At 70.9% G+C, this 182010-nt stretch carries 163 protein-coding genes, 1 pseudogene and 1 riboswitch; of the genes and pseudogenes, 87 read left to right on the top strand and 77 right to left on the bottom strand.

The window, feature by feature from the left end; genetic code table 11:
• The first annotated feature begins 157 nt into the window (after positions 1 to 157).
• Both PKF00_RS31420 and PKF00_RS31415 read left to right on the top strand, forming a co-directional pair.
• A complete protein-coding gene (locus PKF00_RS31420; RefSeq protein ID WP_271221309.1) occupies positions 158 to 4732 on the top strand; it encodes an RHS repeat-associated core domain-containing protein in 4575 nt (1524 codons plus the stop codon).
• 332 nt (positions 4733 to 5064) lie between these two features.
• Complete coding sequence (locus tag PKF00_RS31415) at positions 5065 to 6291, top strand: DUF4259 domain-containing protein (RefSeq protein ID WP_271221308.1); 1227 nt, start codon at positions 5065 to 5067, stop codon at positions 6289 to 6291.
• A 274-nt stretch (positions 6292 to 6565) separates the two neighbouring features.
• Here the strand turns inward: PKF00_RS31415 and PKF00_RS31410 are convergent, their stop codons facing one another.
• Together PKF00_RS31410 and PKF00_RS31405 are read right to left on the bottom strand one after the other, a co-directional pair.
• Positions 6566 to 7342, bottom strand: coding sequence for a neutral zinc metallopeptidase (locus PKF00_RS31410; protein ID WP_271221307.1), 777 nt, complete (start codon positions 7340 to 7342; stop codon positions 6566 to 6568).
• 158 nt (positions 7343 to 7500) lie between these two features.
• Positions 7501 to 8355, bottom strand: a complete 855-nt coding sequence (locus PKF00_RS31405) for a neutral zinc metallopeptidase (protein ID WP_271221306.1) — start codon at positions 8353 to 8355, stop codon at positions 7501 to 7503.
• Positions 8356 to 8540: 185 nt separating this feature from the next.
• On the opposite strand from PKF00_RS31405, the gene dxs reads away from it, so the two are divergent.
• Positions 8541 to 10511, top strand: a complete 1971-nt coding sequence (dxs, locus tag PKF00_RS31400; RefSeq protein ID WP_271221305.1) for a 1-deoxy-D-xylulose-5-phosphate synthase — start codon at positions 8541 to 8543, stop codon at positions 10509 to 10511.
• Positions 10512 to 10572: 61 nt separating this feature from the next.
• Here the strand turns inward: dxs and PKF00_RS31395 are convergent, their stop codons facing one another.
• Positions 10573 to 11193 carry a DedA family protein gene (locus tag PKF00_RS31395; RefSeq protein ID WP_271221304.1) on the bottom strand — a complete coding sequence of 207 codons (621 nt, stop codon included), beginning with the start codon at positions 11191 to 11193 and terminating at the stop codon, positions 10573 to 10575.
• A gap of 167 nt (positions 11194 to 11360) precedes the next feature.
• Between PKF00_RS31395 and PKF00_RS31390 the strand changes: the two genes are divergently transcribed.
• Positions 11361 to 12866 (top strand): amino acid permease, encoded by a 1506-nt coding sequence (locus tag PKF00_RS31390; RefSeq protein WP_271221303.1) that lies wholly within the window; start codon positions 11361 to 11363, stop codon positions 12864 to 12866.
• Positions 12867 to 12961: 95 nt separating this feature from the next.
• On the opposite strand, the gene PKF00_RS31385 is transcribed toward PKF00_RS31390, so the two are convergent.
• The 4 genes from PKF00_RS31385 to PKF00_RS31370 form a co-directional block, all read right to left on the bottom strand.
• Positions 12962 to 13396: an SSI family serine proteinase inhibitor gene (locus PKF00_RS31385; RefSeq protein ID WP_271221302.1), complete on the bottom strand. Its 435-nt coding sequence runs from the start codon at positions 13394 to 13396 to the stop codon at positions 12962 to 12964.
• A 177-nt stretch (positions 13397 to 13573) separates the two neighbouring features.
• Entirely contained in the window at positions 13574 to 15658 is a 2085-nt protein-coding gene (locus PKF00_RS31380) for a 3-hydroxyacyl-CoA dehydrogenase NAD-binding domain-containing protein (RefSeq protein ID WP_271221301.1), read from the bottom strand.
• Between the two features lie 44 nt (positions 15659 to 15702).
• Entirely contained in the window at positions 15703 to 16902 is a 1200-nt protein-coding gene (locus PKF00_RS31375; RefSeq protein WP_271221300.1) for a thiolase family protein, read from the bottom strand.
• Positions 16903 to 16992: 90 nt separating this feature from the next.
• A complete protein-coding gene (locus PKF00_RS31370; protein WP_271221299.1) occupies positions 16993 to 17214 on the bottom strand; it encodes an alpha/beta hydrolase in 222 nt (73 codons plus the stop codon).
• Positions 17215 to 17232: 18 nt separating this feature from the next.
• Between PKF00_RS31370 and PKF00_RS31365 the strand changes: the two genes are divergently transcribed.
• From PKF00_RS31365 to PKF00_RS31350, 4 genes are all read left to right on the top strand, one after another.
• Positions 17233 to 17733, top strand: a complete 501-nt coding sequence (locus PKF00_RS31365; protein ID WP_271221298.1) for a TetR/AcrR family transcriptional regulator — start codon at positions 17233 to 17235, stop codon at positions 17731 to 17733.
• 500 nt (positions 17734 to 18233) lie between these two features.
• A complete protein-coding gene (locus PKF00_RS31360; protein WP_271221297.1) occupies positions 18234 to 18866 on the top strand; it encodes a GmrSD restriction endonuclease domain-containing protein in 633 nt (210 codons plus the stop codon).
• An 847-nt stretch (positions 18867 to 19713) separates the two neighbouring features.
• Complete coding sequence (locus tag PKF00_RS44535; RefSeq protein WP_309298453.1) at positions 19714 to 20904, top strand: fasciclin domain-containing protein; 1191 nt, start codon at positions 19714 to 19716, stop codon at positions 20902 to 20904.
• 406 nt (positions 20905 to 21310) lie between these two features.
• Entirely contained in the window at positions 21311 to 22108 is a 798-nt protein-coding gene (locus tag PKF00_RS31350) for an AfsR/SARP family transcriptional regulator (RefSeq protein ID WP_271221295.1), read from the top strand.
• Here the strand turns inward: PKF00_RS31350 and PKF00_RS31345 are convergent.
• From PKF00_RS31345 to PKF00_RS44735, 6 genes and pseudogenes are all read right to left on the bottom strand, one after another.
• Positions 22105 to 24549 (bottom strand): glucosaminidase domain-containing protein, encoded by a 2445-nt coding sequence (locus PKF00_RS31345; RefSeq protein ID WP_271221294.1) that lies wholly within the window; start codon positions 24547 to 24549, stop codon positions 22105 to 22107. The two genes, PKF00_RS31350 and PKF00_RS31345, sit on opposite strands and share 4 nt — an antisense overlap.
• A gap of 12 nt (positions 24550 to 24561) precedes the next feature.
• Positions 24562 to 25899: a hypothetical protein gene (locus tag PKF00_RS31340; RefSeq protein WP_271221293.1), complete on the bottom strand. Its 1338-nt coding sequence runs from the start codon at positions 25897 to 25899 to the stop codon at positions 24562 to 24564.
• 22 nt (positions 25900 to 25921) lie between these two features.
• Positions 25922 to 26386: a hypothetical protein gene (locus PKF00_RS31335; protein WP_271221292.1), complete on the bottom strand. Its 465-nt coding sequence runs from the start codon at positions 26384 to 26386 to the stop codon at positions 25922 to 25924.
• A 21-nt stretch (positions 26387 to 26407) separates the two neighbouring features.
• On the bottom strand, positions 26408 to 27709 hold the full coding sequence (locus tag PKF00_RS31330; RefSeq protein ID WP_271221291.1) for a hypothetical protein: 1302 nt from the start codon (positions 27707 to 27709) through the stop codon (positions 26408 to 26410).
• Positions 27702 to 29960: a hypothetical protein gene (locus tag PKF00_RS31325; protein WP_271221290.1), complete on the bottom strand. Its 2259-nt coding sequence runs from the start codon at positions 29958 to 29960 to the stop codon at positions 27702 to 27704. The genes PKF00_RS31330 and PKF00_RS31325 overlap by 8 nt, the downstream gene beginning before the upstream one ends.
• A 213-nt stretch (positions 29961 to 30173) precedes the next feature.
• Positions 30174 to 30410: pseudogene (locus PKF00_RS44735) on the bottom strand (transposase); the annotation flags it as partial.
• Between the two features lie 533 nt (positions 30411 to 30943).
• On the opposite strand from PKF00_RS44735, the gene PKF00_RS31320 reads away from it, so the two are divergent.
• Positions 30944 to 31294 (top strand): YciI family protein, encoded by a 351-nt coding sequence (locus PKF00_RS31320; protein ID WP_271221314.1) that lies wholly within the window; start codon positions 30944 to 30946, stop codon positions 31292 to 31294.
• A gap of 40 nt (positions 31295 to 31334) precedes the next feature.
• Here the strand turns inward: PKF00_RS31320 and PKF00_RS31315 are convergent, their stop codons facing one another.
• Genes PKF00_RS31315 through PKF00_RS31305 form a run of 3 tightly spaced genes read right to left on the bottom strand, consistent with a single transcriptional unit; the run spans position 31335 to position 33796 of the window.
• A complete protein-coding gene (locus PKF00_RS31315; RefSeq protein WP_271221289.1) occupies positions 31335 to 31784 on the bottom strand; it encodes a PepSY domain-containing protein in 450 nt (149 codons plus the stop codon).
• Between the two features lie 57 nt (positions 31785 to 31841).
• The gene (locus PKF00_RS31310) at positions 31842 to 33116 is read right to left on the bottom strand and encodes a sensor histidine kinase (RefSeq protein WP_271221288.1); all 1275 of its coding nucleotides are present in this window, start codon (positions 33114 to 33116) and stop codon (positions 31842 to 31844) included.
• Positions 33113 to 33796, bottom strand: a complete 684-nt coding sequence (locus tag PKF00_RS31305; RefSeq protein WP_271221287.1) for a response regulator transcription factor — start codon at positions 33794 to 33796, stop codon at positions 33113 to 33115. Before PKF00_RS31305 ends, PKF00_RS31310 begins: the two co-directional genes overlap by 4 nt.
• A gap of 121 nt (positions 33797 to 33917) precedes the next feature.
• Here PKF00_RS31305 and PKF00_RS31300 point away from each other — a divergent pair, with 121 nt between their 5' ends.
• The 4 genes from PKF00_RS31300 to PKF00_RS31285 all read left to right on the top strand — a co-directional run bounded on the left by PKF00_RS31300 (position 33918) and on the right by PKF00_RS31285 (position 36410).
• Positions 33918 to 34373, top strand: coding sequence for a hypothetical protein (locus tag PKF00_RS31300; protein ID WP_271221286.1), 456 nt, complete (start codon positions 33918 to 33920; stop codon positions 34371 to 34373).
• Between the two features lie 426 nt (positions 34374 to 34799).
• The gene (locus PKF00_RS31295; protein WP_271221285.1) at positions 34800 to 35123 is read left to right on the top strand and encodes a hypothetical protein; all 324 of its coding nucleotides are present in this window, start codon (positions 34800 to 34802) and stop codon (positions 35121 to 35123) included.
• 195 nt (positions 35124 to 35318) lie between these two features.
• Complete coding sequence (locus PKF00_RS31290) at positions 35319 to 35873, top strand: winged helix-turn-helix domain-containing protein (RefSeq protein ID WP_271221284.1); 555 nt, start codon at positions 35319 to 35321, stop codon at positions 35871 to 35873.
• A gap of 366 nt (positions 35874 to 36239) precedes the next feature.
• Entirely contained in the window at positions 36240 to 36410 is a 171-nt protein-coding gene (locus PKF00_RS31285; protein WP_271221283.1) for a hypothetical protein, read from the top strand.
• Between the two features lie 52 nt (positions 36411 to 36462).
• On the opposite strand, the gene PKF00_RS31280 is transcribed toward PKF00_RS31285, so the two are convergent.
• Positions 36463 to 37029 carry a GlxA family transcriptional regulator gene (locus PKF00_RS31280; RefSeq protein WP_271221282.1) on the bottom strand — a complete coding sequence of 189 codons (567 nt, stop codon included), beginning with the start codon at positions 37027 to 37029 and terminating at the stop codon, positions 36463 to 36465.
• Here PKF00_RS31280 and PKF00_RS31275 point away from each other — a divergent pair.
• Positions 37016 to 37180 carry a hypothetical protein gene (locus PKF00_RS31275; protein ID WP_271221281.1) on the top strand — a complete coding sequence of 55 codons (165 nt, stop codon included), beginning with the start codon at positions 37016 to 37018 and terminating at the stop codon, positions 37178 to 37180. The genes PKF00_RS31280 and PKF00_RS31275 overlap by 14 nt on opposite strands.
• Before the next feature lie 568 nt (positions 37181 to 37748).
• On the opposite strand, the gene PKF00_RS31270 is transcribed toward PKF00_RS31275, so the two are convergent.
• Both PKF00_RS31270 and PKF00_RS31265 read right to left on the bottom strand, forming a co-directional pair.
• Entirely contained in the window at positions 37749 to 37961 is a 213-nt protein-coding gene (locus tag PKF00_RS31270) for a DUF397 domain-containing protein (RefSeq protein WP_271221280.1), read from the bottom strand.
• Positions 37937 to 38782 (bottom strand): helix-turn-helix domain-containing protein, encoded by an 846-nt coding sequence (locus tag PKF00_RS31265; protein WP_271221279.1) that lies wholly within the window; start codon positions 38780 to 38782, stop codon positions 37937 to 37939. The genes PKF00_RS31270 and PKF00_RS31265 overlap by 25 nt, the downstream gene beginning before the upstream one ends.
• 188 nt (positions 38783 to 38970) lie before the next feature.
• Here PKF00_RS31265 and PKF00_RS31260 point away from each other — a divergent pair, with 188 nt between their 5' ends.
• On the top strand, positions 38971 to 39468 hold the full coding sequence (locus PKF00_RS31260; protein ID WP_271221278.1) for an ATP-binding protein: 498 nt from the start codon (positions 38971 to 38973) through the stop codon (positions 39466 to 39468).
• Between the two features lie 560 nt (positions 39469 to 40028).
• Here PKF00_RS31260 and PKF00_RS31255 read toward each other — a convergent pair.
• The 7 genes from PKF00_RS31255 to PKF00_RS31225 form a co-directional block, all read right to left on the bottom strand.
• On the bottom strand, positions 40029 to 40904 hold the full coding sequence (locus PKF00_RS31255; protein WP_271221277.1) for an ABC transporter ATP-binding protein: 876 nt from the start codon (positions 40902 to 40904) through the stop codon (positions 40029 to 40031).
• A 1-nt stretch (position 40905) separates the two neighbouring features.
• Entirely contained in the window at positions 40906 to 41730 is an 825-nt protein-coding gene (locus PKF00_RS31250) for an ABC transporter permease (RefSeq protein ID WP_271221276.1), read from the bottom strand.
• Positions 41727 to 42428, bottom strand: coding sequence for a hypothetical protein (locus tag PKF00_RS31245; RefSeq protein ID WP_271221275.1), 702 nt, complete (start codon positions 42426 to 42428; stop codon positions 41727 to 41729). Before PKF00_RS31245 ends, PKF00_RS31250 begins: the two co-directional genes overlap by 4 nt.
• Positions 42425 to 43195, bottom strand: a complete 771-nt coding sequence (locus PKF00_RS31240) for a hypothetical protein (RefSeq protein ID WP_271221274.1) — start codon at positions 43193 to 43195, stop codon at positions 42425 to 42427. Before PKF00_RS31240 ends, PKF00_RS31245 begins: the two co-directional genes overlap by 4 nt.
• Positions 43196 to 43221: 26 nt before the next feature.
• On the bottom strand, positions 43222 to 43800 hold the full coding sequence (locus PKF00_RS31235; RefSeq protein ID WP_271221273.1) for an RNA polymerase sigma factor: 579 nt from the start codon (positions 43798 to 43800) through the stop codon (positions 43222 to 43224).
• Positions 43801 to 44154: 354 nt separating this feature from the next.
• Positions 44155 to 45381 carry a ribonuclease D gene (locus PKF00_RS31230; RefSeq protein WP_271221272.1) on the bottom strand — a complete coding sequence of 409 codons (1227 nt, stop codon included), beginning with the start codon at positions 45379 to 45381 and terminating at the stop codon, positions 44155 to 44157.
• Positions 45378 to 45974, bottom strand: a complete 597-nt coding sequence (locus PKF00_RS31225) for a DUF3000 domain-containing protein (RefSeq protein WP_271221271.1) — start codon at positions 45972 to 45974, stop codon at positions 45378 to 45380. Before PKF00_RS31225 ends, PKF00_RS31230 begins: the two co-directional genes overlap by 4 nt.
• Before the next feature lie 684 nt (positions 45975 to 46658).
• Here PKF00_RS31225 and hemE point away from each other — a divergent pair.
• Entirely contained in the window at positions 46659 to 47696 is a 1038-nt protein-coding gene (gene hemE, locus PKF00_RS31220) for a uroporphyrinogen decarboxylase (RefSeq protein ID WP_271221270.1), read from the top strand.
• Positions 47697 to 47791: 95 nt separating this feature from the next.
• Here hemE and PKF00_RS31215 read toward each other — a convergent pair whose 3' ends face one another.
• A complete protein-coding gene (locus PKF00_RS31215) occupies positions 47792 to 48895 on the bottom strand; it encodes a DUF4349 domain-containing protein (RefSeq protein WP_271221269.1) in 1104 nt (367 codons plus the stop codon).
• 160 nt (positions 48896 to 49055) lie between these two features.
• Here PKF00_RS31215 and hemG point away from each other — a divergent pair, with 160 nt between their 5' ends.
• From hemG to PKF00_RS31200, 3 genes are all read left to right on the top strand, one after another.
• A complete protein-coding gene (hemG, locus tag PKF00_RS31210; protein WP_271221268.1) occupies positions 49056 to 50498 on the top strand; it encodes a protoporphyrinogen oxidase in 1443 nt (480 codons plus the stop codon).
• 62 nt (positions 50499 to 50560) lie between these two features.
• Entirely contained in the window at positions 50561 to 51202 is a 642-nt protein-coding gene (gene hemQ / locus PKF00_RS31205; protein WP_271221313.1) for a hydrogen peroxide-dependent heme synthase, read from the top strand.
• A gap of 257 nt (positions 51203 to 51459) precedes the next feature.
• Positions 51460 to 52086, top strand: coding sequence for a beta/alpha barrel domain-containing protein (locus PKF00_RS31200; protein WP_271221267.1), 627 nt, complete (start codon positions 51460 to 51462; stop codon positions 52084 to 52086).
• 437 nt (positions 52087 to 52523) lie between these two features.
• Here PKF00_RS31200 and msrB read toward each other — a convergent pair whose 3' ends face one another.
• The gene (gene msrB / locus PKF00_RS31195; RefSeq protein ID WP_271221266.1) at positions 52524 to 52925 is read right to left on the bottom strand and encodes a peptide-methionine (R)-S-oxide reductase MsrB; all 402 of its coding nucleotides are present in this window, start codon (positions 52923 to 52925) and stop codon (positions 52524 to 52526) included.
• A 481-nt stretch (positions 52926 to 53406) separates the two neighbouring features.
• On the opposite strand from msrB, the gene ligD reads away from it, so the two are divergent.
• Positions 53407 to 54414 (top strand): non-homologous end-joining DNA ligase, encoded by a 1008-nt coding sequence (gene ligD, locus PKF00_RS31190; RefSeq protein ID WP_271221265.1) that lies wholly within the window; start codon positions 53407 to 53409, stop codon positions 54412 to 54414.
• Here the strand turns inward: ligD and PKF00_RS31185 are convergent.
• The 4 genes from PKF00_RS31185 to PKF00_RS31170 form a co-directional block, all read right to left on the bottom strand.
• A complete protein-coding gene (locus tag PKF00_RS31185; protein WP_271221264.1) occupies positions 54378 to 55808 on the bottom strand; it encodes an FAD/NAD(P)-binding protein in 1431 nt (476 codons plus the stop codon). The two genes, ligD and PKF00_RS31185, sit on opposite strands and share 37 nt — an antisense overlap.
• Before the next feature lie 174 nt (positions 55809 to 55982).
• Positions 55983 to 56360, bottom strand: coding sequence for a hypothetical protein (locus PKF00_RS31180; RefSeq protein ID WP_271221263.1), 378 nt, complete (start codon positions 56358 to 56360; stop codon positions 55983 to 55985).
• A 72-nt stretch (positions 56361 to 56432) separates the two neighbouring features.
• A complete protein-coding gene (locus PKF00_RS31175) occupies positions 56433 to 57470 on the bottom strand; it encodes an ATP-dependent DNA ligase (protein ID WP_271221262.1) in 1038 nt (345 codons plus the stop codon).
• Between the two features lie 40 nt (positions 57471 to 57510).
• A complete protein-coding gene (locus tag PKF00_RS31170; RefSeq protein ID WP_271221261.1) occupies positions 57511 to 58233 on the bottom strand; it encodes a pyrimidine reductase family protein in 723 nt (240 codons plus the stop codon).
• A gap of 320 nt (positions 58234 to 58553) precedes the next feature.
• Between PKF00_RS31170 and PKF00_RS31165 the strand changes: the two genes are divergently transcribed.
• The gene (locus PKF00_RS31165; RefSeq protein WP_271221260.1) at positions 58554 to 58958 is read left to right on the top strand and encodes a hypothetical protein; all 405 of its coding nucleotides are present in this window, start codon (positions 58554 to 58556) and stop codon (positions 58956 to 58958) included.
• 2 nt (positions 58959 to 58960) lie between these two features.
• Here PKF00_RS31165 and glgX read toward each other — a convergent pair whose 3' ends face one another.
• Positions 58961 to 61078, bottom strand: coding sequence for a glycogen debranching protein GlgX (gene glgX / locus PKF00_RS31160; protein WP_271221259.1), 2118 nt, complete (start codon positions 61076 to 61078; stop codon positions 58961 to 58963).
• A gap of 615 nt (positions 61079 to 61693) precedes the next feature.
• Entirely contained in the window at positions 61694 to 62122 is a 429-nt protein-coding gene (locus PKF00_RS31155) for an OsmC family peroxiredoxin (protein ID WP_271221258.1), read from the bottom strand.
• A gap of 246 nt (positions 62123 to 62368) precedes the next feature.
• On the opposite strand from PKF00_RS31155, the gene PKF00_RS31150 reads away from it, so the two are divergent.
• Together PKF00_RS31150 and PKF00_RS31145 are read left to right on the top strand one after the other, a co-directional pair.
• Positions 62369 to 62899, top strand: coding sequence for an RNA polymerase sigma factor (locus tag PKF00_RS31150; RefSeq protein ID WP_271221257.1), 531 nt, complete (start codon positions 62369 to 62371; stop codon positions 62897 to 62899).
• Entirely contained in the window at positions 62896 to 64017 is a 1122-nt protein-coding gene (locus PKF00_RS31145) for a hypothetical protein (protein ID WP_271221256.1), read from the top strand. Before PKF00_RS31150 ends, PKF00_RS31145 begins: the two co-directional genes overlap by 4 nt.
• A gap of 204 nt (positions 64018 to 64221) precedes the next feature.
• Here the strand turns inward: PKF00_RS31145 and PKF00_RS31140 are convergent, their stop codons facing one another.
• Entirely contained in the window at positions 64222 to 64812 is a 591-nt protein-coding gene (locus tag PKF00_RS31140; protein ID WP_271221255.1) for a hypothetical protein, read from the bottom strand.
• 215 nt (positions 64813 to 65027) lie between these two features.
• Here PKF00_RS31140 and PKF00_RS31135 point away from each other — a divergent pair, with 215 nt between their 5' ends.
• Complete coding sequence (locus tag PKF00_RS31135) at positions 65028 to 65627, top strand: hypothetical protein (RefSeq protein WP_271221254.1); 600 nt, start codon at positions 65028 to 65030, stop codon at positions 65625 to 65627.
• Here PKF00_RS31135 and PKF00_RS31130 read toward each other — a convergent pair.
• Both PKF00_RS31130 and PKF00_RS31125 read right to left on the bottom strand, forming a co-directional pair.
• Positions 65620 to 67239, bottom strand: coding sequence for an isovaleryl-CoA dehydrogenase (locus PKF00_RS31130; protein ID WP_271221253.1), 1620 nt, complete (start codon positions 67237 to 67239; stop codon positions 65620 to 65622). The genes PKF00_RS31135 and PKF00_RS31130 overlap by 8 nt on opposite strands.
• A gap of 97 nt (positions 67240 to 67336) precedes the next feature.
• A complete protein-coding gene (locus PKF00_RS31125; RefSeq protein ID WP_271221252.1) occupies positions 67337 to 68785 on the bottom strand; it encodes an ankyrin repeat domain-containing protein in 1449 nt (482 codons plus the stop codon).
• Positions 68786 to 68938: 153 nt separating this feature from the next.
• On the opposite strand from PKF00_RS31125, the gene PKF00_RS31120 reads away from it, so the two are divergent.
• From PKF00_RS31120 to PKF00_RS31110, 3 genes are all read left to right on the top strand, one after another.
• The gene (locus PKF00_RS31120; protein ID WP_271221251.1) at positions 68939 to 69643 is read left to right on the top strand and encodes a DUF1707 SHOCT-like domain-containing protein; all 705 of its coding nucleotides are present in this window, start codon (positions 68939 to 68941) and stop codon (positions 69641 to 69643) included.
• Positions 69644 to 69794: 151 nt separating this feature from the next.
• Positions 69795 to 70292: a SigE family RNA polymerase sigma factor gene (locus tag PKF00_RS31115; protein WP_271221250.1), complete on the top strand. Its 498-nt coding sequence runs from the start codon at positions 69795 to 69797 to the stop codon at positions 70290 to 70292.
• 1 nt (position 70293) lies between these two features.
• Positions 70294 to 71046 carry a hypothetical protein gene (locus PKF00_RS31110; protein WP_271221249.1) on the top strand — a complete coding sequence of 251 codons (753 nt, stop codon included), beginning with the start codon at positions 70294 to 70296 and terminating at the stop codon, positions 71044 to 71046.
• Here the strand turns inward: PKF00_RS31110 and PKF00_RS31105 are convergent.
• From PKF00_RS31105 to PKF00_RS31085, 6 genes are all read right to left on the bottom strand, one after another.
• On the bottom strand, positions 71032 to 71793 hold the full coding sequence (locus PKF00_RS31105) for a sirohydrochlorin chelatase (RefSeq protein ID WP_271221248.1): 762 nt from the start codon (positions 71791 to 71793) through the stop codon (positions 71032 to 71034). The two genes, PKF00_RS31110 and PKF00_RS31105, sit on opposite strands and share 15 nt — an antisense overlap.
• Positions 71790 to 72518 carry a phosphoadenylyl-sulfate reductase gene (locus PKF00_RS31100; protein ID WP_271221247.1) on the bottom strand — a complete coding sequence of 243 codons (729 nt, stop codon included), beginning with the start codon at positions 72516 to 72518 and terminating at the stop codon, positions 71790 to 71792. The genes PKF00_RS31105 and PKF00_RS31100 overlap by 4 nt, the downstream gene beginning before the upstream one ends.
• 102 nt (positions 72519 to 72620) lie before the next feature.
• Complete coding sequence (locus PKF00_RS31095) at positions 72621 to 72767, bottom strand: Insertion element protein (protein ID WP_271221246.1); 147 nt, start codon at positions 72765 to 72767, stop codon at positions 72621 to 72623.
• 55 nt (positions 72768 to 72822) lie between these two features.
• Positions 72823 to 74505, bottom strand: coding sequence for a nitrite/sulfite reductase (locus tag PKF00_RS31090; RefSeq protein WP_271221245.1), 1683 nt, complete (start codon positions 74503 to 74505; stop codon positions 72823 to 72825).
• 148 nt (positions 74506 to 74653) lie between these two features.
• Complete coding sequence (locus PKF00_RS44730) at positions 74654 to 74737, bottom strand: putative leader peptide (RefSeq protein WP_369011191.1); 84 nt, start codon at positions 74735 to 74737, stop codon at positions 74654 to 74656.
• A gap of 68 nt (positions 74738 to 74805) precedes the next feature.
• Positions 74806 to 74940: a hypothetical protein gene (locus tag PKF00_RS31085; protein WP_271221244.1), complete on the bottom strand. Its 135-nt coding sequence runs from the start codon at positions 74938 to 74940 to the stop codon at positions 74806 to 74808.
• Between the two features lie 96 nt (positions 74941 to 75036).
• On the opposite strand from PKF00_RS31085, the gene PKF00_RS31080 reads away from it, so the two are divergent.
• The 7 genes from PKF00_RS31080 (at position 75037) to PKF00_RS31050 (ending at position 81241) form a co-directional block, all read left to right on the top strand.
• Complete coding sequence (locus PKF00_RS31080; RefSeq protein ID WP_309298454.1) at positions 75037 to 75861, top strand: TIGR03084 family metal-binding protein; 825 nt, start codon at positions 75037 to 75039, stop codon at positions 75859 to 75861.
• Between the two features lie 12 nt (positions 75862 to 75873).
• A complete protein-coding gene (locus PKF00_RS31075; RefSeq protein WP_271221242.1) occupies positions 75874 to 76272 on the top strand; it encodes a YccF domain-containing protein in 399 nt (132 codons plus the stop codon).
• Positions 76273 to 76350: 78 nt separating this feature from the next.
• Positions 76351 to 77316, top strand: coding sequence for a YihY/virulence factor BrkB family protein (locus PKF00_RS31070; protein WP_271221241.1), 966 nt, complete (start codon positions 76351 to 76353; stop codon positions 77314 to 77316).
• An 18-nt stretch (positions 77317 to 77334) separates the two neighbouring features.
• Positions 77335 to 77417: riboswitch (ZMP/ZTP riboswitch) on the top strand.
• A gap of 33 nt (positions 77418 to 77450) precedes the next feature.
• Complete coding sequence (gene glyA, locus PKF00_RS31065) at positions 77451 to 78707, top strand: serine hydroxymethyltransferase (protein ID WP_271221240.1); 1257 nt, start codon at positions 77451 to 77453, stop codon at positions 78705 to 78707.
• A gap of 460 nt (positions 78708 to 79167) precedes the next feature.
• Positions 79168 to 80286, top strand: a complete 1119-nt coding sequence (gene rsgA, locus PKF00_RS31060) for a ribosome small subunit-dependent GTPase A (RefSeq protein ID WP_271221239.1) — start codon at positions 79168 to 79170, stop codon at positions 80284 to 80286.
• Positions 80287 to 80567: 281 nt separating this feature from the next.
• A complete protein-coding gene (locus PKF00_RS31055; protein ID WP_271221238.1) occupies positions 80568 to 80942 on the top strand; it encodes a hypothetical protein in 375 nt (124 codons plus the stop codon).
• Between the two features lie 53 nt (positions 80943 to 80995).
• Positions 80996 to 81241 carry a hypothetical protein gene (locus tag PKF00_RS31050; RefSeq protein WP_271221237.1) on the top strand — a complete coding sequence of 82 codons (246 nt, stop codon included), beginning with the start codon at positions 80996 to 80998 and terminating at the stop codon, positions 81239 to 81241.
• Between the two features lie 123 nt (positions 81242 to 81364).
• Here the strand turns inward: PKF00_RS31050 and PKF00_RS31045 are convergent, their stop codons facing one another.
• From PKF00_RS31045 to PKF00_RS31030, 4 genes are all read right to left on the bottom strand, one after another.
• On the bottom strand, positions 81365 to 81679 hold the full coding sequence (locus PKF00_RS31045; RefSeq protein ID WP_012893126.1) for a WhiB family transcriptional regulator: 315 nt from the start codon (positions 81677 to 81679) through the stop codon (positions 81365 to 81367).
• A 103-nt stretch (positions 81680 to 81782) separates the two neighbouring features.
• Positions 81783 to 82697 carry a ferredoxin family protein gene (locus tag PKF00_RS31040; protein WP_271221236.1) on the bottom strand — a complete coding sequence of 305 codons (915 nt, stop codon included), beginning with the start codon at positions 82695 to 82697 and terminating at the stop codon, positions 81783 to 81785.
• Positions 82698 to 83121: 424 nt separating this feature from the next.
• Complete coding sequence (locus PKF00_RS31035) at positions 83122 to 84735, bottom strand: glycerol-3-phosphate dehydrogenase/oxidase (RefSeq protein ID WP_271221235.1); 1614 nt, start codon at positions 84733 to 84735, stop codon at positions 83122 to 83124.
• Positions 84732 to 85418, bottom strand: a complete 687-nt coding sequence (locus PKF00_RS31030; protein ID WP_271221234.1) for a TetR/AcrR family transcriptional regulator — start codon at positions 85416 to 85418, stop codon at positions 84732 to 84734. The genes PKF00_RS31035 and PKF00_RS31030 overlap by 4 nt, the downstream gene beginning before the upstream one ends.
• Before the next feature lie 46 nt (positions 85419 to 85464).
• Between PKF00_RS31030 and PKF00_RS31025 the strand changes: the two genes are divergently transcribed.
• The 3 genes from PKF00_RS31025 (at position 85465) to PKF00_RS31015 (ending at position 90337) form a co-directional block, all read left to right on the top strand.
• Positions 85465 to 87042 carry an FAD-binding oxidoreductase gene (locus tag PKF00_RS31025; RefSeq protein WP_271221312.1) on the top strand — a complete coding sequence of 526 codons (1578 nt, stop codon included), beginning with the start codon at positions 85465 to 85467 and terminating at the stop codon, positions 87040 to 87042.
• A 125-nt stretch (positions 87043 to 87167) separates the two neighbouring features.
• Positions 87168 to 88676 carry a metallophosphoesterase family protein gene (locus PKF00_RS31020; protein WP_271221233.1) on the top strand — a complete coding sequence of 503 codons (1509 nt, stop codon included), beginning with the start codon at positions 87168 to 87170 and terminating at the stop codon, positions 88674 to 88676.
• Positions 88677 to 88711: 35 nt separating this feature from the next.
• On the top strand, positions 88712 to 90337 hold the full coding sequence (locus PKF00_RS31015) for a bifunctional 3'-5' exonuclease/DNA polymerase (RefSeq protein WP_271221232.1): 1626 nt from the start codon (positions 88712 to 88714) through the stop codon (positions 90335 to 90337).
• A 102-nt stretch (positions 90338 to 90439) separates the two neighbouring features.
• Here PKF00_RS31015 and PKF00_RS31010 read toward each other — a convergent pair whose 3' ends face one another.
• The 5 genes from PKF00_RS31010 to PKF00_RS30990 form a co-directional block, all read right to left on the bottom strand.
• On the bottom strand, positions 90440 to 91711 hold the full coding sequence (locus tag PKF00_RS31010) for an MFS transporter (protein ID WP_271221231.1): 1272 nt from the start codon (positions 91709 to 91711) through the stop codon (positions 90440 to 90442).
• Between the two features lie 126 nt (positions 91712 to 91837).
• Positions 91838 to 93931: a serine/threonine-protein kinase gene (locus PKF00_RS31005; protein WP_271221230.1), complete on the bottom strand. Its 2094-nt coding sequence runs from the start codon at positions 93929 to 93931 to the stop codon at positions 91838 to 91840.
• Positions 93932 to 94096: 165 nt separating this feature from the next.
• Complete coding sequence (locus PKF00_RS31000) at positions 94097 to 95497, bottom strand: YlbE family protein (protein WP_271221229.1); 1401 nt, start codon at positions 95495 to 95497, stop codon at positions 94097 to 94099.
• Between the two features lie 106 nt (positions 95498 to 95603).
• Complete coding sequence (locus PKF00_RS30995) at positions 95604 to 97160, bottom strand: AllF/FdrA family protein (RefSeq protein WP_271221228.1); 1557 nt, start codon at positions 97158 to 97160, stop codon at positions 95604 to 95606.
• On the bottom strand, positions 97157 to 98059 hold the full coding sequence (locus PKF00_RS30990) for an oxamate carbamoyltransferase subunit AllH family protein (RefSeq protein WP_271221227.1): 903 nt from the start codon (positions 98057 to 98059) through the stop codon (positions 97157 to 97159). The genes PKF00_RS30995 and PKF00_RS30990 overlap by 4 nt, the downstream gene beginning before the upstream one ends.
• A gap of 191 nt (positions 98060 to 98250) precedes the next feature.
• Between PKF00_RS30990 and PKF00_RS30985 the strand changes: the two genes are divergently transcribed.
• A complete protein-coding gene (locus PKF00_RS30985; RefSeq protein ID WP_271221226.1) occupies positions 98251 to 99813 on the top strand; it encodes a PucR family transcriptional regulator in 1563 nt (520 codons plus the stop codon).
• Positions 99814 to 99823: 10 nt separating this feature from the next.
• Positions 99824 to 100045, top strand: coding sequence for an RNA-binding S4 domain-containing protein (locus tag PKF00_RS30980; protein WP_271221225.1), 222 nt, complete (start codon positions 99824 to 99826; stop codon positions 100043 to 100045).
• A gap of 89 nt (positions 100046 to 100134) precedes the next feature.
• Here the strand turns inward: PKF00_RS30980 and PKF00_RS30975 are convergent, their stop codons facing one another.
• The gene (locus tag PKF00_RS30975) at positions 100135 to 102417 is read right to left on the bottom strand and encodes a terpene synthase family protein (protein WP_271221224.1); all 2283 of its coding nucleotides are present in this window, start codon (positions 102415 to 102417) and stop codon (positions 100135 to 100137) included.
• A 413-nt stretch (positions 102418 to 102830) separates the two neighbouring features.
• Here PKF00_RS30975 and PKF00_RS30970 point away from each other — a divergent pair, with 413 nt between their 5' ends.
• From PKF00_RS30970 to cutA, 4 genes are read left to right on the top strand one after another with little or no spacing between them, the layout of a single operon-like run.
• Positions 102831 to 104210, top strand: coding sequence for a uracil-xanthine permease family protein (locus PKF00_RS30970; RefSeq protein WP_271221223.1), 1380 nt, complete (start codon positions 102831 to 102833; stop codon positions 104208 to 104210).
• Positions 104207 to 105076 carry an FAD binding domain-containing protein gene (locus tag PKF00_RS30965; protein ID WP_271221222.1) on the top strand — a complete coding sequence of 290 codons (870 nt, stop codon included), beginning with the start codon at positions 104207 to 104209 and terminating at the stop codon, positions 105074 to 105076. The genes PKF00_RS30970 and PKF00_RS30965 overlap by 4 nt, the downstream gene beginning before the upstream one ends.
• 45 nt (positions 105077 to 105121) lie before the next feature.
• Positions 105122 to 105604, top strand: coding sequence for a (2Fe-2S)-binding protein (locus PKF00_RS30960; RefSeq protein ID WP_271221221.1), 483 nt, complete (start codon positions 105122 to 105124; stop codon positions 105602 to 105604).
• A gap of 16 nt (positions 105605 to 105620) precedes the next feature.
• Positions 105621 to 108008 (top strand): aerobic carbon-monoxide dehydrogenase large subunit, encoded by a 2388-nt coding sequence (gene cutA, locus PKF00_RS30955; protein WP_271221220.1) that lies wholly within the window; start codon positions 105621 to 105623, stop codon positions 108006 to 108008.
• A gap of 54 nt (positions 108009 to 108062) precedes the next feature.
• Here cutA and cydB read toward each other — a convergent pair whose 3' ends face one another.
• From cydB to PKF00_RS30940, 3 genes are all read right to left on the bottom strand, one after another.
• Complete coding sequence (gene cydB / locus PKF00_RS30950) at positions 108063 to 109004, bottom strand: cytochrome d ubiquinol oxidase subunit II (protein WP_271221219.1); 942 nt, start codon at positions 109002 to 109004, stop codon at positions 108063 to 108065.
• Between the two features lie 13 nt (positions 109005 to 109017).
• Entirely contained in the window at positions 109018 to 110475 is a 1458-nt protein-coding gene (locus PKF00_RS30945; protein WP_271221218.1) for a cytochrome ubiquinol oxidase subunit I, read from the bottom strand.
• 453 nt (positions 110476 to 110928) lie between these two features.
• Positions 110929 to 111801 (bottom strand): polysaccharide deacetylase family protein, encoded by an 873-nt coding sequence (locus tag PKF00_RS30940; protein ID WP_271221217.1) that lies wholly within the window; start codon positions 111799 to 111801, stop codon positions 110929 to 110931.
• A 346-nt stretch (positions 111802 to 112147) separates the two neighbouring features.
• Here PKF00_RS30940 and PKF00_RS30935 point away from each other — a divergent pair, with 346 nt between their 5' ends.
• Both PKF00_RS30935 and PKF00_RS30930 read left to right on the top strand, forming a co-directional pair.
• A complete protein-coding gene (locus PKF00_RS30935; RefSeq protein WP_271221311.1) occupies positions 112148 to 113110 on the top strand; it encodes a fatty acid desaturase family protein in 963 nt (320 codons plus the stop codon).
• Positions 113111 to 113186: 76 nt separating this feature from the next.
• Positions 113187 to 113948, top strand: a complete 762-nt coding sequence (locus PKF00_RS30930; protein WP_271221216.1) for an SRPBCC family protein — start codon at positions 113187 to 113189, stop codon at positions 113946 to 113948.
• A gap of 64 nt (positions 113949 to 114012) precedes the next feature.
• On the opposite strand, the gene PKF00_RS30925 is transcribed toward PKF00_RS30930, so the two are convergent.
• Positions 114013 to 116682, bottom strand: coding sequence for a tetratricopeptide repeat protein (locus PKF00_RS30925; protein WP_271221215.1), 2670 nt, complete (start codon positions 116680 to 116682; stop codon positions 114013 to 114015).
• Positions 116683 to 116877: 195 nt separating this feature from the next.
• On the opposite strand from PKF00_RS30925, the gene PKF00_RS30920 reads away from it, so the two are divergent.
• From PKF00_RS30920 to PKF00_RS30885, 8 genes are all read left to right on the top strand, one after another.
• Entirely contained in the window at positions 116878 to 117141 is a 264-nt protein-coding gene (locus tag PKF00_RS30920) for a hypothetical protein (RefSeq protein WP_271221214.1), read from the top strand.
• Between the two features lie 149 nt (positions 117142 to 117290).
• Positions 117291 to 120110, top strand: coding sequence for a Na+/H+ antiporter subunit A (locus PKF00_RS30915; RefSeq protein ID WP_271221213.1), 2820 nt, complete (start codon positions 117291 to 117293; stop codon positions 120108 to 120110).
• Positions 120107 to 120925 (top strand): Na(+)/H(+) antiporter subunit C, encoded by an 819-nt coding sequence (locus PKF00_RS30910; RefSeq protein WP_271221212.1) that lies wholly within the window; start codon positions 120107 to 120109, stop codon positions 120923 to 120925. Before PKF00_RS30915 ends, PKF00_RS30910 begins: the two co-directional genes overlap by 4 nt.
• Complete coding sequence (locus tag PKF00_RS30905) at positions 120925 to 122514, top strand: Na+/H+ antiporter subunit D (RefSeq protein ID WP_271221211.1); 1590 nt, start codon at positions 120925 to 120927, stop codon at positions 122512 to 122514. The genes PKF00_RS30910 and PKF00_RS30905 overlap by 1 nt, the downstream gene beginning before the upstream one ends.
• Complete coding sequence (locus PKF00_RS30900) at positions 122511 to 123044, top strand: Na+/H+ antiporter subunit E (protein ID WP_271221210.1); 534 nt, start codon at positions 122511 to 122513, stop codon at positions 123042 to 123044. Before PKF00_RS30905 ends, PKF00_RS30900 begins: the two co-directional genes overlap by 4 nt.
• Positions 123041 to 123301 (top strand): MrpF/PhaF family protein, encoded by a 261-nt coding sequence (locus PKF00_RS30895; protein WP_271221209.1) that lies wholly within the window; start codon positions 123041 to 123043, stop codon positions 123299 to 123301. Before PKF00_RS30900 ends, PKF00_RS30895 begins: the two co-directional genes overlap by 4 nt.
• Positions 123298 to 123627 carry a monovalent cation/H(+) antiporter subunit G gene (gene mnhG, locus PKF00_RS30890; protein WP_271221208.1) on the top strand — a complete coding sequence of 110 codons (330 nt, stop codon included), beginning with the start codon at positions 123298 to 123300 and terminating at the stop codon, positions 123625 to 123627. Before PKF00_RS30895 ends, mnhG begins: the two co-directional genes overlap by 4 nt.
• Positions 123628 to 123747: 120 nt before the next feature.
• The gene (locus tag PKF00_RS30885; protein ID WP_271221207.1) at positions 123748 to 124428 is read left to right on the top strand and encodes a DsbA family oxidoreductase; all 681 of its coding nucleotides are present in this window, start codon (positions 123748 to 123750) and stop codon (positions 124426 to 124428) included.
• A gap of 131 nt (positions 124429 to 124559) precedes the next feature.
• On the opposite strand, the gene PKF00_RS30880 is transcribed toward PKF00_RS30885, so the two are convergent.
• A complete protein-coding gene (locus PKF00_RS30880; protein ID WP_271221206.1) occupies positions 124560 to 125189 on the bottom strand; it encodes a thymidine kinase in 630 nt (209 codons plus the stop codon).
• 148 nt (positions 125190 to 125337) lie between these two features.
• On the opposite strand from PKF00_RS30880, the gene PKF00_RS30875 reads away from it, so the two are divergent.
• Positions 125338 to 125811, top strand: a complete 474-nt coding sequence (locus tag PKF00_RS30875) for a hypothetical protein (RefSeq protein ID WP_271221205.1) — start codon at positions 125338 to 125340, stop codon at positions 125809 to 125811.
• 103 nt (positions 125812 to 125914) lie between these two features.
• Here PKF00_RS30875 and PKF00_RS30870 read toward each other — a convergent pair whose 3' ends face one another.
• A complete protein-coding gene (locus PKF00_RS30870; protein ID WP_271221204.1) occupies positions 125915 to 126487 on the bottom strand; it encodes an ATP-binding protein in 573 nt (190 codons plus the stop codon).
• Positions 126488 to 126723: 236 nt separating this feature from the next.
• On the opposite strand from PKF00_RS30870, the gene PKF00_RS30865 reads away from it, so the two are divergent.
• The 7 genes from PKF00_RS30865 (at position 126724) to PKF00_RS30835 (ending at position 135659) form a co-directional block, all read left to right on the top strand.
• Positions 126724 to 127557, top strand: a complete 834-nt coding sequence (locus PKF00_RS30865; protein ID WP_271221203.1) for a helix-turn-helix domain-containing protein — start codon at positions 126724 to 126726, stop codon at positions 127555 to 127557.
• A complete protein-coding gene (locus PKF00_RS30860; protein WP_271221202.1) occupies positions 127536 to 127748 on the top strand; it encodes a DUF397 domain-containing protein in 213 nt (70 codons plus the stop codon). Before PKF00_RS30865 ends, PKF00_RS30860 begins: the two co-directional genes overlap by 22 nt.
• 146 nt (positions 127749 to 127894) lie before the next feature.
• Positions 127895 to 128257, top strand: coding sequence for a metalloregulator ArsR/SmtB family transcription factor (locus tag PKF00_RS30855; RefSeq protein ID WP_271221201.1), 363 nt, complete (start codon positions 127895 to 127897; stop codon positions 128255 to 128257).
• The gene (locus PKF00_RS30850; protein ID WP_271221200.1) at positions 128254 to 128790 is read left to right on the top strand and encodes an SRPBCC family protein; all 537 of its coding nucleotides are present in this window, start codon (positions 128254 to 128256) and stop codon (positions 128788 to 128790) included. Before PKF00_RS30855 ends, PKF00_RS30850 begins: the two co-directional genes overlap by 4 nt.
• Positions 128791 to 128897: 107 nt before the next feature.
• Positions 128898 to 131192, top strand: coding sequence for a hydantoinase/oxoprolinase family protein (locus PKF00_RS30845; RefSeq protein ID WP_271221199.1), 2295 nt, complete (start codon positions 128898 to 128900; stop codon positions 131190 to 131192).
• Between the two features lie 30 nt (positions 131193 to 131222).
• Positions 131223 to 133088 carry a hydantoinase B/oxoprolinase family protein gene (locus PKF00_RS30840; protein ID WP_271221198.1) on the top strand — a complete coding sequence of 622 codons (1866 nt, stop codon included), beginning with the start codon at positions 131223 to 131225 and terminating at the stop codon, positions 133086 to 133088.
• A 453-nt stretch (positions 133089 to 133541) separates the two neighbouring features.
• Complete coding sequence (locus tag PKF00_RS30835; protein WP_271221197.1) at positions 133542 to 135659, top strand: hypothetical protein; 2118 nt, start codon at positions 133542 to 133544, stop codon at positions 135657 to 135659.
• Between the two features lie 170 nt (positions 135660 to 135829).
• Here the strand turns inward: PKF00_RS30835 and PKF00_RS30830 are convergent, their stop codons facing one another.
• The gene (locus PKF00_RS30830; RefSeq protein WP_271221196.1) at positions 135830 to 136417 is read right to left on the bottom strand and encodes a uridine kinase family protein; all 588 of its coding nucleotides are present in this window, start codon (positions 136415 to 136417) and stop codon (positions 135830 to 135832) included.
• A 202-nt stretch (positions 136418 to 136619) separates the two neighbouring features.
• On the opposite strand from PKF00_RS30830, the gene PKF00_RS30825 reads away from it, so the two are divergent.
• Together PKF00_RS30825 and PKF00_RS30820 are read left to right on the top strand one after the other, a co-directional pair.
• Positions 136620 to 137777 (top strand): CaiB/BaiF CoA transferase family protein, encoded by a 1158-nt coding sequence (locus PKF00_RS30825; RefSeq protein ID WP_271221195.1) that lies wholly within the window; start codon positions 136620 to 136622, stop codon positions 137775 to 137777.
• A gap of 40 nt (positions 137778 to 137817) precedes the next feature.
• Entirely contained in the window at positions 137818 to 139314 is a 1497-nt protein-coding gene (locus PKF00_RS30820; RefSeq protein ID WP_271221194.1) for a carboxyl transferase domain-containing protein, read from the top strand.
• Positions 139315 to 139402: 88 nt separating this feature from the next.
• On the opposite strand, the gene PKF00_RS30815 is transcribed toward PKF00_RS30820, so the two are convergent.
• From PKF00_RS30815 to PKF00_RS30800, 4 genes are read right to left on the bottom strand one after another with little or no spacing between them, the layout of a single operon-like run.
• On the bottom strand, positions 139403 to 139834 hold the full coding sequence (locus tag PKF00_RS30815) for a hypothetical protein (protein WP_271221193.1): 432 nt from the start codon (positions 139832 to 139834) through the stop codon (positions 139403 to 139405).
• Positions 139831 to 140292, bottom strand: coding sequence for a hypothetical protein (locus PKF00_RS30810; protein ID WP_271221192.1), 462 nt, complete (start codon positions 140290 to 140292; stop codon positions 139831 to 139833). The genes PKF00_RS30815 and PKF00_RS30810 overlap by 4 nt, the downstream gene beginning before the upstream one ends.
• Before the next feature lie 9 nt (positions 140293 to 140301).
• Entirely contained in the window at positions 140302 to 141114 is an 813-nt protein-coding gene (locus tag PKF00_RS30805) for a carbon-nitrogen hydrolase family protein (RefSeq protein ID WP_271221191.1), read from the bottom strand.
• Positions 141111 to 142061 carry a DUF418 domain-containing protein gene (locus tag PKF00_RS30800; protein WP_271221190.1) on the bottom strand — a complete coding sequence of 317 codons (951 nt, stop codon included), beginning with the start codon at positions 142059 to 142061 and terminating at the stop codon, positions 141111 to 141113. Before PKF00_RS30800 ends, PKF00_RS30805 begins: the two co-directional genes overlap by 4 nt.
• 218 nt (positions 142062 to 142279) lie before the next feature.
• On the opposite strand from PKF00_RS30800, the gene PKF00_RS30795 reads away from it, so the two are divergent.
• On the top strand, positions 142280 to 143434 hold the full coding sequence (locus PKF00_RS30795; protein WP_425582194.1) for a pyridoxal phosphate-dependent aminotransferase: 1155 nt from the start codon (positions 142280 to 142282) through the stop codon (positions 143432 to 143434).
• Positions 143435 to 143517: 83 nt separating this feature from the next.
• Here PKF00_RS30795 and PKF00_RS30790 read toward each other — a convergent pair whose 3' ends face one another.
• Entirely contained in the window at positions 143518 to 144462 is a 945-nt protein-coding gene (locus tag PKF00_RS30790) for a LysR substrate-binding domain-containing protein (RefSeq protein ID WP_271221188.1), read from the bottom strand.
• Positions 144463 to 144558: 96 nt separating this feature from the next.
• Between PKF00_RS30790 and PKF00_RS30785 the strand changes: the two genes are divergently transcribed.
• The 4 genes from PKF00_RS30785 (at position 144559) to PKF00_RS30770 (ending at position 148722) form a co-directional block, all read left to right on the top strand.
• Positions 144559 to 145113 (top strand): peroxiredoxin, encoded by a 555-nt coding sequence (locus PKF00_RS30785; protein ID WP_271221187.1) that lies wholly within the window; start codon positions 144559 to 144561, stop codon positions 145111 to 145113.
• Positions 145113 to 145649, top strand: a complete 537-nt coding sequence (ahpD, locus tag PKF00_RS30780; protein WP_271221186.1) for an alkylhydroperoxidase, AhpD family — start codon at positions 145113 to 145115, stop codon at positions 145647 to 145649. The genes PKF00_RS30785 and ahpD overlap by 1 nt, the downstream gene beginning before the upstream one ends.
• A 269-nt stretch (positions 145650 to 145918) precedes the next feature.
• Positions 145919 to 147430 carry a hypothetical protein gene (locus PKF00_RS30775; protein WP_271221185.1) on the top strand — a complete coding sequence of 504 codons (1512 nt, stop codon included), beginning with the start codon at positions 145919 to 145921 and terminating at the stop codon, positions 147428 to 147430.
• Positions 147431 to 147558: 128 nt separating this feature from the next.
• The gene (locus tag PKF00_RS30770) at positions 147559 to 148722 is read left to right on the top strand and encodes a hypothetical protein (protein ID WP_271221184.1); all 1164 of its coding nucleotides are present in this window, start codon (positions 147559 to 147561) and stop codon (positions 148720 to 148722) included.
• 106 nt (positions 148723 to 148828) lie between these two features.
• Here PKF00_RS30770 and PKF00_RS30765 read toward each other — a convergent pair whose 3' ends face one another.
• Entirely contained in the window at positions 148829 to 150415 is a 1587-nt protein-coding gene (locus tag PKF00_RS30765; RefSeq protein WP_271221183.1) for an MDR family MFS transporter, read from the bottom strand.
• A gap of 81 nt (positions 150416 to 150496) precedes the next feature.
• Here PKF00_RS30765 and PKF00_RS30760 point away from each other — a divergent pair, with 81 nt between their 5' ends.
• The gene (locus tag PKF00_RS30760; RefSeq protein ID WP_271221182.1) at positions 150497 to 151057 is read left to right on the top strand and encodes a TetR/AcrR family transcriptional regulator; all 561 of its coding nucleotides are present in this window, start codon (positions 150497 to 150499) and stop codon (positions 151055 to 151057) included.
• On the opposite strand, the gene PKF00_RS30755 is transcribed toward PKF00_RS30760, so the two are convergent.
• Positions 151023 to 152078: a cation diffusion facilitator family transporter gene (locus tag PKF00_RS30755; protein ID WP_271221181.1), complete on the bottom strand. Its 1056-nt coding sequence runs from the start codon at positions 152076 to 152078 to the stop codon at positions 151023 to 151025. The two genes, PKF00_RS30760 and PKF00_RS30755, sit on opposite strands and share 35 nt — an antisense overlap.
• A 446-nt stretch (positions 152079 to 152524) precedes the next feature.
• On the opposite strand from PKF00_RS30755, the gene PKF00_RS30750 reads away from it, so the two are divergent.
• Positions 152525 to 153268: a thioesterase II family protein gene (locus tag PKF00_RS30750; RefSeq protein WP_271221180.1), complete on the top strand. Its 744-nt coding sequence runs from the start codon at positions 152525 to 152527 to the stop codon at positions 153266 to 153268.
• Positions 153269 to 153308: 40 nt separating this feature from the next.
• Here PKF00_RS30750 and PKF00_RS30745 read toward each other — a convergent pair whose 3' ends face one another.
• From PKF00_RS30745 to PKF00_RS30735, 3 genes are all read right to left on the bottom strand, one after another.
• Positions 153309 to 154211, bottom strand: a complete 903-nt coding sequence (locus PKF00_RS30745) for a glycoside hydrolase family 16 protein (protein WP_271221179.1) — start codon at positions 154209 to 154211, stop codon at positions 153309 to 153311.
• Positions 154208 to 156286 (bottom strand): acyltransferase family protein, encoded by a 2079-nt coding sequence (locus tag PKF00_RS30740; RefSeq protein WP_271221178.1) that lies wholly within the window; start codon positions 156284 to 156286, stop codon positions 154208 to 154210. Before PKF00_RS30740 ends, PKF00_RS30745 begins: the two co-directional genes overlap by 4 nt.
• A gap of 145 nt (positions 156287 to 156431) precedes the next feature.
• Entirely contained in the window at positions 156432 to 157811 is a 1380-nt protein-coding gene (locus tag PKF00_RS30735) for a glycosyltransferase family 2 protein (protein ID WP_271221177.1), read from the bottom strand.
• Positions 157812 to 158617: 806 nt separating this feature from the next.
• On the opposite strand from PKF00_RS30735, the gene bar reads away from it, so the two are divergent.
• Positions 158618 to 159709, top strand: a complete 1092-nt coding sequence (bar, locus tag PKF00_RS30730) for a barbiturase (RefSeq protein WP_271221176.1) — start codon at positions 158618 to 158620, stop codon at positions 159707 to 159709.
• Positions 159710 to 159808: 99 nt separating this feature from the next.
• On the opposite strand, the gene PKF00_RS30725 is transcribed toward bar, so the two are convergent.
• Positions 159809 to 160009 carry a hypothetical protein gene (locus PKF00_RS30725; protein ID WP_271221175.1) on the bottom strand — a complete coding sequence of 67 codons (201 nt, stop codon included), beginning with the start codon at positions 160007 to 160009 and terminating at the stop codon, positions 159809 to 159811.
• A 191-nt stretch (positions 160010 to 160200) separates the two neighbouring features.
• Between PKF00_RS30725 and PKF00_RS30720 the strand changes: the two genes are divergently transcribed.
• The 7 genes from PKF00_RS30720 to PKF00_RS30690 all read left to right on the top strand — a co-directional run bounded on the left by PKF00_RS30720 (position 160201) and on the right by PKF00_RS30690 (position 165908).
• The gene (locus PKF00_RS30720) at positions 160201 to 160755 is read left to right on the top strand and encodes an SseB family protein (RefSeq protein ID WP_271221174.1); all 555 of its coding nucleotides are present in this window, start codon (positions 160201 to 160203) and stop codon (positions 160753 to 160755) included.
• 158 nt (positions 160756 to 160913) lie between these two features.
• Positions 160914 to 161714: a prepilin peptidase gene (locus PKF00_RS30715; RefSeq protein ID WP_271221173.1), complete on the top strand. Its 801-nt coding sequence runs from the start codon at positions 160914 to 160916 to the stop codon at positions 161712 to 161714.
• A gap of 70 nt (positions 161715 to 161784) precedes the next feature.
• Entirely contained in the window at positions 161785 to 162963 is a 1179-nt protein-coding gene (aroC, locus tag PKF00_RS30710) for a chorismate synthase (protein WP_271221172.1), read from the top strand.
• Between the two features lie 67 nt (positions 162964 to 163030).
• Positions 163031 to 163534 carry a shikimate kinase gene (locus PKF00_RS30705; protein ID WP_271221171.1) on the top strand — a complete coding sequence of 168 codons (504 nt, stop codon included), beginning with the start codon at positions 163031 to 163033 and terminating at the stop codon, positions 163532 to 163534.
• A complete protein-coding gene (gene aroB, locus PKF00_RS30700) occupies positions 163531 to 164607 on the top strand; it encodes a 3-dehydroquinate synthase (RefSeq protein ID WP_271221170.1) in 1077 nt (358 codons plus the stop codon). The genes PKF00_RS30705 and aroB overlap by 4 nt, the downstream gene beginning before the upstream one ends.
• A gap of 82 nt (positions 164608 to 164689) precedes the next feature.
• Positions 164690 to 165124, top strand: coding sequence for a type II 3-dehydroquinate dehydratase (gene aroQ, locus PKF00_RS30695; protein WP_271221169.1), 435 nt, complete (start codon positions 164690 to 164692; stop codon positions 165122 to 165124).
• Between the two features lie 7 nt (positions 165125 to 165131).
• Complete coding sequence (locus tag PKF00_RS30690; protein ID WP_271221168.1) at positions 165132 to 165908, top strand: SGNH/GDSL hydrolase family protein; 777 nt, start codon at positions 165132 to 165134, stop codon at positions 165906 to 165908.
• Between the two features lie 164 nt (positions 165909 to 166072).
• Here the strand turns inward: PKF00_RS30690 and PKF00_RS30685 are convergent, their stop codons facing one another.
• On the bottom strand, positions 166073 to 168046 hold the full coding sequence (locus tag PKF00_RS30685; protein WP_271221310.1) for an ATP-dependent DNA helicase: 1974 nt from the start codon (positions 168044 to 168046) through the stop codon (positions 166073 to 166075).
• A 334-nt stretch (positions 168047 to 168380) separates the two neighbouring features.
• Between PKF00_RS30685 and PKF00_RS30680 the strand changes: the two genes are divergently transcribed.
• Both PKF00_RS30680 and PKF00_RS30675 read left to right on the top strand, forming a co-directional pair.
• Positions 168381 to 169910 carry a hypothetical protein gene (locus PKF00_RS30680; RefSeq protein WP_271221167.1) on the top strand — a complete coding sequence of 510 codons (1530 nt, stop codon included), beginning with the start codon at positions 168381 to 168383 and terminating at the stop codon, positions 169908 to 169910.
• 75 nt (positions 169911 to 169985) lie between these two features.
• Positions 169986 to 171569 carry a Na+/H+ antiporter gene (locus tag PKF00_RS30675; RefSeq protein WP_271221166.1) on the top strand — a complete coding sequence of 528 codons (1584 nt, stop codon included), beginning with the start codon at positions 169986 to 169988 and terminating at the stop codon, positions 171567 to 171569.
• On the opposite strand, the gene PKF00_RS30670 is transcribed toward PKF00_RS30675, so the two are convergent.
• Positions 171566 to 171823 (bottom strand): ubiquitin carboxyl-terminal hydrolase 14, encoded by a 258-nt coding sequence (locus PKF00_RS30670; protein ID WP_271221165.1) that lies wholly within the window; start codon positions 171821 to 171823, stop codon positions 171566 to 171568. The genes PKF00_RS30675 and PKF00_RS30670 overlap by 4 nt on opposite strands.
• Positions 171824 to 172196: 373 nt before the next feature.
• On the opposite strand from PKF00_RS30670, the gene PKF00_RS30665 reads away from it, so the two are divergent.
• From PKF00_RS30665 to PKF00_RS30650, 4 genes are all read left to right on the top strand, one after another.
• A complete protein-coding gene (locus PKF00_RS30665; protein ID WP_271221164.1) occupies positions 172197 to 172598 on the top strand; it encodes a DUF8711 family protein in 402 nt (133 codons plus the stop codon).
• Between the two features lie 145 nt (positions 172599 to 172743).
• Positions 172744 to 173085, top strand: coding sequence for a YidH family protein (locus PKF00_RS30660; RefSeq protein WP_271221163.1), 342 nt, complete (start codon positions 172744 to 172746; stop codon positions 173083 to 173085).
• Positions 173082 to 173405, top strand: a complete 324-nt coding sequence (locus tag PKF00_RS30655; RefSeq protein WP_271221162.1) for a DUF202 domain-containing protein — start codon at positions 173082 to 173084, stop codon at positions 173403 to 173405. Before PKF00_RS30660 ends, PKF00_RS30655 begins: the two co-directional genes overlap by 4 nt.
• 259 nt (positions 173406 to 173664) lie before the next feature.
• Positions 173665 to 174390, top strand: a complete 726-nt coding sequence (locus PKF00_RS30650) for a hypothetical protein (RefSeq protein ID WP_271221161.1) — start codon at positions 173665 to 173667, stop codon at positions 174388 to 174390.
• A gap of 237 nt (positions 174391 to 174627) precedes the next feature.
• Here PKF00_RS30650 and PKF00_RS30645 read toward each other — a convergent pair whose 3' ends face one another.
• Both PKF00_RS30645 and PKF00_RS45235 read right to left on the bottom strand, forming a co-directional pair.
• Positions 174628 to 175329, bottom strand: coding sequence for an aggregation-promoting factor C-terminal-like domain-containing protein (locus tag PKF00_RS30645; RefSeq protein WP_271221160.1), 702 nt, complete (start codon positions 175327 to 175329; stop codon positions 174628 to 174630).
• Positions 175330 to 175653: 324 nt separating this feature from the next.
• On the bottom strand, positions 175654 to 176070 hold the full coding sequence (locus PKF00_RS45235) for an aggregation-promoting factor C-terminal-like domain-containing protein (RefSeq protein WP_425582193.1): 417 nt from the start codon (positions 176068 to 176070) through the stop codon (positions 175654 to 175656).
• A gap of 222 nt (positions 176071 to 176292) precedes the next feature.
• Between PKF00_RS45235 and PKF00_RS30635 the strand changes: the two genes are divergently transcribed.
• A complete protein-coding gene (locus PKF00_RS30635) occupies positions 176293 to 176778 on the top strand; it encodes a glutathione peroxidase (RefSeq protein WP_271221159.1) in 486 nt (161 codons plus the stop codon).
• On the opposite strand, the gene PKF00_RS30630 is transcribed toward PKF00_RS30635, so the two are convergent.
• Positions 176750 to 177748, bottom strand: a complete 999-nt coding sequence (locus PKF00_RS30630; protein WP_271221158.1) for a LacI family DNA-binding transcriptional regulator — start codon at positions 177746 to 177748, stop codon at positions 176750 to 176752. The two genes, PKF00_RS30635 and PKF00_RS30630, sit on opposite strands and share 29 nt — an antisense overlap.
• A gap of 177 nt (positions 177749 to 177925) precedes the next feature.
• On the opposite strand from PKF00_RS30630, the gene PKF00_RS30625 reads away from it, so the two are divergent.
• Positions 177926 to 179146, top strand: coding sequence for an ABC transporter ATP-binding protein (locus PKF00_RS30625; RefSeq protein WP_271221157.1), 1221 nt, complete (start codon positions 177926 to 177928; stop codon positions 179144 to 179146).
• A gap of 236 nt (positions 179147 to 179382) precedes the next feature.
• Here the strand turns inward: PKF00_RS30625 and PKF00_RS30620 are convergent, their stop codons facing one another.
• The gene (locus tag PKF00_RS30620) at positions 179383 to 180135 is read right to left on the bottom strand and encodes an SDR family NAD(P)-dependent oxidoreductase (RefSeq protein ID WP_271221156.1); all 753 of its coding nucleotides are present in this window, start codon (positions 180133 to 180135) and stop codon (positions 179383 to 179385) included.
• An 87-nt stretch (positions 180136 to 180222) separates the two neighbouring features.
• On the opposite strand from PKF00_RS30620, the gene PKF00_RS30615 reads away from it, so the two are divergent.
• Positions 180223 to 181437, top strand: coding sequence for a PQQ-dependent sugar dehydrogenase (locus tag PKF00_RS30615; RefSeq protein WP_271221155.1), 1215 nt, complete (start codon positions 180223 to 180225; stop codon positions 181435 to 181437).
• The last annotated feature ends 573 nt before the right edge of the window (positions 181438 to 182010 follow it).

Genomic DNA, 182010 nt, shown 5'->3' with positions numbered 1-182010 from the left:
CAAGAACGCCAAGAACGAGGAGACCACCTACCGCTACACCGCGGCCGGGGACCTGGCCGAGCAGACCAGCCCATCCGGCCTGGTCACGGCGTTCACCCATGACGCGCTGGGGCGGGTGGCCTCTCGCAAAGAGGTCTCCCAGGCCCACCCGGACGGGGTGACCACGACGTTCACCTATGACGGTGTCGGCCGGTTGCTCACCCAGACCGGGCCCGGACTGAAGAACGAGGTCACCGCTGTCACCCACACCGCCAGGACGACTTACACCTATGACCCGGACGGCAACCAGCTCACCGAGACCCTGTCCGACCTGACCGGCGGGGACCCGGTGCGCACCGTCACTTACGCCTACGACACGAACGGCCGCCTGGAGACGGTGACCGATCCTGAGGGGGGAGTCACCCGCTCAGCGTGGGACACCATCGGTGCGAAGGTCTCCATGACCGACCCGATGGGGACGGTGACGACGTTCGGCTACACCAAGCGCGGTGAGCCCGCCACCACGACGCTGAAGAACTGGACCGGCAGCCCGGTCAACCCGCAGCCCGCCCAGGACAAGGTACTGGAGTCCTACGCCTACGATCCGGGCGGACGCCTGGCCAGCCAGGTGGACGCGATGGGCCGCAAGACCTCCTACACCTACTTCGCCGACAACCGTCCATCACAGGCCATCGCCGACGACGTCCGCCTGAACGGCTCCACCACTCCCACTGACGTGGTGCTGCAGGAGAACACCTACGATGCCGCCGGCAACCTCACCAAGCAGGTCACGGGCAACGGCAAGACCACCACTGAACACGTCTACGACGTCGCCGGCCGTACGACTTCGACGACGCTCGACCCGGCGGTGCTCAAGCGCAAGACCACCTTCACCTACGACGCGACCGGCAACGTAACCAAAAAGGTTTTCACCGGTGCGAACAGCCCCCGCACTGAGTCCACCGAATATGCCCATAACGCGCAGGGGCAGGTGATCCGGCAGACAGTGGAGAACGGCACCGACGACTTGGTGTCCACCTGGGCCTACGACGATCGAGGGCTGCTGACCGCGGTGACTGACCCGCGGGGTAATGACACCGGTGCCACGGCAGCCGACTACACCACCACGATGCGCTACGACCTGGCCGGAAGACTGGTGGAGTCGACATCACCACAGGTGAAGATCGACAAGAACGGATCCACAACCGACGACAGGCCGACGGTGAAGCAGGGCTACGACACCGCCGGGCAGAAGACCCATGTCGTGGACGGTGAGGGGCGGACAGTCGCTGCGACGTTCGACAAAGCGGGTCGCCCGACCTCCACTACCCTGCCCTCTTATACTCCGCCGGGCGGCAGTGCGGTCACTCCGACAGTCAGCTATGGATACGACGCGGCTGGTCGCAGAACCACAGTCACCGACGAGCGGGGATACACCACCACCACGCAGTACGACGCGCTCGGCAACCCGGTCAAGGTGACCGACCCCGGCCCATCCGGACCGGGAGGTTCCTGGATCGCGGAATACGACCTCTTGGGCGAAGTCCTCGCCACCGTTGATCCGACCGGTACTCGTGCCGAGGTCACCTACGACGATCTCGGCCGCCTGATCACCCAAACCCAGATCGAACGTGAACCGACCACGGCGGCGCTGATCACCACGCTGACATACGATAACGCGAGCAACCTCGTCAAGAGCGTCGCGCCGGGCAACAGAACCACCACCTACACGGTCGACGCGGCCGGAGGGGTCACTGCGGTCACTGACCCGCTCAACCACACTACCGGTGTCGACTACGACATTCTGGGCCGGACGGCGAAGGTCACTGACGCCCTCGGAAACTCCACCGAGACCGACTACGATCTGGCCGGCCGCAAGATCGCCGACCGGGTTCGTGGCAGCGCCGGTGTGACGGTGCGCACTGTCGGATACGGCTACGACGCGGCGGGCAACTCGACCAGCACAACCTCCGGCGAGGGACACGTCACTCGCCGAGAGTTCGACGCGATGAGCCGACTGACCTCGCTGATCGAGCCGGTCTCCGCCAGCAAGTCAATCACCACCACATTCGGCTACGACGCCACGGGCAAACACACCCGCCTCACCGACGGTCGTGGCAACACGACCTGGAGCACCTACAACACCCTCGGGTTGACCGAGTCGGTCATCGAACCTTCCACCACCGCTCATCCGGCCGTCGCCGATCGGACCTGGACAGCCGTCTACGACGCAGCAGGCAACCAGGTGGCTGTCCTTCAACCCGGCGGCGTGCGCGTCGACCGGACCTTCGACCCCCTCAACCGGGTGCTCAATGAGAGCGGCACCGGTGCCTCGGCCACCACTCCTGACCGCAATCTCGCCTACGACCAGGCGGGCCGTACCACCGCGGTCGGGGACTACACCCTCGAGTACAACGACCGTGGCCTGCTGACCAAGGTCTCCAAGGCTGCCAACCAGGTCGCTACCTATGCCTACGACGCGCTCGGCAACCTCACCCAACGTGTCGATCCGACGGGTACGGCGAACTTCACCTGGGACAACGCCAGCCGAATGGCCACGGCCAGCGATCCGGTGACTGGACGTACATGGACATACGGGTACGACGACGCCGACCGGCTGACCAGCCAGACCTCCACCGGCACCGTCAACAGCCAGAGTTACGCCTACGACGCTGTCGACCGCCTCACCTCCCACATCCTGAAGAACAGCTCTGGCGCCGAGCTGGCGAAGATCACTTATGGGTGGGACAAGGACGACAACCTCACTTCCAAAACCACTGTCGGCACCGCCGGGGCCGGCGCGAACACCTACGGCTACGACCGGTCCGGACGGCTGACCTCCTGGACCGCGCCCGGCGGTGCCGTCACTGATTACGAGTGGGACGACGCCGGCAACCGCACCAAGGCCGGGTCCAAGACTTACACCTACGACGAACGCAACCGGCTGACCTCCGGCGATGGGGTCGACTACACCTACACTCCGCGCGGCACCGTGGCGACCGAGGTCAAGAACGGTGCCACCCGCAACCTGGTCTTCGACGCCTTCGACCGGCTGATATCCGATGGAGACGTCACCTACGGCTACGACGCGCTGGGCCGGGTGACCTCGCGTACCAAGGGCAGCGCCCAGCAGCGGTTCGTTTACACCGGTCTGACCAACGACATCGCCGCCGTCACCGACAGCGTCGGGGCCATCCAGGCCAAGTACGGCCGAGACGCCTTCGGAGGCTTGCTCAGTCTGCAAGAGGGCGGAACTGCCGCTTCGGGCGCCATGACCGATCTACACGACGATCTGGTGGCCACTTTCTCCGGCACAGCACTGACCGACTCGGCGGCCTATGATCCGTTCGGTCAGGTCACCCACCGCACCGGCGCCACCCGCACTCTTGGCTACCAGGGTGAGTACACCGACCCGGACACCGGCAAGGTCAACATGCACGCTCGCTGGTACCAGCCCGGCACCGGCGCTTTCACCTCCCGGGATACCGCCACTCTCGACCCAAATCCGTCAGTCCAGGCTAACCGCTACACCTACGCCAACGCGGCCCCGCTCACCAATGTCGACCCCACCGGGCATGCGGCACGGGACACCTGGGGATCAGGCCCCTCCATCAGCGAAGGTGTTCTCGGATACGTCTACCCGTCATCTGGTCTTCCGCAGAGCGGGTCCATCACGATCGTCCCCGGCTACAACCCGGCGCCTACCACTCCCGGTGGGCGGATAAACGTAGAAAACGACGGACTGGGCCGGACCCCTCCGCTTTTCTCAGACGGGGCGGCAAGGGCGGCCGGCGTTATGTCGACCGGTCGGCCCGCGCCGAAAGGCTACTGGGACGCCAGCAGTTATGCCCGAAATGCCTACATGGAGATGTATAGCATCTTCGCCTCCGATAAGCAGCTTGACCGACTGTGGTCTCTTCTGACGAGGAAGGTGGGCGAGAAGGGCAAGGGGGTGGCGTCCGGAGGGGCGGCAGCCACTGCGTCCAGTAAGAAGTCCGGAGCATACGTCGTCTATTGGAACCAATATAAGATTACTTTCCCTTCCCGGAAGGCCGCCGAGTCTTATGTGAAGGACATGGTGGCCAAAGGCAAGGTTTGCGTCAGCGACGCATGCATGGCCACTGGGTGGGTCTGGTCGATGAGCGCCGAGGAGATTCTTCAGGGGAAGATATGCGCAGATCAGCCTGCCTGGTGTGCAAAGGCTGATCTCACGCGGTATGTCCAGGAAAACAGCATACGCTCCAACCTCGGCATGATGGGCTTGGACGGCGTGCTCGCTCTCCTCTACAACGGAGACTACGGCCTAGGGGAGGTGGACGACGTCGGAGGCGTCTATGCGATCGTAGATAAGGATGGCGAAGTGCTGAAGGTGGGGAAGGCTGACTCCTTCAGAAAAAGAGTGGGGAATAAGGATTACGTGAAGCTGGGTGTGAACCAGCCCGGCGGCCCTCGCATGATGATTCTCTTCAGGTCGGACGATACCAGGGTCCAGAAGGGGGGGGAAGACGTCATGTATGACGTCTTCAAAGCTCTGGGAAATGAACTTAAGCTGATGAAGCAGGCTCCAATGAAACACCCTAACGAATATTCGAAGGGCTCTGCTTTGAGAGCCGATCAGGAGCGTATATACAGCACGAACAGGAATGCTGCGATCTCGTTCTTCAATAGGAGCGGGTTTGCCATCACGGCCTCGACTCGCACTTCTTTCTCGATTAGGGTGTTGACCGGCATCAAGACGATCGGCAAGCGCTAGCCGCATCGACGGCGAACACAGAATCTGATCGACGACGAGGGCCTCTGCGCGGTGGAGATTTCAAGTCTTCGCCACACGGAGGCCCTCGCCTTCCGTGACGTCGACTGACTGCCGTGCGGCACATGGGTCGCGAGCGAGTCCGTTTGGCATGTAGGTGAAGTGAGCCTACGGGCCCAGATCATCCGTCACGCGCGTCTATCCTGGCGGTCCGGGCACGAAGGTCTGTTCTCGACGAGCCGCCCTGGTGGCTCCACGAGGCGACACGGCCGATGTTCGGTTTGAGAAGCCTGGAATCCCACATGAGGTGGGACCGAACCAATGGAAAAGTGAGAATGAGCACATGGGGAACAGGGCCGTTTCAAAATGACACGGCACTGGATTTCTTAGGGTATGTCGAGGACCTCGAGCACCCCGGTGAGGTGCTGCGGGAGTTGTTGGGGGCCATCCTCTCGGAGGAGAACGTCCTGCACGACTTCATTCTTGAGATGGGGATCGCCGCCTCGGTGATCATCGCGGTGAAGGTCGAGCCGACGCTGGATCCTGACACAGCCGAAAGGGTGGGCGAATCGCCTTCACTGGAGGCGCTCCCGGTCACGGACGACCTGGTCGAAATGGCGTTGAGAACTCTTTACCGTGCTCTCAGGCCATGGGGAAGGCAGAGCGGCACCAATGGCCTCTACTCGTTGTGGTGCGATGCCGGAGAGGTCGAAGAGCACGTCGACGCGCTGCGTCCGTACATCGGAGCGCTGGAAAGAGGGGTTCACATCGTCGATGACGACGATCCCGGACCTCTGCAATCCGGTGAGAGCGGAGAGCGACGTACCGCTGACGAGTCGGAGACTCCTCTGGTCCAAGCGAGATTGCGTTCTCTGGCGCTTGGAGCTCTGGTGTTCCCGCCCAACGCGCTCAGCGCCGAGGCAGGAGAGCCGGAAGCGGATTCGCACGCTTTCTCCGAGGGCTGTCAAGAACTCGCGTTGGGCTCCGTCGTCTATGCGGCTGCCAAGGTCGTTCAGGAGACTATGGACGACCTGCGGGTACTGGACCGGAGAGACGTTTCCGTCAGGGACGTCGGGTGGGATGCCTTGCGGCTGCTCAAACACCTGCCCTGGAGATTCGCCAGCACCTACGACGTAAGCTTCGCCCGCCGGTTCCTGGTGACCGTGACCGTGATGGCGGACCGCCTGGGCAGGGCGACGCCGTACGTCAATTGCATAGCAGACCAGCTGGCGGCCAGAATGCTCTGCGACGAGGCGGCTGATCTCATCCGTAGGTACTCAGGGCTGGACTTCTCGCAGGCAGTCATCCTGAGCTCTCAGGTCGAGAAGCTATTCGATTTCCGGCGTGACGTTTTCGACTACGGCAACCTTTACGCCTCGACATCCCTCCGTTCCCTGGCCGCTGGATCGATTCGACTGATCCCCGAGTCATGGGGTCCCGACGGTTTCCCAGATCGGCTGCCCGATACGACGGAGTGGTTCACTTCATTCGGCGCTGAACGCCCGGCCCACCCGTATACGGCGGCGAGTGGGGAGTTTCCTGACCCGGAACGGTGGCCGTGAAGATTTTTCGTGCTGTTTTGCAGGGGCCTACGTGTACATCTCGGCTGTCTCTTCGGAGTCCTTCGACATCATCCGCGCCCCATCTGGGACAGCGGAGACAGGTTTGACATGAGGACCGCAGGGCCTCTGACGAGAACTATGGGGCAAGGTTCCACGAAGAGGAAACCACCCGTCGCGCGACTGCGAGGCGGCGGGTGGTCGCTCGGTAGAGGGAGGCATCCCGTTGAGGACGGGAGCTCAGGGGTGGGGGCCGCCAGAAGTACGGAAGCCGGGGTCAGGAGACCTTGGACTTGGGGGCGGTGAAGGTGTTGCAGGCGTCGGGGCTCTCCTGGTCGAAGCCGCGCTTGATCCAGTAGGCGATGTTGACGCGCTTGCCGTGGCTGGCGGTGTCGTAGGCGGCCTGGATCACGTAGGACAGGTCGGACTCCCGGCGGTTCAGGGACCGCCAGACGCTGCCGATGAAGGCGCCGCTCAGGCACTCGGCCTGGAGCTCGATCTTGCGGACCTCGGCGAGGGCGGCCTTCTGGCTCTTGTACCTGCGGTTGAGGGTGCTCATGATGCCGGTGAGCTGCTGCACGTGGTGGCCGTACTCGTGGGCGATCACCTCGAACAGGAACAGCTCGGTCGCCTGGGAGAGGATGCCCGGGTCGAGCAGGAAGGTGATCTTCTTGTTGAGCGGGCAGTAGACCGCCTGGGCGCCCCGGGGGAACTTGCCGCAGCCGGTGGGCACGCCCGCGCGCGAGGTCGTGGCGAACTTGGGCTTGGAGAAGGGGATCTTGGCCTTGGTCAGCTGGTCCTGCCAGCTGACGTTGAGACAGTCGACCACGAACTCCAGATACACCCGGGCGGCGTCGAGGTCGTCCGGCTGGACGGGTTGCTCCTCGCACGTCTTGATCTCGAATTTGCCGCTGTTGTAAATCGGGTTATTCGTCGCAGGGCTCTTGGTCGAGGCCACCGGCCCGTTCTGCTCGAGGACGCCCGCGCCGGCCGTACCGGCGAACAGCAGACTCGCCAGCACGCCGGAAAGTAGAGGAATGACGGAGATACGCATGATCCCGAACCCTAATGGAGGTAAAAGGGCGGGTAAAGCGAAATGCGGCCATGCCCGGCAAGGGCATGGCCGCGTGGTTCGAAAGGTGGCGGGCGGGTCGCGATCGGTCACCGTTCGGCTGTGGGCCGTCCGGGTGTGAGGGGAACCGCCCCCGAGGCTCAGGCGACCGTACGGCTCGGCGCGGTCCAGGTGTTGCACGCCGAGGGGGAGCCGGCGTTGAACCCGCGCTCCATCCAGTAGGCCTGGCTGCTGCCCTTGCCGTGGTCGTTCTTCACCCAGTTCTTGTGACCGTTCGCCGCGACCCACTCGACCATCGAGTCCCACTGCTCCTGCTCGACCGGAAGGTCGGCGGAGATCTGGCGCAGGAAGGCGGAGCCGAGGCAGTCGGCCTGCAGTTCGAGGCGGCGGGAGAAGGCGAGCTTGGTCGTGGACCTGGCGCGCCAGACGCTCTGGCCGTAGTAGGTCATGACGCCCATGAGCTGCTGCACGTGGTGCGCGTACTCGTGGGCCATGAACTGGGCGTGGTTGGGGGCGTAGGGGTTCTTCAGGACGTCACGGAAGACGCCGATGTAGATCATGCGGTTGCTGGAGCAGTAGTAACCGCCCGCGCCGGCGGGCCAGCGGCCGCAGGGGCTGCTGACCTTGGTGGTGACGAAGCGCAGCTTCGGCTGGGCGAAGGGCAGCTTCGCCTTCCTGAACTGGGTCTTCCACGCCAGGTTCAGGCAGCGGTTGACGCGGGTCATGAAGTATCGGTACGAGGCCGCGCTCCCCGCGCGGATCTGCCCCGCCCCACAGCGCATCGTGGGGAGGGTGCCCGTGCGGTACAGCGGGTTGGCCGTCGCGGCCGTGCGGCCGCGCGGAACCTGCAGGGTCGCGGTCGCGGCGCCGGAGGCGACGGTGGGCGACTGGGCGGCGGAGGACTGTGCGGTCGAGGAGGCGTCCGCGGCGTCCGCGGAGGCGGAGGCCTTGGTGGCCGGGAGGGGTGCGTCTGCGTTCGCCGTACCAACGCCCATGACCAGGGAAAACGCCAGGGATGCGATGGTGAGTGACGATAGTTGCCTAAAGGGGAGAGTGCTCATGGTGAGGCAAAGGCTATTGCAAGTGTGGATAAAACGTGCAGAATCGTCGTCCCTGGAGGAGCCGTCCGCCACGCGAACTAGACTCGGGGCTGATGCTGACCGACAGAGGGGATGATTCCGTGAGCGAGCGGACCGGGCGGCCTGGCAGTCTGCTGGATTCGGTCAAGGGACCACGGGACCTCAAAGCGCTGGGAGCCGACGAGCTGCCCCGGCTCGCCGCGGAGATCCGGGATCTGCTGATCAGCTCGACGGCCCGCGGCGGCGGCCACCTGGGTCCCAACCTGGGCGTGGTCGAGCTGACGATCGCTCTGCACCGGGTCTTCGACTCCCCCCGGGACCGCATCCTCTGGGACACCGGTCACCAGGCCTACGTCCACAAGATGCTCACCGGCCGCGCCGGGCGCTTCGACACGCTCCGCCAGGAGGGCGGCCTGTCCGGCTACCCCAGCCAGGCCGAGTCCGAGCACGACGTCATCGAGAACTCCCACGCCTCGACCGCGCTGTCGTACGCCGACGGCCTGGCCAAGGCCTACAAGCTGCGCCGCGAGAGCGACCGCACGGTCGTCGCGGTGATCGGCGACGGAGCGCTCACCGGCGGCATGGCATGGGAGGCGCTCAACAACATCGCGGCGCACAAGGACCTGCCGCTGATCATCGTGGTCAACGACAACGGCCGCTCCTACTCGCCGACCATCGGCGGTCTCGCCTCGCACCTGGCCTCGTTGCGCGCCACCCAGCGTTACGAGGACATGCTGGAGTTCGTCAAGGACAACCTGGCGAAGGTCCCCGTGGTCGGCTCCCCGGTCTACGACGCGCTGCACGGCGTCAAGAAGGGCATCAAGGACGTCCTGGCCCCGCAGGTCATGTTCGAGGACCTCGGCCTGAAGTACATCGGGCTGGTCGACGGCCACGACGAGCAGGCCGTCGAGGCCGCGCTGCGCAAGGCCCGCGACTTCCGCCGCCCGGTCATCGTGCACGTCCTGACCAAGAAGGGCTTCGGCTACTCCTTCGCGGAGAACCACGACGAGGACTGTTTCCACTCGCCCAGCGCCTTCGACCCGCTGACCGGCGAGGAGAAGCCCAAACCGCACGGCTGGACCAACGTCTTCAGCCAGGAGATCGTACGGCTCGGCGCGGAGCGGCGGGACATCGTGGCGATCACCGCCGCCATGCTCGGCCCCGTCGGGCTGATCCCGTTCTCCGAGGCCTACCCCGACCGCCTCTACGACGTCGGCATCGCCGAGCAGCACGCCCTGACCAGCGCCGCTGGCCTGGCCCTCGGAGGGCTCCACCCGGTCGTCGCCCTGTACGCGACCTTCCTCAACCGGGCCTTCGACCAGCTCCTCATGGACGTCGCACTGCACCGCCTGCCGGTCACGGTCGTGCTCGACCGGGCGGGCGTGACCGGTGACGACGGCGCCAGCCACAACGGCATGTGGGACCTGTCGATCCTGCAGATCGTCCCCGGCCTGTCGGTCGCCGTGCCGCGCGACGAGCCGCGCCTGCGCGAGCTGCTGTCGGAGGCCGTCGAGGTCGACGACGGCCCCACCGTGGTGCGCTACCCCAAGGGGCCCGTGGCCGCCGAGATCGAGGCGGTCGGGCGGCTCGGCGGGATGGACGTCCTGCGCGCGGGCGCGAGCCGGGAGGGCGTGGAGGGGCAGGCGGAGGGGCAGGGCGTCGACTCCGACGTGCTGCTGGTCTCCGTGGGGCCGATGGCCGAGCTGTGCGTCGAGGCCGCGACCCTGCTCGACGCCCAGGGGATCTCGGCGACCGTGGTCGACCCGCGCTGGGTCAGGCCGCTGGACGAGGCGCTGGTGACGGCCGCCGCCGCGCACAGGCTGGTCGTCGTGGTCGAGGACAACGGCAGGGTCGGCGGCGTCGGCGACGCGGTCGCGAGGACCCTGCGCGACGCCGACGTGGACGTCCCGGTCCGCACCTACGGCATCCCGCAGCGCTTCCTCGACCACGCCAAGCGGGCGAAGATCCTCAGCGAGATCGGCCTGACCGCGCAGGACGTCGCGCGGGAGATCACCGAGGCGGTCGCCAAGCGCTCTCCCGCGCTGGAGAACAACCACCAGCCGACCCGCTGACCACGGCAGGCCCGGCGGTCCTCGACCGTCGGGCCCTCCTCGCCGCTCCGGCGGGGTCGTCCTACCGGTCCGCCGTCTCCGCCGGGCCGGTGATCTCCGCCGCCTCGACCGCGGCCTCCCGCGAGCGGGTCCGCCGGACGATCACGACGAGACCGGCGACCAGGATGGCGGCGCACGCCGCGATCGGCACCATCAGGTGCTGGTTGTCGCGGACGAACCCGCCCGCCAGAGAGCCCAGCACCAGGTAGGTGGTCACCCAGGCCACGCTGCCCGTCACCGCCCAGCGGATGAAACGGCCGTACGGCATGCCGAGGCTCCCGGCCAGGATCGGGGTCAGCGCGTTGACCACCGGCAGGAAGTAGGCGGCGGCGAGGGCGGGGCCGCCGCTCTCGCTCGTCGCGATCCGCTCGGCCCGTGCCCAGCGACGCTCGCCGATCCACCGCCCCGCCCTGCTGTGGCGGACGCGTGCGCCGTACCGGCGGCCGATCAGCCAGCCGCCGGTGGCGCCGAGGAAGCAGCCGATCACTCCGGCCACCGCCGCCACCGCGATCTCGGCGGGACCCGTCAGCGCCGATCCCGCCACGACTATCGCCGCGTCTCCCGGGACCACGACCCCGATCAGCAGGGAACCGTCCAGCGCCAGCAGCGCCAGCAGCACCGCGCCGACCAGATGTGGGTCCAACTGACCCAGTGTGTCCAAGAGCATGACCCCATGCTTCCGCCAGACGGGCACCGTTACATCCGGACTTTCCCTTAAAGAACCCCGAGTATCACCGTTCAACGACTGATCGGGTTGGGCATGACATGCTCCATAGAAGATAGCGACTATAGACGGTCAAGGAGGACCCCATGGGGGCTCAACGTGCTAAAGGAGCTTTACGCGTCAAATCGGTGGAGCAGTCCATCAGGGACACCGAGGCACCCGAGCATCGGCTGCGCAAGGATCTCTCCGCGATCGACCTGACCGTCTTCGGCATCGGGGTCATCATCGGCACCGGCATCTTCGTGCTCACCGGACGGGTGGCCAGGGACCTGGCCGGACCGGCGGTGGCGCTGTCGTTCGTGGCGGCTGGGATCGTCTGCGCGCTGGCGGCGCTGTGCTACGCGGAGTTCGCCTCGACCGTTCCCGTGGCCGGATCGGCCTACACCTTCTCCTTCGCCACCCTGGGGGAGTTTCCCGCCTGGATCATCGGCTGGGACCTGCTGCTGGAGATGGCCCTGGCGGCCGCGGTCGTCGCGGTCGGCTGGTCGGGATATCTGACGTCGCTGCTGGGCTCTCTCGGGATAACCCTGCCCAGCGCGATAGCCGGGGAGGGATCGGCCTTCAACCTGCCGGCGGCGTTGATCGTGTTGATCCTCACCGCGGTCCTGGTCGCCGGGATCAAGCTGTCCTCCCGGGTCAACCTGACCATCGTCACCATCAAGATCGCGGTGGTGCTCCTGGTCATCTTCGCCGGGTTGTTCTTCATCAACGGGGCGAACTACACGCCGTTCATCCCGCCCGCCAAGCCGACCCCCGCGGTCGAGGGCCTGGCCGCGCCGCTGATCCAGGTGCTGTTCGGGGTCACCCCGGTGGCGTTCGGCCTGTTCGGCGTCTTCGGCGCCGCCGCGATCGTGTTCTTCGCCTACATCGGCTTCGACATCGTCGCGACCGCGGCGGAGGAGACCCGCAACCCGCAGCGCGACCTGCCGATCGGCATCATCGCCTCGCTCGCGATCTGCACGGTCCTGTACGTCGCGGTCTCCCTGGTGGTCGTCGGCATGCAGCCCTACTCGCAGCTCAGCGAGTCCGCCCCGCTGGCCGACGCGTTCAAGGCGGTCGGTCAGACCTGGGCGGCGTCGCTCATCAGCATCGGCGCCATCGCCGGTCTCACCACCGTCGTGATGATCCTCATGCTGGGTCAGTCGCGGGTGCTGTTCGCGATGTCGAGGGACAACCTGCTGCCGCGCGGCCTGGCCAAGGTCCACCCGAGGTTCGGCACGCCGCACCGGATCACGATCATGATGGGTGTCATCGTCGCGGTCCTGGCCGGGCTGGTGCCGCTGTCCACGATCGCCGAGCTGGTCAACATCGGCACGCTCTTCGCGTTCGTGGTCGTCTCGATCGCGGTGGTCATCCTGCGCCGTACCAGGCCTGACCTGCCCCGTTCCTTCCGCACCCCGCTGGTGCCGCTGGTGCCCATCCTGTCGGTGCTGGCCTGCGTCTACCTGATGATCAACCTGCCGGTGGAGACCTGGATCAGGTTCGTGGTGTGGATGATCGTCGGGGTCCTCGTCTACGTCGGGTACGGCTACCGCCACAGCCGCCTCGCGGAGACCTCCCCGGACGGACGGCAGGGCGTCGGACCCGCCTGACCCGCGCCGGAACCCGGGGTCGCCTTCCGCGGAGGCGGTCCCGAGCGCCGCCGGTCCTCCGAGCGCCCCCGGGGCGTCCGGAGGCCCGGCGGCGTTCAGAAGGAGAAGACCGGGCCGGTGAGCGCCGTCATCTCACACCTGTTGTCGTAGGTCCGCTCGAAGCGCACCGGCCTGCCCTCCCAGGTCCCCGAGGCGCTCGCGGTGTGCGGCACGTACTCCTCGTCGCAGATCATGTCGATGTCGTAGGTCATCTTCGACAGGTCGCCCCCGAACCTGCGGAGCATCCCGCAGGCGGTGCCGAAGGAGGGGAGGGCCTCGTCGTCCCGGTCGCAGCGCAGGAAGGTGCTCCTGGCCGGTCCGCCGGAGACCGACAGGCTGAGCGTGAGGGACGTCTCGGAGACGGGGGCGTGGCCGGGCGAGCCGGAGGCGGGGACGCCGGACGGGCTGTCCGAGGCGGGCGACGAGGTCGTGTGCAGCGCGCTGGCGAGGACGAACGTCACGGCGGTGGACACGATCTTGACGGTTCTCATGTCACCGGTTATTCCCCCCGCGGAACAAAGATCCGGACAGGATCACGCCAAAGATCCATCTGCTCTCGCGCATGGCCGGAACGCGCGGCGGCCCGCCTCGCGGGAGGGGACGCCGCCGTCGGGCGCGCGGGGTGGGCGCGCTCGACGGTGAGGAGGGGGCGGGGGTCACACGGGCGGTCACACGGGCAGGGAGGCCGTGCCCGGGGGGAGGAAGCGGGGGTGGGAGATCGCGGCGCGGTCGAGGTAGGGGGTGACGCCGCCCAGGTGGAACGGCCAGCCCGCGCCGAGGATCATGCACAGGTCGATGTCCTGGGCCGCCGCGACCACGCCCTCCTCGAGCATGATGCGGATCTCCTCCGCCAGGGCCCGCAGGGCGCGCAGCCGTACCTCCTCGGCCGTCGAGGGGGAGGTCCCGCCGGAGAAGAAGGCGACCGCTTCGGGGTCCAGCGAGAAGTCAGGGGCGTAGACCCCGGGCTTGCCCGCCGCGACCAGCCTGGCCAGGTTCTCCGACACGCCGTAACGCGAAGGGAAGGCCGCGTGCATCGTCTCCGCGACGTGCAGCGCGACGGCGGGGCCGACGAGCTGCAGCAGCGTGAACGGCGTCATCGGCAGGCCGAGCTCGTCCAGCGCGTGGTCGGCGACCTCGAGCGGGGTGCCTTCGTCGACGGCGCCGATGACCTCGCCCATGAACCGGGTCAGCAGCCGGTTGACCACGAACGCGGGCGCGTCCTTGACCAGCACGGACGACTTCTTCAGCGACCTGCCGACGGCGAAGGCCGTGGCCAGCGTCGCGTCGTCGGTCTCGGCGCCTCGGACGATCTCAAGCAGCGGCATCACGGCGACCGGGTTGAAGAAGTGGAAGCCGACGACCCGCTCCGGGTGCCGCAGCCCCGAGGCCATCTCGGTGACCGGCAGCGAGGAGGTGTTGGTCGCCAGCACGCATTCGGCGGAGACGACCGCCTCGACCTCGGCGAAGACCTTCTGCTTGACCTTCAGGTCCTCGAAGACCGCTTCGATCACGAAGTCGGCGTCGGCGAAGGCGTCCTTGGTCAGCGAGCCGGTCACCAGCGCCTTGAGCCGGTTCGCCTGGTCGGCGGAGACGCGGCCCTTGCCGAGCAGCTTGTCGACCTCGGAGTGGACGTAGCCGACGCCCTTGTCCAGCCTGGCCCGGTCCAGGTCGGTCAGCACGACCGGCACCTCGAGGCGGCGGGCGAACAGCAGCGCCATCTGCGAGGCCATCAGGCCCGCGCCGACGACGCCGACCTTGGTGACCTTGCGGGCCAGCGCCTTGTCCGGTGCTCCGGCGGGCCGCTTTGCCCTGCGCTGGACCAGGTCGAAGGAGTACAGGCCCGCACGCAGCTCGTCGCCCATGAGGAGGTCGGCCAGGGCCTCGTCCTCGGCGGCGAAGCCCTCGTCGCGTGAGGCGGTGCGGGCCAGCTCGACCAGCTCCAGCGCCCGGTAGGGGGCGGGGGAGGCGCCGCGCAGTTTCATGTCGACCAGGAAGCGGGCGTCGGCGACGGCCTTCGACCAGTCCTCGGCGGTGTGGTCGGCACGGGAGACGGTCACCTCGCCGCGCAGCACCCGTGCCGCCCAGCGCAGCGACTCCTCCAGGAAGTCGGCGGGTTCGAACATCGCGTCCGCGACGCCCATCGCGAAGGCGTCCCTGCCCTTGATCATGCGGTTCTGCGAGAGCGGGTTCTCGATGATCAGCTTGATGGCGGCGGCCGGGCCGATCAACCGGGGGAGCAGCTGGGTGCCGCCCCAGCCGGGCACCAGGCCGAGGAAGCACTCGGGCAGCGCGACGGCGGGAACGCCGGAGGAGATGGTCCGGTAGGCGCAGTGCAGGGCGATCTCGAGGCCGCCTCCCATGGCGGCGCCGTTCACGAAGGCGAACGACGGCACGTCCAGCTCGCCGAGGCGGCGGAACACGTCGTGGCCCAGCCTGCCGATCCGCGCCGCCTGATCCCGCTCGGCGACCGTCGCGGCGCCCTTGAGGTCGGCGCCGACCGCGAAGACGAACGGCTTGCCGACGACGCCGACGGCCGCCAGGTCGCCGCGGGCCGCCACCGCGTCGAGCGCCTCGTTCAGGGAGGTGAGGCCCGCCGGGCCGAAGGTCGACGGCTTGGTGTGGTCGAAGCCGTTGTCCAGTGTGATCAGCGCCATGACGCCCGCGCCGTACGGCAGTTCGACGTCGTGGACGATCGCCTTCGTGACGACCTCGTCGGCGAACAGCTCCCTGATGTCCGTCACGTTCCCCGTCACGTTCCCCGTCGTGTTTCCGTTGTCCGCTGCGTTCCGGATGCCTGTCACTTCGCACCTTCCCAGGCGAGGTTCTCCCAGATGACCGTTCCGCCCATGCCCATGCCGACGCACATCGTGGTCACGCCGTACCGGACGTCGGGGTGCTCGCCGAACTCACGGGCCAGCTGGGTCATCAGCCGCACCCCGGAGGAGGCCAGCGGGTGGCCGTAGGCGATCGCGCCGCCATAGGGGTTGACCCTGGCGTCGTCGTCGGCGACGCCGAAGTGCTCAAGGAAGGCCAGCACCTGTACGGCGAAGGCCTCGTTGATCTCGAACAGGCCGATGTCGGAGATCGAGAGGCCGGCCAGGCGCAGCGCCCGTTCGGTCGACGGGATCGGGCCCACGCCCATGACCTCGGGGTCGACTCCGGCGAAGGCGTAGGAGACCAGACGCATCTTGGGAGCCAGGCCGAGCTCCTCCGCGACGTCCGAGGCGGCCATGACGCAGCCGGTCGCGCCGTCGTTGATCCCGGAGGCGTTGCCCGCCGTGACCCGGCCGTGCGGACGGAAAGGCGTCTTCAGCGTGGCGAGCCCGTCGAGGGTGGTGCCGGGACGGGGAGCCTCGTCCGCGGTCGCCAGACCCCAGCCCCTCTCCGCGGAGCGGGTGGCCGTCGGGACCAGGTCGGGCTGGATCTTCCCGTCGGCGTAGGCCTTGGCGGCCTTCTCCTGGGAGGCGACGGCGAAGGCGTCCGCGCGCTCCTTGGTGATCGTCGGGTAGCGGTCGTGCAGGTTCTCCGCGGTCATGCCCATGATCAGGGCGGAGCCGTCCACGAGCTGCTCGGCCAGGAAACGGGGGTTGGGGTCGACGCCCTCGCCCATCGGATGGCGGCCCATGTGCTCGACGCCGCCGGCGATGGCGACGTCGTAGGCCCCGAAGGCGATCCCTCCGGCGACCGAGGTCACCGCGGTCATGGCCCCCGCGCACATCCGGTCGATCGCGTAGCCGGGCACGGACTTGGGGAGCCCGGCGAGGACGGCGGCCGAGCGGCCGATGGTCAGGCCCTGGTCGCCGATCTGCGTGGTGGCCGCGATCGCCACCTCGTCGACGCGCTCGGGCGGCAGGTTCGGATTACGCCGGATCAGCTCGCGGATGACGCGGATCACCAGATCGTCCGCGCGCGTCTCGGCGTACAGGCCCTTGGGCCCCGACTTGCCGAAAGGCGTGCGCACACCGTCGACGAATACGACGTCACGAGACGAAGGCACGGGGTTCGCTCCTCGTTGCTGGGTGGCTTCCCCTCCATGCTACTCGCCGGTAACAATCCTTGTCTCCGTGCCGTTCCGCGGAAGGGTCGGTCAGTTCTCCACTTCGGAGACGGTCGTGTTCCCGGCGAGATCGAGGATGCGCTCGTTGACGAGGTCGGGACACTCCAGTGACACGGCGTGTCCGATGCCCGGCACGATCAAGGTGGGTGCGCGGACGGTGAGGTCTCCATGGGGCGTAGAGATGATCGTGAAACCTGGCGCCGTCAGATAGCCGAGGCGCTGCTGCGGGTCGCGGGCCGTCAGGGCCTGCACGCCGCCACCATGCGTGCGATGGCGGCCAAGGCCGACGTCTCACTGCACCTCGTGCAGCACTATTTCGAGACCAAGGAACAGTTGATGCTGTTCGCGCTGACGCACCTGGCCGAGCGAATGCGGACGCGGGTCGAGGAAAGGCTCGCCGTGCTCGGCGCCGACCCGCGGCCGCGTGAGGTGATCGAGGCCGTTCTGACGCAGGCGCTGCCCACCGACGAGGAAAGCCGGGTCTTTCACCTCGTCTACACCTCCTACGCGATGCTCGCGGTCACCGACGCCGCCCTCCGGCGACAGCCCTTCCTGGCCGCACCCGACGCGATGGAGCGATTCGTCGCCGATCAGGTACGGCTGGCGCGGCAGTCAGGAGACATGTCCGACGGTGCGGATCCCCGCCTGGAGGCCGCCGCGCTGCTCGCGATGTCGGCCGGACTGGGCACCGGCGTGCTCCTGGGGCAACGAAGCCTCGCGGAGGCGCTGACGGTGATACGCCACAGCCTGGACCGGCTCACCAAACCCTGATCCGCCGAGCGGCGCCTCGCGGCCGACAGTGAACGGCCCGCCGTCTCGGTGGATCGCGGGCGCGTCGCAACCCTGGGTGCCTGCCGCCTCGTGATCGGCGGATTCGTCGTGTCGTGCGCCGATCCCGGGGAGGGGGGCGGAGTGTCCGAAACCGCCGGACGGGAGGTGAGAGAGGGCGGAAAAGGCCGATGTCGAGATGGGAATTTTGATTTCCATCAGAGATGACGACTAAGGATATTTCACAGGAAGGGCTGTTTACCAGATTTTCGTGGTCCGTTCGATGTGGGGGCTTTCGGGGGCCGATGACTTTCCCTGTGCGTATGCGCAGGTCGGGGACATTTTCGTGCGCGTTAGCGGCATGATCCGACCAACCAGGCCGGGTCTCGTCGTCAAACCCTGATATTTGCCCTTTTAAAGGGACTTGAGAAGTTCCGTCTGTTCTCGCCTCGCAAAGACCAGACCCTCCGACTGGCCGAGGCGGGCAACAGAAGGGGCCACTCGTGAAACGAGTCGTCACCGCGGTTCTCGCTGCCCTCACCGCGACTATCCTCACCTTCTCCCTGACCACCGGCACGGCGTGGGCGACCCCGCCCAACATCCCCTCCGCCTCCACCGCCGCCGCCAGGCTCGCCACGCTCACCGTCGCGAACGAGTCCAACCAGTCCACCTACGATCGCAGCCTGTTCCCCCACTGGATCACCGTCAGCGGCGCCTGCAACACCCGGGAGACCGTGCTCAAAAGGGACGGCGTCGGCGTGGTCGTCGACTCCGGCTGCGCCGCCGTCTCCGGCAACTGGTACTCCCCTTACGACGGCGCCACCTGGACCGCCGCGAGCGACGTCGACATCGACCACATGGTGCCGCTCGCCGAGGCCTGGCGGTCCGGGGCCCACGCGTGGACCACCGCCCAGCGGCAGACGTACGCCAACGACCTGGGCGGCCCTGAGCTGTGGGCGGTGACCGACAACGTCAACCAGCAGAAGGGCGACCAGGACCCTTCGACCTGGCAGCCGTCCGTGGCCTCCTTCCACTGCACCTACGCCAGGGCCTGGATCCAGGTGAAGTGGTACTACAGCCTGACCCTCCAGAGCTCGGAGAAGACCGCCCTCGAGGGCATGCTCGCCACCTGCTGACAGGCCGGGAGGAAAACGCGGCGACCGGGCCCGGGTGCGGTGCACCGGCACCTGGGCGCGGGAGCGCGAAGGCGCACCAGACGACCTGTCGCCGAGTGCCCAGGCCGGAGCCGTGTTCGGGTCGCGGCGTGCGGTCGATCACTCTGTTAGGGATTCTAAGTCACAGCTGGCCAGATCCAGACAAAAGGTGACACCGCGATCAGAAAACAATGCACAGCCGGTTGGCCGTATGCAAAATTAGCTTCTCGAAACATCACAGGAGGGCGCCAAGGGGTTGCGTCGATCCAGGGTCCGCTTTTCTCATGAAAGTAGGTAGATTGGCGTTCTCTGCGCTGGTCGCCGGAGAAACCGGTTTCACCCCGAAGGAAGAGGAAGGGGAAATTCTCGCTGTAGCGGTGATCCTGTTCGTGGTCCCTGCTCTCCTTGGCGCAATATGTGATGCGCCCGTGCGGCGCGGTCAAGTGAAAACGGAAAGCCTCGCAAGGCTGACAGCTCCCAGGTCGGGAAAAAGGAAGCGAGGTCAGGCGCAAGCCTGCAATGGTCGACCTCAAGCCGCTCTGCAACGCTTGCGACGTCAATGATCGCAAAAGTGGGCAGCTCGCTTGCGCCACGGCGCTTCAGGTCGTGATGGCTGCCGTTCTCGCGGTCGCGGTCGTCCTCGTTCCTGCCGGCACTGAGAGTGCTCCGTGCCACATGGCCAACGGAGGGCCGCGCCAGTTTTGCGGTGCAGATTTGAACGACCACTGTGGGTGGTGTCGACCCTGCGGGTAACAGCCGGGTCGTAGTCCAGGGAATCTGGTGGGGGCCGTTCTCAACAACCTGACCATCTGCTGTTTCAGAGGCAATCATGAAAAACAGAGTCGTGCTCGCATGTGCGCTGACCGCAGTCGCATGTGCCGTATTCCCTGCCATGCAGTCAGCGGAATCCGCTGCAATGCTTACAGGCGCACGAACCGACACACGCCTGGATTTACGACCTTTACCGGCCTCACCGGCCCCCGAGAACACTCCAGTTCCTTCACCGCCTCCTGAAAACACTCCACCACCTCCCGAGAACACTCCGCCATCCGTACCGCCGACGGAAGGGGGAGAACCGAATCCGAGTGAGGGGCCGAGTGAGGGGCCGAGCGAGCCGAGCGAGGGGCCGAGCGAGGGGCCGAGCGAGCCGAGTGAGGGGCCGAGCAAACCCGCATACTGCGATCCGAACTGGAAGGAAGGCGACCCGCCCGAGAATCAGTGCCCGTGCGATCCGAACTGGAAGGAAGGCGACCCGCCCGAGAAAAAGTGCCACTGCGACCCGAACTGGAAGGAAGGGGACCCACCCGAGAATCAGTGCGTGGTGTGCGATCCGAGCTGGAAGGAAGGCGACCCGCCCTGGAAGAAGTGCGTCGTGTGCGATCCGAGCTGGAAGGAAGGCGACCCGTCCTGGAGAAAGTGCCCGTGCGATCCGAAGTGGAAGGAAGGCGACCCGTCCTGGAGAAAGTGCCCAAAGAACGGATCGTCGGACGGGAGGTCAGACGAAACTCAGCCGCGAGGTCCCGCGCCTCAGAATCCTCCACAGGCTGGGCCGTCCAAGCCGTTCGGCCCCGCGTGCTCCGCTCTGTCCAACGGCGGCAGCGGGGACTTCAGCTCCATGGCCAAAGATCCTTTGGTCACCGCCATCTCCAGTAATCCCAACCTGACGAAAATGGTGGCGGCCATTTCGAGGGCCCAGATGACCGACAGGCTGGAGACGGCCAAGGACATCACTCTGTTCGCACCCGTGGACGCCGCGTTCACCAAGCTCTCAGCGGCTGAACAGCAGCAGCTCTTCGCCGATCGGGACAAGCTGGCTCAGGTCGTCTCCTATCACGTCGCGATGGGACGCCATTCTCTGGCCGACCTCTCCGACACCGTGCTGCCCACGCTCCAGGGCGGCAAGCTCACGATCAAGCGCTCGGGTGACATCTACATGGTCAACGAGGCCACGGTGCTGTGCGGGAACATCCAGACCGCCAACGCCACGGTCTACTTCATCGACACCGTCCTGAAACCGTAACGATCACCGATCCGCGAAAGCGACGCTGTCGCCGATTCCGGGCTCGATGTGGTCGAAGGGCTGTATCGCCTTCAGGTCCCGGTTCGTCGGTCCGGATGAGCGCTCGAGGAGACATGCCACGACCTTCCGGTTTGCCCGGAAGGTCGTGGTGCTGTCGGATGTCCGGGTAACTCCTCCGGACAGCGGGTACGGCACCCGCACGAGCCCGATGACTGCATGCGGGTCATCGGGGCGACACACCGGCGCAGAACCTACTGCCGCAGACACCAACCGCTTAACCTGCAGAAACAGGGTCACCCGGCGGCTGATCCATACGCCACCCTGCTGAATGTGACCCATCGATGGTTTTTAAGCGGTCCAGCGCAGACTGTCATTGACACACGCTGCCGGCCTAGGAGGTCGCAGGATGACCCAGGGTTCGCGCTTCCCGGCCCGGGTGCCGCAGTTGTCCTTACTCGGTGGCTTCAGCCTCGTCGTCGACGGCTCGCCGGTGGCCTTGCGGATTCAGGAACAGCGCGTGCTCGTCTACCTCTCGCTCGGTCAGCCGACTCCGCCGACTCATTTTCGGATGAGCCTGGCCGAGCGTCTGTGGGACGGGGCGTGCAGCAAGCAGTCGCGTGCCAATCTGCGCACCGCGCTGTGGCGGCTGCGCCAAGTCGACGCGCGTCTCGTGTGCGTCTCGCGTGAGACCGTGAGGCTGAACGAGGTGGTTGAGGTCGACGTCGGGAGTTGTATCGCCCAGGCGGGGCGATTACTCGCCGACGGCGAGGATTTGCAGCCGCAGGACGCCGACATCAGCATCCTGCGCGGGGACCTGCTGCCTGGCTGGGAGGAGGACTGGCTTCTGCTGGAGCGGGAGAGGATCCGCCAGGTTCGGATCCACGCCTTGGAGGCATTGGCTCGCCGACTGTGCCGGCTTGGCCGTCACCTTGAGGCGATCGAGGCCGCCTTCGCCGCGATAGCTGAGGAACCGTTGCGCGAGTCCGCGCACGCTGCCTTGATCGACGTCTTCCTGGCCGAGGGGAACGTGGCCCAGGCGCGCCGTCAGCTCGAACGGTACGCGGCCCTGTTGTGGTCGGAGATGGCGATCAGGCCTTCGACCGAGCTGATGAACCGAGTTGTCGCCTCTGAGAGGAGCCTGTGCGTCCCTGCGCCTGAGGGCACAGGCGAGATGCGGACCACCGTGTGGAGTGATGACGGCTAGCTGCCTCCTGCTGCGTGTTCGATCATCCGCATCACGCCGGTCAGGGCCGACGCGTAGGACGGCGCTGTGGCGTAGCCGGCTGCGGCGACCGCGCGGGCGAACGCGTACGGGTCGTTCAGGTGAGCGAACGCCGACGCGTACCGTTTGTTGTTCCGCAGGAAGGCTCCGTGCGCGGAGAAGGCCTCGGCCGGTGACTCGTAGGCCCGGAACCAGTCCTTGACGATGTAGTCGTACTTGCCGTCCGGTCGCGGAGTCACCGAGATGACCTCGGGGAAAACCGCGTTGGGGCGTTTGAGGACCTCCTTGGTTCGCAGAAGCTGCCGGGAGGACTCCGGGGCGCTCGCCTTCGCCTTGATGCCGAAGAAGTTGTTACGCGGCGCGTGCTTGCCCCAGCCCGACTCCAGCGCTGCCTGGCCGAGCGTGACCAGCCACGGTACGCCGGTCTCGTCCTGGCTGCGCCGCGCGTGCTGTTGGAAGGCGCGGACGAACGCCACCACGTGCGGGGCTGACGCCTCGCCGGTCGGTTGTTTCGGCGGAGACTGCGCCGATGTGCCGCCTAGCCCCGCCGTACCGCGCCCGGCCCGATAGGCTTCGATTTCGGCCTTCGCCTGCTTGTCCGCGGCGCCCTTGAAGTAGGTCCATACCGCCCAGTGGCCACGCACGTCGATATGGGCGTACCGGTCGCCGACACCAATCCCGATCTTGTCGCCCCAAACGTCGATCGCCACTTTGGCGATCTCCATTCCGGTCATGCCGACGACGCTGATGTCTGCGGCCTGGCCGCTGCAGTGCCTGCTCATCGTTGCCTGCCTGCCGCTGTACACCCTGACGTTCCGCGCCCAGGAGCGATAGCCCGAACTGATCCGCACCGACTTGCCGAGCCGGTCCCGGATGGCCTGAAGGCAGCGCACCAGCTCCACCGAAATCCGGGCCTTGTCAGCCACTTGGCCGCCGCTGCCGGCCAGCTCGCCGACGGTGAAGCGCGCGGACACCTTCCGCCGGCGTACGGCGGGCCCGGTGTCGTAGAGCGGAAGCCCGGTGGCATAGGGATCCCAGTGCTCTTCTTTGTGCCCGGTGGGACCGGTCACGGGCGTGAGCACCAGCCCGGACGGGAACGCTTCGTGCTCGCTCGGCCACAGCTCGCCGCTCGCCTCCCGGTCAAGCCGCCACTCCTCGTTCTCGACTTCACCGGACTCCTCATCCACGAACAGCTCTTCGGGCGCGTAGCTCTCAACGGCCCCGCCGTACCCGGCGTCCCCGTTGTGTCCGGCATACTCGCCGTCCTCGCCGTCCGCGCCGTACAGTTCCTCGAAGGCCAGTTCGTCATGCTCGCTTTCGGGGTCCTCAAAGCGCCACCCTGTCTCGGCGAAGAACTCCTCGTTCTCCTTCCTCGCGGCGGCGCCGGGCGCGCCGGTGTCGGCCAACTGCGCCGCGGCGTCAGTGAGCAGCCGCCAGCCAAAGCGCCGCGGAATGTCATTGTGCGCAACGCGGGTGCGCTCCACCTGGAACGTGGCCAGTCCCGCATCGCGAACCGCGCGGTGCACCTGCTCGCTGTGGGCCGCGGTGCCCTCGCCCGCTCGGTAAATCACCCGCAACGCCCCGGAGTCCTGCGCGATGCGCCGCCGGGCCCAGACGATCAGCGCCTCCGGGCTGGAGTAGAGCGCGTCGAAGGCGAACACCTCGTCCGGGTCGGTGTGTTTCAGGATCGCCATCAGCGCGGCGCCGCCGCCTGAGTGCGCGGTGAGGATGAGCCGCCCCATCGTCACGAGGCTGGAGGTCTCCGCGCCGAATCGCATCAGGGCGTCGTTCACCAGGGCCTGGACGGCGCCCGGCCCGGTCAGCGCGGGGAACGAGTACCCCATGCCGGAGCGGCCGCCGAAGTAGTGGCCACGTGGAAGGACGAACAGGGTGGGCGACGTCCGCCCCTGTGCCGCCGGATTCCCCGGATCTCCGAAATCGAGTCCGCTGGCCGGCTCCTTGTCGCGCACCAGGTTCATCGCCCGCCCGTGACCGGAGTAGCCGTGCAGGTGCACGACGACGTCCACCTGGGACGGGTCATTCATCGCGTTCCACTTCAGCACCAGATCCGGCGGCTTTCCGGCGTGTCCGGCGAGCATCGGATGACGTTCCACCACCAGCCGCCCGGGGCTTACCCGCACCGAGCGCGCAGGCCAGGTCGACTCGATCGACTCGCTGACCGGATGGCGGCCGGCGAACGGGTCCTCCGCTAGTTCGAGCCCGTGGTCGGCCAGCTCGGGCTCCGGACCGTAATCGGCCAGCTCGGGCTCCGGACCGTAGTCCGCCGATGCGTGTTCCTCCTCCCCGGCGAGCTCCTCCGCATGCGTGAACACGTCGTCGCGCAGCGGCCATCTGCCGGTCTGCTCACCGGCCGGGGTCTCGATCCGGGACATGAAGATGTCTGAATCCTCCGAAGTGTCCATATCCGCCTCCGATCACGCCCGCGGTGCGGTGACACTGCCGTTGGTGGAAGGGGTGACGAACGGCTGGGCCGACGCGGACGGCGACACGGCCGCGCTCGGCGCCGGTAGCCGGACGGGCTGGGCCGACTGTGTCGCCGCCGGTGAACGCCTTACGCTGACGGCCAGGTCCTTGATCCGGTCACCGGTCGCCGACTGCCACAGGTCGATGATCCTGGCCATGGTTGCCTGAAGCGGCGGATTCGGCGTGCCGGACAACCGATACAGCAGCTCGGCGTTGCTCGCGGCGCTGAACTGGTCGAGTTCGATGAACCACAGCAGTGGTGACACCAGGTCGGCTAGTTCGAAGAGTTCGCGGGCGTGGCGGGGCGGTGTGATGCCGACACGAGCACCGATCGCGGTTAACCTGTCCGCCGGGTTGCCGCCGGCGAGACCGGCGCCGGCGCTGAGGTCTCGCACCACCGGGGTGTCGAATTCAACCGTCAGGTGAAACCAGCTCAGCATCGTGACGTACGCGAACTCCTCGCGGGCCAGGAGGCCGTTACGGCGGCGCAGCCGCAGCAGCTCGCCGATCGTCTGGCACAGATAACCGACGTAGTTGGCGTCTGTGGGATTGGCGCCGGACGAGTTGCGATCGTTTTCAATGCCTACCCACACCTGGCGTAGCAGTTCTGTCCACAGCTCAATGAAGCGCAGGTTGGCGCCCGGCCCGGTGTCCCGCTTCCAGGGCTGCCCGTCGACCGGGCCGCGCGGCGGGTGCGGCAGGTCGCAGCCGAACATACGCCAGTACGCGTTGCGTCGGTTGACCTGGGCATCCGGCCGGAGCTGGCTGGTAAGCCCTCCGATGTGGAACAGCGGAGGGTCGCGGAAGAACAGTTCCTCGGTCGCCCGTACCCAGACAACGGTGTCCACCGACGGGGTCGGCAGCGTCTCACCGACTACGTACCGGCGCACCACCTCAGACATGATCTCGACGATGCCGGTGCTCTCCACCAGATACGCGTAGAAAAGGTGTTCCCACGGCAACGGGAGCTGGAGGTCGAGGCCGAGCGCCGCAGGTGGAGAGGGCATGAAATCGGGTGGGATCGTCGGAGGGGTGGGCGGAGTCGGCCGTATGCCCGAGCGTAAAGTGTCGTTGCGTAAGCCGTCGGGCAGTCGAAGCCGACCCGTGATCGCAGGATCACCGAGCGCATTGTCGATCCTGAGCGACGTCGGGGAGCCTTGCGGCCAGTTGGCGATGCCGCCCCTGGCCCAGACCTCCTCCAGCCAGCGGCTGAGCTGCACCGGGTGGATCGCGAAGGTGGTGGCCGCATCCGGCGTCGTCGTGCCCTGCAGGTTCGGGTCACTGATCAAATGAGCCAGTGTGCGAAACATCTCATGCCTTTCCGATGCCGTGCTGGACGCGCCGGATCAGACCGAACGCGATCGGATTGCCCTTGACGTCGGTCACCTGCACGGCGACCACGTCTCCGGGGTTGTCCAGCACCGGCGGGCAGCCGACCAGGGAGTCCACATCGGTCTTCTCTTGTGTCCCGTCTCGGTAGAACCGGGTGACGGCGTGTGCGCCTTTCGGCAGGCCGGCGGCGAAGACCAGTCGGTCGTGGTCGTAGCCGGTGTGCAGTTCCACCGGTAGCAACGCGACGTCAGGCTCACCGCGCCGCCCGAAGTTGCCGAGCATGTTGCGCAGCGCTCGGAACCGCAACTCGATCTCACGCTGTCCGGCGTTCATCGCCGGCTGCTGCTGTCCGGAGGCAAGGGCATCGAGCACCGCCACCTGCCGTTCCTCGATCTCAGCGATCTTGTCGAGGATCGTCCACAGTGAACTGTCTTCCCGTGTCATGTGTCGCTTCCCTTCGCGATCTCATGAGGCTGCGGCGCGGTCGCTGCCGATCCGCCGTAGCCAGGACTCCACATCGATGTCGGGTGCGCCTGTCGTGACACCGCAGAGCACCAGCCAACCGAGGATCCGCATCGGTTCGATCCGCTGCAGGTAGTGCGAGGTGTAGAGGGAGGGGCCCGCGCGCCGTGCCAGGCGGGCGAGCTCAGCAGGGGCGACCCGGCGCGGGTCGATCAACGCCGACAGCGGCACCCCGCCGAAGGCGCGCATCGGCGCACGGGTGCACGCGTCCACCAGCGCGGGCAGGCGGGGCAGGGTGGTCGTCACGACGGCGGCGGCTTCGGCCGGAGCTTGGTCGAGGGGGTGCCGTGCCAGCCACCCCGCTTTCAGCCGGTCCCACGGTCCTGGCCCGAACCACGACCGGCACAGCTCGGCGTTGAAGAGCACGCGCAGCCATGCGAACGGATGTGGATCGCCGAACGGCATCCGGAACACCGTCCGGGTAGAGCCGTCCACCACGGTGGCCAGCGACGGTACGGGGGCGTAGCCGAGCAATGCGAAAGCGTACACGTCGGCCGCCACCTCGCCGGCCCAGCTTCGCCAGACGTCGGCGGCGAATGCGGAGCACGGCGCGAGGGCGGCGTGCAGAGCCGCGGCGAGCTCGGTCGTCCAGCCGGTCAGGTGAGCGACCTGGTGGCCGGTCTCGTGGACCAGGGAGGTCGGCCGGAACAGATTGTGGCGCGTGATCTTCACCGCTGCGGCTGGGGAGACGGAGGCGTCCCACAGCCTGGCCCCGGCCTTGAGAATGGACGCGCCCATGCCCTTGTCCAGGTATGTCACTACGGGCGGGACGTCGATGCCAAGCGGCCGCAGCCCGCGCTCCATGCTGTCCACGGCCAGCGCGTCCAGGCCGCGCAGAATCGCGGCCACCCGTGGGTTGGTGCGGGTGTTCACGGCGTCGCCGTAGAAATCGACGACCGTCTCCGCCCGGAGGTAGTCGTGCCGCAGCCGCAGCAGAGCCGTTCGGACCCGGTTGAGATCGGCGGGGCCAACGGCTGCGGCGAGCATGGCGGCCACCCGGTCGGCCTGCGCGGTGACCCGCGCCACGACCGCGCGCAAGCTCGCTCGCAGGCTGAGCCCGAGATACGACTCCAGCGCCGCCCACGCCGCGGGAGCGGCCACGGTGTCGAAGTCGGCCAGCGTCGCGGCGGCTTGCCGCCAGTGCAACAGCTCGACCGTGAGCGCGGCACGTTCGGCCATGGCGTCGTCGGCTGCCGCGCCTACGGCTGCGACCTGGTCGTCGCCGGTCAGGACGCCGTCAGCCACGACCCCGCCCCGGCTGGACGGTGACCGCGGCGGGCGGGAGTTCGCCGGTGACTTTCTCGCGGGAGAGCCCGTCCACCGTGAGCGTGATCGTGACACCGTCCGCAGGATCGCGCACCGCTGCGGCGAGTTGTGCGGCGCTCTTGGTGAGGAATGCGGACAGGCCCGCAGTGAGAGCGGCGACCACCCGATCCGCGGCCGTACGCGCCCGCCACTGATCGACGACGAGCGAACGCTTGAGCATCCGGGCGGCCAGCATCGCAGGCAGGATTCGTCCGTACTGGCCGCGCAGCATGAGCAGGACCGAGGGCAAGTCACGTCGCCCGGCCGGCGCCGATCGTTCCAGCCTGGCCAGGATCTGCTGCGCCTGTCGCTCGGACAGGCGCACCGTGACGCGCAACTGCCCCGCCGCGTCGAGGCGGACCAGAATCCTCCGATAGCGCCGCCAGCGGGCCGTTCCCGGTATGCGCACCCGGAAATAGCGGTCGCCCGGCATCGGACGCGGTCGGACTGTGGCCGCCCTGCCGTACCACGCCCTGCGTCCAAGCGCCGGCTCGCCGAGCAGCAGTCCGGCGATGTCGGCGGTGAGGTATTCATACTCACCGCTGTCCGGTGGGCGGGCACCGCCGGCGACCTCGTCCTGGGTGAAGTGGCCCAGATGGGTGCCGGGCAGCGCCTCGTACAGGTCTATCTCGGCCTGCACCGGCCACCGCTCGACACCGCGGTCAAGCAGGTGGGTCTCCAGCGTGCCGCCGTCCGACCATGGCACACAGCGGGCCAGTTGTCGGCTGACCGGCACCACAAAGGTGCGGGTATAACGCCGAAACCGGAAGCGCGGCCGGGCCACCCTGGGCATCAGCACCCAAACGCCGCCCTCTCCTGCCGTCTCCCGCTCCGGCAGGTCTGGGCGCAGCAACCGATCGGGCAGATAAGCAGCGGCCGCCTCCGCGAACGCCTCCTGCAGCGCAGCGTCGAGCTGCAGCTCGTCTTCGAACACGCCGGCCGGTAGCTCCAGCAGTCGCAGGACCGTGCCTTCGACCGTCGAGGCGAGCGCTTCGCCGGCGAGCGCGCGTTCCTGCTCGGCCGGGACCTCGAGGCCGAGCATGCGCAGCCCGACGTCGACGATCGGCCGCGAGATCGTCCGTGCCGCGTCCGATCCGATGAGGCCCTTTACAAGCCCGGCGATGCGGTCGGCGATGAAGCGGACGATCCTGTCCCGGCCGATCAGTGAGACGCCGAGCTTGATCAGCGGGCGTGCGGCCAGCACGACGGGCAGGAACTGCTCGATCTCGGCTGCCGGCGGGGTGCCGGCGGGCAGGTCGGTGAGCTGCTGTGCCAAGCGCGCGCGGGCGTCGTCGAGTTCGGCGAGTCGATCGGGGCCCTCACCGTCGGTCCCGGCCTCCATCCCGTCCGCCTCGAAGACCTCATCGAGCGTGTCCGGGGCGAGCAGCAGCGCGGCCATCTCCAGATCGAACTGCGCAGACAGGCCGGCGACCGGCTCGGGACCGACCTGCGCTTCGCTCGCCTCGCCCAGGCCCAGCTTCGCGGCCAGCGTCTTGGCGACCGGGCGGACGGTGGGCGGCAACTTGTTCAGCGCCGCCATGAGCACGCGTCGTAGCAGCGGCCTTACCAGGGCTTTGAGCTTGTTCAGCAGAGCTCCAACCGGCAGCATCCGCCCAACGGCGGCGACGCCTTTGCGTGCCATGTCGGCCGCACCCTTGATCAGTTTCTTCGCCTTTCTGACAAGGCCGCCGAGGAATTCGTCGAATCCTTCAGAGCCGAGCAGCGGCGCCTCCCCCGCCGAAGCCAGGAACGTCTCGAGGTCGGAGCCGGTCATCGCGTGAAGGTCGACGGTCGAAAGACTCTCCACGAGCCCGTCGACGGCCTGCTCGGCCGCGGCGGCGAGGGGGGCGAGCCATTCTTCAAGAGCGGCCCGGGAGTCCGTTTCGGACGGTGTGGCCGACCAGGCTCCCTGCTCGCCGAGGTATTGCGCGGCTGCCTCGTCAACGAGGTGTTCGAGCGCGTCGGTGAAGTCCTCGTCCTGCAGTGTGTCGAGCAATTCGGCCGCAGCCTCCTCCGCCCGATCAGGGGACTCACCTGTCAACCCGGTGCCAAAGGGCGACTCGAGCAGGCCGACACCGGCCGGTACGGCCTCGATGTGGCTCACCTCGGGCATGTGCATGCCTGTGAACGGTGAGTAGTGGCCGACCACGTCGGCGCTTTCCCCGGCGTCTCCGCTGAATGGCACGGTCATTCCGCTCCCCTGACTGCCTCGGATGGGGCGAGTCTGGTGGGTACGCGTATACCGTGGCGTCAACGGTGCATATGCGTTGCCGTTTCCCTGGGAGATCGTAGGACGGAGCGGTTCGTACTGGAATTTGGCTATGGCGAAGTTCTCGCTAGTGTCGGCGTTGCCCTGGCCGCCGTCTCCTCGTGTGGAGGGCGTTCTCCCGGATCCTGCCCTGTTCCACTCGTTCAGCCGCCGCCGGCAGGTCTGCCCGAGCCGTACCGAGTTCCTGGGGCGGGCGCTCTCTGCGATACCGGTGTGCAGCACGAGCAGGATGCCTTGCAGGGCCGGGCGGTCATCCAAGCGCTTACGCCTTGGCCAACATGCTCTGCGCTGATGTTCAGGCAGCAGTGGCTCGGTGATCGCCCACAGCTCGTCGCTGACCTCCCACAGCTTCAGCCGCGCCAATCGGCTCACTCCTCCCGCTGTCACTACAGCGAGAGGTCAAAGCGCAATGGAGATCGTTCTTTTGGGCGCTCTGAGTTCTGTCCGACAGCCCTTTTCGCCATTGTGCGCGCCCACCAGCAGTCGGCGCACATCATCAGTGCTGGTCATCGCAACCGATTCCGAGACGGTGGCCGTCTTGGTCGCGTTCGCAGAGTGAAATTTCATTCATGATCATGCTAGAGGCGACGGAGTTGACAGGAAGTGGTCCGGTGGTCTCGGCTGGACCGGACCTCGGCTGTCAGGTCAGGTCATCTTGGAGGCGTACAGCCGGACTATACGGAGGGCGCGGTGCCGTACCGGGACATGATCGTGGACTTCGCCGGGGTGATGACGATCTCCTTGGGGTTTCCGGCCGTCACGGACCCGGGCCGGCTCGCCGTGGCGCGGTTCCTGTCGCCTCGGCCGGATATCGTCTGCTGCTCGGCGGCTTCCGTGAGGGGCGTCCGCCGAGGAAGACGTCCGTGCCGGGCGTCGCGACCGTGAGGAGTGAAGACGTGAAGTACATGCTGCTGATCTACAACAACCCCGGGACCTGGGAGGCCCTGTCGGAGCAGGAGCGTCTGGGGCTGATGGGCGAGGCCGACGCCCTGATGACGGAGCTGACGGCCTCGGGGGAGTGGGTCGGCGGGGAGGCGCTGGAGGGGCGGTCGCTGAGCAGGGCCGTCCGGGTGCGGGAAGGAGTCCCGGTGATCACCGACGGCCCGTTCGTCGAGGCCAAGGAGCACCTGGCGGGCTACTGCGTGATCGACTGCGCGAGCGAGGAACGCGCTCTGGAGATCGCCGCCCGCTGGCCCGACGCCAAGATCTGCGGGATGGAGGTCCGGGGGATCCTGGAACCGGGCGAGACGCCCTGACGGGCGCCGGCCCCGTTCCACGGGCGACGCGAGAGGCGGGTCAGTCGTCGTCCTGCTCCCCGGCCTGGTCCTCGGCGGCCTCGGCCTTCCGCTCCTCGGCCGTCTCGGTCTCCTGCTCGTGCTCCAGGATCGCGCCGGTGGAGGCGTCGATCTCGAAGTCGTGCTCGACGTCGCCCTGGCGGAACTCGACCTCCCAGACGGCGGGCGTCTCGTCGCCGTCGAACTCGGCCTTCGTCAGCTGGGCGCCGGGCGCCTTGTCCTGCGCGATCTTGACGGCCGCGTCCCGTTGGACCTTCGCCTCGGCCTCACCGGGCGCGGGGGTCCGCGGAGCCTGCTCGGCCGGGGCCGTCGTGCTCGTCGGCGCGGGCGTGGCCGTCGTGCCGGAAGACGACGGAGCGGGCGAGGCGCTGACGGCGAAGGCCGCGCCGCCTCCGGCGACGACGGCGAGGAATCCGGCGGTGGCGAGAGTGAGCTTCGTGGTGTTTCGCATGCCTCGAGCTTGCCGCCGGCCACGATAGCGCCGCGCTGTGGGAACGCTAAGGGAGGGTTAAGGCCGCGCTGGCGGGCCGAGGGACACCTCGACGACGGCGCCGCCCCCCGTTGCGGCGCGCACGTTCAGCGAGCCGCCGGACGACTCCGCGGTACGGCGGGCGATGTCCAGGCCCAAGCCGGTCGAGTCGCCGCCGCTGCTGCCCCGCTCGAGCAGTTCGGTCTCGAAGCCGGGCCCCGCGTCGGTCACGACCAGCAGGACGCCGCCCTGGGAGCCGGAGGTGAGCCGCACCCCGAACGGAACGCCCTCGGGGGTGTGCGCGAAGACGTTGCCGAGCAGCGCGTCGACGCACGCCGTCAGCTCGCCAGGGGCCACGGCGACCGGCAGCGGCTCCCCGGGCAGGTCGAGATCCATCAGCCGGTTCTGGTCCTCGGCCAGCACCGACCAGAAACGCACCCGGTCGGTCACCACCGAGGTGGCGTCGCACGACCTCGGCGCGGGCGCGCGCCGCCTGGTCGTGTTGATGATCGAGGTCACGGCCTGCTCCAACTCGTCCGCGCGTGCTCCGATCTGCGCCGCCTCCTCGGGGTCGGCCAGGGCCTCCGCGTTCAGTCGCAGGCCGGTGAGAGGTGTGCGCAGGCGGTGGGAGAGGTCGGCGACCGCCTCGCGTTCGGCGGCCAGCAGCTCGTCGATCCGCCCGGCGAGGTGGTTGAGCGCCGCCGCGACCGACCTGACCTCCGGGGGCCCCTCAGGCGAGGCGCGGGCGGTCAGGTCGCCCGCGGCCAGCCGGTGCGAAACCCCGGCCAGGGCGGTGATCGACGTCGTCACCCGCCTGGCCAGCCGGTCCGCCACCGCGATGCCGAGCGCGGTCAGTGCCAGGCCGAGGACCAGCAGTCCGAGCCACGCCTCCCGCACTCCCCGGTCGAGGTCGGCCTCGCTCACGAACACCCGGACCACCACCGCGCCCAGCGACGGGCTCTGCACCGAGACGAGGACCTCGGTGCCGCCGGGCGCCCGCGCCGTGACGCTGCGCCCCAGCGACGCCAGGCGGACCGCGTCCGACCGGGGAGCGGCCTGGCCGAGGACGTCTCCGTCCGGCAGGAAGACCGTCAGGGGGTAGCCGCCCGACGCCGCGACCTGCTCGACCGTGAGGGCCAGCTCCCCGGGCGGCAGGGCGCTCACGGCCGCCGCGACGGACTCCGCCGTGTCGGTCGCGCGGTCGACGGCCGCGTTCTCCGCGACGGTGCCGATCAGCAGTCCCAGCGGCACCAGAAGCGCGACCAGCACCAGGGAGGTGGTGGCCGTCATCACCAGCGCCAGCCAGCGCCTCATGCGGGATCGACCAGCTTCACCCCGACCCCGCGCACGGTCACCAGGTAGCGGGGTTCCTGCGCGGTCTCGCCGAGCTTTCGCCGCAGCCACGACAGGTGGACGTCCACGGTTTTGTCGGCTCCGCCGTACGCGACCTGCCAGACCTCGCTCAGCAGCTCCCGTTTGGTCACCACCTCTCCCGCGCGGGTCGCGAGGAAGTGCAGCAGGTCGAACTCGCGAGGCGTGAGCTCGAGCGGCGTGCCGTCCAGGGTCGCCTCACGCGTGCGGGGGTCGAGGCGCAGCCCGGCGACCGTGACCGACGTGTCGGGAGAGCGCTCGTCGCCCGCACGACGCAGGACCGCCCGGACACGGGCGTCCAGCTGCACCGCGCTGAACGGCTTGACCACGTAGTCGTCGGCTCCCGCGTCGAGGACGGGAACCATCTCGTCGTCACCGTCGCGGGCGGTCGCGACGATCACCGGGACCTGACTCACCGCCCTGAGCATGCGCAGCAGCTCGACGCCGTCGAGGTCGGGCAGCCCGAGGTCGAGCACCACCAGGTCGGGACGGTCGCGCAGGGCCAGCCGCAGGCCGTCAAGGGCGGTCGGAGAGGACGAGACGGCATGACCGAGCTCCCGCAGGCCCCGCGTGAGGGCGGTGCGGATCGTCACGTCGTCCTCGATGAGCAGGATCTCGGCCATGTGATGACACCGTAGACGGTGAACGGAGGTGCGCGTGCCCCGGCGGCGCTGTCCTACCCTGGCCTTGACGTCGGCCCCGGAGGCGGAGAGATCCGCCTCTGACAGCGGAGAGGGGGAGCGGATGGTGACGAGAGGACGGCTGCTGCTGGCCGTGGCCGGATGGCTGGCCACCGCGTCCGTCGCGACCGTGGCGGGAGTCGCCGTCCTGAGCCTGCTGGGAGGCTCCCTGACCGGCGCCGCAGGTCACGCCCTGACAGCGCAGGAGGTCCGCGCCGAGCTGGCGGCGGCCTCCCCCCGCCCGCCCCTGCCGTCCTCGGCCGCGTCTGCGGGGGCGTCGCCCGACGCTTCGGCCCGCACGAAGGTGATCAGCGTCGGCGGCGGCACCGTGGTCGCGGCCTGCCAGGACGGCCAGGTGCGGCTGCGCTCGTGGAGCCCGGCCCAGGGTCACTCGGTCGACGACGTCGAACCGGGCCCCGGGCCCGAGGCCACGGTGGAGTTCGAGTCGGACGGCTCCGACCTCAAGGTCGAGATCCGGTGCGGGAGCGACGGCCTGCCCGTCCACACCGTGAGCTCGTAGCCCGACGAGCGCTTCTCCGTACGGGGGCCGTCCGGTCGATCAGGCGAGAACCGGGTGGAGAGGTCGCGGCCGAGGTAAAGGATCCGCCTGAAAGGTGAGATGTCGACGGGATTTCCGGCGTCGTATTCCTTTGTCTCCCGGTAACCCGCACAAACAGTAAATTGTGTCTGCCGATTCCCCTGCGGAGGCATTCCTGTCACGAGGTGTCCCGCTGTGGAGTTCGAGGGCGTGGCCAGGGCCGAAGGCGTCGGCTCGCTCCCGTCGAGCGATGATTTCGGCAGGGTAAAGTCGCCGCCCATCTCTGATTCAAGAGCGCGATAACAAGCAAACAAATTCTCCATTTCTGGCGAATCGCTTCATATCCTGGCCTTGTCAACCACGACCTCCGGGGATTTCCGCGGGCAGGTCTGGTCGGAGGAGGTGCTCATGAACCGCAGGCGACATCTGCTGTCGTTCGGCCCCGAACTTCTCGTGATCCTCGCACTCGGAGTGGTGGCGGGCTCCCACTCCACGGCCGTTCCGGTTTCCGGGCGGACGGTGGCGACGGCGAACGTTCCGTGGGGCGAGGCCGGTCAGGCCTCGGGCAAGGAGCCGAAAGAGTACTGGGACGCCTTCCAGAAGGGCTTCGCCGACGCCGGGAAGAACTGCGGGAAGGGCTTCATCTACGACAAGTCCAACGACTGGGACAGGAAGGGCTGGGTGGACGGTCACAACGCCGGTCACGCCCACCTGTGCGGCGGCGCGGGCTGAGCCTTCACCTGGTCCCACGTTCCGCTCGACGTTGTCGCCGCCGCTTCTCGCCGTGCGCCGTGCGGCTCCGGACGCCGTACGGCGTACGGCGTGCGGTGTGGGACCCGGCCGTCGTCACGGCCCGGCGGCGGTGACGGCGCGAATCCGGGACATTCCTGATTGCACGAGAACTGATGCACGACTTATCGTGCACACATGAGCGAGACAGCGGACCTGGCGGCGGTGAAGGTTCTCGCCAATCCGCTGCGGCAGCGGATCATGCGCCAGGTGTCCCTGGACGGCGAGGTCACCTCGACCACGCTGGCCAGGAAACTGGGCGTGACCACCGGAGGCACCAGCTACAACCTGCGGGTCCTCGCCGAGCACGGGTTCGTCGAGGAGGTGCCGGGCCGTGGCGGGGGCCGCGAGCGCTGGTGGCGAAGGGCCGACCGCGACCTGCGGTTCCCGCTGTACAGCGAGCAGAGTCCCGAGATGCGCGCCGTCACGGACGAGATGCACCGTCTGTGGCTCGCCGAGACCCTCGAAGGCCTGGCGCGCTTCCAGCGGGTCCGCGACGACCTGGGCGAGTGGGGAGACGCGCTGCCCTACTCCAACGGCACGATCCGCGTCACGCTGGACGAGCTGCGCGACTTCTTCGAGCGGTATCTCGAACTGCTCGCCCGATTCTCCCGCCGGCCCGAGGAAACCCCGGAGGACGCCAGGACCGTTCTGACCAGATTCATCGCCTTCCCCGAGCTTCCCGGGGAGTGAGTCTGTGGCCGCCGAGCGCCAACTCGACGGCCACGGGAAACGCACCACCACGCCAACGGCGTGTCTCTACGCGATACGTGTCTCCATGGAAAGGAGAGCAGTTCATGCTGCTCCAAGGCAAATCCGGCCGGACGGTCCCCGAGGCGTCCCCGCCGGGGGTGTCCGCCCAGGCCACGCGGTCGGTCCGGATCACCCGGGCCACCGCGGCCCCGGCCGCGAAGGCGACCTGGAAACGCCGGCCGCTGCCGGCGGCCGGCGCCGTCGTCTCAGTGCTCGCCGTCAACGGGCGACGGGAGGTCCCCCTGGCGGCCTGGCGGTCTGCTCGGCATCGCCCGCACCGGCCGTGTCCTGACCGGACTCACCGGGGTGTGGGCCGCCGTCGCGATCGGCACGCTCTTCCTGCTCCACGGGCCGGGACCGGACGTCTTCGGATCCCCGGCCTCGCTCTGCCTGGCGCTGGGCGTCCTGCTGCTCGACGCGCGGTCGAGAACGGCTGTGCGCTGGTCGGGCGGGGCGACAACGGGCCGTCCGGGATGATCGACCCCAAGGGCAGGGTGCTCGCCTCGGTCGACCACTTCACCGCCGACCGTCAACCGAGGTGTTCCGCGCCCGGCCTCGAGGGGCTCCGCCGGTCGGCGCCCTGTGGGCGGAAGCGGGCGCGGTAGGCGGTGGGCGTGAGCCCCAGCCGGTCGACCAGGTGCTTGCGCAGGGAGTCGGCGCTTCCCAGCCCACTCCGCCAGGCGATCTGGTCCATCGGCAGGCCTGTGCTCTCCAGCAGCTCGCGCGCCCGGTCGATCCGCTGGTGCAGCAGCCACTGCAGCGGGCTGAGCCCTGTCTCGGCGTGGAAGCGCCGGGTCAGGGTCCGCACGCTGGTGCCGGCGTGTCCGGCCAGGTCCTTCAGGGTCAGCGGGCGCTCCAGCGTCTCCAGCGCCCACGCCCTCGTCGCGGCCAGCGAGCTGTCAGGCTCGGACGGCAGCGGCGTCTGAACGAACTGGGCCTGACCGCCGGGGCGCGCCCGTGAGACGACCGTCGCGTTGGCCGCGGCGTTGGCGACGGCCGAACCGTGGTCGAGCCGTACGAGGTGCAGGCACAGGTCGACGGCGGCGCCCGCGCCCCGGCTGGAGGAGCTGACCGAGCGTGACGTGGCCCTGCTCACCCTGGCGGACCCGTTCTGGACGGGGCTGCAGGAGGTGCTGCACACGCCCGGCCTGCCGTACGTCTCCGACTTCACCGAGACCGAGAAGATCCTCGGCGTCACGGCCACCCCGGTCGACGAGGTGCTGGCCGAGGTGCTCCAGCGAGCTTAGACGGGCTGCGCGGGGCGGGCCGTTTCCCGCCCGCCCGTGGGGCGATCACCTCGGTGGTGCGGGTGTCGCCCACCCGATCATCGGTCAGCCAGGCCCGTGGGGCGTGTCGTGGGCTCCGGGGTGGACGCGACCGTCTTCGCGATGCTCCCGAGGCGGCCGGTGAGGGGCTGTGTCAGACAGGCCGGTTCCTGCCCATGAGGCGGCTGTTTCGGCGGTCCGGGGGTGCCCTGATCGGTCATCGGTCGGCCGTGTTCACTGATCGGGCTGTGGGGCGCGTCGCGGGCTTTGCCGCCTCACCGTCGTGCCGCGACTCCTTCGCTCTCCTTACTGAGAAGTCCCCATGTCTCCGCTGTGCTGTCGTCCTCCCATGCCTTCGCTGTCGGTTCCCTCGGCCTTCGCTGTGCTGTGGCCTTTCGCGGCGCCGGTACGGAGAGCGGCGACGGGGGCCTGAGCGGCGCCGATGAGCGGCGCGTCACTCGGGAACACGCGGGGACATGACCGTGAAAGGGAGCCGGTTCCCGTCCGTGAGGGACGGGAACCGGCTTCGTCGTCCGGGACGGGGGAGTGGTCAGTCGAACTGGCCGCTTTTGATGCCTTCGATGAAGGTGTTCCAGTCGCCCGGGGTGAGGAGGAGGGCGGGGGCGGTGGGGTTCTTGCTGTCGCGGACGCCGATGTGTCCGCCGGTGAGGCGGGCGATCTCGACGCAGTCGGTGCCGTCGCTGCCGGAGAGGGTGGACTTGCGCCACGTGGCGGTGGTCAGTTCCTGTCGTAGGTCGTCCATCGTCGCATCTTCTCCTTAATCAGGATCAGTGATTCGCGCTGGGACAGGGCTTCGGCGCGGATAGCGTCGTATCTGAATGCTAGTGAGGTGACGTCCTCCGGTCTGCCCGTCACTCGAACGGAGATCCCAGCGGAGTCGATGTAAGCCGTGTCGGGTTCTCCTCGCGCCGTCGCGATGACGAAAGCACCAAGGAGACCGACGGCGCTGTAAGCACTCAGAGGCACGACCTGAACGACGATCCGCAGAGACTGGGTGACATCGGCCAGGTGGCTGAGCTGGGCGGCCATCACGGCGGGGCTTCCGATGGGCCGGTCGAGAACGCTCTCGTCCAGGAGCACCCACATCATCGGAGGTGTGGTCCGACGGAGAATGTTCTGGCGCTCCATTCGCGCTGTCGTGTGCTCCTCGATCTGTTCGGGCGTTGTGCCGGGTTCGCTGGTCAGCACGGCTCTCGCGTAGCCCTCTGTCTGGAGCAGCCCGGGGACGATGAGAGGTTGCCAGGTCCGTAGGGTGTCCGCCTCTCGCTCGATCTCCAGCCACGACCGGTACCACGTCGGCAACTGATTGGACACGTTGTCGAGCATCGCCCAGAGGTTGGAGAGCGTTCCGTCGAGTCCGAGTGCGGCGTCCATGCTTCGGGCGAGCTCTGGAGTGGGCCCTCGATTGCCGTTCTCCAGCATGCTGATCTGGCTGATCGACCAGCCCGTCAGGGTTGCCAGCGTTTTTTGTGACATTCGCGCCATGCTTCGATGTTTGCGGAGCTCTGTGCCGAATTGTGCCCGGGGGGAAATGTTCGGGTCGAAGCTGGTGGGGGCGGTCACTGGCCTCTCCTCACGGCTGTCAGGGTAAGTACACGCAGCTGTGCAGTAGGAGTGTATTCAATCAGCTACCGAACGTAGTTGCCTTCTGGGATTCTTTAAATAGCAAGGAGCGAACAAGCGGGTCGTGGACCGCGAGCTTGGATGAATTGACGAGCCCGGCGACCGATGAGCGGCGAAGGACTTTTGGCATGGAACCGAAAAAGCTTGGAGAGGTCTTTCTGGTGAGCTCCCAGGAATCGGTTCGGCGGGCGCGCGGTGAAGTCCGTGGTCTTCTGGGAACGGACCATCCATTGCTTGAGGACGTTGTCCAGGTGGTCTCCGAACTCGTCGCCAACGCCGTCGAGCACGCCGACCGGCGGTGGCAGGGGGACATGGTCGGGCTGGCCCTGATGGAAACCCCTGACCTGGTCTATGTGGAGGTCTCCGACCCCGGTTCGCTTTTCAGTGCGCCGTACATTCCCGAAGAGGAGGTCTCCATGGCGGAGAACGGGCGTGGCCTGCTCATCGTCAACCGGATCTGCGGTGGCAGGTGGGGCACTCGCAGGCGGTCGGAAAGGCTGGGAAGGACCGTCTGGTGCGCCGTGCCCAGGACCGAGCAGGCCCCTTCGGCCGAGGAGACGATCCGCGCCGAACGTGACAGGGCGATCGGAAGAACCGAGAGGTCGGTGGGTGATGGGCGGATGTGAGGTGACCGGGGGCCTTCACCGGGGCGCGCGCCGTTCATCGGCGCCGATCAGGTGAGCGTCACCGCTCGCCGTACCGGCGCTGTGGAACACCTCGAACGTGGTGAAGAGCTGTGGAATGCCTTGGACGTGGTGAGGGGGTGTGATGCCTCGACCGTGGTGAGGGGGTCGTGGAACACCTCGACCGTGGTGAAGAGCTGTGGAATGCCTTGGACGTGGTGAAGAGCTGTGGAATGCCTTGGACGTGGTGAGGGGGTGTGATGCCTCGACCGTGGTGAGGGGGTCGTGGAACGCCTTGACCGTGGTGGGGGCCGGACGGGCAGGGGGCACGTGTCTGTTCGTTCTCCTGTGGCGCCGCCCGGGAAAACGGGTGTGGATTCCCGGCGAGTGCTTCCGCCCGCCGGGAACCCGTTGAAAACCGCCCCCGGCGGGAAGGCGACGCGCGACTTCCCCCGTGATCGACCGTCGCGTGTCCGTTCTCTCCTTCCCCCGGCTGAGAGGACTTTCCGTCGGGGGCCTTCGAACATGTCCGCAAACGCCGCCGTTCGATATGGAGAATTCGCTCAGGAGGCGTGCCGCGCGGTTTCCATGAGCGCCAGGTAGCCGTCTTCGAGGGTCGGCTCGACGGTCTCGGCGTCCGGTTCGGGAGCCGAGGACGCGACGACGCGATAGCGTGTTCCCGCGCCGTCGGGAACGGCGGACACGACCCTGCCGGTCGAGGGCGCGGGGCCCGGCGTGGTGACCGTCCACACCACCCCCTCGGCTCGCGCGACCAGCCTCTCGACGGTCCCCTCGAACACCAGGCGGCCCCTGGCGAGAACCGCCAGCGAGCGGCAGGTCTGGGCCACGTCCTCGACGATGTTCGTGCTCAGCAGGACCGTGCGCTCCCCGGCCAGCCCGACGAGCATGGTGCGGAACCGGATCCGCTCCTCCGGGTCCAGGCCGGTCGTCGGCTCGTCGACGACCAGCAGCCGTGGGTCGGCGAGCAGCGCCTGGGCGATGCCGACCCGCCGTACCATCCCGCCGGAGAAACCCCTGAGTTTGCGGTCGGCCGCGTCGGAGAGCCCGACGACCTCAAGCAGCTCGCCGATCCTGCGCTGTCTGAAGGGACGGGAGTCGAGGCCCTTGAGCAGCGCGATGTAGTCGAGGAACCCGCGAGCGGTCAGGTCGGGATAGACGCCGAGGTCCTGCGGGAGGTAGCCGAGCTCCCGCTGTACGGCCAGCCGTCCGTCAGGCGCGGTGACGTCGTGGCCGCCCACCCTGACGGTTCCCGAGGTGGGCCTGAGCAGCCCGGCCAGGATGCGCATGAGCGTGGTCTTGCCCGCGCCGTTCGAACCGAGCAGGCCGTACATGCCGGTCGGCACGTCGAGGTCGAGCCCGTCGAGGGCGCGGACCCCGCCCCGGTAGGTCTTGGTCAGCCGGGAGATCTCGATGCGCATGTCAGTGCTCCGTGCGGGCGGTGTGCAGGCGGATGAGGAGGAGGACGGCCACCGTGAGGGCGACCATCACGCCCATCCAGAGGACGGCGACGGCCGGGCTCGCCACGGGACGCAGGACGTTGAACGCCGCGTCGTGCCAGGGGCCGTAGACCGGGTACTCCGAATCCACGAGAGCCCCCTCGGGCGGCTTCACGGGACCGAAGAACCCGAACTCCGGGTAGTGGGCCCCCGGCGACAGGAGCGTGTGGGACAGGGTGGGCATCATGTTCGCGGGGATGAGGCTGCCCCAGAACCAGTAGCCGACGAACAGCACCCGGAACAGCTGCACCGGCACCAGCAGCGGCCCCGCCAGGCAGAGCGCCCCGACGAACAGCAGGCCCGGCACGACCATCGCCGCGAAGACCGGCAGGGACAGGGCCAGCGCTCCCGGCTCTCCCTCGGTGACCGCGTAGACGAGGGCCCGGCCGAAGTAGGCGAGCGCGATCGGCACAGCCGTGGCCGCGCAGACGCCCAGGTACTTGCCGACCAGCCGGCCCGTGCGTCCGGCCGGGGTCGCCTCCAGGACCTCGTCGACGCCGAGCCGCCGGTCCCGGACGAGCCGGTCGGCGATCAGGCATCCGTAGGCCATGGCCATCAGGCTGTTGACCACGGTGGCGACGGAGACCAGGGCGGTCGCTGTGTGGCTCGAATAGTCGCGTCCCAGGTACGGGATCACATACCCCTGCTGGAAAGAGGCCAGAAGCAGCGCGAACGCCAGGCCGTACACGATCCACAGGGCGGGGCGGCGGATCTGCATGCCGAACTCGTGGCGCAGGGTCGCGATCACTCGTCCTCGCCTCCGAGGAAGCGCTCGACGTCGCCGAGCAGGAACCAGGCCGCGACGGCGAGCGGTAGGGCGGTCGCCAGCAGGACCAGCCGGTTGGGCAGCCAGTCGCCGTCCGCCACGCCCCGCGTGGTGGCGAACAGGTAGAGCCACCTGGACGCGGGGTTGTCCCGCAGCGCCTCGGACAGGGCCTGCTCGACGACCCAGACCAGCGCCACCGTCGCGGTCGCCGCGACCGTGGTCCGCGACGCCGCGTAGGCGAGCAGTCCCAGGGCCGTCAGCCACAGCGTGGGGGAGAGCCAGGCGAGCTGACCGGCGACGCCGCCGGGGGAGAGGGGGAGCCGCTCCCACCAGCCCCCCGCCGTGAGCAACGCCGATATCGCCAGGGCGCAGACGCCCGCCCAGCCGACCGTCACGGCCAGGCGGCGCAGCAGCGTCGCCCGGTACGCCGAGGGAAGGGCGAGCCGCAGCTCGACGGCCCGGTCCCGGCCGACCAGCGAGGCCGCGAGCAGACCGGTCAGCAGCGGGATCCCCATCTCCACGAAGGCGACCAGGAAGCGTGCCGTGTTCCCCTCGCGCGAGCCGATCCGGGTGCCGAAGGCCGCCAGCAGCACGGCCAGCACCACCAGGGCGGGAGGTCCCAGCAGGGCGGTGGGCCCGGCCCTGCGTATCTCGTGTGACCAGAGGTCGAGGCGCTTCATGATCCGTGAGTTGCGCGCAGACGCCGGATCGGTTCACCCCGTCCCGCCGCGACCACGGCGGCCGACGCCAGGACGAGGGCGAGACCGATCGTCGCGGGGCTGGTCGTCCACAGCTGCCTGATCCCGGCGAGGACGGGCCACTTGGTGAAGCTCATCAGGTACAGGCCCCACACCCCCAGGGCGACGCCCACCGCGCCTTCGGCGTTCCAGCACACCGACAGCAGCAGGCTGAGCGCCGCGAGCACCGTCGTCGGCCCCAGCCACGCCGTGACCAGCGACACCAGTCCCGTGGAGACCGGGCCGGGGACCGAGTCCTGGAACGGGGACAGCATCGCGGAGGCGACCAGCGCCAGCGCCAGGTCGTAGCCGAACACCAGCGTCATCCTGGCCAGGAGGATCACCCGGGGCGACGTCGGCGTGACGGCCACCAGTTCGAGGACCCTGTCGTCGCGCGGGCCGTACGCCGCCGCGACACCCGCCCCCGCGACCAGTGGCGCGACCATGGCGAGCACGAACACCGCCGTGTACGGCTTGGCCAGGACGAACCCCACCCCGACCGTCATGACCAGCGCGGAGATCAGCCAGATCGACACGGGCTGGACGCGGGCCTCCGCCGTCAGCAGCGCCCACGCCCTGACGGCCTTCGGCACGGCGGGCGGGCGCCCGCCCTCCAGCGCGGACCTCCTCAGCGCGCCGCGCACGATCTCGGGGCCGGGCGGGGCGGGGACGTCGTCGCCGATTCCCGCCAGCTCGGGCCAGGAGTCCACCCGGTTCTTCTCTTTCGACGGATCTCTCAACGGAGCACCCCCCTGAGGGTCGCGCGGGCGTGGTGCAGGCGGCTTTTGACCGTGCCGACCGGGATGCCGAGGATCTCGGCGATCTCCTGGTGGCCCAGGTCGTTGAGGAAGGCGAGCACCACCACCTCGCGCTGCGCGAGCGGCAGCCGTACCAGCGCCCCCTGCACCCGGTCCGCTCCCACCGCCAGCTCCTCGGGGCCGGGCACGGTGTCGGCCCGCTCGTACGGCTCGGCCGCGGCCGGAGGGGAAATCCCGCGCAGCCGGTTGTGCGCCTGCCTGCGCGCCACCCCGAACAGCCAGGTGGTCACACTGGAACGTCCCTCGTAGGTCGCGGCCGAACGCCACACGGCCAGCAGCGTGTCCTGGAGGATCTCCTCCGCGGTTCCCCGGTCTCCGGCGAGCCGGTGGAGAAATCCGAACAGCGGCGCGGCATGCCGTTCGTACAGCTCGCCCAGCGCTCTGGCGTCCCCGTCGGCGACCCGGGCGAGTACCCGCGCGTCCTCACCCCGCCCCCACGCCCTCTCCCAGCGCCCACGAGCCCGTCCCGCCGCCACGTCCTCGACTCTGCCGTCCATCAGAAGGTCTGTAGCGGCGTTCCCGTCGACGGGTTCACGTGATTCCCGCGAAACATGTAGTGATCTACTTTGTAAAGACGCAGGGACGGCGAGCGCTCACGAAGAGGGCCCGGCCGAGATCGCCGGACCCACACCGCGCCTGCTTCGAACCTGCTCCGGCCCACGGGCACGGCGGCACGGCGAAACGCGGGAACCGGTCCGTCAGGTGGCCTGGCGGAAGACCACCGGGCCGGATCCACGGCTCTCCCGGCTCAGCGGAGACCCGGGCTTCGGGCCGCCCCGCGTGCCGTCAGGCGCGACACGGGACGGCCGGACCCGGGCCGCCAGGGGAGAGGCCCGGTCGCGTCACCGCCGTCAGATCTCGCCCTTGGTCTCCAGGCGCAGGAGCGCCTTGGCCACGGGATGGGCGGTCAGCCCGATCTGCCACTCGCGCGCGCCCAGCTCACGCAGCCGGGCCGCGACGCTCTCGTCGTCGATGACCGGCGGGGGTTCCCAGGTCAGACGGCGCACGGCGTCCGGCTGGACGAGGTTCTCCGTCGGCATGTGGTGCTCGTCGGCGAGCGCGGCGACCACGGCCCTGGCGGCGGCGAGCCGCCTGGCGGCGACCGGGTCACGGTCCATCCACCGGTTGGCGGGCGGCGGACCGTCGCCCGGCGTGCTGGGCTGGGGGAGCTGCGACTCGGGCAGCGCGCGGGCCCTGCTGATCGCGGCCAGCCAGTCGCGCAGGTGCCTGCGGGCGCTGCGCCCGGTGAACGGGGGGATGTCGGTGAGCGACTTGGTGGTGCGGGGCAGTTCGAGGGCGGCGGTGACGATCGCGGCGTCCGGCAGGACCCGTCCCGGTGCGAGGTCCGACTCCCTGGCCAGCTCGTCCCGCAGCGTCCACAGCTCCCTGACCACGGCGAGCCCGCGCAGTGAGCGGACCTTGTGGATGCCGGAGGTGCGCCGCCACGGATCGGAACGCGGAGCCGGGGACTTGTGCGCCAGCACCGAGGCGAACTCCTCCTGCGCCCACGACAGCTTCCCGCTGGAGTCGAGCTCCTGGTAGAGGATGTCGCGCAGCTCGATCAGGACCTCGACGTCGAGCGCCGCGTAACGCAGCCAGTCTTCGGGCAGCGGGCGGGTCGACCAGTCGGCGGCCGAGTGGCCCTTCTCCAGCCTGAGGCCCAGGACGTTCTCCACCATCATCCCCAGCCCGACCCGCTCGTAGCCGAGCAGCCGCCCGGCCAGCTCGGTGTCGAACAGCTCGCGGGGGTGGAAGTTCAGCTCCGCCAGGCACGGCAGGTCCTGGGATGCGGCGTGCAGCACCACCTCGGCGTCCGCCAGCGCCGCGTCGAGCTCGGACAGGTCGGGGCAGTGGGTCGGATCGATCAGCGCGCTGCCCGCGCCCGCCCGGCGCAGCTGCACCAGGTAGGCGCGGCCGCTGTAGCGGTATCCCGAGGCTCGCTCGGCGTCGACGGCGACCGGACCCGTGCCCTCGGCGAAGGCGCGCACGGTGCGTGCGAGGTCGGCGGCGTCCTCGATGACGGGTGGGATTCCCTCTCGCGGCTCCAGCAGCGGAACGATGGTTGTCTCGTCGGTCACGTTCGGAAGGACTCCGGATCTTCGCGACGGCGTGGCGGCAGGCTCGCCACGTCGGGTGGCAGGGGTGGTATGCCGGCCGCCAGGCACATCAGATCGCACCAGGCGGCGACGTGGCCGGAGAGATCCTCCTCCAGCGGAGACCAGGAGGCGCGCAGCTCCAGCTCCGTGGTCACCGGGTCTTCGGCCTTGTTGCCGAAGCCCTCGGACACCGCTTTGGTGACGGTGCCCCCGGCGGCGGCGTATGCGGCGCCGTGCGCGTCGAGTGACTCGGTGAGCCAGCTCCACGCGACGGGGCCGAGCAGCGGGTCTTCGGTGATCTCAGGTTCCATGTCCGCCCGGACGTAGGCGACCAGCCGGAACTGGCCGTCCCAGCCACGCTGGCCGTCCGGGTCGAAGAGCATGATGAGGCGGCCGACCGCGAGCTCGTCGTCGTCGCGGTAGACCGATGCGCCGATGGCGGCCGAGTAGGGGGCGAGGCGCTGTGGCGCCGGGATGTCCTCCAGCTCGATCTCCGGTCTGACCTCGGCTGGGCGCATGCTGGCCGCCGCGCGCTCGAAGGCGGCGGGAGTGGGCGGTGCGTCACCGGCGGTCATATCGGAAGCGTAGGTCGGAACTGAACGCATGGGGACCACTGGGGTGTGTGTAGGAGCCATCGGAACCGATCAAGCCACTGCCGCCGACCAGCGGGAACCACGTGCGCTCCCGCCGCCGGAGCTCGAGAGGAACAGCGCGTGACCGCAGTCGACGCAGGCCCATTCGGGGCATTGACCCGGTTCGTGCCCGTCGAGGCAGGGGGGTTGCTCGAACACCCGCTCGTCGGCACAGGAAGCACAGTGCTCACCGCGGCGCTCGGGTGAACTCCACATCGTGGACATCGCACAGGCCTTTCGTCGGGTCGTGGTCCGACGTTGGCACGTCGCGCCGACATTTCCGCGCAACGTGCTCGGCGTGTCCCGAAAGTGGTGCCGGAATCGATGCCGCGCGGTGACTTGGCGAACATTTGGGCCAGCCGGGGGCCGGACCAGGTTCGTCGATGGGAGGAACTGTACCCGGAAACATGATCGCTTCGCGCCGTCCGGCGTCGCCGGACGGTTGCGGCCATCGGGTTTCGGTGGACGAAGCACTCGAAACGGGTGGAACCCTATCGTCATCATGACTTGAAGCTGTCTAGGTGTTGTTAGGTGTGATCTCATTTAATAACCGGTGATTTCATACCCAGAGTGGCGCTCAGCAGCCTTGATGAGCGGACCGGGCCCTCGGCATGGCACCCTGGTGGAGTGACTCCCGAGCTTGCCGACTCTCCGTTCCTGCGCGCCTGCCGCCGCCAGCCCGTCTCCCGCACGCCCGTGTGGTTCATGCGCCAGGCAGGCCGCTCGCTGCCCGAGTACCGGGCCGTGCGCGGAGGGGTGCCCATGCTCACCGCGTGCGCCACCCCGGACCTGATCGTGGAGATCACGATGCAGCCGGTGCGCCGTTACGGCGTCGACGCGGCCATCTTCTTCAGCGACATCGTGGTGCCGCTGAAGGCGATCGGGATCGACCTCGACATCAAGCCCGGCGTCGGCCCCGTGGTCGCGGAGCCGATCAGGGACGCCGCCGCGATCGGCACGCTCCGCCCGATCGAGCCGGACGACGTCTCCTACGTCACGCAGGCCGTCCGCGCCCTGACCGCCGAGCTGGGCGCGACCCCTCTCATCGGCTTCGCGGGCGCGCCCTTCACCCTGGCCTCCTACCTCATCGAGGGCGGCCCCTCGAAGAACCACGACCACACCAAGGCCATGATGTACGGCCGGCCGCAGCTGTGGCACGCCCTGATGGAGCGGCTGACCGAGATCACCCTGGGCTTCCTGCGCATCCAGATCGCCGCCGGCGCCTCTGCCGTCCAGCTCTTCGACTCGTGGGTCGGCGCCGTCGCCCCCGAGGACTACCGAGAGTTCGTCATGCCGTACACCAGCCGCATCTTCGCCGGCCTGGCCGACCTGGACGTCCCGCGCATCCACTTCGGGGTCGGCACCGGCGAGCTGCTCGGCCTGCTCGGCGAGGCGGGCGCGGACGTCGTCGGCGTCGACTGGCGGGTCCCGCTCGACGAGGCCGTCCGGCGGGTCGGGCCGGGCAAGGCGTTGCAGGGCAACCTCGACCCGGCGCTCCTGCTCGCCCCGTGGGAGGTCGTCGAGCGCAGGGCCGCCGACATCCTGGCCCGCGGCTCCAAGGCGGAGGGCCACATCTTCAACCTCGGCCACGGGGTGCTGCCCGCGACCGACCCCGACCAGCTCGCCCGCCTCACGGACTTCGTGCACGAGACCTCGGCCCGCTGAGGGTTCCGAGCCCGGCGGGCGGCGGCCTCCCGGAAGGAGCCGGGCCGGGCCTCCGGAAGGGGCCCGGCGGGACGGGGATCCCGGAAGGGCTCGGTTCAGGCCGGGGGAGCCACGGCGGGGCCGTCCGCCTCTCCGTCGGCGGGCCCTCCCTCAGGGGCGGCCGTGCCCCGGGGGCCGGTTTCCCGGGCGTGGCCGGTCGTGGTGTCCCGACGGGCGCTCTCCTCCGGGGCGGCGACCTCGCCCGGGGCCGCCTGACCGGCCTGACCCGGACCGGCCGTCACCGGAGCCGACGCCGCTGCTGAGGCCCTGCCCCTCCTGGCGCGGCGGCGCGCGAAGACGACCAGCGGCCAGACCAGGACGACCGGGACCAGCCAGGGCAGCAGCGCGCCTAGGACCGTCAGGCCGATCTTGAGGGCGGTGACGAGGGACCCCCAGCCCGCGCGCAGGCCGCCGAGGAACCCCGCGGGCTCGTCCTCGGGCTCTTCGACCGTGACCTCGGGGCCGACCAGGCTGAGGGTCAGCGTCGCCATGCTCGTCTGCGAGGCGAGAGTCTTCTGCCGGGCCTGGAGCGCCTCCAGGTCCGCCTCGCGCGCGGAGACCTCCCGTTCGACGTCCAGCACCTCGCCGATCGTGTTGGCCTTCTTCAGCAGCGTGCGCAGCGAGTCGAGCGCCGCCCGCGACGATCTGAGGCGGCTCTCGACGTCGGCCACCTGCTCGGTGACGTCCTCGGTGTTCTGCCGCAGCGACTCGCGCTTGCCCAGCTCCCTGCCCAGGCGGTCCAGCACGCCCGGATAGGCCGCGGGCGGGATCTTGAAGGTCAGGTTGACGGAGGCGCTGTCGCCCGAGCGGGTGTCCGACTTCTCGGTGGCCAGGTGGCCGCCCACGGAGGCGACGATCCGCCGCGCCGTCTCCGCCGCCGTCATGACGTCCTTGGCGCGGACCGTCATGTCGGCCGTGTAGATGATCGACCGATCCTGGGAGACCAGCTTCACCTGCTCGCTCTTCGGCTGTTCGGCCCGCGGCTTGCGGGCGCGCCCCGACGGGGCCTCGTCGGCGGCCTGCCCCGCCTCCTGCTCGACCGGCGCCATGGCGGGGGCGGCGCCTCCCGAGTCGGACATCGACTGGCTCCCCGCCCCCGCGCAGGACGACACGAACAACGCGATGCCCGCCACGCACAGGCCGTACCTGAGTCTTCTCATGAACCTGAAGACGGCCGCCCCGGCGGCTGGGTTTGAAAGCGGGGGTCACGATGGAATCACGTTCTGCGCGCCGCCCGATCCCGGGGCGGCGAGGCGCGCCGCAGGGTGTCGGGGTGGCGGGCCGCACGGGCGGGCATGGGGGGCGGTACGGTCAGGAGTCATGGAAGGCAACCGGTGCCATGTGGTGGTCGTCGGCGGGGGGATAGCGGGCCTGGCGGCCGCGTGGTACCTCAGGCGGGGCGGCGAGGGCGTCCGGGTGACCGTGCTCGACGGCGCCCGGCGGATCGGCGGCAAGCTCCACGCCTCCGAGGTGGCGGGCATCCCGGTCGACGCCGGAGCCGAGGCCATGCTCGCGCGGCGTCCCGAGGGCAAGGACCTGGCCAGGATGGTCGGCCTCGGCGACGAGCTGCGCCTGCCCGGCACCACCCGAGCGGGCATCCTGAGCAGGGGAACGCTGCGGCCCATGCCCGGAGGGCAGGTCATGGGGGTCCCCTCCGACCTGGCCGCGCTGGCCAGGTCCGGCATCCTCAGCCCGGCAGGCCTCGCGCGCGTCCCGCTGGACCAGATCCTGCCCGCCACGCTCGTCACCACCGACGTGTCCGTGGCCGCCTACATCCGGGCGAGGATGGGCGAGGAGGTGGTCGAGCGCCTGATCGAGCCGATGCTCGGCGGCGTCTACGCCGGGCGGGCGGACAGGCTGTCGCTTGACGCGACGATGCCCGGGATCGCCGCGGCGGCGCGTTCCGAGCGGTCGCTGCTCACCGCCGCGAGGGAGATCGTCGCCGACTCGCCCAAGGACGCGGGGCCCGTCTTCACCACGCTGCGCCAGGGCATGGGGTCCCTGCCGAGCGCCGTGGCCGCCGCCTCGGGCGCGGAGATCAGGACTGGCGTCACCGTCAGGGAGCTGAGCCGTACGGAGACGGGCTGGCGTCTGGTGACCGGCCCCGTGCCCGACCCCGAGATCATCGAGGCCGACGCGGTCGTCCTGGCCGTGCCCGCTCCCGCCGCGAGCCGCCTGCTCGCGAACGAGGTGCCCGGAGCGGCCGCCGAGCTGGCCAGGATCGAGTACGCCAGCATGGCCATCGTCACGCTCGCCTATCCCAGGGAGGCCTTCCCCAAGCCGCCGACCGGCAGCGGCTACCTGGTCCCGCCCGTCGAGCGACGCCCGGTCAAGGCCGCCACGTTCAGCTCGGTCAAGTGGCCGCACCTGGTGGAGGCCGACCCCGACCTGATCGTGTTGCGCTGCTCACTCGGCAGGCTCGGCGAGGAGGCGCTGCTCCAGCGCGAGGACTCCGAGCTCGTCGCGCTGGCGACGGCCGAGATGGCCGACGTCATGGGCGTGCACGGGCCGCCCCGCGACTCCCGGGTGACCCGCTGGGGCGGCTCCCTGCCCCAGTACGACGTGGGCCATCTCGACCGGGTGGCCCGCATCCGCGCCGCCGTCGCCCCGCAGCCGGGGCTGGCCGTGTGCGGGGCCGCCTACGACGGCCTCGGCATCCCCGCCTGCGTCTCCACCGCCCGCACCGCGGCGGCCCGGATTCTGGACCACCTGGATCCCACAGGAGAATGGCAGAGAAAAGACGATTTGCTGACGAAGGGGTGAGGACGACGGACGGGAACCCGCGGCCGAAGGCACGCGACCTGAACCAGGTGATCCGCTACACGATGTGGTCGGTCTTCAGACTGCGCGAGCGTTGCCCGGCCAACCGCGAGGGCATGGCCGACGAGGTCGAGGACCTCCTGGCCCAGGCCGCGGAGAAGGACGTGGTCACCCGCGGTCTCTACGACGTGGCCGGATTCCGCGCGGACGCCGACTTCATGTTCTGGTGGCACGCCCCGACGGCCGAGGACCTGCAGGAGACCTACTCCCGCTTCCGCCGCACCGAGCTGGGGCGGCTGGCCGAGCCGGTCTGGTCGGTCATGGCGCTGCACCGCCCCGCCGAGTTCAACAAGTCGCACATCCCCGCCTTCCTCGCCGAGGAGGAGCCGCGCGGATACGTCAGCGTCTACCCCTTCGTCCGCTCCCTGGAGTGGTACCTCCTGGACGACGCCGACCGCCGCCGCATGCTCGCCGAGCACGGCAGGATGGCCCGCGACTACCCGGACGTCAGGGCGAACACCGTCGCCTGCTTCGCCCTGAACGACTACGAGTGGATGCTCGCCTTCGAGGCCGACGAGTTGCACCGCATCGTCGACCTCATGCGCACCCTGCGGGGCGCGGAGGCCAGGCGGCACACCCGGGAGGAGATCCCCTTCTACACGGGCGTCCGCAAGCCGGTCAGCGAGCTGATCGCCTCGCTGCCGTAGTCCTTTCGCGCGTGGCGCGGGCGGCGGGTCCGAGCGTGTGTCCCGCCGTGGCGGACCCGGTGTCCGCGCGGCGGGAGCGCCGCTCCCGCCGGTCTTCGCGGGCCGGTCCTCCAGGGTGACGAGCCTGTCTGCGACGTCCTCTGTGACGTCTTCTGTGACGGGTGGGACGCCGGAGGCGGCGACGCCCGGGCCGGTCTAGGGAAACGTTCGCGATCGTGTGAAGCGTTTGTAATACTCGGGGAAAATCACCTGTCGATGTGAGGCTGAGGGTGGAGACGGGCGAGGGGCTGGCACGATCCATCAGGCGGGCGGGCAGTCGCAGAAGGCGGGCCAGGACACGTCTTCTCGAGGTCCTGGTGGGGGTGGCCGCGCTGGCGGTCGCGCTGCTGGTGCTGGGCGGGTCGCTGTTCCGGACGGGAGCGCCGACGCAGCAGCAGGAGGTGGCGCAGGCGGTCGTGCCCGTGCCTCTGGCCGCGGCCGCCGAAGGGGGCACGGAGGGGAACACGGCTCTGGACGCGCAGACCGCGCCCGAGAAGGGCAAGCGGGGAGACGAGGCGAAGGCCTCGGGGCTGTCCAAGCACACCGACAGGAAGGCGCTGGCCTACTTCGTGGGCCGCAAGGCGACCAAGCGGCTCAAGGACATCCGCATAGTCGGCGGCTATCTACGGATATACACGGACCTTCCGGAGTCCGCGAGCAACTCCAAGCAGGCTCTCAAGCTGTGTGAGACGGGCCGCGACTATCTCATCGGAGAGCTCGGCGAGCCTCATCCCGTGGTGTTCGTCCAGGCGAGGTTCGGAGAGAACGGCAACCCCGTCCTGGCCAACATCCTCGGCCGCGGCGACTCCGACTGCCGCCTCACCTATCCGAAACAGGGAAAGTAGCCGGTTCTGGAAGACCGGCGGGGAAACCCGGTCAGGTGCGGCCGATCCCGTGCGCGCGGGGCGCTCGAGCGCGCAGGCCTGGAGGCGGTCGAGTCTCTCGGCTAGGAAAAGGCGAAGGCGACATCCTGGCCGGAGGCGGGCCGGATCAGAGCACCCTGACCCTGGTCTTGCCGCAGACTCTGCAGCGCTGGGTGATCACCCGGCCGACCGCCTCGATGATCTCCCACCTGTGCCGGAGGTGCACGGCCGCTCCCTGAGCAAGAACACGTTGCGGAGACACTCGCGTACTGCGCGTGATGTCGCTTTACCCCGCGGCCGGGCGTCCTCACTCCTCCGTGAGGCGGATTGTCACTCCCGCGCCGCGTGTCGCGGCGCGGATCGCCCGGCGCGGATCGATCAGGGGGCCCGGCGGGGCCGGGGTGCTCGGGGCCGTTCGTCTACTCGGTCGGCTCCAGTCGCAGGGACACGGAGTTGATGCAGTAACGGTCGTCCGTGGGGGTGCCGTAGCCCTCGCCGTGGAAGACGTGGCCGAGGTGGGAGTCACAGGTGGCGCACCGCACCTCGACCCTGACCATGCCCAGCGAGCGGTCCTCGATCAGGGTCACCGCGTCGGACTCCGACGGCTCGTAGAAGCTCGGCCAGCCGCAGTGGCTGTCGAACTTGGTGTCGGAGCGGAACAGTTCGGCGCCGCAGGCCCGGCAGCTGTAGACGCCCTCGGTCTTGGTGTCGACGTACTCACCGGTGAAGGCGCGCTCGGTGCCCGCCTGGCGGAGGACGTGGAACTCCTCGGGAGAGAGCTGGACGCGCCATTCGGCGTCGCTCTTGACCACCTTTTCCATGACTCAAGCCTATGCGCTCACGGTGGCGTCCTCCGGCGTCGCCGGGGGTTTCGGTCGCCGCCGGAGATCCCCGCGCGGGCCCGGTCTCCGTGACACGGCCCTGGGGGGCCGAACGGGCGACCGTCCCGGCGGGCGCGGATCCGGCCCGGCGCGGCACGCGTCGACGTCGTGAGCCGGTCGGCTGGTAAAAATCTTGAGGGCGAAGCATCCATTGATGCCCGTTTTGACGTCTTTACATACGTGGGGGGTGTTTCGCCTTCCTGTTGAGGGTGAGATCATCTGTCGGCCGTCCAAGGATCAACTGGACGGTTGCAAACGCCGCCGGCCGGGTGGCGCGCCAGCGCCCGGAACCGGAGAGCTAGACGGGTGATCATGCGGTCCGTCCCGTTGAGTGCCCGGTCCCGCCGCCGTGGCGGCTCCGGGGCGGACCCACCCACACGGTTCCGCCGCGGACAGGTCCGGCAGGGGTACGGTCGGACGTATGGCGTCGCCGTATACAGAACTCACGGTCGGGGACAGAGTGGTCAAGGTCACCAATCCCGACAAGATCTACTTTCCTGAGATCGGAGTGACCAAGCGCGAGCTGGTCGAGTACTACGTGAGCGTGGGGGACGGCATCCTGCGCGCGCTGTACGACCGTCCCGCCCATCTCCGGCGTTACCCCGACGGGATCGAGGGGGAGGAGATCTACCAGAAGCGCATGCCCGCCAAGCGGCCCGAGTGGGTGCGGACGGCCACGGTCCGCTTTCCCAGCGGCCGCACCGCCGACGCGCTCAACGTGACCGAGATCGCCGCCGTCGCCTACTGCGCGAATCTGGGGACCATCGACTTCCACCCCTGGCAGGTCCGCTCCTCCGACGTCGAGCACCCCGACGAGCTGCGCGTCGACATCGACCCGCAGCCGGGGACCGGCTTCAAGGAGGCGCGGGAGGTGGCCTTCGTGGTCCGCGAGCTCCTCCAGGAGCTCGGCATGACGGGCTTCCCCAAGACCTCGGGAGGGCGGGGCATCCACGTCGCCGTCCGGATCGAGCCGCGCTGGGACTTCATCCAGGTGCGTCACGCGGGGATCGCCTTCGCCAGGGAGGTCGAGCGCCGCGTGCCCCATCTGGCGACCACCGCGTGGTGGAAGGAGGAGCGAGGGGAGCGGATCTTCCTCGACTACAACCAGAACGCCCGCGACCGGACCCTGGCCGCCGCCTACTCGGTGCGGGCCAAGCCGAACGCCCCTGTCTCGACCCCCGTCGCCTGGGACGAGCTGGCGGACGTCGACCCGCGCGACTTCGACATCCGTACGGTCCCCGCCCGGTTCGCCGCGCTGGGCGACGTGCACGCCGCGATCGACGAGCGGGCCTTCTCGATCGAGCCCCTGCTGGAGCGCTTCGAGCGCGAGGGGGCCGAGGACCTGCCCTATCCGCCGAACTACCCGAAGATGCCCGGCGAGCCGAAGCGGGTTCAGCCCAGCAAGGCGCGCGACGCGGCGGACGGGTAGCGGCCGTCGCCCCGCTCGAGGGGAGCGGGAGCGCCGGAGGCGATCACCTCGACGAGACGCGGGGCCAGGGCGGCGGCCTGCGCGCGGATCTCCGGGATGGCGGTGGTCTCGTACCGTTTCCCGCGAAGCGGCGGCCCCAGCGTGAAGATCCGGGGGTTCGGCCGCCCCGAGGCGTCCAGGACCGATCCGCCGGCGTCGGCGTCCAGGCCGAGCCGCAGCGGGTCGGGCCTGGCGAGGCCGTCGGCGAACAGGCGGGCCAGGAAGGGGTCGCGCGTGACGGAGGCGGGGCCGGTGCCGTTGACCAGCCAGCCGACGTGGAGTTCCCCGACGGCGTCCTCGCCGCCCACCCGGACGGCCAGGCCGCCGGGGCCGGGCGCGGCGGCGCTCACCTGGCCGCGAAGCACCCGCAGGCGGCCCGTGGCCCGCAGTTCCGCGACGCGGGAGGCGGTCGCGGGAGGAATCCGGTGCCGGTGGACCTCCCAGTAGCGGGCCGCGAGGTTCAGGAACCGCCGCTGGTCGTCGACGCTGAGCCGCGCCCACAGATCGGGGACGCGCGGTCGCAGGCCGTCGACCACGCCGCGCCAGTCGCCGCCGTTGTCCCTGACGGCGGCGCGGACGTCGCGCAGCAGGCCGGCGAGCCGCAGCGGGCCGTCCGCCAGCGGGACGTCGACGGGAGGCGGGAAGGGACATCGGTGCCGCCGGGGCAGCAGGCCGCGCCGTGACACCGCGTAGACCGTCGTCTCCGGAAAGGCGCGTGTCACGGTGACCGCGATGTCCACCATGGTCAGGCCGGTGCCCATCACGAGCACCGCCGCGCCGTCGCCGATCCCGGCCAGCGCGCCCGGCGCCCAGGGGTCGGCGACGTAACGGGTTTCCGCCCCGTCCGCGAGAGGCGGCCGTGCCGCCGTGGCGGGATTGCCCGTGGCCAGCACGACGGCGTCGGCGTCGATCTCCCGTCCGTCCGCCAGGCGAACCCGCACGGGGCGGTCATGCCCCCGCTGGGTGAGGGCGCGCACCGTGCCGGTCACCCGGGTCACCCGCCGGCCCGGCGACGCCTGGGCCTGAGCGGTCTCCAGGACGTGACGCAGGTAGCGTCCGTAGGCCTCGCGTGGCAGGAAGTCGGAGCCGGTCGCCTCCAGCCCGTTCTCGCGGGCCCACCTCAGCAGATGGCCGGGGTCGTCCTCCAGCGCGCTCATCCTGTCGGCGCGGGCGTTGAGGAGGTGGTGCGGATCCGTCGTGGAGTACGCCTGCCCCGTCGCATGCCGCCCGTGCTGATCGATCAGCGCCACCTCCAGCGCCGTCCCGCACGTCCGCGCGCGGCGGAGCAGATGAACCGCCGTCAGAGCGCCACTGGCGCCGCCGCCCACGACGGCGACCGTTGAAGAACCCGACACCCGGCCCATAATAATCTACTATTCCTACAGATTAAATAGGTAATTTGGGCGTGGCGTGGTGGTCCGGCCCGTTTCGCGGCCGTGGTCGCCGAGGCACGTTCGCCGGCTGCTCCCCGCCGGCTCGGTTCGGGGCCGAGGGGCCGTGCGTCCTCCCGGCGGGGGAGCGCCGGAGGGTCAGTCGTGCCGGTTGGGCTGGTCGGACCTGTTGCCGTTGAAGGTGGCGTTCACCCCGACGATCCCGATCCACAGGGGCACGAGCACGAACACCAGGGCGGTGCCCAGGTCGGCGAAGGCCAGTCCCACCGTGCCCGGCACGCCGAGCGAGAGGGAGATGATCGCCAGGGCCAGCCGCTGGCCCGCGTCGGCGGGCTTGGCCGCAGGGCTGTTCCTGCCCGTGCGGGCGGCCACGCGCTCGTCGACCCGCCTGTCGATCTCATGGTTCATCTTCTCCAGGAAACCCTCGACGAGGGAGTCTTCGAATTCGGGGCCGAGCTCGCGGCGGGCCTCGACGGCGGCTCGAAGCTCGTCGTCGGGGGAGGGTGATCGTCCCATGGACGAGATATATCGCCCCTGGAGCCCCATGTCCACGCGAACGCCGCTTCCGGCGCGCGTGCGAACGCCGCCTCAGTGGGCCAGGATGTCGTCCAGGGCGTAGGAGACGGGCCGCTCCAGCTGCTCGTAGGTGCACGACTCGGGAGCGCGGTCGGGGCGCCAGCGGCGGAACTGGGCGGTGTGCCGGAACCTCAGGCCCTCCATGTGGTCGTAGGCCACCTCGATCACCAGCTCGGGGCGCAGGGGCACGAAGGACAGGTCCTTGGTCGCGCTCCACTTCGAGATCGCGCCGGGCAGCGACTCGGCGGTCCAGGGGTGGCCGTCCTCGCTCACGTACGGCGCGAGCTCCCCGATCAGATCCGCCCTGCGCTTCATGGGGAACGACGCCGCGACGCCGACGTGGTTGAGCCTGCCCTCCGAGTCGTACAGGCCCAGGAGCAGGGAGCCGACCACCGGGCCCGACTTGTGCTCACGGTAGCCGGCGACCACCGCGTCCGCGGTGCGCTCGTGCTTGACCTTGAACATCACCCGCTTGTCCGGCTGGTACGGCAGCCCGCCGGGCTTGACCACGACGCCGTCCAGCCCCGCGCCCTCGAACGTCTCGAACCACTCGGCCGCCTGCTCCTGCGAGGCGGTCACCGGCGTCAGCCGCACGCCGTGGCCCGCGTCGCCGAAGATCGTCTCCAGCCTCGCGCGGCGCTCGGAGAAGGGGACGTCCATCAGGGAGTCGTCGCCCAGGGCCAGCAGGTCGAAGGCGACGAACGACGCGGGCGTCTGCTCGGCCAGCAGCCTCACCCGGGAGGCCGCGGGATGGATGCGCTGCTGCAGTGCCTCGAAGTCGAGCGTCTGGCCGTCGCGGACCACGATCTCCCCGTCGACCACGACCCGGTCGGGCAGCTCGGCCCGCACGGCCTCGACCAGCTCGGGGAAGTAACGGGTGAACGGCCGCTCGTTGCGGCTGCCGAGGTACACCTCGTCTCCGTCCCGGAAGACGATGCACCGGAAACCATCCCATTTCGGTTCGTACAGCAGGGTGCCGTCCTGGGGCGGCAGACCCTTGACGGGTCTGGCCAGCATCGGCGCGATCGGTGGCTCCAGTGGCAGGTTCATCCCGCTCCTCGGGCGTGCGTCGGAGGTTACCCCGACATGTCTATCGGGTGCCTCTGACATATCTGGTGAACAGGAACCCGTCCTCCTCCATGACGTGGGCCAGGCGCAGAGGAGTGAGCGATTCGGGGCCGTCGAACACCCGCGCGGCGTCGCCCCCGATCAGGAGCGGGCTGACCGTGAGACAGAGCTCGTCGACCAGGCCCGCCGCGGCGAGCTGGGCGTTGACCTTCGGGCCGCCCTCGCACAGCACCCGCCCGAGGCCGCGTCCGGCGAGCTCCCCGACCGCCGCGGCCAGGTCCACCCGGTCGTCCCCGGCCACGATCACCTCGGCGTGCCTGGCGGCCTCCTCGCGCCGGTCGCGGGGCGCGGCGTCGCAGGTGACGACGATCGTCCTGGCGTCCGGCGCGGCCTCGGCGAACAGCGGGCCGGTCAGGTCAAGGTCGAGCCGCCGGGTGAGCACCGCCACCGCGGGCGCGGCGGGGCGTCCCCGCCGCAGCTCGCGCCACGACTCCCTCGGCCTCGCCGGGCCGTACCCCTCGGCCCTGACCGTCGCCGCCCCCGCCAGGATGACGTCGGCCTGTCCGCGCAGCACCCCGAAGACCCGCCGGTCGCCGCTGCCGGACAGGCCTCCGGACAGCCCCTTCAGCCAGGTCCCGCCGTCGGCGCTGGCCACCATGTTGAGCCGGACGCACCGCTCCGCGGGATAGGCGTAGGCGCGCGCGAGATCGACGTCGTCCGAGGCGGTGGGATGAATGAGGCGCATCCTCCTACCTTGGCACAGGCGCACGGGCGGCCCTCCAGGTGTGGAGCTCCGGGGGCTCCCCGAGCCGTCCCGTCGCCCCCCGGCGCGGCACGGAGAGGACGCGGACGGCGTTTCCCGCCCCGCCCGCCCCCGCCCCCGCCCCGGCCCTGTCCCGTCCGCGGCGAGGGGTGAGGGGTGAGGGAGAGCGTTTCCGGTCCCGTCCTCCACTCGCGAGGGGCAGGTGGGAGCGTTCCCGACGCGGACGATAACGGATTCGACGCTTCCGGTGACTTCGGGCGGCTCCCGATACATGATGCGTTCAACGAGACCGGGGAGGCTGTGTGGGGCTGGTCGCGATCGTGACGTGGTTGATCACCGCGGTGCTCGGGGTCTACCTGCTGTACCTGTGGCTCTCCGGCGGAGGCCTGCGCCAGCAGGCGACGAAGGTCACCCGCTTTCCCGCCGCGCTGGTCTTCGCCCATCCCACGCTCGCGGTCTCCGCGCTGGGCTGCTGGATCGCCTACGTGCTCACCCTGGACCGGACCTTCGCCTGGCTGGCGTTCGGGGTGCTCGCGGCGTCCGCGCTGCTGGGCTTCACCATGTTCACCCGCTGGCTGGGCGGGGGCCGTCACGCGCGCGGCGCCGAGCAGCGCTTCCCGCTCGTCGCCGTGGTGCTGCACGGCGTGGCGGGAGTGGCCACCTTCGTCCTGGTGCTGCTCACCGCCGCCGTCGCGAACGGCCTGTAGCCCTACCTTCGCTCGCAGCGCAGGATCCGCACGGAGCGCGAGGTCACCGCGACCTTGGACTCCTGCGACCAGACCTCCTCGGGGGGCGCCGTCCCCTGGCTCTCCTCGGCGGTGTCCAGCACGCTCTGCCAGCGCGTGCCGTACTTCGCGTCGGGGACCGTGAAGGTCATGTCCTCATGGTGGCCGTTGATCAGCAGCAGGAACGAGTCGTCGACGATCGGCTCGCCGCGCGTGCCCGGTTCGGTGATGGCGGAGCCGTTCAGGAAGACGGTCAGGGACTTGGCGTAGCCGGTGTGCCAGTCGGAGGCCGACATCTCCTCGCCCGACGGGGTGAACCAGACGATGTCGCGGGTGCCGTCATCGGCCTTGCGGCCGTGGAAGAACCTGCGCCGCTGGAAGACCGGGTGCGCGCGCCGCAGCTCGGACAGGCTTCTGAGGAAGTCCAGCAGCTCCTTCTCGCTCCCGGCGAGCGACCAGTCGACCCAGGAGATCTCGTTGTCCTGGCAGTAGGCGTTGTTGTTGCCGCCCTGGGTCCTGCCGAACTCGTCGCCCGCCAGCAGCATCGGCACGCCCTGGGAGAGGAACAGCGTGGCCAGGAGGTTGCGGCGCTGGCGTCGGCGCAGACGGGCGATCTCCTGGTCCTGCGTCGGCCCCTCCGCGCCGCAGTTCCACGACCGGTTGTCGTCGGTGCCGTCGCGGTTGTCCTCCCCGTTGGCCTCGTTGTGCTTGCGGTCGTAGGAGACCAGGTCGGTGAGGGTGAACCCGTCGTGGCAGGTGACGAAGTTGATGGAGGCGACGGGGCGGCGTCCCGAGGTGGCGTAGAGGTCGGCGGAACCGGTCAGCCTGGAGGCGAACTCCGGCAGCGCGGAGCCGTTTCCGCGCCAGAAGTCGCGCACGCTGTCGCGGTACTTGCCGTTCCACTCCGTCCACAGCGGCGGGAAGTTGCCGACCTGGTAGCCGCCGGGGCCCACGTCCCACGGCTCGGCGATCAGCTTCGCCTGGGAGATGACCGGGTCCTGCTGGATCAGGTCGAAGAACGCGCTCAGCCGGTCGACGTCGTGCAGCTCGCGGGCGAGGGCCGAGGCCAGGTCGAACCGGAAGCCGTCGACGTGCATCTCCAGGACCCAGTAGCGCAGGGAGTCCATGATGAGCTGCAGCGCGTGCGGCGAACGGACGTTGAGGGAGTTCCCGCAGCCGGTGTAGTCGAGGTAGTAGCGCCGGTCGCCGTCGTGGAGGCGGTAGTAGGCCGCGTTGTCGATGCCGCGGAAGCCCAGCGTCGGCCCCATGTGGTCGCCCTCGGCCGTGTGGTTGTAGACCACGTCGAGGATGACCTCGATCCCGGCGTCGTGCAGCGCCCGCACCATCGCCTTGAACTCCAGCACCTGCTCACCGCGCTGCCCCGAGCTGGAGTAGGCGGCGTGCGGGGCCAGGTAGGCGATCGTGTTGTAGCCCCAGTAGTTCGTCAGCCCGCGGGCGACCATCGCGTGCTCCGGCACGAACTGGTGCACCGGCATCAGCTCGACCGCGGTGACGCCCAGGCTCAGCAGGTGGTCGATGACCGCGGGGTGGGCCAGGCCCGCGTAGGTGCCGCGCTGCTCCGGCGGCACCGCGGGGTGGCGCATGGTGAGCCCGCGCACGTGCGCCTCGTAGATCACGGTCTGGTGGTACGGCGTGCGGGGCGGCCGGTCGTTCCCCCAGTCGAAGAACGGGTTGACCACCACGTTCTTCGGCATGAAGGGGGCGCTGTCGTCGTCGTTGCGGCTGGACGGGTTGGTGAACGGATAGGAGAACAGCGACTCGTTCCACGTCAGGCCGCCCTCGACGGCCTTGGCGTAGGGGTCGAGCAACAGCTTGGAGGGGTTGCACCGGTAGCCGCGGGAGGGGTCGTAGGGGCCGTGCACGCGGTAGCCGTACCGCTGGCCGGGCATGACCCCGGGGAAGTAGCCGTGCCAGACGAATCCGTCGACCTCGGGCAGGTCGACGCGCTCCTCGCGGCCGTCGTCCCCGAAAAGGCAGAGCTCCACCCGCTCGGCGATCTCGGAGAACACCGAGAATCCGGTGCCCACGCCGTCCCAGGTGCCACCGAGTGGATACGGCTCTCCCGGCCAGATTTCGCGCATGTGGCCCTATTCTCCCTCAGTTAGGCCCTCGTGTGCAGGGTGTCGTCGGTCACGTCACCCTGGCGAGCGGGGGAACACGAATGGTCGGACTGGCCCGGCCTCTCCTGCGGGAGCGGCGGGGGATCACGAGATGTGCAGGTCTTCTTCGGCTGTTGCTCGGCTGATCGGTCGCGACCGGGCGGGGCGGCCCTCAGCCTGGGGGACGTGACCGGGGGCACGGCGTGGCCGGGCGCCTCGGTCTCTCGGACGGTCTGCCCGGTAGAGCGGGGTGGCCTGAGTGTATGCGCCGTGGGTCACTGAGTGGAACGCCTGGCCGTAAGGCTTTAACCTGCGCTTTTGTCGCTTTCACCCGAGTCGCTTCGGGCTCTTCCCATCGTCCGGGCCCGCCGCCGGAGGGGCCGCGCAGGTAGGGGATCGGGTGGGGGACAGGGGGAGACGGGGCCGTTCGCGCCGCGCCGCCGCGGCGCCCCGAGGAGGGGCCGTGGGTGGGGGCCGTGGGCGGGGGATGGCGGCGGCGTCGGGAGGGTTCGGGCGCCGCGGAGGGGCGGGGCCCGGTTCACGTGCTCACGCCCGCCCCGGAGTGCCGGGGCGGGCGCGGTCACGCGGTGGCGGTGATCAGCTCACCAGTTCGGCGTTGAGGCTGATCGTGGTGCCCGCGAGCGCCTTGCTCACCGGGCAGTTGGCCTTGGCCGTCTCCGCCGCCTGCTGGAACTCCTCAGCGGACAGGCCCTCGACCTGGCCGCGGACCGAGATGACGATCCCGGTGATGCCCTCGCCGGGCTGGAAGGTCACATCGGCCCTGGTCTCCAGGGACTGCGGCGGGGTGCCCGCCTGGGCCAGGCCGTGCGACAGGGCCATCGAGAAGCAGGAGGAGTGCGCCGCCGCGATGAGCTCCTCCGGCGAGGTCTTGCCGTTGGCCTGCTCGGCCCGGGAGGGCCAGGACACGTCGAACGTGCCCACCCCGGACGAGTTCAGTTCGACGGTGCCCGATCCGGTGAGGAGCGCGCCCTTCCACTGAGTCGTCGCGGTACGTGTCGTCGCCATGGCGATGTCCTTTCGATCACGAAGCGTTAACCATGACCGACCCTACTCGTCGAGATCACGACGCTCATCTTCGGAGCGTCCTTTGGTCCGCGCCCCCGCACGGGCCGGGCCGCCGGGCGGTTGCGGCCCGGCCCCGTCCCCGAGGTGAGTCATGAATGACTTTCCGTGACCGTTCGCATCGGATCTGTAATCCATCCCTTGGTGCTGGACGTAAGAAACATGACGGCAGGTGGGGAAGGGGCGGCCGTGTCGGAGGAGGACGAGGAGAAGTGGTTCGAGTGGATGTTCCGCGCCTTCTACGAACCCGTGTGGGCCTACGCCGCGCGCCGGGTCGGTTGCGGGGGAGCCGACGACATCGCCTCGTCCACCTTCCAGACCGCCTGGCACAAGAGGCACAGGGTCCCGAGGGGCGACGACCGGGCCGTCGTGGCCTGGCTGTACCGCGTGGCCTGGGGCCATGTGAGGAACGCCACGCGCGGCGAGGGGCGCAGGCAGCGCCTCCTGGCGTTGCTGAGGCAGCTGCCGCCCGAGACGCTCGGTGACGGACACGACGAGGAAGAGGTCAGGACCGCGATGGAGACGGCCATGGCGCGCCTGCGCCCCAAGGACGGAGAGATCCTCCGCCTGCACTACTGGGAGGACCTCGCGGTCGACGAGATCGGCAGGGTCCTGGGCCTGACGCCCAACGCGGTCAGGGTGCGGCTGTGCCGGGCCAGGATGCGGCTGGCCGAGCTACTGCGCGGCATGTGCCTGTGGTGCGAGGAGGCGGGCAGGTGAGCGCCGGGGGACGCGACGAGATCCGCGAGCTCATGGCGCGGCACAACCCCGTCCTGCCGCACGAGGTGCGGGAGAAGATGGGCGGGGCGCGGCAGGAGGAGGTCCTGCGGCGGATTCTGCGCGGCGGCCCCCCGCGGCGGCCCCGCGCCAGGAGGCCCGCCTTGGCCGTCGCCGTCCTGGGGGCCGCCGTCGCGGTGACGGTCTCCCAGCAGGTCCCCCAGGGGGCACGGCCGAGACCGCCCGCGGAGGCCGCGCCGGCCGCCCCCGCGGGGCCGGCGAGCCCGCGGATCACCGAGGACCTCGCGAGGATCACGCGCATCTCGAGCACCGAGCCCCTGCGGGACCCTCCGCGTCCCATGGCGTCCTTCCCGCAGGCCGCCCCGGCGCTGCTGGAGCTGGCCGCGCTCGCCGCGAGTCGCCCCCGCCCCGTGACGGGCCCGTGGAGCTACGTCGTGACAGAGGAGTGGCTGCTGGCGGCCAGTGTGGCGCAGGACGGCACGACCTCGCGGATCGTGCCGTGGGTCGTCCGGCGCTGGACTCCGGCGAGCGGCGGGGGGACCTACCTCAGGACGAGGACGGCGGGCAGGCCGTTCGGGGGCGGCGGCTGGGCGGGCGTCTCGACCGGCGCCCCGACCGGCGGGGAGCTCGTCCTTCCCACGCGTGACCGGGCCGCGGGCAGCGTGGCGGACCTGCAGCCCAGGGCGGCGTCGCTGTCGCGCTCCACGTCCGAGCTTCGCGGGCAGTTGCTCGACAGCGAACCGCAGACCGCCATGACGCGGACGCGCCGCCTGGTCAGGGCGGTGGAGAACCTGCACTCCTACGACGTGGTCGAGCCCGCGCTCTCGGCCGCGCTGTGGCGGGTCCTCGCGCCCCAGGACGACCTCAGGTCGCTCGGGCGGATCAGGGACCGCGGCGGCAGGCAGGGTCAGGCCTTCGGGTTCGAGGACGGGCCGCTGCTGGGGGTGTTCGTCGTCAGCTCCACCACGGGGGGCCTGCTGGCGACCGAGCTGATCAGGCTCACCGGGGCGGGCGGCCCGAGGGACTCCCGCCCCGTCGTCGAGGAGTACCGGACCTACGTCACCGGCAGGTGGGTGGACGGCGTGGAGCGGACCTCCTGACCGGGCCAGGACCTTTCGGGCGGACCCTTCGCTGACCGGGAGGGCCTTCACTGACCGGGGAGGGCCTCACTGACCGGGAGGGCCTTTCCCGCCGGGGACGGGGCCTTCCGGTCCGGGCTGGGGCGGGAGCCGGTCCGACGGCGTCCCGCCCGAAGCCCGTGCCCGGTGCGGGCGTTCAGGGGGACGGGGCGTTCAGGGGACCGTTCAGGGGACAGGGCATTCACGCAGGCTGGGATGGGCGTTCACCCAGCGCTGGTCGCCGACGCCGCTCACGTTGCCGTAGCCCCCTTCGCGGGGGAAACAGGTCCCGCCGTCGTTCCTGTTCCTCTTGACGAAGAAAACAAAGGGACGTTCATTCTTGACGGACATGATGATGCCGGTCCCGTTCAGCCTTCTCGTTCCCGGCGCTTTGATGGCCTGCCGCGACCCCTCGAACGCCCGGCGGTCGTAGAGGCACACCGCGTTGTCGAGGACGCCGTCCTCGTCGCAGTCGTGTTCGACGCGTCGGCGGGCGGGGCCGCATGACGGGGGCCGGAACGTGATGACCTCGGCGCCGCCGTCGTAGGAAAGCGTGTCAGGTGGGACGAACCGTCCCTTCGGCGCCCTCGCGAGCTGCTCCGTGATCGCCCGCGCGACATCGGCCCCGCAGCGGGAGGGCGGATCCGCGGTCGAGGTGAGGGGAGGGGCCGCGGTGGAGGGCGGGAGAGGGGCGGGAGCCGGACAGGCGGGGGCGCCGGGCAGGAGCCAGGAGAGGGCTGAACACGCCGTCCCCAGCCCTTTCAGGCCGATTACCATGATTAATCCTTTTGCGTGGAAACTGGCGGCGACCGTGATCCCGGCCGCCTTTCGAGGGCCGAGATTAGACCAGGGAATACGGTGCGCGTCGGCGAGAGATCGCTTTCTTTGCCTCGCCGGATCAATGAATATCCGCGTGTCCGCATGTAATGAACGCCGCCGCGACGGACGTTTACCACCGGAGAACGTTTCTTTGTCAGGACGGAGCGCTTCGGATGAGGACCCCCCCATCGACCCGCACAGGACACCGCGAGCCGCTGCCGCGGGACGGCACACGCGACTGCGGCGTGCTGGAGCGGGTGATCCACCGGCGTTGGTCGGGCCCGCCGCGGCGGGAGCTGGTGGCCGCGGTGGACGAGCTGGCGGGCCTGCCCGTCCACCTGGCGACCCGGCTCGCCGAGGATCTCGACGGGATCTGGCTCGGCGCCGACGTCCTGCCCGAGCCGCCGGAGCCCGACGACTCCTGCGACGCGCGGGTGGCGGCGGACTCGGCCGGGATCCACGTGGGGCGCACGATCGTCATCTCGGGCGGGGCGCACTCCTCGGGCGCGCTGGTCCACCACATGATCGGGCACGTGCTGTGCGACCTGGACGAGATGGACCAGACCCCGGAATGGCGGCGGATCATGAACTTCTGCCGCCCCCTGCTCGCCCTGGACCGCTACCGCGACTGCTCGTCCGAGTGGTGGGCCGAGACCTACGCCCTGTGCGCCAGCCGCAGGGTGGACCGGCTCACCCGGCTGCTGGCCGACGACGTCCAGGCCGCCGCGGCCGTCGCCGCCTACCACCAAAGACGCCACGGATGGGTCAGATGACGGCCCGCTCGACGACGGCGTCGAGATCGAGCCCCGGAGGCAGGGTGCCGAAGGCCCGGCCCGCCTCACCGGAGAGGCGGGAGGCGCAGAAGGCGTCGGCGACGGCGGGGGGAGCCAGCCGTACGAGCAGGGAACCCTGCAGGACGAGGGCCATGTCCTCGGCGATCCTGCGGGCGCGGGTCTCGAGGTCGGCGGGGTCGCCGAGTGAGGCGCGCAGCCGTTCCGCGGCGTCGTCCAGGCGCCGGTCCGCCCCCGCGGCGAGCGCGACCTCGGCGAAGAACGCCTCCAGGGTCTCCGGTTCGCGCCCCAGGGCGCGCAGCACGTCCAGCGCCGCCACGTTCCCCGAGCCCTCCCAGATGCCGTTGAGCGGCGACTCACGCAGCAGCCGGGGCATCTGTGACTCCTCGACGTAGCCGTTGCCGCCCAGGCACTCCAGAGCCTCGGCCGTGTGCGCGGGGGCGCGCTTGCACACCCAGTACTTGCCGACGGCCAGCGCGGTACGGCGCAGCGCGCTCTCCGCGCGGTCTCCGGCCACGGCCCGGTCGGTGGCCCCGGCGAGCCTCGTCATCAGCGTGGTCGCGGCCTCCGACTCCAGGGCCAGGTCCGCCAGGACGTTGCGCATCAGCGGCTGGTCGATCAGTTTCCTGCCGAAGGCGGCGCGGTGCGTCGCGTGGTGCACGGCCCGCGTCACGCCGTACCTCATTCCGGCCGCGGAGCCGATCACGCAGTCGAGACGGGTCAGGTTGACCATCTCCAGGATGGTCCGCACCCCTGCGCCCTCCTCGCCGACCAGCCAGGCGACCGCTCCGTCGTACTCCACCTCGGCGCTGGCGTTCGACCTGTTGCCCAGCTTGTCCTTCAGCCGCATCAGGCGCATGGCGTTGCGGGTCCCGTCGGGCAGGACACGGGGCAGCAGGAAGCACGAAAGGCCTCCCGGCGCCTGGGCGAGCACCAGGAAAACATCGCACATCGGCGCGGAGTTGAACCACTTGTGACCGGTCAGGGCATAGGTCCCGTCGTCGAGCCGTTCGGCTCTCGTGGTGCCCGCGCGGACGTCGGAGCCGCCCTGTTTCTCGGTCATCGCCATCCCGGCGAGCACCCCGCGCTTGCCCGGCGGCGGACGCAGCCCGAAGTCGTAGCTCCTGGACGTCAGCAGGGGCTCCCACTCGGCGGCGAGCGCGGCGTCGTGCCGCAGCGCCGCGACGGAGGCGTAGGTCATGGAGATCGGGCAGCCGTGCCCGGCCTCGACCTGGCTCCAGACGTAGAACCCGGCCGCGCGCGCCACGTGCGCGCCGGGCCTGGCGCTCGACCACGGGGCGGCGTGCAGGCCGTTCTCGACCGCGACGGTCATCAGCTCGTGCCAGGCGGGGTGGAACTCCACCTCGTCGATCCGGTTGCCGTGGCGGTCATGGGTGCGCAGGACCGGTGGGTGCTCGTTGGCCAGCCGTCCCCACTCCCCGGCCTGCTCCGAGCCCGCGAGAGCGCCGAGCCCGCGCAGCTCCCCCGCGGCCCAGCCCGCGCCCTCGCGTGCCACGCCGGACAGGAGCGCGGGGTCGGCGGACACGTCGTGGCCGGTGAGCGGGGGAACCTGGTTGAAGACGTCATGGGTCACGGGCGGCCTCCCGGGGAACCCGGCCGAACTCGTCGCCGGGTTCTGGCGTACACGTCGTCGCTTCTGGCGATTCTCACATGTCCCGCGGTCGGTGCGGCTAGTCCTGCCTGACCAGGTCGCGGACGTAGTCGTCGTCCTCGTCGCTCTCGGCGAGCACCCGCTCGACCCCGCGCGCCGCCCGGGGGTCGCCCCGGGTCAGGAGCCCCCGCGTGGCCTCGGCCACCGTGTTCAGGTCCTCGTCGTCGAGCCGCGCCGCGAGCGCGTCCCGCACCTGCTCGGTGTCCTCCGCCAGCCCCGCCAGGCCCATGGTCGCCCAGTCGCGCACCTCCTCGTCCTGATCCTCCGTCATCGAGACGAGCAGCGCGAGCCCCTCCGCGTGGCCAGGCGGCAGGACGGCGGCCAGCGCGGCCGGATCGGCCTGGGTGCGGCTCCAGCCCTCGGCGGTGACGATCTCGAGCACCTCAGGCAGCGCACGGGGATCGGCGTGGTGGCCGAGCGCGCCGAGCACCGAGCGCAGGACCCGCTCGTCGCCCTCCGTGGCCGCCATCCGCCGCAGGAGCGGCAGCGTCCGCTCGAGGAAGGGCTTGTCGTCGTCGGTGAACCCGAGCTCCGCGAGCACGTCGACGGCGAACTCCCGCTTGCGCGGGTCCTCGTTGACGCACAGTCGCGCCGCGGCCTCGAAGGTCTCCTCGTCCCCGCGCCTGCTCAGCGAGCTCGCCACCGTCCACCAGGTCTCCGCCTCCTCGTCGACGTCCCGGTACGGCAGCGCCCGCTCGACCAGCTCGTCGAAGGGCGGACGCTCGTCGGTCGCCTCCTCCAGCAGGGTCGCGACGGCCGCGTGGCCGCGCTGGCAGCGCAGCTCCGCCAGACGCTCCCCGTCGGCTCCGACGGCGGCGACGGTCACCAGGTCGGTGCCGTCCTCGGCACGGCTGCGGCCCACGACGAACTGGGCTCCCTCGGGGGCCTGGTCGGACAGCTGCTCCAGCAGCGCGCTCTCCAGTTGCGTGCCCAGCCAGTCGTAGGCGACGGCCAGGGGCGTGTCCCCCTCGGCGTCGGCTCGGCGGGGGTCGGCCCCCTGCTCGAGGAGCGCGCGCACCGCGCCCAGCGCCCCGCGCCTGGCGGCCAGGGTGAGCGCGGTCTCACCGCCGTCGTTGGTCTCCTCGGGCCCGGCCCCGGCCGCCAGCAGCTTCCTGAGCGCCTCGGCCCGGCCGTTCGAGGCGGCCCAGAGCAGGGCGGTCCACCCGCCGTTCTCCTGGGCCGTCGGGTCAGCCCCGGCCGCCAGCAGCGCCTCCAGGATCTCGACGTGGCCCAGGGCGGCGGCCGCGCACAGGGGCAGCCCCTCGTCCTCGCCTCCGCTGATCCGGCCCGGGTCGGCCCCGTTGGCCAGCAGCGCGCGCACGATCGCCGTACGGCCTCCGGCGGAGGCCGCGTACAGCGCCGTGGTCTCCGAGGAGTCTCCGGGGTCGGCGCTCGTCCCGCCCTGGAGCAGGCGCTCGGCGCGCTCGGCGTCGTTGAGGGCCACGGCCTGCAGAAGTTCTTCGTACATGAGGGGGACCCTAGCCTGTCCCGGCGCGGTCACGGGGCGGTCACGGGCCCGGGAGCCGGCCCGGGGCGGTCATGTCGTTCCCGCCGGTGTGCACGGTCATGTCCTCCTTACGGAGGACCCACTGCCGGGGCAACTCGCGATATGTTGTGAGTCATGAACGATCCCGGCGCAATACGGGTCTCGGACGCAGAGAGAGAGGCGGCGGTCGAGCGGCTGCGCGTCGCCTCCGTCGAGGGGCGTCTGACGCTCGGAGAGCTGACCGAGCGCACGGAGGCGGCCTACACCGCCGTCACGCAGGCCGAGCTGGCCGTCATCACCTCCGACCTGCCCATGGCGGGCCAGGCCGCCCCCGCTCCGGCGTACGCGCCCGTCCAGGCCCAGCAGCCGCGGGGCGGCAGGGCGAGGCAGTGGTTCGTGGCCGTGATGGGCGACTCGAAGCGCCGGGGCAAGTGGCGGATCGACCAGGGGCTCGGCGCGGTCGCCGTGATGGGCGACGTCGTGCTCGACCTGCGCGAGGCCGAGGTCCGCACCGACGTCGTCGACATCGTCGCGACCTCGGTCATGGGCGACGTGAAGATCATCGTGCCGGACGGCGTCGACGTCGAGATCGACGGCATCACGATCATGGGGGACAAGAAGGTCCAGGTCATCGAGGCCCCTCCCGGCATGAACGTGCCGGTCATCCGGATCAAGGCCTACGTGGTCATGGGCGACCTCAAGGTGATCGGCGACTCCCAGGCCAAACCCATCAAGAAGCCCTGGGCCGCCTGGCGCGAGCAGTGGCGCGAGCTGCGTGGTGAGCTGCGTGGCGAGCCGCGCCCTCCGCTGCCGCCCTCCGACCCGCACCGGTGGCACTGAGGCCGCACCGGCCGGTCGCCGCCTCAGAGGGGCGGGCTTTCCCGACATCGCCGGAGACGACGTCTCCGGCGATGTTTCCGCGGTCGTGCAACGTCCCGTGAGGTCCGAACGGTAGTGGTCGGTGAACATCACCGACCAGTGAGGACTTCGGATGCGAGACCGGGCCGACTTCGAGCGCTACGTCGAGCAGCGTTCGGCCCGTCTGCTGCGTACCGCCTACCTGCTCTGCCGCGACTGGGGGCTGGCGGAGGACCTGCTGCAGACGGCGTTAGCCAAGGCGTGGTTCGCCTGGCGCAGAGTGGGGGACGACCCCGACCCCTACGTCTACCGGATCCTGGCCAACACCCATGCCAGCTGGTGGCGCAGGAGATGGCGGGGGGAGGTGCCGACCGAGGTCCTGCCCGAGCGGGCCACCGCGGATCCGGCCGGCGAGTTCGGCGTCCGCGAGACGGTCCGCGCGGCGCTGACGGCCCTGCCCGCCAGGCAGCGGGCCGTGCTGGTCCTGCGCTACTACGCCGACCTGCCGGACAGGGAGATCGCCAGGGTCCTCGGATGTTCGGAGGCCACCGTGCGCAGTCAGGCCGCCAGGGGCCTGGCCAAGTTGCGCGTCGATCCCGCGGCCAGGGCCGCGACCACCCCGGGGAGCTGACATGACGATCACCGAATCCGACCTGCGCGACCTCTTCCACGAGGACGCCGAGACCCCGCCCGCGGGCGGGGTGACCGTCGCCGGGGTGGACCGCAGGATCGGCGCGATCAGACGCCGTCGCCTGCGCCTGCTGGGCGGGACGGCCCTGGCCGGGCTCGCCGCCGCGGCGGCGCTGACCCTGCCCGGCGCCGGAACCGTTTCGGCCCCCGACGACGTCTGGAACGGAGTCATGGCCCAGCCCTCGCCCAGGTACGGCGCCCGCGAGATGTCCAAGGTCGTCGTGGACGAGGCCTTCTCCGCGATGGGCAGGCGCGTGGCCTTCGGCATCCCGAAGAGCAGGGGCGCGGGAGATCTGCTGGGAATGGTCTACTGCCCGCGCGGCGCGGAGATGCTCTACTGGCTGGACGGCGTCTACCGCAACGCCCTGCTGTGCAACGAGAGGCTGCCCGCGGCAGGCGGGCCCGTCTTCGGGATCGCCGTGACGGTGACGTCGGGCACGAGACGGCTGGAGGTGGCCGCGCTTCCTCCCGGCACCATCAGGAAGCTGGGAAGACCGGCCGTCACCGACGGGGACAGGCGGCGGCTGCTGGAGCTCGCGGGTGACGGCCGGGCCGACATGCGTGTCAGGGTCGACGACGTGTGGATCGAGTCGTGCGACAGCGGCCCCCGCTGCCGCTTCGCGGACGAGCCCGTCCCCCCGAGGCCCCAGGGCGTCACCGCCTCCCCCGACGCCGCGGCGTCAGGCGGTGGCTGACCGTTCCGTCCCGAGCAGGGCCTGCTCGTAACGTTCGATTAACACGGCCGCCAGCTCGGGGGCGGCGCCGAGAACGCCCGCGACGACCTCGGCGCCCGCGGCCAGGGTGTCACGACGGATCTTGTCGGCGAAGTGACCCGGGGCCAGCAGGTAGGGGGCGACGACCACGCGTGGGGCCCCGGCCGCAAGGAGCCGCCTGACCTCCCGCTCGGGGGTCGGCTCGGCGGCGGAGGCGTACGCGGCGGTCACCGACCACCAGCCGCTCCGTCTGGCCCACTCTCCCGCGACCCCGGCGACCGTCGCGTTGGCCCGCCGGTCGCTCGACCCCGCAGAGACCAGCACCACCGCGGTGTCCGGATCGCCGGGCTCGACCCCCGCCTCGGTCAGCCGCCGCTCGAGGGCGGTGACCAGCAGCGGGTGCGGGCCCAGCGTCGCGCCCCTGTGCACCCGCAGCAGCGGCGTGCGGGCCGCCGCCTCCGCGAGCGCGCCGGGGATGTCCACCCGGCTGTGGTAGGCCTCGGTCAGCAGCAGCGGCAGCACCGCCGCCTCGGTCAGCCCCGACAGCGCCATGGCGAGCGTCGGAGGGGCGTGGTCGAGATAGGCGGTGCGCACCGGGATCTCAGGACGCGCCCGCCGTACGACGTCGAGCAGGTCCTCCACCGTCGCGGCGGCGCGCGGGTCGCGGGACCCGTGCGCCACCGCGATCAGCGGCGGCGCGGACGTCGTGCCACGCGGGCGCCACGTCATAGATGCAACCCGCATTCCGTCTTGCCCATGCCCGCCCAGCGGCCGCTGCGCGGGTCCTCGCCGGGGGCGACCTGCCGGGTGCAGGGGGCGCAGCCGATCGAGGGGTAGTTGTCGTAGTGCAGCGGGTTGATCAGCACGCCGTTGTCGGCCATGTAGTTGTCGACGTCCTCCTGCGTCCAGCGGGCGATCGGGTTGATCTTGACCATCTGGCGCTTGGCGTCCCACTCGACGACCTTGACCCCGGCGCGGGTCACGGCCTCGTCCCTGCGGATGCCGGAGACCCAGGCGAGGTACGGCTCGAGCGCGCGGTTGAGCGGCTCGACCTTGCGCAGGTAGCAGCACAGGTCGGGGTTGCGCCCGAAAAGACGCGGACCGAGGTCGCGCTCCTGCTCGGCCACCGTCCTGGACGGCTTGACGTCGATCACGTTCACGTCGTAGACCTGCCGCACCGCGTCACGGGTGCCGATCGTCTCGGCGAAGTGGTAGCCGGTGTCGATGAAAAGCACGTCGACACCGGGCTTGACCCGGCTCACCAGGTCGATCAGCAGGGCGTCGCTCATCGAGGCGGTCAGGCAGAGCCGGTCGCCGAAGGTGGCCGCCGCCCAGCGGATGATCTCGAGCGCGGAGGCGTCCTCTAGGAAGCGCCCCGCCGACTCGACGATGTCCTGCATGTCCAGGGCGCCACGCTGCTGCTTTAATCCGACTTCGATGTCCACCAGTGTCATCGCTCGCTCACCACTCCTCATTCGCCGCGCGGGTCGTTCGTGCTTCGTGGGCCGTCCGTGCCTCGCGGGCCACTTCGCTCACTCCGTCAGGTGCGTTTCGCGTCATGACGACCGCACCCCGATGCCGAGAAACTTCAGCTTGAAGGCGCGGGCGCACGAGCGGCAGTACCAGCCGCCGTCGCCCTCGTAGGGTTCGAGGTCCTCTTCGCCGCAGTAGGGGCAGTGGAAGGGAACCGCTCGCTCGCTCATCGGCCTCTCCCGCCGTCGCCGGAGGGACGGCGGGCCTGTCCGGTGGTCGCCCCGATCACTTGAGGTCCGCATCCTCGGCGCGCTGGACCCACTCGGAGAAGGTCTCGCTCCCGTCGCGCTGCTTCTCGAAGTTGCGCACGACGCGCTCCACGTAGTCGGGAAGCTCCTCCGCGGTGGCCTTCAGGCCGCGGACCTTGCGGCCGAAGCCCGCGTTGACGCCCAGCGAGCCGCCCAGGTGGATCTGGAAGCCCTCGACCTGCTCACCCGCGTCGTTGACGACGAGCTGGCCCTTGAGACCGATGTCGGCGACCTGGATGCGCGCACAGGAGTTCGGGCAGCCGTTGACGTTGATGGTCAGCGGCTCCCTGAAGTCCGGCAGACGGCGCTCCAGCTCGTCGATCAGGTCGGACGCCGTCGCCTTCGTCTCGACGATCGCCAGCTTGCAGAACTCGATGCCGGTGCACGCCATGGTCTGGCGGCGGAAGGTGGAGGGGTTGACCCGCAGGTCGTTCGCCTCCAGCTCGGCCACGACGCCGTCCACCTTGTCGGGGGCCACGTCGAGGATGACCATCTTCTGCTCGACCGTGGTGTGCACCCGGCCGGAGCCGTGCCGCTCGGCGATGTCGGCGATCAGGTGCAGCTTGTCGCCGTCGAGACGGCCGACCCTGGGGGCGAAGCCGACGTAGAAGTTGCCGTCCTTCTGCTGGAAGACGCCCACGTGGTCCCTGCGGCCGCCGCGCGGCTGCTCGGGCGCGGGGCCGTCGGGCAGGGCCTGCCCGAGGTACTCGGTCTCCAGGATCTCCCTGAACTTCTCGACCCCCCAGTCGTTGACCAGGAACTTGATCCGGGCCCTGTGCCGCAGGCGGCGGTAGCCGTAGTCGCGGAAGATGCCGATGACACCGCCCCAGACCTCGCTGACCCGCTCGGGGGAGACGAAGACGCCCAGGCGCTTGGCCAGCATCGGGTTGGTGGAAAGGCCGCCGCCGACCCACAGGTCGTAGCCCTTCTCGCCCTGCTCGTTGACCACGCCGACGAAGGCGATGTCGTTGATCTCGTGCACCGTGCAGTGCGCCGGGCAGCCGCTGACCGCGGTCTTGAACTTGCGGGGCAGGTTGGAGAACGCCGGGTCGCCGATGTAGGTGTCGTAGATCTCCTGGATCTGCTCGGTGCCGTCGAGCACCTCTTCGGTGTCGATCCCGGCCAGCGGACAGCCCATGATGACGCGCGGGGTGTCGCCGCAGGCCTCCGTGGTGGACAGGCCGACCGCCTCGAGCCGCTTCCAGATGTCGGGGACGGACTCGATCTCGATCCAGTGGAGCTGGATGTTCTGCCGGTCGGTGACGTCGGCGGTGCCGCGGCCGTAGAGGTTGGAGATGTCGGCGATGGCGCGCAGCTGCTCCAGGTTGAGCCTGCCGCCGTCGATCCTGACCCGGAGCATGAAGTAGCGGTCGTCGAGCTCCTCCGGCTCCAGGATCGCGGTCTTGCCGCCGTCGATCCCGGGCTTGCGCTGGGTGTAGAGCCCGTACCAGCGCATCCGGCCCCGCAGGTCGGCGGGGTCGATGGAGTCGAAGCCGTTCTTCGAGTAGATGTCGATGATGCGCTGACGGACGTTGAGCCCGTCGTCGTTCTTCTTGTTCTCCTCGTTCTTGTTCAGCGGTTCGCGGTAACCGAGAGCCCACTGACCTTCGCCTCGCGGGCGCTTGTGGTGGCGGTTAGCCGGCCTGGCCGGGGTCGTCATGTGCGCGTCCTTTGTGAATCGGTGGAGTGATTTCCGGACACGCACAGGCACTACCTGCCGCCTCGTCGTTGAGTGCGGGGGTGGGTTACTCACGGAGGAGGACGCCTGTCACGCGCCCGAGCTGGGTGAAATCAGCGGAGGGCGACGGTCAACGGACGTCACGACAGATGGCACTGCGGACACGAAGAAGGTCGACGTGGCGTCGCACGACGAGCAATGGGTCCGCTGGCATGTCCACGACGATACCTTGGCGACCCGAGATGTCCAATGTGAGGTCCACAATCTGGACTTTCTCCGGGGTCAACCTTGGCGCGGCCAGTCAAGCGCGGACTCCCTGTGCTCGCCCGCCTTCTCGGCGGGCTGGTGCTGGCAGTCGCACCACGAGCCGCCTCGGCACTCGTCGTGCCGGCGTTCCTTGCACCTGTCGCAGATCATCCTCCCATTGTGCCGTTCCTTGTAGAACATCGCTCGGTTACCCTTGCCTGAGCCGTGACGATGCCTGGGCCGTAGCAAGGAGGCGCCGTGGGCCTGATGGGCGAGCTGCTGGCGGATCTGCGCGCGGAGACCGAGGAACTGGACGGCGTGATCCGCGGGCTCGCCTCCGCGGACTGGGAGCTGCCGACCCCCGCGGAAGGCTGGGCGGTGCGCGACCAGATCAGCCACCTCGCCTGGTTCGACGACGCCGCGACCGCCGCCGTGACCGACCCCGACGCCTTCCGCGCCACCCGCTCCGAGTTTCTCGGCAGGGGCGAGTCCGCCGTCGACGAGCTCGCGGCCGCCTCGCGCGGCCTCTCCCCCCGCCTGCTCCACGACTGGTTCCGCACGGCCAGGGCCCGCAGCCTCGAGGCCTTCGCCGGACTCGGCCCCTCGGCCAGGCTTCCCTGGTACGGCCCCGACATGTCGGCCGCCTCCTTCGTCACCGCGCGGCTGATGGAGACCTGGGCCCACGGGCAGGACGTGGCGGACGCGCTCGGCGTCGTGCGCATCCCCACCGCCAGGCTCAGGCACGTGGCGACCCTCGGGGTGCGCGCCATGCCGTACGGCTTCGCCATCCGGGGAATGGAGCCGCCCGCCGATCCGGTACGGGTCGAGCTGACCCTGCCGGACGGGTCGCCGTGGACGGCGGGCCCCGTCGACGCCGCGAACCTGGTCAGGGGGACCGCGCTCGACTTCTGCCTTCTCGTGGTCCAGCGCCGCCACCTCGACGACACCTTCCTCGAGGTGCGAGGCGAGGTCGCGCGGGCGTGGGCGGGGGTCGCGCAGGCGTTCGCCGGGCCGCCCGGCAGGGGGAGAAAGCCGCTCGGGTCAGGGGTTTCTCAGGGGTCCACCCGATGGAGCGGGTTTCGCACCTCCTGACATGCTCGAAGCATGCGCACGTTGTTGAACGTCATCTGGCTGGTGTTCGCGGGAGTCTGGCTGGCCCTCGGCTACGTCGTCGCGGGCGTCGTCTGCTGCGTTCTGATCATCACGATCCCGTTCGGGATCGCGTCGTTCCGGATCGCCGCGTACGCGCTGTGGCCCTTCGGGCGGACCGTGGTGCGCGACCCGGACGCGGGCTGTCTGTCCACGGTCGGGAACGTCATCTGGTGCGTCGTCGCGGGGATCTGGCTGGCCATCGGCCACGTGCTCACCTCCATCCCGCTGTTCCTGTCGATCGTCGGCATCCCGCTGGGCATCGCGAACATCAAGCTGATTTCCGTCTCCCTGCTGCCGCTGGGCGCCCGGATCGTCGACGTGGACGACCCTGAGGCCTTCTACCGCAGGTAGCGGCGGTTACGGACCCGAGATTCGATCGTTGCGGCGCGGGCTCGTGATCAAGGGGCGCTGGGCATACCGTTGGGTGGCATGACGTCCACCGACGCCCGGGCACGCAGGCGCGGGCCAAGAAGGCGCACCTCGGGCGTGGCCAGGACGAGGCTGCGCGCGGGGCTGTCCTGGGTGCGGGGGACGGACACCTGGGCCCTGGCGAGCGCGACCACCAACGCCGGCATCACCTACCGCGTCACCGGGCTCGCCGGGGAGGCCGCCTTCTTCGCCCTGCTGTCGCTGCCGCCGTTCGTGCTCGGCCTGATCGGGGTGCTCGGCCAGCTCACCCAGGTGTTCGGCCCCGAGACGGTCAGGAACGTCAGCGACTGGATCGAGAAGCAGGCCCACCTGCTGTTCACCGACAACGCCGTCGACACCGTGGTCACCCCGCTCATCGACGACGTGCTGAATCCGGCGAACCAGGTGTCCCTGATCTCCCTTGGCTTCCTGCTGGCCCTGTGGTCGGGGTCGCGGGCGTTGTTCGTCTACGTCGACCTGATCTCGCTGGCCTACGGGCTCGGCGAGGAACGCGGCATCATCCGCACCCGCCTGATGTCCTTCGGGCTCTACCTCGCGGGCCTGCTGATCGGCCTGCTGGTCATGCCGGTGCTCGTCCTGGGGCCCGTGGCGCTGCGCGGCGCCCTGCCCCCCGACTACGCGAGCCTGGTCGACAGCCTCTACTGGCCGGTGGTCGTCATCGGCTCGGTGTTCTTCCTCACCCTGCTCTACCACGTGAGCGTTCCGGTGCGGACCCGCTGGTGGCGGGAGCTGCCCGGCGCCCTGCTCGCGCTCATCATCTGGATCGCCTGCGCCGCCGTGCTGCGCGCGGTGCTCGCCGCCTGGTTCTCCCCGGTCTCCATCTACGGCTCGCTCGCCGCCCCGATCGCGGTGCTCCTGTGGCTCTACATCACGGCACTGGCCGTGCTCATCGGCGCGACGCTCAACGCCGAGGTGGACAGGCTCTGGCCGGTGGACGGCGCGGGGCGCGCAGGGCGTGCGGGCTGAGCACGGCCTGTCCGCTATCGTCTAAAGCGCGACTGGCGCATTGGGTGGGAGAGACCACCGGGGAGCGGAAACAGCGGAGGCCGTACGCCTGGGTCTCCGCACGTTGTCAACGATGACAGGGGAGTGAAGGCGCCATGGGTTCTCTATCCGACGTCGATCCGCAGATCGCCGAGCTCATCAAAGCGGAGGAACGCCGCCAGGCCGACACCGTGAAGCTGATCGCCTCGGAGAACTACGTGTCCAAGGCGGTCCTCGAGGCCACCGGCACCGTTCTCACCAACAAGTACTCCGAGGGATACCCCGGCAAGCGCTACTACGAGGGCCAGCAGGTCATCGACCAGGTCGAGACCCTCGCCGTCGAGCGGGCCAAGTCGCTGTTCGGCGTGAACCACGCCAACGTCCAGCCCTACTCGGGCTCGCCCGCCAACCTCGCCATCTACCTGGCCTTCCTGCAGCCGGGCGACACCGTCATGGGCATGGGCCTGCCGTTCGGCGGCCACCTCACCCACGGCTGGTCGGTCTCGGCCACCGGCAAGTGGTTCAACCCGGTCCGCTACGGCGTGCGCCAGGACACGGGCCGCGTCGACATGGACGAGGTCCGCGAGATCGCCCTCCGTGAGCGGCCCAAGCTGATCTTCTGCGGTGGCACCGCGATCCCGCGCACCATCGACTTCCCCGCCTTCGCCGAGATCGCCCGTGAGGTCGGGGCCGTGCTCGCCGCCGACATCGCCCACATCGCGGGCCTGGTCGCCGGTGGCGCGCACCCGTCGCCGGTCGGCCACGCCGACGTCATCTCCACCACCACCCACAAGACCCTGCGCGGTCCCCGTGGCGCGATGCTCATGGCCAGCTCGGACGAGCACGCCACCGCCCTCAACAAGGCCGTCTTCCCCGGCCTGCAGGGCGGCCCGCACAACCACACCACCGCCGCCATCGCGGTGGCGCTGAAGGAGGCGGCGACCGACGAGTTCAAGGACTACGCGCGCCAGGTCGTCCTGAACGCCCAGGCGCTCGCCGAGGAGCTCAAGAGCCGCGGCTTCGACCTGGTCTCCGGTGGCACGGACAACCACCTGATCCTGTTCGACCTGACCCCCAAGGGCATCGGCGGCAAGCCCGCCGCGCAGGCCCTGGACAAGGCCGGTCTGGAGACCAACTACAACACCGTGCCCTTCGACACGCGCAAGCCCTTCGACCCGTCGGGCATCCGCATCGGCACCGCGGGCGTGACCAGCCGCGGCATGGGCGTGGCCGAGATGCGGCAGATCGGCGCCTGGATCGACCAGGTGGTCAGCGCGCTGGCCAAGGACGAGGACGAGGCCAAGCACGTCATCACCCGGGTCCACGGCGAGGTGCGGGAGCTGACGAGCCACTTCCCCGCCCCGGGGCTGTGACAGGACCGAGCGCCTGTCCGTGAGGCCGTAGGCCCGGACGTCGGCGGCTGAGGAGCCCCGGAACCGTGCGGTTCCGGGGCTCTCGCGTGTCCGCGGGTCGCGACGGTCGTGTCCGGCCTGCCCGGTCGCCGGCGCGAGGGTGTCCCGGAGTGACGCGCGGCGGGCCGGGCGTCCGGGATGTCTCGGGGCACGCGAGGGCGGAAGCGGCTGAGCGGGACGCGGGAAACTGAGGGGACACGGGAAAACGGCTTGCGTGCGGTGGGTGGGACTGCGTTACAGTGCTGCCGACAGACGCCGTCGCGCCTGTCGAGGGCGCCGTCGCCGTGAGCGACGGCCACGAGGTTTGGAGGTGAGGACATGCGGGTCGTTGTCTTCGCCATGCCTTCAGCCAACCTCCGGGTGCCCGCCTGACCGACTTCTGACCGGGGCACCCGACCTCTTCGAACAAGGGTGTACCCAGGTGTCTTCCTCGAACTTCTCCACTTCCTTCGAGCTTTCCTCGCTCGGCTGGAACGACTCCCTCGCCGCGGAACTCCCCGCCGGTCTGCTTCCGGCCAGGGTGGCGCGTGTCGACCGCGGCGCCGCCGAGGTGCTGTGCGCCGACGGTCATCTCCAGGTCCACTACAGCGCCCACGTACGGCGGGCCGCCGCGGCCGACCCGGTCGCCCTGCCCTGCGTGGGCGACTGGGCGGCTCTCAGGCGGCTGCCCGAGGGCCGCTTCGAACTCGAGGCGCTCCTGCCCCGCCGTACCGCGTTCGTGCGCGGCGGCGTCGGCAGGGTCTCCAGGGGCGGCCTGTCCGGCGACTCCCAGGGGCAGGTGCTGGCGGCCAACGTCGACGTCGTCTTCGTCGCGGAACCCGCCCTGCACTCCACCGACACCGCCGACCTCGGCCGGATCGAGCGGCTGCTCGCGCTCGCCTGGGAGAGCGGAGCCCTGCCGGTCGTGCTCGTCACCAAGTCCGACCTCGTCGGGGACGGCCTGGACTTCCTGATGAGGGAGGTCGCCTCCGCGGCTCCGGGGGTCGACGTGCACGCGGTCTGCTCCGTCAGCGGGGAGGGGGTCGACATCGTGCGCGGCCACCTGGAGGGGACGCGCACAGCCGTGGTGCTCGGAGCTTCGGGCGCGGGCAAGTCCACCCTGGTCAACGCCCTGGCGGGCGAGCAGGTGATGGAGACCCAGCAGGTCAGGGCCAGCGACGGCAGGGGCCGTCACACCACGGTGCACCGGGAGCTCATCCCGCTGCGCGACGGCGGCCTCGTCATCGACACGCCCGGCATCCGCCGCATCGGCCTCTACGACATGGGCGAGGGCGTGGACATGGTCTTCTCCGACATCGAGGAGCTCGCCGAGCGCTGCCGGTTCGCCGACTGCGGGCACGACAGCGAGCCCGGGTGCGCGGTGATCGCCGCCATCGAGGACGGCTCGCTTCCCGAGCGGCGGCTGGAGAGCTGGAACAAACTCCAGCGCGAGGCGGCCTGGATGGCGTCCAGGAGCGACGCGCGGCTCCGCAAGGAGCTGCAGAACAAGTGGAAGATCATCCACAAGGAGATGCGCAAGCCGGGGCGCAACCGCCCCTGACCGCCGTCCCCGGGGCGGGCGCGGGCCCGTCCCGGGGCGCTTGGCGGCGATGCCCTGGAGCGCCGCGAGCACGCTGAAAACGCCCGCGGGAACACGCGGGAACGTGGGGAACGCGGGGGTGCGCGAGGAACACAGGGAACGCGGGAACGCGGTGAAGGCCGGACCCGGTCCGCTGGGACGCCGTCCGTTTCAGCTCGGCGGCGACTGTCGCGTTCTCGGCCACCCGAGAACAATTACCATGGGTGGAGTTTTGCTCACTCTGGGTAGGCAAACCTTTATGTGTGATCGCCGGTTCGCGCGGACGCGCGCTCTCCCGGTGCCGCTGGGCGGTGCCGTGGATCGTGCTTGTCGTCTGCGCGGGACTCTGCCTGGGGTGGCATTCCGGCGACCTGGGCCTGATGGTCGAACGCCAGTGCGTCGAGACGCTCCCCGGCGATCCGTACCCCGTCGACGAGAAGCCTGCCGAGCCGCTCTCCCATGACGCCGGGGGCAGGCGCGACGCGCGCGTGCGGACCGGCGTTCCCGCGTCGTCCTGCGGCGCCCTCGCCGGACCCCGGGTGGGAAGGGCGGGTGGGAGGCGGGCCGAGGAACTCTCTCTCCTCGCTCCGCCCGCCGGGGCCCGCAGGCTGATCCTGCTCGGTGTGTCCCGCATATAGGCCGTGCCGCTCGTCCTCCCGACCAGCACGGAACCCATGCGAGAAGAGAGCACATGCGAGAGATCAATGCCGTCGCCGAGGCCTGGGACTTCCAGTGCCTTCGCTGCCTGCACGTCTGGGGAGAGCTCTATGAGGCCTGCCACGCCGACGACGGGCGTGCGGTGGTGTGGCGCAGGAAGGGCATCGTCACCACGCCGCCCTGGGTGGACCAGAGCTGTCCTAACTGCTCGACGCCCCAGGTGAAGCCGCTGCCGTCGCGCGGACGCCGGGACACTCCGAGGATCCCGCCGCAGAACTGACCGGCCCCTGCCGGATGCCGCCCGCCCCGAGTGCGGGACGCCCGTTCTTACACAACAACGTGTGATCTCGCAGGGGAATCAGCGAGATCACACGTCAGGGGGAAGCCGGGTGGAGGTACTTGCTCAGGCGACGGCGCTGATGCCGGCGCTGGCGGCGCGGCGCATGCGACGGCGACGCTCGGAGGCGCGCTCGTCCTCGTTCAGACCGCCCCAGGTGCCGTACTTCTCCGGACGGGAAAGCGCGTAGTCCAGGCACTCCGCGCGGACGGGGCACTGGGCGCAGATGGCCTTGGCCTTCCGCTCGCGGATGTCACGCTCAGGCTGACGCTCGCCGTCAGGACCGAAGAAGAGCACGAGGTCCTCGCCCCGGCACGCGGCGTCATCCTGCCAGCCCCAGCTGGGCCGTGGCCGGGCGGTCTGCCGACGTACCTGAGACATGAGAAAACCACCTTTTAGTGAGAGGTATTTCGGGTTGATGCCGCATTGGACGCTTATGGCGTCCCTGGGTCCAACGCCTGGATTGGCCGCGATGTTCCCTCGGTCAGGTCAGGGCAGGCGTGGCGTACCGCACAGGGGTGAGCCTGTCCAGTGCGACCAGCCGGTAGGTAGTGATCGTGTCGGCACAAGCCGTACCACATGGCGTTGTTAGCGTCATGGGTTCCACCACTACCCGGAAACGAACGTCACTACCGCGCACGAAAGCCTCGGTGGTGTCGCCGTCCGACCTGGAGGACTCCACGGCCACTCCGCCGACCGAGAGCTCGCCCGTGTGGGCTCGGACGAAATGCTCAGCGGCTTGCAGTGGCTCAGGGATGCCTGCGCGTCCCCGGAAACGGTCGAGAATGATCTCGCCGGACCGGTACGCATCGGCTGCCGCGATCGCAGCAGCCTGAGACATGCTGCCGTAGTAAAGGCCGTGTGGCAAGCACACAAGGTTGGCGGCGTATCGATCGCCGCCAACATGTGATGTTTCCCATACTCTGTCCGGCATCACTTCTGCCAGTGACCGAGCGAGGGGTAGTCCAATGCGGGCGCAGCACGCGTTGCGTTTGGCATGCGTGCAGACCAGAAAAACCGGCTCACTGACAAGTATGCAGGACTCCGGGACCACTCCGGCCACCAAGGCGTCCAGGTCAAGATCGTGTGGACCTGCGACGACGCCCTCGGCGAGCCACGGTTCGGCGGCGGTCGAGTCGGCGACCATGACGTGGACGCCGCTCTCCGGGGGCTTGCGGCGTCCGGGGCGGCGGATCAGCTGGGGGCGGACGCCGAGGTCCGTGGCCCGTTTGACAAGGGTGTGCACGTCGTCGGGAAGGCGGCAGTCCTCAAGCTGGGAGGCCCACGGGCCGGTGTGCTCGATCAGCAGCCAGAACCGGGCGCCGACCGTGGCGCTGGCGAGAACCGGCAGGTCACCGGTATGGCAGCCCTCAAGATGTGTGCAGCCCTTGAGTGTCATGTCCGGAACGCTCCCCGCGGCGACGTCTGCCCCTATGCGTACTTAGGTAAGACTAACCTAAGGGTGTTGCGAATGCGGCGGAAGGGAACGGAGCGGGGCGCGGGTCGGCCGGAGGGCCCTCTATGCCTTCCGGTGATCCGGTGTCAACAGAGTCGCCGAATAAAGTCGTTCCTCCGTGCGGGCGCCCCTCTCCCTGCTTCAATGGTTCGGTGTCAACAGGCTCGCACCGGCAGGCAGAAGCCTTCCGTCCTGAGCCGGCGGTCAGGCAGTGGCGAGTGGGCGCCGCCGCTCAGGACCGGCGGCCAAGGCCGGATGCCGGCGCACTCCACCCCTTTTCCTTCTTCTTCTTCTCCTGCGCGTCCGCGTGCCGAGGCCCCTGCCGGTGTCCGTGCCGGCGGTCGCGGTCGCGGTCCGGAGGCTCCGCTCAACGAGCCAGTGCCGCGCGCGCCGCGGGCAAAGCCGCCGCCCTGTCCTCGGCCACCAGGCCGACGCGGGTGCGACGGTCGAGCAGGTCGTCCACGTCGAGCGCTCCCTCGTGCCTGACGGCCCAGACGAACTCCGCTCCGGTGACCCCGGTCGGCAGCGGTTCGGCCAGCGCCGGATCCTCCCTCGCCAGCGCGTGGACCGCTGCGGCCTCGGTCCCGTAACGCTCGGACAGCCGCCTCGGCACGCGGCCCGGCCCCATGCCCCCTCCGGGCGTCTCCCCGGCCGCGTCCTCCACGACGCCTCCCGCTGTGCCCCCTGTTGTGCTGCCAGTCGTGCTGCCCGCGGTGTTCCCCGCTGCGACCTCGGCCACCCCTCCCGGGGCTCCGACCAGGGGCAGGCGTGCCGTGAGACTCCCGCCCGCGACCAGGTGCCGCAGCCGCACCGCCAGGTCGACCGCCTCCTCGGCCATCCGCCGGTAGGTGGTCAGCTTCCCGCCGACGACCGTCACGACTCCGTCGCGGGAGACGGACAGCACGTGCTTCCTGGACAGGTCGGCGGTGCGCCCCCCCGCGGCTGACAGCGGCCGGAGCCCGGCGTAGGTCCCGGCCACGTCCCGCCTGCCGACCGTCGCCCCCAGCACCGAGTTGAGCACGTCGAGCAGGAACGCCACATCCTCCTCCGGAGCCTGCGGCACATCGGGAAGGGGGCCCTCGACCGGTTCGTCGGTGAGCCCGACGTGGACCCTGCCGTCGGTCTGGGGAAGCACCAGGACGAACCGGTTGCCCTCACCCGGGATCGGCACGTGCAGCCCCGCCGCGAGTCCCGGCAGGGTCTCGGGGCGGAACACCAGATGGGTGCCGCGTGAGGGCCGCATCCGGACGTCGGGGGCCAGCAGGCCCGCCCAGACCCCGGTCGCGTTGATCACCGCCCTGGCCCGGATCGTGAAGGTCTCCCCGGTGAGCTCGTCGCGTGCCAGCGCCCCGTCCCCGGCCAGCTCGAGCGCGCGGCAGCGGGTCAGAACCCTGGCGCCCCAGGCCGCGGCCGTCCTCGCCAGCGCGACCACCAGACGGGCGTCGTCGACCAGCCGCCCGTCCCAGGACAGCAGCGCGCCGCGCAGGCCGCGCGGGTTCAGCGGCGGGACGAGGCGCAGGGCCTGCCCCGCGGAGACCCGGCAGGGGCCGGGCAGGAGGCGGCGAGGCGTGCGCGCGGCCACCCGCAGCCCGTCGCCGAGCCGGTAGCCGGTCATCACCGTCGCCGCCCTCACCCCGGAGACCTCGGGGGTCAGCGGCAGCAGGTACGGCTGGGCCCTCACCAGATGCGGGGCGGTGTGCCGGAGCAGCGCCCCGCGCTCGACCGCGCTCTCACGCGCCACCCCCACCTGACCTCTGGCCAGGTAGCGCAGGCCGCCGTGGACCATTTTGGAGCTCCACCTGGAGGTGCCGAACGCCAGGTCGTGGGCGTCGATCGCGGCCACGGACAGGCCGCGGGAGGCCGCGTCGAGCGCCGCCCCGGCCCCGGTCGCCCCGAGGCCGACGACCAGTACGTCCACCACGAGGTCGCGGACCTCGGCGAGCTCACGTGAGCGCCTGGCGGCGTTGAGCGAGGAGTTCACGGCCTGAGGTACCTCTCCAGGAGTGCGGTCAGTTCGGCGTCCAGGTCGTCCTGGGTGAGGGGGACGAGCATGGTCGGTCCTGACAGCAGGAACGACTGCGCGGTCAACATGATCGCTCCGGCCAGCCGCACCGGGTCGCCTCGCCGTACGACGCCCAGGTCCTGGCCTCGCGCGACGGCCGACTCGACGAGTGAGAGCATCGCCTCGTGGCTCGCGCCCCTGCGCTTCAACAGGTACGGCAGCAGCAGCTCCGGGTCCACCTCGACGATCTTGCGCCAGAGGGGGTGGCCGCGCAGCGCCCGTACGGTCGCCACGGCGGCGGTGACCGGGTCCTCGGTGGCGAACCGGCCCGCGACGAGCACCCACTCACGGGTCATCAGGTCGGCGACGAGACCGCGTACGTCGGGCCAGCGCCGATAGATCGTCATCCGGGACAGCCCGGCCCTGCGGGCCACCTCGGTGAGGGTGGTCCGCCTCACCCCGACCGCGAGCACCACCTCTCTGGCCGCGTCGAGGACGGTGTCGAGGACAGCGTCGACGGCGGTGTTGGCGGCGGTGTCGGCGGCAGTGCCGACTGCGGTGCCGGGAACCGGGGCGGAACCGGGATCCGGCTTCGGGAGGGAGCCGGAGCCGGAGGGCGGGTCGCCGCCTTCCCGGGATGCGTTGTGACGAATGGACGTCATATGTCACAGTGTAGAGGTGGAAACTCCGACTGAGGCTGCCGAGCCGATGCTCTGGTCCGGATGGGGCGACCCCGCGAAGGCGTCGGAGCTGCCGGAGCCGGTCCGGCTGCTGCTGCGGGACATGCTGGGTGTGCGCGCGCCGCACACGCCCGCGGCGAGCCTCGGCGAGGTGCGGCTGCCCCCGGTGACGCTGCCGCCGCCCGTCCTGGACGAACTGCGCGCGGCCGTCGGAGCCGACCACGTCCGCTCCGACGACGAGACCCGCGTCCGGCACACCCGCGGCAAGTCCACACCCGACCTGATGCGCATGCGCGCGGGCGACGGCTCCCAGGCCCCCGACGCCGTGGTGCTGCCCGGCTCCCACGCCGACGTGCTGGAGGTGCTGCGGGTCTGCGCCGCCCACCGGGTCGCGGTGGTCCCGTTCGGCGGAGGCACCTCGGTCGTCGGGGGCCTGGTGGCCGACAGACAGGGTTTCTCCGGGGTCGTCGCACTGGACCTGGGCAGGCTCGACCGGCTCGTCTCCGTGGACGCCGAGTCGATGGTGGCCGAGATGGAGCCGGGGCTGCGCGCGCCGCGGGCCGAGGAGCTCCTCGCCGGGCACGGGCTGACCCTGGGGCACTTCCCCCAGTCGTTCGAGTACGCCACGTTGGGCGGTTTCGCGGCGGCCAGGTCGAGCGGCCAGGCCTCCGCGGGATACGGCAGGTTCGACGACATGGTCGTCGGCATGACGGTCGCGACCCCGCGCGGCACCCTCGACCTCGGCCGGGCGCCCAGGTCCGCCGCGGGCCCCGACCTGCGGCAGGTGATCCTCGGCTCGGAGGGGGCCTTCGGGGTGATCACCTCGCTCAGGCTCCGCGTGCGGCGGGCCCCCGCCGAGCGCCGTTACGAGGGGTGGCGGTTCGCCTCGTTCCCCGAGGGCACGGCCGCGCTGCGGCGTCTCGCCCAGGAAGGGCCGCTGCCCACGGTTCTCAGGCTGTCCGACGAGACCGAGACGATGGTCGGCCTGGCCAGGCCGGAGGAGATCGGAGCCCTGGCGGCCGACGCCGGCTGCCTGGTGATCGCGGGTTACGAGGGCGGGGAGGTCGCCGCCCTGCGGGAACGCGTCGCCGCCGTGCTGTCCGGGTCCGGCGGCGTCTGTCTCGGCGCGGACCCCGGCGAGTCCTGGGCGCACGGCCGTTACTCGGCCCCCTACCTGCGTGACTCCCTGCTCGCCGCGGGCGCGACCGTGGAGACGCTGGAGACGGCGGGGTTCTGGTCCGCCCTGCCCGGCCTCTACGACGCCGTACGGCTGTCGCTCCACGCCTCGCTCGGCTCCCCGCTGGTGATGTGCCACGTCTCCCACGTCTACGAAACAGGCGCGTCCCTCTACTTCACGGTCGTCACGGCCCAGAGCGACGACCCTGTCGCGCAGTGGGAGACGGCCAAGAACGCGGCCGGCGAGGCGATCGTGGCGGCGGGAGGGACGATCTCGCACCACCACGGCGTCGGCCGCGACCACCGCGGGCCCTACGCCGCCGAGGTCGGCGAGCTGGGCGTGGAGATCCTGCGCGGGATCAAGGAGCGGCTCGATCCCGGGGGGATCCTCAACCCCGGCGTGCTGGTCCCTCCGGAGGGCGTGCGGTAGGACGGCCTTCACGACGTCCGGCGCGGGCCACGGTGGTTTTCGGCCCGGCGGGCCGGGGCCTGGGCAGGGGGCGGATTCGGGGCGAAAGCGGTGCGCCCGCGTAAGATCAACGCCAAGATACGACCATGGTTGATGTCGGACAGGCCGCGAAACGTGGGCGTGAGGTCTCCTCACGGGTCTCCGAGGAGGGGGCGGGCTGGGCCTGCGTTCGGATCGGCGCCTTCAAGCAGCTGGTGCCCGGCAAGGAGACCTTCACCTGGCTCAGCCCGCGCATTCTCTGGAAGTCGAGGAACGAGATCCTCGCGGGGCTGTTCGGCGACCCGTCGGGGCAGGTCAGGGCACGCTGGGTGGCCTCTCAGCGTGACCGGGGGATCGACCCCTCCCTCCGGATCCCGACGGATGTCGGGCCCGAGTTCTCCTTCCTCGTCCTGGGCGACACGGGGGAGGGCGACGCCTCGCAGTACGCCGTGGTTCCCGGCATGCTCAAGATCGGCGCCGGTACGGCCTTCGCGGTCGTCGCCAGTGACGTGATCTACCCGACGGGGTCCGGCAACGAGTACGAGAACAAGTTCTTCCGCCCCTACCAGGACTACCATGCGCCGATCTACGCGATTCCCGGCAACCACGACTGGTACGACGGGCTCGGCGGCTTCATGCGGGTCTTCTGCGACGCCCCCGCGCTGAAGGCCGAGCGGGAGGGGTTCAGGCTGTCGCCCGCCGGGCTGCGCGGCCTGCTGTGGCGCAAGCCGGAGAAGATCGACGAGGCGCGTCTGGCGAAGGCGCGCGAGCGCAGGGCGCTGCCGGAGCAGCGGGCCGCGCAGCCCGGCCCCTACTGGGCGATGGAGACGCCGGGGCTGCTCATCGTGGGCGTGGACACCGGCATCCGCGGCGACCTGGACCGGGAGCAGACGCGGTGGCTGCGCGAGGTCTCGCGGGATCCGCGGCCCAAGGTCCTGATCACCGGCAAACCGATCTACGTCCGCAACGACTACAAGCCGTCCAGGCTTGAGGGCGGCGGCACGATTGACGACATCGTCACCGACCCCGCCAACAACTACGTCGCGGCGATAGGCGGCGACGTCCACAACTACCAGCGTTTCCCGGTCAGAACCGGCGGCCGGACGATCCAGTACATCGTGGCGGGCGGCTCGGGGGCCTTCATGCACGCCACCCACACCACTCCCAGGGTCACGGTCGGCGGCGTCCACGAGGACGACTACAGGTGTTACCCGCTCCGCGGGGACTCGCTGTCGTTCTACAGCAAGCTCTACAGCGAGCGGCTGCGCATGCGCTGGCTCTACCTCACCCCCGAGGAGGGCGTGGCGCTGATGTCGAAGCAGATCGGCAACACCCCGCCCAGGGACATCCCGCCCGTCCCCGTCACCCGGCGGATGCGGTGGGCGGCGCGGATCCTCGGCGGCTGGCCGATGCCGTTCCGGCTGCCGGTCGGCAGGGTCTTCCACCGTTATCTGTCCGAATTGTCCGACTGGGACACCCCGCCGTTCTTCAAGAGCTTCCTGCACGTCTCCGTGACGCCGACCACCCTGAAGATCCGTTGCTTCGCCGCGACCGGCTGCCTGCCGCAGGAGATCGAACCCCCGCTCGAGGACGAGGTCGAGATCCCGCTCGCCTGAGCGGAACTGTCGGTCCGGCGTGACAGGCTGGACAGATGAACGTGGCAGTGGCCTCGGGGCCGGGCACCTCGGGTGTCCTGCGTCCCGACGGGCAGGAGGCCAGGACCGTCGCCGACCTGGCGGCAGCCGTGCGGGAGATCGAGGCGGGGCGGGAGACAGGGCGGGACACGGGGGCCGGCGCCCCCCGCTGGGTCTGGGCCGACACGCGGGAGGTCTACCCCGCGCTCCTCGACGCCGGGGTGCGGCTGGCCCGCTGCCACGACCTGACGCTCACCGAGGGCCTGCTGCTGGGATACGAGGGGCGTCACGGCGAGCCCCGCTCGGCGCGGGCCGCCCACGCCAGGCTGCACGGCATGCCGGTCCCCGAGGACCACCACGAGCCGCAGGCACGGCAGGCCACGCTGTTCGAGGAGGAGCCGCCCCCGCCGGACGCGGACCTGGTCGCGGAGGTGCACGCCGACCAGCTCAGGCGGATCGAGGCCGTCGCGGATCCCCGGCGTTTCCGGCTGCTGGTCGCCGCCGAGTCCGCGGGCGCGCTGATCGCGGCGGAGATGGGTCACGAGGGCATGCCGTGGCGTCGGGACGCGCACGACGAGCTGCTGACCGGCCTGCTGGGCCCGCGCCCCGTGCACGGCATGCGCCCGGCCAAGCTCCAGGCGCTGGCGGACCAGGTCTCCGAGGCCTTCGGCGGCCCGTTCAACCCCGACTCCCCGCAGCAGATCGTCAGGGCGTTCAAGTCGGCGGGGGTGTCCGTCGCCTCGACCAGGGCCCACGAGATCAAGGACGTCGACCATCCGGGCGTCGCGCCGCTGCTCGCCTACAAGGAGCTCGCGAGGATCTACAGCTTCCACGGCTGGGCCTGGGCCGACCAGTGGGTGCGCGAGGACCGCTTCCGGCCCGAGTACGTGGTCGCCGGGGTGGTCTCCGGGCGCTGGGCCACCAGCGGCGGCGGCGCGTTGCAGATCCCCAAGGTGATGCGCAGGGTCGTGGTCGCCGACGAGGGCTGGACGCTGGTCGTGGCGGACGCGGCCCAGCTCGAGCCCCGGGTGCTGGCCGCGATGGCCGGCGACGGCGGCCTGGCGAGGGCGGCCGGGCAGGTCGACCTCTACCAGGCGCTGGCTCAGGCGTTCGGCGGCGAGCGCGACCACGCCAAGATCGCCCTGTTGTCGGCGATGTACGGCGGGACCAGCGGAGACGCGCCCAAACTGCTGGCCGTGATGCGCCAGCGCTTTCCCCGGGCCTACCAGTTCGTCGAGGACGCCGCCAGGGCCGGGGAGGAGGGCAAGACGGTGCGCTCCTGGCTCGGCCGCACCTGCCCGCAGCCCTCGGCCCGCTGGCGGGAGCTGGTCTCAGGGCCCGAGGGCGGCAGGGCGGCGCGTGACCGGGGGCGCTTCACCCGCAACTTCGTGGTGCAGGCGACCGCGGCGGAGTGGGCGCTCACGCTCATGGCCGTGCTGCGCGGGCTGCTGCCCGCCCCGGCCGCGCTGGTGTTCTTCCAGCACGACGAGGTGATGGTGCACTGCCCCGCGGAGCTCGCCGACGAGGTGGTCGCCGCGGTCGCGGAGGCCGCGGAGGAGGCGACCCGGCTGCTCTTCGGCCAGACCCCGGTGCGCTTTCCGATGCAGGCCGTCGCGGTGCGGTGTTACGCCGACGCCAAGTGAGGGCTCGGCGGCCGGCGCCCTGCGGCGCTCACCGGGCGGAGAGCCGCGGGCCCCGGCCCCTCCCGGACGGGAGAGCGCCTTCGGTTCGCCCTGACGGGGCCGTCAGGCGCCTCTCAGCACCAGCCACGCGCCGGTGATCGCCACCATGACCGCCACGACCGCGCCGAGCACGCCGTAGGAAAGGGTGCCGACGATCACTCCGGCGATCACCGTGCCCGCCGCGCCGCAGACGTTCATCAGCAGGTCCGACAGGCCCTGCACGGCGGGGCGGTGCTCCAGCCGTACGGCTTCGCTGAGCATCGCGGAACCGGCGATCAGCCCGCAGGACCAGCCGACGCCGAGCAGCGCCAGCCCGGCCGTCACCCGCGCGACGTCCTCCTCGCCGGCTCCGCCCGCCAGGACGGCGGCGGCCAGCAGCAGTCCCATGCCGAGCACGAGGACCCGGACCCGGCCGATCCTGTCGGCCAGCCAGCCGACCACGGGGGACAGGATGTACATGCCCGCGATGTGCAGGCTGATCACGATGCCGATGATGGAGTAGGTCGCGCCGCCGTGGTCCAGGTGGACCGGCGTCATGGACATGATCGACACCATCGCCGTGTGGCTGACCGCGATCGCGACGAGCGCCCGTGAGGCGGTCCGCGTCTCACGCAGGACGCGCCACGCGGTGCTCAGCGTGCCTTTGCGCCCCTTGGCGGGCACTGCGGCGGGCTCTGCGGCGGGCTCTGCGGCGGGCTCTGCGGTGGGCAGGGAGGGGGCGGCCGTGGCGGGTCCCGCGGGGGAGGACGCGGCGATCGAGCGGGCCAGCAGCAGGGGGTCGGGGCGCAGGCCGAGCGTGATGACGGCCAGAGCGACGGCGAAGGTCACCAGGGCGAGCGCGAAGGGGCCGGTGTTCGGCGCCAGGCCGAGCGCGCGGCCGAGGCGTTCGGCCGGTTCGGCGAGGTTGGGGCCCGCGACCGAGCCGATCGTCGAGGCCCACACCACCCATGACAGGTGCCGGGCCGCGTGACCGGGAGGCGACAGGTCGGTCGCGGAGTAGCGGGAGGCCAGGCTGCCCGCGCTGGCGCTGCCGAACAGCACCAGCCCGACGAGCAGCAGCGGCCACGACCGCACGGTGATGGCGGTCACCGCGATCACGCAGCCGAGCAGGGCGCATCCGTAGGCCAGGGCCAGCCCGCTCCGTCGTCCGCCCCGGCCCGAGGCCTTGGCGGTCGGCAGCGCGAGCAGCGCGGCGCCGAGCACGGTCGCGGTCCCGGCCAGCCCGCTGATCGTCACGGAGCCGGACAGTTGGGCGACCACCAGGGAGCTGAGGGAGAGCCCGACGGCGGTGCCGATCCCGCTGGTGATCTGCGCGACGGACAGCACGGTGAGCACCCGTCGCTGCAGGGTGGCTATTTTCCCTGTTTCCTTATAGGAAATAGTAGAATTTGAGGGAATTGCGGTCACAAGTGAATTTTGTCATCACTTGTAATTATTTGTGAGGCGGGCTACCGCCAGAAGTCAGTCCGTCGGCGTGAAGGTGGCGAAGAAGGTCCGCAGAAGCTCGGCGCTCCTGTCCCATTCCAGGTCCTGCGCGGTGAACGCGATCAGATAGGCCCTCCGCCCGTCGACCGCGACGTAGCGGGTCAGCCCGTGCATGGGAACGGCGCCTTTCGGCTGGACGTAGGTGTACTCCCAGTCGGCGGCCTTCCAGGTGCCGTACGGCACCGGTGCCACGCCGATCTCGGTGTACTCGTCCAGGCCCTGCTTGCCGACCGCGTCGAGCGAGGTCACCGGATCGCCGACCGGCGCCTCGGTGACGACGACGCTCCGCCCGCTGTTCTTCGGCCCGGAGAAGGTCACGGCCCTGCCGTCCCCCGCCCGCACCGTCCACCCCTCGGGCAGCGCGGCGGAGACACGCCCCCCGCTCAGCGTCCGGTAACCGTCGGGCGTCTCGCCGCGCGACGGTGACGGCGACGCGAGGCTGGAGAGGGCCGAGGCCGAGGGGGCGGCGCTCTGAGCCCCCGGGGCCGGCGTGGCGCCGGGGGGAAGCAGGGCGAACAGCGCCGCCGCCACCACGACCAGGGTCGCGACCGCGCAGACCAGGAGCAGGAGCGGCGTCGGCCGGCCTCCTCGCGTCCAGCGCCCCTCGCCGCTCGTGCCCCGACGTGAGCCCCTGCGACCGCCCGATCTGCCCGATCTGTCCGCGGAGGCCCTGGAGGCCCTTGTCGTCTCCCGCCCCGCCCTGGTCCCTCCTCGCGGGGAGGCGGATCCGCCGGACAGGACGTGCGTCCCTCTCGCCGTCTCCCATCCTGTCTCCCCGAAGGCGTCGGGCGGCGACCCCGGCGGCGGCCCTGACGGAGCGTCTTCGGGGAACTCGTCGGAGAGCGAGGCGCGCCCGAATCCGACGGCCGGGCTGCGCAGCGCCTCGTGCCCGCGCCTGCGGACGCCGCTCCGTCCGCCGGGCGAACCGGTCCGCGCGGCCGAGCCCTCCTCGGGCCGGCTCGACAGGTCCGCGTCCTGCCCGTCAGGGGAGCCGGGACCGCCCCACAGGTGTGCCTGAGCGTCGTGCGGCACCCGTACGGGGCCGGAGGGAGTCTCGATGATCCGCGAGGGGAGCGGCCCCGACGGCGGGCCGGGCGACGGCACGGGGCGCGGCGGCACGGGATCGTCGGGGAACCCCGCAGGGACGGCGGACGCGACGGTCACCTCGCTCGAGGTGGCCGAGCCGTGGCTGCGCAGCACCCGGTTCAGCAGGTCGGCCACCTGCGCGGCGGTCATCCGGTCGGCCGGGTTCTTGCGGAGCAGGCCCTCGATGACGGCGATCAGCGCCCCCGCCCGCTGCGGCCTGTTGGGCTCCTGGGTGAGGATCGCGCCGAGCACGGCCACCGCGTCCGTCCCCTCGTACGGCGGGCGGCCCTCGACCGCCGCGTACAGCGTGGCGCCGAAGGACCACAGGTCGGCGGCGTAGGTGATCGGCTTGCCGGAGAGCCGCTCCGGCGGGATGTAGGCGGGCGAGCCCATCAGCAGGCCGGTCTGGGTGACCGAGACGTCGCCCTCTATCGCGGCGATGCCGAAGTCGGTGAGCACCACCCGATCCTGGGTGAGCAGCACGTTGCCCGGCTTGACGTCGCGGTGCAGGATCCCCGCGGCGTGGGCGTGGCGCAGCGCGTCGAGCATGCGGACGGCGATCTCGGCGGCCTGGACGACCGGCAGCGGCCCGTTCCTGCGCACGGCCTGCTCAAGGGACCACGCGCGGACCAGCTCCATCACGATCCAGGGACGGCCGTCCTCCTCGACGACGTCGTGAACGGTGATGATCCCCGGGTGGCTGAGCCGCGCGGCCGAGCGGGCCTCGCGCATCATGCGCCGGTGCGCCGCGCGCATGCCGTCGTCGTCGAGCCCGTGGGGGAGGATGAGCTCCTTGACCGCGACGTCACGGTCGAGCAGGACGTCGTGCGCGTGCCACACCACACCCATGCCGCCCCGGCCGACCGGCGAGATCAGGCGGTAACGCCTGCCGACCAGTCTGCCCTGCTCCTCCGCTCCGGTCGCGCTGATGCTCTCGCCCTCCGAACCCATGAGGGGCTTGCCGAGCAAGCGATCGGTCATCATGCCCCGTCCCCACAACCAACCCTATGCGCAAGGGTGGACACGATATCGGGATCGTATAAGGCAAAGGAAGTTGATGTATCTCGAAAGGGGTTGAGGCGTTCGTCGCCGACCGTCGCCGACCGGGCCGCCGGACCGGAGGCCGTCAGGACCGGGGGCGCGCCGCGCTCACCGCCGCGCCCCCTCACCCGCCTCGGCGAGCGCGGAAAGGGCGGCGGCGAAGGCCGACGCGGGCGGGCTCACCAGGCCCGCGCCGACCTGTCCCGTGCCCGCGACCCGGCCCGCGATGCCGGTGTTGACGGTGGGCAGCAGCCCCGTCCTGGCGACCAGCGTCACGTCGACGCCGACCGGCGTGCCCCGGAAACCGAGGCCGGGAATCTGGTAGACGGGGTGTTCGGCAAGGGTGATCTCGTACATGGCGCGGGTCGCCGCCGTCGCGGCCGAGACGTCGCCGCCGACGAACCGGACGATCGCCGGGGCGGCCGCCATCGCGAAGCCGCCGAGGCCCGCCGTCTCCGTGATCGTGGAGTCGCCGATGTCGGGGTTGGCGTCCGCGGGGCCGTACGCGCCGAGATACAGGCCGTCCGGCACCCCCGCGGGACCGGTGAACCAACGGTCGCCGAGGCCGGAGACCTGCAGGCCGAAGTCGGTGCCGTTACGGGCCATCGCGACGACCATGGTCGAGCCGGGGACGTTCCTGGCGGCGTCCGCGCTCACCTTGCACGCCGCCATGCCCGCGTTGAGGAAGAAGTGGTCGTTGCCGTTGACGAAGCGCAACACCTCGGCCGCGCGGGCGGGGGAGGCCTCGACGATCCCCGGAGCCAGTTCCCGCGCCAGCAGCGAGGTCGCGGCCCGGTTGCGGTTGTGCAGCTCGTCGCCCATCTGCAGGGCCTGCGCGATCAGGGCCCTGAGGTCCAGCGGTCCGGTCAGGCGCAGGGTCTCACGCAGCACGGGGCCGAGCACCTCGTCCATCCAGCGCAGCCGCTCCAGCACCTCCGGACCGTAGGCGCCGTAGCGCAGCACCTTGCCCAGCCCCTCGTTGAGCGAGCAGTAGGCGGTGCCGCCGTGCTCGGCGTCACGCACCTCGAACATCCACATCGACGGGCTGACCACGCCCGCCATCGGCCCGACCGCCCCCCGGCCGTGGCAGGGTTCGAGACGGGCCCGCCCCCCGGCGAGCCCGCGTTCGGCGTCCTCCGCGTCCGAGGCCAGCCCTTCGAGCAGCGTCGCCCCGATAAGCGCGCCGCGCATCGGTCCCGAGGCGCGTTCCCAGTCGATCGGCGGCCCCGCGTGCAGGAACGAGCCGACCGGCAGGTCCAGGGCCTCGCCCGCCCGCCGTACTCCGACGAGCAGAGGCCTGGCGGACACCAAGCGGCCGACGGCGGTCGCGTTGGCGCGGGCCCTGCGCGGGTCGGCCAGCACCCGTGCGACGTCGTCCTCGGTGCCGGGCAGGGGCGGCCGCCAGTCGACCTTCGTCCTCGGCACCGCCTGCGCGTCCAGCGCCTCACCGAGGACCTCGGCCCCAACCGTGATCACCCGGGGCTCCCCGGAGAGCAGTGGCAGCGTCATCGGCCGCCCCCCGGGGAGGGGCGGCGCCCGCCGGCCCGGTGACAGGACGCCACGCGAGCCCCGGCGGGATGCGGTGACCGGGTGCGGGACGGTCGTGGCGGCCGGGTCATCGGACACCCGCCAGAACCTCGGCCGCGTGTTCCGCGGCCTGGGCGTTCGAGGCGAAGACCGCCGCTCCCGCGGCCCGCAGCGCCTCCGCCTGGGCCTCCAGTCCCTGGGGGTCGTCCCGCGAGCCGACCAGCGCGACCACGACCCGCACGCCCCTCGCCACCGCGGAGGCGATCCCGGGGGCGAGGCCTGCCGACGGGTCGGGGTCGGCGGCGTGTCCCAGGACCACGTCGAGCAGCGCGACGTCGCCTGACGGCACCCGCGCCATGGCCTCGAGCCTGAGCGAGGGATCGATCATCGGATGGGGCCTGCCCCGGGTGTACGCGTCGTCGCCGAAGTCGGTGAACTCCCCGGCGCCCGCGACCAGCCGGGCCTCGGCGCAGAGGGTTCCCCCCGAGTAGACGCCCCGCAGCGTCCCGGCGCGTGAGGCCTCGCGTGAGACTCCCGGCCCGCCCTGGCCGCCCGCGCCTGCCCCGGCGTCGCCGCTCTCGCCCGCGCCCGTTCCCGCGTTCTCGCCCGCGCCTGTTTCCGTGTCCCCGCGGCGGCCGGCTCCGGGGCCGGGCGTGTCCGGGAGGCCGTTCTCCGTGCCGGGCGCGGGCCACGAAGGCCACACGGGAACGGGGACGCCGAGCGTGCGCAGCACCCTCTCGGTCACGGTGGTCAGGTCGTCGCGCCCAGGACCGAGCAGCGCGGTCACCACCGGGGTCGCGAGCGCGCCGACGGCCTGCCGTACGGTCTCCTCGACCTCGGGGGCGGGAGGCTTGGAGATCAGGACAATCAGCTCGGTCGCGGGATCGGCGTCGAGCGCCTCAAGGGCGCGGAGCGTGGACAGCCCGCCCACGTCCGCCGACAGGTCCCTGCCGCCCACGCCCAGCACATGACTGACCCCGACGCCCGCCGTGTCCAGCAGGCAGGTCACCTGCTGCGCGCCGGTCCCCGAGGCGGCCACCACTCCGACGGGCCCGGGGCGCAGCACGTTCGAGAAGCCCAGGCCCGCGCCGCCGATCACGGCGGTGCCGCAGTCGGGCCCCATGACCAGCAGGCCGAGCTCTCCCGCGCGCCTCTTGAGCAGCACCTCCTGCTCGACGGGAACGTTGTCGCTGAAGACCATCACGGGCAGGCCCGCCTCGATCGCGTCCATCGCCTCGGCGAACGCGTACGGCCCGGGCACCGAGACCAGGGCCAGCGTGGCGGGGCCGCCGCCGACTCCGCCGAGGGCGGCCGCGCGCACGGTACGCGGCGGGTGCTCCGCGCCCCCGGGGGCCGCCTCGCCGGTCGTCCGCGTGGCCAGGCCCGCCAGCAGCCGGTCCAGCTCCGTCTCCGCCGCCTCGAGCTCGGCGGGCCCGCCGCTCCGCAGCGCGATCAGCAGGTCGCCCGGTCCCGCCTCCGGCAGGTCGAAGCCGAGCTCGGCGGCGACGCCCCGGTTGAGCTCGGTCGCCATCGCCACCACCGCGACCTCGACCCCGGGCAGCCCGGCGACCGCCTGGCTGACCCGCATCAGGCTCACCGAGTCGTGGTAGACCCCCACGCGGACCCTGACCAGGTCGGCGCTCAACGGCTCCGGCTCCCCAGCGCGACGACGGCCGCGAGACCGGCGCGCACCCCCCAGGCCAGGTCGGCCCCCGACGTGTGCCCGAGCAGGAGCAGCCGGTGCAGCGCGGGCTCCAGGGACTGCTGCCCGACCAGCCCGCGCAGCACGGCCAGCACCTCATTGCTCGCCTCGCCCCTGGCGGCGCAGTGCAGCAGCGTCGCGGAGATGGGGGTCGTCCTGCCGCGGGCGTCGAAGGTGACCGCGGCGGCCAGCCAGTCGGCCAGCCAGACGGCCCGCTCGGCCCCGGCCGCCGTGCCCAGATGGCGAAGCGCGACCAGCAGCCCGGCGAGCATGTCGTCGCCGCTCGGGGTGAGCCCGGGCCCCAGGCCGACGAGCCGCTCGGCGGCCGTGACGCCACGCAGCAGGGAGCCCTCGGCGCATCCCCCGGCGAGCAGTTCCGCGGCGCCGTTGCCCTCGAGCCCGGGACGCCTGGGCGAGCGGTCGCACAGTTCGGTCAGCGCGGGCAGCAGGGACGCCAGCCGCGCCGGGGCGACGGGGCCGAGCGGCGGGGCCGGGTTCCACCAGCGGTGCGCCCGCAGGCCGAGCCCACCGATCTCGACGGAGCCGTCGCCCACCCAGGCGTCGTCCCCCACGGCGACCCGGGGCATCGGAGCGTTGGTCACCATCGCGTTCGGCAGCCTGACCGCGTCTCCGGTCACCACCGCGATCACGTGGGGCTCGAGCTCGGTGCGGATCTCCAGGTAGATCCCGGAGGGAAAGGCCGCCAGCACCCGCGCGGGGCGGCGGGGCGACTCCAGCACCTGGCGCAGGGCCGTGCTGGCGGCGCCGGTCGTGTGCGCCCGCACGTGTTCCCGCGGGGCGCTTCGGGCCCGCCGGGCTCCAGGGCGCGTTCCAACGGTCATGAGACCCCCTCACCGGCCTTTCACCCGTGCCGACGCCGTCGCTCCACGCGACAGTCTCGCCCACGAGCGCCCCCAATCCACTGAGCCGACGGTAAACGTCTGTCGATCCTCTCCGTACGGAGAAAGATGCCAACAGTCAGCCCAAAGGTTGGCTCTTCCTGACAGACGGTCTGATCAGTCACAATCACTTCATGGAACCTCCCGTACGCCTGGCGAGCACCGGAACGATCACCCACGGCGTCGCGGTCGGAGAGGTCCTCGGCGTCTCGACGCTGGCCGGGGCCAAGCTGATCGCGGGAGGCCGCGGCCTCGGCAGGATCGTGCAGCGGCTCAACGTGATGGAGGTTCCCGACGTCCTCGCCTGGGTGAAGCCGAACGAACTGCTGCTCACCACCGGTTATCCGCTGCGCAACACCCCCCAGTCGCTCGGCAGGCTGGTCAGCGACCTGGACGAGCGAGGGCTGGCCGCGCTGGCCGTCAAGCTCGGCCGCTACCTGGACCGGCTGCCCGAGGAGATGGTCGAGCAGGCCGACCGCCTCGGCTTCCCCCTCATCCAGCTTCCCGACGACGTCGGCTTCGACGACATCCTCAACCAGGTCCTCACCGACATCCTCAACCGGCAGGCCGCCGTGCTGGCCAGAGCCGAGGAGGCGCACAGGGCGCTGGTCCAGGTCGTGCTCGCCGGGGGCGGGCTGCGGGAGGTGACCGCCGAGGTGGCCGGGCTGCTGGGCGTGGCCGTCGCCGTGCTGGACGGGGCGGGGCAGACGCTGGCAGCCGCGGGCCCCGCCGAGCAGGTGGCCGAGCTGCGCGCCGCCCCCGAGGGCCGCCACACCTCGGTTCCCGTCGTCGCGGGCGGCCACCACCACGGCAGGATCGTCGCCTGCGTCCCCGTCGGGGCGACCGGCGACAGCGACGTCGGCATCTTGGAACGTGCCGCCACGGTCGCCGCGCTCGTGGTCACCCGGCAGGAGGCGGTCAACGCGGTCGAGAGCAAGTACCGCGCCGACTTCCTGCGCGACGTGCTCACCGGCAGGGCGGGAGGCTCCGAGCGGGTCGCCGCGCGGGCCAAGGCCTTCGGCTGGGACCTGGAGCGCCCCGTCACCGTCCTGGTGGCCGAGCTCGACCCCGAGGGCGACGAACGCGTCACCCAGGACCGGCTGCTCACCTGCTGGACCAGCGCGATGCGCCGCCACGACCGGCGCGGCGCGGTCGCGGGCTTCTCCCACGAGGTCGTCACCATCGTGGACGCGACCGTCGACACGGGCCGCCTGGCCAAGGACGCCGTCGCCGCCTTCGCCGAGTGCCTGCCCGCCACCTTCTCGACCGGCGCCAGCCGTACCGCCGTCGGAGCCGAGGCGCTGCCCGAGGCGTACGGCCAGGCCCTGAAGGCGGCCAGGGTCGGCCGCCAGCTCCACGGCCCCGGCGCGGTCGCCCACTTCGACCAGCTCGGCGTCTACCGGCTGCTCTCCCTGGTCAACGACACCGCCGAGCTGCACGCCTTCGTCCGGGAGACCCTCGGCCCGCTCGCCTCGGACACCGACGCGGAGAACGGCGACCTGCGCCGGACCCTGCAGGTGCTGCTGGAGACCAACCTCAACGTCGCGGAGACGGCCAGGAGGCTGCACTTCCACTACAACACGCTGCGCTACCGCATCGGCAAGCTGGAACGGATGCTCGGCAACTTCACCGAGGACGCCCACCTGAGGCTGAACCTCACCCTCGCGCTGCACGTCCTGCGGATGCGCGGCATCTAGACTCTCGACCGTGAACGAGACCTTTGAGCTGGAAACCGACTACATCCCGCTCTGCGACCTGCTGAAGTACTGCGCCGTCACCGACACCGGCGGCCAGGCCAAGCACTTCATCGCCGAGGGCAACGTCACGGTCGACGGCCAGGTCGAGCTCCGCAAGACCTGCAAGATCCGCGCCGGCCAGGTCGTCGCCGGGGACGGCTTCGAGATCCACGTGGTCGCCCCCGGCGGCTGACCTCGCCCGACCCGTCCGACGCGGGCACGAGGCCGGCACGTCACGGCCAGGGCACTGGGCCTGAGCCCGCGTTCGACGCGGGCGCGGGCTCAGCGGGTCGCGTCAGAAGGGCGTAGGGCCGACGCGCGGAGCCCGCCCGCTCCCGCCGACACCGCGACCCTGACCGCCGAGGTGCCCAGCCCCGAGGGCAGGAACGGCGAGCCCGCCGGGACCGGCGCGCCGCGGTGATGCCTCACGAGCTCGGCCTCGGTGTATCGCGCGCACCTGCGGTGCCACTCTAGGATGCCCGACATCCAGTCCTTGAGGCCGTCGGCGTGCCGGGTGAGAATCCCCCTGACCTGCTCGTCGAGGTCGAACTCCTCGAACAGGGCGGGCAGGTCGTGGGCGACGAGGTGCTCGAACTGCCTCATCCGCGCCGTCATCAGGTCGGCCACGACGTCCCTGGCGGCCAGCCGGTCGACGCCCAGGAAGTTCTCCACGACCAGGACGACGTTGTGGAGCTCCCCCTCGAACTCGATCTCCTTCTGGTAGGAGAACAGGTCGTTGGTGAAGGTGGCGTAGTCCTGCGCCGCGGTGTCCAGCTCGCGCATGACCCGCGTCCGGTAGATCTCGGCGGGCACCACGTCGTAGTGCGCGAGCTTGGCCAGGCTGATCGTCAGGTCGGAGCCGAACGTCCTGCGGCGCATCTCGACGTAGTCGACCGGGTCGGGGACGCGGTTGTGAGTCTGGTTGTCCATCTCCCACAGCCAGCTGGCGGTCATGCTCTCGACCGCCTCGCGGAACTCCCGCCTGGCGGGCTCCTCCATCGGTCCCGCGGTGCGCCGCCACAGGTCGGCCAGCCCCCGTTCGAGCTGGTTCGTCGGCTCGGGGACGGCCCCCGCGTCCAGCGGCATGAACGCGGACAGACGCTCGTTGCAGAGCTTCGCCGCCGCGAGGTTGCGGGTCGCGCCGAACGCCACGGGGAAGTAGTCGTCGCCGTAGGTCCCCCAGGCCAGCCAACCGGCCGACAGGTTGAGCTGCTCCCGGTCGGAGTCCGCGTGGATCATCGCCGCGCAGTACGCGAAGTCGAAGCCGAGGAAGCGCCGTTCGTCCCACACCCCGCCCGCCTCGACTCCGGGGACCGAGTCGAACAGGCCCGTGCGCCGCGCCCAGCCGACCAGGTCGCGGCGCACGGCCTCCAGGTGGGGGCTGGTGCGGATCGGGAAGGGCATGTGGAACTCCGGCAGCGGCAGGTGCCCGACCGGCGTGAACGGCACGTGCGAGCGCTGCCTGGCCCTGAGCCGCAGGCTCGGCCCCGCCGCGAGTGACGGGAACCTGGCCGCGGAGGTGCCGAGGCCCGTCGGGCTCCTCGACACGCCGGGTCCGGAGACGGCGCCCTCGTTCATGTATCGGCTGGACCTCGCGTGCCACTCGTGGCCGCCCGACTGCCAGTCCTGCAGGCCCTTGACGTACAGGCCGACCGCGACCTGCTCGTGCGCGGGAACGGCGTGCTCGGCCAGCAGGGCGGGCACCTCCGACAGCGCCGTGTCCTCGAACCGCAGCAGCCGGGAGGTCAGCAGGTCGTTGACGAGCTCGGCGGCCTCCTGCGTCGAGCAGTCGAAGAACCGCTCGAAGACCAGCACCGCGTTGGAGTTCTCTCCCTCCTCCCTGACCTCGCGCTGGTAGGAGAACAGGTCGTTGCGCAGGTGCACCGCGTCGGAGAAGGTGTCGCACAGCACGTGCAACGGCCTCGTCCCGGCGAGGCCGTCGGGGACCTCGGCGCCGACGGCGTACTCGACGAGGTTGGCCGACCACGGCGCCCCGCCGACCCTCCTGCGCATCTGGACGTACTCGATCGGGTTGGCGATCCTGCCGCGGTCGATGTTGTCCAGCTCCCACATCGACTCGATCATCAGGTTGTGGGTGCTGGTGACGAAGCGCCGCCGCCATCCGTGCGACATCGCGGGCACCGTGCGCTCCCACAGGTCCGCGAGCCCCGCCTCCGCCGGATTGCCCGGCTCCGGAGGCGTCTGCCCGTCCATCGTCATGAACAGCTCAAGGCGGTCGAGGTGGGCCTTCGCGCCCCGGAGGTCGCGGGAGTGCTTGAAGTGCTCGAGGAAGTGGTCGTCGAAGAAGAAGACCCAGACGTACCAGTCGGTGATCAGGTCGAGGGCGGGGCCGTCGCAGTCGGGATGGGTGTAGGCGCACATCAGCGCGTAGTCCATCCTGGCCAGCGCCGCCTCGTCCCAGACGACGCCGCCGCCGGGCTTGGGGGAGTCGAGCATGCCCGTCTCGCGGGCCCAGGCCGCGCTGTGCGCGCGGGCGCGTTCCAGATGGGGGTTGATCCTCGCCGGGTACGGCATGTAGAAGTCGGGCAGCGTGAAAGCCTGCATGGGGGCGTGCCTACTCTCTGGGGCCGACTGGTGTCTGTTCACTCAAAGTCGCGACATCGGCACACACGGTACTCCATCGTGGCGGCGGGGCGGGAGATCTCCTTCGAACCTTCCGCCGCCTTCCCGCCGTGCCTGTGCCGTACGGCGGGGGCCCGCGCCGGGTTTCGGCGGAGCCGTGCCTGGGAACCCTCCGTAGACCTTCGTCGGTTCCTCGGGGGTCCCTCGTCCGCCGACGGCGCCCTCGCCGCAGGCGCGCGGGACGGCCACCGGCCGACGGCCCGGTTTTGGCAGATCATGACGGTGTGAGGCGACGGCCGCGGGCCTGACGTGCCCGCAACGACAGCAGGGGAGTTCGCCGGAGGGATGCCTGCGGGGCGGCCACCGACCGACGGCCCGGTGAGAGGTGGGGCTTGATGGTTGCAGGTTGGACCAAACACGGGGACGGCAAGACCCTGGCGCCGGGAGAGGTCGTCAGGCCCGACGAACGGCTCTCCTGGCCGCGCATGATCGGCTTCGGCGCCCAGCACGTCATCGCGATGTTCGGCGCGACGTTCGTCTTCCCGCTGGTCATGGGGCTGGACCCCAACGTCGCCATCATGTTCTCCGGCGTCGCTACGATCATGTTCCTGCTCATCGTGAACGGCAGGATCCCCAGCTACCTCGGCACCAGCGCCTCCTTCGTCGGCGGCGTGCTCGCCATCCGGGCCCTGTACGGCGGCGACACGCCCGCGGCCGACGCGATCGTCACCGGGGCGATCCTCGTCGTCGGACTGGTGCTCGCGCTGGTCGGGGTGGCCATCCACTACCTCGGCGTACAGATCATCAACCGGGTGTTCCCGCCGGTCGTCACCGGCGCCGTCGTCATGCTGATCGGGTTCGGCCTGGCGTACGTGGTCGCCGACGTCTACTGGCCGCAGGACCAGTGGATCGCCCTGATCACGATGGTCGTCACCTTCGTGCTCCTCGTGGTGTTCAAGGGGTTCGTCGGCAGGATCGGCATCCTGCTCGGCCTGGTCGTCGGCTTCCTGCTGTCCTGGGGGGCCGACAGGGTCTTCGGGGACATCACCGCCTACAACGCCGTGACCGCCAAGGTCGACACCCACCCGAGAGTGGACTTCTCCGCCGTCGCGGACGCCGCCTGGATCGGGTGGCCGAACACCCACCTGCCCGACATCAGGTTCTCCGCCGTGCTGCTGGTGCTGCCCGCGGTGATCGCGCTGATCGCGGAGAACGTGGGCCACGTCAAGGCCGTCGGCGAGATGACCGGCGTCGACGTCGACCCCTACCTCGGCCGGGCGATCGCCGGAGACGGCCTCGCCACCGCCGTCGCCACGACCTTCGGCGGCTCCCCGACGACGACCTACGCGGAGAACATCGGGGTCATGGCCGCGACGAGGGTCTACTCGACGGCCGCTTACTACATCGCGGCCGTCATCGCGATCCTGTTCGGCCTGTGCCCCAAGTTCGGCGCGCTGGTCGCGGCGACCCCCGGCGGCGTGCTCGGCGGCATCACGGTGATCCTGTACGGCATGATCGGCCTGCTCGGCGCGAAGATCTGGGTCGAGAACCGCGTCGACTTCTCCGACCCGGTCAACATGGTCCCCATCGGCGCGGGCATCATCCTGGCCATCGGCCCGGTCAGGCACGTGGTCGGCGCCAACTTCGCGCTCGAGGGCATCGCCTTCGGCACCATCGTGGTCGTGGGGGGCTACCACCTGCTGCGGGTGCTGTCCCGCCGCAGGGGTGTGGACGTCTCCGCGCGGAGCCCGCGCGGAGAGGAGGCGGCCGGGTGAAGCCGCCCCCCTTCGACTACCACGCCCCCGGCTCCGTCGCCGAGGCCCTGGAGACCCTCGCCGAGGCGGGCGAGCACGGCAAGGTGCTCGCGGGAGGCCAGAGCCTGATCCCGATGCTGAACATGCGCCTGGCGGCGCCCGGGCACATCGTCGACGTCAACCGGCTCGCCGAGCTGGCCACCGTCTCCGTCGAGTCCGACGGCGTCAGGGTCGGCGCGCTGGCCAGGCACGCCCAGGTGGAGCGCGCGGAGCAGGTCGCCGCCGCGCAGCCCCTGCTCCGCCAGGCGCTCAGGCTGGTCGCCCACCCGGTGATCCGCAACCGGGGGACCGTGGTCGGCAGCCTGGTGCACGCCGACCCGGCCGCGGAGCTGCCCGCGGTGCTGATCCTTCTCGGCGGCTCGGTACGGCTGGCCCGCCCGGGAGCCACCCGGGACGTTCCCGCCGCCGGCTTCTTCACCGGCCCCCTCGAGTCGGCGCTCCGGCCGGGGGAGCTGGCCGTCTCCGCCCTGTTCCCCACGCTGCCCCCGCGCTCGGGCACGGCCTTCCACGAGGTGTCCAGGCGGCACGGCGACTACGCGGTCGCCGGGGTCGCGGCGCTGGTGCGGCTCGACGACGACCTGCGGGTCGTCACGGCCGGGGTGGCGTGCGTGAGCGCGGGGCCGGTGCCGGTGCTCGTCGACGTCACCGAGGCATGCGGTCACCGCCCTGCCGCCTCGGCCGACTGGGCGTCGGCCGCGCGGGCCGTACGGGACCGGATCGAGCCGGAGACGGACGTCCACGCCAGCGCCGACTACCGTCGGCACCTCACGGGGACGCTGGCAGAGCGGGCCCTGCGGGACGCCGCGAGGGCGGCCTCCGATGAGTGAGCGGGCGCGGAGCCGCGCGCTCGGAGGACGAGGGGCGGGGAGCCGGTGACGGACATCGCGATCACGCTGACCGTGAACGGGGTCGTGCGCCGGGTGGAGACGCCGGGGCGGCGGCTGCTGTCCGACTGCCTGCGGCACGACCTCGGGCTGACCGGCACGCACGTCGGGTGCGAGCACGGGGTCTGCGGGTGCTGCACGGTGCTGCTGGACGGCGAGCCCGTCCGGTCGTGCCTGATGCTCGCGGCGACGGCGGACGGGCACGAGATCACCACCGTCGAGGGGCTCGCCGCCCCCGACGGGACGCTGTCGCCGGTGCAGCGGGCCTTCGCCGAGTGCCACGGGCTGCAGTGCGGGTTCTGCACGCCGGGTTTCCTGTGCACGGTCACCGCCCTGCTGCGGGACAACCCGGCGCCGACCGACGAGGAGGTGCTGGAGGGCGTCTCCGGCAACCTGTGCCGGTGCACGGGGTACCAGAACATCGTCAAGTCGGTCCACCGGGCGGCCGAGATCATCGCGGAGGAGTCGTGAACGGGACGGTGCGGCGATGACGACGAAGCTGTTCGGGGAGCCGGTCCGGCGCAGGGAGGACCCGAGGCTGCTCACCGGGCAGGGCCGCTACCTCGACGACCTCGGCGAGGGCGCGTTCGAGGCCGCGTTCGTCAGGTCCCCGCACGCGCACGCCAGGATCCGCGACATCGACGTCTCGGCCGCGATCGACGTGGACGGGCTGGTGGCGATCTACACCTGGGAGGACCTGCCGCCCCTGCTCGCCGAGCCGCTGCCGCTGCTCATCCCGCATCCGGCGCTGACCCACGGCCGCACCGCGACCCCGCTCGCCCGTGACGTCGTCAGGCACGTCGGCGAGCCCGTCGTGATGGTCGTCGCCCGGGACCGCTACCTCGCCGAGGACGTCTGCGCGCTCATCACGGTCGACTACGAGCTCCTCAAGCCGGTGGTCGGCGTCGAGGAGGCGGCGCAGTCGGCCCATCTCGTCCACGCGGACGTGCCGGGCAACGTCGGCGCGCACCTGGTGCAGGAGGTGCGTTCCGCGGCGGGCCTCGGCGCGAGGGAGGCGATCGAGGCCGCGCCGCACACGCTGGCCTTCAGGCTGGACATCGAGCGCAGCGCCTCCATGCCCCTCGAGGGGCGCGGCGTCTGCGCCAGGTGGGACGCCGACGACCGGTCCCTGCGGGTCTACACCAGCACCCAGACCTCGACCAGCGTCAGGATGGCGATCGCCGCCAAGCTCGGCCTGCCGCTGCCCAAGGTCGAGGTGATCGCGCCCGACGTGGGCGGCGGGTTCGGCGTCAAGATCGTGCATCCGTGGCCGGAGGAGGTGCTCGTCCCGTGGGCGGCCATCCTGCTCGGCCACGAGGTCAAGTGGACCGAGGACAGACGCGAGCACTTCGTCTCCTCCGCGCACGAGCGGGCCCAGACGCAGTTCGTCAGGGTCGGCTTCGACGACGCGGGGCGGGTGCTCGGGCTCGACGTGACCATCCTGCACGACCACGGGGCCTACACGCCGTACGGGATCATCGTGCCGATCATCACCTCGACCCAGCTGCCGGGGCCCTACAAGCTCGGCGCGTACCGGGTGGAGTTCTCCTCCGTCTACACCAACACCGTGCAGGTCACGCCGTACCGGGGGGCGGGGCGTCCGCAGGCGGTCTTCTGCATGGAGCGGACGATGGACCGCATCGCCGAACACCTGGGAGCCGACCGCACGGCGGTGCGCGAGGCCAACTTCATCCAGCCCGACGAGTTCCCCTACGACCAGGGCCTGATCTTCCAGGACGGCCGCCCGCTGATCTACGACAGCGGTGACTACCCCGGGTCGCTGAGGATGCTCAAGGAGCTCATCGGCTGGGACTCCTTCGACAGGACGAAGGAGCTGGCGGCGGCCGAGGGACGCAGGATCGGCATCGGCGTCGGCTGCTACGTCGAGGGCACGGGGGTCGGCCCCTACGAGGGAGGACACGTCCAGGTCACCTCCGACGGCCGGGTGCACGTCTCGACCGGGCTGACCTCCCAGGGGCAGGGCCACGAGACGGCCTTCGCCCAGATCGCCGCCTCCGAGCTCGGCGTGCCGCTTGAGCGGGTCTCCGTGGTCACCGGGGACACCCGCAGGTTCGGCTACGCGGTCGGCACGTTCGCCTCGCGGGCGGCGGTGATGAGCGGCAACGCGATCGCCCTGGCGTGCCGCAAGGTCAGGGAGAAGGCCCTGCGGATCGCGGCGGAGGCGCTGGAGGCCGACCCGGGCGACCTGGAGATCGTCGACGGCGAGGTGAGGGTGGTCGGCTCGCCCGGCGTCGCCGTCCCGCTGGCGACGGTCGCGGTGCTGTCCAACCCGCTGCGCTACGCCTTCGACGCGGAGGCGGGCCGCGCCACCCAGTTCGCGGGGACGTCGTCCTTCGACAGGCCGCCGGTGGCCGAGGGGGAGGAGCCGGGGCTCGAGGGACGCGACTACTACTCGCCGATCCGCTCGACCTTCGCCTCGGGCATGCACGCGGCGATCGTGGAGACCGACCCGCTGACGGCCGAGATCCGCATCCTCCGCTACGCCGTCGTCCACGACTGCGGCAACCTGATCAACCCGATGATCGTCGAGGGGCAGATCCACGGCGGCGTCGCCCAGGGCGTCGGCGGGGCGCTGTACGAGCGGATGGCCTACGACGAGCACGGCCAGCTGCTCAACGCCTCGTTCATGGACTTCCTGATGCCGTACGCGACCGAGGTCCCGTTCGTGGAGACCGCCCACCTGCAGACCCCCTCCCCGCTCAACCCCCTCGGCATCAAGGGGGCGGGCGAGGCCGGGGTCATCCCGGTGTCGGCGGTGATCGCCTCGGCCGTCGAGGACGCGGAGGGCATCAGGATCTCCAGGATGCCGATCTCCCCGTCGGAGCTGTTCGACCTGCGCCGCGCCGCGCCCTGACGGGCCGCGCCGCCCCCCTCCCGGCGGCGCGGCCCGTCAAGGTCCTGAGCGGGGTCAGGAGACCTCGGCGACGAGGCGCTTGCGGAACACCCAGTAGGTCCAGCCCTGGTAGCCGAGCACGAAGGGCAGCGCGATCAGGCCGATCCAGGTCAGCACGCCCAGCGTGTAGGGGCCGGAGGCGGCGTCCGCCACCGTGAGGCCCGGCAGCGGGGCAGGCCACAGGGCGCCGAACAGGGCCACGGCCCCCAGGGCGATGGACGAGGCGGTCGCGGTGAACGCCCAGCCGTCGCGGCCCCGCCAGGTCAGCGCGACCCCGGCGGCCAGGGCCGCCATCGCGGCCAGCGCGCACGCCCACAGCCACGGGGACGCGGTCCAGTCGGCCACGGCCGTACGGGCCGACGGGATCCCGGACAGCGCGACCACGGCGGCGGGCAGCGCGAGCGCCGAGGTGGCCATCGCGGTACGGCGGGCACGGGCGTGCACGGGGCCCGACGTCTTGAGCGCGACGAAGACCGCGCCGTGCAGCACGCACACCGACAGGGAGAACACCCCGCCGACCAGTGCGGCGAAGGCGCTGTTGTGGAGCAGGTCGGCGAAGACGGCTCCCCAGAGGAAGGCGGGCAGCCCGCTGCCGACCATGACGGCCAGGTCGCACCAGACGCGGTCGGAGGCGTGGTGCACCTTGCCCCGCCACTCGAGGCCGACGCCGCGCACGATCAGCCCGACGAGGACCAGCGTGATCGGCAGGTAGAACTCGCTGAGCAGCCCGGCGTACCAGGCGGGGAACGCGGCGAACATCGCGCCGACGGCGGTGATCAGCCACACCTCGTTGCCGTCCCAGACGGGGCCGATCGTGCCGAGCACCTGCTTGCGCTCGGCCTCGTCACGCGACAGCACGGGGGCCAGCAGCCCGACCCCGAAGTCGAACCCCTCCAGGACGAAGTAGCCGGTCCACAGGAACGCGATGACCGCGAACCAGAAGGTGGTGAGTTCCATGGTTTCCGCGCTCCTAGTACATCAGGGTCGGCTGGAGCCTGGCGGTCGCGTCCTCGGCGCTCCCGCCGTCCCGGCCCCCGCTGGAGGAGGGCGTCTCGGGGCGGCGCGCGGGGACGGGCTCGGGGCCCGCCTTGACGTGCCGGACGAGCAGCACGGCCTCGGCCAGGGCGAGCGCGCCGTACAGGGCGGTGAAGACCGCCAGCGAGACGGCGACCTCGCCCAGACTGACGCCGGGGGAGACGCTCGCCGCGGTGAGCAGTTCGCCCTGGACGGTCCACGGCTGGCGGCCGATCTCGCTGAGCAGCCAGCCCGAGATCATCGCGACGGTCGGCAGCGGAAGCGCGAGCACGCACACCCGGGCCAGCCACGAGGGCGTCTCACGCGGCGGGGCCTGCTTCCCGCGACGTCTGCGGGTCAGCCAGAGGCCGAGGACGGAGAGGCCGACCGTCGACATGCCGAAGACGATCATCACGCGGAAGGACCAGAAGACCACCGGCAGATTGGGGCGGTAGTCGGCGGGACCGAACTGCTGGGTGAAGCGCGCCTGCAGGTCCTCGGTGCCGTGCACGACCGCCTGCGGGTCGCCGGTCGCCAGGAAGCTGAGCAGCATGGGCACCTTGACCCCGGGCACGGGGGAGAACGGCGCTCCCGCCGTGTCGTGCCTGAGTCCCTCGGCGGCGGCCAGCTTCATCGGCTGCTGCTCGTGCAGCAGCTTGGCGGACATGTCCCCGCTGCCCGCGACCACGGCTCCCGCGATCGCGGTCATGACCAGCGCGGCCCGCATCGGGGTCCGCCACATGTCCGTCGCGCCCCGTCGCATCGGCCTCGTGCGGTCCGGGTCCGCCCGCCGCTCCTGCAGGATCCGGTAGCCGCACACCGCCAGCACGAATCCGCCCGCGACCACGAAGGCCGCGCCCACCACGTGGGGCACCTGGGCCAGCGCGGTGGAGTTGGTGAGCACCGCCCACAGGTCCGTCATGCGGGCCTTGCCGTCGACCACCTCGTAGCCGACCGGGTGCTTCATCCAGGCGTTGGCGGCGAGGATGAAGTAGGCCGACAGGTTGGAGCCGATCACCGCTGCCCAGATGGTGGCCAGGTGAATGCGCTTGGGCAGTTTGTCCCAGCCGAATATCCACAGGCCGAGGAACGTCGACTCGAGGAAGAAGGCGAGCAGGGCCTCGAGTGCGAGCGGCGCGCCGAAGACGTCGCCGACGAAGACCGAGTACTCGCTCCAGTTCATGCCGAACTGGAACTCCTGCACGATGCCGGTGACCACGCCCATGGCGAAGTTGATCAGGAAGAGCTTCCCGAAGAACTTCGTCAACCTGAGGTAGTGCTCCTTGCCGGTACGGTGCCACGCGGTCTGCAGCCCGGCCACGAAGACGCCGAGCCCGATCGTCAGGGGTACGAACAGAAAGTGGTAAACGGTGGTGACCCCGAACTGCCACCGCGCCAGGTCCAGTGCGTCCATCTTCCCCTCGCGGGCTCAGAGCTCTACAGGTTGTAGTTCTACTTTTAGTAGTACTACATGTCGTAGAGCATGAGGGTGGATCGGCGTCGCGAGCTTCTGCGATCTCTGTCACATGGTCCGGTACGAGACCGCACTTCTCTGCCGGACCGAGATCGTCCCCTCGGCTCGCGACGCCTGCTCTCCCTGTGATGCCGGGGACGGTGCCCCCGGCGCCCCGGGCGGGCGGGGAACGCCCGCCCGGGAGGCTCGCGAGTTCACCAGGCCCCGCGAGCACACGACCAATGGTGGGCCACGCGACACCCGCGGGGCGTCAGCCGCCCGAATGACTCCGGGGTACGCCGGGCGGCGGACCTTTCCCCTCCCGCCGTTCACCGGACGGCGATCTTCGTCCTCCCCGGGGACGGCGGATCGGCGCCGACGGGCGGTGCCCGGCGAGCCTCTCCGGGCGCCGCGTCAGCGGGTCGCGGCCTCGAGGTAGGCCTCGAGGTTGCCGAGCTCGAAGCCCCGGCGTCTGATCTTGTCGACCAGGATCTTGAAGTCCCGCGACAGGTTGGGGCGGAAGTGCAGCAGCAGCACGTCCCCGGGACGGAGCTTCTTGTCCGGCACCTGGTAGGCGATCTTCCCGCCCGGCTGCACGGTCGCGGTCCAGAGCAGGAGGGCGTCGACGCCGCAGGACCCGGCCGCCCTGCGGGTCAGGGAGTTCTGGTTGCCGAACGGCGGGCGGAAGAGGGTCGGAGCCCTGCCGACCTGCTTGCGGATCACCTTGGAGGTGCCGCAGATCTCGGTGCGCTGCCCCTCGTAGCCGAGGGTCGTCATGTTCGGATGGGTCAGTGTGTGGTTCTCGATCCGCACACCCGCGTCACGCAGCTCGCGCACGTAGTCCCACTTGCCCGCGCCGAGGAATCTGCCGCCCTGGGCGGTCGGGTCGGTCGCGCCCCTGGCCTCGACGGCGTCGCGGGTGACGAAGGCGGTGATCGGAACACGCTGGTCGCGGACCCGCGCGAGGAAGCCGGGGTCCTGCTCCCAGCCGTCGTCGATGGTCAGGAAGACCACCTTCCGCCTGGTCGGGATGGAGCTGATCACAGGCGGCAGCCCGTCGGCGGGCCTGGGGATCCGGCCGACCTCGCCGGGCCTGGGCAGCGCTCCCGGCGGCCCCTGCGGGCGGGCAGGGGTCGCGGTGGGGCTCGAAGCCGGAGCGGAGGCGCCGTCCGCGGCGCGCCCGCGGGCCGAGCCGTCGCCGCCGGTCCCCGCCGCGCATCCCGTGCCCGCCGCCAGGGCCGTGAACGCGGCCGCCATCCTGATCGTCCATGACTTCCCCGATGCCATGGGCCACCATCCTGCCAGTAAAGGGAACTCCAAATGCGGGCAAAAGGCGCGCCAACTCATGTGTCGGGAATATCACCTCTGATGATGTCCGGGGGTGGGGCCAGCACTACCACGAGCTGGGGTGACGGCTGGCTACGTGATCACCCCGAATCCCGAAATCCTGGGACAGATGGCTGCTCGGCCCCTGGTGAGGCTCACGGCGGCTTGTCCAGCGACCCCGGCCTCCCGAGGAGAATCCGTGACCAACCCAACCGTGGCCGTCCCTGGCCGTACCCGAGGCACGGGAGAGGGGAACAGGGGCAGTGACTTCGCGCGCCTGTCGCGCCGTATCGCGGAGGCGGGGCTGATGAACCCGCGGCCCGGCTACTACGCCCTGCGGCTGGGAGTCGTCGGCTCCCTGTTCGCCGCGGGCTGGGCCGCCTTCTTCGCGGTCGGCGACTCCTGGTACCAGCTCCTGGTCGCGGCCTTCCTCGCCGTCGTGTTCGCCCAGGTCGCACTGGTCGCGCACGACCTGGCCCACCGGCAGGTCTTCCGAGCCAGGCGGGCCGCGGAGATCGCGGGCCTGGTCGCGGGGAACCTGGGCATCGGCATGAGCTACGGCTGGTGGATGGACAAGCACACCCGCCACCACGCCAACCCCAACCACTCCGACCACGACCCCGACGTCGCCCCCGACGTCCTGGTCTGGTCGGCCGAGCAGGCGGCCGGCAGCCGGGGCCTGGCCAGGTTCATCGGCGGCAGACAGGCCTACCTGTTCTTCCCCCTTCTCACCCTGGAGGGGTTCAACCTGCACGTGTCCAGTTTCAGGGCGCTCGCCCGCCCCACGCTGAGGCGCAGGGGACTGGAGGCGGGACTGCTGGTCGCGCACGTCGCGGCCTACCTCACGGCCCTGTTCGCCGTGCTGTCGCCGGGCAGGGCGGTGGCGTTCCTCCTGGTCCACCAGGCGATCTTCGGCGTCTATCTGGGCTGCACGTTCGCGCCCAACCACAAGGGGATGCCGATGCTGACCGGCGAGGACGAGCTGGACTTCCTCAGGAAGCAGGTGCTGACCTCGCGCAACGTGCGCGGCGGCCTGGTGGTCGACACGGTGCTCGGCGGCCTCAACTACCAGATCGAACACCACCTGTTCCCCGGCATGCCCACCCCCAACCTGCGCCGCGCCCAGCCGATCGTCAGGCGCTACTGCGCGGAGCTGGGCGTCCCCTACCTGGAGTGCGGGCTGCTCGCCTCGTACGGCCAGGCCCTGCGACACCTGCACGAGGCGGGCGCGCCCCTGAGGAAGAGGAGGCGTCCGCTCGCGGGGGTGTGAGAAACGACCCGAAGCACCGATCGGTGGGCGGATGTCGCTCTTATCGGCAGGGCGGGTGATTGCCTAGGGTGCTGGTGTGAAGCTCGCAGGCAGTGCCGTGCTCGGCATCGACAGAGATCGTGTGTGGTCAGCGCTCCAGAACCCCGCCGTGCTCGTGCGCACGATCCCGGGCTGCGAGCGCCTTGAGGAGACGGGGCCCGACACCTACCGGATGACGGTCACCGCGGGAGTGGCCTCGATCAAGGGTGTCTACCAGGGAGAGGTCGCCCTGTCGGAGCCGGAGGCCCCGCAGCGGTTCGTGCTCAGGGCCAGGGGCCAGGGCGCCCCGGGAACCGTGGACGCCACGGTGGAGGTCAGGCTCAGCGAGGTCGAGGGCGGGACGCGCATCGACTACGACGCCGAGGCCGTGGTCGGGGGCATGATCGGCGGCGTCGGCCAGCGCGTGCTCAGCTCGGTCGCCAAGAAGACGGCGGGCGAGTTCTTCTCCGCCGTCGAGAGCCACCTGTCGGGCGGCCTTCCCGCCGGGGTCGGCCCCCAGGAGGCGGCCTCGCAGAGCCCCGATCTTCAGGGGACGGTCCCTCGGAGCGCCGGCCTCCAGGTTTTCGCCCCTCAGGGAGCCGGTCTCCAGGGCGAGGCCGCCGCCTCGGCCGCGCCGTCGCCCGCGGAGAAGGCCGTGGACCGGGGCGGGGCCGCCCGGGTCTTCGAGCGTCCCGCCGCGCGGCCCCGCCACGACGGCCCGGCGTGGCCGGTCCTGGCCGCGTTCGGCATGGGCGCGGGCGTCGCACTCGGCAGCGCGGTGATCGGCTGGCTGCTCGGCCGGACGGGCAGGAGAGGCTGATCTCAGAAAGCCCGGTCCCTCCTTTCGTCCGTAGACCGCGGGCCGCCCGTCCTCGACGACGCGTTCACGCCTCGTCGCGCGGAACCAGCGGCACGAGCGTCATCTGTCCGTCGCGGGGAACCGGCTTCAGGAACATCACCTGCCTCAGGTGTGAGGTGTCTCCTCGCAGGATCGCGTGCGGCAGCTCGTTGAGCCACTCCGTCATCCAGGCCTCCTGCGGCGAGTGCTCGCAGGGCGCTTCGAGGGGTGGGACGTCCCACATCAGCAGACGCGTCTTCTCGATCTCCTGGGACATCTCGACGTCGGTGAAAGCGGCCAGCGCTCTCTGGAAGCAGGCGTCCGCCGTGTCCGGGTCACCGGCCCGGGCGTGTACGACGCCGACGTTCTTCAGGGCCCGGGCCGCGTACCGGAGGTCGCCGAGTTCGGTGAACAGCTTCGCCGCCTCCTGTCCCCAGTGGACGGCCGCGTCGTGGCTGCACGGGGGGCAGCGGTCGGCGTAGGCCGCGCCGAGATTGAGGAAGGCGAGCGCCTTGAAGCGGCGGGCGTCGATGGCGGTCGCCGTTTCGAGCATGGAACACAGGTGCCGGATGGCGTAGTCGGGCGGGGGCCCCGTGGGCCAGGCGAGGTAGGTCAGGGCGAGGTTGCCGTGCGCTATGAGAAGGATGTTCGGCGCGTCGAGGCGTTCGGCGAGGGCGATCGCCTCGCTCAGGCTCACGACCGCCTCCAGGTGACGTCCTCGCATGCGCTGCGCGTCGCCCAGGGCGGTCAGCGAGTGGGCCTGCCCGCGGACGTCGCCCCTCGACAGGCACACGGCGAGGTCGGCTCGATGACAGGCCTCGGCGTCGGCGTGGCGACCCATCTGGAAGTAGGTGAGGCCGAGATCGTGCTGGATGTTTCCCCATCGTGCCGTGCCAGGGAGGTTCTCGGCGATCGCCAGCGCCCGCCTGAGGTGGGCCAGCGCGTCGTCGTACCTGTGGGCGAGACGGCACGCGATGCCGAGGTCGGCGGCGGCCGTGCACTCCTGGATCCGTCCGACTCTGGCCGAGGCGTTCAACGCGAGCGTCTGCGCGGTGAGCAGGTCGTCCACCAGGTGGCGGAACTCCGCGTAGTGGGTGAGGTACTCGGCCAGTGAGCACGTCCGTCGCCACCGGCCGGTGGCGTGGGCGAGGGCGACGGCGGCGAACAGATTGGAGCGCTCGGCGTCCAGCCACGACAGGGCCTTCCGCACCGCGGTTGCGCTCGGCCGTTCCCCGAGGCCGAACCAGGCGCGCCTCGCCGCTGAGACGGCCTTCTCGTAGTACTCCAGGAGACGGTCGGTCGCGGCGTCGCGTTCGGAGGCGGGCTCCTCGGCGGACAGCAGTTCCCCGGCGAACTCGCGCATCAGGTCGTGAAAGCGGTATCGACCCTCGGCCGAGCCGTCCTCGATCAGGTGCGCCGTGCGCAGGCATCGCAGGAGGCGGTGGGCGCGATGCCCGTTGAGTCCGACGAGCGCCGCGGCGGCCTCGGCTCCCACGGTGTCGCCGGGATTGAGCGCCAGCAGCCGGAACAGCCGGGCCTGCGCGGGTGTCAGGTGCCGGTAGGACAGCTCGAACGCCGCACGGACCGCGAGGTCCTCGTACTCCAGGGTGTCCAGTCTCTCGGCCGTGGCGGACAGCTCGCGGACCAGGCTCGCCACGGGCATGTTCGGTTCGCAGATCAGCAGTGCCGCGGCGATGTGGAGCGCCAGCGGGAGACGGCCGCACAGCCGTGCCGTCTCGGCCAGCTGTTCGGTGTCCGCGCCGGTCAGGGGGGCGCGGTTGCCCGCCGCACGGAGGCGTCCGGCGAGCATGGCGAGCGACTCGGCGGCCGACAGCTCCCTCAGTTCCACGATTCGGGCCCCGCCCACGTCCGCGAGTGTGTGGCGGCTGGTGATCAGGACCTTGTGCGCCGGTGATCCAGGCAGCAACGGCGCGACGTCACGGGCGGAGCACGCGTTGTCCAGGACGACGATCAGAGACCGGCCGCCGCGTTCACAGTCGGCGAGGATCGACCGGTAGAGCGCCTCGCGGGCGGACGGTTCTGCGGGCACGTCGCCCGCGGCGACGCCGAGTGTCTGCAGGAACGACGCCAGCACCTGGTCGGCGTCCTTCCTGCGCCGTGGGTCGTAGCCCTGCATGTCGACGAAGAGACAGCCGCCGAACCGCCCGGTGTCCAGCGCGCGGTGAAGGACATGCGTGGCCAGCGCCGTCTTGCCGACGCCCGCGAGCCCGGTGAGCACGGCGACCGACGTGTCGGCGCCGTCGAGCCACAGGTCCAGCTCGGCGACGTCGGCCTCACGTCCGGCGAGGTCACCCGGGGGCGGGCCCCCCTCCGGCATCAGGGGAACCGGACGCCGCCCTCGAGGGGCCGGATGACGGGCAGGCGGACGACCGCCCCTTCCGGTTCCGGCGCGCCGTTCCTCCAGTGCCCGTTTCCGGGTCTGTTCCCACCACGCGTCCGGCGGAGGTTCGTACTCCGGTGACCTCCGCCTGGCCAGGCCTTTCAGGCAGGCGATCAGGAATCGGGCTTCGGCCTCGTCGGAGGGGACGTTCAGGCCTCTGCGCCAGTCGCTCCACGACTGGTTTGAGATCTTCAACGGCGGTCGCCGCCTCTCCGCCTGACGCTTGATCGTCTCTCCGGTGGGGGAGCCCGCCGCCTCGTGCAACTCGCGCAGCGCCTCGGAGTACTTCGCGGTCGTGTCGTCCGCCAGGGCCACCCGGCCTCCCACCGTCGTCCGATCCGGATCGGAAACCGGCCGGAGAACCCGTGCCGGCGCAACGCTCCTGATCAACCACTCTGCCCGCCTCGGGCGGGTCAGGGAACGCGAACCGGAAAACCTGCCGGACCGGCTTAATCACGGCATGCGCCCCGCACCACCGAGCCGGGGCGCCCAGCCCGCAGGAGGCCGTTCATGTCCGACCGCGTCACCCCCTCCGACCAGGTCCGCGTCACGGTGATCACCACGATTCGCGCCGCCGCCCCTCCCGCACCTGAGTCGTCCGTTCCTCCCGTACCCGAGTCGTCGGCTCCTCCCGTACCCGAGGAGGACTCCGTACGGGACCGCCCGGTCCGTCGTCGTTCCGTCCTCCTCCACCTGCTGCTCGACGCGGTGATCGCCGGAAGTTCGGGGGCGGTCGTCGCCTGGCTGCTCGATCTCGTCGTGCACCGTTCATGACCGGTCAGGCAGGGGGAAACCGGTGTGAAGGGATCATGCGGCGGTGAAGAAGGGGCGCTTTTCGGGTCAAGGGGGCGGGGCGTTGGGCGGTGAAACATGCCGCTCCTGGCACTTTGGGGTATGCCGACCACGACGGTGCCCGGGGGAACATGGAGCCGCTGCTGATCCTGCACGCCGTCGCGGCGGTGTGCGCCCCGGCTCTGGCGCGCAGACTCGGCCGTGACGCCTTCCTCGTGCTGGCCGTGCCGCCCGCATGCGGGTTCGCCTACACGCTGTGGGTGACCCTGACGGGTGTCCCCGTCGAGTCGCACCACGACTGGGCCCCCGTCCTGGGGCTCGCCATGTCCTTTCGCGTCGACGCGCTGACGCTGCTCATGATGTCCCTGGTCACCGGCGTCGGCGCGCTGATCCTGGTGTACTGCTGCCGCTACTTCGACGCGGGTGAGGGGGGTCTCGGCCGGTTCGGCGGGGTGCTGGTGGCCTTCGCGGGGGCGATGTTCGGCCTCGTGGTCGCCGACAACCTGCTGCTGCTGTACGTGTTCTGGGAACTGACCACCGTCTTCTCCTACCTGCTGATCGGCCACGATCCCGAGAGCAGGGCGGCCCGCAGGGCGGCGACGCAGGCGCTGACCGTCACGGCCTTCGGCGGCCTGGCCATGCTGGCGGGGATGATCATTCTGGGGGAGGCCGCGGGGACCTACCGGATCTCACGGATCGTCGCGCACCCGCCCTCCGGCGCTCTGGTCCCGGCGGCGCTGGTCCTGGTCCTGGCCGGGGCGCTGTCGAAGTCGGCGATCTTCCCGTTCAGCATGTGGCTGCCCGCCGCGATGGCCGCCCCCACCCCCGTCTCCGCCTACCTGCACGCCGCGGCGATGGTGAAGGCCGGGATCTACCTGCTCGCCCGGCTCGGCCCCGCGTTCGGCGCGGCGCCCGTCTGGCAGGCGGTCGCCGTGTCGTCCGGCCTGCTCACCATGGTGCTGGCGGGCTGGCGGGCGCTGCGCGAGTACGACCTCAAGCGGATGCTCGCCTACGGCACGGTCAGCCAGCTCGGCTTCCTGGCCGTGCTGTTCGGGGCCGCCACCCGGGACACCGCGCTCGCGGGCGTCGCCATGCTGCTCGCGCACGCCCTGTTCAAGGCGTCACTGTTCCTGGTCGTCGGCGTCGTCGACCACGCCACGGGCACTCGTGACCTGCGCGAGCTCAGCGGCCTGCGGCGTTCCGCGCCGTGGCTCTGCGCGGTCGCCACGGCCGCGGCGGCCTCGATGGCCGGGATCCCGCCGTTCCTCGGGTTCGTCGGCAAGGAGGCGGCCTTCGAGTCCCTGCTGACCGGCCGGATCGCCGACACCCTGACACTGGCCGGGATCGTCGCGGGCTCGGCGCTCACCGTCGCCTACAGCGCAAGGTTCCTGTGGGGGGCCTTCGGCACGAAGCCGGGGCGGGAGCCGACGCCGGTGCACGCCTCGGCCGCCGCGACCTTCCTGCCTCCGGCGCTGCTGGCCGTGCTCGGGCTGCTCCTGGCCCCCTTCGCGGGCCGGTACGGCGAGGCGATGCGCGGCTACACCGACACCTTCCCGGGGCGGGGACACGGCACCCACCTGGCCCTGTGGACCGGCGCGGCGGTTCCGCTGCTGCTGTCGGCCGTCGCCCTCGGCGGGGGAGCACTGCTCTTCGCGGCGGGAGGAGCCGTCGAACGGGTGGGGCGGATCCTGCGGGTCGTGGACTCGGGGCGGGTCTACTGGGGGGTCGTGCGAGGCCTGGACCGCTTCTCCCTGCAGCTGACCGGGGTCACCCAGCGCGGCTCGCTGACCGACTACCTCGTGATCGCCTTCGTCTCCGTGGTGGGGATCGGGGGCTTCGCCATGTCCTACGGTCCTCTGCCGGAGATCCGTCTCGACGTGACGCCGTGGGCCCGTCCGGAACAGTCCGTCGTCGGGGCGCTGCTCGTCGCCACGGCCCTCGTCGCCCTCATGATCCGCACGCACATCGTGCTCGCGCTGGTCGCCGGGCTGACCGGGTACGGCACGGCCCTGCTGCTCCTCGTGCACGGCTCGCCGGACCTGGCGCTGACGCAGTTCCTCACGGAGACGCTGAGCCTGGTGGTCTTCGTCCTGGTGCTGCGCAGGCTCCCGCTGGGGCCGAGGGAGGGCAGGCCGAGGGTGCCCTTCGGGGTGCGCCTCGGCCTCGGGCTGGTCAGCGGCGTCGTGGTGGTCGTGGCGGGGATGCTGGCGGTGAGCGCCAGACAGGCGGTTCCGGTCGGCTCCCTGATGGCCGCGGCCGCGGAGAGAGCGGGGGCGGCCAACATCGTCAGCGGGCTCCTGGTGGACATCCGGGCGTGGGACACCATGGGGGAGAGCTCCGTGCTCGTCGTCCTCACCCTCGGCGTCACCAGCCTGGTCTTCCTGCGCCGCCGTACCTACGCGCTCGAACGCCCGTCGGAGGAGGCCGGACCCGAGGGCCGGACGCACTGGCTGGCGGCGACCCTGCCCGTGGGACAGCGGGCGGCCGTCCTGGAGATCGTGGCCAGGCTGATCTTCCACACGGTGCTGCTGATCTCCGTCTTCCTGCTGTTCACCGGGCACAGCATGGTGGGAGGCGGGTTCGCCGGGGGCATCGTGGCGGGGCTCGCGCTGGTGGTCCGCTACCTGGCGGGCGGTCGCTACGAGCTCGCCCTCGCCGTGCCCGTGCACGCCGGGGTGCTGATCGGCCTGGGGCTGCTGCTGTCGACGGTCACCGCGTTCTGCGGCCTGCTGTTCGGCGGCGCGCCGCTCACCATGCTCTCCGCCGACCTGGCGGTCCCCCTGGTGGGCAAGCTGCACCTGTCGACCGTGCTGCTGTTCGACGTCGGCGTCTACGTCTCGGTGGTCGGCATGGTCCAGGACATCCTGCGCAGCCTGGGCGCCGAGCTTGACCGGCAGATCGAGGACGAGGCCGGCGCGACGGGCGAACCCGGCGGGGAGGGGGCGCGATGACCGTCTCGCTGGTGCCGTTCGTCGCCTCGGGCACGTTGGTGGCCGCGGGGGTGACGCTCCTGCTCGAACGGAGCCTGGTGCGGCTGCTGGTCGGCGTCATCCTGCTCGGCAACGGGGTGAACCTGCTGATCGTCATGGCGGGCGGGCCCGCGGGGGAGCCGCCGATCCTCGGCGTGTCCGCCAGGGAGCGGATGGCCGACCCGCTGCCGCAGGCGATGGTGCTCACCTCCCTCGTGATCACCCTGGGCGTCACGGCGTTCCTGCTGGCCGTGGTCCACCGGTCGTGGCAGCTGACGGGCGGAGACGAGGTGCAGGACGACACCGAGGACCGCAGGGTACGGCTGCGCGCCCGGCGCGGAGAGCTCGCCCGGTCCGTGCTCGCCAGGCGGGAGGCCTACCGGCGTCTGGTCGAGGAACAGCGCGCCGAGCTGGCCCGTCTCGAGGACGCCAGACGCGAGCGGGAGCGCGGGGAGGCCGAGGAGCTGGAGCGGCAGATCCGCGACGTCAACGTGGACCTGGGCCGCTGGCTTCAGGAGCACAAGGATGAGGGCCTGTCCAGCGAACAGCTCATGGAGCGGTTCGCCGAGGCCCAGCGCGCGGAGGAGGCGTCGAAGGAGAGCAGGCGCGAGCGCGTCGCCCGGATGCGCGCCGAGTTCGCCCGCAGGGAGCGGGAGCAGGCCGAACGGGAGAAGGAGATCCGCAGACGGCTGCGCGAGCGCCGCCGCCAGGCGCGGCGTGAGATGCGGGAGGCGATCAGGGCCGACCGGGAGCGGCAGGCCAGGGCACAGGACCCCGAGCTCGAAGGAGACGACTGATGCAGGCGCTGATCTCGGTGCCGGTCGTGCTGCCGCTGCTGGCGGCCGGGCTCAAGCTGGCCATCGGCGGACGGTCGCGCAGGCTGCAGGCGCTCATCAGCGTGGTGACGCTCACGACGGTGCTGGCGGTCTCGCTGGTCCTGCTGGTCGCGGCGGACACCGGCGGGCCGCTGGTCGCCTACGCGGGAGGCTGGGCCGCCCCCGTCGGCATCGCCCTCGTCGCCGACCGGCTCTCCACGCTGATGCTGGTCGTCTCCTCGGCGGTGACGCTCTGCGTGATGGTCTACTCCCTGGCGCAGGCCTACGCCGACCAGGAGTACGCCGCGCCACTGGCGATCTTCCACCCGGCCTACCTCGTCATGGTCGCCGGAGTGTCGGACGCCTTCCTGTCCGGTGACCTGTTCAACCTCTTCGTCGCGTTCGAGATGCTGCTCAGCGGGTCCTACGTGCTGCTCACCTTCGGCGGCACCGAGTCCCGCATCCGCGCGGGCGCCACCTACGTGCTGGTCGGGCTGGCGTCCTCGCTGCTGTTCCTGGTCGGGCTCGCGGTGTCGTACGGCGCGACGGGAACGGTGTCGATGGCCCAGCTCGCCGAGCGGTTCTCCGTGCTGCCCGAGTATCTCAAGCTGCTGGTCGAGCTGACCCTGCTGCTGGTCTTCGTGATCAAGGCCGCGATCTTCCCGATGTCGGCGTGGCTGCCCGACTCCTACCCGACCGCGCCCGCCCCCGCGACGGCGCTCTTCGCCGGGCTGCTCACCAAGGTCGGCATCTACTCGATCATCAGGCTGGAGGCGCTGCTGTTCCCCGGAGGGCCGGTGAGCAGCCTGCTGATGTGGGCGGCCCTGTTGACGATGCTGGTCGGCGTCTTCGGCGCGGTCGCCCAGACCGACATCAAACGGATGCTCTCCTTCACCCTGGTCAGCCACATCGGCTACATGGTCTTCGGGGTCGGGCTGTCGACCGTCGCGGGCATGGCGGGCGCGGTGTTCTACGTCGTCCACCACATCACCGTGCAGACGAGCCTGTTCCTGGTGACCGGTCTGGTCGAGCGCCGCGCGGGCACCACCTCGCTGGACCGGCTCGGCGGCCTGATGAAACTGGCCCCGGTGATCGCGGTGCTCTTCTTCGTCCCGGCGATGAACCTCGCGGGGATCCCGCCGATGTCCGGCTTCCTGGGCAAGCTGGCCCTCGTCCAGGCGGGGATCGCCGTCGGCGGCCCCCTGCCGCTCGTCCTGGTCGCGGGAGGACTGGTGACGAGCCTGCTCACCCTGTACGCCATGGCCACGACGTGGAGCAAGGCGTTCTGGCGGGAGCCGCCCCCGGGGATGACCGAGCCGGTCGGGACCGTGCTGGAGAGTGAGGAGACCCCCGTCGTGCGGGCGCACGGCACGGAGGGGATCACCGGGCGCGCGATCGTCACCAGCGCGAGCATGCCGCTGCCGATGCTGGGCTCCGCGACGGCCCTGGTGGCGCTCGGCCTGTCGTACACCGTGCTGGCCGGGCCGCTGTCCGCCCTGACGCGGCGGACCGCCGTCGAGTTGCTCGCCCGCGAGCCGTACGTCTCGGCCGTCCTCGGGGACCGGAGGTGAGGGGGACGCCGACCCTGCTCGGCAGGCCCGTCCCCCTCGGGGAGGTGGCCTGGCTGACGGTGGTCTGGCTGCTGCTGTGGGGCGACCTGACCGTGGGGAACGTGCTCGGCGGCCTGCTGGCCTCGAGCGTCGTCGTCTGGCTGCTGCCGCTGCCGACGCTGGACTCGGGGGTCAGGATCCACCCGGTCGCGGCGCTCGTCTTCCTGGTCCGCTTCGCCGCCGACCTGGTGCTCTCCAGTTTCAGGGTCGCCTTCTGGGCGCTGCGCCTGGGCACGTCGCCGCCGGTGGAGACCGTCCGCGTACGGCTGCGCACCTCCTCGGAGGTGATGACTGTGCTGGTCACGGTGGCGCTGTCGGCGCTGCCCGGCAGCCTGGTGCTCGAGGCGGAGCTCGAGGACAGGGAACTGGTGCTGCACGTGCTCGGAATCAGGGGAGACGTGCGGGCCACTGTGCAGGCCGACGTGACGCGCCTGGAGGGCGCCATCGTCGCGGCCTTCGGCACCCCCGCGGACCGGGAGGAGATTCGGTGACGACGGTGTACGCCGTGGTGCTCGCGCTGCTCGGCGGCGCGGCGGCGATGACGCTCGGCAGGCTGGTGCGCGGCCCCTCCATGCTGGACAGGGCGGTGGCGCTCGACGTGCTCACCGCCGTGGTCATGTGCGGGGTCGCGGCGGGCGCGGCGGCGCTCGGCGCGTACTCCGCGCTGCCGGTGCTGCTGGTGCTGTCCCTGGTGGGGTTCGTCGGGTCGGTCTCGCTGGCCCGGTTCTTCTCCGGGAGGGCCCGTTGACCGCGCTGGAGGCCGCGGCCGCGGCGTGCATGCTGGTGGGCGCGGGGCTGGCGTTCGCCGCGGGGGTGGGGATGGTCAGGTTCTCCGGCACCCTGGCGCGCATGCATCCGGCGACCAAACCCCAGGTGCTCGGCCTGCAGCTGATCCTGCTGGCCATGTGGCTGCGCCGTCCCACCTGGGCGACCGCGGGAGCGCTGCTGCTGACCGGCCTCTTCCAGGTGATCACGGCGACGGTGGCCGCCTACATGGTCGGACGCGCGGCCTACCGGGCGGGCGCGCCCGAGGACGACGGCACGGCGATCCCGCCGGAGGGGCCCGCCGAGTGACCTCCGCCCCGCGTGACCTCCGCCCCGGGTCGGCTCCGGACCGGGCGGCTCCCGGCCGAGGGGCGGCGAACGGAGTCGATGAACGGAATCAGCGAGGCTTCGCGCTGGTTGCAGGGTTCTGTGAAGGTAGAAATCTACTCAGACGTGGTCTGTCCCTGGTGCTACATCGGTCACATCCGCTTCGCCCGCGCCGTCGAGCGCTACCGGGCCAAGGGGGGCGAGGTCGAGGTGGAGCTGCGGCCGTTCCAGCTCGACCCGAGCGCCGAGTCCACCGGCGCGCCCCTGCTCGAGTGGGCGGCGGCCAAGTTCGGCGGCGTCGAGCGGGCCGAGCAGATGTTCGGGCACGTGACCACGACCGCCGCCGGTGACGGCCTTGAGATGGACTTCGGGCACGCGGTCCACGCGAACACCTTCGACGCGCACCGCCTCGTCCGGCTCGCGGGCGAGCAGGGCAAGGGGGAGGAGGCGCTGTACCGCCTCTTCGCCGCCCACTTCACCGACGGTCTCGACGTCGGCTCGCGCGAGGTGCTCGCCAAGATCGCCGCCGAGCTGGGCGTCGAGGCGGACCTCGACGGCCAGGACGGCGTCTCGGCCGTGCGGGAGGAGCTCTCCAGGGCCCGCGCCCTGGGGGTCGGCTCGGTCCCGCTGTTCCTGTTCGAGGGCCAGTTCGCCGTCTCGGGGGCCCAGCCGGAGGACGCCCTGTTCGCCGCCCTCGAGGAGGTCGCGCAGCGGACCGGGCAGGCCCCGGCGGAGCGGGCCGGCGGCGAGGCCTGCGACGACGACGGTTACTGCGCGGTCTGACGCCCGCGTCCCTCGCCCGCCGTACGGCAGCGGCGCGCCGGAGCCACTCGTCGTACGGCAGGGGCGGCGCGCCGAAGCCGCCCGTCGTACGGCGGGCGGCGGGTCAGGACCGCCCGCCGTACGACGGGGGCTCAGCTCTCGCCCAGGTCGCCCGCGCGGTAGTGGCGGCGGCAGAGAACCTGGTAGCGGATGGGGGCGTCGCCCGTGTCGCCGATGACCACCTGCTCGCCGGTGCGGACCATCGTGCCGCCGATCACCCGGGCGTTCAGGCGTCCGGGCCTGCCGCACCAGCACAGCACCTCGACCTGCAGACGGCTGATCTCGTCGGCCAGCTCGAACAGGCGGCGCGCGGCGGGGAACATCTGCGAGCGGAAGTCCGAGGCCAGGCCGAAGGCGTAGACGTCGACGCCGAAGTCGTCGGTCAGGTCGGCGAGCTGCTCGATCTGGGCGACGGTGTAGAAACACGCCTCGTCGCAGATCACGTAGTCGACGGGCCGGTGCTCGCGGACCAGCGCGACCAGGTCGAGGTCGTCCTCGACCTCGACGGCCTCGCTGCCCAGTCCTATCCTGCTGGTCACCTGGGGGCCGCCCGAGCGGTCGTGCTTGGTCAGCACCAGGCCGCGCCTGCCCTGACGGCGGTGGTTGTAGTTCATCTGCAGGGCCAGCGTGGACTTGCCGCAGTCCATCGGGCCGAAGTAGAAGCGCAGCACTCCGTCCCTGGTTCCCGTGGGGGCGGCGGAGAGGGCGGACAGTTCGGTCACGGGGGGTCAGCCTAGTGGTTCGGATGTGGGGGTTTGGGGAGGCGGTGCGCTGGTAGGAATGTCGGATCCCGCGCTAAACCCCTGACTTGGCTTGATCGTGTAAAGCGTGGGAGATTCGTGAAGGCTCTATCGAGAAGTGGGAGAACACGTGACGACCACCAACAACTCCGCTCCACCCATCAACAACAAGGCCCCTACCAAGGCCCCCGCCGTGACGTCCTCCGCCATGCCCCCGGCCTCCGCGACCGGTGAGACCGTCGAGATCCCCGTGGCGCTCGCGGCGATGATGACCGAGGACGAGGCCGTCGCCGCCAAGGCGGAGGCCGCCCGCTGGCGCTACGGGTTCTACGTGGTCGTCACGGGCCTGGTGGTCATCCTGGTCGCCTTCGTGGTGATCGCCATGCGCGGCGGCGACTCGACCGCCCCGTTCGCCGGTCTCGTCGGCGTCTCCGGCGCGATCATCGGCGCCTACTTCGGCGTGCAGGTCGGCCAGTCCGGCAAGGACAGGGTCGAGGCGGAGCTGCGCCGTACGAGCGAGATGGCCATCCGTCTCGCCGCCAAGGTGCACGCCCACGACGCCGACTCCGTGATCGGCTCCACCATGGGCCCCCGCCGCCGCTGACGCTCCCGCAGGGAGAACGTCGCCCCCGGCCCGACCCGCTCCTCCGCCCGCGATGGTCGTGTTCCACCCGCCGGGCAGGGAGAGCGACGCGGACGCCCGCGCTTCAGCGGGGTCTTCGAGCCTCGGGTACGGCCAGGCGTGGCGCGGCGCCCGGTGAGGCGCTTGGCGGGGAGGAAGACATGTTGGCCGGCCGCGTCGTCGGGGACGCGGCCGGGAGGGGAGCCGGGGGCTCCTCGTCCTCGACGGCGGTGGGAGCCAGATGGCACCAGACGACGCGGTGCCCGTCGCCGGGCACGACATAGGTGCCCCAGCGCCCGCCTGACAGCCTGTTCACGATGAACAGCCCACGCCCGCCCTCTCCGCCGGACGGCTCCGTGACGGACCCGGCGGAGAGCCGGTGCGGGACCGACGACGCAGAGCCCGGGTCGGTCACCGCCAGCCTCAGGAAGTGACCTCCCTCGTGCAGCGCGGTGATCACCCAGTTTCTGCCGTGTCCCGCGTCGGCGTGCCGCACCGCGTTCGTCACCAGTTCGGACGCCGCCAGGACGAGCCCGGACAGCGCCGGGTGCTCCGTCCCGAGCCACCGCCGCATCTCCCCGCGAACGAGGCCGGGCGCTCTGTCGTCGCGGGGCAGTTTCAGGATTCCCACCTTGACGAGATCGGTCCCTGAAGCCATGTGAATCACCGCCGTTGCCTTTTCTGTCCGATAAATACATTTACCTGTCACGTTGATCTCCGGGCTTTATGTGAGATCGGACTAACGGCTCCCGCCCTTCTGATGTTTCCCCTGCATAGACTGCCGCTTGGGATGTAATTTGCGGACAGGCTCATCAATGCAATCACCTGACAAGGTGTCGCATGGATGTGTGTCAAACGTGTGATTTTTGTGGGACGCACCACAAGGAGGCGGTAATGCCCGCACTGCGCGAACTGGATCCGAAGGCGGGGAGAAAACAGGAATTCGGCGTCGAACTACGGCGACTGCGGCTGGCGGAAGGCCTGACCCAGGCGGAGCTGGGACGCCGGATCGGATACTCCACGAGCCTGGTCGGCTCGGTGGAGATCGGCAAACGCGCTCCCGTGGAGCAGTTCATCACGAGATGCGAGGAGATCTTCGGGCCGGGCCTCTGGGAGCTGTGGGTCGAGATCTCCAAGCACCGCAACCAGTCACCCACCTGGTTCCGTCCCTGGCTGAGCGAGGAGGAGGGGGCCGGGGCGCTCAGGACGTGGGAGCCGCTGGTCGTGCCCGGCCTGCTCCAGACCGAGGCCTACGCCCGCGCGCTCCTGCGCTGCGAGCCGGGCTTCGACCAGGACCGGGTCGAGAGCCTCGTCGCGGCGCGACTGGCGCGGCAGAAGATCCTCGGCCGCACCGGGCCGCCGATGTATCTCGTGCTCCTGGACGAGGGCGCTCTCAACCGGCCCATCGGGGGAGCGGAGGTCATGCGGGAGCAGCTGGCGCACCTGATCGAGATCGCCGACGCGCCGCACATCACCCTCCAGATCACGCCGCTCGGTGCCACCTCCGGCCTGAGCGGGGCGATCACCCTCGCGCAGTCGGCCGACGGGCAGCGCCACACGGTTCATCTCGAAACGGCCGCCGAACCGCTCGTGACGACCAATTCAGCCCTTGTCGCTACGGCTACCATGAAATTTGACGCAATTAGGGCGGAATCCCTCCCCCATAGTGCGTCGGTCGAGTTCATTCGGAAGAGGATGGTGGAGAAGTGGACCTCACGGCCGAACTGAAGACCGCGGCCTGGCGCAAGGCGGAACGCTCGACGTCGAACGGCGGCAATTGCATCGAGGTCGCCCCCCTGTCCGGAGGGCGCGTCGGAATTCGCGACACCGAGGCCCCCGACCAGGCCCCCTACGTGGTGCGGGGCGAGGTCTGGGCGGCGTTCGTCGACGGGGCGAAGAAGGGCGAATTCGACTTCTGACCCCGTCCGAATCCCGGATTCCCATCCGAAACGAAGACCCCTGGACCCCGGTCCAGGGGTCTTCGTCATGAAGCCCACGTCCTCGCCCGCCGCGTGACCACGGAACCGCCGTTGCTGACGCGTAACCAGTAGGTTACGCTTTCCGGGTGGACGAGGTGGCGGGGGCGATCGCGGACCCGGTACGACGAGAGATCCTGGTGATGCTGCGCGACCGGCGGCTCTCCGCGGGGGAGATCGCCGAGCGTTTCGACATCAGCAGGCCCGCGGTGAGCCGCCATCTGCGCGTTCTCAGGAACAGCGGGCTTGTCCGCGACGAGCTCGTCGGCAGGCGACGCCTCTACGCGCTCGACGCCGGGGCGTTCGCCGAGCTCGCCGAGTGGCTCGCCCCGTTCGTCCAGCCCTCCGGCTGGGAGCGCCGCCTCGACGCACTGGAGACAGAGATCTATCGAACCCGCCGCGAACACCGTGCGCGCGGCGCGGCGGGCCAGGCGAAGGAGAACACCGCATGAGCCGTTCACCCGTCGGCAGACTGTTCCGCACCGAGGCCGGAAGCGATCTCGTCCTCAGCAGGACGTTCCGCGCGCCCGCCGAGGACGTGTGGGCCGGCGTCACCGAGTCCGACCGCACAGCCCGCTGGTTCGGGCCGTGGGAGGGCGACGCCGCGCCCGGACGGACGATCAAGGTGCAGATGGCGTTCGAGGACCAGGCTCCGTGGTGCGAGATGCGAATCGACGCGTGCGACCCGCCGCGGCGGCTGGCGGTGTCGACGACCGACGAGTCCGGGTCCTGGCGGATGGAGCTGCTGCTGTCCGAGGCGAACGGCTCGACGGAGCTGCGGCTTGTGCACCACCTCGACACCGAGGAGGGAATCGGCGAGGTCGGCCCCGGCTGGGAGTACTACCTCGACATGCTCGTGGCCGCCCGCGAGGGTACGCCCACGCCCGGCTTCGACGACTACTACCCGTCGATGAAGCCCTACTACGAGGGACTGCCCGCCCGCGCCGATGCGCGACCCGAGGCCGGCGAACCGGCCGCGGGCTGACGGGTCCTCCTTCGTCGTCCGTGCCTGTTCCGTGCCCCAGGGAGGGAGTGCGGCTTCGACAGTGTCCGCCGATTTGGAAACAGCGGGAAACCGGGTAGATCCGGAGCATGCGCAGCGTCCGTATCGGAGTCGACACCGGAGGCACGTTCACCGACGTGGTCGCGGTGGACGAGCAGACCGGTGAGATCACCACGACCAAGACTCCCTCGACCCCCGCCAACCCGGCGGACGGCTTCATGGAGGGGGTGCGCAAGGTCCTCGTCAAGGCAGGTCTCGCAGGCGGCCGGGCGACCGGTGCGGAGAAAGGCCCGGACGGAGGCGCGGACGAAGACCTGGAGGAAGGGCTGGAGGCCGGTCTGGAGGGGGTGGTCGCGATCGTGCACGGCACCACCGTCGCCACCAACCAGCTCCTCGAGGACCGCATCGCCGACCTGGGCTTCGTCACCACCGAGGGCTTCGAGTTCGTGCTGGAGATCGCCAGGCAGAGCGTCCCCGACGGCTACGGCAACTCCTACTTCTGGGTCAAGCCGCCGAGGATCGTCCCGGTGCACCGGATCAGGACCGTCGGCGGACGCCTCGACCACACCGGCGCGGAGGTCAGGCCGTTCGACGAGGCGCAGGCGGTGGCGGCGGCCAGATGGTTCAGGGAACAGGGGATCACCGCGATCGGCGTGTGCTTCCTGCACTCCTACGCCGACCCCGGGCACGAGCTGCGCATGCGCGAGGTCCTCGAACGCGAGCACCCCGACGCCGTCGTCTCGATCTCCAGCGACGTGCTGCGCGAGTACCGCGAGTACGAGCGGTCCGTCACGACCCTGGTGGACGCCGCCGTCAAGCCGACCATGCGCCGCTACGTCGCCAACCTGTCCGAGCGCCTGGAGCGGTCGAGCCGCACGGCGGGCGGCGACGCCGTGCCGGGAGACGGCGCTGTGCCGGAGGGCGGCTCGGAGGCGAGAGGCCACGCCGTGGCGGAGAGCGGCCCGGGGCCGGGGAGTGACGCGGTGCCGGGGGGCGGTCCGGGGCCGGGGGGCGACGCCGTACGGAGAACCGGGGTGCCGTTCTCGGTGATGAAGAGCAACGGGGGAGTGCTGTCGGCGGCCGAGGTGGTGCACCAGCCCATCACCACGGTCCTGTCCGGCCCGGCCGCGGGCGCGCTCGGCGCGGCGCTGGTCGCCTCGACCGCCGGGCATCCATCGGTGATCACCCTGGACGGCGGCGGCACCTCGACCGACGTCGCGGTCGTGGTCGACGGCGAGCCCTCGCTGACCACCGAGGGCAGCGTCGGCCGCTACCCCTGCAAGATCCCGATGATCGACATCGTGACCGTCGGCGCGGGCGGCGGCTCCGTCGCGTGGCTCTCCCCGGAGGGCACGCTGAAGGTCGGCCCCAGATCGGCCGGAGCCGACCCCGGGCCCCTCTGCTACGGCAGAGGCGGCGCGGAGGTCACCGTCACCGACGCGCACGTCTTCCTGGGCAGGGTCCCGCCGCACCTGCTCGGCGGGGAGATCCCGCTCGACGCCGACGCGGCCGGACGCGGGATCGAGGCGCTGGCGGACAGGCTCGGGCTGAGCCCGGAGCGGACCGCGACCGGGATCCTGGAGATCAGCGCGTTCAACCAGTCGAACGCGATCCGCCAGATCACCGTCAAACGGGGCCTGGACGTGCGTGACTTCCCGATGGTCGCCTTCGGCGGCTCAGGGCCTCTGCTGGTCTGCAGGCTGATCGACGTCCTCGGCCTGCCCTCGGTGGTCGTCCCGCCGGACCCGGGCAACGTCTCGGCGTTCGGGCTGCTCACGGTCGACGTCAGAAACGACTACGTGCGCACCTTCGTCGCCGGGGAGCTCTCCCTCGACGCGGCGGCCGACATCTTCGGCGAGCTGGAGAAACAGGCGGCGGAGGCCCTCGACCGGGAGGGGTTCCCCGCGGAACGGCACGTCTACGCGCGCAGCGCCGACCTGCGCTACCACGGCCAGGCCTACGAGGTCAGGGTGCCCGCCCCGCCGGGACCGCTCGACGAGGAGTGGCGGGCCGAGGTGCTCGACCGCTTCCACGAGGCGCACCGGCGGCTCTACGGGTACGGCTACCGCGACGACCCCCGGCACGGCGTCGAATGGGTCAACCTCCGCGTCTCCGGCATCGGCCCCATCACCCGTCCGGCCATCCGGCGCAGGCCGTACGGCGTCGCGGACCCCCGCCCCGCCGGGACCCGCGAGGTCTTCTACGACGAGTGGGGCAGGGTCCCGGTCCACCGCCGCGCCGACCTGGGGCCGGGGGCGACGATCCCGGGGCCCGCCGTCGTCGAGGAGTACGGCTCGACCCTTCCCGTCCACCCCGGCTTCACGGTGACCGTGGACGCGTTCGGAAACCTGGAGGTGCGGCGTGCGGCGAACCCGGTGCGGTGAGCGGAGCGAGCGGGGAACGGTGGGGGACCGGTGAGCGCGAACGCGGAGAGGCGACCGGCGCACGGCGTCGACCCGGTGCTGGTGGAGATCGTCGAGGGGACCCTCGCGTCGGTCGAGAGGGAGGTCGAGACCGCCATCGCCCGCACCGCCCGCTCGCCGATGATCCGCGACGCCCACGACTTCCGCGCGGGCATCCACGACGTACGGCTGCGCAAACTCACCGGCAGGTCCTACTCGGCGCTGGTCCAGCCCGTCGTGCGGGACTTCCCCGTCGAGGAGATGCGCCAGGGCGACGTGTTCTTCCACAACGACGTCTACCTGTCGGAGGGCGGCATCGGTCACCTGCCCGACCTGTGCGTCACGGTCCCGGTCTTCCACGACGGTGCGGTGGTGGCGTTCGTGCAGGCGTTCGGGCACCACGACGACATCGGCGGGGCCGTCCCCGGCTCGATGCCCTCGCACGCGCGCAGCGTGTTCGAGGAGGGGCTGATGGTCCCGCCGATCAGGCTGTGGGACGCGGGCGTGCCCAACAGGGCGGCGCTCACGATCATGACGCGCAACTCCAGGATGCCCGACTCGCTGGCCGGCGACCTGGACGCCGAGTGCTCGGCCTGCCTGATGGGCGCGCGGCGGCTGGGAGAGCTGTTCGACCGCTACGGCCGGGAGGCGGTCGAGGGCTGCTTCGACGCGATCATCTCCAGGACCACCGAGACCTTCCGCGGGGAACTGCTGTCCAGGATCCCCGAGGGCACCTACGTGTGGGAGGACTACGCCGAGCACGACGGCGTCGACGAGCCGCGCCTGCACGCCCAGCGGATCACCCTCACCGTCGACCACTCCGCGCCCGCGCCGCTGCTCGTCGACTTCACGGGCACGTCGCCGCAGGCCAAGGGGCCGATCAACCACGCGGGCGACTACGCGGACGGGGTGTTCCTGAAGAAGTGGCTCGCGCCGATCCTGCGCAACCTGGCCGAGACGCCGGAGCGGATGGCCGAGCTCGACGTCAACGAGGGCGTCGTGCCGCTCATCGAGATGCGCTTCCCGGAGAAGGGGACGCTGCTCACCCCGATCTTCCCGGCCCCCACGAACGCCAGGACGTTCGTGATCCTGCGGCTGCTCGGGGTCCTGGCGGGCGTGCTGGCCAAGGCCACGGCGGGGCGGATGCCCGCCGACCAGGAGACCATCCGCTACACCGGGGTTCACGGTGAGGACGCCGACGGCAGGCCGTACCTGATGCGGGAGGTCCTCGGCGGCGGCTCGGGCGGGCGGTGGTACGCCGACGGGGAGGACACCGTCCACGTCGTGCCCGACTCGCGCAACATCCCGGTCGAGTTCGCCGAGTCCCGCTGGCCCTTCCTGGTCGAACGGCTCGGCCTGGCGGTCGACTCGGGAGGGCCCGGTCTGCACAGGGGCGGCCTCGGCTACGACAAGCACCTGCGGATGCTCCGCGACGCCTCGTTCATGTCCATCGCCGACCGTTCGATCCTGTCCTGCTGGGGGGTGAACGGCGGCCACGCGGGGCGGCCGTTCGTCGTGGAGATCGAGGGCCGCAGGATGGAGGGCCTGGTGGACGACTCGCCGGTCCGCGCGGGCGAGGTCGTCCGGATCCGCACCACCGGGGGCGGCGGATGGGGCTCCCCGCTGGAACGCGACCCCGCCCTGGTGGCCGCGGACGTCCGCGACGGCAAGGTCTCGCTCTGGGGAGCCCGCGACGACTACGGGGTCGTCCTGCACGGCCCCCGCGACGACCTCAGGGTCGACGCGGAGGCGACCGCCCTGCGCCGCGCCGAGCTGCGCGCCCTCCTGTGGGAGACCGGCTCCCTGTTCTTCGACCGCGGCCCCGGCTTCCCCACACTGTCCGGAGGCCTGCCGTACGCCGAGGTGGACCTGATATGACATGGGGGCGCACCAAGCGGATGGAGAAGGTGATCGACGGGGGTGTCGCGACTCCTGAGAACGCGAAGGCCGGGCCACCACCTCCGGTGGTCACTCCCGGCCTCACTTCATGGTTCGCACTCGACCATGCGCTACCCATGGTAGTCATGGGGACACGATCTGGAAGAGCCTTTCGGAGCCGGGTGCTCCCCAGGGCGGGGCGGGACCGGCTCCACGTCGAGGCCTGCCGTACGCACAGGTAGACCTCCTGCAAGGGGGCGAGAGACGGGAAAGTCAAGCCTTTCGGTCTCCGTCTGACGGGGATCGCGTTCTGAGATCTTCAACGGTGACGATCATCTCCGGGACATATCAGTCTGAACCCATTCGTCGCGCCTTATTGACGGGCGGCCTGTCCTGATGTCGACTGCGCTAGTCACCGGTGATTGCGTCGGCAGGGTCCCGGAAGGGAGGCGCATGCGTCCGCGCGCGATGGCGGCGAGTCTCGTGCTGGCCGTGACGTCGGCGATGGCCACGCCCACGCCGGTCGTCCCCGTCGTCCCGGTCGTGGCCCCCGCTCCGGGGTCCGGCTTCGCCTCCTCCTTGAACGCCGCCTCGAACTCCGCCCCCGCAGAGGCCTCCGCAGAGGCTTCCGCGGCCCGGCCGCCACAGGCCGTGGCGGGATGCGACCCGATCGCGGGCGCGCAGTGCCTGCTGCCCTTCCCCAACGACTGGTTCACCGCGAACGCGCGCACCGGCACCGGAGTGCGGGTGAACCTGTCCGCCGACGCCATGCCCCGCAACGCCTCGGGCGTCCCGATCGACCCGGCGCGGTGGAACGAGGCCGACGGCTTCTCCCCCGGCTCCGTGCTGCTGGCGCACGTGCCCGGCGTCGACCTGGCCAGAAGCGGCGCGGCCCCCGTCACCGACATCGGATGGTCGCTGCGGCGCGACGCCCCCATCGTGATCGTCGACACCGCGACGGGGGAGCGCTGGCCGTACTGGGCCGAGCTCGACGCGGGGGCCGCCGACCCCGCGAGGCGGGCGCTGATCGTCAGGCCCGCGAGGAACTTCACCGAGGGGCACCGCTACGCCGTCGCGCTGCGCGGCCTGAAGGACGCGGAGGGCGGAGCCCTTCCGGCCTCCGAGACCTTCACCAGGCTCGCGGGCGAGGAGCTCCTCGCCGACGACCCGCTCGCGGGGCGGCAGCACGCGCTCCGCAGGACGCTCGCCGACCTCGCCACGGCGGGAGTGGACGCGCGCGGGCTCGTCCTGGCGTGGGACTTCACCGTGGCGGACGAGCGGGGCATCGCCGGTTCCGCGCTGAGCATGCGCGACCAGACGCTGCGCGCGCTCAAGGGAGGCTCGCCGCGCTTCACCGTCGACTCCGTCACCGATCTCACCCCCGGGCAGGACGCCGACATCGCCCGCGAGGTCGCCGGGGAGATCCTGGTCCCGAACTACCTCGACAAGCCGGGCGGTCCGCCGGGGGCGAGCCTCAACCGGGGCCGGGACGGCCTGCCCCGCCCGCTCGGAGACACGCTGCGGGCGCGCTACCAGTGCGAGATCCCGCGTTCGGCGTTCAAACGGCCCGCGCAGCCCGCCCTGTACGGGCACGGCATGCTCGGCAGGGCCACCGAGGTGCGCGCCCGCGACGTGCGGGCGATGGCGGGACAGCAGGGCTTCGTCTTCTGCGCCACCACGTGGATCGGCATGTCCGAGGAGGACTCCCAGCATCTGGCGGGCGTGTTCGGGGACCTGTCCCGGTTCGGCACCGTTCCTGACCGCCTGCAGCAGAGCCTGCTGAACTTCGTCCTGCTGGGCCGGGCGATGGTCGGCAGGGACGGCTTCGCCGGTGACAAGGCCTTCAGGAACGACCGGGGCAGGCCGCTGATCGACACGCGGGCCGATCTCGCCTACGACGGCGACAGCCGGGGGGCCGTCGCGGGAGGCGCGCTGGTCGCGGTCTCTCCCGACGTGCGCAACGCCGTGCTCGGCGCGCCCGGGATGAACCACAGCATGCTGCTCGAGCGCGGCGTGGGCTTCCGGCCCTTCCAACGGATCATGGAATCCTCCTATCCCGACGGGTTGACCAGGCAGGTCTGCTTCGCGCTGATCCAGATGCTCTGGGACAGGGCGGAGACCGGCGGCTACGCCCAGCACCTGACCGACGACCCGCTGCCGGGCTCGCCCCGTCACCGGGTGCTGCTGCACATCGCCTTCGGCGACCACCGGGTCTCCACGGTGACGGCCGAGGTCGAGGCCCGCACGGTGGGCGCGCGGATCCACCAGCCCGCCGTCGCGCCGGGACGCAACCGGGACGTGACGCCCTACTGGGGGATCAGGGCGCTGCCCCCGAGACCGTACGCCGGATCGGCGCTGGTCGTCTGGGACAGCGCGGCGCCCGCGCCGCCGGTGGGCGACACGCCCCCGCCCGGCCCGCCGTACGGCGGCGATCCCCACCAGGATCCCCGCCAGGATCCGCGCGACGACCCGGAGGCCCGGGCGCAGAAGGCGCACTTCCTGAAGGAGGGGGTGGTCGTCGACGTCTGCGGCGGCGCCCCCTGCGTCGCCGATCCGGCGGAGCGGAGCTGAACGCCACCGGGCGGCGCCGGACGGCGCGGACGACGCCGGGCGGCTGGACGCCGGGCGGCTGGACGTCGCCGGACGACGTCGCCTGGGAGCGAACCCTCAGCGGGCGCACCGCCGGAGCCCGAGCTGCCGGAGCCCGCGCCCGCATGCGCGGACTCCCGGGACGCGGGCTCTCAGGACACAAGCCGCCGGAGCTCGACGAACTCGCCGGGGACCGACGCGCCGTCGAGCAGCAGGTCCGCGCGGGCGCGGGTGTCGTCCGCGGCGAACCACTCCTCCTCCGCGCGCCGCCACTGCCGCCACTGCGCCTCGAAGCGGTCGCCGTCCCTGGCGAGGACACGGGCCAGGCGGAGATCCTCAGGGGCCTCGATCCAGACGGCGAGGGCGGCCGGGGCGGTACGGCGGGCCGTGCTCACCCCCTCGAGGAGCAGCACCGGCGCGACCGGCACGTCGACCCAGTCGGTGTGGACGCCCCGCACCCAGTCGTAGCGCCGGTACCGGCCGGGCTCGCCCGCCGCCAACGGGCCGAGCACCTGGTCCTCCACGTGTTCGAACCACGCCTGCGGAGGCTCGTCCCACGGGACGGGAAAGTCGTCGCTGTGGACGACCTGCGCTCCCAGCGCACCCGCGAGCCGTCCGGCGAAGGTCGTCTTGCCCGACCCGCCGGGCCCGTCGACCGCGACGACACGGACGGGGCCGCACGAAGGCGGAAGCCGCCTGATCGTCGCGGCGAGGTCCTCGAAGGAGACGATCGCACCCATTCGTCCATGGTGGCAGCCGCCACGCGGGACGCGCCCTGAGGCCGCAAGGGTGGAGACGGAGAAGCGAGGCTGGGAAGATCTCCGATGTGCCTGGCCTGGATACGGGACCGCGGGGGACGCCTGGCAGGCTGGCCGGTGACGGAGAGCGTGCTCTTCCCACTCCGGTTCCGCTAGGCTCGCCGACCACTACTGGAGGTTGATCTTGCACGGAGCACTCGGCGACATCGTCGTACTCGACCTCTCCCGCGCCCTGACGGGACCGCACGCCGCGCAGATGCTCGGCGACCTGGGCGCGCGCGTGATCAAGGTGGAACAGCCCGGCGTCGGCGACGAGTCCCGAGGGTGGGGGCCGCCGTTCGTCGGTCCCGACCATGACATCTCCACCTACTTCCTGGCGGCCAACCGCAACAAGCAGTCGATCACCGTGGACCTCAAGTCCGACGAGGGCAGGGCCCTGGTCGAACGCCTGGTACGGCAGAGCGACGTCCTGATCGAGAACTTCCGGACCGGCGTCCTGGACAGGCTCGGCCTCCCCGTCGAGCGGTTGCACGAGCTCAACCCCCGCCTGATCGTGCTGTCGATCACCGGGTTCGGCCACGACGGCCCCGAGGGCGGCAGGCCGGGCTACGACCAGATCGCCCAGGGCGAGGCCGGTCTGATGAGCCTGACAGGCCCCTCCCCGGACGAGCCGTACCGGGTGGGGGTCCCGATCGCCGACCTGCTCGGCGGCATCCACGGCGCGTACGGCGTGCTCGCCGCGCTCTACGAGCGTGAACGGACCGGCCTCGGCAAGGTCGTGCGCACCTCGTTGCTGGCCTCGGTGACCGCCGTGCACGCCTATCACGGCACGGCCTGGACGGTCGGCGGCCAGGTGCCCAGGGCGGGCGGCAACCACCACCCCTCCATCGCCCCGTACGGCGCCTTCCGCTGCGCCGACGGGATGATCCAGATCGCGGCGGGCAACGACACGCAGTGGCGGAGGGTGGCCGAGCTGCTCGACATCGACCCGGACACCCCGAAGTACGCGACGAACAGGCAGCGGACCGCGCACAGGGCCGAGCTGGTCGCCGACCTCGAGCTGGCGCTCGCCAAACACGACCGAGCCCACTGGCTGGCCGCCCTCGCCGAGGCCGGGGTGTCCGCCGGGGCGATCAGGTCCGTCGACGAGGTCTACACCTGGGAGCAGACCCGCTCGCAGGGGCTGGTCGTCGAGGTGGACCATCCCGTCCTCGGCGTCATCGAGCTGCCGGGGCCGCCGCTCCGCTTCGACGGCGAGCCGCCCGCCCGCCACACGGCCCCGCCCGCGCTGGGCCAGCACAACGACGAGATCCTCGCGTGGCTGGAGGAGCGTGAAGGATGAGAGCCCGTCCCGCACGCGTCCTCTTCCGCAGGGGCAGGGGATGACCCCTGTCCGGCCGGACGCCCGCACACTGATCGACACCTTCCTCGATCCGGGGACATGGCGGTCGTGGGACGGGACGCCCGCCGATCCCGCCGCGCCGGGATCCGGCTACGCCGAGGAGCTGGCCGTGGCCCGCGCCAAGACCGGGTACGACGAGTCGGTCGTCTCCGGCGAGGGGCTGCTGGACGGGCGCAGGGTCGCGATCGTGGCCTGCGAGTTCTCCTTCCTCGCCGGGTCGATCGGGGTCGCCGCCGCCGAGCGCCTCACCGCCGCGATCGAGCGGGCCACGGCTGAGCGGCTGCCGCTGCTCGCGGCTCCCGCCTCGGGCGGCACCAGGATGCAGGAGGGCGCGCTGGCGTTCGTGCAGATGGTGAAGATCACCGCCGCGGTGGCCGCCCACCGCGCCGCGGGCCTGCCGTACATCGTCTACCTGCGCCATCCGACCACGGGCGGCGTCTTCGCCTCGTGGGGCTCGCTCGGGCACGTCACCGCCGCCGAGCCCGGCGCCCTCATCGGTTTCCTCGGGCCCAGGGTGTTCGAGTCGCTGCACGGCTACCCGTTTCCCGAGGGCGTCCAGGTCTCGGAGAACCTCTTCGCCCACGGCCTGGTGGACGCGGTCGTCTCCGCGGAGGACGCCAGACAGGTCGCCATCAGGGTCCTCGCCGTGCTGTGCGCCTCGCGTGAGGGGGCGTCCACGAGGCCCGAGCCCGACGAGCGCGTGCAGCCGACCGAGGCGTGGGAGGCGATCAGCCGCTCCCGCAGGGACGACCGCCCCGGGGTGCGGGAACTGCTCAGGTTCGGCGCCCACGACGTCACCCCGCTCAACGGGACCGGCGAGGGGGAGAACGACCCGGGGCTGCTCATGGCCCTGGCCAGGTTCGGCGCGGTCCCGGCCGTCGTGCTCGGCCAGGACCGCAGCCGCAGGCAGATCGCCGCTCCCTTCGGACCCGCCGGGCTCAGGGTCGCCAGGCGCGGCATGCGCCTGGCCGCGGAGCTGGGCCTGCCGCTCGTCACGGTGGTCGACACTTCCGGGGCCGCGCTGTCCAAGGCGGCGGAGGAGGGCGGGCTGGCCGCGGAGATCGCCCGGTCCCTGGCCGACCTGGTCGTTCTCGATGCGCCGACCGTCTGCCTGCTGCTCGGGGAGGGAGCGGGCGGCGCGGCCCTCGCGTTGCTGCCCGCCGACCGGGTGCTCTGCGCCCAGCACGCCTGGCTGTCGCCGCTGCCCCCTGAGGGGGCCTCGGCGCTGCTGTACCGGAGTGTGGACTTCGCCCCCGAGATCGCCGCCGCGCAGGGGGTGAAATCCACCGACCTGCGACGTGACGGCATCGTCGACCGGGTCGTCCCCGAGCTTCCCGACGCCGCCTACGAGCCGGAGGCGTTCTGCCGCAGGGTGGCCGCCGCTCTCGAACACGAGATCGCGGGCCTGCTGAGGCGGCCCCCCGCCGACCGTCTCGCCGCCCGCCTGGCCCGTTATCGGACTCTCGGGACGGGGTGAGGCGGACGGGCCCGCGGTTTCGAGGCGGGGGAACTCCTCCAGGAGAGACCCGCGGTCGCGAGGCGGCGGGCACGCTTCGGGGAGAGGCCTACGGTTGCGAGGCGGCGGGCACGAGGGGGATCGGGACGCGCTCGACGCGGATGGAGAAGACCTCGTCGCGGGGGACGACGACCTCGTAGGCGCCGTGGTCGACCATCCAGTAGCCCAGCGCCTCCGCCTTCAGCCCGCTGTGGCCGGTGTAGGCGATGTGCAGGCTCTCCTCGCCGTTCTCCTCGGAGACGTCGAGGACCAGGCAGGGCTCGCCGCCGAACGCGCCGACCGTGCGGACCAGCACCAGCCAGTCGAGGTCCTCACGGAGCACGATCGTCCGCCAGTAGCCTGAGACCGCCTCGAAGCCCTCCTGGGCCTCCTCGCTGAACAGCACGACCTCGGAGTCGCCGGGGCCGAGGGCCGCCGCGTAGGTCCGGTCGGCGTGGCGGGCGACGAAGCCGGACGCCACGGGCTCGATCGCGCCGCTCATGAGGCCCGCCGCCAGCCGAGCCCGTCGTAGCGGCCGAACAGGCGTTCCTCGCCGGATGTCACGTGGATGATCTCTGCCCCCGCGGGGATCGGCATGGGCGCGGTGTGGAACTGCGGCACGACGTGCTCGCGCGAGGTCGTGAAGCCGTTTCCCGCGAACGGCGGTGCATCGTTCCAGTCACCACCCATGTGCGGACCGTACGGCACGGCGTAGTTGTCGATGTCACGGGCGAACCAGCGCATCAGGTAGAGCTCGGGAACGGTGACGGTCAGCTCCGAGCCCTCGAAGCCCAGGTCGAGGCCCACGAAGAGCTGGGCGGGCGTCGTCAGCCGGAGGCAGTCCTGCACCCGGTAGACGTATCCCGAGATGACGGTCCGCCTGCCGGCGAGATAGGGCACGAGCAGTCGAGGCGGGATGACCTTCTGCATCTGCGTTCTACGCCCAGGTGGCTCACTCACGGTCGCATTTTACGATCTGCTGACCTGCAGCCGCCGGTGTTCCAGGCACGGCAGGGCATTCCGGGTGGTAATCGTGATCTGACGGTCGAGCGCGCACGTCTGCACGGCGGGCTCGGGGCCCAGGTCGGCGCGGACGACGCCCATCGGGTCGACGAACATGCTCCTGCCGATCCCGAAACCGTCCCTGACCTCGGGGTTCGGCGCCTGACCCACGGCCGCGACCCAGGTGGTGTTCTCGATCGCCCTGGCCCGCACCAGGGTCGCCCAGTGCTCCTCCTTCATGGGTCCGGAACCCCATGCGGCGATGACCGCGAACAGCTCCGCCCCCTGGTCGACCAGCGCCCTGCCGAGCTCGGGGAAGCGGATGTCGTAACAGGTGACCAGGCCGACCCTGAGACCGGCCAGCTCGACCACGGTCGGGGTCTCGCCGGGCGCGACCAGCTCCGACTCCTTGGCCCCGAAGGAGTCGAACAGGTGGATCTTCCGGTAGGCGGCCAGGATCGCGCCCGACTCGTCGATGGCGACGGCGGTGTTGTGGACCCGGCCCCGGGCCGGCTCTCCCGGCTCTCCCGGTTCGAACACTCCCGCGATCACCGAGAGGCCGCAGGCCTTGGCGGACTCGGCCAGCCCGGTGACGAAGGGGCCGTCCAGCGGCTCGGCCAGGTCGGCGACCCGCCTGCCGTACCGGGTGAGCGTGGCCTCCGGGAGGATCGCCAGCCTCGCGCCGTCCGCGGCGGCCCCCTCCAGGGCCTCGCGCGCGCGGCGCAGGTTGACGGCGGGGTCCTCGGAGACCGGGATCTGGCACAGGGCGATGCGCGTCACACATTCGACCTTATCCGGCTGTTGGGCACCCTTTCCATCCATGTGAGGCATCGCCATGCCCATTCGAGTGGTCCGTACCGAAACCTCTCCAGCCACATCCGGCTGAACACCGCCTGCGCCGCCAGCACCGCGACCGACAGCGCGATCCCGCTGACCCGGGTCGGATCGGCGGTGAGCAGCGGCAGCGCCGCCAGGATGACCACGCTGCTGAGCAGGTAGTTCGTCAGCGCCATCCGGCCGAGCGGGCTCAGGGCGGCCAGCAGCGCCTCACGCGCGCCGGTCCGCAGGAGCAGCAGCAGGCCCGTGCAGTACGCCGTTGCGGCGGCCAGCCCGGCGGCCGGGTAGACGCCCCGGAAGTACAACGAGAGGTCTCCGCCCTTCGCCCGCACCCACAGGCAGCCGAGCGACACCGCCAGAACCGTGCCGACCAGGAAGGCGGGAAGCAGCAGCCGCTCGGGCGGCGCGTACCCCATCATGGCCATGCCCAGCAGGAAGAGCCCGGGAACGAGGATGATCCCGCCGCCCTCGCGCACTCCCCAGGCCGTCGCGGCGATCCCGAGCGCCAGCACCCCCGCGCGGGGCGCGAAGGAGGCGGGCAGCAGGACCAGCGCCCCGAAGATCGCGTACGGCAGCAGCACCTCGCCGGGGTTCACCGTCTGGTGGAGGAAGCCGAGGCATCCGAGCACGGCCAGTCTGCGCAGCAGCACCAGCCGGGGACGGTCGGTGCGCTCGGCCGCCGACCTGAGGAACAGCACGAAGCTCAGCCCGAACAGGAACGAGAAGATCGGATAGAACCTGCTCTGGAACAGGTTCTCGATCACCCAGTCGACCGCGTTCCGCTCCGGGGCCCTCAGCTGCCCGCGGGTGTGCTGCCAGGTGTTGACCACCATGATCCCGCACACCGCGAATCCGCGGAGCGCGTCCAGCTCGTGAAGCCTTCGGGTCACAAGAAACAGACGTACCACCACACAAGCAGTCCTATGCCGATGGCCCATGCTGAAATGTGGCAAACCATCCATGCTGGATTCTCCTGTGCGGAGGGCGCTCGGCCTCCGGACCGTCGGCGCGCTCTCCGCCTTCGCCTGGACGGTCACCCGGCGGGCAGAGGCGGAACGGACGGGTGCTGGCTTACGCTGGCGGTGTGAATGATCCCCTGGTGGCGCGGATGCGCGAGTTCGGCACGACGATCTTCGCTGAGATGTCGGCGCTGGCGGCGAGGACAGGTTCGATCAACCTGGGACAGGGCTTCCCCGACACCGACGGGCCCGCCGCGATGCTCGACCGCGCGGTCTCGGCGATCCGCGGCGGCTCGAACCAGTATCCCCCCGGTCCCGGCGTCCCCGAGCTGCGCCAGGCCGTCTCCGAGCACCGTAAGGCCCACTACGGCCTCGACTACGACCCCGACGGCGAGATCCTGGTCACCGTCGGCGCCACCGAGGCGATCGCGGCCTCGATCCTGGCGCTGTGCGAGCCGGGCGAGGAGGTGATCGCCTTCGAGCCGTACTACGACTCCTACGCGGCCTCCGTCGCCCTGGCGGGCGCCGTGCTGCGTCCGGTCACCCTGCGCCCCGTCGAGGGACGCTTCACCTTCGACCCCGCCGAGCTGCGCGCCGCGGTCGGCCCGCGCACCCGGGTGATCCTGGTCAACTCACCGCACAACCCCACGGGAACCGTCTTCACCCGAGCGGAGCTCGAGGAGATCGCCCTGCTCTGCCGGGAGCACGACCTGACCGCCGTCACCGACGAGGTCTACGAGCACCTCACCTTCGACGGCGTCGAGCACGTCCCGCTGGCCACCCTGCCCGGGATGCGCGACCGCACCGTGATGATCTCCTCGGCGGGAAAGACCTTCTCCGTCACTGGCTGGAAGACGGGCTGGGTCTGCGCCCCGCCCCCGCTCGTCCGCGCCGTCCAGACCGTCAAGCAGTTCCTCACCTTCACCGCCGCCGCGCCCTGGCAGCTGGCCGTCGCCCACGCCCTGCGCCACGAGCTGGAGTGGGTCTCCCGGCTCCGCGCCGACCTGGAGTCCAAGCGCGACCGCCTGACGGCGGGGCTGTCGGCGGCGGGCTTCGAGGTCTACCGGCCCTCCGGCACCTACTTCGTCCAGACCGACATCCGTCCCCTGGGCTTCAGCGACGGCCTCGCCCTCACCCGCGAGCTGCCCTCCCTGGCGGGCGTGGTCGCCATCCCCACCCAGGTCTTCTACGCCCGCCCCGAACGCGGCAGCCACTTCGTCCGCTTCGCCTTCTGCAAGAAGGACGAGGTCATCGACGAGGCCGTGAACCGCCTCGCCAGGCTGGGCGAGGGGCGCGCCGGATAAGCGGGGACGGCGCCGGGCCGCCGAACCGGCTCCGGAGCGTCCCGGGCATCGGCGGGCGGCCTGACCGGCCTCCCCTGCCCGCGTCAGTGCGCGACCCGGACCGGGAGACGCTTGGCGCGCACGGCCGCGCGGATGGCCTTGGCTAGCTCGCCGTACTCCAGGGACCTGGCGGAGCTGGCGCGGTAGGCCAGGCCGATCGTCCGTCCCGGGGAGGGGGACTGGAAGCGGCGCAGCGCGAGCCGTACGCGCTTGCCCGTCTCCACCGGGACCGCCGACTCGGGCAGCAGGGTCACGCCCAGGCCGCCCGCCACCAGCTGGACCAGGGTCGGCAGGCTGGTGGCGTAGGTGGCCGCGGTGGCCCTGGCGCCGACCTCGCGGCAGACGTCGATGGCCTGCTCGCGCAGGCAGTGGCCCTGGTTGAGCAGGACGATGTCCAGCCCCTTGAGCACGTCCCGATCCAGCGGTCCCTCCGCGCCCGCCAGCGGGTGGTCGGGGGAGAAGGCGAGCAGGAAGTCCTCCTCGTAGAGCGGCTCCTCGACCAGCCCGGTCGTCTCGGTCGGCAGCGCCAGCAGCACCATGTCCAGGCGGCCCTCGCGCACCTCCTCCAGGACGGTCTCCGTCTTGGCCTCGTGGACGGTCAGTTTGAGCCGGGGAAAGCGCCGTGCGAACATCGGCAGCAGCACGGGAAGCACGTAGGGGGCCACGGTGGGGATGACCCCCAGGTGCGCCGGGCCGTGGAACGGCTCCCTGTTCTGGGCCACCTCGCCCATCAGGTCCTCCACCGCCTTGAGCACCCGTGCCGCGTGCACCGCCACCCGGTCGCCCGCCGGGGTCAGCAGGACCTTCCTGGTGGTCCGTTCCAGTAACTGAGTGTGCAAAGTCTCCTCCAGCGCCGAGACCGCACTCGACAGGGCGGGCTGGCTCATCCGCAGCGAGGTGGCGGCCTCCCTGAAGTGCAGATGATCGGCCACGGCGAGGAAAGCGCGCAGCTGGGCGATGGTGGGGGTGGGCTCACTGATAAGGATCACCTCTCAGATTCGTTCGACTGCTCGATTTCTCGGATCAATGCTACGTACGGCAGTGTTGGCTCCGACAACGACGTCCCCTGTGAAGGAGATCCGGACTTGCTCACCATCGGTGACCACTTCCCTGAGTTCGAGCTGACCGCCTGTGTCTCCCTGGACGCGGACAACGCGTTCGCCCAGATCAACCACAAGTCCTACGAGGGCAAGTGGAAGGTCTACTTCGCCTGGCCCAAGGACTTCACCTTCGTCTGTCCGACCGAGATCGCCGAGTTCGGCCGCCTCGAGGGCGAGTTCGCCGACCGCGACGCGCAGGTCCTGGGCTTCTCCGTCGACTCCGAGTTCGTCCACCACGCCTGGCGCAAGGACCACCCCGACCTGCGCGACCTGCCCTTCCCGATGCTGTCGGACATCAAGCGCGAGCTCTCCGCCGAGCTGGGCATCCTGGGCTCGGACGGCGTCGCCCAGCGCGCCACCTTCATCGTCGACCCGAACAACGAGATCCAGTTCGTCATGGTGACCGCGGGTTCGGTCGGCCGCAACGTCAAGGAGGTCCTGCGGGTCCTCGACGCGCTCCAGTCGGACGAGCTCTGCCCGTGCAACTGGAACAAGGGCGAGAGCGGTCTGGACGCGAAGAAGCTGCTGGCCGGCGCCTGATGTCCGTCGACAGTCTCAAGAGCTCCCTGCCCGACTTCGCCAAGGACATCAAGCTCAACCTGGGCTCGCTCGTCACGACCTCCTCGCTCGGAGAGCAGCAGCTCTGGGGGACGCTGCTCGCCTGCGCGGCGGCGACGAGGTCCCAGCGCGTGATCGCCGAGATCGCCGCCGAGGCGGCCGACGTCCTGTCCGCCGAGGCGTTCAGGGCGGCCAAGGGCGCGGCCGCGATCATGGCGATGAACAACGTCTACTACCGGTCGATGCACCTGATCGGCGACGAGACCTACGCGACCATGCCCGCCAAGCTCCGCATGACCTTCATCGGCAACCCGGGCGTGGACAAGGTCGACTTCGAGCTGTGGTCGCTCGCGGTCTCCGCGATCGGCGGCTGCGGCCGCTGCCTGGAGTCCCACGAGCAGGTGCTGCGTCAGGCGGGGATGCCCCGCGAGCAGATCCAGGAGGCCATCCGGATCGCCGCGGTCGTCAACGCCGTCGCCGCCGTCCTGGAGTCCGAGGCGGCCCTCGCCTCGGTCTGAGCTTTGGCCTGATCCACCGCCGTGGCGGAAGCCCCGGGCACGGGCTCCCCGCCGTGGCGGTCTCAGTCGACAGAGAGGACGGGCACTCTTTCCGAGTGCCCGTCTTTTTGCGGCCCAGGACTGGAGCAAGCCGGTTACTTCCGGCATACGGCCACCTCGATTTCCGGAGTACGCCCACTTCAACGTGGCAATACCGCTCCCTGGAAGCCGGCCGTGGGGGAAACTGAGGAAAGTTCAGGCACCTCCTTCTTCCCCTCGCAGAGGCAGGCATGGCCGACAACGAACATCCCCGTCCCCCATGGGCCGCGCGCCTGCGCGAGCAACGGCGTGACCGGTTCTGGAGCCAGCGAGAGCTGGCCCGCCGTCTCGTCCAGGCAGCGGACGAGGACACCCGCCGCACGCTCCCGAAGCGGGAGAGCGTCATGCGTTTGATCGAGTCACACGAGGCGGGCAATCATCAGCCCAAGGACCCTTACCGCCTCCTCTACTGCCGGGTGTTCGACCTCGCGGAGGCGGAACTCTTCGCCGCGGAGGACGCGTCCTCAATGTCCTTGACGCCGTCGAGACCCCCGCTGCCGATCATGTCCGCGCGATCCGTCGCGCCGCCGTACGGGCACATCGACCCGGCCCTGATCGGGGTGCTGTTCGCGGCACTCGCCGGTTTCGCGTCGGCCGGTCTCGCAGGGAACGATTCCGTATCGGCCGGTCTCGCGGGGAAACGGCTTTTCGAGGGTAGTTTTGACGGGGACGCACCCGATGGAGGCGCCATGGACCGCCGCACCGCGATGCAGCTTCTCACCCTGATCGGAGCCGGGGCCCTGGCACCCCCCGACGCGGTCGCCGCGATCCTGTCCGGGGTGGACCGGGCGATCGGCGACCGGGAGGGTCTCGACCTGGACGACTGGGAGCGGACCGCCTGGGAGTACAGCTTCCGCACCAACACCGGCCCACTCGGCGCGCTCGTCGGCGACCTGACGGCCGACCTCGCCGAGGTCGGGCGGCTTCTCGAACACACCGCCTCGCCGTCCGACCGCGTCGGGCTGCTGCGCGTCACCGCCTCGCTCGCCCAGACCCTCTCAGGGGAGTTCACCCACCTGCGTGCCACCGGCCAGGCCCGGCGGGCGCAGCGCACCGCCCGCCGCGCGGCCGACGTCTCCGGAGACCGCGACCTTCGGGTGTCCATACGCGCCGCCGACGCGTGGAACTCGTTCGCGTCGGGCCAGCCCTCGCAGGTCATCCTCCAGCTTCTCGACGATGCCGTACGGATCTCGGATGGCGTGCCCAGCGTCGCGCTCGCGCGCACGTACGCGGCACGCGCGACCGTGCTCGCCGCGCAGTCGGCCGCTGTGGGCGGCGGCGGAGAGGATGCCCGTACGGCGCTGCGCGATCTCAGGGAGGTCTGGGATCGGCTGCCGGACCGCGACACCAAGGATGAGTTCACCTACTGGGGTTTCTCCGAGCGGGCGATGCGTTTCACCGAGGCGGAGGTGTTCGCTCTCCTGGGTGATTCACGGGAGGCCACGCGCGCGGCGGAGCGGGCGTACGTCCTCTACTCGCCCGCGCTCGTCCACGGCCGGGCCAATCTCCGGCTCATCCAGGCCTACAGCCTGGTCCGCGAACGCGACGTCTCCGACGGTCTCGGCCACGCTCTCACGAGCGTCCAGGGACTGCCGATCACCCCGTACCGCCGACTGATCGTCGGCCGTGTCATCGAGGCTCTTCCCGAGCGAGCTCATACTCTTGCGGCGGCTCGGGAACTGAGTGCTCTGGCGGCGAGCTGAGTTCCGTCCCACAGGCAGATCGTCTGTGCAGGAGCGGGCATTCCCCTCGAGTGTCCGCCCCTTTCGCTCCGTGACGAGTTCCCCAAATCCCGATATGTCGCCAGAGTTGACGCAGTAGCATCTGCGGCGTGCGAGCCAAATGGGGCGTTGCCGCCCTGACCTCGTTGATGATCGGTCTGGCAAGCGTGTCCGGCTCCGCCGCGCCCGCCTGGGGCGCGGGCCGGTCCTCGGCCGGACAGTGGAGTGCCGCGGATGAGAGCGGCGCGCGGGAAGGCACGGCCTCCGCGCGGACGTCCCGGCGGGAGGCCGCACCGGGAAACCGGGACGGGCGTGTCGCCGTGCCCGCCGCGGCCCGCGCGGTCGACACCACGCGCTCGACCCGGGTCGTCGGCACCGGCACACCCGCGAGCTGTACCTCGCAGGCCGTGGTCGCGGCCGTCGCCGCGGGCGGGATCATCACCTTCTCCTGCGGTCCCGCTCCCGTCACCATCACGCTGACCGCGACCGCGAAGGTCCGCAACACCTCGGCCAAGGTCGTGCTGGACGGCGGCGGCAAGGTGACGCTCAGCGGCGGCGGCAGGCGGCGGATCCTCTACATGAACACCTGCGACCAGGCCCAGGGGTGGACCACCTCGCACTGCGACGACCAGAGTCAGCCGCAGCTTGTCGTCCAGAACCTGACCTTCGCCGACGGGAACGCGACGGGGCGGCCGGTCGAGGAGGGAGGCGGTGGCGCGATCTTCGTCCGGGGCGGGCAGTTCAAGGTCGTCAACTCGCGCTTCCTGCGTAACCGGTGCGACGCCACAGGCCCTGACCTCGGCGGGGCGGCCATTCGCGTCCTCGACCAGTTCCAGGACCGTCCCGTCCACATCGTGAACAGCACCTTCGGCGGAGCGGCGGGACAGGGCGGCGTCTGCTCCAACGGCGGGGCACTGAGCAGCATCGGGGTCTCGTGGGTGGTGCTCAACAGCGTCATGACGCACAACACGGCGATCGGACGGGGGGCCAACCCGGCCCGTACCGGCACCCCCGGGGGCGGTAGCGGCGGTGCTATCTACGCCGACGGCGACCGCTTCAGCATCAGGATCGCCGGTTCGGTGATCCAGGACAACAGCGCCAGGGAAGGGGGCGGGGCGGTCTTCTTCGTCAGCAACAACCGCACCGGCACCCTCGCCATCGAAAACTCCACGCTGCGCAGGAACCGCAGTGCGGGCTTCGAGACCGAGGGGTTCCCCGGCATCTTCTTCCTCGGTGCGGGCAGGCCGAAGGTCGTCGCCTCAACACTGAGATGACCGGAGGCGGCCGTCACACCGGCCTGGCATCCCACGGTGGTCCGCAGAAATGCCGGAGGCCCGGGACCGGTGAGCGGGGCGGTCCGGGCCTCCGGCGAGGGGATGGTTATTCGGCCTCTACGGGGACCGGGGGAGCGGTGGGGTCGGCCGGGGTGGCCGGGGCGGCCTGGGCGGAGCGGAGCGGGAGCTCCTTCAGCATCAGGGCGGCGACCGCGGCCAGCACGGCGATCGGCACGCCCACCAGGAAGACCGTGTGGATGGCCCGGGTGAAGGCTTCCAGGATCACGTTCAGCACCGGGGCGGGCAGATGGTGGATGGCCGCGGGGGAGCCGAGACTGGGGGTCGCGCCGCCGGTCAGGGGCAGGTGCGCCGCCTTGGCGAGGGAGACCAGCTCGGAGCTGAGCCGGTTGGACAGGATCGCGCCGAAGGCGGCGACGCCGACCGCGCCGCCGAGGGAGCGGAAGAAGGACACGCCGGAGGTGGTCGAGGCCATGTCGGCGCGGGTGACGGCGTTCTGCGCGGCCAGGATCAGCATCTGCATGGAGGCGCCCAGGCCGACTCCGAGCACCGTCATGTCGACGCCGACGACCACCAGGGAGCTGTCGACGTGCAGCTGCGAGAGCAGGAACAGGCCGACGGCGACCAGCAGCATGCCCACGACGGGGAAGATCTTCCAGCGTCCGGTCCTGGAGACGAACCGGCCGACCGCGATCGAGGAGACGAGCAGGCCGAGCACCATGGGCAGCGTCATCAGACCGGAGCCGGTGGGGCTCATGGCCTTGACGATCTGCAGGTACTGCGGCAGGAACATCAGCGCGCCGAACATGGCGGCGCCGACGAGGAGGGAGGCGACGCTGGTGAGCACGAAGGTGTGGTTGCGGAACAGGCGCGGGGGCAGGATCGGGTCGGCGGCCCTGCGCTCGGCGACGACGGCGAGGCCGAACAGCACCAGGCTCAGCGCGCCCAGACCGTAGGTCCAGCCGGAGTTCCAGCCGAACTCCTTGCCGCCGAAGGACAGCAGCAGCATCAGCGCGGTGGTGCCGCCGGTGATGAAGGTGGCGCCCCACCAGTCGACCTTGGTGTCACGGCGGACCAGCGGCAGCTTGAGCACCTTCTGGATGACCACGAACGCGACCACGGCCAGCGGCACGCAGATCCAGAACGTCCAGCGCCATGACATGTTGTCGACGATGAACCCGCCGAGCAGCGGGCCCGCGACGGTGGAGACGCCGAAGACCGCGCCGATGTAACCGGAGTAGCGGCCCCGCTCGCGGGGCTCGACCACGTCACCCAGGATGATCTGCGGCAGCGCGGCGAGGCCGCCCGCGCCGATGCCCTGGGCGGCCCTGGCCGCGATGAGCTGGCCCATGTCCTGGGAGAAGCCTGCGGCGACCGAGGAGAACACGAAGACCAGCAGGGAGACCTGGAACATGAGCTTGCGTCCGTAGAGGTCGGACAGCTTGCCCCACAGGGGAGTGGAGGCGGTCATGGTCAGCAGCGTCGCGCTCGCCACCCAGGCGAGCTGGTCCTGACCGCCGAGCGTGCCCACGATCGTCGGCAGCGCGGTTCCCACCACGGACGTCGAGATCATCGACGTCAGCATGGCGAGCATCAGGCCGACCAGGATCTCCAGCACCTGCTTGTGGGTGAACCGAGGTGCCGTCTCGGCCGTGACCTGTTGTTCGGTCAGCATGAACCGTCCCCCAATGTATGTACGATACACATGAAGTTAGTAGACGCTTGTTTACCCGTCAAATCTGGAAGGATCGAGCAGGTGGATGAGGTACGGCACCGCGACAGGGAAGGCACGAGACGTCGCATCCTCGACGCCGCCTGCCGTCTGTTCGCCGAGCTCGGCTACGAACAGGTGACGATGCGGCTGATCTCCGCGGAGGCGGACGCCAACATCGCGCTGATCAACCGTTACTTCGGCACGAAACGGGAGCTGTTCGCCGAGGTGCTCGCGGCGCAGGGGCGCTTCCCCGGCGTGCTGGAGGTCCCCGAGGAGGAGCTGCCCCGCCGTCTGGCCGAGTACGTCGCCGACAAGCTCCGCTCCAACCAGGGAGGGCCGGTGCTGACGGCGCTCACCCGGTCGCCCGGCTGCCCGGAGATCCATGAGATCATCAAGGACCGGGTCAGGTCGGCCATACTGGAGCCGATGGCCGCGCGCCTGCCCGGCCCCGACGCGCTCCTCAGGGCGACCGCCGCCACCGCGCTCATCACGGGCGCGGGCACGCTGCGCCAGCTCTACGGCTCCGGCGCGCTCGACTCCCCCGACCGGGAGGCCGTGGTCGAGCGGCTCACGAGAGTCTTCGAGGCCTGCTTCGCGCCGTGACCCCGATCCGCGCCCCCGCCTCGGCCTTCTCCGGCTCCTCGCGGACCGCGGCGATCCGGCAGGCCGTGCCCGGGACGTGGTCGACCTGCAGGGTGGTGTGGTCGATGTGGAACCGCTCGTGCAGCAGGTCGGCGAGCTCGCGGCGGACCCGGTGGCAGTCGCCGCCGGGCGTGACGGTCACGTGCGCGGACAGCGCGGGGAACCCGCTGGTCACCGTCCACACGTGGAGGTCGTTCACGGCGGTCACCTCGGCGTGGGCGGCGATCGTCGCGCTCACCTCCGCCGGGTGGGCTCCGTCGGGCGCGGCCTCGAACAGGATGTGCCCGGCGTCGCGCAGCAGGCCGTACGCGGCCTTGCCCATCAGGGCCGCGACGACCAGGGCGGCGAGCGCGTCCGCCCTGCCCCAGCCGGTGAGCCAGACGACCGCGCCCGCGATCGCGGTCGCGACGAAGGCGTACATGTCGTTGAGGATGTGCTGGAAGGCGCCCTCGACGTTGAGGCTGCTCCGGTCGGCCCTGGAGATGAGCCACGCGGCGGCGGCGTTGACCGCGATCCCGGCCAGTGCCGTGCCGAGGACCAGCGTCCCCTGCACCTCGGGCGGCTCGATGAGCCTGCGGACGCCCTCGTAGACGAAGTAGGCGACGAGCACGACGAACGTCAGCCCGTTGATCGCGGCGGAGAGGATCTCGGCGCGCTTCCAGCCGAAGGTGTAGGCGCCGCGGGCGGGGCGGGCGGCCATGCTCATCGCGACCAGCGCGAGCGCGATGGAGGCGGCGTCGGTGAGCATGTGACCGGCGTCGGAGATCAGCGCGATGGAGTTCGCGAGGACGCCGACCACGACCTCGGCCGCCATGAAGGCCGTCAGCAGGGCGAGCGCCGCCACCAGGTAGCGGCGGTCGGAGTTCGCGCCGAAGCCGTGCCCGTGTCCGTGTCCGTGGCCGTGCCCGTGGCCATGGCCATGGCCATGGCCATTGGCGTGCCCGTTGACACGCCCGTTGGCGTGCCCGTGTCCGTGACCCATCCCGAGATCCGTCCCGTCAACACTTGAACAGCTGCTCAGACGTTATGCAAGGTAAGCCTAACAGAACAAGATCTGGAAGGCCGGGGCGCTGACTGGACAGGAAATGCGCGATCCGCCAACTGGCGACCTTCCCCGAAAGCCGCCGGGAACTGGGGTGACGCCTCTCCTGGAAGGACCGTCTCCCCGGCAGGAACCGCCTCCCGGGAGGCACTGGTCTCCGCCCTCCACCGCCTGCGGGCCCGTCATGCCCGCAGGCCGTCCACGGTTGTGAGAACGGCGCTTGCGTGACCCCGGCTGGAAGTTCCGCGCCATCGGCACGATCATGGATCGAGCGGTCGCGCACGACCGCTCGACCGCGGTGCCCCGGCCGATCCCGGAGATCGCCGCGGCGCCCGGGGCCGTTCAGGCGTTCGGGGCCGCCCGGAGCCGTTCAGGAAGGAAACGCCATGACCTGGCTGCGCTCTCCGCTGCCTCGCCCCGGGGCCGCCACGCGGCTGATCTGCTTCACGCACGCGGGCGGTTCGGCCTCGGCCTACCGCGACTGGGCCGACCTGCTGCCCGGGTCGGTCGAACTGCACGCCGTACAGCTGCCAGGCAGGGCGGACCGGTTCGGCGAACCCATGCCGCAGGACATGGAGACGCTGGTCGGCGCGATCGTCGAGGCGACGCTGCCGCTGCTCGACCGGCCTCTCGCGCTGTTCGGCCACAGCATGGGGGCGATGGTCGCCTACGAGACCACCCGGGCCCTCGAGGCAAGGGGAGCCGATCCGGTACGGCTGTTCGCCTCGGGGTGCAGGGCTCCGCACGAGCCGAGGCGCAGCCCCGAGATCTCCTCCTACGACGACGAGCGGTTCATGGCGGAGCTGGTCATGCTCGGCGGCACGGATCTCGACGTCCTCTCCCACCCCGCGATACAGCAGGTCGTCTTCCCCTACGTCCGCGCCGACTTCCGGCTGATCGAGAGCCACCGCCACCGCCCCGGTCCCGCGCTGCGCACCCCGATCTCCGTCATCGTCGGCGACGCGGATCCGGTGGTCACCCCCGCCCAGGCCAAGGCGTGGGAGAGGCACACGCTTTCCGGTTTCTCCCTGACGGTCATGCCCGGCGACCACTTCTACCTGCAGCCGCAGCGCGAGGCCGTGGTCGCGGAGATCGTACGGAGGATCGGTGAGGGGCGGCCAGGGAGGTAGGCGCCGGGAGCGCGGACGCACCGTCCCACGCTCCCGGCCGTCAAGAAGAGCCGGAGCCCCTGGCCGTGACGGAGACGTAGTCGACCAGCATGGGCCTGCCGGAGGCGGTCGCGGCCGTCGGGCCGCCGCCGAAGGCCGCGGGGAGACCGCCGCCGACGGCGACGTTCAGGATCAGGAAGAAGCCGTGGTCGGTGGCCTCGCGCCAGGTGGCAGGGTCCACGCGGGTGGCCGCGACGGTGAGGATCGGGGCGTCGTCGAGATACCAGCGGATCTCGGAGGCGGTGATCTCGACGCCGTAGCGGTGGAAGCCGCCGTGGCAGGTGGGGCAGGGACGCTCGCCGGACCCGATTCCCGAGGGCTCGCCGCACGGTCCGCCGGGCGTCACCCCGCAGTGCAGGGCGGCCATGACCGAGGGACGCCCGTTCACCGCCTCCACGACGTCGATCTCGCCGACGCCCGGCCAGCCGGTGTACCCCTCGCGCAGCCGGGCGCCCAGCATCCAGAAGGCGGGCCAGTAGCCCGCGCCGTCCGCCTCGGTCACCCGGGGCAACTGGATCCTGGCCTCGATCCGCAGCGCGCCGCCCGGCGGAGGCCTGAAGTCGGACCGCCTGGTCTCGACCCGGCCCGAAGTCCACGCGCCGTCGCGCAGCAGGGGGGTGATGGCCAGGTTCCCCCGGCCGTCGAGGGAGACGTTCTCCGGCGCGGCCGTCATGGTCTCGATCTCCCCGGTGCCCCACTGCGGCGCGGGGCATCCGGGGTAGCAGGTGCCGACGTCGTGCAGCCAGCCGGAGGGCAGCGCAGAGCCGGCCGCGCCGGTGAAGTCGTCGCGGAACACCTCGGTCCAGCCGGAACCGTCCCGTCCTGCCGGGGTGTCCTTCTGGCCGGGCCCCGAGCACCCGGCCAGAAGGACGATCATGGCGAGGAACGCCTGGGCGAGCCTCACAGCACCGTGGGGATGAGGTCGAGGTCCTCCAGATCCTGCTCCATCCGGGGCGCGAGCCGTACCGCGAGGGTGTTGGTTATGTGCGCGTCGTCGCGGTAGAGCACGACGCCGTCGAGCGCCGCCGGGCAGGTGTCCGCGGTTTCCCGGCACAGCAGCGGGACCACGTCGAGCAGGCGCACCCCTGGACGCTCGCCCGCGCGGACCTGTTCGGCCAGCGGGTCGGGGCGCAGGGCGGCGCGGCGCGGGAACGCGCAGTCGGCGACCGGCCCGCCCGACAGGCAGGCGGGCACGTCCTTGCCGGGCAGCGGCGTGTCGCGCAGGTAGACCAGCGGCGCGCCGAGCCGGGACAGCGGGGTGAGCGTCGCGTCCCAGGCGCGGGTCAGCGCGGCTCTGTCGCTGCTGTAGGCGTTGAGCGAGGCGACCAGGACCAGCCGGGGCGGGGCCTGCGCGGCGAGCCGTTTCAGTGCGTGCTCCCGCCAGGTGTCGCACTCGCGGTACTCCCTGCCCAGGCGCGGGTCGACGACCGTGAGCCGGGGCAGCGGACAGCCCGGCTTGGTGAGGACCTCGAGTGCCCACCCCCTCCGTACGGCGATGCGCTCCGCGACGGCGAACCACTGGCCCGCGTGGGAGTCGCCGATCAGGACGATCCTGTCCTTCGAGGCGGGGTTGCCGAACAGGCACGGAGGGCTCGTCGTCGCGGTCAGCTCGATCTCGCAGCCCGCTGACCTGGGGAAGTCGGTTCTCGCCTCGGCGGGCGTGGGGCGCAGCGCCGTGCCCGGTGCGCCCGCGGTGCCGGTCGCCGTGTCTGTCGCCGTGCCCGTCACCGTGGCCCGGGTCGCCGTCGCGCCGTGCACGACTCCGCCGTTGAGCAGGAGCGCGGCGGCGAGGGGGACGGCCATCGCGCTTGTGCCGAGGGCCAGACCGCGCCTCGGCAGGGCGGAGACCACCGCCGACAGGCGCAGGGGCCGCTCGACGAGCTTCAGCGTCAGGACCGCGGGCAGCGCGGAGCCCAGGACCAGTGCCAGCCGCACCGGCCACGGCTGCGCGCCGAGCACGGCCTCGGCCAGGACCAGGACCGGCCAGTGCCACAGGTACCAGGAGAACGACAGCCGCCCGATCGCGCGGACCGGCGCCGAGGACAGCGCCGCGGAGACCGGCGAGCGGAACAGGATGACCGCGGCCGTGCCGAGCGTGGGCACCAGGGCGATCGTCCCCGGGTAGGGGGTCGAAGGGCCGATCCTCACGATCGACCAGACGACCGCGGCCGCCCCCAACAGGCCCAGCGCCCCCTGGGCGACCCGGACGGCGAAACGCGGCCGCCGTCCCCTGCCCTGACCGGTCCCGTCGCTCGATCCTCCCGCGTCCGGACGGCCCTCGCCGCCGTCCGGACGCGAGCTGTACGGCATGAGCAGGGCGACGAGGGCTCCGACGCCGAACTGCCACGCCCGGGAGGGGGAGGAGAGGTAGGCCAGGGGGGCGCTGACGCCGGTCCACCACAACGACAGGGCGAAGGAGAGGCCGGTCAGCGTCACGATGGCGACCGCGATCGCGGGGAAGGGGCTGCGGCCGAGACGGCGGGCCAGCAGGACCAGCACCAGGAGCAGCGGCGCCCACAGGAGGTAGAACTGCTCCTCGACGGCCAGCGACCAGTAGTGCAGCAGGGGACTGGGGTCCCGTTCCGCGGCCAGGTAGTCGGTCTGGCCGGCGACGAAACGCCAGTTGGCGATGTACAGGGCGGCGGTGACGACGTCGGCCGCGATGTCGCCGCCGCGCAGGGGCGGCAGCATCAGCCACGCCCCGGCGGTCGTGGCCAGCAGCACCACCCCGGCGGCGGGCAGGATGCGTCTGGCCCGCCGGGCGTAGAACTCGGCCAGCGAGAATCGGCCGGTGGCCGAGACGTCGCGCAGCAGCAGGCCGGTGATCAGGAAGCCGGAGATGACGAAGAACACGTCAACCCCGACGAACCCTCCGGCCATGCCGGGCACGGTCGCGTGGAAGGCGAGCACGGCCAGGACGGCCACCGCTCTCAGCCCCTCGATGTCCGGCCTGAAGCCGAGACGGTACCGCGGGATCACGGCGGGCACTCCTCGGGAGTCCATGTGAGTCGTCCAGTGGATCAGGGCAGCAGCGGCGGCAGTACGGCGAGGCCCGAGGCGACCAGGACGCCGAGCAGCAGCATGACGGTTATGGCCAGGGCCTCTGGCCAGCGCAGACGGTGGTTCAACGGAGGATCCTCCACAGGTCACGGATGAGGGGGAGGGCGATGTAGGTGGTGCCCGCGGCGAACAGGGTCAGAGCCCAGTACTCGCCCCAGCCGTAGACGGGGGCGCGCAGCGCGATGCCGATCCAGGTGGCGCCGGTGGTGAGGGTCAGCCAGACGAAGGCCATCCGGCCGACAGTGGTGACCAGCGTGCTCCTGCCCGCCGCCGCGCCGCTCGGCACCCACGCCGCGGCCTGGTTGCGCACGGCGTGCACGATGGAGATCAGGTGACAGTAGGCGTACAGGGTCTGGGCGCGGGTCACCTCGAAGCGCCACCGGCTCACCGAGACAGCGGGCAGCAGCACCAGCGCCACCCAGAGCGGTCCCACGAACGGGATCATGTGCCACGCCCTGACCTCCTGCGGGTAGAAGGCGAGCATGACGAGCCCGGGGAGCGGCACCGCGGCGATGTTGATCGCCGAGACGAAGTAGCTCAGGAAGCCGCTGTAGTAGGAGACCCGCACCCGCCATGACATCCGCGTGCGGTGGAAGTCACGGTCGAACAGCAGGCTCATGCAGCCCATCGCCCACCGGTACTGCTGGGCGATGTAGGAGGCGACGTTGTCGGGGGACAGGCCCTTGGCCAGCAGCACCGGGACGTACTTGGTGCGGTAGCCGTGCTTCATCAGCGCGACGCTGGTGTAGATGTCCTCGCTGTGGTCGATCCTGGGGAAGCCGCCGATCTCCTCCAGCGTCGAGCGCCGGTAGACCACGTTCGTGCCCACGCAGATGGCGCCGCCGTCGGCGTCCCTGGAGGGCTGCAGCCACCGGTAGAACATCTCCTGCGCCGCTCCGGCGGTCCGCTGCAGCCAGGGCATGTCGGCCGTGGTGTCGAAGTACTGCGGAGACTGGGCCACGGCGATCCGCGGGTCCTCGAGGTAGGGGACCAGATGGGACAGGAAGTCGGGGCGGGGGCAGAAGTCCGCGTCGAAGACCGCGACCATCTCCCCCGAGGTGATCGAGAGGCCGTGGATGAGGTTGCCCGCCTTCTTCAGGTGCCCTCTGTCGGGACGGGAGCTGTAGTGGAAGCCGTAGCGCCCGGCCAGCTCCGCCACCTCGGGGCGCGCCGCGTCGTCGAGCACCCAGACCGACAGCGGACCGTTCCACAGCAGCGCTGACACGTGGCGGAAGGTGTTGTCCAGGATGTCCATGGGTTCGCCCCTGGTCGGCAGGAACACGTCCACGGACGGGACCCGCGCGGGCCGCCACGAGCGGACCAGCAGCTCGTGGGACTCCCAGGTGGTCAGCCGCTGCCGCTGTCCGTCGACGAACGACATCGTCCAGCCTGCGAGGTTCAGCGCCAGTGCGGCGAAAAACGGCCACAATGCCGGATGACGCATCGAGAAAAGGAAAAGCGTCCCCGCGGTGAATGTCAGGGAAAGGGGCACCGACAGGAGCACCCAGCGCCTTTGCGGTCCGAAATAGAGCTTTAGTTCGCCGTCGGACGGAGGCTGTGGGAGATGCTGTCCAGCCTTGTCAGGAGGCGCTTCAAGTAATGCGAGCATGCGGAGAACCCCGTTTTCTCAGCTGCGTGGAGCGGCTCGTTTCCCGCCGCGACCTCAACTGTAAACAAAGTTATTGGTGTCGCGTGCGGGGGTGGATGATCTAGAAGGAAACGCAGCGTTAACTGAGCGTGATTCCGCGCTGTGAAATATCCGCCGATGTTCCGCGAAATAGTGAGATGTCCAACTCGTCGGATGTTCGGATGTGTCGTAGATCACAGATCAACTCGATGTCCGGGATGGCGATTCCCGCCGAACAGCCGAGTCATGATGGGCAAAAGATGCCCATGAGCCGGGTGGGAAGGGCCGCTGACGTCGCCCCGTGGGAGCCGTCGGCGTCATCCGTGAGAGAGCGGTTGCCGACCGCCCCGGGCAGCGTGATCACGGCCGCCCGGCAACCGCTCTCCCGGACGGCGCGCGCGACCGCCCTTCGCGCCCGGTCCGGCGCCCGCCTCGGATCGCCGTGCCTCTCGCCGTGCCTCTCGCCGTGCCCCTGCTGTGCCCCCTGCCGTGCCTCCCGCCGACCTCGGGCGCGGCCGCTCGCGCGCCGACGGAGCGGCGGTCACCGAAGAGAAGGGCGTCCTGGTGCGAGAGTGACTGATGTGCCCTCGAAGGAGCGAAGGTGACAGCGAAAGGTGACAGGGATGCCCGAACCGATTGAAGTGCGCAAGGTGGCGATCGAGAGCGTGACCGACGCCTCGGGGCTGGCCCGGCTCATCGACGACGGGGTGATCGAGGCGCGCCGGGTGCTCGCGGTGATCGGCAAGACCGAGGGCAACGGCGGGGTGAACGACTACACCCGCATCCTGGCCGACCGCGCCTTCCGGGAGGTGCTCACCGCGAAGGGACACCCGTCCCCGGGAGACGTCCCGCTGGTGTGGTCCGGCGGCACCGACGGCGTCCTCAGCCCGCACGCGACGATCTTCGCGACCACGGCGAACGCGGAACCGAGCCAGGAACCCCGCGTCAGCGTCGGCATCGCGATGAGCGACGTCATCCTTCCCGAGGACATCGGCCGTCCCGCCATGGTGGAGAAGGTCGCCGCGGGCGTCAGGGAGGCCATGAGGATCGCCGGGATCGACGACCCCGCCGACGTCCACTACGTCCAGACCAAGACGCCCCTGCTGACCCTGGCCACCATCAACGACGCCAGATCCAGGGGCAAGGACGTGGTCGTCGAGGACACCGGCCCCTCCATGGACGTCTCCAACTCGACCACCGCGCTCGGCGTCGCGGTCGCGCTCGGCGAGATCGAGATGCCCGCGGCCGAGCAGATCCACCGCGACCTGTCGCTCTACTCCTCCGTCGCGTCCTGCTCCTCGGGCGTCGAACTGGACCGCGCGCAGATCGTCGTCGTCGGCAACGTCCGGGGCATCGGCGGCCGCTACCGGATCGGCCACTCGGTCATGAGGGACGCGCTGGACGCGGACGGCATCTGGGAGGCGATCCGCTCCAGCGGGATCGACCTGCCCGAACGCCCTCATCCGTCCGACCTGGGCGGCAGGCTGGTCAACGTCTTCATGAAGTGCGAGGCCGACCCGTCCGGCAGCGTCAGGGGACGCCGCAACATCATGCTCGACGACTCCGACGTGCACTGGCACCGCCAGATCAAGGCCGCGGTCGGCGGCGTCGCGGCCAGCGTCACCGGGGACCCGGCCGTCTTCGTCTCGGTCGCCGCGGTCCACCAGGGCCCCAGCGGAGGCGGTCCGGTCGCCGCCATCGCCGACCTGGGCTGAACGGAGCCGGATCGAGCAGGACGCCGCTCGCCGTCCGGAGCGTCGGCACGGCGAGCGGCGGGGGCGTTCGATCACACCATGGCGAACCGCGGCGAGCGGTCAGCGCAGCAGCAGCGCGTGAACGGTCCAGAGGACACCGAGTGTCGCGGCGAAGAACAGGATTTCGATCACGCGGCGAGCGGTCCGCGACTCCCCCGGCTCCGCTTCCCCCGTCTCCGGCATCCCCTCCCGCGACCGCCAGGCCGCGGGCGTCGCCTCCTGCCGCCCTGGCCTCGAACCGCGCTCGGCCGTCTCAGGCATGACCCGTCCCTTCCCGATCCTTTCCGACGCGGACATCGTGGCCCGACGCAGGGCCCGGGCACATGGGCCCGGTGTCCCGATCTGTCCGGGACATCCGTCTGGGACATCTGGACGGGACATCTGGACGGGACGTCCCTCCCCGGCTTTCCCGGCATCTGGGTCCTCGTTCGTCGCGGGTAGGCTCCGGGGTTGTGCCGAGCATTCCCCAGCCCCTGGTTCCCGACGACGACGGCTCCGCCGACGCCGCCGTCTCGTCCGCGCTCGCGGCCTTCGCCGCCGGTACGGCCGACGCGGGCGCGGTGATGACGGCGCTGAGCGGCGCACGGCTGCTCGTCCCCGTCGTGGCCCTGCTGACGGAGTCCGAGGTCGGCGAGCACGGGCTGCGGCAGGAGAAGGAGAGCGAGATGGCCCTGCCGAAGCTCGTCGGAAAGGACGGGCGGGAGGCCGTGCTCGCCTTCACCGGGACCGAGTCGCTGAAGCTCTGGCGTCCGGACGCCCGCCCCATCCAGGCGACGACCCTGCAGGTCTGCCAGGCGGCGGTGCACGAGAGCGCGGCCGCCGTGGTGGTCGACGTGGCGGGCCCGGTGTCCTTCGTGATCGAGGGCCCCGTCCTGCGGGCGTTCGCCGCGGTCGAGTCGGGCACCGTCGACCGGCTGGGCCCCGAGGTCACCGTGGCGAGGGTGGGACAGGCCGCCCCCGCCCCCCGGCGCCGCCGGTTCGGCTGGCCGCTGCGCGGACGCGGCTGACCTCCGGGGCGACCTCGGATTCCCGGGACGCGGAGACCTCTCCCGCGTAGGGTTCGGCCCGTGAACGAGCACGGCGAGCACGACGAGCACGGCGGGACGTTCCGCGGGCGGCCGTTCGAGGAGACGGCGCCTCCCGGGCGGCCGGTCAGGAAGGCGGCGTGAGCCTCCTGCCCGTCGCGGCGGCCCTCGCGGGCCTGCTGATCGGGCTCAGGACGAGGGGCCTGGTGGTGCGCCACTCGGTGGCCGAGGGAGAGCCGCTCCGCCACGCCTGCCCTCGGTGCGCGGCCGCGCTGACCGCGCCGGCCGTGCTGTCCGCAGGCCGCTGCCCCGGCTGCCGCGGACGGATCGGACCCCCGGCGCTGGCGGTCGAACTCGTCACCGCGGTGGCGCTGACCGCCCTCGCCGTGCGTCACCTCTCGATCCCGTGGCAGGACACGGCCGGGACCGCGACCGCCTCAGGGGCCGCGGGGACCGCGGGAACATGGGCATGGGCGGCTCAGGCGGGGGAGTCGCTGGCCTACGGATGGCTGGCGGTCGTCGCCGTCCCCCTGCTCTTCGTCGACGTCGCCGTGCACCGCCTTCCCGACCGGCTCACCGCCGCCGCCTACCTGGGAACGACGACGCTGCTCACGGCGACGGCCCTGCTGACGGGCGGGTACGGCGACCTGCTCAGAGCCTTCCTCGGCGGGCTGGCCCTCGTGGCCTTCTACCTGCTGCTGTTCCTGGTCAACCCCTCGGGCATGGGGCTGGGCGACGTCAAGCTCGCGGCGAGCCTGGGCACCGCGCTCGGCTGGCTCGGCTGGCACACGCTGGTCACCGGCGCCTTCCTGGGGTTCGCCTACGGCGCCCTCTACGGCGGCGCGCTGCTGCTCGCACGTCGCGCGGGCCGCGGCGCCGAGATCCCCTTCGGCCCTTTCATGATTCTCGGAGCCTTCACGGTGGTCCTCACCGGTATTTGACCGGATCTCCACCGTCTCAGCCAGTGAGCTGCGGCCATTCCAGTGGGCGGCACATGGAAGACTTGTCACCATGTTGCGCTGGTTGACCGCCGGAGAGTCCCACGGCCCTGAGCTCGTCGCGATTTTGGAAGGCCTGCCCGCCGGAGTGGAGGTGACCACGGCCGACATCGACAGAGCACTGGCGAGACGCCGCCTGGGCTACGGCCGCGGCGCCCGCATGAAGTTCGAGCAGGACGTGGTGAACGTCGTCGGCGGAGTGCGGCACGGCCGCACGCTCGGCAGCCCCGTCGCCATCCGCGTGGGCAACACCGAGTGGCCCAAGTGGGAGACCGTCATGGCCGCCGACCCGGTCGACCCCGCCCTGCTGGAGGGCCAGGCCCGCAACGCGCCGAGGTCGCGCCCCCGCCCCGGCCACGCCGACCTCGCCGGCATGCAGAAGTACGGCTTCGACGACGCCCGTCCCGTTCTCGACCGGGCCAGCGCCCGCGAGACCGCCGCACGGGTCGCGCTCGGCCAGGTCGCCCGCGGCTTCCTCAAGCAGGCCCTCGGCGTCGACATCGTCAGCCACGTCGTCTCGATCGGCGAGGCGCAGACCACGGCGGGCGTCGTCCCCGGTCCCGACGACATGGACGCGGTCGACGCCGACCCGGTGCGCTGCGCCGACCCCGCGGGCAGCGCCGCGATGGTCGCCGAGATCGACAGGGCGCACAAGGACGGCGACACCCTCGGCGGCGTCGTCGAGGTGATCGCCTACGGGCTGCCGCCGGGCCTGGGCAGCTACACCCACTGGGACCGCCGCCTCGACGCGCGCCTCGCCGCCGCCCTGATGGGCATCCAGGCCATCAAGGGGGTCGCCGTCGGAGACGGCTTCGAGACCGCCCGCCGTCCCGGCTCCCGAGCCCACGACGAGATCGAGAACACCGCCGACGGCGTCCGCCGCATCACCAACCGCGCGGGCGGCGTCGAGGGCGGCATGACCAACGGCGAGCCGCTGCGCGTCAGCGCGGCGATGAAGCCGATCTCCACGGTGCCCCGGGCCCTGGCCACCATCGACGTGCTTACCGGGGAGGCCGCCAAGGCCCACCACGAGCGCTCGGACGTGTGCGCCGTGCCCGCCGCCGCGATCGTCGCCGAGGCGATGGTCGCGCTGGTCCTCGCGGACGCCGCGATCGAGAAGTTCGGCGGCGACTCCGTCGAGGAGGTCGCCCGCAACCTGTCCGGATACCTTTCGTCAATGGTGATCAAGTGAGCGTGCGAACCGGCGGACGGGGCGCCTCCTGCCTCCTGACCGCCGAACGGCGCGCCGAGGAGGCGCAGTGAGTCCCCGCGTAGTCCTGGTCGGCGCCCCCGGAGCGGGCAAGTCGACCGTCGGCCGGTTGCTGGCCGGTCGGCTGCGGGTCGCCTTCCGCGACACCGACGCCGACGTCGAGGCCACGGCGGGCAAGCCGGTCGGCGACATCTTCGTCGAGGACGGCGAGGAGCGCTTCAGGGAGCTGGAGGCGCAGGCCGTACGGCAGGCGCTGGCCGAGCACGACGGCGTGCTCTCCCTCGGCGGCGGCGCGGTGCTCGCCGAGGCCACGCGGGAGCTGCTGGCCGGACACCCGGTGGTCTACCTCGAGGTCGGCCTGTCGCAGGCCGTGCAACGGGTGGGCCTCGCCTCGGCGCGGCCGCTGCTCGTGCTCAACCCGCGCAGCCAGCTGAAGAAGCTGATGGACGCCCGCCGCCCGATCTACGAGGGGCTGGCCACGCTCACCGTGGCCACCGACGAGCGCGACCCCGACGAGGTCGTCGAGGAGATCGTGAAGGGGATCGAGTCATGACGACCTCCAGGATCAAGGTCGGCGGGGAGGCCCCCTATGACGTGGTGATCGGCGCGGGCGTGCTCGGGGAGCTCCCCGGGCTGCTCGGCCCCGCGGTCCGCACCGTCGCGGTGGTCCATCCGGCGAGCCTGCCGGAGATCGCCAGGCCGGTCTGCGGCGCGATCGAGGCGGCCGGACACCAGGTCGTCCCGTTGCCGGTGCCCGACGCGGAACAGGCCAAGACGGTCGAGGTGGTCGCCGGGCTCTGGTCCGAGTTCGGGCGTCACGGCGTCACGAGGTCCGACGCCGTGGTCGGCGTCGGCGGGGGGGCCACCACCGACCTGGCGGGCTTCGCCGCGGCCACCTGGCTGCGGGGCGTCAAGGTCGTGCAGGTGCCGACCACGCTGCTCGGCATGGTCGACGCCGCGGTCGGCGGCAAGACCGGGATCAACACCCCCGAGGGCAAGAACCTGGTCGGCTCCTTCCACCCTCCGGCGGGGGTCCTGTGCGACCTCGCCACGCTGGTCTCGGTGCCCCGCGACGACTACGTCGGCGGCCTCGCCGAGATCATCAAGGGGGGTTTCATCGCCGACCCGACGATCCTGACGCTCATCGAGGACGACCCGGAGGGCGCACGCCACCCCGAGGGGCGGCACACCCGCGAGCTCATCGAGCGGAAGGTCCAGATCAAGGCCGACGTGGTCGGCGCGGACCTGCGTGAGGGCGGTCTGAGGGAGATCCTCAACTACGGCCACACCCTGGCCCACGCCATCGAGCGGGTCGAGGGATACCGCATCCGGCACGGCGAGGCCGTCGCCGTCGGCATGGTCTACGCCGCCGAGCTCTCCCGCCTGGACGGCCGGATCGGCTCCGCCGTCGTGGAGCGCACCCGGTCCATCCTGACCTCGGTCGGACTGCCCACGGCCTACCGTCGTGACGCGTGGCCCGAGCTCCGCGAGCACATGCGCCTGGACAAGAAGAGCCGCGGAGCCAAGCTGCGTTTCGTCGTCCTGGACGACCTGGCCAGGGTGTCCCCGCTCGAGGACCCGCCGGAGGAGCTGCTCGAAGCCGCGTACAAGGAGATCGCCCGATGAGGGCGGCGGTCTTTCGGAGGGCGGGCGAGGCACACAGGAGCCGCGGGAGGCACGCGGCCGGTCGAGAGCGGTGAGTGAGCAGATGAGATCCGTGTACGTTCTCAACGGCCCCAACCTGTCGCGGCTCGGCACCAGGGAGCCGGACGTCTACGGCGCCGAGACGCTGGCCGACCTGACCGCGCTCTGCCGCGACACGGGCAGGGAGCTGGGCCTGTCCGTGGAGGTCAGACAGACCGACGACGAGGCCGAGATGATCGCCTGGCTGCACGAGGCGGCCGACGGCCGGGTCCCGGTGGTCCTGAACCCCGCCGCCTTCACCCACTACTCCTACGCGCTGCGCGACGCCATCGCCCAGCGCACCGCGCCCCTGATCGAGGTGCACATCTCCAACCCGGCCGCCCGCGAGGAGTTCCGGCACACCTCGGTGGTCGCGGCCGTGGCCACCGGCACCATCGCGGGATTCGGGCTGAGGTCCTACGTTCTCGCCCTGCAGGCCGTCGCGGAGATCGCACAGTGAGGCCGCGGTGAGCTACCGCTCCTTCGTCGCCCTGGGCGACAGCTTCACCGAGGGCCTGAACGACCCCGCCCCCGGCGGCGCGGGCATGGGACGGGGGCGTCACCGGGGCTGGGCCGACCGGGTCGCCGAGCGGCTGGCCGCCCTCGACCCGGAGTTCCGCTACGCCAACCTCGCGGTGCGGGGCAAGCTCATCGACCAGGTCGTCGAGCACCAGGTCCCGCGGGCGGTCAGGATGCGGCCCGACCTGGTCAGCCTCTGCGCCGGGGGGAACGACCTGCTCCGTCCCGGCAGCGACCCCGACCGGATGGCCAAGAAACTGGCGGGAGCCGTACGGTCGCTGCGGGCCACCGGTGCCGAGGTGCTGCTGTTCACCGGCGTCGACCCGCGAGACTTCCCGATCATGCGCCGCGCCCGCGGCACGTTCGCGATCTTCTACATGCACGTCCGGTCCATCGCCGACCTGCACGGCTGCCACCTGGTCGACCAGTGGTCGATGCAGGGCCTGCGCGACTGGCGCGCCTGGAGCGACGACCGCCTGCACATGAACGAGGAGGGGCACCGGATGGTGGCCGCCAAGGTGTGCGACGTGCTCGGGATCGAATGCGACGACGAATGGCGCAGGGCCTGGCCGCCGCGTGAGCGGGTCGACCCCGGGATCAGGCGTCGTGAGGACGCCCGGTGGGTCCGTGAGCATCTCGGGCCCTGGGTCGTCCGCCGCCTGCGCGGGCGCTCCTCCGGCGACGGCCTCGACCCCAAGCGTCCTGACCTGGACGTCTTCGGCTGACCACCCGGGCGGGCAAGCGCGTGGCCCGGGCCCCGGACGGCGTGACCGTGTGCTCTCCAGGCCCCGAGCGGCGTGATCGCGCTCCGTATCCCGACCGAGTGGCAGGGCGCACGGCCCGTCTCTGAGCGGCGTGACCGCGCGCTCTCCGGCCCGGAGCGGCCTGACTACGCCGTTCCGAGCCGCTTGAGCGCGTCGCGGACCTTGAGCGGGTCGTTGGTGGGCCAGAAGGGCGGCAGGGAGTCGCGCAGGAAACCGGCGTAGCGGGCGGTGGCGAGGCGGGGGTCCAGGACCGCGACCACGCCCTTGTCATGCTGGCTGCGCAGCAGGCGGCCCGCGCCCTGGGCGAGCAGCAGGGCGGCGTGGGTCGCGGCGACCGACATGAAGCCGTTGCCGCCCTTGGCGGTGACGTGACGCTGGCGGGCCGAGCTCAGCGGGTCGTCAGGACGGGGGAACGGGATGCGGTCGATGATGACCAGCCGCAGGGAGGGACCGGGCACGTCCACCCCCTGCCACAGGGACAGGGTGCCGAACAGGCAGGTCGGCTCGTCCTCGGCGAACTGCTTGACCAGCTGCATCGTGGAGTCGTCGCCCTGGCAGAGCAGCGGCACGCTGAGCCTTTCCCGCAGCGCCTCCGTGGCGGCCTTGGCCGCGCGCATCGAGGAGAACAGGCCGAGGGTCCGGCCTCCCGCGGCCTCGATCAGCTCGGTGATCTCCTCGAGGTAGGCCTCGGGCAGTCCGTCGCGGCCTGGCTGGGGCAGGTGCTTGGCGATGTAGAGGATGCCGCTGCGCGGATGGTCGAAGGGGGAACCGACGTCCAGCCCAGTCCAGCCCGCCTTGCCGTCCTTCCCGCCGCCGAGGCCCCACTGACGGGCCAGGCCGTCGAAGGCCCCGCCCAGGGCGAGCGTGGCGGAGGTCAGGACCACCGTACGGTCGCCGAAGAGCTTGTCGCGGAGCATCCCCGCCACGGTGAGCGGGGCGATCCGCAGCAGGGGCGGACGCCGGTCGGTGGCCGCCTCCAGCCAGACCACCTCGGCCCTGTCCACCTCCTCCGCGTGGCCGAACGCGTCAAGCATGCGCTGCGCGGTGTCGTGGATCTCGTCGAGGGCGGTGAAGGCCGCCTTGCGCAGCCCGGCGCTCTCCGGGTCGTCCTTGTCCCCGCCGGTCCTGGGGCCCATCGCGGTGATGCAGGCCCACGCCGCGTCGCGGACCAGGGCCAGCGTCAGCCCGAGCACCTGGGGGAGCTCGTCGAGGCGGCCCGCGGGCGCGGCGGCGAGCAGGGCCTTGAGGTCCTCTCCGGCCTCCATGAGCCGGTCGGAGATCGCCTGCTCGATGAGGCGCCCGACCCGGCGCACCGCCAGCGCGACCATGCCCTCCGACAGCTCGCCGCTGACGACGGAGGTCACCCTGTCGACCAGCTCGTGGGCCTCGTCGACCACGACCACCTCGTGCTCGGGCAGCAGGGGGATGTCCTCCATGGCGTCGATGGCCAGCAGCGCGTGGTTGGTGACGACGATGTCGGACTCGCCCGCGCGGGCACGCGCCAGCTCGGCGAAGCACTCCATGCCGCTCGGGCAGCGGGTCGCGCCCAGGCACTCCCTGGCGCTCACCGAGAACTGCCGCCACGCCTGCTCGTTGACGCCGGGCACGAGCTCGTCACGGTCGCCGGTCTCGGTCTCCTGCGCCCACTCCTGGATGCGCTGGACCATCCGTCCGGTCGCGCCGACCTCGCGCGGCTCGAAGAGCTGGTCCTGCTCGTCGTCGGGCCATCCCGCACTGGCCTTGTAACGGCACAGGTAGTTGCGGCGGCCCTTGAGGATGGCGAACGTGGGCTGGTGGGGCAGCTGCGGGGCGAGCGCCTCGGAGAGCCGGGGCAGGTCGCGGTCCACGAGCTGGCGCTGCAGCGCGATGGTGGCCGTGGAGACGACCACGGCGCCCTTGGAGGTCATCGCGTGCCGTATCGACGGGATCAGGTAGGCCAGGGACTTGCCGGTGCCGGTGCCGGCCTGGACCGCGAGGTGGTCGCCGGAGCGGATCGCGCGCTCGACCGCCCGCACCATCTCGATCTGGCCGGGGCGCTCGACCCCGCCGACCGCCGCGACGGCGGTGCTCAGCAACTCCTCGACCGGGGGCGTTTCCACCTCGGGGGGCGCCGTGGAGGGCGCCGTCGAGGAGACGTCTTCAGCGGGAGCGATGGAGTCGGTCGGCACGACAGCCAACCGTACCGGCTTCCTCCGACAATCGCGGCTGGCTCCGGGGAGTCACCTCGTGGACGCATCCCGGTATTCCGGAACGTGAGGCTCCTGTCGCGTGGCAAACTTGGCTGGATCATCCGGATCACCGAACCTCGACAGGTCGAAGAAGATCGTCGTCTTGGTATTACCTAGACGGTAGGTGGGGACGGAAAGACCGGTTCGGTAGGGTTTCCCGAGGTTGAGTGGACGAATAAAGGCTGGTTAGCGCACGATGTCCTCCATGTCGGAAGTTGTCCCATTGCCGTCGTTCGGCGAAGTGTTCTTTGACGAGCGTGGCCAGGAGCGGGTGCTCCGGGTCACCTGGCACGAAGGCACCCTGGTGCTGAGCCTGTGGCGCGGAGAGATGTGCACCGCCAGTTTCCGCATGCCCATGAACGACGTCGGGCGGCTGGTCGACACCCTCGACGAGGGTTTCGTCGAGGCGGGAGGCCAGTACCCCGACGAGGTCGGCGAGCACGGCCACCCGACGGACCAGGCGACCTACCAGGACCACGGGGAGTTTCCCGGCACCGGACAGTACGCCCGGCCGCGTCCCGAGGACTACGCGGGCCAGCAGCAGTACTCCGACCCGGCGGCCACCCAGGTCGTCCCGGCGGCGGAGGAGCAGCGCCCGGTCGCGGCGCTCAGCCCCACCGACGTGCTCGTCGCGCGCGGGGGCGTGCCGCCTTTGGACCGGTCCCAGGAGCGCGCCGCGGGATACGGTCACGCCGACGCGGTGCCGCGGGAGAACATGATCGTCAACGACTCCCTGTCCTACGGGCAGCCGCAGCCCGTCGAGCCGCTCGGCCCCGGCCCGGGGGAGCCCGCCTACCAGATGCCCGGCGACCTCTACCCGCCCCAGCAGCAGCCCGACCTCTACGGCGCGCCGCCCCAGCAGCCGGATCCGTACGGCGCGCCGCAGGGCCGGCAGCCGGACCCCTATGGCGCGCCGCCTCAGCAGCCCGACCCATTCGCGCCGCAGGGCCAGCAGCCCGACCCGTTCGCGCAGCAGGGGCACAGGCCCGCCGACCCGTACGGCATGCCCGGGCAGCCGGACCCCTACGGCGCGCCGCCCCAGCAGCCGGACCCGTACGGCGCGCCGCAGGGCCGGCAGCCGGACCCCTATGGCGCGCCGCCTCAGCAGCCCGACCCGTTCGCGCCGCAGGGCCAGCACTCCGACCCGTTCGCGCAGCAGGGGCACAGACCCGACCCGTACGGCATGCCCGCCCAGGGCCAGCAGCCCGACGCCTACGGTCTGCCGTCCCAGCAGCCGGATCCGTACGGCGCGCCGCCCCAGCAGCCGGACCCGTACGGCGCGCCGCCCCAGCAGGCCGCGGACCCCTACGCCACCCAGAACGTCAGGCAGCGTCCCGGAGGCTCCTTCACGCCTCGCATCGACCAGTTCGTCGACCAGTTCCCGCCCTCGCCCCAGCAGGCGGTCCCCGACCCCTACGCCACGACCGGGCAGTCGACCGACCCCTCGGGCTTCCCCGCCCAGCAGACCCCCTACCCCGCGGGACAGCCCGACTCCTACGGCTATCCCGCCCCCTCCCAGCCCGACCCCTACGCCTTCGGCGCCCAGCAGCCCGTGCAGCCCGCCCCCCAGGCGGGGCACCCGGCGGACCTGCGCGACCTGTACGGCTCACCGCCCGCCTACCAGCAGGAGGTGGACCCCTCCGACCCGCTGGGCATCTTCGGAGGACAGCAGTCCGACCAGCGCCCGCGTCCCGAGCAGCGCTACGACGAGCGGGAGGAGCGCCGCGACTGGTGAGCCGCGCCCGGGTGCGCGTCAGGGCAGTGGAGGCCCTGCCGTAGTCTGAGCACTCGCAAGCGGTTGAGGAGTGGGATGAATCAGGCGTCAGCCGTGCAGCTTCTGATCGTCCCGATCATCGCGATCGCGGTGGCCGCGGTGGCCAGGCGCAAGGGGTGGCCCTCTCCGCTGCTGCTGGTGCTGGCGGGCCTGGTGCTGTCGCCGCTGGTGCCGGGATACGAGCTCGACCCCGAGCTGGTCCTGCTGGTGTTCCTGCCGCCGCTGCTCTACTCCGCCGCCATCGACAGCTCCTACCTGAGGCTCAAGGCGGTGCGCCGCCCGGTCGCGTTGCTGTCGATCGGGCTGGTGCTGTTCACCACCCTGGTCATCGGCTGGGTCGTCCACCTGCTCCTGCCCTCCCTGCCGCTGGCCGCCGCGTTCGCGCTCGGCGCGATCGTGGCGCCGCCCGACGCGGTCGCCGCGGTCGCGGTGGCCCGCAGGCTCGGGCTGCCCCGCAAGGTGGTCGCCATCCTGGTCGGGGAGAGTCTCTTCAACGACGCCACCGCGCTCACCGCCTACCGGGTGGCCGTCGCCGCCGCGCTCGGAGAGGGGATCAGCTGGCTGGACGCCGCGGGCAGGTTCCTCTACTCGGCGGCGGGCGGTGTGGCGGTCGGGCTCGTGCTCGCCTGGTGCCTGGCGTGGATACTGGTGAGGCTGCGGGACGCGCTGGTCGAGAACACCATCATGCTGCTCATCCCGTTCGGCGTCTACCTGGCGGCCGAGTCCGTCCACGTCTCCGGCGTGATCGCCGTGGTGATCGTCGGCCTCTACATCGGCCACCGCATGCCCCGCGCGGCCTTCGGGACCCGCCTGCTGTCCGACGCCGTCTGGCGGGTCGCGGACTTCTTCCTGGAGACGATCGTCTTCGCGCTGATCGGCCTGCAGCTGTGGCCGGTCATGGGAGCGCTGCAGGGGGCCGACCCCTGGAAGCTCGCCGGAATGGCGCTGGCGGTCTTCGCGGCCGTGGTGCTCTCCAGGATCGTCTGGGTCGTGCCCAGCATCTACCTTCCCCGGATCCTGTCCAAGAGGGTGCGCGGGCGCGAGCCGCACGCCCCGTCCTGGCAGAACGTGACCATCGTCAGCTGGGCGGGCATGCGCGGAGTGGTCTCCCTGGCCGCCGCCTTCGCCATCCCGCCGGACTTCCCCGGGCGGGCCACGCTGCTCTTCCTCACGTTCGTCGTGGTGATCGGCACCCTGCTGGTCCAGGGGCTGTCGTTCCCCATGCTCATCCGCCGGCTGAGGATCTCCAACCAGGAGGAGATCTTCAACGACAACCTCTCCGAGGCCGCGGCCCAGCAGGCGGCGGCGGACGCCGAGCTCGCCCGTCTCGAGGAGCTGGTCGCCGAAGGCGTCGCCGACGTGCACCAGGAGGTCGTGGAGCAGCTCAGGTCACGGGCCGAACGCCGGGCGCTCACCGCCTGGGAGCGCCTCGGCGGCGGCACGGGGCCGCAGGGCGAGGAGACGCCGAGCACCGTCTACCGCCGTCTGCGCAGGGAGATGCTGGCGGCGGGGCGCGAGGTGTTCGTGCGTCTCAGGGACGAGGGCCGCATCGACGACGAGGTGCTCAACAGGGTCATGCACGAGCTCGACTTCGAAGAGGCCACCCTGGAGCGCGACTAACCGATGACGTTGTCGAGGTAGCACCACCGCCAGTTCTCACCCGGTTCGAAGGAGGCGACGACCGGGTGGTCGATCTCCTTGAAGTGGGCGGTCGCGTGCTTGCCGGGCGAGGAGTCGCAGCAGCCGACGTGCCCGCACGAGAGGCATTTGCGCAGGTGGACCCAGCTTCCTCCGGTCGCGAGACACTCCTCGCATCCCTCGGGGGTGCGAGGAGACGGGTTCTGGGCTTGCGTGATGTGGGCGCAGGTGGACATGTTCCCCCTCGTGTTGTTTTCCGACGGTGATCGTACGGCCGGAGCCGTGCTCCCACCCGGTCGCCGCCCGCCGACCCGGCGGACGCTCTCACCGCGCGGTTCCTGACACGCCGTTCCCGGCGGCCGTCTCCCCGGGCGGCCGCGGCGTGCCGGTTCGCCGTCTTCCGTGACGGTCGGCGGTGTCGTTCTCGGCGACGGACCGCAGAACGGAGTGCTCAATAACGGTATAAGGGTCGATTCACTTTACTCTGTGCCCTATGGGTCCTCTGTGCCCTCCGGCGCCCGCCGGAGCGACGACGGGTGCCGGAACACCGAGATAACAGGCAGGGCACGGCGCCGCCTGCGGTACGGCCTCGTTGGGTAGGGTCTGGGTATGCGACCCCTTCCGCGACGAATCCCCGCCCTCGCCGCCTCCGCGCTGGCCGCTGTCCTTCTCACCGCCGGGTGCTCGGAGCTCCAGCAGGTCTCCGACGGCGTCGACAAGGCCCAGCAGTGCCTGCAGGCCGCGGGCATCGTCACCGACACGGTGAAGAAGGTCACCGGCCTGGTCGACGACCCCGCCGCGATGGACAAGGCGCTGAACGACGGAGCGACGAAGCTCGGCGAGCTGGCGGACAAGGCGTCGAACACCACGCTCAAGGAGGCCGCGGACGGGATCGCCGCCAACCTGGAGAAGCTGAACGTCACCGACGCCAACAGCGCCGTCGACGCGCTGCAGAAGCTCGGGAACGACTCGGTGAAGTGGGTCGAGACGCTGACCGGCGCCTGCGCCTGAGGCCTCACGGCTCCCGGCCCCTGGCGGGCCGGAGAAGGCCCCTGCGCTCCGGCTTCTCGACCGCAGGCCCTCCTGTCGGCTGGGCGGGCGTTTCGCGCATTCCCGAGTTCTCGATGGGAAATATGGTTGAACTAACGTCGCAAATATGGACCCATCTCGGGACGAACCGGACCCCCGATTCACACTCGCGAACGAGCGCACCTTCCTGACCTGGCTGAGCACGTCGCTCGCGCTGAGCGCGGGCGGCGTCGCCATGGCCGCCGTCTCCGCCGACGTCTTCGTCCCCTGGATGAGGACCGTGCTGGCGCTCACCCTTGTCTCGCTCTCCGCCCTGTGCGCGGCGATGGCCTACCCCCGCTGGCGCAGGGTCCAGCGCGCCCTGCGCGGCGGAACGCCGCTGCCGGAGCCCGCGCTCGCCCCTCTCCTCGGGTACGGCGTGGCGGCCGTGGCCGTGCTGGCCATGGTCCTCATCCTGATGAGCCGATGATCCCGATCTGGGACGAGGGGCTGCAGAACGAACGGACCCGTCTGGCCTGGGTCCGCACCGCCGCGGTGATGGCCGTCGGCGGCCTGGGCGCGGGCGGCGTCGTCCTGCGCGCCGGAGTCTCCCCGGTCGCCGTCATCCCCTTCGCCCTGGCTTCGGCGAGCGGGGCGCTCCTGCTCGCCCGCACCGGCGTCCGCTACCGGCACGTCCAACGCGCCCTGCACGAGGGCGATCCTCTCGACGACCGCGCCGACGCCGTCATCGCCTGGCTCGGCACGATCGCCGTCGTCCTGGGGGCGGCCGCCTTCGTCCTCATCCGCTGACTCCGCGGCCGATCCCGCCTGCCGGTCGTGGCGGTCGTCCCCTTCGCCTGTGGGAGGGCCACCCGCCTCTCCACCCTGCCACCCGCCCCCACCCTGCCTTCACCGTGCCGGTACCCCGGCGGTCTTTCCCGCAAGGCGGGCGGAGACGGAACAGGACGTAGGCGAAAAAATGCAATTGGGCGCACGTATCCCACCGAAAGACCGTCGCCCTCCGGGTAAGTGCTCCTGATTCACGGAAAATGAGGCAGGATAGCGCAGCATGTCACGCTTCGATGATCTGCCCGGCTACGCGGCGTCGATCGCTCCGCTGATCGACGCCGTTCACCTCGGCGTCCACATCGCGAGCAGACCGCTCGGAAGGGAACTCGTCGAGCGCTCGGGACTGCACGCCGACCTGCTGGTCGACCTTCGGTACGTGCTCCCCGCCCGGCCGCTCACCCCATGGGGTTTGGCCGCGCTCTACCGCTACAACCCCTTCGACGACGCCGAGTTGGAGATCCAGGTCGCCCAGGGCGCCCTCGTCGCGGGCCACGGCGGAGTGTGGCGCGCCACGGACAGGGCGCTCGCCTTCATCGCCGAGCTGTACGGACTGCACGCGGTGGTGACCGGCGAGATGTGGGCGGCCCACACCGACCGGCTGCCCGAACTCGCCGATCTCGCCGGACGGCTCGTCGTGGCCGCCGCGGGCAGCGGAGGAACGGCCTTCGCCCAGGCCGCGCCGCCGTACGAACCCGAGGAGACGCCGGACGGCGTGCTGCTGTTCAACCGCCTCGCCGCGCTGCGTTACCACCGCGCCGACGCCCACGCCGCGGCCTGGCAGGAGGCCGGTCTAACCGCCGCGCAGATCGTCGGCCTGCCCTCCGGGCCCTTCCGGGACCGGATCGAGGCCGAGACGAACCGGGGGGCGGCGGTGCCGTACGAGACGCTGACGACCAGGGAGAGGCAGACCCTGCTGGTGGGGCTGAGCGTCCTCGACCAGCCGTAGCCCGTGCCCGCCGGGCACGGTGAGCGAGGGGGCTTCATTGGGACGCCGTGACCGAGAACACCCTCGGATTCAGCGGGATCCGGCTTCGCAACGCCCGTCCGCGCCCGGATCCCGAACTTCACCGGGTTCCATGACCGCGACCGTCGCGACGTTCCCCGGGGCCGGGAGTGACGTCCGGGACCCGGAGGTCCCGGACGTCAAAGGAGTGTTCCCTTCCCCTGGACACTCCTCGTGCGGTCAGTACCAGTTGCTGGACCGGAAATGACCCCAGGCTCCGCACGGTGACCCGTAGCGGCTCTTGATGTAGCGCAGACCCCAGTTGATCTGCGTGATCGGATTCGACCGCCAGTCCCCGCCGCTGCCGCTCATCTTCGAGCCGGGCAGCGCCTGGGGGATGCCGTAGGCACCCGATGACGGGTTGTGCGCCTCGTGGTTCCAGTTGCTCTCCCTGGTCCACAGGCTGTCCAGGCACTGGAACTGACTGTGGGACCACGAACGGCGGGCGACGAGGCGAAACGCGATCGCCTTGTTCCTGCTTCTTGAGGCTCTCGCAACCCGCATGACCCTCGGTGCGGCCCTGGTGAACCAGACGGCCCGGTGGACCGTCCTCGCCGACGCCCTCGCGACCGGCGTCGCGATTTCCCTGGCCGTCGTGGTCTCCCGGATCGTCCCGCTCTCCTCGGCCGTTCCGATTCTCTCGGCGACCTCGACGCTCTCGGTCGTCCGGGTCTGATCGGCGGCCTCGACGCTCTCGGCCGTTCCGATGTTCTCGGCGACCTCGGCGACCTCGACGTCCTCGGCCGTTCCGATCTCCTCGGCGACCTCGGCCCTCTCGGTCGTTCCGACGCCCTCGGCCCGGCTGATGGCCGCCGATCCGACCACGGTCGATGCGGCGAGCATGGTCAGAACGGTGTTGCGCAGAACACGGTAGCTGTTCACTTTCATCCTTGTCCGCTGGCCGCGTGCGGGAGGGCGCGGAGGACCTCGGTCCTCTGCGCGCTTGACGATCCGGCGCCCGTGGCTCGGGCGGGGACGCCCGCGTGGTCTCGCCGGCCCGTTTCCGGCATGAGACACCGCGACGTGTTTCTCTAGGCGGCTTTCTAGTACGCCGGGGGAGCGGCGACAGGTGCCTGTGACACGCGGAGAGAAGGTGTTTGCCCGATCTTCGCGGTCTACGGGTGGTTCGGCGGGGACCGCCTGACCGCGGATCATTCACCTGGGGGAGCGGGGGATGGGAAAATCACCCCGCCATGGGGTTTGGATCTAGTACCAGCCGTGTGAGCGGAAGTGCGCCCACGCTCCGCACGGCGAGCCGTAGCGCTGCTTGATATATCCCAGGCCCCATCTGATCTGCGTCCTGGGGTTGGTGCGCCAGTCGCGGCCCGCGCTGGCCATCTTCCCGCCCGGCAGTGCCTGGGGGATGCCGTAGGCGCCGGAGGAGCGGTTGTGTGCCCTGTGGTTCCAGTTGCTCTCCCTGGTCCAGAGTCGCTTGAGGCAGCCGAAGTGAGCCCTGCTCCATCCTCTGGCGGACACCATGGGCGCAGCGATGGCCTGGTTGCCCCGCAGTGCGAAGGAAACCGATGAGGCGGACGCGGGGGAAGCCTGGGCGACGGTGGCGGTGGTGCTGACGGCGAGCGCCGAGGTGACCAGCATCAGGCTGGTACGGCGTAGCGTCGGCATAGGAAAGTGGCCTTTCGCCGGGTTCGGGGGACGCCGTCACGATGCCTCAGGGATCCCTTGCCGACCAGGTCGACACAGCCTGTCAACGCTCTTGTCAAAGATCGGTAAGAAAAGGATCATTCACCTGGTGAGGGGCTCGGCATCTCATCTGTGGCATCCATCACATTTCACTTTTTGGACCACATAACTCTTAAACGTGACAGCGGGATTAGGGTGCAGATCATGAGCATTCGTGATATTCCGCTTCGCACCCTTGCCGACGCCCCCACCACGCTCGCCGAACTGGCGGGGGACAAGGCCGTCCTCGTCGTGAACGTCGCCTCCCGGTGCGGGCTGACCCCGCAGTACGCCGGGCTCGTCCAGCTCCAGCAGACCTACGGCGAGGCGGGGTTCACCGTCGTCGGCGTCCCGTGCAACCAGTTCATGGGTCAGGAGCCGGGAAGCGCCGAGGAGATCCAGGAGTTCTGCTCCACCGCCTACGGGGTGGACTTCCCGCTGCTCGCCAAGACGGACGTCAACGGCGAGGACCGGCACCCGCTCTACGACTCGCTCACCCGGACGCCCGACGCCGACGGCGAGGCCGGCGACGTCCAGTGGAACTTCGAGAAGTTCCTGGTCGCGCGGGACGGAGAGATCCTGGCCCGCTTCCGTCCGCGCACCGAGCCAAAAGACCCCGCCGTCATCGCGGCGATCGAGAAGTCCCTCTAGGTCCGCAGCTGCCCCTGACGATCAGCTCGGTGGGCAGTGACACGCCGCGCGGGCGCCTGCCGCCCGCGCGCAGCACCAGCTCGGCCGCGCGGTAGCCGATGTCCCGGGCGGGCTGGGAGATCACAGTGAGCGGGGGAGAACACAGCTCGGCCCAGGGCACGTCGTCGAACATGATCAGCGAAAGGTCCTTGGGCACCCTCAGGTCCAGTTCCCGGGCGGCGAGCACGGCGGCCTCGCCCAGCAGGTTGCCTCCGGCCAGCACGGCGGTCAGGTCGGGCCTGTGCTGGAACAGTCCGGCGGCGGCGGCGTACGCCGAGTCCCTGGTGCCGCGCGCGAGCACGATGAGCTCCTCGTCGACCAGGTCTCCCAGCGCCTGCCGGAACGCCGCGAGGCGCTGCTGTTGTCCGGGGCCGCCGAGATAGGCGATGCGCCGATGCCCCAGCCCGGTGAGGTAGTCCACCGCGGTCCGCACGCCCGCGCGGTCGTCGGCCAGCACCGAGGGCACGTCGTCCCTTCCCGCCGCGATCCGGTGCGCGAAGACCGTGGTGAGCCCCGCCCTCAGAGTGGGGATCCAGGTCTCCGCGTCGCCGGAGGGCACCGCGATCACCCGGTCGACGCCCTGCTCGAGCAGCATGCCGATCGCCTCGGCCTCGCGCTCCTCGTCGTCGCCGGTGGTGCTCAGGATCACCGGCTCACCCGCGGAGCGCGCGCAGGCGAGCACGCCGTCGGCCAGGCGGGCGTAGAAGGTGTCGGTGATGTCGGGCAGCAGCAGCCCGATCCCGCCGGAGCGCTGCTGGCGCAGGTTGCGGCCGAGCGCGCTCGGCCGGTAGTCGAGCTGGGCCGCGACGGTCAGCACCCGTTCCCTCGTCTCGGGACTGGCCGAACCGCCGGACAGAACCCGCGACACCGTGGCCACCCCGACCCTCGCCGCCTCGGCGACATCCTTGATGGTGGTACGACGCATGTTCATGGAAACGATTCCATCATGATTTCCGTGGCGGATCCAGCGCGAAGAGATAACAGAAGCGCCGTTGACTAGGCTGTACCGGACGAGGCCTTGACATGGATCATCCTTTCCGGTGAGATGCATGAAAACGTATCCACATCGGGTGAACGCGGGGTTGGCCCGAGGCGCTAAGGACTGTCCATGGCATCCATCGTTCTCAGCAAAGTCGACAAGATCTACGCAGGCGGTGTAAAAGCCGTGAACGGCCTTGACCTTGAGATCAAGGACGGCGAGTTCATGGTGCTGGTCGGCCCGTCCGGCTGCGGCAAGTCCACCGCCCTGCGCATGATCGCCGGCCTTGAGGACATCAGCGGCGGCGAGATCGCCATCGGCGGCCGGGTGGTCAACCACCTGCCCCCGAAGGACCGCGACATCGCCATGGTCTTCCAGAACTACGCGCTCTACCCGCACATGACGGTCGAGGAGAACCTCGCCTTCGGCCTCAAGCTTCGCAAGATGCCCAAGGCGGAGATCTCCAAGCGGGTCAACGAGGCCGCCAAGATGCTCGGTCTCGAGCAGTACCTCAAGCGCAAGCCCGCCGCCCTGTCCGGTGGTCAGCGCCAGCGTGTCGCGATGGGCCGCGCCATCGTGCGCGAGCCGCAGGCCTTCCTCATGGACGAGCCGCTGTCCAACCTGGACGCCAAGCTCCGCGTCTCCATGCGCGCCTCCCTCAACACCCTGCACGACCGCCTCGGCGTGACCACCGTCTACGTCACCCACGACCAGGTCGAGGCCATGACCCTCGGCGACCGCGTCTGCGTTCTGCGCGACGGCCTGCTCCAGCAGGTCGACACCCCGCAGAACCTCTTCGACAACCCGGTCAACCTGTTCGTCGCGGGCTTCATGGGCTCCCCGTCGATGAACTTCGTCAACGCCGAGCTGGTCCGCGGCGACGGCGGCGCCTACGTCGCCTTCGCGGGCTTCAAGCTGCCGGTTCCCACCGAGAGCTTCGCCGACAAGCCCGGCCTCGACCAGTGGTTCGGCAAGAAGATCATCCTGGGCGTGCGGCCCTCCGACTTCGACGACGCCGTCGCCGCCAACGGCGCGGCCGGGAGCTGGAGCCGCCTGCAGGTCCGCGCCGAGGTCACCGAGGAGCTCGGCTCCGAGATCAACGTCCTGTTCCTGATCGACGCCCCGCCGGTCCAGCACCAGGACACCGTCGCCGCCGCGGACGCCGGTGAGGACGAGGAGGCGACCCTGCCGCTGGTCGGCGACAAGTCACTGTGGACCGCCCGCGTCAACTCCCGCAGCCACGTCCGTCCCGGCCAGAACATCGAGCTGGTCGTCGACACCCGCAACCTGCACTTCTTCGACCCGGTCTCCGGCCTGGCCATCGGTCACCCGGCCAACATCCACATCTGACCGGCCCCGTGGACCGGAAGGGCCCGCGCCGCAACCCCCTCCTGCGGCGCGGGCCCTTCCGCTGTGCACGGACTGTCCGCGGTCCTGTCCGCCGGCCAGGTCCGTCAGCCCGGTCCGCCGGCTCGCCTCACGGGCCCGCCCGTTGTGCCCGGGCCGTTGAAGGGCTCTCGTCGTTCCAGGACGTCGCGCCGTTCACGGCCCTTCCACGGGTGCTCGACAGGTCGGCGGCTGTCGTGTCACCTACGGCCGAGGCGGCGGGAAACCCGGGCGGCCAGGCCGCGGGGGACCAGCTTGCCCGCCCCGACGATGACCTTGTAACGCAGGTCCGGCACGCTCACCCGCCTGCCGAGGGCCAGGTCCCGCATGGCCTCGTTCACCACGTCGTCCGCCGACAGCCACAGGAAGCCCGGAATGCCGGAGGTGTCCATCGAGGCTCGGGAGTGGAACTCGGTCCGCACGAACCCGGGGCACAACGCCATCACCCGCACGCGGGTGCCCGTGAGCTCCGCCGCCATGGACTCGCTGTAGTTGACCACCCACGCCTTCGACGCGCTGTAGGTGCCCCGGTTGAAGAACGCGGCGACCGACGCCACGTTGACCACCGCGCCCCGGTCGCGCTTCCTCATGCCGGGCAGCGCGGCCATCGTCAGCCGCAGCACCGCCTCGCAGTGCACCTTCAGCATCCGCAGCTCGTCGCCGACGGCGACCTCGAGCGCCACACCGGGATGGCCGAAGCCCGCGTTGTTGACCAGCAGGTCGATCCCCTGGCGAAGCCGCCCCTCGACCCGCTCCAGTCCCCCCTCCGAGGCCAGGTCGGCGGCGAGCACCTCGACCTCCACCCCGTAGCGCAGGCGCAGGCCCTCGGCGGAGGCGGTCAGGCGCTCCTCGTCGCGGGCGACCAGAACAAGGGAGAACCCGTCGGCGGCCAGGCGCCGGGCGAACGCGGCACCGATGCCGGCCGTCGCGCCCGTGATCAGTGCTGAAGGCATGCCCGCAGTCTAACGTCGTGGTCGGCAGCCTTCGCGCCCGTCGCCGGACGCCGGGCGGACCACGGATCCGTCGCCCATCATTGAGGAATGAGGAACGTGTCGATCTCCCGCCGGGCCGGACTGGGGGCGGCCGCGCTGTGCGCGGCACTGCTGGCCGGTTCCGTGGCCTGCTCCACGTCCACCCCCGCCTCAGCGCCCACTTCTGGGCCCACTTCTGGGTCCACTTCAGCGCCCCCTTCTGGGCCCGCCGCCACCCCCGGCTCCACGCCCGCGGGGTCCGCCGCGCGGGTGCGGTTCACCGAGTTCGCCCGGCTCGACATGCCGGTGGCGATGGCCGTGCGCAAGGGTGACCCGACCCTCTACGTGGCCGAGCAGACCGGACGGCTGCGCGCCATAACGGACGGCGAGGTCGCGCCGGAACCCGTCGTCGACCTTTCGGCCGAGGTGAGCGACGGCAACGAGCAGGGCCTGCTCGGCGTCGCCTTCCACCCCGACGGGGACTTCCTCTATCTGGACTGGACCGACGCCGACGGGCACACCCACGTCACCGAGTGGGCCTTCGCCGACGGCAGGGCCACCGGGCGCAGGGACGTGCTCGTGCAGCGACAGCCGTACGCCAACCACAACGGGGGACAACTGGCCTTCGGCCCCGACGGCCGTCTCTACATCGCGCTGGGCGACGGCGGCAGCGGGGGAGATCCGCAGGGCAACGGCCAGAACACCGGCACCTGGCTCGGGAAGATCCTCAGGATCGACCCGCGCGGCACGCCGTACAAGGTGCCCGAGGACAACCCGTTCGTCGGCAAACCAGGGGCGAAGCCCGAGATATGGGCCTACGGCCTGCGCAACCCCTGGCGGTTCACCTTCGACAGGAAGACCGGCGACATGTGGATCGGCGACGTCGGCCAGGACGCGTGGGAGGAGGTCGATTTCCAGCCGAGAGGAAAAGGCGGTCGTAACTACGGCTGGAATCACAGGGAGGGAAATCACCCGTTCCGCGGCGGGACGGCCGAGGGCGCGGTCGGCCCGGTCATCGAGTATCCCCTGCGCGAGGGCGGAAACTGTTCGGTCGTCGCCGGATATGTGTATCGAGGCAAGCGCATTCCCGCCCTGGAGGGACGTTTCCTCTACGGTGATTTCTGTGCGGGATGGGTCAGGGCCGTCGCGGCCGACCGTCCCGGGCGAGGCGAGGACGTGGGCAGGGTCGAGCAGCTTTCGTCCTTCGGCGAGGACGGCGACGGCGAACTGTACGCTCTCAGCCTGGCCGGTCCCGTTTACCGTCTCGAACCGGGAACCCCCTGACTCCGGCGCTTCGCACGTCCCTCCGCGATCCCGCCCCATATGATTCTCCGGGGTCGCGTCACTCGACGTGATCTTCCGGACGCCTTCCGCGGCCACCGCTTCACGGCGGGGCCGCCTGTTCGCCCAGCGTCAACGGACGGAGAACAGTCGGCGATCCTTCGGTAAGACCCGCAGGTCGTGTGGGCCGCCCTTTCCAGTGGTCGATATAACGGGTTCCGTGGAGATGTCGCTCATATTTCGAATGACATCTCCTGGAGCCTGAATTCAACACTGGCGGGGAGTTTGAAATGGCTGGAAAACACACGATACCTATTCTTCTCGGAGTGGCCCTCGGGGCCGCCGGGCTGATGCCCCTCACCGCGGGAACGGCGCTCGCGGAAAGCTGCGCGTCCGTTTCGGCGTCCGGCACGCTCCTGCAGCCGCCGCCCTACCCGCCACGACCCCGCCCCGGCGGCGGCGGTGGCGGCGGCGGAAGGGGCGGCGGACAAGGCGGCGGCGGTGGCGGTCGAGGCGCCGGCGGTGGCGGTGGCGGTGGCGGTGGCGGTGGCGGTGGCGGTGGCGGCGGTGGTGGTG

The organism is Streptosporangium carneum, from assembly GCF_027922005.1.
GTDB lineage: Bacteria > Actinomycetota > Actinomycetes > Streptosporangiales > Streptosporangiaceae > Streptosporangium > Streptosporangium carneum.
This window is presented reverse-complemented; position numbering and strand designations above follow the sequence as displayed.

What these genes read in the sequence shown, in the direction of transcription:
- PKF00_RS31305 (WP_271221287.1), bottom strand. Translation starts at nt 33,796, where the DNA reads ATGGCCGAGATCCTGCTCATCGAGGACGACGTGACGATCCGCACCGCC.
- PKF00_RS30915 (WP_271221213.1), top strand. Translation starts at nt 117,291, where the DNA reads ATGGAGCCGCTGCTGATCCTGCACGCCGTCGCGGCGGTGTGCGCCCCG.
- PKF00_RS30910 (WP_271221212.1), top strand. Translation starts at nt 120,107, where the DNA reads ATGACCGTCTCGCTGGTGCCGTTCGTCGCCTCGGGCACGTTGGTGGCC.
- PKF00_RS44535 (WP_309298453.1), top strand. Translation starts at nt 19,714, where the DNA reads ATGAAAAACAGAGTCGTGCTCGCATGTGCGCTGACCGCAGTCGCATGT.
- PKF00_RS45235 (WP_425582193.1), bottom strand. Translation starts at nt 176,070, where the DNA reads ATGCCGACGCTACGCCGTACCAGCCTGATGCTGGTCACCTCGGCGCTC.
- PKF00_RS31270 (WP_271221280.1), bottom strand. Translation starts at nt 37,961, where the DNA reads ATGGACGACCTACGACAGGAACTGACCACCGCCACGTGGCGCAAGTCC.
- PKF00_RS30775 (WP_271221185.1), top strand. Translation starts at nt 145,919, where the DNA reads ATGGCCGACAACGAACATCCCCGTCCCCCATGGGCCGCGCGCCTGCGC.
- PKF00_RS31110 (WP_271221249.1), top strand. Translation starts at nt 70,294, where the DNA reads ATGACGATCACCGAATCCGACCTGCGCGACCTCTTCCACGAGGACGCC.
- PKF00_RS31290 (WP_271221284.1), top strand. Translation starts at nt 35,319, where the DNA reads ATGAGCGAGACAGCGGACCTGGCGGCGGTGAAGGTTCTCGCCAATCCG.
- PKF00_RS31135 (WP_271221254.1), top strand. Translation starts at nt 65,028, where the DNA reads ATGAGGACCCCCCCATCGACCCGCACAGGACACCGCGAGCCGCTGCCG.
- PKF00_RS30940 (WP_271221217.1), bottom strand. Translation starts at nt 111,801, where the DNA reads ATGGCATCGGGGAAGTCATGGACGATCAGGATGGCGGCCGCGTTCACG.
- glgX (WP_271221259.1), bottom strand. Translation starts at nt 61,078, where the DNA reads ATGCGCGAAATCTGGCCGGGAGAGCCGTATCCACTCGGTGGCACCTGG.
- cutA (WP_271221220.1), top strand. Translation starts at nt 105,621, where the DNA reads ATGACGACGAAGCTGTTCGGGGAGCCGGTCCGGCGCAGGGAGGACCCG.
- PKF00_RS31120 (WP_271221251.1), top strand. Translation starts at nt 68,939, where the DNA reads ATGAACGATCCCGGCGCAATACGGGTCTCGGACGCAGAGAGAGAGGCG.
- PKF00_RS30670 (WP_271221165.1), bottom strand. Translation starts at nt 171,823, where the DNA reads ATGTCCACCTGCGCCCACATCACGCAAGCCCAGAACCCGTCTCCTCGC.
- PKF00_RS30870 (WP_271221204.1), bottom strand. Translation starts at nt 126,487, where the DNA reads ATGGCTTCAGGGACCGATCTCGTCAAGGTGGGAATCCTGAAACTGCCC.
- PKF00_RS30970 (WP_271221223.1), top strand. Translation starts at nt 102,831, where the DNA reads ATGGTTGCAGGTTGGACCAAACACGGGGACGGCAAGACCCTGGCGCCG.
- PKF00_RS31140 (WP_271221255.1), bottom strand. Translation starts at nt 64,812, where the DNA reads ATGGTAATCGGCCTGAAAGGGCTGGGGACGGCGTGTTCAGCCCTCTCC.
- PKF00_RS30835 (WP_271221197.1), top strand. Translation starts at nt 133,542, where the DNA reads ATGCGTCCGCGCGCGATGGCGGCGAGTCTCGTGCTGGCCGTGACGTCG.
- PKF00_RS30625 (WP_271221157.1), top strand. Translation starts at nt 177,926, where the DNA reads ATGGCATCCATCGTTCTCAGCAAAGTCGACAAGATCTACGCAGGCGGT.
- PKF00_RS31075 (WP_271221242.1), top strand. Translation starts at nt 75,874, where the DNA reads ATGCGCACGTTGTTGAACGTCATCTGGCTGGTGTTCGCGGGAGTCTGG.
- PKF00_RS31320 (WP_271221314.1), top strand. Translation starts at nt 30,944, where the DNA reads ATGCTGCTGATCTACAACAACCCCGGGACCTGGGAGGCCCTGTCGGAG.
- PKF00_RS31350 (WP_271221295.1), top strand. Translation starts at nt 21,311, where the DNA reads ATGACCCAGGGTTCGCGCTTCCCGGCCCGGGTGCCGCAGTTGTCCTTA.
- PKF00_RS31005 (WP_271221230.1), bottom strand. Translation starts at nt 93,931, where the DNA reads ATGATGACCGATCGCTTGCTCGGCAAGCCCCTCATGGGTTCGGAGGGC.
- PKF00_RS30975 (WP_271221224.1), bottom strand. Translation starts at nt 102,417, where the DNA reads ATGCAGGCTTTCACGCTGCCCGACTTCTACATGCCGTACCCGGCGAGG.
- PKF00_RS30820 (WP_271221194.1), top strand. Translation starts at nt 137,818, where the DNA reads ATGACCCCTGTCCGGCCGGACGCCCGCACACTGATCGACACCTTCCTC.
- PKF00_RS30620 (WP_271221156.1), bottom strand. Translation starts at nt 180,135, where the DNA reads ATGCCTTCAGCACTGATCACGGGCGCGACGGCCGGCATCGGTGCCGCG.
- PKF00_RS31125 (WP_271221252.1), bottom strand. Translation starts at nt 68,785, where the DNA reads ATGTACGAAGAACTTCTGCAGGCCGTGGCCCTCAACGACGCCGAGCGC.
- PKF00_RS30830 (WP_271221196.1), bottom strand. Translation starts at nt 136,417, where the DNA reads ATGGGTGCGATCGTCTCCTTCGAGGACCTCGCCGCGACGATCAGGCGG.
- PKF00_RS30655 (WP_271221162.1), top strand. Translation starts at nt 173,082, where the DNA reads ATGATCCCGATCTGGGACGAGGGGCTGCAGAACGAACGGACCCGTCTG.
- PKF00_RS31030 (WP_271221234.1), bottom strand. Translation starts at nt 85,418, where the DNA reads ATGACGTCCATTCGTCACAACGCATCCCGGGAAGGCGGCGACCCGCCC.
- PKF00_RS30750 (WP_271221180.1), top strand. Translation starts at nt 152,525, where the DNA reads ATGACCTGGCTGCGCTCTCCGCTGCCTCGCCCCGGGGCCGCCACGCGG.
- PKF00_RS31310 (WP_271221288.1), bottom strand. Translation starts at nt 33,116, where the DNA reads ATGAGGCGCTGGCTGGCGCTGGTGATGACGGCCACCACCTCCCTGGTG.
- PKF00_RS31175 (WP_271221262.1), bottom strand. Translation starts at nt 57,470, where the DNA reads ATGAACCTGCCACTGGAGCCACCGATCGCGCCGATGCTGGCCAGACCC.
- PKF00_RS31155 (WP_271221258.1), bottom strand. Translation starts at nt 62,122, where the DNA reads ATGGCGACGACACGTACCGCGACGACTCAGTGGAAGGGCGCGCTCCTC.
- bar (WP_271221176.1), top strand. Translation starts at nt 158,618, where the DNA reads ATGCCCGAACCGATTGAAGTGCGCAAGGTGGCGATCGAGAGCGTGACC.
- PKF00_RS30945 (WP_271221218.1), bottom strand. Translation starts at nt 110,475, where the DNA reads ATGGACGCACTGGACCTGGCGCGGTGGCAGTTCGGGGTCACCACCGTT.
- PKF00_RS31300 (WP_271221286.1), top strand. Translation starts at nt 33,918, where the DNA reads ATGGTGACGAGAGGACGGCTGCTGCTGGCCGTGGCCGGATGGCTGGCC.
- PKF00_RS31315 (WP_271221289.1), bottom strand. Translation starts at nt 31,784, where the DNA reads ATGCGAAACACCACGAAGCTCACTCTCGCCACCGCCGGATTCCTCGCC.
- PKF00_RS30985 (WP_271221226.1), top strand. Translation starts at nt 98,251, where the DNA reads ATGGAACCTCCCGTACGCCTGGCGAGCACCGGAACGATCACCCACGGC.
- aroB (WP_271221170.1), top strand. Translation starts at nt 163,531, where the DNA reads ATGACGACCTCCAGGATCAAGGTCGGCGGGGAGGCCCCCTATGACGTG.
- hemG (WP_271221268.1), top strand. Translation starts at nt 49,056, where the DNA reads ATGGAAGGCAACCGGTGCCATGTGGTGGTCGTCGGCGGGGGGATAGCG.
- aroC (WP_271221172.1), top strand. Translation starts at nt 161,785, where the DNA reads ATGTTGCGCTGGTTGACCGCCGGAGAGTCCCACGGCCCTGAGCTCGTC.
- PKF00_RS30725 (WP_271221175.1), bottom strand. Translation starts at nt 160,009, where the DNA reads ATGCCTGAGACGGCCGAGCGCGGTTCGAGGCCAGGGCGGCAGGAGGCG.
- PKF00_RS30795 (WP_425582194.1), top strand. Translation starts at nt 142,280, where the DNA reads ATGCGCGAGTTCGGCACGACGATCTTCGCTGAGATGTCGGCGCTGGCG.
- PKF00_RS31100 (WP_271221247.1), bottom strand. Translation starts at nt 72,518, where the DNA reads ATGACACTGGTGGACATCGAAGTCGGATTAAAGCAGCAGCGTGGCGCC.
- PKF00_RS31070 (WP_271221241.1), top strand. Translation starts at nt 76,351, where the DNA reads ATGACGTCCACCGACGCCCGGGCACGCAGGCGCGGGCCAAGAAGGCGC.
- PKF00_RS30935 (WP_271221311.1), top strand. Translation starts at nt 112,148, where the DNA reads ATGAACCCGCGGCCCGGCTACTACGCCCTGCGGCTGGGAGTCGTCGGC.
- ahpD (WP_271221186.1), top strand. Translation starts at nt 145,113, where the DNA reads ATGTCCGTCGACAGTCTCAAGAGCTCCCTGCCCGACTTCGCCAAGGAC.
- PKF00_RS30755 (WP_271221181.1), bottom strand. Translation starts at nt 152,078, where the DNA reads ATGGGTCACGGACACGGGCACGCCAACGGGCGTGTCAACGGGCACGCC.
- hemQ (WP_271221313.1), top strand. Translation starts at nt 50,561, where the DNA reads ATGTGGTCGGTCTTCAGACTGCGCGAGCGTTGCCCGGCCAACCGCGAG.
- PKF00_RS31405 (WP_271221306.1), bottom strand. Translation starts at nt 8,355, where the DNA reads ATGGGCGTTGGTACGGCGAACGCAGACGCACCCCTCCCGGCCACCAAG.
- PKF00_RS31260 (WP_271221278.1), top strand. Translation starts at nt 38,971, where the DNA reads ATGGAACCGAAAAAGCTTGGAGAGGTCTTTCTGGTGAGCTCCCAGGAA.
- PKF00_RS30660 (WP_271221163.1), top strand. Translation starts at nt 172,744, where the DNA reads ATGGACCCATCTCGGGACGAACCGGACCCCCGATTCACACTCGCGAAC.
- PKF00_RS31295 (WP_271221285.1), top strand. Translation starts at nt 34,800, where the DNA reads ATGAACCGCAGGCGACATCTGCTGTCGTTCGGCCCCGAACTTCTCGTG.
- PKF00_RS31410 (WP_271221307.1), bottom strand. Translation starts at nt 7,342, where the DNA reads ATGCGTATCTCCGTCATTCCTCTACTTTCCGGCGTGCTGGCGAGTCTG.
- PKF00_RS31090 (WP_271221245.1), bottom strand. Translation starts at nt 74,505, where the DNA reads ATGACGACCCCGGCCAGGCCGGCTAACCGCCACCACAAGCGCCCGCGA.
- PKF00_RS30735 (WP_271221177.1), bottom strand. Translation starts at nt 157,811, where the DNA reads ATGCGTCATCCGGCATTGTGGCCGTTTTTCGCCGCACTGGCGCTGAAC.
- PKF00_RS31385 (WP_271221302.1), bottom strand. Translation starts at nt 13,396, where the DNA reads ATGAGAACCGTCAAGATCGTGTCCACCGCCGTGACGTTCGTCCTCGCC.
- PKF00_RS31025 (WP_271221312.1), top strand. Translation starts at nt 85,465, where the DNA reads ATGCTCTGGTCCGGATGGGGCGACCCCGCGAAGGCGTCGGAGCTGCCG.
- PKF00_RS31050 (WP_271221237.1), top strand. Translation starts at nt 80,996, where the DNA reads ATGCGAGAGATCAATGCCGTCGCCGAGGCCTGGGACTTCCAGTGCCTT.
- PKF00_RS31040 (WP_271221236.1), bottom strand. Translation starts at nt 82,697, where the DNA reads ATGACACTCAAGGGCTGCACACATCTTGAGGGCTGCCATACCGGTGAC.
- PKF00_RS31255 (WP_271221277.1), bottom strand. Translation starts at nt 40,904, where the DNA reads ATGCGCATCGAGATCTCCCGGCTGACCAAGACCTACCGGGGCGGGGTC.
- PKF00_RS31180 (WP_271221263.1), bottom strand. Translation starts at nt 56,360, where the DNA reads ATGGGACGATCACCCTCCCCCGACGACGAGCTTCGAGCCGCCGTCGAG.
- ligD (WP_271221265.1), top strand. Translation starts at nt 53,407, where the DNA reads ATGGCGTCGCCGTATACAGAACTCACGGTCGGGGACAGAGTGGTCAAG.
- PKF00_RS30865 (WP_271221203.1), top strand. Translation starts at nt 126,724, where the DNA reads ATGCCCGCACTGCGCGAACTGGATCCGAAGGCGGGGAGAAAACAGGAA.
- PKF00_RS31415 (WP_271221308.1), top strand. Translation starts at nt 5,065, where the DNA reads ATGAGCACATGGGGAACAGGGCCGTTTCAAAATGACACGGCACTGGAT.
- PKF00_RS31015 (WP_271221232.1), top strand. Translation starts at nt 88,712, where the DNA reads ATGAACGTGGCAGTGGCCTCGGGGCCGGGCACCTCGGGTGTCCTGCGT.
- PKF00_RS31365 (WP_271221298.1), top strand. Translation starts at nt 17,233, where the DNA reads ATGGCGGCCAAGGCCGACGTCTCACTGCACCTCGTGCAGCACTATTTC.
- PKF00_RS44730 (WP_369011191.1), bottom strand. Translation starts at nt 74,737, where the DNA reads ATGCCAGCGGACCCATTGCTCGTCGTGCGACGCCACGTCGACCTTCTT.
- aroQ (WP_271221169.1), top strand. Translation starts at nt 164,690, where the DNA reads ATGAGATCCGTGTACGTTCTCAACGGCCCCAACCTGTCGCGGCTCGGC.
- PKF00_RS31095 (WP_271221246.1), bottom strand. Translation starts at nt 72,767, where the DNA reads ATGAGCGAGCGAGCGGTTCCCTTCCACTGCCCCTACTGCGGCGAAGAG.
- PKF00_RS30635 (WP_271221159.1), top strand. Translation starts at nt 176,293, where the DNA reads ATGAGCATTCGTGATATTCCGCTTCGCACCCTTGCCGACGCCCCCACC.
- PKF00_RS31225 (WP_271221271.1), bottom strand. Translation starts at nt 45,974, where the DNA reads ATGACCGCCGGTGACGCACCGCCCACTCCCGCCGCCTTCGAGCGCGCG.
- PKF00_RS31085 (WP_271221244.1), bottom strand. Translation starts at nt 74,940, where the DNA reads ATGATCTGCGACAGGTGCAAGGAACGCCGGCACGACGAGTGCCGAGGC.
- PKF00_RS31345 (WP_271221294.1), bottom strand. Translation starts at nt 24,549, where the DNA reads ATGGACACTTCGGAGGATTCAGACATCTTCATGTCCCGGATCGAGACC.
- PKF00_RS31390 (WP_271221303.1), top strand. Translation starts at nt 11,361, where the DNA reads ATGGGGGCTCAACGTGCTAAAGGAGCTTTACGCGTCAAATCGGTGGAG.
- PKF00_RS30990 (WP_271221227.1), bottom strand. Translation starts at nt 98,059, where the DNA reads ATGACCGTTGGAACGCGCCCTGGAGCCCGGCGGGCCCGAAGCGCCCCG.
- PKF00_RS30675 (WP_271221166.1), top strand. Translation starts at nt 169,986, where the DNA reads ATGAATCAGGCGTCAGCCGTGCAGCTTCTGATCGTCCCGATCATCGCG.
- PKF00_RS31245 (WP_271221275.1), bottom strand. Translation starts at nt 42,428, where the DNA reads ATGAAGCGCCTCGACCTCTGGTCACACGAGATACGCAGGGCCGGGCCC.
- PKF00_RS30920 (WP_271221214.1), top strand. Translation starts at nt 116,878, where the DNA reads ATGTCCGACCGCGTCACCCCCTCCGACCAGGTCCGCGTCACGGTGATC.
- PKF00_RS31115 (WP_271221250.1), top strand. Translation starts at nt 69,795, where the DNA reads ATGCGAGACCGGGCCGACTTCGAGCGCTACGTCGAGCAGCGTTCGGCC.
- PKF00_RS31000 (WP_271221229.1), bottom strand. Translation starts at nt 95,497, where the DNA reads ATGACGCTGCCACTGCTCTCCGGGGAGCCCCGGGTGATCACGGTTGGG.
- glyA (WP_271221240.1), top strand. Translation starts at nt 77,451, where the DNA reads ATGGGTTCTCTATCCGACGTCGATCCGCAGATCGCCGAGCTCATCAAA.
- PKF00_RS30630 (WP_271221158.1), bottom strand. Translation starts at nt 177,748, where the DNA reads ATGAACATGCGTCGTACCACCATCAAGGATGTCGCCGAGGCGGCGAGG.
- PKF00_RS30815 (WP_271221193.1), bottom strand. Translation starts at nt 139,834, where the DNA reads ATGAGCGGCGCGATCGAGCCCGTGGCGTCCGGCTTCGTCGCCCGCCAC.
- PKF00_RS31045 (WP_012893126.1), bottom strand. Translation starts at nt 81,679, where the DNA reads ATGTCTCAGGTACGTCGGCAGACCGCCCGGCCACGGCCCAGCTGGGGC.
- PKF00_RS31215 (WP_271221269.1), bottom strand. Translation starts at nt 48,895, where the DNA reads ATGAGAAGACTCAGGTACGGCCTGTGCGTGGCGGGCATCGCGTTGTTC.
- PKF00_RS30650 (WP_271221161.1), top strand. Translation starts at nt 173,665, where the DNA reads ATGTCACGCTTCGATGATCTGCCCGGCTACGCGGCGTCGATCGCTCCG.
- PKF00_RS30765 (WP_271221183.1), bottom strand. Translation starts at nt 150,415, where the DNA reads ATGCTGACCGAACAACAGGTCACGGCCGAGACGGCACCTCGGTTCACC.
- cydB (WP_271221219.1), bottom strand. Translation starts at nt 109,004, where the DNA reads ATGGAACTCACCACCTTCTGGTTCGCGGTCATCGCGTTCCTGTGGACC.
- PKF00_RS30845 (WP_271221199.1), top strand. Translation starts at nt 128,898, where the DNA reads ATGCGCAGCGTCCGTATCGGAGTCGACACCGGAGGCACGTTCACCGAC.
- PKF00_RS31080 (WP_309298454.1), top strand. Translation starts at nt 75,037, where the DNA reads ATGGGCGAGCTGCTGGCGGATCTGCGCGCGGAGACCGAGGAACTGGAC.
- PKF00_RS31105 (WP_271221248.1), bottom strand. Translation starts at nt 71,793, where the DNA reads ATGACGTGGCGCCCGCGTGGCACGACGTCCGCGCCGCCGCTGATCGCG.
- PKF00_RS31020 (WP_271221233.1), top strand. Translation starts at nt 87,168, where the DNA reads ATGGTTGATGTCGGACAGGCCGCGAAACGTGGGCGTGAGGTCTCCTCA.
- PKF00_RS30905 (WP_271221211.1), top strand. Translation starts at nt 120,925, where the DNA reads ATGCAGGCGCTGATCTCGGTGCCGGTCGTGCTGCCGCTGCTGGCGGCC.
- PKF00_RS30850 (WP_271221200.1), top strand. Translation starts at nt 128,254, where the DNA reads ATGAGCCGTTCACCCGTCGGCAGACTGTTCCGCACCGAGGCCGGAAGC.
- PKF00_RS31335 (WP_271221292.1), bottom strand. Translation starts at nt 26,386, where the DNA reads ATGACACGGGAAGACAGTTCACTGTGGACGATCCTCGACAAGATCGCT.
- msrB (WP_271221266.1), bottom strand. Translation starts at nt 52,925, where the DNA reads ATGGAAAAGGTGGTCAAGAGCGACGCCGAATGGCGCGTCCAGCTCTCT.
- PKF00_RS31170 (WP_271221261.1), bottom strand. Translation starts at nt 58,233, where the DNA reads ATGCGCCTCATTCATCCCACCGCCTCGGACGACGTCGATCTCGCGCGC.
- PKF00_RS30680 (WP_271221167.1), top strand. Translation starts at nt 168,381, where the DNA reads ATGTCGGAAGTTGTCCCATTGCCGTCGTTCGGCGAAGTGTTCTTTGAC.
- PKF00_RS31325 (WP_271221290.1), bottom strand. Translation starts at nt 29,960, where the DNA reads ATGACCGTGCCATTCAGCGGAGACGCCGGGGAAAGCGCCGACGTGGTC.
- PKF00_RS30615 (WP_271221155.1), top strand. Translation starts at nt 180,223, where the DNA reads ATGAGGAACGTGTCGATCTCCCGCCGGGCCGGACTGGGGGCGGCCGCG.
- PKF00_RS30665 (WP_271221164.1), top strand. Translation starts at nt 172,197, where the DNA reads ATGCGACCCCTTCCGCGACGAATCCCCGCCCTCGCCGCCTCCGCGCTG.
- PKF00_RS31235 (WP_271221273.1), bottom strand. Translation starts at nt 43,800, where the DNA reads ATGGACGGCAGAGTCGAGGACGTGGCGGCGGGACGGGCTCGTGGGCGC.